This is a genomic window from Streptomyces sp. QH1-20 (assembly GCF_041283565.1).
Lineage (GTDB): Bacteria > Actinomycetota > Actinomycetes > Streptomycetales > Streptomycetaceae > Streptomyces > Streptomyces syringius.
This window is the reverse complement of sequence record NZ_CP166299.1, coordinates 1,492,507-1,723,192: the sequence shown is the minus strand read 5'-3', so window position 1 is coordinate 1,723,192 and position 230,686 is coordinate 1,492,507. Positions and strand designations below refer to the sequence as shown.

The window sequence follows — 230,686 nt, the reverse complement described above, 5'->3', positions numbered from 1 at the left end:
TGCGGCGCGGACGGGCGGAGGGGGCTGGACAAGCATGGGGACGACTTTAATCGGCGGGCGCGGGGCCACCGCGCGCGGCCCCGGGCCGACGCGCCCGCGAGGCCGCCGCCGCGACGGCCGCGAGAGCCCGCGCGGCGGCGGGAGGTACCGTGGCCTGTGCCACACCCGAGGGGCCTCCGGCCCAGGCCGGACGACTTCCCGGCAAGGCCTTACCGGCGGTATTCGCGCAGGCCACAGCCGTTGGGCGGACGACCGTCGAAGATCGTGGCGAAGAAGGGGAATACCTCCCGGATCCGTCCGCCCCTCGAACAAACTCGTCCAGTATTCGGACAAGCTTGTTCGACTCGCACGTCCTTCTGTTTTACTGGCCCGCATGACCACGACGAGCAGCCGCACCCTTGCGACCGAGGCGATGACCACGCCCGGTGCTGCTTGCATGTGTCGAATGTGTGACCGCTGAGGGCCCCCGTTCTGTGCCTCGCGCCCCGAAGCGAGACCCTGTGAGCCCCGCGACCGGCACCGCCGCCGGACCGGACCGCTCCGCCCCGCGTCACCAGGAACCCCGAAGCCGCGCCCGACCGCGCCCGCCGGGTACTTCCCATGCCGCGTTCCGCAATGAATGCCCGTGCCCGGTGGCACCGCCGCCGCGCACTCGACAGTGACGGAATCCCCTGTGATCACCACTACGGGCCTGACAAAGGTCTACCGCTCACGCGGCCGCGAGGTCACCGCCCTCGACGGCGTCGATCTGCATGTGCGCGAAGGCGAGGTGTACGGCGTCGTCGGCCAGAGCGGCGCCGGAAAGTCGACCCTCATCCGCTGCGTCAACCTCCTGGAGCGCCCCAGCTCCGGCACGGTCACCGTCGACGGCCAGGACCTCACGGCCCTCGCCGGCCGCGGTCCCCGCGCGGGGACGGCGCTGCGCAAGGCCCGCAGCCACATCGGCATGGTCTTCCAGCACTTCAACCTGCTCTCCTCGCGGACGGTGCAGAGCAACATCGAGCTGCCGCTGGAGATCCTCGGCATCTCCGGCAAGGAGCGCGAGCGCAAGGCCCTCGAGCTGCTCGACCTCGTCGGCCTCGCCGACAAGGCCAAGGCCTACCCCGCCCAGCTCTCCGGCGGTCAGAAGCAGCGCGTCGGCATCGCCCGCGCCCTGGCCGGCGACCCCAAGGTGCTGCTCTCCGACGAGTCGACCTCCGCGCTCGACCCGGAGACCACCCGCTCGATCCTCCAGCTGCTGCGCGACCTCAACCAGCAGCTCGGCCTGACCGTCCTCCTCATCACCCACGAGATGGAGGTCGTCAAGACCATCTGCGACTCCGCGGCCCTGATGAAGGGCGGCCGCGTCGTGGAGTCCGGCACCGTCTCCGAGCTGCTCGCCACCCCCGGCTCCGAGCTCGCCGCGGAGCTCTTCCCCGTCGGCGGCGAGCCCTCCGGTCCCGACCGCACCGTCGTGGACGTCACCTTCCACGGCGACGCCGCGACCCAGCCGGTCATCTCCCAGCTGTCCCGCACGTACAACATCGACATCTCGATCCTGGGCGCCGCGATGGACACCGTCGCCGGCAAGCAGGTCGGCCGGATGCGCATCGAGCTGCCCGGCCGCTTCGAGGAGAACGTCGTCCCGATCGGCTTCCTGCGCGAGCAGGGCCTTCAGGTCGAGGTCGCCCCCCACGGGGTAACCGCCTCCGCCACCGTTCCCTCGCCGGCCCCGGCCGACGCGCTCCTCAAGGAAGGTGCCAAGTGACCTGGTCCGAGATGCAGCCGCTGCTGCGCGACGCGTGTCTGGACACCCTCTTCATGGTGTGGTGGTCCACGGTCTACTCCGTCATCGGCGGCCTGCCGCTGGGTCTGCTGCTCGTCCTCACCGACCGAGGCGCTCTGCTCCAGAACGTCGTGGTGAACAAGGTCATCGGCGTGGTCGTCAACCTCGGCCGCTCGCTGCCCTTCATCATCCTCCTGGTGTGGCTGATCCCCTTCAGCCGCCTGATCGTCGGCACCTCCATCGGCCCCAGCGCCGCCGTGGTCGCCCTCGCCGTCGGCGCCATCCCCTTCTTCGCCCGCCTGGTGGAGACCGCGGTCCGCGAGGTCGACAAGGGCCTGGTCGAAGCCGTGCAGTCGATGGGCGGCGGCACCTGGACCGTCGTCCTCAAGGTGCTGCTCCCGCAGGCCCTGCCCTCGCTCATCGCCGGCCTGACCACTACGGTCATCGCCCTCATCGGCTACTCCGCGATGGCCGGCGCGGTCGGCGGCGGCGGCCTGGGCAACCTCGCCATCGCCTATGGCTTCCAACGCCATGAGACCGGCCTGATGAACATCACCATCGTGCTGCTCATCGTCATCGTGACCGTCGTCCAGCTCGCCGGTGACCTGGCCGTACGCCGCCTCGCCCGCCGTGGTGGCGCCCAGTCGTCGGCCGTCGGCCTGCGCAGGCTGTGGGCCCCGTCCGTCAAGCCCGCCGCACCGGCCCCCACGCCGGACCCGGCCACGACCGAAGCGGCCGCTCTCACCAAGACCCGCTGACCTGCGGGGCAGACACCCCCACCGAACCCACGAGCCCGGACCCTTTGCCGGGCGGCAACACCTCGTGAACCCGAGAAACACCAGATAGGGGCACTCTTCGTGCGTACCACCATCAAGCTCACCGCCGCCGTCGCCGCAGCAGCCGCACTCACCCTCGGCCTCAGCGCCTGCAGCGCCCCCTCCGACACCTCCTCCAGTGGTTCGGGGAAGAAGGGGAAGGACGCCGACCCCAAGGCCACCCTCGTGGTCGCGGCCAGCCCGACCCCACACGCCGACATCCTCAACTACGTCAGAGACAACCTGGCGGAGAAGGCCGGTCTGAAGCTGGAGGTGAAGGAGTTCAACGACTACGTGCTCCCCAACACCGCCACCCAGAACGGCGAGGTCGACGCGAACTTCTTCCAGCACAGGCCCTACCTCGACGACTTCAACAAGAAGAACAAGACCGACATCGTGCCGGTCGTCAACGTCGAGATCGAGCCGCTCGGCCTCTACTCCAAGAAGATCGACAAGGTCGCCGACATCACGTCCGGCCACACCGTCGCCGTGCCCAACGACGCCACCAATGAGGGCCGCGCCCTCAAGCTCCTCGCCGACAACGGCGTGATCAAGCTGAAGGACGGCGTCGGCGCCGAGGCCAAGCTCTCCGACATCGAGGACAAGAAGGGCGTCAAGTTCACCGAGCTGGCGGCCGACCAGGTCCCCTCCCGCCTGGCCGACGTCGACGCCGCCGTCATCAACGGCAACTTCGCCATCGGCGCCAAGCTCAACCCGGCCAAGGACGCCCTGGCCCTGGAGAAGGCCGAGGGCAACCCCTACGCCAACTTCCTGGCCGTGAAGCGGGGCAACGAGGCCGACCCGCGCATCGAGAAGCTCTCGAAGCTCCTCAACTCCGACGACGTCAAGAAGTTCATCGAGAAGAAGTTCTCCAACGGCGCCGTCCTCCCCGCCTTCGGCAAGGCACAGAGCTGACGCTCCGTAACCTCCGCCGACCGCTGACCTCCGGCCCCGCGTACGCTCACGGCGTGCGCGGGGCCGAGGCGCTTGGCGCACCACGGTGCACATGCTGCATGCTGGTGCACTCAAGACGGTCCTGAGCCCACCCGCCCCCGGCGTTGGAGCAGCGCATGACATCCATCTTTCCGGACATCTCCCTCAGTACCGACCGGCTGGTGCTGCGCCCCTTCGACGCCGCGGACATCCCCGCCCTCGCCGAGATGATGAACGACGAGCTCATCACCGCGTGGACGTCCGTGCCCCACCCCTACACCACCGCCGACGCCCGTGACTGGGCCCTGGTGCGCGCCCCCGCCGAGCGCACCGAAGGACGCGGGATCGTCTTCGCGGTCACCGAATTCCTCACCCACCGCCTCGTCGGCATCGTGCACCTGCGGCACACCGACTGGCGCACCCTGGCCGCCGAGGTCGCCTACGCCGTCGCCCCCTGGGCCCGCGGCGAGGGCTACGCCTGCGAATCGGTCGTCGCGGTCGCCCAGTGGCTCTTCCGCGACCAGAAGTTCGAACGCCTCGAACTGCGCACCGCCGCCGACAACACCGCCTCCCAGCAGGTGGCGCAGAAGGTCGGCTGCATCAGCGAAGGCGTCCTGCGCAACGCCTGCATAGCGCGCAGCCGGACCGAGGACGGCGGCTGGACAGACATCCGCACCGACCTCATCGTCTGGAGCCTCCTCCCCGAGGACCTGGACGAGATGGAGGACCGGTACAGCGGCGGCACCGACTACGCCGCGGCCTTCCCCGACTGGCGCTGAGCCGGCTCCCCCTCTTCTCTCCCCGCCGCACCCCTGTGGTCCGGGCCGGCCGGGGTACCCTCACCGTGCCCGCGCAACCACGGGCCCCCGCGACCAGACAAGCCCAGGAGACTGACGACGATGGCCGACCGGGTCACGGTGATCGGGTGGGACGGCTCCCCCCTGTCCGACGCGGCCCGCTCCGCCCTGGCCGCGGCCACCCTCGTGGCCGGCGCCGCCCACCACCTGGCCCTGCCCGAGCTGCCGCCCACCGCCGAGCGCGTCCGGCTCGGCAGCGTCGACCTCGCCGCACGCCGCATCGCCCAGCACCGCGGCTCCGCCGTGGTCCTCGCCGACGGCGACCCCGGCTTCTTCGGCGTCGTACGGACCCTGCGCGCACCCGAACACGGCCTCGAGGTCGAGGTGGTACCCGCCGTCTCCTCCGTCGCCACCGCCTTCGCCCGGGCCGGCATGCCCTGGGACGACGCCCAGATCGTCGTCGCCCACGCCCGTGACCTGCGGCGCGCCGTCAACGTCTGCCGCGCCCACCCCAAGGTCGCCGTCCTGACCTCACCCGGTGCCGGTCCCGCCGAACTCGCCCTGCTGCTCGGCGACGTCCACCGCACCTTCGTCATCTGCGAGGAACTGGGCACGGCGCGGGAGCGGGTCACCGTCCTCACCTCCGACAAGGCCGCCGACCACGCCTGGCGCGACCCCAACGTCGTCATCGTCATCGGCGGCTCCGGCGCCGTCCCGAGCCCCCCGCAGGGCGCCGTCCAGGGCAGCGGACACCCCCGGCCGCGGACCCCCGGCGGCTGGATCGCCGGCCGCGACCCCGGCTACCCCCCGGCCCTGCGTGGCTGGGCGCTGCCCACCGACGCGTACGGCGGCGGCCGGGGCGAGGGCGAGAGCACCGAACTGCGCGCCGCCCAACTGGCCCGGCTCGGCCCGCGCGTCGGCGACCTGGTCTGGGACATCGGCTGCGGCAGCGGCGCCCTGTCCGTCGAGGCCGCCCGCTTCGGCGCCGCCGTCCTCGCCGTGGACCGCGACGCCGACGCCTGCGGCCGCACCGCCGCGGCCGCCCGCCGCTACGGCGTCCAACTCCAGGTCGTCCACGGCATCGCGCCCCAGGTCCTGGAGGACCTCCCCGAGCCCGACGTCGTCCGCGTCGGCGGCGGCGGGGCCCCCGTCGTCAGGGCCTGCGCCGCCCGCCGCCCCGAGCGCATCGTGACGCACGCGGCGACGCGCGACGAGGCCGAGGCCGTCGGCCGGGCGCTCGCCGAGGGGGGTTACGCGGTGGAGTGCGCGCTGCTCCAATCCGTGGAGTTGGACACAACCGCCTGGGTGGAGCGCGAGCGCGCCGTAGCCTTTCTGCTGAGTGGTCGTCGAACACACCCGTGACCTCGGACGACTGTGCGGAGGGTAGGCTGGCGGATCGTTGTGCCGCCGCCCGGTGTCCGACGCCACAGTCACCAATGTCCCGAACGCACCCCCTTCTTGGCGGGGCGCACGGCAGGGTGGGTGCGGGCGACGTACAACGTGCCGCGAGGCACGGACGCTCGTTCTTGACTATGGGCGTGAGCGGTTGGAAGGAGCACTACCGATGGGCGAGGGGTACGCATGACCGACACCGGCCAGTTCCCGGGCGAGGGACAGCCGGAGAACGCAGGCGCACTGACCGGCCAGCCGCACCCCGCGGAGGCCGCAGCCCCTGCCGACACCGGTAACCCCTCCTACACCTTCCTCGACGCCGCCGACGGCACCGAGGAGGACGACCTGCTGCTGATGCCGGGCGCCCAGGGCGCCTGGATGGAACAGCCGGTGGTCCAGGGCGGTACGCACGAGTCCGGCGGCCGGGACACCGGCTCCGTCGACTACGGCGACGTCCGCGTCCCGCCGCCCGCGACGCCCTCGCGGCGCCCGCTGCACATGGGCCCGCCCGTGCCGGATCCCACCGGCGGCGTCGTACGGTCCCTCGCCGACCGCGGCCCGGCGGCACCCCAGCCGGTCCAGCCCGCGCCCGTCCCGGGCCGGCAGCCGGGCCCCGAGTACCTCGACGCTCCGCGAGCGGACGCGGTCTCCGCGCAGGCGCAGCCGGGCCCTTGGGACGCTCAAGCCCAGCACCAGGCCCAGCAGCAGCCCCAGCAGCCCGTGTCCGCCCCGGCAGCCCCGGCTGCCCCGTCGGTGTCCGCGGTTCCCACCGTTCCTTCCGTGCCGTCGGCACCGGTTGTCCCGCAGGCCGCCTTCGTCCCGCAGCAGGCCACCGGTGGGCCGTCCGAGCAGGCCCCGAGCGCGCCGGTGTCGGTGCCCGGTCAGTCGATAGTCGCCGATGGGCCGTCACCGGCCGCCGCGCAGCCGGTAGCCCCGCCCGCGCCCGTCGAGGCCGCAGAGGCCGTCGCGCCGGTCGTGCCCGCCCCGCCCGTCGAAGCCGTCGAGGCCGTGACGCCCGTCGAGCCGGCCGTGGTCGGCGAGGAAGCCGTCGCCGCGGCCCCGCAGGACGCTGCCGCGGCCCCCCAGGGCGTGGACGTGCCCGCGCCCGCGACTGAGGCCACGCCTGTGGCCCCCGTGGCCGCCGCGCCCGCCGACGAGCAGCCGGAGCAGGTGACGCCGGCCGCGCCCGACGCCGTGGCGCCGACCGCCGACGCCGTCCAGCAGCCCACGGCCGCGCCGACCACCCCCGACGCCCAGCCCGTCGCCGCCGATCCGCGGCCGGTCGCGGCCGTCGCGGACCCCGTGCAGCCCGCCTCCGTGCCCGCGCCTGACGGTGTCTCCGTGCCGGCGCAGGCCGCCCCCGGCCCTGACGCGGTGTCAACCCCCGCCGAGGCCCCTGACGCCGTGGTCGCCGCACAGCCGGTGGCCGAGGCAGCACCCGTCGCGGAAGCGGAGCCGGCCGCGCCGGTCGCTCCGGCGACGACAGCCGAAGCATCCGCACCCGTCGCGGGCGATCCGGTCCCCGAGGCGCAGCCCACCGCGCCGGTCGCCGCCGACGTGACGGCCGAGCCGCAGGCCCCGGCCGTCACGCCCGCCCAGCCCGTCGCTGCCGAGGTCGCGCCCGAGGCCGCCCCCGCGCAGCCTGAGCAGCCCGCCCCGGTCGAGGCACCCGTCGCCCCGGTCCCCGTCGCCACCGCTCCGGTCGACGCCGCTCCCGCTGACGCCGCTCCCCAGCAGCCGGTCCCGGCAGCCGAGCCGGTCGTGGCAGCCGAGCCGGTCGTGGCCGAGGCCGCCCCGCAGGAGCAGCCGCCCGCCACGGCCGACGCCCCGCAGCAGGCCGCCCCCGCGGCGCCGGTCGCCGACGCCACCCCGGCCACGCCGGAGGAGACCACGGACGTCCACCAGCCGGTCGCCGAGGGCGAGCCGTCGGCACAGCCCGCCCAGGCCGTCACCGACGCCGCGCCCCAGGGCCCGGTCGTGACGCCCCCCGCCGAGCCGGCCCCGCCCGTGCCCGGTCAGCAGGACACGGCCCCCGTCGCCCCGGCCCCCGCCGAGCCCGTACAGCAGGCTGCCCCGGTGGCGGCGCCCGTCACTGCCGAGGCCGCGCCCGAGGCCGTCCCCGAGCAGCCCGAGCCGCAGGCCCCGGCCGACGCACCCGTCCCTGACGCCGCCGAGGCCACCGCCCCGGCCGAGCCCCCGCACGCCGCTCCCGAAGGCGCCCCCGCGGCAGCGCCCGCCACCCCCGGACAGCAGGACTCGGCCGCCGTGCACCTCCCGACCACCCCGGAAACCGTCCCGGCCCCGGCCGTGGCCGCTCAGGCCGCCGAGGCCCCCGAAGCCGTGCACCTCGAACTCGTACGGACCGAGGCCGCCCCGCAGGAGCAGCCCGCCGCCCTCGCCGAGGAGAGTGCCCCGGCCGGGGAGAGCACCGAGGACACCGCCCCCGCCGAGGAAGCCCCGCCCGCCGAGGAGCCCGCTCCCGCCGAGCCGGCCGGGCCCGCCGCCGTCGGGTACGGCGACGCCGAGCGCGCCGCCGTGCACCGCGTGATGCGGGAGCGCCGCGACATCCGCAAGGGCTTCCGTACCGACCCCATCCCGCACGAGGTGCTGCTGCGCGTCCTGGAGGCCGCGCACACCGCGCCCAGCGTCGGGCACTCGCAGCCCTGGGACTTCGTCGTCATCCGCTCCGCCGAGACCCGGCAGACGATGCACGAGCTGGCCGCCCGGCAGCGCGACGCGTACGCGAAGTCGCTGCCGAAGGGGCGGGCCAAGCAGTTCAAGGAACTGAAGATCGAGGCCATCCTCGACACGCCGGTCAACATCGTCGTCACCGCCGACCCCACCCGCGGTGGCCGGCACACCCTCGGCCGGCACACCCAGCCGCAGATGGCGCCGTACTCCTCCGCGCTGGCCGTCGAGAACCTCTGGCTCGCCGCCCGCGCCGAAGGCCTCGGCGTCGGCTGGGTCAGCTTCTTCGACGAGCGCGAGATGGTGCGCGAACTGGGCCTGCCCGAGCACCTGGAGGTCGTCGCCTACCTCTGTGTCGGCTACGTCGACGAGTTCCCCGAAGAGCCCGAGCTGATGCAGGCCGGCTGGTCCAAGCGACGGCCGCTGTCGTGGGTCGTGCACGAGGAGGAGTACGGGCGCCGCGCGCTGCCCGGCGAGGACCCGCACGACCTGCTCGCCGACACCCTGCGCGGTATCCGCCCGCTGGACGCCAAGGCGCTCGGCGAGGCGTGGGAGCGCCAGAAGCGGATGACCAAGCCCTCCGGCGCGCTCGGCATGCTGGAGATCATCTCCGCGCAGCTGTGCGGTCTGTCCCGCAAGTGCCCCCCGCCCATCCCGGAGCCCGCGGCCGTCGCGATCTTCGCGGGTGACCACGGGGTGCACGCCCAGGGCGTCACCGCGTGGCCGCAGGAGGTCACCTCCCAGATGGTCGCCAACTTCCTGGGCGGCGGCGCCGTGTGCAACGCCTTCGCCAACCAGGTCGGCGCCGAGGTCTGCGTCGTCGACGTCGGTGTCGCGGGCGAACTGCCCAGCACCCCCGGCCTGCTGCCCCGCAAGATCCGCCCCGGCACCAACGACTTCACCACCGGCCCCGCGATGTCCCGCGAAGAGGCGCTGCGCGCCGTCGAGGTGGGCATCGAGACGGCCCGTGACCTGGTCGCCGCCGGCAACAAGGCCCTGCTGACGGGCGAGATGGGCATCGCCAACACCACCGTGTCGGCCGCCCTCATCTCCATCTACACCGAGGCCGACCCGGGCGAGATCACCGGCCGCGGCACCGGCATCAACGACGAGATGCACGCCCGCAAGATCGACGTCGTACGACGTGCCCTGGAACTCCACCGGCCGGACCCCAAGGACCCGATCGGTGTCCTCGCGGCGGTCGGCGGGCTGGAGCACGCCGCGCTCGTCGGACTGATCCTGGGCGGCGCGTCGCTGCGCACCCCCGTGATCCTGGACGGCGTGAGCGCCGGAGCGGCCGCCCTCGTCGCCCGCGCCATCGCCCCGGAGGCGCTCGCCGCGTGCATCGCGGGCCACCGCAGCGCCGAGCCCGGCCATGTGGCGGCGCTCACCAAGCTGGGCCTGCGCCCCCTGGTCGACCTCGATCTGCGCCTCGGCGAGGGCACGGGTGCCCTGCTGGCCCTCCCGGTGGTGCAGAGCGCCGCCCGCGCCATGCACGAAGTGGCGACGTTCGACTCGGCCGGGGTCGCGGAGAAGAGCTGACGTCACAGGGGCAGCCCGCTGCCCCCGCGCGTACGTCCCCGGAACCGGGTGCTGTCGCCCCCGACCGCCGGTGGGCCTAGAGCCCACCGGCGGTCGGGGGCGTGACGCGTGATGTGCGGCGACTTGCGGGGTTCCCTCGACGGAAGCGCGCACCCGCCGTACCTCACGCGGCCCCGGAAGGGCCCGTCCCGCCCTGCCGCCGAGCCTCCGTCGCACCGTAGGGTGTCCCCACCAGCGCATTCGCCCACGAGGAGACCGTCACCCCCCATGGCCGAGCACACCGAAGCCGCCGCTTACCCCGTCGGACTGCGCCTCGCCGGGCGTCGCGTCGTCGTCCTCGGCGCCGGACAGGTCGCCCAGCGCCGACTGCCCGCGCTGATCGCGGCGGGCGCCGACGTCCTGCTGATCTCCCCCTCCGCCACCCCGTCCGTCGAGGCGATGGCCGAGGCCGGGGAACTGCGCTGGGAGCGCCGCCGCTACCGCGACGGTGACTTCGAGGGCGCCTGGTACGCCCTGATCTCCACCGACGACCCCGCCGCCAACGCTGCCGCCTCCGCCGAGGCCGAGGCCCGCCGGGTGTGGGCCGTGCGCAGCGACGACGCCGCGGCCGCCTCCGCCTGGACCCCCGCCACCGGCCGCAGCGAGGGCGTGACGGTCGCCGTGCTGACCGGAGCGGACCCGCGCCGCTCGGCGGCCGTGCGCGACGCCGTGGTCGAGGGCCTGCGCGACGGCTCGCTGGCCGCCCCGCACTACCGCAGCCGTGCCGCCCGGCCCGCCGTCGCCCTCGTCGGCGGCGGCCCCGGCGACCCCGACCTGATCACCGTGCGCGGCCGCCGGCTGCTCGCCGAGGCCGATGTCGTCATCGCCGACCGGCTCGGCCCCCGCGACCTGCTCGACGAACTCCCGCCGCACGTCGAGGTGATCGACGCGGCGAAGATCCCGTACGGCCGCTTCATGGCCCAGGAGGCCATCAACAACGCCCTCATCGAGCACGCCAAGGCCGGCAAGGCCGTCGTCCGCCTCAAGGGCGGCGACCCGTACGTCTTCGGCCGCGGCATGGAAGAGGTCCAGGCGCTCGCCGAGCACGGCATCACCTGCACCGTCGTCCCCGGCATCTCCAGCTCGATCAGCGTCCCCGCCGCGGCCGGGATCCCCGTCACCCACCGCGGCGTGGCCCATGAGTTCACGGTCGTCAGCGGGCACGTCAAGCCCGACGACCCCCGGTCGCTGGTCGACTGGGAGGCGCTCGCCCGGCTGCGCGGCACCCTCGTCCTGCTGATGGCGGTGGAGAACATCGCCGCGATCGCCGAGACCCTCGTCGCGCACGGACGGTCCCCCGAGACCCCCGTCGCCGTGGTGCAGGAAGGCACGACCGCCGCCCAGCGCCGCGTCGACGCGACGCTCGCCACGGCGGGGGAGCGGGTCAAGGCCGAGGGGATACGACCCCCCGCCGTCATCGTCATCGGCGACGTGGTGGCGGCCGGCCTGTCCGCCGACCGGTAGACCGGCCCCGCTTCCCCCGTACGCCCCACCAGGACAAGGCAGTATCACCCCGTGGCTGAACTCATCACCATCGACGACCCCGACGACCCGCGCCTGCACGACTACACCGGTCTGACCGACGTCGAGCTGCGCCGCCGCCGCGAACCGGCCGAAGGGCTCTTCATCGCCGAGGGTGAGAAGGTGATCCGCCGGGCCCGCGACGCGGGGTACGAGATGCGCTCGATGCTGCTGTCCGCCAAGTGGGTCGACGTCATGCGTGACGTCATCGAGGAGTCCACCGCCCCCGTCTACGCCGTGACCCCGGCCCTCGCCGAGCAGGTGACGGGCTATCACGTCCACCGGGGGGCGCTGGCCTCGCTGGAGCGCAAGCAGCTGCCCCCGGCCGGCGAACTGCTGCGCGGCGCGCGTCGCGTCGCCGTCCTGGAATCGCTCGTCGACCACACGAACATCGGCGCGATCTTCCGCAGCGCCGCGGCCCTGGGCATGGACGCGGTCCTGCTCTCCCCGGACTGCGCCGACCCCCTCTACCGGCGGTCCGTGAAGGTCTCCATGGGCGCCGTCTTCTCCGTGCCCTATGCGCGCCTGGACAGCTGGCCCCGCGATCTGGAGACCGTCCGCGAGACGGGCTTCCGGCTGCTGGCCCTCACCCCGGACGAGAAGGCCACCCCCCTCGACACGGTCGCCCCGCACCGTCTGGACCGGGTCGCGCTGATGCTCGGCGCGGAGGGCGACGGCCTCTCCGCCCGCGCGCTGCGGGCCGCCGACGAGTGGGTGCGCATCCCGATGGCCCACGGTGTCGACTCGCTCAACGTCGGCGCCGCGGCGGCCGTGTCCTTCTACGCCGTGGCCACGGGCCGCCCGCAGGACTGACCCCCGCGGGCCCCCCGGGGCCTCAGCCGGTGGACGGCCCGTACACCTTCGTCACCGCCGGGGGACGGGGCTCGACACCCTTGCTCTTCGCCGGCCCCTGGCAGCCCTGGGCCGCCGCGATCCCCAGCGCGACCAGCAACGTCACCACGACGAAGACGATCAGCCGCTGCCGGAGCAACCGGGGGTCGGCCGGCCGCCGGGCACCCGGCCCCGTACGGCTGCCGCCCGGCCGCGAACCGGGGCGAGGGGTCCGTGCCGCGCCGCTCGTCCGCCCCGTCCGTCGGGCACCGCCCGGTCGGGCCGTGCCCGGCCGCGGCGCCTGCGGCCGGTTCGCCTCGGCGGGCCGGGACGGCGCCTGCGGCCGCGGCGGCGGGGTGCTGCCGGGGCGCCGCAAGGTGCGCTGCTCCGCGTACTCCGCGGCGCGCTGCCCGGACGGCCGCTCCGGCTCACGGCGCGGCGCCGGCGGACGCCCGTCCGACAGCCCTTGCGCCTCGCGCGCCGCGATCTCCTTGAGCCGCAGCGACAGCTGAAGGGTGCTCGGCCGGTCCTCGGGGTCCTTGGCCAGACAGGCGTGCACCAGCGGCGCCAGCGCGTCCGGCACGCCCATGAGCTGCGGTTCCTCGTGGACGACGCGGTAGAGCATGACCTCCGAACTGCCCTGGCCGAAGGGGGAGTCCGCGGTCGAGGCGTAGGCCAGGGTCGCACCGAGGGCGAAGACGTCCGTCGCGGGCGTCACCGCGGCGCCCCGCACCTGCTCGGGCGCGAGGAAGCCGGGCGAGCCGACCGCCGTGCCGACGTGCGTCAGTGTGCTCGCCCCGGTCGCCCAGGCGATGCCGAAGTCGATGATCCGGGGGCCCTTGGGGGAGAGCAGGATGTTCGACGGCTTCAGATCGCGGTGCACCACCCCCGCGTCGTGCACCGCGAGCAGCCCCTCGGCCAACGCCGCTCCGATGGAAGCGGCCTGAGCCGCCGACAGCGGGCCCTCCTCGTTGACCTTGTCGTGCAGGGAGGGGCCCGGTACGTACTGTGTGGCGAACCACGGACGGTCCGCCTCGAGGTCCGCGGCGACCAGCCGCGCCGTGCAGCCGCCGCGGATCCGCCGCGCGGCCGACACCTCCCGCGCGAACCGCGAACGGAACTCCTGGTCCTCGGCCAGATCCGGCCGGATCACCTTCAGGGCCACCCGCTGCCCGCGCCGGTCGGAGCCGAGGTACACCACGCCCATGCCGCCCGCGCCCAGCCGGCGGTGGAGCCGGAACGAGCCGACGACACGCGGGTCCTCGCGCCGGAGCCGCATCATCGTCATCTTCATCCCCGCTGCCCGGTCCCGTCTGACGTGGCACAGCTTACGGATTGACGGGCGGGCGCGCTGATAGGCCGCGCATGCGTCGGCGACCGGATTGTCAGTGCCCGGTGGGATCCTGACGGAGTGACCACCGGGCGCCGGCGGCGGGGCCCCGGCTCGGCCGCGCGACCCCAAGGGCCCGTCGCGGAAGGGGGATTGAAGCCGTGAGGGGTGGCCGGGCGGAGAGCGTCGTGGAGGCGGGGGACAGGGCACGGACGTGCGAAGGGGTGGCCGGCAGGGCCGGCCGGAGGGTGGAGACGACGGTGCGCCGGGGCGTGGTGGAAGTGAGCGAAGTCACCCGGACCCCTGGGGGAAGACCCCAAGGCCCGGACCCCGGTCTCCACCCAGGGGAGTACCTCCGCGCGGCCCGGGTCATCCTCGGGGAGGCCCGTCAATGGGTACGAGGGCATGACGCCGGGATGCCGCCCGCCGCCTAAATTGGAATCGAGCGGCGGGCGGCAGCACTCGTCCCCCGAGGTCAGGCGCCCGCCGCTCTCAAAAACGACAGGAGAGGGACGATGGCGGACAGCGCAGCACGCGCGGCCGAGCGGTCGCAGGAGCACCGACTCGCGGGCGTCTTCGGCGACCGTCCGTCCGGCACCCGCCATCCCCTGGTCGCGGCGGCGATGGTGCTGCCGCTGGCGACCCTCCTCGCCGTGGTCTTCGGCGGCTGGGACGCCGTCGTCACCCAAGCGTCGTCCGTGGCCGGAATGCTGGGGCACTGAGAACGTGCCCCAGGCCCGGGAGAGCGGCCCGGGCCGGGGGCAGGCCGGCCGATAACCCCGTGGGGACGGGGGTGCGGCGGACGGCACGAATGGCCGGGTACCTGGGGAGGTACCCGGCCATCGCGCGTCCACGGCAAGGGCAGTCCGCAGGAGAAGGGCATACGACAAAGGGCCGGGGCTTCGAAGCCCCGGCCCTCGGCCGATTCCGGTGCGCGATACTGGGATTGAACCAGTGACCTCTTCCGTGTCAGGGAAGCGCTCTCCCGCTGAGCTAATCGCGCGGGAGGGTCCGTGAAGACCCTGGTGGACGATACTGGGATTGAACCAGTGACCTCTTCCGTGTCAGGGAAGCGCTCTCCCGCTGAGCTAATCGTCCGGGATGCACTGCGTTTCCGCAGGTAGCGTGCGCGATACTGGGATTGAACCAGTGACCTCTTCCGTGTCAGGGAAGCGCTCTCCCGCTGAGCTAATCGCGCGGGAAGGTCTATGAAGACCCTGGTGGACGATACTGGGATTGAACCAGTGACCTCTTCCGTGTCAGGGAAGCGCTCTCCCGCTGAGCTAATCGTCCTTGGAGGTGGAGACGGGATTTGAACCCGTGTAGACGGCTTTGCAGGCCGTTGCCTCGCCTCTCGGCCACTCCACCAGGAGTGTGGGGGCCGGGAAGACCCCCATACATCGAGCGGACGACGAGACTCGAACTCGCGACATCCACCTTGGCAAGGTGGTGCTCTACCAGCTGAGCTACGTCCGCAGTGTCTGCCCGGTCCGCTTGCGCGTCCCGGCGACGTGTTGAACTCTAGCGGATTCCCGCGCCAGCTCAAATTCCGTTTCCCCAGCTTGCTGCGCTTTTCTTTCCCCCTTCCGGCCACCGGCCGCCCCCGGACGTTCACCCGGGCCGCCCCGGGCGACCTCGCCATAGACTCGTTGACGTGCACGACCTCCCTCCCATGGCCCGCTTCGGCGGCCTCCTCGCCACCGACCTGCGCGACGTCACCAGCGACCCGGCCGCCCTGGACTCCACGGGCTGGTGGGCGGTGGTCGCGGACTTCGAGGGACGCCTGATGTGCGCCCGCTTCGGCGACGTACGGCCCGACCCCGCCCCCGCGGTCGCCCCCGGCCGCTGGCGCGGCCCCGCCCCCGACGCCTGGACCAGCTCCCTGGACCGCACCGCCTACACCGCGGGCGTACGGCGCATCCGCGAGCACATCGCGGCCGGCGAGGTCTACCAGGCCAACCTCTGCCGTGTCATGAGCGCACCGCTGCCCGAACCGGCGGCAGCCGACGTCGACGCCCTGACCGCGCTGCTCGCCCGCGGCAACCCCGCCCCCTACGCGGGCACGGTCCGTCTGCCCGCCCACGGCGTGGAGGTCGCCACCGCCTCGCCCGAGCTCTACCTGCGCCGCACCGGCCGCACCGTGACCTCCGGGCCGATCAAGGGCACCGGCCGCACCGCCGAGGACCTGCTGGAGAAGGACCACGCAGAGAACGTCATGATCGTGGACCTGGTCCGCAACGATCTCGGACGGGTCTGTGCCACCGGCTCGGTGACCGTCCCCGAGCTCTGCGCGATCGAAGCCCACCCCGGGCTCGTCCACCTCGTCTCCACCGTGCGCGGGGAACTGCCCGCGGGCCCCGGCGGCGCGAGCGGCGGGGCCGGCTGGGCGGAGCTGCTCGCCGCCACCTTCCCGCCCGGGTCCGTCACCGGCGCCCCCAAGGCCAGCGCCCTGCGCATCATCGAGGCCCTGGAGACCGCGCCCCGCGGCCCGTACTGCGGCGGCATCGGCTGGGTCGACGCCGACCGGGACACCGGCGAGCTGGCCGTCGGCATCCGCACCTTCTGGATCGACCGGCAGGCCACCGGCGGCCCGGCCCTGCGCTTCGGCACCGGCGCCGGCATCACCTGGGGCTCCGACCCCGAGCGCGAGTGGGCCGAGACGGAGCTCAAGGCGGCCCGGCTGCTCGCGATAGCGTCGGGAACCCATCAGCCGCTCGGAGGGACACCACGGTGACGATCTGGCTCGACGGAGCGCTGCGCGACGCGGACAGCGCCCACGTCTCGGTATTCGACCACGGGCTGACGGTCGGCGACGGCGTCTTCGAGACGATCAAGGCCGTCCACGGCCGGCCCTTCGCCCTCACCCGGCACCTCACCCGGCTCGCCACCTCCGCCCGCGGCCTCGGCCTGCCCGAGCCGGACCTCGAGGAGGTCCGCCGGGCCTGCGCGGAGGTCCTCGGCGCCAACCCCATGCCGCTCGGCCGGCTGCGCATCACCTACACCGGCGGCCTCTCCCCGCTCGGCTCGGACCGCGGCACCACCGCGCCCACGCTCGTCGTCGCCGTCGGCGCGACCACCCGGCGCCCCGACACCACGGCCGCCGTCACCGTGCCCTGGACCCGCAACGAACGCGGCGCCCTCGCCGGACTCAAGTCCACCTCGTACGCCGAGAACGTCGTCGCCCTCGCCCGGGCCCGCGAACACGGTGCCTCCGAGGCGCTGTTCGCCAACACCGTCGGCGCGCTCTGCGAGGGCACCGGCTCCAACGTCTTCGTCGTCCTCGACGGGCAGCTGCACACCCCGCCCGTCACCTCCGGCTGCCTGCCCGGCATCACCCGCGCCCTCGTCGTCGAGTGGACCGGGGCCAAGGAGACCGACCTCCCGCTCGACGTCCTGGACCGCGCCGAGGAGGTCTTCCTGACCTCCACCCTCCGCGACGTCCAGGCCGTGCGCGTGCTCGACGGCCGTGAACTGCCCGACACACCGGGCCCGGTGACCGCGAAGGCCATGCGGATCTTCGACGAGCACGCGAGCGCCGACCTCGATCCGTAAAGCGAGTGACGCGACGCCGCCGGACCGGTACAACACCATCGTGACCACCACCCTGCGGCCCACCGCACCCGAGCAGCGCACCGACGACGGCGGCCGCTCCCGCCGTTACGAGATCTGCGTCAACAGCCGGCCCGTCGGCCGCGTCGACCTGGCCACGGACCGCCGCTTCGGCCCCCGCGTCGGCAGGATCCTCCGGCTCGACGTGGACGAACGCGACCGGCACCGCGGCCGCGCCACCGTCGCCGCCCTCGCCGCCGAGGAAGTGCTGCGCGGCTGGGGCTGCGGGCGCGTCGAGGTGTCCATAGACGCGGGCGCCGAGGTGGCCCTGGGCCTCGCCGGCGCCCTCGGCTACATCGAGCGCAACCGCAACATGGCCAAGCCCCTGACGGAGGCTCCCCGGCTGCCCGAGGGCACCGAGGGCCGGTCGATGACCGAGGCCGAGTTCGCCGTCTGGCAGGAGCGCGCCAAGGCCGCGTACGCCCAGGACTGGATCACCCGCGGCGTCCCCGCCGACCAGGCGCGCGCCAAGGTCGAGGCCGACCACGGCAGCGCGCTGCCCGCGGGCCTCGCCACCCCCGGCGCGCTGCTCAGCGTCCTCACCCACCACGGCACGACCGTGGGCATCCTCTGGCTCGCCGTCCGGGAGGGCGGCCCCGACGAGCCGGGCGCGTTCGTCTACGACGTCGAGACCGTCGAGGAGCACCGGGGCCGAGGGCACGGACGGTCGCTGATGCTGCTGGCCGAGACCCAGTCCCTGGCGGCCGGTGCCCGCCTCCTCGGCCTCAACGTCTTCGCGAACAACACTCCGGCGCTGCGCCTGTACGAGTCGCTGGGCTACCGGCCGACAAGCTTCCACCTGTACAAGGCGCTGCTCTGACCCGGCGGCCCTAGCCCAGCAGCCGGTCCACGATCTCCTCGATGCGCTCCCGCAGTCCCTCCTGGCTCTGGCCGCCGTCGAGCCGCTGACCGTCGATGACGTACGTCGGCGTGCCCGTCACCCCGATCGCCTTGCCCTCGGCCTGGTCCGCGTCGACGATCAGCAGGTGCCGCCCGTCGATGAGCGCGGTGTCCACCTCCTCGGCGTCCAGGCCCAGCTCCCCCGCCACCGCCACGAGCAGCTTCTCGCCCCGCTCGCCCAGCTCCTCGGCCCGCGCCAGCACGGCCTCGACGTACGGCCACGCCTGCCCCTGCTCGGCCGCCTCCTCGGCGGCCTGCGCGGCGGCGTACGCGTGCTTGTGCTTCTCCAGCGGGAAGTGCCGCAGCCGGATCTCCAGCCGGTCCCCGTAGCGGGCCCGCAACGCGTGCAGATCGTCCAGGGCCTCGCGGCAGTCGGTGCACTGCAGCTCGCACCAGACATCGAGGACGGGGCGGGCGGCAGGGGCGGTGCGGTCGGTGTCGGTCTCGCTCATGGGGCCAGTCTTCCAGCCCGCGCCCTCCCGGCCGGCCTCCGGCCCGGCCACGGGGGCCGGGTGCCCCTCGGCCCTGAGGAGGAGAGAGCCCCCGGCCCAACCCCTAGATCCCCCCGATCCCGGGCCCGATCCTGGCCCGCCCCGCACCGGCCGGTGCAGGATGGACGGGAGGAGCCCCACGGCTGGAGGACCGGATGTTGATCTCGACCGTCTGCGCCGCGGTGTCCGCGGCCGGCCTGGGCATCGCCCTGCTGACGGCTTACCGCAAGCGTTTTCTCGCCGCGACCCGCATCGCGGCCTATGCCCTGATACCCGTCGGCCTGGTCATGACCGGCATCATCGACTGGGTCACGGACCTGGTCCTCAAGCCCGCTGTCTGGGCGGGCTTCGGCGTGCTCGCGCTCTCCGCCGCACTGTTCATGATCACGCGGGCGGTGGAGCGCCGCGGCGGCGGCACGGGGACCCGCAAGGAGCGCCGGGCGGCCGCCGCCGAGCGGCCCGAGGCCGTGGCCCCCGGTGCCGCCGCACCCTCCCTCGGCCCCGGCCGCACCGCGCAGCCGCCCAAGGGCAAGAGCAAGCCCGGGGCGGGCGGCGACGACTTCTCCGACATCGAGGCCATCCTGAAGAAGCACGGAATCTGATGAACTGCCCCGCCGCAGAGGCGTATTGGTAAGAGCAGCGCCTCCGGCTGCGCCATGATCGGGCGGAGATGAACGATGAACCCGCCGAGCTGACCGAGGAGGCGCGCGGATGCCTCTTCGCGCTCTCCCAACCGCCGCTGATGTTGTTTCTCGCCTTCGTCGGCACCCTGATCTTCCTGACCGGCCTGCACGATCTGTACCGCTGGTGAACCGGCACACCGCCCCCGCGACTCCGGCGCCCGTGCGGGCCTCAGTCCGCCGCTTCCCTGCGGCGCGCCCGGTACGCGGCGACGTGGAGCCGGTTGCCGCAGGTCCGCCCGTCGCAGTAGCGGCGCGACCGGTTGCGGGAGAGATCCACGAAGGCCCGCCCGCAGTCCGGCGCCTCACAGCGACGCAGCCGCTCCCGCTCACCCGCCACGACGAGGAACGCGAGCGCCATCCCGCCGTCGGCCGCGAGGTGCTCGGCGACCGAGGCACCGGGCGCGAAGTAATGCACATGCCAGTCATAGCCGTCGTGATCCGTCAGCCGCGGCGTGGTCCCGGCCTCGGCCACCAGCGCGTTCAGCAGCTCCGCCGCGTTCCGCGTATCGGCGGCGGCGAACACCTGGGCGAATTGGTCCCGGACGTCCCGTACGGCCGCCAGATCCCGCTCACCCAGCGCGCCGACATCGCTCAGGTCCGTGCTCTCGACGAACCGGCGCAACGCCGCCAGATCCGTCAGTGTGTCGCTCGCCGGGCCCTCGGGCCCCTCCGGAGCGGTGTTCAGCAGCTCGACGACGGCGTTGAGCGCGCACCGGGTGTCGTGGTTGATCAGCACGGGCGTTCGCTCCCTGGCCGGCCGGGGACGGCATCTGTTCGATTGCGGGCAGACTCTAGCGGCTCCTCACGCGACAGCGCCGTCGCACGCGGTGGATCCGCGACGACGGCGCCATGCCTTGCCGTGATGCGAGGGTGCGCATCCCGCCTCCCCGAGTGGGCGGGTGCGCGTCGGGCCGGATTCCTCCAGGGGTCAGCTCTCGGCCAGGATGTGGGACAGCTCCGTATCCAGGTCGAAGTGCCGGTGTTCGGTGCCCGGCGGGACGGCGGCGTCGGTCCGCTTCAGGAACGACTCCAGGGCTCGCGCGGGGGCCTCCAGCAGGGCTTCCCCCTCCGGAGAGCTCAACGCGATACAGACGACGCCCTGACCGTGGCTGCGGGACGGCCAGACACGGACGTCGCCGGTGCCGGTCGGACGGTGCAGCCCTTCGGCGAGCAGATCTCGCGCGAAGACCCATTCGACCGTCTCTTCGGCTCCGGTGTGGAAGGTGGCGTGCACGGCATACGGATCGGCCGTGTCGTAACGCAGCCCTGCGGGTACAGGCAGTGAGGACTCGCTCGACACGACGAGGCGCAGGTGCAGCTCGCAGCTGACCGTGGTGTTCATAAGCGCCAGGGCCTTTCGCTCAGTGTGCGCTCGGGGATTCGCACGTCGGCGAAATCGACATGCCACCTACGGTGCCGTTGTAAACCCCTCTGACCGTTTTGAGGCTCTTCGGATACCTCGGACGGCGGTGTTGTTCCGCCGCTTGTACCGCCATACCGGTGAGCACTTCCCGGTCGGGTACGTTGGACCCCATGAACGCGGAGAGTGACGAGCGGCCAGCGGCGGCCGCGGCGGGGGACAGCGCCGAAACAGAGCCGCCTCTCGGCTCCCGGGCCCCGCATTTCATCAAGCGGTCCCGGCCCCTGCACATGAGCTGGCAGGTCGGCGTCTTCATCGTCGGTCTCGCCGTCGTCGCCGCCGGCATCGTCATGCTGCCCCTGCCCGGCCCCGGCTGGCTGGTGATCTTCGGCGGCATGGCGATCTGGGCCACCGAATTCGTCTGGGCCCAGCTCGTGCTGCGCTGGACCAAGCGCAAGGTCACCGAGGCCGCCCAGCGCGCCCTCGACCCCAAGGTGCGCCGCCGCAACATCATCCTCACCACGATCGGCCTCGTGATCATCGCGGTGCTCGTCGGTGTCTACGTGTGGAAGTTCGGCATGGAGCTGCCCTGGAAGGTCCGCGACTGATCCCCACCCCGGCACGGGGCGGGCGCCATGGTCCAAAGCACCGTCTGACATGCGGTAATGTTTGCGGTGCGCCCGGGCGATTAGCTCAGCGGGAGAGCGCTTCGTTCACACCGAAGAGGTCACTGGTTCGATCCCAGTATCGCCCACACAGGACCGAGGGTCCGCAAGGTTCACGCCTTGCGGACCCTCGGTTTTTTTGGTGCCCGCCCGCTCCTCGTCGCCCACCTGCATGTGGACGATGCGCGCCGGACGACGCGGACCGCGCGCACACCTGGAGCACCGGGCGGACGGGATTTGATGGAGAGCCGCCACGGGCTGTATTGTTCACTGCGTTGCCGGGGGAAACGCCGGTAGCGCACTCGGGCGATTAGCTCAGTGGGAGAGCGCTTCGTTCACACCGAAGAGGTCACTGGTTCGAACCCAGTATCGCCCACCCGAGAAGGCCGGTACGTCAAATGACGGACCGGCCTTGTGCGTTGTGCCCAGAGGAACCGGCAGGGGCCACCCCAGCGGCCTCCCCGGCGACCACCCGCAGGCTCTTCCACCGCTTCGCCCGTCCCGGACCTCATGCCGCGGCGGGCACGTCCGGCCGCAGCGGCCAGGCCGGGTCGCACACCTCCTCCGAACCGTTGCGCGCGAACCACGCCTGAAGCCCACGGGCCTGCGCCGAGTGCCACACCGCCTGCCGCGTGTGCAGCTCCGCCGGACTCAGCCGCTCCAACCGCGCCGCGAACCTGCGCCCCACCGCCCGCACCACCTCCAGCGCCGCCGTGGCATCCGCCACCGCGTCATGCGCGCCCGCCAGCTCCACCCCGTACTGCGCGCACAGATCCGTCAGCGTGCGACGCCCCTTGCGGTACCGGTCCAGATGCTTGTCGAGCACCCAGGGATCCAGCACGCACAACGGCGTCACCCCCAGATACTCCGACAGCGGCGTCGCCCGGTGCCGCCGCAACTCCCGGTCCAGCAGCGTCAGATCGAACGGCGCGTTCATCACCACCAGCGGCACCCCCCGCGCCGACTGCCGCGCGAGCGCCCGCGCCACCTCCTCCATCACCGGAGCCGGCCAGCGCCCGTTCCGCTGGAGGTACTCGTCCGTCAGACCGTGTATCGCCGTCGCCCCCTCGGGCACCGGCACCCCCGGATCCACCAGCCAACTGGTGACGACCGGCGCGGACCCCGACTGCGACTGCAGCACGAGGGCCGCCGACACTATCCGGTCATTCTCGACATCGACCCCCGTGGTCTCGGTGTCGAAGGCGGCGAGCGGCCCCTCGAACCAGCACGACATGTCCCCAACTCCTCGCGCTCGACCGGCAATTGGCGTGTTCTCCTCCTTGCCAGGTGATACCCGGCCACCCCCGGATGCGAACCGCCCCTGTTTGCAACGGAGTTCATACGGTGACAACACAGATGTACGGAACCGTTGGACCGGTGCGCCCGGAAGGTATTTCGGACATGACCCTCGCGCAGCCCGACCCGGCCCTGCCGCCGAGCGGCCTGCTGCCCGACCGGATCCCCCCACCGCGCGGGACGCTCGCCACCACCGCCTGCATGGAGACCCTCCAGGTCGGCTATCTGCACGCCGTCGCGGCAGCCGCCGGCTGCTCACTCGCCCAGCCCTTTCCCGACTACGGCATCGACTGGCACGTCAGCCACAGCGCCCCCCGCCACGCCGTCGACGACGAGGTCACCATCAAGGTGCAGCTCAAATGCACCTACCAGCTCGCCCCCCGCCCGCCCGGGCCGACCTTCTCCTTCACCCTCGACAACGACCATCTGGCCAAGCTCGCCCGCACCCCCGTGTCGGTGCACAAGATCCTCGTCGTGATGATCGTGCCCCGGGCCCGGGACGACTGGCTGCGCGCCGGCCACGACCGCCTCGAACTACGCCACTGCTGCTACTGGACCAACCTGGCCGGCCACCCCGTGACGGGCAGGCGCAGAACCACAGTGCGGATCCCGACCACGCGCGTCTTCGACGACCGCGCGCTCTGCGAGATCATGACGCGGGTCGGGGCGGGAGGGAGACCCTGATGCACCGACCGGCCGACGCCCCCCGACGACACCCCGCCCGGGAGCGGGTCGACCCCGCCGTTCTCGGCGCCCTCCTCACCCGCCACGGCTGGCGCCGCCGCGGCGGAGAGCCGGGCCGCTACGGCCGCTGGACCCCGCCCGACAACGCCGGCACCAGCCTCCTCGTCCCCGAGAGCCCCGCCTTCCCCGACAGCGCCGACCTGCTCGCCGAAGCCCTCACCGCCCTCGAACGCAGCCCCGTCCCCTCCGCCCGCGACGTCCTCGTCTCCCTGCGCACCCCCAGCGACGAGATCCGCTGGCACCGCGAGGTCGCCGAACCCACCGCCCCCGCCGCGGCCTGGACCGCACAGGAACGGCTCCGCGCCGGGGCTCGCGCCATGCTGCTCGCCGGAGCGCTCGCGGCCCACGGGCACGCCGGCCACCACGGCGCGCGTCGGCGCCGACAGGCCGAGACCGCCCTGGAGCCGCTGCTGGTGGGCCCCGCCCCCGGCGGCCGGGAACTGACGGTCTTCCTGCCGGTCGGGACGCCGGACCCCGGCGGCCCGGACCTCATCGGCGGCCGCCGGATCACCACCGCCCTGCTACGGGCCCTGCAGGCCGCCCGGGACGCCACCGACTACCAGCGGGCGACCGGCAGGACCGAGGCGTTCGACGCGGCACTGGAGGCGGGCGTGTGCCACGAGCTCACCGAGGCGATCACCGCACTGGTCCGCGGCTCACAAGGCATCCGCGTCACCCTCGACTGGGCCCCGGCCGTCCCCCCGCCCCAGGGGTTCGCCACCCGGCCCGAGCCGGTGGAGTTCTCCCCGGGCGACCTCCCCGCCCTCCGGGCCGCCGGAGCCCGGTACATCCGCGACGAGCCCTCCGTACCCGTGCGGCTCACCGGCACCGTGGTGCGACTGCGACGTGAGACGCCGGGCGGGACCGGAGTGGTGCGCCTACGGGTACTCGCCGGCGCGGACGTGGCGCAGGTGCGGATGGCCCTCGACGAGGACGACTACCGGATCGCCGGCCACGCGCACCTCGTCGGGCTCCCGCTGCGCGTCAGCGGGATCCTGGAGAGCCGGGGCGGCTTCCGCCGGCTGACCGGGGCGAGCGACGTCGCGCCCGTACAGGTCGACGAGGCGGAGCGGGACCGCCTGCTGAAGTCCCTCCACGCCGCCTTCTTCGAGGAGACGCGCGACGACTGACGTCTGTCCGGCGGTTTTCCGGCCGTGGTTCGTCGTGCCGGCAGCGGTGTCGCGCTGGGGGTGCCGCCCGCGCGGCAGCGGCACCCGGACCGGGTATGCGTGCGCGCAGGGCAAACCGTTTCGCTACCAGGGTGCCCGGCTCGGTACGATTCAGGCGCGCAGCGTTCGCTGTCGCGCCCCGTGAGTCAGGAGAGACCGGTGTCAGACGTCCGTGTGATCATCCAACGCGATTCCGAGCGGGACGAGCGTGTGGTGACGACGGGCACTACGGCCGCCGACCTGTTCGCCGGAGAGCGCACCATCGTCGCCGCCCGTGTCGCGGGCGAGCTGAAGGACCTCGCCTACGCGGTCGCCGACGGCGACGAGGTCGAGCCCGTCGAGATCTCCTCCGAGGACGGCCTCAACATCCTGCGCCACTCGACGGCCCACGTCATGGCCCAGGCCGTGCAGGAGCTCTTCCCCGAGGCCAAGCTGGGCATCGGCCCGCCGGTCAAGGACGGCTTCTACTACGACTTCGACGTCGAGAAGCCCTTCCACCCCGATGACCTCAAGGCCATCGAGAAGAAAATGCAGGAGATCCAGAAGCGGGGCCAGAAGTTCTCCCGCCGTGTGGTGACCGACGAGGCCGCCCGCGAGGAGCTCGCCGACGAGCCCTACAAGCTGGAGCTGATCGGCCTCAAGGGCTCCGCCTCGCACGAGGACGGCGCGGACGTCGAGGTGGGCGCCGGCGAGCTCACCATCTACGACAACCTGGACCCGAAGACCGGCGAGACGTGCTGGAGCGACCTCTGCCGCGGTCCGCACCTGCCGACCACCCGGTTCATCCCGGCCTTCAAGCTCATGCGCAACGCGGCGGCGTACTGGCGCGGCAGCGAGAAGAACCCCATGTTGCAGCGCATCTACGGCACCGCGTGGCCGACGAAGGACGAGCTGAAGGCGCACCTGGAGTTCCTCGCCGAGGCCGAGAAGCGCGACCACCGCAAGCTCGGTTCCGAGCTCGACCTCTTCTCCATCCCGGACGAGATCGGCTCGGGTCTCGCGGTCTTCCACCCCCGTGGCGGCATCATCCGCCGGGTCATGGAGGACTACTCGCGTCGGCGTCACGAGGAGGAGGGGTACGAGTTCGTCTACACCCCGCACGCCACCAAGGGCGCGCTCTTCGAGAAGTCGGGCCACCTGGACTGGTACGCCGACGGCATGTACCCCCCCATGCAGCTCGACGCGGGCACGGACTACTACCTCAAGCCCATGAACTGCCCGATGCACAACCTGATCTTCGACGCGCGCGGGCGTTCGTACCGTGAGCTGCCGCTGCGCCTGTTCGAGTTCGGGACCGTGTACCGGTACGAGAAGTCGGGCGTCGTGCACGGCCTGACCCGCGCCCGTGGCTTCACGCAGGACGACGCGCACATCTACTGCACCCGCGAGCAGATGGCGGAGGAGCTCGACACGACGCTGACCTTCGTGCTCGACCTGCTCCGTGACTACGGTCTGAACGACTTCTACCTGGAGCTGTCCACCAAGGACCCGGAGAAGTTCGTCGGATCCGACGAGGCGTGGGAAGAGGCCACCGAGACCCTGCGCAAGGTCGCGGAGAAGCAGGGCCTCGAACTGGTCGCCGACCCGGGTGGCGCGGCGTTCTACGGCCCGAAGATCTCGGTCCAGGCGCGGGACGCCATCGGCCGTACGTGGCAGATGTCGACCATCCAGCTCGACTTCAACCTCCCCGAGCGTTTCGACCTCGAGTACACCGGTGCCGACGGCACCAAGCAGCGCCCGGTCATGATCCACCGTGCGCTGTTCGGCAGCATCGAAAGGTTCTTCGCCGTTCTGCTGGAGCACTACGCGGGTGCGTTCCCTGCGTGGCTGGCCCCGGTCCAGGCCGTCGGCATCCCGATCGGTGACGGGCACGTCGAGTACCTGCAGGACTTCGCCGCCGAGGCGAAGAAGAAGGGGCTGCGGGTCGAGGTCGACGCTTCGTCGGACCGGATGCAGAAAAAGATCAGGAACCACCAGAAGGCCAAGGTTCCGTTCATGATCATCGTCGGTGACGAGGACATGGCCGCGGGCACGGTGTCCTTCCGCTACCGCGACGGTTCGCAGGAGAATGGCATCGCCCGCGACGAGGCGATCGCGAAGCTCGTTGATGTCGTGGAGCGTCGCGTCCAGGTGTGATGCGTTCCCCGCGCACGCGGGGATAGAGGGGCGGCCCATCAGGGCCGCCCCTCGGCGCATCTCCGCCCGCCCGGGGAATATGCTGCTCAACATGACGACTGAGCCGGAACAGCAGATCGGAGTCGGGACGCCGGACGCGTTCCAGCGCCTGTGGACGCCCCACCGGATGGCGTACATCCAGGGTGAGAACAAGCCGACCGGCCCCGGTGCCGACGACGGCTGTCCGTTCTGCTCGATTCCCGAGAAGAGCGACGAGGACGGGCTGATCATCGCCCGAGGTGAGCGCGTGTACGCGGTGCTCAACCTCTACCCGTACAACGGCGGGCACCTCATGGTCGTCCCCTTCCGGCACATCGCCGACTACACGGAGCTCGACGACGCCGAGACCCTGGAGCTCGCGGAGTTCACCAAGCGGGCCATGGCCGCCCTGCGGGCTGCCTCCGGGGCGCACGGGTTCAACATCGGCATGAACCAGGGCAGCGTGGCCGGCGCCGGCATCGCCGCCCACCTGCACCAGCACATCGTGCCGCGCTGGGGCGGGGACACCAATTTCCTGCCCGTCATCGGCCACACCAAGGTGCTGCCCCAACTGCTCGCCGACACGCGGAAGATGCTCGCGGACGTCTGGCCGACCGTCTGACCTCGTCGTACAGCCGTAAGGCGAGGACACGCCTCGCCTAAAACGGGCAAATCGCCCCAATTCTTTACAAAGAAGCTCTAATGGTGCGGTGACCTTCCTTCACCGCCGCACAGTGCTGCGCGCGGCCGCGAGCGGCGCCCTCGCCGGGGCCGCGGGGGCGGCCGCCGCGGGCTGCGCGGGGTCCGACGGGGCCGCCGACGGTGGCGTGGCGGCCCGGGGCCCGGCAGCGTCGAGGCCGGGCGAGGCATCCAAGGGACCTGGCGTGACCGGGCCGCCGGTGCTGCCCCCGCTGCCCGCCGGGCTGCCCGCCCAGATCGAGCACGGTCCGCGCACCGGCAACGCGGTGGCGCTCACATTCCACGGCCAGGGCGATCCGAAGACGGCCACGGACATGCTGACGGCGGCCGAACGGGCCGGGGCGCGGCTGACCGTGCTGGCCGTCGGTGACTGGCTGGACGCGCAGCCACGGATGGCGCGCCGGGTGCTCGACGGCGGGCACGAGCTGGGCAATCACACCATGCGCCATCTGGACATCTCCACGATGAGCGCCACGGACGCCGCCGCCGAGATCCGCGAGTGCGCCGAGCGGTTGCGGGAACTCACGGGCGGGATCGGCCGCTGGTTCCGGCCGTCGCGCACCCAGTACGCCACCGATCAGGTGGCCCGGCTCGCACGCGAGGCCGGATACCCGCACGTCCTGTCGTACGACGTGGACTCCCTGGACTTCACCGACCCGGGCGCGGAGGCGGTCCGGCGTACCGTGTTGGACGCGGTGCGGCCAGGGTCGGTCGTGAGTCTGCACTTCGGGCACGCCGGCACGGTCGCCGCGCTGCCCGCGATCCTCGACGGCTTGCACCGCCGCGGTCTGCGCGCGGTGACGACTACGGAGCTGCTGACCCGATGATCCTCCTCTCGCACCACCGTTCCCGCCCCCGTCCGCGGGGGGCCCGCCGGGCCGCGCTGCTGGCGGCCGCCTGTGCGCTGCTGGCCGCCGGCTGTGGTGGCACCGCCTCCAACGAGGCGGCGGACCACGGCTCGCACCGGGGCGCGCACAACCAGAAGGTGGCCGCGCCGCCGGGGCTGCCCGGTATGCCGCCGGTGCTCGACCCGAACGACCTGTACGCGGCCGACCGGCCGAACGCCCTGTCTCCCGTGGTGAAGAACTTCCCGTCGCGGGTGTACGTGCCCAATACCGAGTCCGACACGGTCAGTGTCATCGACCCGAAGACGTACAAGGTCATCGAGACGATCCCGGTCGGTGTGCAGCCGCAGCACGTGGTGCCGTCGTGGGACCTGAAGACGCTGTGGGTCAACAACAACCGCGGACACACCCTTACGCCCATCGATCCGGCCACCGGCAAGGTGGGGGAGACCGTCGAGGTCCACGATCCGTACAACCTCTACTTCACGCCGGACGGCAAGTACGCGGTGGTGATGGCGTCGATGGACCGGGAGCTGGTCTTCCGTGACGCGCACACGATGGAACGCAAGCGCACGGAGCCGGTGACGTGTGCGGGGGTCAATCACGCGGACTTCTCGCCGGACGGGAGGTACTTCGTCGTCTCGTGTGAGTTCTCCGGGGAGCTGCTCAAGGTCGACACGGCGAAGATGAAGGTCATCGGTCAGCAGAAGCTGCCGTTCAAGGGGGCGATGCCGCAGGACGTGAAGATCTCGTCGGACGGCAAGACCTGGTACATCGCCGACATGATGGCCGACGGTGTGTGGGTGCTGAACGGCGACAAGTTCACCAAGCCCTGGCTGATGCCGACGGGCAAGGGCGCGCACGGGCTCTATGTGAGCCGGGACTCGAAGTCGATGTACATCTCCAACCGGGGTGAGGGCTCGGTCTCGGTGCTGGACCTGCCGAGCCGCAAGCTGGTGAAGAAGTGGGAGCTGCCGGACGGTGGCAGCCCGGACATGGGCGGGGTGTCGGCGGACGGCAAGGAGCTGTGGCTGTCCGGCCGCTACGACTCCGAGGTGTATGTGATCGACACCCGGGACGGGCATCAGATCGCCCGGATCCCAGTGGGTGACGGGCCGCACGGGCTCGCCTTCTATCCTCAGCCGGGCCGCTATTCGCTGGGCCACACGGGCATCTTCCGCTGAGGTATTCCGGGGTCGCGCAAGCTCCCTGACGCATGGTCAGGCCCCGGGGCCGTTCGGTCCCGGGGCCTTGTCCTGTGTCGCACGCCCGGTGCGTGGATCAGGCGTTGTAGACGTCGGCCTGCGTGGGCTTCACATCCTGGATCGCGACGCTGAGCGAGCCGGCGCGCTTGCCGAAGTGCTCGGTGTCCACGCCGTTCTCCTTCAGCACGCGCAGGGCGGCCTCGTGGACCACGCGCAGGACGGGGGTGGCGGCGCGCAGCGCGTCGTCGGCCATGAAGCGGTGCCGCCAGGGCTTGTCGGCCCAGGCGTGGCGGAGGCCGAAGGGCTCGGGGAGGACGAGCTTGCCGCCCCAGTACTCCAGCAGGGGCGGGTACCAGGTGAGGGGGGCGCGGGCGGCGAGTCGCGCGACCTCCCTGAGGGGGACCACGGGGAGGGTGAGGGTGCGGGTCTCCCAGAATTTGAGTGTCTTTTTGATGGTCTTGGTGCGGTTCTTGGGCTTGGCGTTGAACACGGAGTGGGTGGGGCCGAGGGCGTGGCCGGTGACCTCGATGCGCAGTGTCTTGTGCAGGACGGTGACGGTGATGAGGAGGGTGATGACCAGCTGGCCGTCCCAGAGGACGAACTGGACGCCCAGGTAGTGGCGGTCGCCGCTGCCGAACTGCTGCTCGTTGCAGATCTTCTGGAGCTCCGCGCCGCGTATCTGGAAGGCGCCTTCGGTCCCTTCGGGCCGGGAGACGGCGGTGGCGCCCTCGCCGATGGGGGAGACGACCCAGTGCTCGACGAAGGGCGGGGTGAAGCCGCCGGTGTGGACGGGGCTGCGCTCGAGGAGGCGCAGCTGGTCGTGGATGGCGCGGATGACGTCCCAGCTGCGGAAGGGGTTGATTTCCTTGTCCGGGTCGAGGGGGATGAGCTCTTCGGCGAGCTGCCAGCTGCCCCAGCGGGTGCCCATGCCGAGTATGCCCTTGGGGCCGGCGTAGAAGACGATGTTGCTCCGCTGGTCGGCGCTGAGCCGCTCCAGGCTCTGGCGCAGTCGCTCGGCGGCGGTCTCGCCGGGGCTCTGGGGGACGGCTTCGGGGATCTTCGCGGCGACGCCGCCGCCGCTGAGCAGGCCGGTCCAGGCGCTGCGGAGGTCCTTGGCGGTGCGCTCGCAGATGCGCTTGGCCAGCAGGCCGCCGATGACGGGGGCGATGACCATGGCTCGGATGTAGAGGCCCCAGAAGCCGTGGACGGGCAGTTTGACCAGGAGGATGACGGCGATGATGCCGAGGGCGGTCAGCAGGAGGGTGCTGAGGGCCCCGGCGCGCTTGTTCTGCGCTCCGGCGAGCATGCGGCGGAGTTGGAAGACGCCGAGCCAGAGCAGGACGCCGGGGAGGAAGAGCAGCCCGCAGACGGCCATGATGAGGGTCAGTCTGGCGTCGCGCTGTTTGCGGATGCGGTTGGCGGCGAGGCAGTGCTCGACGACGGGCCGGGGTTCGAGGCCGAAGGACTGGATGAGGGGTTTGCCGCCGAGCATCCGCTGCTGCACGGCGCGGGAGAAGGCTTCGCCCAGATTGGGTTCGAAGAGGGCGATGCGGGGTTTCTTGACCTCGGAGGTGGCCCAGTCGGAGTTGGCCTTGAGCAGTTCCTCGACGGCGTCGTCGCGGTAGGCGGCGGAGGCCAGGGCCTGCGTCGCCGCGGTCGCCCCGGCGGCCCCCGAGAGCGGGATCTGTGCGCCCGGGCTGAAGTCGAACGGGTCTCCTGCTGCCACTGTTGCCCCCAATGCCGCGCATTCCCGATGCTGCGACGTGCTCCCGACTACGGCCCGGTTGTCTACGTTATGGGCCGCGTGCTCAGCGTAACGGGTGGGGTGCCGCCTGTCGTGGGAGATCGGAAAGCCGCCCGCCTCCGGCCAGTTGGGGCGGGCGGCTTGTGAACTATGCGCCGTTCTCGGCCTGTTCGCGTACGCGGTCCGCGACATGGGCCGGCATGGGTTCGTGCCGGGCGTAGGAGCGGCTGAAGCGTCCGGTGCCGTGCGAGAGGGAGCGCAGGTCCACCGCGTAGCGGTCGATCTCGATCTCCGGGACCTCGGCCCGTACGAGGGTGCGGCCGTCTCCGGACTGCTCGGTTCCGACGACGCGGCCGCGGCGGCCGGAGAGGTCGCTCATCACCGGGCCGACATAGTCGTCGGAGACCAGGACCCGTACCTCGGCGACGGGTTCGAGGAGGTGGATGCGGGCCTCGGCGGCGGCTTCGCGCAGGGCGAGGGCGCCGGCGGTCTGGAAGGCGGCGTCGGAGGAGTCCACCGAGTGGGCCTTGCCGTCGAGGAGGGTGATCCGGACGTCGACGAGGGGGTGGCCGGCGGCGACGCCGCGGGCCGCCTGGGCGCGGACGCCCTTCTCCACCGAGGGGATGAACTGGCGTGGCACCGCGCCGCCGACGACCTTGTCGACGAATTCGATGCCGGAGCCGCCGGGCAGCGGTTCGACCTCGATCTCGCAGATGGCGTACTGGCCGTGGCCGCCCGACTGTTTGACGTGCCGTCCGCGCCCGGCGGCCTTGGAGCCGAAGGTCTCGCGCAGGGACACCTTGTACGGCACGGCGTCGACGCGTACGCCGTAGCGGGTGCGCAGCCGTTCCAGGGCCACGTCGCGGTGGGCTTCGCCCAGGCACCACAGGACGACCTGGTGGGTGTGCGGGTTGTGTTCCAGGCGCATGGTGGGGTCTTCGGCGACCAGCCGGGCCAGGCCCTGGGAGAGCTTGTCCTCGTCGGCTTTGCTGTGGGCCTGGATGGCGACGGGCAGCAGGGGGTCGGGCATCTCCCAGGGTTCCATCAGGAGCGGGGCGCCCTTGGCGGAGAGGGTGTCGCCGGTCTCGGCGCGGGTGAGTTTGGCGACGCAGGCGATGTCGCCGGCGATGGCCTGGTTGAGCGGCCGCTGGTGTTTGCCGAAGGGCGTGGAGAGGGCGCCGACGCGTTCGTCGACGTCGTGACTCTCGTGTCCCCGGTCCTCCAGCCCGTGTCCGGAGACGTGCACCGTCTCGTCGGGGCGCAGGGTGCCGGAGAAGACGCGGACCAGGGAGATCCGGCCGACGTACGGGTCCGAGGAGGTCTTGATCACCTCTGCGGCGAGGGGGCCGGCCGGGTCGCACTCCAAGGGTGGGCGCGGGGCGCCCTCGGGAGTGGTGACGACGGGGGTCGGGCGTTCGGGCGGGGTGGGGAAGGCGCCGGTGATCAGCTCCAGCAGCTCGATGGTGCCCAGGCCCGCCTTGGTGCCCTCGGCGGCGGGGGCGGCGGCGAGGACCGGGTGGAAGGTGCCGCGCGCGACGGCCCGTTCCAGGTCCTCGACAAGGGTCTTGACGTCGATGTCCTCGCCGGTGAGATAGCGGTCCATGAGGGTCTCGTCCTCGCTCTCGGCGATGATGCCCTCGATGAGCTTGTTGCGGGCCTCCTCGATCAGCGGCAGCTGGTCGGGGGCGGGAGCGGTGTCCGTCCGCGTCCCCGAGGAGTAGTCGAGGATCCGCTGGGAGAGCAGGCCGATGAGGCCGATCACGGGGTGGTGCCCGTCGGGGCCCTCCGCGCCGCGCAGCGGCAGGTACAGCGGCAGTACGGAGTCGGGGGAGTCGCCGCCGAAGGCGTCGCGACAGGTGCGGGTCATCTCCTCGAAGTCCGCGCGGGCCGCTTCCAGGTGGGTGACCACGATCGCGCGGGGCATGCCGACCGCCGCGCACTCCTCCCACAGCGTGCGGGTCGCGCCGGCGATGCCTTCGGTGCCCTCGGCCGCCGAGACGACGAAGAGGGCCGCGTCCGCGGCGCGCAGACCGGCCCTCAGCTCGCCGACGAAGTCGGCGTAGCCGGGTGCGTCCAAGAGGTTGATCTTGATTCCGGCCCATTCGACGGGGACCAGGGACAGCTGTACGGAGCGCTGCTGGCGGTGTTCCATCTCGTCGTAGTCGGAGAGGGCCGCGCCGTCCTCGACCCGGCCCGCGCGGTTGATCGCGCCGGTGGCCAGGGCCAGGGCCTCCACCAGCGTCGTCTTCCCGGACCCGCTGTGGCCGACCAGCACCACGTTCCTGATGCTGCTGGGCCGGTCGGCCGACGCTGCCCTGCCCGCGGCCCCTGGATGTGTGCTCGTCTTCTCGCCCATGTGTCCCGCCTCCCGGTCGACACCTGCGGTCCTTCGAGCTTTCCACCGTGGTCACGCTGCGTCCATACGTCGAACACGGGACCGCCACCGTCGGCCGGGTGCGCGGCCGGGCCGGCGGGAGGGGGCGGCTCCGGTGTCCCGGGCCGGTGTGGCGGCCCCGGCGGAGCCGTGGACCTGCGGGTTCCGGCCCGGGGACCCGCAGGGCGCGCCGGGGGTGGGCGCGGTCGTCCGCGTGCCGCCGGCGGGGCTGTGCGACGGAGCCCGCCGTGGGACGACTGGTTCCGGCCTGCTTTCCGGCTGCTTTCCAGGCTCGGCGGGCGGGGGAGCAGCACGTGATCTTCCGCATGTCGCCCGTCACGGGGCGGCCGCCGGGACCGGGGGCAACGCGCGGGCGGGACCGCCACCGGGCCCTGGTGATCGGCCGTCGGCCCGGGCCCGTTGGCCCAGGTGGCGCGGAGGCGGCCGGCCGTTCGCCGCCGTACGGGTGTGACCTGCGCCTTGGGCCCCACGAGTGACGCGTGCGCGGCGGGCCCCGGGCGCCTGGCTACGATGGGCCAGCCGGTGGCCTTCCGACCACCCGGCCCGACACGACCCTTCGGGAAGGCCATGCTGAACAAGTACGCGCGTGCGTTCTTCACGCGTGTTCTCACGCCGTTCGCCGCCCTGCTCATCCGCCTGGGCGTCAGCCCCGACGCGGTGACCCTCATCGGTACCGGCGGTGTGATGGCGGGCGCGCTGGTCTTCTACCCCCAGGGTGAGTTCTTCTGGGGCACGGTCGTCATCACGCTCTTCGTCTTCTCGGACCTGGTCGACGGCAACATGGCCCGTCAGCTGGGCCGCTCCAGCCGGTGGGGCGCCTTCCTCGACTCCACCCTCGACCGGGTCGCGGACGCCGCGATCTTCGGCGGGCTCGCGCTCTGGTACGCCGGGCGGGGCGACAGCCTCACCCTGTGCGCGGTGACGATCTTCTGCCTCGCCAGCGGCCAGGTGGTCTCGTACACCAAGGCGCGCGGCGAGAGCATCGGCCTGCCGGTCAACGTCAACGGCCTGGTCGAGCGCGCCGAGCGGCTCGTCATCTCCCTGGTGGCCTGCGGCTTCTCCGGACTGCACAAGTTCGGCGTCCCGCACATCGACAAGCTGCTGCCCATCGCCCTGTGGATCGTGGCCGTCGGCAGCCTGGTCACCATGATCCAGCGAGTGGTGACCGTGCGCCGTGAGGCCGCCGAGGCGGACGCGGTGCCGGCCGGCGGGGGCGAGACCGGGTGAAGGAGAAGCTGACCGACGCGCTGTACGGGCTCGGCTGGGCCACGGTCAAGAAGCTTCCCGAGCCGGTCGCCGTGCGGCTGGGCCGGCGGATCGCGGACACCGTCTGGAAGCGGCGCGGTGCGGGCGTGCGGCGCCTGGAGGCCAATCTGGCCCGGGTGGTGCCGGACGCGGACCCGGCGGAGCTCGCCCGGCTGTCCCGGGCGGGCATGCGCTCGTACACCCGCTACTGGATAGAGTCCTTCCGGCTGCCGGCCTGGAGCAGGAGCCGCATCCGCGACGGCTTCACGCCCGAGGGCCTGCACCACCTGGAAGAGGCCCTGGCGGCCGGGCGCGGCGTCGTCGTCGCCCTGCCCCACATGGGCAACTACGACCTGGCCGGGGCCTGGGTCACCACCAAGCTCGGGGTGCCCTTCACCACGGTCGCCGAGCGGCTGAAGCCCGAGACGCTCTACGACCGGTTCGTGGCCTACCGCGAGGGGCTCGGCATGGAGGTCCTGCCGCACGCGGGCGGCAGCGCCTTCGGGACGCTCGCCCGGCGGCTGCGCTCGGGCGGTCTGGTCTGTCTGGTGGCCGACCGGGATCTGTCCTCCTCCGGCATAGAGGTCACCTTCTTCGGCGAGGCGACGAAGATGCCCGCCGGGCCCGCGATGCTCGCGGTGCAGACCGGTGCGGCGCTGATGCCGGTCACCCTCTGGTACGACCGCTCGCCGGTCATGCGGGGACGCATCCACGCGCCGATCGAGGTGCCCGCCACGGGCACCCGGGCGGAGAAGGCCGCGGCCATGACGCAGCGGATGGCCGACGCCTTCGCCTCCGGCATCGCGGAGCACCCGCAGGACTGGCACATGCTCCAACGGCTGTGGCTCGCCGATCTCGAGCCGCGGACCACTCGCGCGAACCAGAGTTCCGGAACGGGGAAACCTTGAGGATCGGGATCGTCTGCCCGTATTCGTGGGACGTGCCCGGTGGCGTCCAGTTCCACATCCGGGACCTCGCCGAGCACCTCATCCGGCTGGGTCACGAGGTGTCGGTGCTGGCCCCGGCGGACGACGAGACGCCGCTGCCGCCGTTCGTCGTCTCGGCGGGCCGTGCCGTGCCCGTGCCGTACAACGGCTCGGTGGCGCGGCTCAACTTCGGTTTCCTCTCCGCCGCGCGGGTGCGCCGCTGGCTGCACGACGGCGACTTCGACGTCATCCACATCCACGAGCCGACCTCGCCGTCGCTGGGCCTGCTGGCCTGCTGGGCCGCGCAGGGGCCGATCGTGGCGACCTTCCACACCTCCAACCCGCGCTCCCGCGCCATGATCGCCGCGTATCCGATCCTGCAGCCCGCGCTGGAGAAGATCAGCGCGCGGATCGCGGTGAGCGAGTACGCGCGCAGGACGCTCGTCGAGCACCTCGGCGGCGACGCGGTGGTCATTCCCAACGGCGTCGACGTGGACTTCTTCGCCCGCGCCGAACCCAAGCCGGAGTGGCAGGGGCAGACGATCGGCTTCATCGGCCGCATCGACGAGCCCCGCAAGGGCCTGCCCGTCCTGATGCGCGCCCTGCCGAAGATCCTCGCGGAACGCCCGGACACGAGGCTGCTGGTCGCCGGGCGCGGTGACGAGGAGGAGGCCGTCGCGAGCCTGCCCGCCCCAATGCGCGAACGCGTGGAGTTCCTGGGCATGGTCAGCGACGAGGACAAGGCGCGGCTGCTGCGCAGCGTCGATGTGTACGTGGCGCCCAACACCGGCGGCGAGTCCTTCGGCATCATCCTGGTCGAGGCGATGTCGGCGGGCGCGCCCGTCCTCGCCAGCGACCTGGACGCCTTCGCCCAGGTCCTCGACCAGGGCTCGGCGGGCGAGCTGTTCGCGAACGAGGACGCCGACGCGCTCGCCGCGGCGGCCCTGCGCCTCCTCGCCGACCCCGCGCACCGCACCGGCCTGAGCGAACGGGGCAGCAAGCACGTGCTCCGCTTCGACTGGTCCCGGGTCGGGGCGGACATCCTGGCCGTCTACGAGACGGTCACAGCGGGCGCGGCCTCGGTGGCCGCCGACGAACGCGTCAGCCTTCGTGCCCGCTTCGGCCTGGCCAGGGATTAGGCCCACCCAGGGATTGGGCCTACCCGGCCCGTCCGGCGCCCCGCCGCCGCAGGCGGCACCGACAGCCCGCGGAGCGATCCGCCGCGAGCGGTAACGTGAGGCCGCGTGACCACACTGATCTGGATCGCGGCCGCCCTGGTCGTCATCGGCGTCTATCTGAGCTGGACAGCCGGCCGGCTGGACCGGCTCCACAGCCGTATCGACGCCGCGCGGGCGGCGCTGGACGCCCAACTGCTGCGGCGGGCCTCGGTCGCCCAGGAGCTCGGTACCGCCTCGGTCCTCGATCCCGCCTCCTCCATCGTTCTCTACCAGGCCGCGCACGCCGCCCGGCAGGCCGAGGAGGAGCACCGCGAGGTCGCCGAGAGCGAGCTGAGCCAGGCGCTGCGCGCCGTCTTCGCCGAGGCGCCGCAGGTCGAGGCCGTACGGCAGGCGCCGGGTGGTGAGGAGTCACTGCGCGAGCTGACGGAGGCGGTACGCCGGGTGCCGATGGCCCGGCGGTTCCACAACGACGCGGTGCGCGCCGCGCGGGCCGTGCGCAGACACCGGGTGGTGCGCTGGTTCCGGCTCGCCGGACACGCGCCGTTCCCGCTCGCCTTCGAGATGGACGACGAGCCTCCGGTGGCCCTCGGGGACCGGGCGGGCCACTAAGAAGCCACCGGCCTCGGATTGGCCCTTTTTCCCGGGCCGCGGCCCTGGGTTGTATGAGGGTGCAGTATTGCCGCCGCCCTTGATAGTGAGGTCACCATCGTGTCCAGCACGACCACCAGCACGTCCGCCAACCCCGAGACCGGCACCGCGCGCGTCAAGCGCGGCATGGCCGAGCAGCTCAAGGGCGGCGTGATCATGGACGTCGTCAACGCCGAGCAGGCGAAGATCGCCGAGGACGCGGGCGCCGTCGCGGTCATGGCGCTGGAGCGGGTCCCGGCCGACATCCGCAAGGACGGCGGCGTGGCCCGGATGTCGGACCCGAACATGATCGAGGAGATCATCGGCGCCGTCTCCATCCCGGTCATGGCCAAGTCCCGCATCGGCCACTTCGTCGAGGCCCAGGTGCTGCAGTCCCTCGGCGTCGACTACATCGACGAGTCCGAGGTCCTCACCCCGGCCGACGAGATCAACCACAGCGACAAGTGGGCCTTCACCACCCCCTTCGTCTGCGGTGCCACCAACCTGGGCGAGGCGCTGCGCCGCATAGCCGAGGGCGCGGCCATGATCCGTTCCAAGGGCGAGGCCGGCACCGGCAACGTCGTCGAGGCCGTCCGCCACCTGCGCCAGATCAAGAACGAGATCGCCCGTCTGCGCGGCTACGACAACAACGAGCTGTTCGCCGCCGCCAAGGAGCTGCGCGCCCCGTACGAGCTGGTCAAGGAGGTCGCCGAGCTCGGCAAGCTTCCCGTGGTGCTGTTCTCCGCCGGTGGCGTCGCCACCCCCGCCGACGCCGCGCTGATGCGCCAGCTCGGCGCCGAGGGCGTCTTCGTCGGCTCGGGCATCTTCAAGTCCGGCGACCCGGCCAAGCGCGCCGCCGCCATCGTGAAGGCCACCACCTTCTTCGACGACCCGAAGATCATCGCGGACGCCTCCCGCAACCTGGGCGAGGCCATGGTCGGCATCAACTGCGACACCCTCCCCGAGTCGGAGCGCTACGCCAACCGCGGCTGGTAGTCCCGTCGTCTTCCCCGTGTGGGCGGTCCCCTTCCGCGGGGCCGCCCACCGGCCGTAGAAAGTGTTTGAGAGGTACCACCGTGTCCACTCCCGTCATCGGCGTACTCGCTCTGCAGGGCGATGTCCGCGAACACCTCATCGCCCTCGCCGCGGCGGACGCCGTCGCCCGCCCGGTCCGCCGCCCCGAGGAGCTCGACGACCTCGACGGCCTGGTCATACCCGGCGGCGAGTCCACCACCATGTCCAAGCTCGCGGTGGCCTTCGGCATGCTGGAGCCGCTGCGCGAGCGGGTGAAGGCCGGGCTGCCGGTCTACGGCACCTGCGCCGGCATGATCATGGTCGCCGACAAGCTGCTGGACGGGCGGGAGGACCAGGAGACCCTCGGCGGCATCGAGATGATCGTGCGCCGTAACGCGTTCGGGCGGCAGAACGAGTCCTTCGAGGCGGCCGTCGAGGTGGCCGGCATCGAGGGCGGGCCGGTCGAGGGCGTCTTCATCCGCGCCCCGTGGGTGGAGTCCGTCGGCGCCCAGGTCGAGGTGCTCGCCACGTACGACGGGCACACCGTCGCGGTGCGGCAGGGCAATGTCCTGGCCACGTCCTTCCACCCCGAGCTGACCGGTGACCACCGGGTGCACGCCCTCTTCGTCGAGATGGCCCGGCAGAGCGTGGGTACGGTGGGCGCCACGACCTGAACCTATCCCGGTAGGATCTCAGTCGTTCGTTAAGTAATTGGTTACGCGAAGGAGACAGGCGGATGTCCGGCCACTCTAAATGGGCTACGACGAAGCACAAGAAGGCCGTGATCGACGCCAAGCGCGGCAAGCTCTTCGCGAAGATGATCAAGAACATCGAGGTGGCGGCCCGTACGGGCGGCGCCGACCCGGCCGGTAACCCGACGCTCTTCGACGCCATCCAGAAGGCCAAGAAGAGCTCGGTCCCCAACAAGAACATCGACAGTGCCGTCAAGCGCGGCGCGGGTCTCGAAGCCGGCGGTGCCGACTACCAGACCATCATGTACGAGGGCTACGGGCCGAACGGCGTCGCGGTGCTCATCGAGTGCCTCACCGACAACCGCAACCGCGCCGCCTCCGACGTGCGCGTCGCCATGACCCGCAACGGCGGCTCGATGGCCGACCCCGGCTCGGTGTCGTACCTCTTCAACCGCAAGGGCGTCATCATCGTCCCCAAGGGTGAGCTGAGCGAGGACGACGTCCTGGGCGCGGTCCTCGACGCGGGCGCCGAAGAGGTCAACGACCTCGGCGAGACCTTCGAGGTCGTCAGCGAGGCCACCGACATGGTCGCGGTCCGCACCGCCCTCGTCGACGCCGGCATCGACTACGACTCCGCCGACGCCAACTTCCTGCCGACCATGCAGGTCGAGCTGGACGAGGACGGCGCGCGCAAGATCTTCAAGCTCATCGACGCGCTGGAGGACAGCGACGACGTGCAGAACGTCTTCGCCAACTTCGACGTCTCCGACGAGGTCATGGCCAAGGTCGACGCCTGACGGCCGACGCCTGATTTCCGCGAACAGAGCACGACGGGCCGACGGACACACTCCGTCGGCCCGTCGCTTTGTCAGTGGCAGCCGATAGCCTGCACAAACAGGTGACCGAAGGGAGGGGCGCGATGCGGGTGTTGGGTGTGGACCCGGGGCTGACGCGCTGTGGCGTCGGTGTGGTGGAGGGCGTCGCCGGCCGGCCGCTGAGCATGGTCGGCGTCGGGGTCGTGCGGACCCCGGCGGACACCGACATCGCCGAGCGGCTCGTCCTCGTCGAGCAGGGCATCGAGCAGTGGCTGGACGAGTTCCGGCCCGAATTCGTCGCCGTGGAGCGCGTGTTCAGCCAGCACAACGTCCGCACGGTCATGGGCACCGCCCAGGCCAGCGCCGTCGCCATGCTCTGTGCCGCCCGCCGCGGACTGCCCGTCGCCCTGCACACCCCCAGCGAGGTCAAGGCGGCCGTCACCGGCTCCGGCCGGGCCGACAAGGCACAGGTCGGCGCCATGGTCACCCGGCTGCTGCGGCTCGACGCGCCGCCCAAGCCGGCCGACGCCGCCGACGCCCTGGCCCTGGCCATCTGTCACATCTGGCGGGCCCCGGCGACCAACCGCCTCCAGCAGGCCGTCGCCGCCCACCGCCGCACCCACCGGCTGCCGGACGCGGCCGTACGAACCCTGAAGGGCAGCGCATGATCGCCTTTGTCTCCGGCCCGGTAGCGGCCCTCGCACCCGACACCGCCGTCGTCGAGGTCGGCGGCGTCGGCATGGCTGTCCTGTGCACCCCGAACACCCTCTCCACGCTCCGCGTCGGCCAGCACGCCAAGCTCGCCACGTCCCTCGTGGTGCGCGAGGAGTCCCTGACCCTCTACGGCTTCGCCGACGACGACGAGCGGCAGGTCTTCGAGCTGCTGCAGACGGCCAGCGGCGTCGGGCCGCGCCTGGCCCAGGCCATGCTCGCCGTGCACGACCCCGATGCCCTGCGCCGTGCCGTCTCCACCGGCGACGAGAAGGCGCTCACCGCCGTGCCCGGCATCGGCAAGAAGGGCGCGCAGAAGCTGCTGCTGGAGCTCAAGGACCGGCTCGGCGCACCCGTGGGCACCGGCGGCCCCGCCCGCAGCGGCGCCCCCGCCGCCGGCGGCTGGCGGGAACAGCTGCTCGCCGCGCTGGTCGGCCTCGGCTACGCCGCCCGGGAGGCCGAGGAGGCGACGGAGGCGGTGGCACCGCAGGCCGAGGCGGTGACCGCCGACGGTGGCACCCCTCAGATCGGCCAGCTGCTGCGTGCGGCGCTGCAGAGCCTGAACCGCGCCCGCTGACGGAGGGCAGCCACCCGCTCCCCCCGCCGGGGAGGGCCGAGGCGGATCCCGCGCAGCAACCGGCGGCCCGACCGTGCCGCCCCGCACCATTACCGACCGTGAGGTTCAATCCGTGAACTGGGACGACGAGCCCGCCCCCGAGACAGACGGCCCGTACGCCGCAGGCGACCGGCTGGTCGGCTCCCTCGCCGACGGTGAGGACCAGGCCGTCGAGGCGGCCCTGCGCCCCAAGGACCTCGACGAATTCGTCGGGCAGGAGCGGGTCCGCGAGCAGCTCGACCTCGTGCTCCGCGCCGCCCGCCAGCGCGGCGCGACCGCCGACCACGTGCTGCTCTCGGGCGCGCCCGGCCTCGGCAAGACCACCCTCTCGATGATCATCGCCGCCGAGATGGGCGCCCCCATCCGCATCACCTCCGGCCCCGCCATCCAGCACGCCGGCGACCTGGCCGCGATCCTGTCCTCCCTCACCGAGGGCGAGGTCCTCTTCCTCGACGAGATCCACCGCATGTCCCGGCCCGCCGAGGAGATGCTGTACATGGCGATGGAGGACTTCCGCGTCGACGTCATCGTCGGCAAGGGCCCCGGCGCCACCGCCATCCCGCTGGAGCTGCCGCCCTTCACCCTCGTCGGCGCCACCACCCGGGCCGGACTGCTGCCGCCCCCGCTGCGGGACCGCTTCGGCTTCACCGGGCACATGGAGTTCTACGCCCCGGCCGAGCTCCAGCGCGTCATCCACCGCTCGGCCCGTCTCCTGGACGTGGAGATAGAGGGCGACGGGGCCGCCGAGATCGCCGGCCGCTCCCGCGGCACCCCGCGCATCGCCAACCGGCTGCTGCGCCGCGTGCGCGACTACGCCCAGGTCAAGGCCGACGGCGTCGTCACGCGCGAGATCGCCGCCCAGGCGCTGAACGTCTACGAGGTCGACGGCCGGGGACTGGACCGGCTGGACCGCGCCGTGCTGACCGCGCTGCTCAAGCTCTTCGGCGGCGGCCCCGTCGGCCTGTCCACCCTGGCCGTCGCCGTCGGTGAGGAGCGCGAGACGGTCGAGGAGGTCGCCGAGCCCTTCCTCGTCCGGGAGGGCCTGCTGGCCCGTACCCCCAGGGGCCGGGTCGCGACCCCGGCGGCCTGGTCGCACCTCGGCATGGTGCCGCCCCAGCACACCGCGGGCGGCCCCGGCCAGCAGGGACTCTTCGGCGGGTGACGGCGCGGGGACTTCTCGCCTCAGGAACCCCGGTGCCATGCTGAGCGTTGTTCCTTAGGCGCGGACTCGCTTAGACTCCGCCGATGCCGTCCGTATCGGTGCGGCATACCACCCCCGAAGACCAGGCCGCCCCCCTGCGGTCGTGTGAAGGAAACCCCGCCCCGTGAATATCGTGACTCTCCTGCCGTTCATCGTGCTCATCGGGGCCATGTTCCTGATGACGCGATCGGCCAAGAACAAGCAGCGCCAGGCCGCGCAGATGCGCGACCAGATGCAGCCGGGCACCGGTGTGCGGACGATCGGCGGCATGTACGCGACCGTCAAGGAGATCAGCGAGGACTCCGTGCTCCTCGAGGTCGCCCCGGGCGTCCACGCGATCTACGCGAAGAACTCCATCGGCGCCGTCCTCGAGGACGAGGAGTACAACCGCATCGTCCACGGCATCGAGCCCGACGAGACCGAGGTCCCCGACGACGCCTCCTCGCTGACCGAGGGCGACGCCCCGGCCGACGAGAAGAAGATCGACCTCGGCAAGGCCCCCGAGGCCCCGGCTGCGGCTAACCAGGCGGACAAGGCCGACGAATCGGGCGAGACCTCGGCGAAGGACGCCAAGCGGGACGGCGACGCCGACGCCAAGTAACCCCTTCAAGGAACCGCGGAACACCCACCGAGCGGTGTGCCGCGGTTCTCTTACGGTCTAGGCTCCGGCGGGGGGCAAGTCCCCACAACACATCGTGGCCGTCCGGCGAACACCCGACGCCCGGCGGTTGGACAGGGAGAAACGACAAGGTGGCAGCACCGAAGAAGGGCCGCAGGTCCCCGGGCGGCCAGGGCAGGCCGGGCCGCGTCCTGGCCCTGATCCTGATCGCCATGGTGGCGCTCATCGGGGGCATGTTCGCCTCCGGTGACACCACGCCACGGTTGGGCATCGACCTCGCGGGCGGCACCAGCTTCACGCTGGAGGCCAAGAACGAGCCCGGCAAGCCCAACGCGATCAACAAGACCAATATGGACACCGCGGTCGGCATCATGGACCGGCGTGTCAACGGTCTGGGCGTCTCGGAATCCGAGGTGCAGACGCAGGGCGCGAAGCACATCATCGTGAACATCCCCAAGGGGACGAACGCGAAGCAGGCCCGTCAGCAGGTCGGTACCACCGCCAAGCTGGGCTTCCGCCCCGTCCTGACCTCGGCCCCCGGGGTCAAGTCCCCCGAGCCGAAGCCGAGCGCCTCGGTCGGCGACAAGGACAAGGCCAAGGACAAGGACGACAAGAGCAAGGACGACAAGACCAAGCCGTCCGGCTCGCCCTCCGCGTCCGCCAGCCCCCAGGGCCGCGCCGTCACCGACGCCCTCAAGGCCAACCCCGCGGTGGACCCGAGCGCGTCCGCCTCGGCCAAGGACGACAAGGCCGGGTCCGACAAGAAGAAGGACCCGAAGGCGCCCACGCCCACGCCGGCCCCGGGTGACGTCGCCGCGCTGCAGAAGCAGCTCGCGGCGCTCGACTGCTCCACCCCGGCGTCCCGCGCCAAGGCGAGCGAGGCGGCGGCAGCCGCCAAGGCCAGCGACCCCATCGTCGCCTGCAAGACCGACGGCTCCGCCAAGGAGATCCTCGGTCCGGTGGCCGTCGAGGGCACCGGCGTCGACAAGGCCTCCGCCGTCATCGACACCCAGCAGGGCAAGGGCTGGATCGTCCAGCTCAAGTTCACCAAGGACGGCGCCAAGAAGTTCGCCGACGTCACGGGCAAGCTGGCGACCCAGCAGCCCCCGCAGAACCAGTTCGCGATCGTCCTGGACGGCGAGGTCGTCTCCGACCCCTCGGTGACCAGCTCCATCGCCGGCGGTCAGGCGGAGATCTCCGGCGGGTTCACCCAGGAGAGCTCCCGGGACCTCGCCAACGTGCTGTCCTACGGTGCGCTGCCGCTGTCCTTCGACGTCGTCACCGAGACCACGGTCAGCCCCGCGCTCGGTGGTGAGCAGCTGCGCGCCGGTCTGATCGCCGGTGCCATCGGCCTCATCCTCGTGATCATCTACCTGGTGGCGTACTACCGCGGACTGGCGCTCGTCGCCCTGGCCAGCCTTCTGGTCTCCGCGATCCTCACCTACACGATCATGGTGCTGCTCGGTATCGCCCTCGGCTTCGCGCTGAACCTGCCGGCCGTCTGCGGTGCCATCGTGGCGATCGGCATCACCGCCGACTCCTTCATCGTCTACTTCGAGCGGATCCGGGACGAGATCCGGGAGGGCCGGTCCCTGCGCCCGGCCGTCGAGCGTGGCTGGCCGCGTGCCCGTCGCACCATCCTGGTCTCCGACTTCGTCTCCTTCCTCGCCGCCGCGGTGCTCTTCATCGTCACCGTCGGCAAGGTGCAGGGCTTCGCGTTCACGCTCGGTCTGACCACGCTCCTCGACGTCGTCGTGGTCTTCTTCTTCACCAAGCCGCTCATGACGCTCCTCGCGCGCCGTAAGTTCTTCGCCAGCGGTCACCCGTGGTCCGGTCTGGACCCCAAGCGTCTCGGCGTCAAGCCGCCGCTGCGGGCCTCCCGCCGCCCCGCCGCCCCCGTCGACCCCAAGGAGGCGTGAGATGTCGAAACTCGGAAATCTGGGCGCCCGGCTCTACCGCGGCGAGGTCGGCTACGACTTCGTCGGCAAGCGGATGATCTGGTACGGCATCTCGATCCTCATCACCATCACGGCCATCGTCGGCCTGTCGGTGCGCGGCCTGAACATGGGCATCGAGTTCTCCGGCGGCGCGGTCTTCAACACCCCGAAGACCGCCGTCTCGGCCACCCAGGCCCAGCACGTCGCGGAGGAGACCTCCGGGCACACCGCCATCGTGCAGAAGCTCGGCGACCGCACGCTGCGCATCCAGGTCAGTGAACTGACCACGGAGCAGTCGCGGGCAACGCAGGAGGCACTGGCCAAGAAGCTCGACGTCCCGCTGGACAAGATCAACACCGATATCGTGGGCCCCAGCTGGGGCGACCAGATCGCCAATAAGGCCTGGACCGGCCTCGCGATCTTCATGATCCTGGTGGTGATCTACCTCGCGATCGCCTTCGAGTGGCGCATGGCGCTCGCTGCCCTCATCGCCCTGATCCACGACCTCACGATCACCGTCGGGATCTACGCCCTCGTCGGCTTCGAGGTCACCCCGGGCACCGTGATCGGTCTGCTGACCATCCTCGGTTACTCCCTCTACGACACCGTCGTCGTCTTCGACGGTCTCAAGGAGGGCGCGAAGGACATCACCAAGCAGACCCGCTTCACCTACAGCGAGATCGCCAACCGCAGCCTCAACTCGACCCTGGTGCGTTCGATCAACACCACGGTCGTGGCGCTGCTGCCGGTCGCCGGTCTGCTCTTCATCGGCGGCGGGTTCCTCGGCGCGGGCATGCTCAACGACATCTCGCTCGCCCTGTTCGTCGGCCTCGCGGCCGGCGCGTACTCCTCGATCTTCATCGCCACCCCGCTGGTCGCCGACCTCAAGGAGCGCGACCCGCAGATGAAGGCCCTGGCCAAGCGGGTGCGTGCCAAGCGCGCCGCCGCGGCGGCCAAGGGCGAGCCGGGCACGGAGCAGCAGCAGGACGCCGTGGACGGGCCGGACGCCGAGGGTGACGACGAGGACGACGCGGCCGCGGCCGGTGTCGTCGGTCCGCGCCGCCAGTCGGCGGGCCGGGGCGGCCGTGACGGCCGCGGTGGCCGCGGCCGTCCGTCGGGGAAGCGCCGATGAGCGCGGCGACCACCGGCGAGGCCGGTGCGGAGCTGCGTGAGCTGCTCCTCGACCGGATCCACGACGTGCCGGACTACCCGAAGCCGGGCGTGATGTTCAAGGACATCACCCCGCTGCTCGCCGACGCCAAGGCGTTCGGCGCGCTGACCGACGCCCTCGTGGAGCTGTGCGAGCGGTACGACGCGGACAAGGTCGTGGGCCTGGAGGCCCGTGGCTTCATCCTCGCCGCCCCGGTCGCCGTCCGCGCCGGACTCGGCTTCGTGCCCGTCCGCAAGGCGGGCAAGCTGCCCGGCGCGACGCTGGCCCAGGCCTACGACCTGGAGTACGGCACCGCCGAGATCGAGATCCACGCCGACGCGCTGAGCAGCGGCGACCGGGTGCTGGTCATCGACGACGTGCTGGCCACCGGCGGTACGGCCGAGGCGTCGCTGCGGCTCATCCGCCGCGCCGGCGCCGAGGTGGCCGGCGTGGCCGTGCTGATGGAGCTCGGGTTCCTCGACGGCCGGCAGCGGCTTCGGGACGCTCTTGAGGGCGCCCCGCTGGAGGCACTGATCACGGTCTGATCCATTGACGGCCGTCATGGAACCGCGCAAACCGGTCCAGGGCGGCCGTACGGGCCCGGAAAAACGGGCACGCGAGGCCACGAGGCGGGCATCGGGGAGAACCCGGTGCCCGCCTCGCGCGTCTCTTCGGGTGCCGGGCCAGCGGGAGCGATCCGGCCGGGATCGATACCATGGCAGTCCGGACCTGATCGGGGGGCCGGACCCCGCATGAGGAGTGCTCTTGCCAGACAAGGCCCAGCCGCTCACCGCCGCACAGTCGGACCAGTCGTCTCCCGAGGCCGCGGCGGCCAAGGGCACGCCCGCGGGCCGCCCCCACGGCGGTGCGCCCGAGTCCGGCTCCACGGGACAGAGCGCGGCGCAGCCGAACACCCCGGCCGCCGAACCGCGCCACGAGGCAGCCTCCCGCCCCGAGGCGCCCACCCCGGCCGCACGGCCGCGTACCTCCGGTGACAAGCCGGCCACCGTCGCCGGCGCCGGCCCGGTCCGGCCCGCGCCCCCGCAGGGCCCCACGCCCCGCCCCGGCTCCTCCAGCCGCGTCCGGGCCCGCCTCGCCCGCCTCGGTGTGCAGCGCTCCAGCCCGTACAACCCCGTCCTCGAACCGCTGCTGCGCATCGTCCGGGGCAACGACCCCAAGGCCGACGTCACCACCCTGCGCCAGATCGAGCGTGCCTACCAGGTCGCCGAGCGCTGGCACCGCGGCCAGAAGCGCAAGAGCGGCGACCCGTACATCACCCACCCCCTCGCCGTCACCACGATCCTCGCCGAGCTGGGCATGGACCCGGCCACCTTGATGGCGGGGCTGCTGCACGACACCGTCGAGGACACCGAGTACGGCCTGGACGATCTGCGCCGGGACTTCGGCGACCAGGTCGCGCTCCTCGTCGACGGCGTCACCAAGCTCGACCGGGTGCAGTTCGGCGAGGCCGCGCAGGCCGAGACCGTGCGCAAGATGGTCGTCGCCATGGCCAAGGACCCGCGCGTCCTGGTCATCAAGCTCGCCGACCGCCTGCACAACATGCGCACCATGCGCTATCTCAAGCGGGAGAAGCAGGAGAAGAAGGCCCGCGAGACCCTCGAGATCTACGCCCCGCTGGCACACCGGCTGGGCATGAACACCATCAAGTGGGAGCTGGAGGACCTCGCCTTCGCGATCCTCTACCCCAAGATGTACGACGAGATCGTCCGCCTCGTCGCCGAGCGGGCCCCCAAGCGCGACGAATACCTGGCCATCGTCACCGACGAGGTCCAGGCCGATCTGCGCGCCGCCCGCATCAAGGCCACCGTCACCGGCCGCCCGAAGCACTACTACAGCGTCTACCAGAAGATGATCGTGCGAGGCCGTGACTTCGCCGAAATCTACGACCTGGTGGGCATCCGCGTCCTCGTCGACACCGTCCGCGACTGCTACGCGGCGCTCGGCACCGTCCACGCCCGGTGGAACCCGGTCCCGGGGCGGTTCAAGGACTACATCGCGATGCCCAAGTTCAACATGTACCAGTCGCTGCACACGACGGTCATAGGGCCCAGCGGAAAGCCCGTCGAGCTGCAGATCCGCACCTTCGACATGCACCGCCGCGCCGAGTACGGCATCGCCGCGCACTGGAAGTACAAGCAGGAGGCCGTCGCCGGAGCGTCCAAGATCCGCACGGACGTCCCCAAGAACGCCGGCAAGAACCAGGACACCGTCAACGACATGGCCTGGCTGCGGCAGTTGCTCGACTGGCAGAAGGAGACGGAGGACCCGGGCGAGTTCCTGGAGTCCCTGCGCTTCGACCTCTCGCGCAACGAGGTCTTCGTCTTCACGCCCAAGGGCGATGTCATAGCGCTCCCGGCCGGTGCCACACCGGTGGACTTCGCCTACGCCGTGCACACCGAGGTCGGCCACCGCACGATAGGCGCCCGGGTCAACGGGCGGCTCGTGCCGCTCGAATCGACCCTGGACAACGGCGACCTGGTGGAGGTCTTCACCTCCAAGGCACCGGGCGCCGCGCCCTCGCGCGACTGGCTCGGCTTCGTCAAGTCGCCCCGCGCCCGCAACAAGATCCGCGCCTGGTTCTCCAAGGAACGCCGCGACGAGGCCATCGAGCAGGGCAAGGACGCCATCGCGCGGGCCATGCGCAAGCAGAACCTGCCGATCCAGCGGATCCTGACCGGCGACTCGCTCGTCACCCTGGCGCACGAGATGCGCTACCCCGACATCTCCTCGCTCTACGCCGCCATCGGCGAGGGCCACGTCGCGGCCCAGGGCGTCGTGCAGAAGCTCGTCCAGGCCCTCGGCGGCGAGGACGCGGCGACCGAGGACATCGAGGAGTCCGCACCGATCCGCGGCCGCTCCAAGCGCCGCTCCAGCGCCGACCCGGGTGTGGTCGTCAAGGGCGTCGACGACGTCTGGGTCAAGCTGGCCCGCTGTTGCACCCCGGTGCCGGGCGACCCGATCATCGGCTTCGTCACCCGGGGCAACGGCATCTCGGTCCACCGCGCCGACTGCGTCAACGTCGACTCGCTCTCGCAGCAGCCCGAGCGGATCCTCGAGGTCGAGTGGGCGCCCACCCAGTCCTCGGTCTTCCTGGTCGCCATCCAGGTGGAGGCGCTGGACCGGTCCCGGCTGCTGTCGGACGTCACGCGGGTGCTGTCCGACCAGCACGTCAACATCCTCTCCGCCGCCGTGCAGACCTCCCGCGACCGGGTCGCCACCTCGCGCTTCACCTTCGAGATGGGCGACCCCAAGCACCTGGGCCATGTCCTGAAGGCGGTGCGCGGCGTCGAGGGCGTCTACGACGTCTACCGCGTCACCTCCGCCCGCAGGCCGTAACCGGCGCACACGGAAGACGGCCCCGACGACAATCGTCGGGGCCGTCCTCCGTGCGTGGTGGGCGCCGGCTTCAGCCGCCGAACTCCTCCAGGCCCTTCAGGGCCTGGTCCAGCAGTGCCTTGCGGCCCTGGAGCTCCTTGGTGAGCTTGTCCGCCTTGGCGTCATTGCCCGCGGCCCGCGCCTTGTCGGCCTGCTCCTGGAGCTTGTCGACCGCGGCCTGGAGCTGACCCGTCAGACCGGCCGCACGGGCCCGCGCCTCCGGGTTCGTCCGCCGCCACTCGGCCTCCTCGGCCTCCTGGATGGCGCGCTCGACCGTGTGCATCCGGCCCTCGATCTTCGGCCGGGCGTCCCGCGGCACATGGCCGATGGCCTCCCAGCGCTCGTTGATCGAGCGGAAGGCGGCCCGCGCCGCCTTCAGGTCCGTGACCGGCAGCAGCTTCTCCGCCTCGGCGACCAGCTCCTCCTTGCGCGTGAGGTTGCCCGCCTGCTCGGCGTCACGCTCGGCGAACACCCCGCTGCGCGCCTGGAAGAAGACGTCCTGCGCACCGCGGAAGCGGGTCCACAGGTCGTCCTCGGACTCGCGCTGCGCGCGGCCCGCGGCCTTCCAGTCCGCCATCAGCTCGCGGTAGCGCGCGGCCGTCGGGCCCCAGTCCGTGGACCCGGAGAGCGCCTCGGCCTCGGCGACCAGCTTCTCCTTGGTCTTACGGGCCTCCTCGCGCTGCGCGTCCAGCGAGGCGAAGTGCGCCTTGCGCCGCTTGGAGAACGCCGAGCGGGCGTGCGAGAAGCGGTGCCACAGCTCGTCGTCCGCCTTGCGGTCCAGCCGCGGCAGGCCCTTCCAGATGTCGACCAGGGCGCGCAGCCGCTCGCCCGCCGACCGCCACTGCTCGCTCGCCGCCAGCTCCTCGGCCTCGGCGACCAGCTTCTCCTTGGCCGTACGGGCCTCGTCGGACTGCTTCGCCTTCGCCGCCTTGCGCTCCTCGCGGCGCGACTCGACGGCCGTGACCAGCTTGTCGAGCCGCTCCCGCAGCGCCTGCAGATCGCCGACCGCGTGGTGCTCGTCGACCTGCGTCCGCAGGTGGTCGATCGCGGTCATCGCGTCCTTGGCGGACAGGTCGGTGGTCCTGACCCGGCGCTCGAGGAGGCCGATCTCGACGACCAGGCCCTCGTACTTGCGCTCGAAGTAAGCGAGGGCCTCCTCGGGAGACCCCGCCTGCCACGAGCCGACGACCTGCTCACCGTCGGCGGTACGCACGTACACAGTCCCCGTCTCATCGACGCGGCCCCATGGGTCGCTGCTCACAGCGCCTCCTCCACATGATGCCGGGGCCGGCGTGCGACCCGCGGGCATCGTCCACAGTTTGTTCCGGCAGGGCCGCGCCCTGACCGGTCCGACGGCTTGTCATTGGGGGTGCGGGTCGCCGTCGGATCAGGCACCCTACACAACGCAAACATAGGCGACCGGTGGCCTGGCTGTCCGTATCCCGCGCGACCGAAATTTCACCGCGCGGGCACCGCCGGCCGCCCGGTCGTCAGGATTTTCTGACGACCGCCTTGTTGATCACCACGGTCGCGTTCGGGGCACCGTCGCCGGCGCCCGACTGCTCGCCCGCGGCGGCGATCTTCTTGAGGACCTTCATGCCGTCGGCGCCGATCGTGCCGAAGGGCGTGTACGTCGGCGGCAGCTGGCTGTCCTGGTAGACGAGGAAGAACTGGCTGCCCCCGGAGCCGGGCTGACCGGTGTTGGCCATGGCGACCGTGCCCGCGGGATAGACGTTCCCCTTGAGCCTGGGGTCCTTCAGGTTCTCGTCCGGGATGTTGTAGCCCGGGTTGCCCTGGCCGGTGCCCTTCGGGTCGCCGCACTGCAGGACGTAGATCCCGCCGGTGGTGAGCCGGTGGCACTTGGTGTGGTCGAAGTAGCCCTTGCCGGCCAGGAAATCGAAGGAGTTGACCGTGTGCGGGGCGTTCTTCGCGTCGAGCTTGATGTCGACGGTGCCGCAGGTCGTCCTCAGATCCATCGCGTACGAGGCCGACTTGTCGATGGCCAGCTCCGGCTCCTTCTTCCACGTCGCCGTCGCGGGGACCCCCGGCTCGGCCTTCGCGCAGGGGTCCGGCTTCTTCGCCGGCGGCGAGTCCGGCGCCGCGGCGTCCGTCTTGTCCTTCTTGTCGTCGCCGGACAGCGCGCCCGTGGCGAACGCGGTGGCCCCGGCGGCCAGGATCACCGCGAGACCGGCGGCGATCACCGCGTTGCGGCGGACCACCTTGCGCCGGGCCGCCTCGCGGCGCTCCTGCTGCCGTTCGAACTTCTCCCGGGCGAGCTGCCGCCGCCGCTGCTCGTTCGTGACCACCGGGCGTCTCCTCGTGTGCCGACTGTGTGCCGTCTGTATGCCGTCTTGTTTGTGTCTGAGCCGCGTGTTGCGCGCGTGCCCGTACCGTATACGGGTTCGCCCCGGCGGGAGTGCCGCCGGTAGGCTCTTCACCAGCCGGGAACCCCCGCCCGGGGGCTTCCGCCGACGCCACCGCCGGCTGACCGCTGGTCGATCATTAAGGACGAATGTGCTCATTGCCGGGTTCCCCGCCGGGGCCTGGGGGACCAATTGCTATCTGGTCGCCCCTGCCGCAGGCGAGGAGTGCGTGATCATCGACCCGGGCCACCAGGCGGCCCAGGGCGTCGAGGAGGCACTCAAGAAGCATCGGCTCAAGCCCGTCGCCGTCGTCCTCACCCACGGCCATATCGACCACGTCGCCTCGGTCGTCCCGGTGTGCGGCGCCCATGACGTCCCGGCCTGGATCCACCCCGCCGACCGCTACATGATGAGCGACCCGGAGAAGGCCCTCGGCCGCGCCTTCGGGCAGCAGCTCATGGGCGAGCTCACCGTGGGCGAGCCGGACGACGTCAAGGAGCTGACCGACGGTGCCCGGCTGGACCTCGCGGGGATGGAGTTCACCGTCGCGCACGCGCCCGGCCATACCAAGGGGTCGGTGACCTTCAAGATGCCCGAGACCGCTGAGATCCCCTCGGTGTTCTTCTCGGGCGACCTGTTGTTCGCCGGCTCCATCGGACGCACCGACCTGCCCGGTGGCGACCACACCGAGATGCTCCAGTCGCTGGCCCGTGTGTGCCTGCCCCTGGACGACTCGACCGTGGTGCTGTCCGGCCACGGCCCCCAGACCAGCATCGGCCGCGAGCGCGCCACCAACCCGTATCTGCGGGAACTGCAAGCCACAGCCGGCGACGCGCGACGCGGCTTCGGAGGCGGCGCTACCGCCCCTCCGCGACGAGGAATGTGACGATTTTTCCGTGAGCACCTTCAAGGCCCCCAAGGGCACCTACGATCTGACCCCGCCGGACTCCGCGGTCTACCTCGCCGTGCGCGAGGCCATCGCCGCGCCGCTCAAGCGCTCGGGGTACGGCTACATCGAGACCCCCGGCTTCGAGCAGGTCGAGCTGTTCTCCCGCGGCGTCGGCGAGTCGACCGACATCGTGACCAAGGAGATGTACACCCTCACCACGCGCGGCGGCGACGAGCTCGCGCTGCGCCCCGAGGGCACCGCCTCCGTGCTGCGCGCGGCACTGGAGGCCAATCTGCACAAGGCCGGCAACTTGCCCGTCAAGCTCTGGTACTCCGGCTCCTACTACCGCTACGAGCGCCCGCAGGCCGGCCGCTACCGCCACTTCTCGCAGGTCGGCGCGGAGGCCATCGGCGCGGAGGACCCGGCGCTGGACGCCGAGCTGATCATCCTGGCCGTCGACGCCTACAAGTCGCTCGGCCTGAAGAACTTCCGGCTCCTGCTGAACTCGCTCGGTGACAAGGAGTGCCGCCCCGCCTACCGCGAGGCCCTCCAGGAGTTCCTGCGCGGCCTCGACCTCGACGAGGACACCCGCCGCCGGATCGAGATCAACCCGCTCCGCGTCCTCGACGACAAGCGCGAGGCCGTCCAGAAGCAGCTGGTCGGCGCGCCCATGCTCCGCGACCACCTGTGCGAGGCCTGCAAGGCCTACCACGAGGAGGTGCGCGCGCTGCTGACCGCGGCGGGCGTCGCCTTCGAGGACGACGAGAAGCTCGTGCGCGGCCTGGACTACTACACCCGCACCACCTTCGAGTTCGTCCACGGCGGGCTCGGCTCGCAGTCCGCGGTCGGCGGCGGCGGCCGCTACGACGGCCTGTCCGAGATGATCGGCGGCCCCGCGCTGCCGTCCGTCGGCTGGGCGCTGGGCGTGGACCGTACGGTGCTCGCGCTGGCGGCCGAGGGCATCGAGCTCGAACTGCCCTCCGCCACCGAGGTCTTCGCCGTGCCGCTCGGCGAGGAGGCGCGGCGGGTGCTGTTCGGTCTCGTGACCGAGCTGCGCCGGGCTGGCGTCGCCACCGACTTCGCCTTCGGCGGCAAGGGCCTGAAGAACGCGATGAAGTCCGCCAACCGTTCCGGCGCCCGCTTCGCGCTCGTCGCGGGCGAGCGGGACCTGGCCGAGGGCGTGGTCCAGCTCAAGGACCTGCAGAGCGGTGAGCAGAAGGCCGTCGCGCTCGACGCCGTCGTGGCCGAACTGCGGGCCGCGCAGGGCTGATTAACAGGGCGTTGGTGCAGAATGGGCGGCAACGACCGACTGATGGGATCAACGGCGCTATGACCACTTCGGCTCTTGACCGCTCCGACCTCGACGGCGACGAGCGGGACGGCCCCGCCCCGGGCCCGGTGGGCGGCGGCCGCGGCTTCGCCCTGCTCCTGGTGATCACCGGTGCGCTGGGGCTGCTCGCGGCCTGGGTCATCACGCTCGACAAGAACAAGATCCTCGAGGCCAAGGCCGAGGGGAAGACGTTCACCCCCGGGTGCAGCCTCAACCCCATCGTCTCCTGCGGCAACATCATGGAGAGCGACCAGGCCTCGGCGTTCGGTTTCCCGAACCCGATGCTGGGCCTGGTCGCCTACGGCGCGATCATCGCGATCGGGCTGGCCCTCCTCGCCGGCGCCCGCTACCGCCGCTGGTACTGGCTGGGCATGGAGGCCGGCACGCTCTTCGGCGTCGCCTTCTGCACCTGGCTGCAGTACCAGTCGCTGTACGTGATCGGCTCGCTGTGCCTGTGGTGCTGCCTCGCCTGGGTCGCGACCATCGTCATGTTCTGGTACGTGACCGTGCAGAACCTCCGGCACGGCTTCATCCCGGCCCCGGCGGGGCTCAAGCGCGCGCTGCTGGAGTTCCACTGGGTGGTGCCCGTCCTGTGGGTCGGGATCATCGGAATGCTGATCCTCACCAAGTGGTGGTGGTTCTGGACCGGCGGCACGGCGTAGCGGGCCGGCTGCGGCGGCGAGCGCCCTGCGGGCGCGTCCTCAAGCGCCGGACGGGCTGGTGGTGGCTGAGCTCAGCCACCACCAGCCCGTCCGGCGCTTGAGGACACCGCCGCGCAGCGGTGGCACCGGCACTGTCAGTGGTGTGCCATAGGGTTTCGAGCGTGGAACCCGACCTGTTCACCGCAGCCGCAGAGGACCGCCAGGAGAAAGACCCGGCGAGCAGCCCGCTGGCCGTCCGCATGCGCCCCCGCACCCTCGACGAAGTCGTCGGCCAGGGCCATCTCCTCAAGCAGGGCTCACCGCTGCGCCGACTGGTGGGGGAGGGGAGCGGCGGCCCCGCCGGGCCGTCCTCGGTGATCCTCTGGGGCCCGCCCGGCATCGGCAAGACGACGCTGGCCTATGTCGTCAGCCAGGCGACCAACAAGCGCTTCGTCGAGCTGTCGGCGATCACCGCCGGGGTGAAGGAGGTGCGGGCCGTCATCGACGGCGCCCGCCGCGCCTCGGGCGGCTACGGCAAGGACACCGTCCTCTTCCTCGACGAGATCCACCGCTTCAGCAAGGCGCAGCAGGACTCCCTGCTGCCCGCCGTCGAGAACCGCTGGGTCACCCTCATCGCGGCCACCACGGAGAACCCCTACTTCTCGATCATCTCGCCGCTGCTCTCGCGTTCCCTGCTGCTGACGCTCCAGGCGCTCACCGACGACGACCTGCGCGATCTGCTGCACCGCGCGCTCACCGACGAGCGCGGGCTCGGCGGCGCGGTGACCCTGCCCGAGGACGCCGAGGGGCATCTGCTGCGGATCGCCGGGGGCGACGCCCGGCGTGCTCTGACGGCCCTGGAGGCCGGGGCCGGGTCGGCCATCGCCAAGGGCGAGAGCGAGATCACCCTGGAGACGCTGGAGGACGCCGTCGACCGGGCGGCGGTGAAGTACGACCGCGCCGGCGACCAGCACTACGACGTGGCCAGCGCGCTCATCAAGTCCATCCGCGGCTCGGACGTGGACGCCACGCTGCACTACCTCGCCCGCATGATCGAGGCAGGGGAGGACCCGAGGTTCATCGCCCGGCGGCTGATGATCTCGGCGAGTGAGGACATCGGCCTGGCCGACCCCACGGCCCTGCAGACGGCGGTCGCGGGCGCCCAGGCCGTCGCGCTGATCGGCTTCCCCGAGGCGCGCATCGTGCTGGGGCAGGTGGCCGTGGCGCTCGCCCTGGCTCCGAAGTCCAACGCGGCGTATCTCGCGATCGACGCTGCGCTCGCGGACGTGCGGGCGGGGCTCGCCGGGCCCGTGCCCCCGCATCTGCGGGACGGGCACTACAAGGGCGCCGAGAAGCTCGGCCACGCGCAGGGCTATCTCTACCCCCACGACCTGCCCGGCGGTATCGCCGCCCAGCAGTACGCACCGGACGCGATCCACGGCAAGCGGTACTACGAGCCGACGCGCTACGGCGCCGAGGCCCGCTACGCGGATGTGGTGGAGCGGGTACGGTCCCGGCTGCGCGGTGAGCAGCCGCCGGCCGCGGAGCAGTAGCCGGGCGGCCGGGGCGGGGTTCCCCCGTCCGGGTGATCCCCGGCGTTCACTCCGCCGCGGCCTCGAAGAGGGTGTGCATCGCCCGGCGCAGTTCGGCGATGTCGCGGACCGGCTCGGGGAATTCGAAGCGGGCGTCGAAGGACCGGTCCGCCGCGCTGCCGCCGCCCTGCGCCCGGGTGAAGCGCACCCGTAGCCCGAAGCGGTCCAGGGCCACCGGCACGGCGTCGGCACCGGTCTCCCGTGCGGCGCGGCCGCCGGTGCCCTCGGCCCCGGCGCACCCGTCGCGTTCGCCGAGCAGACCCCACAGCCCCCGCACCTGGTCGCCGTGGGCGGAGTGCAGATGCTGCAGGAGTTCCACCTCGTGGTCCACGAGCGGATCGGCCGAGGAGCGGGCGAAGTCCTCCGGCTCGACGCCCGAGGCGCCCCACAGGTCGTCGACGCACACCTCGCCGACCTCCAGCCGCAGCAGCATCCGGCCGGGCTCGGTCACCCCGGGGCAGGAGGTGAGCCAGCCGGAGATCCACGCCCGGCCCCGGATACGGTTGGGCACGGAGACCGGCGCGACGTCGGTGAGCTCCAGCACGGCGGCCAGCTCGTCGTCCTGCGCGTGGGTGGCGGCGCGGACGGCCGGTGAGTCGGCGGGGAAGACCAGGAACAGCTCACCGTCCGGGCCGACGCTGCGCGCCTCGGGCATCAGCTGGTCCGCGCGGGCCCCCTCCAGGCCGGGAATCAGCACTACTGCGGAGCATGTACTCTGTACGAGAGTTCGTGTGCGCTCGGCTGCTGACGGCATCCGTGCGATTTCAAGCCCGCTGGGACGCGGCTGACCATGATCTGATCGGACCTCCGTCGTATCGATGCCCTGCGCGGCGTCGACGCTGTCTGTGCTGTCCGTGTGCGTGGTTTTCCCCGGGCGAGACATGCGATCTCCTTAAGTAAGGTGAGCCTAACCTAACCTACAACGGAGGTCTGGAGAACGTGCCTAACCAGTCGCGTCCCAAGGTCAAGAAGTCTCGTGCGCTCGGCATCGCGCTGACGCCGAAGGCCGTCAAGTACTTCGAGGCCCGCCCCTACCCGCCGGGCGAGCACGGCCGTGGCCGCAAGCAGAACTCGGACTACAAGGTCCGTCTGCTCGAGAAGCAGCGTCTGCGCGCCCAGTACGACATCAGCGAGCGCCAGATGGCCCGCGCCTACGACCGCGCCAAGAAGGCCGAAGGCAAGACGGGCGAGGCCCTGGTCATCGAGCTCGAGCGCCGCCTCGACGCGCTGGTCCTGCGTTCGGGCATCGCCCGCACCATCTACCAGGCCCGCCAGATGGTCGTCCACGGCCACATCGAGGTCAACGGTGGCAAGGTCGACAAGCCGTCCTTCCGCGTCCGTCCCGACGACGTCGTGATGGTCCGCGAGCGCAGCCGTGCCAAGCACCCCTTCCAGGTCGCCATGGCCGGTGGCTACGACACCGACGGTGAGACCCCGCGCTACCTGCAGGTCAACCTGTCGGCGCTGGCCTTCCGCCTGGACCGTGAGCCGAACCGCAAGGAGATCCCGGTGATCTGCGACGAGCAGCTCGTCGTCGAGTACTACGCCCGCTGACCCGGACGTCTCACTCTCCTTTCGCTCAGCCCGCTTCCTCCCCGGCCCCCGCGGCCGGGGACGAGGCGGGCTGATGCGTTTCCGGGGCCGACTGCCGCCGTGGGCCCGGCACCCCGGCCGCCCGCCCGCCGTGCGCACCCCGCAGCGCCCGCGCCACCGCCGCGTCCAGATCGAGCCGCGCGCCCTCGCGCAGGCACTCCGCATACCGCTCGGCGCCCAGCCGCTCCCGGGCCCGCCGCTCGCACCGCGCGTGCGGCGCGTTGAAGAACCGCGAGCCGAACAACGGCAGCCCCACCGAGCGCCACAGCCGCCCCGCGGCCCCCTGGAGCACCGCCGCCTCCACCGCGGCCTTCGCCGCCTGCTCCTCCTCCGTGATGGTCCTCCCGTCCGCGTCATCGGCCCGCGCGGCGTTCTCGACGCCCTCTTCCAGCGCCACCAGGGCCAGCAGTTCGAGCGCCAGGACCGCGCCCACCAGGTCGTGGAAGGCGTGATCGATGGCCAGACACTCCTCCAGCAGCGCCCGGGCCCGGCCCCGGTCCCCGCAGCTGAAGGCCGCGAAGCCCAGTACGTAGAGCGCATAGGCCAGCGTCCAGCGCTCGCCGTGGTCCTCGCAGACCTCCCGCACCTCCTCGCACAAAGCCACCGCACCCGCGAGGTCCCCCTGGAAGGCGACGGCCATCGCCAGCTCCACCCGGCCCATCAGCACATTGCTGTTCAGCTCGCCGATCTCGGAGAAGCGCGCCAGCGCCGCCCGCAGCACCTCCTCGGCGCGCGGCATGTCGTCCGAGACCAGCGCGAGACAGCCCATGCGGTGCTCGGCGTAGGCCGCCGCCCGCTCGTCACCCGTGCGCTCCGCCAGCTCCCGGCACTCGCCGAGCACGCCGACCGCCCGCGCCCGGTCGCCCTGGAGCACCGCGACATGGCCCAGCACCCACAGGGCCTTCGCCCGCGTCTCCGGATAGCCGGCGGGCGCGCGCAGCGCCCGCTCCAGCCAGTACCGGCCCTCGGCCAGCCGCCCGCACCCCACCCAGCAGAACCACAGGGTCCCCGCCAGGCACTGACCGAGATGCGCCTCGTCGCCGTCCTCCAGACTGTGCTCCAGGGCGGTCCGCAGATTCGGCAGCTCGGCCTCGACCCTGGCCGCCACCTCGCCCTGACGCTGCCCGAACCAGTCGAGCTCGCACCACGTGGCCAGGCCCATGTACCAGTCGCGGTGCCGTCGGCGCATCCGCTCGTCGTCCCCCAGCGCCCGCAGCCAGTCCGCGCCGTAGGCCCGCACGGAATCCAGCAGCCGGTAGCGCGGCCCCAGCGGACCGTCCTCGCGGACCACCACGGACTGGGCCACCAGAGAGGCCAGCACGTCGAGCAGATCCTCGGCGGGCAGCTCGGGGCCCGAGCAGACGTACTCCGCCGCCTCCAGGTCGAACAGCCCCGCGAAGACCGTCAGGCGTGCCCACAGCAGCCGCTCGGCGGGCGTGCACAGCTCGTGGCTCCAGCCGATCGCCGTCCGCAGCGCGCGATGGCGGGGCAGCGCCCCGCGCGGCCCTCCGGTCAGCAGCCGGAACCGGTCGTCCAGCCGGTCCAGCACCTGATCCGCGGAGAGGGCGCCCAGCCGCCCGGCCGCCAGCTCCAGGGCCAGCGGGATGCCGTCGAGACGCCGGCACAGCTCGGCCGCCGCGACCAGCTCGCCCGCCCCGGCGGGAAAGCCGGGCCGGACCGCCCTGGCCCGGTCCTGGAACAGCGCGACGGCATCGGCCCCGTCCATCGGCGCCAGCGGGAAGACCTGCTCGCCCGCGACGCCCAGCGGCCGCCGCCCCGCCACCAGCATGCTCAGCCCCGGTGCCGTCCGCAGCAGCGCGTGCGCGAGCAGGGCGCATTCCCGGGCCAGGTGCTCGACGCCGTCCAGCACGAGCAGCAGCCGGCGGTCCGCGAGCTGCTCCAGCAGACACGCGCGCGGTGGACGGTCCGTGTGATCGGTGAGCCCGAGGGCCGCGACGACCGCGTGATCCAGCAGCGCCGGATCGGTCAGCGTCGAGAGCCCGGCCAGCCACACCCCGTCGCAGAAGCGATCCTGCACCCCCTGTGCGGCCCGGATCGCCAGCCGGGTCTTGCCTACCCCGCCCACCCCGGTGACCGTCACCAGCCGGGAGCGCCCCAAGTGCGCGGTCAGGGCGTCGAGTTCGCGGTCACGGCCGATGAAGCGGCTCGGCCCGTCGGGCAGATTGCCCGGCGGCCGGGCCGAAGCGGCGCCGTCCTCGGGCGACGGGCCGGGGAACGGGGAGCCGGAGAGCGGTGCCATGGCACACAGAGCGTACTGACGGGTGTGCGGACCGTAAACTCTGCCTGGTGAACCGCCCGATCACGGCCGTAATGCGGTACGGGCCCCGACGCCCGGCGCGATAAGGTCGGTACCCGACGTTTGACGATCGGCGACGACCGAAGCCGGCCGGCGACGGACAGATCGCCGAACCAGCTCGACGACCAGCTAAGGAGCGGTGCAACGTGTCCGGTGGAGAGGTGGCCGGGATCCTCGTGGCCGTCTTCTGGGCGATCCTCGTGTCCTTCATCGCCCTGGTGCTGGTCCGGCTCGCGCAGACGCTGAAGGCGACCACGAAGCTGGTGGCCGAGGTCAGTGAGCAGGCCGTGCCGCTCCTGGCCGACGCCTCCGCGACCGTGCGCTCCGCGAACACCCAGCTCGCCCGTGTCGACTCGATCGCCGCGGACGTCCAGGAGGTCACGGCGAACGCCTCGGCGCTCTCCTCGACCGTCTCCTCCGCCTTCGGCGGACCGCTGGTCAAGGTCGCCGCCTTCGGCTACGGCGTGCGCCGCGCGATCGGCCGCAAGGCGGAGCCCGCGCCGAAGGCCACCGTTTTCGTCGGCAGGACCGCATCGGATCTGCCGTCCGCAAGGCGCGGCAGCCGCCGTACCCGTGGGAAGGGTTGACCCCGGAAATGTTTCGCCGCACGTTCTGGTTCACGACTGGTGTAGCAGCCGGTGTCTGGGCCACCACCAAGGTCAACCGCAAGTTGAGCAAGCTCACCCCGGAGAGCCTGGCCCTGCAGGCCGCGGACCGCGCGGTCATCGCCGGCCGCCGCGTCAAGCTCTTCGCACTGGACGTCCGCGACGGCATGGCCGATCGCGAGGCGGCGCTCAAGGACGCGCTGGGCCTCGGCCCGGTGGCGGAGCCCGAGCGCCGGGAGCTGCCCGAGCAGCGCCGGCTGGTCGCCCTCGACCAGCGCCACCCCTACAACTCGATCACCCGGAAAGAGGACCACTGATGGAGTCGGCTGAAATCCGCCGCCGCTGGCTGCGCTTCTTCGAGGAGCGCGGGCACACCGTCGTGCCGTCGGCGTCGCTCATCGCGGACGACCCGACCCTGCTGCTGGTCCCCGCGGGCATGGTGCCCTTCAAGCCCTACTTCCTCGGTGAGGTCAAGCCGCCCTTCCCGCGCGCCACCAGCGTGCAGAAGTGCGTCCGCACCCCGGACATCGAAGAGGTCGGCAAGACCACCCGGCACGGCACGTTCTTCCAGATGTGCGGCAACTTCTCCTTCGGGGACTACTTCAAGGAAGGCGCCATCAAGTACGCCTGGGAGCTGCTCACCAGCTCCGTGGCGGACGGTGGCTACGGCCTGGAGCCCGAGAAGCTCTGGATCACTGTCTACGAGCAGGACGACGAGGCCGAGCGCATCTGGCGTGACGTGATCGGCGTGCCCGCCGAGCGCATCCAGCGCCTGGGCATGGGCCCCAACTACTGGTCCATGGGCGTCCCCGGACCGTGCGGCCCGTGCTCCGAGATCAACTACGACCGCGGCCCCGAGTTCGGCGTCGAGGGCGGCCCGGCCGTCAACGACGAGCGGTACGTGGAGATCTGGAACCTGGTCTTCATGCAGTACGAGCGCGGCGCCGGCGAGGGCAAGGAGGACTTCCCGATCCTCGGCGAGCTGCCCAGCAAGAACATCGACACCGGTCTCGGCCTCGAGCGCCTGGCGATGATCCTGCAGGGCGTGCAGAACATGTACGAGACCGACACCCTGCGCGTCGTCATGGACAAGGCCACCGAGCTGACCGGTGTCCGCTACGGCGCCGCCCACAGCACCGATGTGTCGCTGCGCGTGGTCGCCGACCACATGCGCACCTCCGTCATGCTCATCGGCGACGGCGTCACCCCCGGCAACGAGGGCCGTGGCTACGTCCTGCGCCGCATCATGCGCCGCGCCGTGCGCAACATGCGCCTGCTCGGCGCCACCGGTCCGGTCGTCGCCGAGCTGGTCGACGTCGTGCTCAAGACGATGGGCGAGCAGTACCCGGAGCTGCTCACCGACCGCAAGCGCATCGAGACCGTCGCCCTCGCCGAGGAGGCCGCGTTCCTCAAGGCCCTCAAGGGCGGCACTAACATCCTCGACTCCGCCGTCACCGAGACCAAGGCCGCCGGCGGCACGGTCCTCGCCGGCGACAAGGCGTTCCTGCTGCACGACACCTGGGGCTTCCCCATCGACCTCACCCTGGAGATGGCCGCCGAGCAGGGGCTGTCCGTGGACGAGGACGGCTTCCGCCGCCTGATGAAGGAGCAGCGGGAGCGGGCCAAGGCCGACGCCAAGGCCAAGAAGACCGGCCACGCCGACGTCTCCGCCTACCGCGCGGTCGCCGACACCGCCGGCTCCACCGTCTTCACCGGCTACACCGACACCGAGGGTGAGTCCACCGTCGTCGGTCTGCTGGTCGACGGCGTGCCGTCGCCCGCCGCCCAGGAGGGCGACGAGGTCGAGGTCGTCCTCGACCGCACCCCCTTCTACGCCGAGGGCGGCGGCCAGCTCGCCGACCAGGGCCGGATCCGGCTCGACACCGGTGCCGTCGTGGAGATCCGCGACGTCCAGCAGCCGGTGCCCGGCGTCAGCGTCCACAAGGGCGTCGTCCAGGTCGGCGAGGTCACCGTCGGCGCGTCCGTGTACGCCCAGATCGATGTGCGCCGCCGCCGGGCCATCGCCCGCGCCCACAGCGCCACCCACCTCACCCACCAGGCGCTGCGCGACGCCCTCGGCCCGACGGCCGCCCAGGCCGGTTCGGAGAACTCGCCCGGCCGCTTCCGCTTCGACTTCGGCTCCCCGGCCGCCGTGCCGGGCACCGTCCTCACGGACGTCGAGCAGCGGATCAACGAGGTCCTCTCCCGTGAGCTCGACGTGCACGCCGAGGTCATGAGCATGGAGGAGGCCAAGAAGCAGGGCGCCATCGCCGAGTTCGGCGAGAAGTACGGCGACCGGGTGCGCGTCGTGACCATCGGCGACTTCTCCAAGGAGCTGTGCGGCGGCACGCACGTGCACAACACCGCCCAGCTCGGTCTGGTGAAGCTGCTCGGCGAGTCCTCCATCGGCTCCGGTGTGCGCCGTGTCGAGGCCCTCGTCGGCGTGGACGCCTACAACTTCCTCGCCCGTGAGCACACGGTCGTCTCCCAGCTGACGGACCTGGTCAAGGGCCGTCCGGAGGAGCTGCCGGAGAAGATCTCCGGGATGCTCGCCAAGCTGAAGGACGCCGAGAAGGAGATCGAGCGGTTCCGCGCCGAGAAGGTGCTCCAGGCCGCCGCCGGTCTCGCCGAGGGTGCCAAGGACGTCCGGGGCGTGGCGCTGGCCGTCGGCCGGGTGCCGGACGGCACGGGCGCCGACGACCTGCGCAAGCTCGTCCTCGACGTCCGGGGCCGGATCCAGGGCGGCCGCGCCGCCGTGGTCGCCCTGTTCACCGTGGTGAACGGTCGCCCGCTGACCGTGATCGCCACGAATGAGGCCGCGCGCGAGCGTGGGCTCAAGGCCGGTGACCTGGTGCGTACGGCCGCCAAGACGCTCGGTGGCGGAGGCGGCGGCAAGCCGGACGTCGCCCAGGGCGGCGGCCAGAACGCCGACGCTCTCGACGAGGCCATGGCCGCCGTCGAGCGCCTCGTGGCCGAGGCGGCCTGATCGTGCGACGCGGCAGGCGGATCGCCGTCGATGTCGGGGACGCCCGGATCGGGGTCGCCTCGTGCGACCCCGACGGGGTCCTCGCCACCCCGGTCGAGACCGTCCCCGGACGTGACATCCCGTCAGCTCACAAGCGGCTGGCGGCGATTGTCGAGGAGTACGAGCCCGTCGAGGTCGTGGTCGGCCTGCCCCGCTCGCTGAGCGGGCGGGAAGGCCCGGCGGCGGCCAAGGTGCGGACCTTCGCCAAGGAGATGGCCCGGCGGATCGCTCCCGTGCCGGTCCGACTGGTCGACGAGCGGATGACGACGGTCACGGCCACGCAGGGTCTGCGGGCCTCCGGGGTCAGCTCCAAGAAGGGCCGCTCCGTCGTCGACCAGGCGGCGGCTGTGATCATTTTGCAGAACGCCCTGGAGATCGAGAAGATCTCCGGCCGTCCTCCGGGTGAATCCGTAGAAGTGGTCATCTGATCGCGATACGGTAACGTTCCGCGCGACATGGCAGCCGTTCGAACGTCTTCCGTACAGGACCGGACGCATCGAACGTGCACTCCACGGAGCGCTCACCGGCTGCCGCTGTGCGGCTCTAGGGGATCGATGACTGAGTATGGCCGGGGCTCCGGCTCCCAACCGTGGCATCCCGAGGACCCTCTGTACGGGGACCAGGGATACAACGGGCAGCAGTATCCGCAGCAGCAACAGCCGCAGCAGCAGTCGCAGCCTCCGTACGGTCAGCAGTACCCCGAGCAGCAGCAGTACGCGGAGCAGCAGTACGGCTGGGACCCCTCGCAGAACGCGGGGGGTCAGTACGGCGCGAACCCGGGGGAGCAGTACGGCCGTCAGGACTACTACGGTCCTGACGGCTACCCGCAGCAGCAGGAGCACCACACCGGTCAGCACCAGCAGCCGCACCAGACGGGCCAGCACCAGCAGCCGCACCACACCGGTCAGTACCCGCAGCCGGAGCACCACACCGGCCAGCATCAGCAGCCCCATCACACGGGGCAGCATCAGCAGCCGCACCAGACCGGTCAGCACGAGCAGCCGCGTGCCGGCGTGCCGCAGCAGACGCACGACACCGGGCAGCACGAGCAGTGGCACCCGGAGCCCGAGCGCGAGGTGGAGCCCGAGCCGGAAGAGGAGAAGCACCCCTTCTTCACCGGCGCCGACGACCCCGACGATCCCGACGGCACGGACGACTCCCGCGAGGAGAGCCGTCGCGACCGTCGCGGCAAGGGCAAGGCCAAGGGCGGCAACGCCAAGGGCAAGAACAAGCGCCGCAGCGGCACGGCCTGCCTGCTCGTCGCCGTCGTGCTCGTCGGCGTCGTGGGCGGTGGCGGCTACCTCGCCTACGACTACTGGCAGACCCACTTCGGTGCCGCGCCCGACTACTCCGGCGAGGGCAGCGGCGAGGTCCAGGTCGAGATCCCCAAGGGTTCCACCCTGACCGGGATGGGCCAGGTGCTTCAGAAGGCGGGCGTGGTCAAGAGCGTCGGCGCCTTCACCGCGGCCGCCGGCAAGGGCGTGGCCATCCAGCCGGGCACCTACACCCTCCGCAAGGAGATGTCGGGTTCGGCGGCCGTCGCGATGATGACCCACACCGGGAACTTCCTCACCATCGGTGAGGGACGCCGGGCCGTCCAGATCTACGCCGCGATCGACCAGAAGCTCGGTCTGAAGCAGGGCACGACCAAGGACGTCGCCACCAGCCAGGCGAAGAACCTCGGGCTGCCCGAGTGGGCCAACAGCGACCCCAAGATCAAGGATCCGCTCGAGGGCTTCCTCTACCCGTCGCAGTACAGCGCGGCCAAGGGCACCAAGCCGGAAGCCATCCTCAAGCAGATGGTCGCGCGGGCCAAGGAGAACTACGCCAAGGAAGACCTGGAGGGCAAGGCCAAGGAACTGGGCCTGAAGTCCCCGCTCCAGCTCATCACCGTGGCGAGCATGGTCAACGCGGAAGGCATGACGCACGACGACTTCCGCAAGATGGCGCGCGTCATATACAACCGCCTCAAGCCGACCAACATCGAGACGAACGGCAAGCTGGAGTTCGACTCGACGTACAACTACCTGAAGAACCAGAGCAAGCTGGACCTCAGCCCCAAGCAGCTCCGGTCCTTCGACGACCCGTACAACACGTACTTCTACCGGGGTCTGACACCCGGCCCCATCGGCAACCCCGGAGCCGAGGCGCTCAAGGCCGCGATGGATCCCGAGGTCGGTGACTGGTACTACTTCGTCTCCATCGACGGGAAGACGCGGTTCACCAAGAACCTCAAGGAGCACCAGAAGCTCGTGGACGAGTTCAACGAAAGCCAGAAGGCGAAGAAGCAGGGATGAGTGACCCGAGGGAGCACCGCCGCCGGGCGGCGGTGCTCGGTTCGCCGATCGCCCACTCGCTCTCCCCGGTCCTGCACCGGGCCGCGTACGCGGACCTGGGCCTGGGGGAGTGGACCTACGACCGCTTCGAGGTCGACGAGGCCGCGCTGCCCGGTTTCCTGGACGGACTCGACGGCACCTGGGCGGGGCTGTCCCTGACCATGCCGCTCAAGCGGGCGGTCATCCCGCTGCTGGACGGGATCAGCGCCACGGCCGAGTCCGTCGAGGCCGTCAACACCGTCGTCCTCACCGACGACGGCCGTCGCCTCGGCGACAACACCGACATCCCCGGCATCGCGGCGGCGCTGCGCGAGCGCGGCGTCGAGAAGGTGGCCTCCGCCACCGTGCTCGGCGCCGGGGCCACGGCCTCCTCCACCCTCGCCGCCCTCGCCAGGATCTGCACCGGCGAGGTCACCGCGTACGTCCGCAGCGCCGAGCGCGCCGCCGAGATGCGGCACTGGGGCGAGCGACTCGGCGTCGACGTCCGCACCGCCGACTGGAGCCGCGCCGCCGAGGGCCTCGATGCGCCGCTGGTCGTCGCGACCACCCCGGCCGGTGCCACGGACGGCCTCGCGGCCGAGGTCCCGGAGCACCCCGGCACGCTCTTCGACGTGCTGTACGAGCCGTGGCCGACCCCGCTGGCGGCCGCCTGGGCGGACCGCGGCGGCGCGATCCTCGGCGGCCTGGACCTGCTGGTGCACCAGGCGGTGCTGCAGGTCGAGCAGATGACCGGGTGCCCGACCGCCCCGCTGGCCGCGATGCGCGCGGCGGGCGAGGCGGCCCTCGCGGCCCGTACGGCCTGACCCACGGCCTGACCCCACGACCGGCCCCGGCCCGTTCCCGGAGCCGACGCGAGAGGTCCACAACCCGGACCGGCTGCCGGAGGGGGCTCCGGGTCGTGGGAGGATCTGAGGTGGCGGGCCCGGGCCGCGCACGCGCTCCGGACACGTCACCGCATGATCCAGGCGCGAGCAAGAGGAGTCCCGTTGAGCAGGTTGCGCTGGCTGACGGCCGGGGAGTCGCACGGCCCCGCACTCGTGGCGACGCTGGAGGGCCTTCCCGCCGGCGTGCCGATCACCACCGACATGGTGGCGGACCACCTGGCCCGACGGCGCCTCGGCTATGGGCGCGGCGCGCGCATGAAGTTCGAGCGCGACGAGATCACCTTCCTCGGCGGTGTCCGCCACGGCCTCTCCATGGGCTCCCCGATCGCGGTCATGGTGGGCAACACCGAGTGGCCCAAGTGGGAAAAGGTCATGGCGGCCGACCCGGTGGACCCCCAAGAGCTCGCCTCGCTGGCCCGCAATGCCCCGCTGACCCGGCCGCGCCCCGGTCACGCCGACCTGGCGGGTATGCAGAAGTATGGTTTCGACGAGGCCCGGCCGGTCCTGGAGCGCGCCTCCGCCCGTGAGACCGCCGCCCGTGTCGCCCTCGGCGCCGTCGCCCGTTCCTTTCTCAAGGAGACGGCCGGCATCGAGATCGTCTCGCACGTGGTGGAGCTGGCGGCGGCCAAGGCCCCGTACGGCGTCCTCCCCAAGCCCTCCGACGTCGAGCGGCTCGACGCCGACCCGGTGCGCTGCCTGGACGCCGACGCGTCGAAGGCGATGGTCGCCGAGATCGACCAGGCCCACAAGGACGGTGACACCCTCGGTGGCATCGTCGAGGTCCTCGCCTACGGCGTACCGGTCGGCCTCGGCTCGCACGTCCACTGGGACCGGCGCCTGGACGCCCGCCTGGCCGCTGCCCTGATGGGCATTCAGGCCATCAAGGGCGTCGAGGTCGGCGACGGCTTCGACCTGGCCCGGGTGCCCGGCTCCAAGGCGCACGACGAGATCGTCGCCACCGAGGACGGCATCCGCCGCACCTCCGGCCGCTCCGGCGGCACCGAGGGCGGTCTGACCACCGGTGAGCTGCTGCGCGTCCGGGCGGCGATGAAGCCGATCGCGACCGTCCCGCGCGCGCTGGCCACCGTCGACGTCGTCACCGGTGAGGCGACGCAGGCGCACCACCAGCGCTCCGACGTCTGTGCCGTCCCCGCCGCCGGCATCGTCGCCGAGGCCATGGTGGCGCTCGTCCTGGCGGACGCGGTCGTCGAGAAGTTCGGCGGCGACAGCGTCACCGAGACCCGTCGCAACGTCCGGGGCTACCTCGACAACCTGGCCATCAAGTGACCCCGCCCGGCACACCCGTCGTCGTCCTGGTGGGCCCGCCCGGAGCGGGCAAGTCCACCATCGGTGCCCTGCTCGCCGAGCGGCTGGGCACCGGCTACCGGGACACCGACGCCGACATCGAGCGGACCGCCGGCAAGCCCATCCCGGAGATCTTCATCGACGAGGGCGAGCCGCACTTCCGTGAGCTGGAGCGGCAGGCCGTGGCCGCCGCCGTGGCCGAGCACCCCGGGGTGCTCTCCCTCGGCGGCGGCGCCGTCATGGACCCGGACACCCGCGCCCTGCTCAGGGGCCTGCCCGTGGTCTTCCTCGACGTCGAGCTCGCCGACGCCGTCCACCGGGTGGGCCTGGACGCCCCGCGGCCGCTGCTCGCCGTCAACCCCCGCAAGCGGTGGCGCGAGCTGATGGAGGCGCGCCGCCCGCTCTACACCGAGGTCGCCCGCGCCGTCGTCGGCACCGGCGGCCGCACCCCGGCCCAGGTGGCCGACGCCGTGCTGGAGGCACTCCAGCTGCCCCGGGCCCACACACCGGACATCCCGCAGTGAGGAACGCATGACCGACGCCCCTACCCGTATCCAGGTCGCCGGCAGCGCGGGCACCGCGCCGTACGAGGTCCTGGTCGGCAGTCAGCTGCTGGGCGAGCTGCCCGGCCTGATCGGCACCGCCGCCCAGCGGGTGGCCGTGCTGCACCCCGAGGCGCTCGCCGAGACCGGTGAGGTGCTCCGCGCGGACCTGGCCGCGCAGGGCTACGAGGCCATCGCCATCCAGCTCCCGAACGCCGAGGAGGCCAAGACCGTCGAGGTCGCCGCCTACTGCTGGAAGGCGCTCGGGCAGACCAACTTCACCCGCACCGACGTCATCGTCGGCGTCGGCGGCGGTGCCACCACGGACGTGGCGGGCTTCGTCGCCGCCACCTGGCTGCGCGGGGTGCGCTGGATCGCCGTGCCCACCACCGTGCTGGGCATGGTCGACGCGGCCGTGGGCGGCAAGACGGGCATCAACACCGCCGAGGGCAAGAACCTCGTCGGCGCCTTCCACCCCCCGGCCGGGGTCCTGTGCGACCTGGCCGCGCTGGAGTCGCTGCCGGTCCACGACTACGTCAGCGGTCTCGCCGAGATCATCAAGGCGGGCTTCATCGCCGACCCGGCGATCCTGGAGCTCATCGAGGCCGATCCCGAGGCCGCCCGCACGCCGCAGGGTCCGCACACCTCGGAGCTGATCGAGCGCGCGATCAAGGTCAAGGCCGATGTCGTCTCCTCGGACCTGAAGGAATCGGGCCTGCGGGAGATCCTCAACTACGGCCACACCCTCGCCCACGCCATCGAGAAGAACGAGCGCTACAACTGGCGGCACGGTGCGGCCGTCGCCGTCGGCATGGTCTTCGCCGCGGAGCTCGGCCGGATCGCCGGCCGCCTGGACGACGCGACCGCCGACCGGCACCGCGCCATCCTCGAATCCGTGGGCCTGCCCGTCACCTACCGTGGCGACCAGTGGCCCAAGCTGGTGGAGACCATGAAGGTCGACAAGAAGTCCCGCGGTGACCGGCTGCGCTTCATCGTCCTGGACGGTCTGGCGAAGCCGACGGTCCTGGAGGCACCGGACCCGGCGATGCTGCTGGCGGCACACGCGGAGATCGCCTCGTGAGCGGGCGCCGGGTGCTCGTCCTCAACGGGCCGAACCTCGGCCGGCTGGGCTCCCGCGAGCCCGACGTCTACGGCTCGACCTCGTACCAGGGCCTGGTCGAGGAGTGCGCCCGGCTCGGCGGGGAGCTCGGCCTCGCCGTCGAGGTCCGGGAGACCAATGACGAGGGCGAGCTGATCCGCTGGCTGCACGAGGCCGCGGACGGCTCGGTCCCCGTCGTCATCAACCCCGGGGCCTTCACGCACTATTCGTACGCGATGCGGGACGCGGCGGCCCAGCGCACCGCGCCCCTCATCGAGGTGCACATCTCCAACCCCTATACGCGCGAGGAGTTCCGCCACACCTCCGTGATCGCGGCGGTCGCCAGCGGCACGGTCGCCGGGTTCGGCATCGGCTCGTACCGGCTCGCGCTGCGCGCGCTGGCGGAGGAACTGACGGGCTGACGGGGCCGTTCCCCCGGTGGGGGCCGGAGAGCTTACTCTTTCCCCGGTCCCGCCCCTTCCCGTCACCGGGGCTCCGCCCCGGACCCCGTGACCGCGCTGCGCGCGGTGTCCTCAATCGCCGGACGGGCTGATTTTCAGCCCGTCCGGCGATTGAGGACGGGAAGGGACGGGACCGGGGAAGACCCCCGCCAGTCGCCCGTACGAGACGGAGTGCCACCGGATGCAGTACCCCGTGGGGCCGCCAACGCACCCCCCGATGCCGGCAGTGCCGCCGCCCGCGCCCAGTCAGGACGCCACAGCGCAGACCGCCGCCGTCGCGGTGCTGCTCATCGGTCCGGCCGGCGCGGGGAAGACCACCGTGGCCCGGCACTGGGCCGACACCCGCCGGGTGCCCACGGCCCACATCAGCCTCGACGACGTGCGCGAGTGGGTGCGCTCCGGCTTCGCGGACCCGCAGTCCGGGTGGAACGACCACTCCGAGGCCCAGTACCGGCTCGCCCGCCGCACCTGCGGCTTCGCGGCCCGCAATTTCCTGGCCAACGGCATCTCCTGCATCCTCGACGACGCGGTCTTCCCCGACCGGCCCGTCGTGGGCCTCGGCGGCTGGAAGCGGCACGTCGGCCCCGGTCTGCTGCCCGTCGTGCTGCTGCCGGGCCTCGAGGTCGTCCTGGAGCGCAACGCCGAGCGCAGCGGCAACCGCCGGCTCAGCGACGAGGAGGTCGCCCGGATCCACGGCCGCATGGCCGGCTGGTACGGCTCCGGCCTGCCGATCATCGACAACACCCAGCAGGACGTGACCACCACCGCCCGGCTGCTCGACGACGTGGTCGCCCGCTCCCTGGCCAGCCCGCCCAGCTGGTAGAGCGCGGGGTGAGTCTCCGGTCGGTCCTCGGTCGGACGCGCTGGAACGGCCGCCCACGGCGCCCGACCGTACGCTCAAAAGCATGTCCGAGGTCTACGCGGCACGGCGCACGCGGCTGCGCGAGCGGTGCGAGGCGGCCGGCAGCGAGGCCGCGCTCGTCTCCGGGGGCGCCAATGTCCGCTATCTGGCCGGCGGGGCGCCCGCCGGCGCCGCGCTGCTGGTCGGCGGGCGCGAGGACGTGCTGTTGTGCGCCGACGATCCGTACGCGGCCGGCGCGGCCGGCCGGCCCGCCGAGGATCTGCGGGTCGTGGTGCTTCCGACGCCGGAGGGTGACCCGGCCGTCGCGGGTGCCGAGCGCGCCGCGGCCGCCAAGGTGGGCTCCCTCGCGGTCGAGGAGCACCATCTGACCGTGGCCCGGCACCGCGCGCTGCGCTCCGTCGCGCCCGGGCTGCGGCTGGCGGATCTCGGCACGGCCGTCGAGCAGCAGCGGATCGTCAAGGACGACGAGGAGATCTCCACCCTGCGCATCGCCGCGGAGATCGCCGACCACGCCTTGGGCGAACTGCTCGAATCGATCCTCGTCGGGCGCACCGAGCGGCACCTCGCGCTGGAACTCGAGCGCCGGCTGATCGATCACGGTGCGCGGGGCCCTGCCTTTCCGACCTCGGTGGGCACCGGGCCGAATTCGGGTCTGGTCGGTCATCCGCCGACCGATCGCCGGGTCGAGGAAGGCGATTTTCTCAGTGTCTGCCTCGGCGCCGACTATCGCGGCTACCGCAGCGAGGTGGCCCGTACGTTTGTGATCGGCACCTCCCCGGCGGACTGGCAGATCGAGCTGTACGAGCAGGTGTTCGCAGCCCAGCGGGCCGGCCGGGAGGCGCTCGCGCCGGGCGCCGCGTACCGCGAAGTGGACCGCGCGGCACGGCTCGTGCTGGAGGGCGCGGGGCACGCCGAGCGGCTCGGACCGCGCATCGGCCATGGTGTGGGACTCGAAATCGGCGAGGACCCTCGGCTGGCGCCCTCGGCCATGGGTAAACTGGACGCTTGCGTGCCGGTCACCGTAGATCCGGGGGTTCACCTCCCGGGGCGGGGCGGCGTCCGGATCGATGACACGCTCGTCGTCCGCCCTGAGGCGGACGGCGGACCCGAGCTACTCACCATCACGACCAAGGAGCTGCTCGCGCTTTAGCGCGCATCTCCTGGTTCCACCAGCTTCAGTCCAGGAGATTCCGCAACCGTGGCTTCCACGAACGACCTCAAGAACGGCATGGTGCTCAAGCTCGACGGGGGCCAGCTCTGGTCCGTCGTCGAGTTCCAGCACGTCAAGCCCGGCAAGGGCCCCGCCTTCGTCCGTACCAAGCTCAAGAACGTGCTGTCGGGCAAGGTCGTCGACAAGACCTTCAACGCCGGCGTCAAGGTCGAGACGGCCACCGTCGACAAGCGCGGTATGCAGTTCTCGTACATGGACGGCGAGTACTTCGTGTTCATGGACATGGACACGTACGACCAGCTGCACGTCGACCGCAAGGCCGTCGGTGACGCCGCCAACTTCCTGCTCGAGGGCTTCGAGGCCGTCGTCGCCAAGCACGGCGACGAGGTGCTCTACGTCGAGCTGCCGGCCGCGGTCGAGCTCGTCATCGAGCACACCGACCCGGGCGTCCAGGGCGACCGCTCCACCGGTGGCACCAAGCCCGCCAAGCTGGAGACCGGCTACGAGATCCAGGTCCCGCTCTTCATCACCACGGGTGAGAAGATCAAGGTCGACACTCGCACCGGTGATTACCTCGGTCGGGTGAACAGCTAACCGTGGCCGCCCGTAGCAAGGCCCGTAAGCGCGCCTTCCAGATCCTCTTCGAGGCCGATCAGCGCGGTTCCTCCGTGCAGAACGTGCTCGCGGACTGGGTCCGGCACTCGCGGTCCGACGACCGGCAGCCGCCGGTCAACGAGTACACGATGCAGCTGGTCGAGGGATACGCGCAGCACGTGTCCCGGATCGACGAGCTCATCGCGACCTACGCGGTCGACTGGGACCTGGACCGGATGCCGGTCGCCGACCGGAACATCGTGCGCCTCGGTGCGTACGAGCTGATCTGGGAGGACGAGACCCCGGACGCGGTGGCGATCGACGAGGCGGTGCAGCTCGCCAAGGAGTTCTCCACCGACGACTCGCCCGCTTTCGTCAACGGTCTGCTCGGCCGTTTCAAGGAGCTCAAGCCGGGTCTGCGGCGCGCGGAATAGCCGCCGCAGCCCGCACAGCACCCGCACAGCGCAAAAAACCGCCGGGGGCGGTGAGAACCCGAAAGGGTTCCACCGCCCCCGGCGGTACGTTTCTGCTCAGATTTCCGCGGATTCCGCCACGGTCTGCGCAGAAGACGGCGACCGACGCTACGCGTCAGGCGTCTTCGTGCTGCACGGCACGGCGCGCGTCCGCGTCGAGCACGCCCCAGCTGATCAGCTGCTCGGTCAGCACCGAGGGCGACTGGTCATAGATCACTGCGAGGGTGCGCAGGTCGTCCTGGCGGATCGACAGCACCTTGCCGTTGTAATCGCCGCGCTGGCTCTGGATGGTCGCGGCGTAGCGCTGGAGGGGGCCCGCCTTCTCGGCCGGCACGTGGGCCAGCCGCTCCAGGTCCAGAACGAGCTTCGGCGGCGGCTCGGCGGCCCCGCCGGGCGTGGTACCCGGCAGCAGCTCCTGCACCGGCACGCCGTAGAAATCGGCCAGCTCGGCCAGGCGCTGCACGGTCACGGCACGGTCGCCGCGCTCGTACGAACCCACTACCACGGCCTTCCAGCGGCCCTGGGACTTCTCCTCGACGCCATGGAGGGAGAGGCCCTGCTGGGTGCGGATGGCGCGGAGCTTGGCCCCGAGCTGTTTGGCGTATTCGCTGGACATAAAGCTCCCCAGACAGCGTATCGATATGCGGCTCCGCCGCGGGCTGGTAACTCACTGTGAGGTTACGCAGCGTAATCTGGCTTCGTCAAGCCGAATGGTCCACACCCTGGCCCACGTGGGGTGGTGGTGAGTGTTTCCCGGGGGCCCTGGTACCGTGAAACACGTTAATCCGACGTCCTTTAAAGTCCGTCCCGTGAGGCGGAGAAGGAGGTCCGTTTCGTATGGACGCAAACCGTGACGTGAATCCGGCGGCGAACCCGACCGGCTCCGCGCGTCCCGTGCTCGAAGCACCGGACATCGCCCGGGTACTGACCCGGATCGCCCACGAGATCGTCGAGCGCGCCAAGGGCGCCGACGACGTGGTGCTCCTCGGCATCCCCACGCGTGGCGTCTTCCTCGCCCGCCGACTGGCCGCCAAGCTCGAAGAGATCACCGGCGGCAAGATGCCCGTCGGCTCCCTCGACATCACCATGTACCGCGACGATCTGCGGCTCCGCCCGGCCCGCGCGCTCGCCCGCACCGAGATCCCCGGTGACGGGATCGACGGCCGGCTCGTGGTCCTCGTCGACGACGTGCTCTTCTCCGGCCGCACCATCCGCGCCGCGCTCGACGCGCTCGGTGACATCGGCCGCCCGCGCGCGGTCCAGCTCGCGGTCCTCGTGGACCGCGGCCACCGTGAGCTTCCGATCCGTGCCGACTACGTCGGCAAGAACCTCCCCACGTCGCTGCGGGAGACGGTCAAGGTGCAGCTCACCGAGGAGGACGGCCGCGACAGCGTGCTCCTCGGGCTCCGCGAGCCCACCGCGGCCGACGAGCAGTAGCCCCACGCCCCACCGCCCCGGTGCCTCCCGTTCCGGGCCCAGCCGGGTCCGGCAGGGCCCGAGGGCGCCGGGACCGTGCCGCCGCATGCCCGGCAGCTGCTCGCCCAGGCACCCCCATACCTCTTCGACCACGGAGTAACCGGATGAAGCGCCACCTCATCTCGGCCGCCGACCTCACGCGCGACGACGCCGTCCTGATCCTCGACACCGCCGAGGAGATGGCGCGGGTCGCCGACCGGCCGATCAAGAAACTTCCCACCCTGCGCGGCCGTACCGTCGTCAACCTCTTCTTCGAGGACTCGACCCGCACCCGCATCTCCTTCGAGGCCGCCGCCAAGCGGCTCTCCGCCGACGTCATCAACTTCTCCGCCAAGGGCTCCTCGGTCTCCAAGGGCGAGTCGCTCAAGGACACCGCCCTGACCCTGGAGGCCATGGGCGCCGACGCGGTCGTCATCCGCCACCACGCCTCCGGCGCCCCCTACCGGCTGGCGAACTCCGGCTGGATCGACGGGGCCGTCGTCAACGCCGGCGACGGCACCCACGAGCACCCCACCCAGGCCCTGCTGGACGCCTTCACCATGCGCCGCCGCCTCGTCGGCCGGGACGCCGGGCTCGGCCGGGACCTGGCCGGCCGCCGGATCACGATCGTCGGCGACGTGCTGCACAGCCGGGTGGCCCGCTCCAACGTGCACCTGCTGCACACGCTCGGCGCGGAGGTCACCCTGGTCGCCCCGCCCACGCTGGTGCCGATCGGCGTCGAGACCTGGCCCTGCGAGGTCTCCTACGACCTCGACAGCGTGCTGCCGAAGTCCGACGCGGTGATGATGCTGCGCGTCCAGCGCGAGCGCATGAACGCCGCCTTCTTCCCCACCGAGCGCGAGTACGCCCGCCGCTACGGGCTCGACGGCGACCGCATGGCCCGGATGCCGGAACACGCCATCGTGATGCACCCCGGCCCGATGAACCGGGGCATGGAGATCACCGCCGAGGTCGCCGACTCCGAGCGCTGCACGGCCGTGGAGCAGGTTGCCAACGGCGTCTCCACCCGCATGGCCGTCCTCTACCTGCTGCTCGGTGGCTCCGAGCCCGCCGTCACGAACTCCGCCCGTACCGAGGAGAACAAGTAACCATGACCAAGATCCTGATCCGTGGTGCGAAGGTCCTCGGCGGCGAGCCGCAGGACGTCCTCATCGACGGCGAGACCATCGCCGAGGTCGGCGTCGGCCTGTCCGCCGAGGGCGCCCAGGTCATCGAGGCCGACGGCCGGATCCTGCTGCCGGGCCTCGTCGACCTGCACACCCATCTGCGCGAGCCCGGCCGCGAGGACTCCGAGACGGTCCTGACCGGCACCCGCGCCGCGGCCAGCGGTGGCTTCACGGCCGTCTTCGCCATGGCCAACACCTTCCCCGTCGCCGACACCGCGGGCGTCGTCGAGCAGGTCTGGCGGCTCGGCAAGGAGTCCGGCTACTGCGACGTCCAGCCCATCGGCGCCGTCACCGTCGGCCTGGAGGGCAAGAAGCTCGCCGAGCTCGGCGCGATGCACGACTCGGCCGCCGGGGTGCGGGTCTTCTCCGACGACGGCAAGTGCGTGGACGACGCGGTGATCATGCGCCGCGCCCTGGAGTACGTGAAGGCCTTCGACGGCGTCGTCGCCCAGCACGCCCAGGAGCCCCGCCTCACCGAGGGCGCCCAGATGAACGAGGGCATCGTCTCCGCCGAGCTCGGCCTCGGCGGCTGGCCCGCCGTCGCCGAGGAGTCGATCATCGCCCGTGATGTGCTGCTCGCCGAGCACGTCGGCTCCCGTGTGCACATCTGCCACCTCTCCACCGCCGGCTCGGTCGAGATCGTCCGCTGGGCCAAGTCCCGCGGCATCGACGTGACCGCCGAGGTCACCCCGCACCACCTGCTCCTCACCGACGAGCTGGTGCGCTCCTACAACCCGGTCTACAAGGTCAACCCGCCGCTGCGCACGGAAGCCGACGTGATGGCCCTGCGCGAGGCCCTCGCCGACGGCACCATCGACATCGTGGCCACCGACCACGCCCCGCACCCGCACGAGGACAAGGACTGCGAGTGGGGCGCGGCGGCCATGGGCATGGTCGGCCTGGAGACCGCCCTGTCCGTCGTCCAGCACACGATGGTCGACACCGGTCTCCTCGACTGGGAGGCCGTCGCCGACCGGATGTCCGTCCGCCCGGCCGCGATCGGCCGCCTCGAAGGACACGGACGGCCGATCGCCGCCGGGGAGCCCGCCAACCTCACCCTGCTCGATTCCGCTTACCGTGGTGTCGTGGACCCCGCGGGCTTCGCCTCCCGCAGCCGCAACACCCCTTACGAGGGCCGCGAGCTGCCGGGGCGCGTCACCCACACCTTCCTGCGGGGCCGGGCAACGGTCGTGGACGGGAATCTCGCGTGACATCTGCACTGATCAATCTGGCGGCGGAACAGAAGTCCGCGGACGTCACCGACTGGGCCGCGCGCATCGGCTGGGTCGTCGGACTGCTGCTCTTCGTCGCGCTCGTCTACTGGCTGATGCGCGAGGGCTGGAAGTGGCGGGCCACGCTCCAGGGCGATCTGCCCGAGCTCCCCACCGCCCCCGCCGAGCCGGGAACGCCCACGCTCACGATGACCGGGCGCTACCACGGCTCCACCACCGCCGGGCAGTGGCTCGACCGAGTGGTCGCGCACGGCCTCGGCACCCGCAGCCGCGTCGAGCTCACCCTGACGGACCAAGGCCTGGACGTCGTCCGGCCGGGGGCGCAGGACTTCTTCATCCCCGCGGACCGGCTGCGCGGCGCCCGGCTGGACAAGGGCATCGCCGGCAAGGTCCTCGCCGAGGGCGGCCTGCTGGTGATCACCTGGGAGCACGGCGGCAAGCAGCTGGACTCCGGCTTCCGCTCCGACCGGGCCGCCGAGCACGCGGCCTGGGTCGAGGCGATCGCCACGGCACAAGCACAGCACAACGAGAACCAGACGGAAGGCGCACGATGACGACCTCCACCCGGGGAGCCAGCAAGGTTCCCGCCGTACTCGTCCTGGAGGACGGCCGTACCTTCCGCGGCCGCGCCTACGGGGCCGTGGGGGTGACCTTCGGCGAGGCGGTCTTCAACACCGGTATGTCCGGCTACCAGGAGACCCTGACCGACCCCTCGTACCACCGCCAGGTGGTCGTCATGACCGCCCCGCACGTCGGCAACACCGGCGTCAACGACGAGGACCCCGAGTCCGGCCGCATCTGGGTCGCCGGTTACGTGGTGCGCGACCCCGCCCGGATCCCCTCCAACTGGCGCTCGCGCCGCTCCCTCGACGAGGAACTCGTCGCCCAGGGCGTCGTCGGCATCAGCGGCATCGACACCCGCGCCCTCACCCGCCACCTCCGCGAGAGCGGCGCCATGCGGGTCGGCATCTTCTCCGGCGACAACCTGCCCGACGCGGACACCATGCTCGCCGAGGTGCGCCGGGCCCCCGAGATGAAGGGCGCCGACCTCGCCGCCGAGGTGGCCACCAAGGAGGCGTACGTCGTCCCCGCGATCGGTGCGAAGAAGTTCACCGTCGCCGCGATCGACCTCGGCATCAAGGGCATGACCCCGCACCGGATGGCCGAGCGCGGCATCGAGGTGCACGTCCTGCCCGCCACCGCCACCGCGGAGGACATCTACGCCCTCGACCCCGACGGGGTGTTCTTCTCCAACGGCCCGGGCGACCCGGCCACCGCCGACCACCCGGTCTCCGTGATGCGGTCCGTCCTGGAGCGCGGGACGCCGCTCTTCGGCATCTGCTTCGGCAACCAGATCCTCGGCCGCGCGCTCGGCTTCGGCACGTACAAGCTGAAGTACGGCCACCGCGGCATCAACCAGCCCGTGCAGGACCGCACGACCGGCAAGGTCGAGGTCACCGCGCACAACCACGGCTTCGCCGTCGACGCCCCGCTCGATGCCGCGACCGACACCCCCTACGGCCGTGTCGAGGTCTCCCACGTCTGTCTCAACGACAACGTGGTGGAGGGGCTCCAGCTCCTCGACCAGCCGGCTTTCAGCGTCCAGTACCACCCTGAGGCAGCAGCCGGTCCGCACGACGCCGCGTACCTGTTCGACCGCTTCGTGAAGCTCATGGAGGGCCAGCGTGCCTAAGCGCACCGATATCCAGTCCGTCCTGGTCATCGGCTCCGGCCCGATCGTCATCGGCCAGGCAGCGGAGTTCGACTACTCCGGCACCCAGGCCTGCCGGGTGCTGAAGTCCGAGGGCCTGCGGGTCATCCTCGTCAACTCCAACCCGGCCACGATCATGACCGACCCGGAGATCGCCGACGCCACGTACGTCGAGCCGATCACCCCGGAGTTCGTCGAGAAGATCATCGCCAAGGAGCGCCCCGACGCGCTCCTGCCCACCCTCGGCGGCCAGACCGCGCTGAACACCGCGATCTCCATGCACGAGAACGGCGTGCTGGAGAAGTACGGCGTCGAGCTCATCGGCGCCAACGTCGAGGCGATCAACAAGGGCGAGGACCGCGACCTGTTCAAGGGCGTCGTCGAGGCCGTCAACGCCAAGATCGGCCACGGCGAGTCCGCCCGCTCGGTCATCTGCCACACGATGGACGAGGTCATCGCGGGCGTCGACACCCTCGGCGGCTACCCCGTCGTCGTCCGTCCCTCCTTCACCATGGGCGGCGCCGGCTCCGGCTTCGCCCACGACGAGGAGGAGCTGCGCCGCATCGCCGGCCAGGGCCTCACGCTCTCCCCGACCACCGAGGTGCTCCTGGAGGAGTCCATCCTCGGCTGGAAGGAGTACGAGCTGGAGCTGATGCGCGACAAGAACGACAACGTCGTGGTCGTCTGCTCCATCGAGAACTTCGACCCGATGGGCGTGCACACCGGTGACTCGATCACCGTCGCCCCGGCGATGACGCTGACCGACCGCGAGTACCAGCGGCTGCGCGACATCGGCATCGCGATCATCCGCGAGGTCGGCGTCGACACCGGCGGCTGCAACATCCAGTTCGCCGTCAACCCCGACGACGGCCGGATCATCGTCATCGAGATGAACCCGCGCGTCTCCCGCTCCTCGGCGCTGGCCTCCAAGGCCACCGGTTTCCCGATCGCGAAGATCGCCGCCCGGCTCGCCGTCGGCTACACGCTCGACGAGATCCCGAACGACATCACGGAGAAGACCCCGGCGTCCTTCGAGCCCACGCTCGACTACGTCGTCGTCAAGGTGCCGCGGTTCGCCTTCGAGAAGTTCCCGGCCGCCGACGCCACGCTGACCACCACCATGAAGTCGGTCGGCGAGGCCATGGCCATCGGCCGTAACTTCACCGAGGCGCTGCAGAAGGCGCTGCGCTCGCTGGAGAAGAAGGGCTCGCAGTTCGACTTCTCCTCCACGCCCGGCGACAAGGCCGAGCTGCTCGCGAAGGCCGTGGTGCCGACCGACGGCCGGATCAACACGGTCATGGACGCCATCCGCGCCGGCGCGAGCGCGCAGGAGGTCTTCGATGCCACGAAGATCGACCCGTGGTTCGTCGACCAGCTCTTCCTGATCCACGAGATCTCCCAGGAGCTCGCCGCCGCCGAGAAGCTGGAGCCGGAGATCCTCGCCGAGGCCAAGCGGCACGGTTTCTCCGACGCCCAGATCGGCGCGATCCGCGGTCTGCGCGAGGACGTCGTCCGCGAGGTCCGGCACGCGCTCGGCGTCCGCCCGGTCTACAAGACGGTCGACACCTGCGCCGCCGAGTTCGCCGCGAAGACCCCGTACTTCTACTCGTCCTACGACGAGGAGTCCGAGGTCGCGCCGCGCGAGAAGCCCGCCGTGATCATCCTCGGCTCGGGTCCGAACCGCATCGGCCAGGGCATCGAGTTCGACTACTCCTGCGTCCACGCCTCCTTCGCGCTCAGCGACGCCGGCTACGAGACCGTGATGGTCAACTGCAACCCCGAGACCGTCTCGACCGACTACGACACCTCCGACCGGCTCTACTTCGAGCCGCTCACCCTGGAGGACGTCCTGGAGATCGTCCACGCCGAGACCCTCGCCGGTCCCGTCGCGGGCGTCATCGTCCAGCTCGGCGGCCAGACCCCGCTCGGCCTCGCCCAGGCCCTCAAGGACAACGGCGTGCCGATCGTCGGCACCTCGCCCGAGGCCATCGACCTCGCCGAGGAGCGCGGCGCCTTCGGCCGGGTGCTCACCGAGGCCGGGCTGCCCGCGCCGAAGTACGGCACCGCCTTCTCCTTCGAGGAGGCCAAGGGCATCGCCGCCGAGATCGGCTACCCGGTCATGGTCCGCCCGTCCTATGTGCTCGGCGGCCGCGGCATGGAGATCGTCTACGACGAGCCCTCGCTGGGGGAGTACCTCACCCGTCACGCCGGTCTGATCTCCGAGCACCCGGTCCTCATCGACCGCTTCCTCGACGACGCCATCGAGATCGACGTCGACGCGCTCTACGACGGCCACGAGCTCTACCTCGGCGGCGTCATGGAGCACATCGAGGAGGCCGGCATCCACTCCGGCGACTCCGCGTGCGCGCTGCCCCCGATCACCCTCGGCGGCTACGACATCAAGCGACTGCGGAACTCCACCGAGGCCATCGCCAAGGGCGTCGGCGTCCGCGGTCTGATCAACATCCAGTTCGCCATGGCCGGCGACATCCTCTACGTGCTGGAGGCCAATCCCCGCGCCTCCCGCACGGTCCCCTTCACCTCGAAGGCGACCGCCGTGCCGCTCGCCAAGGCCGCGGCCCGCATCTCGCTGGGCGCGACCGTCGCGGAGCTGCGCGCGGAGGGCATGCTGCCCAAGGAGGGCGACGGCGGCACCCTGCCGCTCGACGCGCCGATCTCCGTCAAGGAGGCCGTGCTGCCGTGGAGCCGCTTCCGCGACGCCTCCGGCCGCGGCGTGGACACCGTCCTCGGCCCGGAGATGCGCTCCACCGGCGAGGTCATGGGCATCGACACGGTCTTCGGCACGGCGTACGCCAAGTCGCAGGCCGGCGCGTACGGCGCGCTGCCCACCAAGGGCCGTGCGTTCGTCTCCGTCGCCAACCGCGACAAGCGCTCGATGATCTTCCCGGCCCGTGAGCTGGTCGCCCACGGTTTCGAGCTGCTCGCCACCTCCGGCACCGCCGAGGTGCTCAAGCGCAACGGCATCAACGCCACCGTCGTGCGCAAGCAGAGCGAGGGCGAGGGCCCGAACGGCGAGAAGACGATCGTCCAGCTCATCCACGACGGCCAGGTCGACCTGATCGTCAACACCCCGTACGGCACCGGCGGCCGCCTCGACGGCTACGAGATCCGCACCGCCGCGGTCGCCCGCGCGGTGCCGTGCCTGACCACGGTCCAGGCCCTCGCGGCCGCCGTCCAGGGCATCGAGGCGCTCACCCGCGGCGACGTCGGCGTGTGTTCCCTGCAGGAGCACGCGGAGCGCCTGACCGCCGCCCGGCAGTAGCCCGTCCTCCGCCCGCCCGCCCCGGACCGGGGCGGGCGGGCGGTCCCGACGGACACCCCGCTCGCCCTACGAAGGTCTGGCCCCCATGTACTCCCTCCTCTTCCGACTGCTCTTCCAGCGGATGGACCCCGAGCAGGCCCATCACCTGGCCTTCGGCTGGATCCGCCGTGCCGCCCGCGTCCCGGTGCTGCGCACGTTCGTCGCGGCCGTCCTCGCGCCCCGTCACAAGGCGCTGCGCACCGAGGCGTTCGGCCTGCGCATGCACGGTCCCTTCGGCCTCGCCGCCGGCTTCGACAAGAACGCCTCCGCCATCGACGGCATGACGATGCTCGGCTTCGACCACGTCGAGATCGGCACCGTCACGGGCCAGCCGCAGCCCGGCAACCCCAAGAAGCGGCTCTTCCGCCTCGTCGCCGACCGCGCGCTCGTCAACCGCATGGGCTTCAACAACGACGGCTCGGCGGCCGTGGCGGAGCGCCTGGCCGCCCGGAAGGCAGCCCTCGGTAAAAAGCACAGCCGTACGACGGTGGGCGTCAACATCGGCAAGACGAAGATCGTCCCCGAGGACGAGGCCGTCGCCGACTACGTCACCTCCACCGAGCGCCTCGCCGCACACGCCGACTACCTCGTCGTCAACGTCTCCTCCCCGAACACGCCGGGGCTGCGCAACCTCCAGGCCACCGAGGCGCTGCGCCCGCTGCTGACCGCCGTGCGCGAGGCCGCCGACCGCACGGTCACCACCCGGCGCGTGCCGCTGCTGGTGAAGATCGCCCCCGACCTCGCCGACGAGGACGTCGACGCCGTCGCCGACCTCGCCCTCGAACTGGGCCTGGACGGCATCATCGCCACCAACACCACCATCGCCCGCGACGGGCTCGGCCTGAAGACGCCGAAGCGCACGGTGGAGGCCATCGGTGCCGGCGGCCTGTCCGGCGCCCCCCTCAAGGCCCGCTCGCTGGAGGTCCTGAGCCGTCTGTACGCCCGTGTGGGCGACCGGATCACCCTGGTGGGCGTCGGGGGCATCGAGACCGCCGACGACGCCTGGGAGCGCATCCTGGCGGGCGCCACCCTCGTCCAGGGCTACAGCGCCTTCATCTACGAGGGCCCGTTCTGGTGCCGGAGGATCCACCGGGGTCTGGCCGAAAAGCTCGCCGCCAGCCCGTACGCCACCCTCGCCGAGGCCGTCGGCGCCGAGACCCGGAAGGCGACCGCATGACCTCCGCCACCCCCCTGGACCCCTTCGGCGCCCGGCTGCGCCGTGCCATGGACGAGCGCGGCCCGCTCTGCGTCGGCATCGACCCGCACGCCGCCCTGCTCGCCGACTGGGGCCTGTCCGACGACATCGCGGGCCTGGAGCGCTTCACCCGCACCGTCGTCGAGGCCCTGGCCGACCGCGTCGCCGTCCTCAAGCCCCAGTCCGCCTTCTTCGAGCGCTTCGGCTCGCGCGGCATCGCCGTCCTGGAGCAGGCCGTCGCCGACTCCCGGGCGGCCGGCGCGCTGGTCCTGATGGACGCCAAGCGCGGCGACATCGGCTCGACCATGGCCGCCTACGCCGCGACCTACCTCGATGCGGCCTCGCCGCTCTTCTCCGACGCCGTCACCGTCAGCCCCTACCTCGGCTACGGCTCGCTGCGCCCCGCCCTGGACCTGGCCCGCGAGAGCGGCACCGGCGTCTTCGTCCTCGCGCTCACCTCGAACCCGGAGGGCGCGGAGGTCCAGCACGCGGTGCGTGCCGACGGCGCGAGCGTCGCGGCGACCATGCTGGAGCACGTGAAGGCCGAAAACGCCGATGCCGCGCCCATGGGCTCGTACGGTGCGGTGGTCGGTGCGACCCTGGGCGACACGCTCGGCGCGGCCGGCGTGGACCTCGCGATCAACGGTCCGCTGCTCGCCCCGGGCATCGGCGCGCAGGGCGCCACCCCCGCCGACCTGCCCCGGGTCTTCGGCGCGGCCGTCCGCGACGTCGTCCCGAACGTCAGCCGCGGTGTGCTGCGGCACGGTCCGGACGTGGCCGCGCTGCGCGCGAGTGCCGCCCGGTTCGCCGGTGAGGTACGGGACGCCGTGGACACGGCAGCGTCGCGTTAACGCCAAAATTGTTGGTCAGTATGTCCCGAAAAGTCCTGGTCGAGAGAGTCTGACCAGGACTTTTCGTCTGTTCTCGCTGACTGGAGCGGGATCGGCCGCTAGTCTCCGACGAGAGCGAACGAGCAAGCGCGTTGCTCGTTGCTCCGCAGGTGTGGGCCGACTAGGTTCCTCACCGGTCCTTATCCGACAGTTCGACATCCGAGGTGACGTAGGCGTGGCTCTTCCGCCCCTTACCCCTGAACAGCGCGCAGCCGCGCTCGAGAAGGCCGCCGCGGCTCGCCGGGAGCGCGCCGAGGTCAAGAATCGACTCAAGCACTCCGGCGCCTCGCTGCATGACGTGATCAAGCAGGGCCAGGAGAACGACGTCATCGGCAAGATGAAGGTCAGCGCTCTCCTGGAGAGCCTTCCCGGTGTGGGCAAGGTTCGCGCGAAGCAGATCATGGAGCGGCTCGGCATTTCCGAGAGCCGTCGCGTGCGCGGGCTCGGCACGAATCAGATCGCCTCTCTTGAGCGTGAGTTCGGCGGCAAAGCCGCCTGACGTTCCCAGGCACTCCCGGGAACCGGGATAATCGCTGCATGAGTACTGCAGTCTCCCGGGGGACGTCCCCCGTACCCCCGGCCAGACAACCGCGGCTGACCGTGCTCTCCGGCCCCTCCGGGGTCGGTAAGAGCACGGTCGTCGCCCATATGCGCAAGGCACACCCCGAGGTATGGCTCTCGGTCTCCGCCACCACCCGCAAGCCGCGGCCCGGTGAGCGGGACGGCGTCCACTACTTCTTCGTCGACGACGAGCAGTTCGACAAGCTCATCGCCAACGGCGAACTGCTGGAGTGGGCGGAGTTCGCGGGCAACCGCTACGGCACGCCCCGGCAGGCGGTGCTCGACCGTCTGGAGGCGGGCGAGCCCGTCCTGCTGGAGATCGACCTCCAGGGCGCGCGGCTGGTCCGCACGTCCATGCCGGAGGCCCAGCTGGTCTTCCTCGCCCCGCCGAGCTGGGACGAGCTGGTCCGCCGGCTCACCGGCCGCGGCACCGAGTCGCCGGAGGTCATCGAGCGCCGGCTGGCCGCTGCGAAGATCGAGCTGGCGGCCGAGCCCGAGTTCGACACGACGCTGGTCAACACCTCCGTCGAGGACGTCGCGCGTGAGCTGCTAGCCTTGCTGCGTTGAGCTGGGGTTGGCTCAGACCACTGCGCCGGCCCCGAAGCTCGAAGCTTCACCTCCTTCTCCACCCCCCTTCGGAAGGCAGAGAGTGTCCTCTTCCATCACCGCGCCCGAGGGCATCATCAACCCGCCGATTGATGAGCTGCTCGAGGCAACCGACTCGAAGTACAGCCTGGTGATCTACGCCGCCAAGCGTGCGCGCCAGATCAACGCGTACTACTCGCAGCTCGGCGAGGGCCTGCTGGAGTACGTCGGCCCGCTGGTGGACACCCACGTCCACGAGAAGCCGCTCTCCATCGCGCTCCGCGAGATCAACGCGGGCCTGCTGACCTCCGAGGCCATCGAGGCCCCGGCTCAGTAAGCATTCGGTTTTTCATCACCACAGGCCCGGCAGCGCAGCTGCCGGGCCTGTGGTGTGTCATAGACGCATACGACCGTACGACTGCATGTACGACTGCGCGGGGAGAAGCGAAGCGATGGACAAGCCCAAGGTCGTCCTGGGGGTCAGCGGCGGGATCGCCGCCTACAAGGCGTGCGAGCTGCTGCGCCGCCTCACCGAGTCGGGCCACGACGTCCGGGTCGTGCCGACCGCGTCGGCCCTGCACTTCGTGGGCGAGGCGACCTGGTCCGCCCTGTCCGGGAACCCGGCGGGCACCGAGGTGTGGGAGAGCGTCCACGAGGTGCCGCACGTGCGGATCGGGCAGGAGGCCGAGCTCGTCGTCGTAGCGCCCGCCACCGCCGACATGCTCGCCAAGGCCGCCCACGGCCTCGCCGACGACCTGCTGACCAACACCTTGCTCACCGCGCGCTGCCCGGTCGTCTTCGCCCCGGCGATGCACACCGAGATGTGGGAGAACCAGGCCACCCAGGAGAACGTCGCGACCCTGCGCCGCCGGGGCGCGATCGTCATCGAGCCCGCTGTCGGCCGCCTCACGGGCGTCGACACCGGAAAGGGCCGGCTGCCGGACCCGGGCGAGATCTTCGAGGTCTGCCGCCGGGTGCTGGCGCGCGGCGCCGGGCAGCCCGCGGCGGACCTGGCCGGCCGCCATGTGGTGATCAGCGCGGGCGGTACCCGTGAGCCGCTCGACCCGGTCCGCTTCCTCGGCAACCGCTCCTCGGGCAAGCAGGGGTACGCCCTGGCCCGTACGGCCGTCGCCCGGGGGGCCAGGGTGACGCTCGTCGCCGCCAACAGCGAGCTGCCCGATCCGGCCGGCGCGGACGTGGTCCGGGTCGGCACGGCGGTGCAGATGCGCGAGGCGGTCCTGGCGGCCGCGGCGGACGCGGATGCCGTGGTCATGGCGGCCGCGGTGGCCGACTTCCGGCCCGAGCGGTACGCCGAGGGCAAAATCAAAAAGCGCGACGGCCGGGAACCCGAGCCGGTCGCGCTCGTCCGCAACCCCGACATCCTCGCCGAGATCTCGGCGGACCGGGCGCACCCCGGACAGGTCGTCGTCGGCTTCGCGGCCGAGACCGACGAGGTGCTGGCCAACGGCCGGGCCAAGCTCGCCCGAAAGGGCTGTGACCTGCTGGTTGTCAATGAGGTGGGCGAGCGAAAGACGTTCGGTTCCGAGGAGAACGAGGCCGTGGTGCTCGGGGCGGACGGCAGTGAGACCGCCGTTCCGCACGGCCCGAAGGAGGCCCTCGCGGACACCGTCTGGGACCTCGTGGCACCGCGGCTCTCCTGAGGGCGCGGAGGCAGGTGTCGCAGGTCACGCAGGGCTTGATGCGCGACAGGATGCCCCAACCACGAGAACGCCGGATAAACTGACCTCTGGATCCGCGTCGAGCGCAGCTCTCGGCCGGGTCCATAAATGATCAGCCAGCAGCCGCTGCAACCCCAGGGAGCGATGTGTCCCGCCGCCTGTTCACCTCGGAGTCTGTGACCGAAGGTCACCCCGACAAGATCGCTGACCAGATCAGTGACACCATCCTCGACGCACTCCTGAAGGAGGACCCGACCTCCCGGGTCGCCGTCGAGACCTTGATCACCACCGGCCTCGTGCACGTCGCCGGCGAGGTGACGACGAAGGCTTACGCGCCGATCGCCTCTCTGGTGCGCAACAAGATCCTCGAGATCGGTTACGACTCGTCCAAGAAGGGCTTCGACGGCGCTTCCTGTGGCGTCTCGGTCTCCATCGGCGCACAGTCGCCGGACATCGCCCAGGGTGTCGACACCGCGTACGAGCAGCGGGTCGAGGGCGACGAGGACGAGCTCGACAAGCAGGGCGCCGGCGACCAGGGCCTGATGTTCGGCTACGCCTGCGACGAGACCCCCGAGCTGATGCCGCTGCCGATCCACCTGGCGCACCGGCTCTCCCGCCGTCTGTCGGAGGTCCGCAAGAACGGGACCATCCCCTACCTGCGCCCCGACGGCAAGACCCAGGTCACCATCGAGTACGACGGCAACAAGGCCGTGCGCCTGGACACCGTGGTCGTCTCCTCGCAGCACGCGTCCGACATCGACCTGGACTCGCTGCTCGCTCCCGACATCCGCGAGTTCGTCGTCGAGCACGTCCTCAAGGAGCTGATCGAGGACGGCATCAAGCTCGACACCGAGGGCTACCGCCTCCTGGTCAACCCGACCGGCCGATTCGAGATCGGCGGCCCGATGGGCGACGCCGGTCTGACCGGCCGCAAGATCATCATCGACACCTACGGCGGCATGGCCCGCCACGGCGGCGGTGCCTTCTCGGGCAAGGACCCGTCCAAGGTCGACCGCTCGGCCGCGTACGCGATGCGCTGGGTCGCGAAGAACGTGGTCGCCGCCGGTCTCGCCACGCGCTGCGAGGTGCAGGTCGCGTACGCGATCGGCAAGGCCGAGCCGGTGGGTCTGTTCGTCGAGACCTTCGGGACCGCCACGGTCGAGGTCGAGAAGATCGAGACCGCGATCGCCGAGGTCTTCGACCTCCGCCCGGCCGCGATCATCCGGGATCTGGACCTGCTCCGTCCCATCTACGCGCAGACCGCCGCGTACGGCCACTTCGGCCGTGAGCTGCCCGACTTCACGTGGGAGCGCACGGACCGCGTGGATGCGCTGAAGAAGGCCGCGGGCCTGTAAGGCCTTCGCCGCCGCACGCTGCAGACGACGGCCCCGGACCGCTTGGTCCGGGGCCGTCGTGCTGCCGTGAATTCCCGTGGCGGCGGGGGTGCCCCGGCCCGTAGCGTGAGCGGCGTGCTCCGGGGTGCCCGGTGCGCAGGCGACGGATCCTTCCGGGGCGAACGCGCCCCTCGCGGGTTCGAATCCCGCCATCGGCTCCCGGGGGCCGATGTGGCCGAGCGGCCCAAGGCGCAAGCACACCGTCACCGACCTCTGATCTCGGGCACCCCGGCAGCGCACCGCCCCCTGTCAGTGGCGTCTGCTAAGACTGAGGCTGTGAGCAGCGAGAACGGGCGACCCGGGGAGCCCGCGGGGGAACAGGCGGAGCAGCTCGCGTTCCTGCGCGAGACCGTACGCAAGGCCAAGGTGCCGCGCGCCAAGCCGCGCACCTGGCGGGGGGCCGAGCTGGCCAAGGAGCTGCCCGTCGCGCGCGTCCTGGTCGACAAGGGCCCGGTCCACCTCGACCGCCTGTGGGACTACGCGGTGCCGCTGGAGCTCGACGCCGACGCGCAGCCGGGCACGCGGGTGCGGGTGCGGTTCGGCGCGGGCACCCGGAACGTGCGCGGCGGTCGCCGGGAGGGCGGCGGGCTGCTCGACGGCTACATCGTCGACCGGGTGGCCGAGTCCGACTACCAGGGCCCGCTGGCCGCCATCGCCCAGGTGCTGTCCCCGGAGCCGGTGCTCGGGCCCGCCCTGTTCCAGCTCTGCCGGTCCGTCGCGGACCGGTACGCGGGCTCCCTCGCCGATGTCCTGCAGCTGGCCGTGCCGCCCCGGCACGCCCGTATCGAGGCCGAGGCGTCGCCCGAGCCGGTGCCGCCGCCCGCGCGGCCGGAGCCCGGCAGCTGGGCCCGCTACCCCACGGGGCCCGCCTTCCTCGACGCCGTCGCCCGGGGCGACGCCCCCCGGGCGGTGTGGACGGCGCTGCCCGGCCCGCACTGGCCCGAGGAGCTGGCGCGGGCCGCCGCCGCCGCGCTCGCCTCGCGGCGCGGCGCGCTGATCGTCGTGCCGGACGGCCGGGCCGCGGCCCGGGTCGACGCCGCGCTCACCGAACAGCTCGGCACCGGCCGCCATGTGCTGCTGACCGCCGACACCGGGCCCGAGGAGCGCTACCGTCGCTGGCTCGCGGTCAGCCGTGGTGCCGTACGGGCCGTGGTGGGCACCCGGGCCGCGATGTTCGCCCCCGTCCGCGACCTCGGGCTCGCGGCCATCTGGGACGACGGCGACTCCAGCCACAGCGAGCAGCACGCCCCGCAGCCGCACGCGCGCGAGGTGCTCCAGCTGCGGGCCGCGCACGAGAAGGCCGCGTTCCTGCTCGGCGGGTTCGGCTGCACGGTCGAGGCGGCGCAGCTGGTGGACACCGGCTGGGCACTGCCGCTGACCGCCCCGCGCGAGCGGGTGCGGGCCGCCGCCCCCCTGATCCGTACGGTCGGGGACGCCGACCAGGCGCGGGACGAGGCGGCCCGCGCCGCCCGGCTGCCCACGCTCGCCTGGCAGGCCGCCCGGGAGGGCCTCAAGCACGGCCCCGTCCTCGTCCAGGTGCCGCGCCGTGGGTATGTGCCCCGGCTGGCCTGTGAGCGGTGCCGGGAGCCCGCCCGGTGCGCGCACTGCGCGGGCCCGCTGGAGGCGCGCGGGGACGACGGCGCGCTGCACTGCGCGTGGTGCGGGCTCGAGGCCCGGGACTGGCACTGCGGGGAGTGCGGCGGCTTCCGGCTGCGGGCGCAGATCGTGGGGGCCCGGCGCACTGCCGAGGAGCTGGGCCGCGCGTTTCCCGCCGTGCCCGTACGGACCTCCGGACGTGACCACGTGCTGGACACGGTCCCGGACCGGCCCGCCATCGTCGTCTCCACGCCCGGTGCCGAGCCGGTCGCCGAGGGCGGTTACGCGGCGGCCCTGTTGCTGGACGGCTGGGCCCTCCTCGGCCGCCCCGACCTGCGGGCGGGCGAGGAGGCGCTGCGTCGCTGGCTCGCCGCGGCGGCGCTGGTGCGGGGCCAGGACGCGGGCGGCACCGTGGTCGTCGTCGCCGAGCCGACGCTGCGGCCCGTGCAGGCGCTGGTCCGCTGGGACCCGGCCGGACACGCGGTGCGCGAGCTGGCCGACCGCGCCGAGCTGGGCTTTCCGCCCGTGTCCCGGATGGCCGCGGTCGCCGGCCCCCCGGAGGCCGTCGCCGAGCTGATCGCCGCGGCGCGGCTGCCGGACGGCACCGAGGTGCTCGGCCCGGTGCCGCTGCCGGTGACGGTGCCCGGCCGGCCGCGCCGCGCGGGTGATCCGCCGCCGGGGGAGAGCTGGGAGCGGGCCCTGCTGCGGGTGCGCCCCGGGCAGGGGGCCGCGCTGGCCGCCGCCCTCAAGACGGCCCAGGCCGCGAGGCTGGCGCGCCGTGACGGGGAGCCGGTCCGTCTGCGCATCGATCCGCCGGACATCGGCTAGCCGGGCCGCGGCCCGGCCGGGGTCGGTCCGGGGTCGGGCCAGGTGGCCGGCGAGCGGCGCGGACGGCTGCCGCGGGGCTGCCCGCGGCAGCTCGGACGCGTGCCGCCCACGGCGGCTGCCGCGCCGGTGTCAGCCGTCACATCGGCCCGTCAGCCGTTGCGCGGGCCCGGGAAGGCCGGGGGGCGGGGCTCCTCGCGGTGCGGCACGGGCGGCTGGCCCGGCATGGAGCGGGCGGCGGGGACGATGGGCACGGACTGCGGCTCGGCGGTGCGCACGGCCTCGGTGCCCTCGGCGGGGACCTGGCCGTTGCTGCGGCGGGCGCCGTAGCGGCGGTGCACGGCCTGCTTGGTGACACCGAGCGCCGAACCCACCGCGTCCCACGAGAAGCCCAGCGAACGGTCGAAGTCCACCGCCGCCGTCACCAGCGTCTCGACGCTGTCGCGCAGCTCCTGCGCCAGCCGGACGGTCGGGGCGGGGGCGCGCCCGTAGACGACGAAGCCCGCGGAGGGGCCCGTGCGGCGGGGGCGGTAGACATTGCCCAGCTGGGCGGTGAGGGTACGCAGCGCGTCCACCTGTCGGCGGACCCGCTCGATGTCCCGCACCAGAAGATGCAGGCTGGCCCGTGCCTGGGCGTCGTGGGTTGCGTGGTCGGCCATGAACAAGCCTCTCGGACCGGCGGTGAAAAGGACGGAGAAAGCGGAGCAAACGGAAAAGGGTGCGAGCGGACCGAGAACGGGAGCGGGCCGCGGCAGCGGCCCGTTTTCGGTCAATCTCTCTTGACCACAACGCGCCACAGCCCGCCGGGTCACGGTATGGGGGCGCACGTCAGATGAAATGGGGCGCGCGGCGCCCCCTTACGCCCCTCGATTCCGGGCCTTCCGGCACGGCGGGCGGGGGAGCGGGCCCGGCAGCACCCCGCCCCGGGTGCGGTCGCGGCCGGTCGCCACCGCGGCCGTGGTCCGCCCGTGGTCCGCCCGTGATCACCGCACTAGACTGGGGCGCCGTTCCGCTCGGCGCTTGAGAGGTAGTTCGCCACCCATGAGGCTCGTCTTCGCCGGTACCCCCGAGGTCGCCGTACCCGCCCTCGACGCCCTGCTCGCCTCGGACCGGCACGAGGTCGTCGCCGTGGTCACCCGGCCCGACGCCCCCGCCGGGCGCGGTCGCCGGCTCGTCGCGAGCCCCGTCGCCCAGCGCGCGGAGGAGGCCGGGATCGAGGTGCTCAAGCCCGCCAAGCCGCGCGATGAGGACTTCCTCGCCCGGCTCCGCGAGATCGCCCCCGACTGCTGCCCGGTCGTCGCCTACGGCGCGCTGCTGCCCAAGGCCGCCCTGGAGATCCCCGCCCACGGCTGGGTCAACCTGCACTTCTCGCTGCTGCCCGCGTGGCGCGGCGCGGCCCCCGTGCAGCACGCGATCCTCGCGGGCGACGAGGTCACCGGAGCCTCCACCTTCCTGATCGAGGAGGGGCTCGACTCCGGGCCCGTCTTCGGCGTGCTGACCGAGCAGGTCCGACCCACCGACACCAGCGGCGACCTGCTCACCCGGCTCGCGTTCGCCGGGTCCGGGCTGCTCCTGGCGACCATGGACGGCATCGAGGACGGCACCCTCAAGGCCGTGCCGCAGCCCGCCGAGGGAATCTCCCTCGCCCCGAAGATCAATGTCGAGGACGCCCAGCTGGACTGGTCCGCGCCGGCCCTGCGCGTCGACCGCGTGGTGCGCGGCTGCGCCCCCGCCCCCGGCGCCTGGACGCTCTTCCGCGGCGAGCGGCTGAAGGTCATGTCGGTGGCCCCGGCCCCCGACCGCACCGATCTGACGCCCGGGGAGATCGCCGCCGCGAAGAACTCCCTGCACGTCGGCACCGGTTCGCACGCCGTGGAGCTCCTGTGGGTCCAGCCGCAGGGGAAGAAGCCCATGAAGGCCGCCGACTGGGCCCGCGGGGTCCGTATCGCCGCAGGCGAGCGGCTCGGCGGCGCGTAGGCGCAGCGCGTACGCTGGACCCCTTCACCACCCCAGCTCCGGAGCACCTTTCGTGAACGATCGCGCGCCGCGTCGCCAGCCCAGCCGTCCTGCGAAGCCCTACCGCCGTCCCCAGAAGGACCCGGTGCGGATCCTGGCCTTCGAGGCCCTGCGGGCCGTGGACGAGCGGGACGCGTACGCGAACCTCGTGCTGCCGCCGCTGCTGCGCAAGGCCCGTGAGGGCGGCGGCTTCGACGCGCGGGACGCGGCGCTGGCCACGGAGCTGGTCTACGGCACGCTCCGCCGCCAGGGCACCTACGACGCGATCATCGCGTCCTGCGTCGACCGGCCGCTGCGCGAGGTGGACCCGCCGGTGCTGGACGTGCTGAGCCTCGGCGCGCACCAACTGCTCGGTACGCGCATCCCCGCCCACGCCGCGGTCTCCGCCAGCGTCGAGCTGGCCCGGGTCGTCCTCGGCGACGGGCGGGCCAAGTTCGTCAACGCGGTGCTTCGGAAGATCACCGCTCATGACCTCGACGGTTGGCTGGAACGAGTCGCTCCGCCGTACGAGGACGACGCCGAGGCGCACCTCGCCGTCGTCCATTCGCACCCGCGCTGGATCGTCTCCGCCCTCTGGGACGCCCTCGGCGGCGGCCGGGCCGGTATCGAGGACCTGCTGGAGGCCGACAACGAACGGCCCGAGGTCACCCTCGTCGCCCGCCCCGGACGCTCGACGGTCGAGGAGCTGCTGGCCGCGGTGGGCGAGGACTCGGGGCTGCCCGGCCGCTGGTCGCCGTACGCCGTGCGGCTCGCCGAGGGCGGCGAGCCCGGTGCGCTGCAGGCCGTCGCCGAGGGCCGCGCGGGCGTCCAGGACGAGGGCAGCCAGCTGGTCGCCCTCGCCCTCGCGAACGCCCCGGTGGATGGCCCCGACGCCCGCTGGCTGGACGGCTGCGCGGGTCCCGGCGGCAAGGCCGCGATGCTCGGCGCGCTCGCCGCGCAGCGCGGCGCGAGCCTGCTGGCCTCCGAGAAGCAGCCGCACCGCGCCCGGCTCGTCGAGCGGGCCCTGGCCGGCAACCCCGGCCCGTACCAGGTCATCGCCGCGGACGGCACCCGCCCGCCGTGGCGCCCGGAGTCCTTCGACCGGGTCCTCGTCGATGTGCCCTGCACCGGCCTCGGCGCGCTGCGCCGCCGCCCCGAGGCCCGCTGGCGCCGCCGTCCGGAGGACCTGGACGGCTTCGCGCCCCTCCAGCGCGGGCTGCTGCGCGAGGCGCTGGCCGCCGTCCGGGTCGGCGGCGTCGTCGGCTACGCGACCTGCTCCCCGCACCCCGCCGAGACCCGCGCGGTCGTCGAGGACGTGCTCAAGGGCCGGGGCGGCCCGGCGGCGAGCGCCGAGTGGATCGACGCCCGGCCGCTGATGCCGGGTGTGCCCGCACTGGGTGACGGCCCCGACGTGCAGCTGTGGCCGCACATGCACGGCACGGACGCGATGTACCTGGCCCTGCTGCGCCGGACGGCCTGACGGCCTCTGCGGTGTCCTCCATCGCCGGACGGGGCTTGGTGTGGCGGAGCTCAGCCACATCCAGCCCGTCCGGCGATGGAGGACGCGCCCGCAGGGCGCCCGCCGCCGCAGACGGCAAGACGGCCCGTCGTCGGCCGGACAAGCTGCCGGGCGCTGGGGCAGGACATCCGGAAGACATCCGGAATTGTCCCCTCCACCCGGCCGGCGAGGCCGATTGCTGACTCCGGCGTCAAGACCGCGCCGCGGGCATGGCAGGCTTGGGGCATGGCCGTGCAGATCAACCCCAGCATCCTGTCCGCGGACTTCGCCCGCCTCGCCGAGGAGGCGGAGGCCGTGAAGGGCGCCGACTGGCTCCACGTCGACGTGATGGACAATCACTTCGTGCCCAACCTGACGCTCGGAGTGCCGGTCGTCGAGTCGCTGAGCCGGGCCACCGGGACGCCGCTGGACTGCCATCTGATGATCGCGGACCCGGACCGCTGGGCACCGCAGTACGTCGAGGCCGGTGCGGGATCCGTCACCTTCCACGCCGAGGCGGCCGCCGCGCCGGTGCGCCTCGCGCGGGAGATCCGGGCCAAGGGGGCGCGGGCCTCCATGGCGCTCAAGCCGGCGACGCCGATCGAGCCGTACGAGGATCTGCTGCCCGAGCTGGACATGCTGCTGATCATGACGGTGGAACCCGGCTTCGGCGGGCAGGCGTTCCTCGACATCATGCTTCCGAAGATCCGCCGGACCCGTGAGCTGATCTCGCGGCACGGTCTGGAGCTGTGGCTCCAGGTCGACGGCGGGGTCTCGGCCGACACCATCGAGCGGTGCGCGGAGGCCGGCGCGGACGTCTTCGTCGCCGGATCCGCCGTGTACGGCAAGGACGACCCGGCCGCGGCCGTGCGGGCGCTGCGCGCGCAGGCGGAGGACGCCACCGCCGCGGCGGCCTGGGCCTGCGGGCACTGAGCCTTCGGCCCGCTCGCCCGAAATGCTGAGGGCGAAGGTCAAGGCCTGATCAAGGACCGCCGTTTCTGACAGGATGACGGTGATAAGTCCACAGCTTCAACGTAGTGAGGAGACCGCGGTGTCGACGGGCCGTTCAGCCACGCCGATGGGGCCCGCCGAGCTGGTGCAGGCGGCGGCCATGGCCCGCCGTTTCTACCTCGAGGGCAAGTCGAAGATCCAGATCGCCGAGGAGTTCGGCGTGAGCCGCTTCAAGGTGGCCCGGGTGCTGGAGACGGCTCTCGAGCGCGATCTCGTGCGGATCGAGATCCGGGTGCCCGCCGAGCTGGACGCGGAGCGTTCCGACGCCCTGCGCGCCCGCTACGGCCTGCGGCACGCGGTCGTCGTCGAGTCCCCGGCCGACGCGGCCGATGACGCGCCCGACCCGGAGAACCTCGGCGAGGTGGCCGCCGACCTGCTCGGCGAGCTGGTGAACGAGGGCGATGTGCTCGGCCTCGCCTGGGGCCGCTCGACCATCCACATGGCCGCGGCCCTGCACCGGCTGCCGCCGTGCACGGTCGTCCAGCTCACCGGCGTCTACGACGCGGGCACCGCCGAGCGCGGCTCGGTGGAGGCCGTGCGCCGGGCGGCACAGGTCTCCGGCGGTGAGGCGCACCCGATCTACGCCCCGATGCTGCTGCCCGACTCGGCCACGGCCGCGGCGCTGCGCGGCCAGACCGGTATCGCCCGCGCCTTCGACTACTTCGACAAGGTCACCGTCGCCGCCGTATCCATCGGCTCCTGGGCGCCGGGCATCTCGACCGTCTACGACATGCTCGGCGAGGAGGAGCGCGCGCAGTACGCCTCGCTCGGGGCGGCCGCCGAGATGTCCGCGCACCTCTTCGACGCCGAGGGCCGCCGCATCGGCCGTGACCTGGGTGAGCGCTGCATCACCGTCGAGGCCGACCGGCTGCGCCGCATACCGGAGGTCGTCGCGATCGCCGGCGGGCTCCGCAAGGCGGCGGCGATCGGCGCGGTGCTGCGCTCCGGGCTGGTCACCAGCCTGGTCACGGACACCGCCGCGGCGGACTATCTGCTGCTGGAGACCGGCCCGGGCCCCCGCCCGGCCCTGGACCGCGCGGACCCGGACGGCGCGTAGCGCCTGGTCGGCGGAGGTGTCGAACGTCGCGCCCGGCGTGGGCGGGCCCCGGCCGGAAGCCGTCCCGCCCCCGCCGGGATCCGGCGTTTGGAGAATCGGACCACGCCGTCCCGTGGAGCCTGGACGTTCGTCCCGGGCATCGCATTCAGGCCGACATGGGAGAATGAAGTACGTGCTCTTTCCTCGGCATGAGCTTGTCGAGGGTCACCTCCGAACGACTTGGATGTTCAGCACGTGCGTTTCCTCAATGACCAGAAGCCGCCGTACGACCTGACGTACGACGATGTGTTCATGGTGCCGAGCCGCTCCGCGGTCGGTTCCCGGCAGGGCGTCGACCTGTCGGCGCCGGACGGGACCGGCACCACCATCCCGCTCGTGGTCGCCAACATGACCGCGATCGCAGGCCGGCGGATGGCCGAGACGGTCGCCCGCCGCGGTGGCCTCGTCGTCATCCCCCAGGACATTCCGATCGAGGTCGTCACCGACGTCATCTCCTGGGTCAAGAGCCGGCACCTGGTGCTCGACACCCCCATCGTCCTCGCCCCCACCCAGACCGTCGCCGACGCGCTGTCGCTGCTGCACAAGCGGGCGCACGGCGCGGGCGTCGTCGTCGACGGCGAGCAGCGTCCGCTCGGTGTCGTCACCGAGTCGGACCTGACCGGTGTGGACCGTTTCACCCAGCTGAGCGAGGTCATGTCGACGGAGCTGCTGCTCCTCGACGCCGACATCGACCCGCGCGAGGCGTTCAACCAGCTCGACGCGGCCCACCGCAAGCTGGCCCCCGCGGTCGACAAGGACGGCCGTCTCGCCGGCATCCTGACCCGCAAGGGCGCCCTGCGCGCGACGCTGTACACCCCCGCCACCGACGCCGAGGGCAAGCTGCGCATCGCCGCGGCCGTCGGCATCAACGGCGACGTGGCCGGCAAGGCCAAGCAGCTGCTGGAGGCCGGTGCGGACACGATCGTCGTGGACACCGCGCACGGTCACCAGGAGTCGATGATCAGCGCGATCAAGGCGGTCCGCGCCCTCGACCCGCAGGTCCCGATCGTGGCGGGCAACATCGTCGCCGCCGAGGGTGTGCGCGACCTCATCGAGGCCGGCGCGGACATCATCAAGGTCGGTGTGGGCCCCGGCGCCATGTGCACCACCCGCATGATGACCGGTGTCGGCCGCCCGCAGTTCTCCGCCGTCCTGGAGTGCGCCGCCGAGGCCAAGAAGTTCGGCAAGCACGTCTGGGCCGACGGTGGCGTCCGTCACCCGCGTGACGTCGCCATGGCGCTCGCCGCCGGCGCGTCCAATGTGATGGTGGGCTCCTGGTTCGCCGGTACGTACGAGTCCCCGGGCGACCTCCAGCAGACCGCCGAGGGGCGGCTGTACAAGGAGAGCTTCGGCATGGCCTCGGCCCGCGCCGTGCGCAACCGCACCAGCGAGGAGTCGGCCTACGACCGGGCGCGCAAGGGCCTGTTCGAGGAGGGCATCTCCACCTCCCGCATGTTCCTCGACCCGGCCCGCCCGGGCGTCGAGGACCTGATCGACTCGATCATCGCGGGCGTCCGCTCCTCCTGCACCTACGCGGGCGCGGGCTCCCTGGAGGAGTTCGCCGAGCGCGCCGTCGTCGGTGTGCAGAGCGCCGCGGGCTACGCGGAGGGCAAGCCGCTGCACGCCAGCTGGCAGTAACGATCAGCGAACATTTACGCGGACGGCCGGGTGGCCGACCGCTGAGCGTTCCCGACGGGGCGTGGCCATCCGGCCACGCCCCGTCGTCGTTTCCCGCCGCCGCCCCGCGTCCGTGGCGCCGGTTTTATGCCGCGCGAATGTCCGACCATGACCGTGAATACCTTCCGAACTCCCGCCGAACATCTCGGAACGGGAGGTTCCCGCAGGTTCCTCCCGCGCGGCCGCCGGGCGGCGACATGTACCGATTCATGATGAGGCGTGCAACGATCACCCATTCCGGGCCCCCGCGCGCAACGTTCGTACGCGCATACGCAAGGATGGTGCATTACGAGCGCAGGCACCCACCTCGTAGGGTCTGCGCTGTACGTGGAGTGGCGGGTACCGCTTGCTCGGCGGTCCCCTCGCTTTTCGGGTTTCGGCTTCGCCGTGCCCGCACCCCCCCGAGTGGCCCGCCGTCGGCCCCTGCCCTCGACCGGCAGCAATGAACGGAGCCACCCAGTGTTGGACCAGGGCACAGCGCCACCCGCCTCGGACGACGTCCAGTCGTCCCCGCGGCCCACCGCCGGTCTCGGCACCCGCCTGATGCGGCGCAAGCCCGTCGAGCGGCTGGTGTCCGAGGGCGGTCAGGGCGAGGGCGGCTCGCTGCGGCGCTCGCTGGGCATGTGGCAGCTCACCATGATCAGCATCGGCGCCACGCTCGGCACCGGCATCTTCGTGGTCCTCGGCGAGGCCGTGCCCAAGGCCGGCCCGGCCGTGGTCATCTCGTTCGTCATCGCCGGCCTCACGGCCCTCTTCTCGGCGCTGTCCTACGCGGAGCTGGCCGGCACCATCCCGGTCTCCGGCTCCTCGTACTCCTACGCCTACGCGACCCTCGGCGAGATCATCGCCTGGGTCTGCGGCTGGTGCCTGATCCTGGAGTACGGCGTCTCCGTCGCGGCGGTCGCCGTCGGCTGGGGCGAGTACCTCAACGAACTGCTCGACGGCACGATCGGCGTGACCATCCCCGCCGCGCTGTCCAACCCGCCCGGCACGGACGGCGGCTACTTCAACCTGCCCGCGCTGCTCGTCGTCCTGCTGTGCATGGCCTTCCTGCTCGGCGGGGCCAAGGAGAGCGCCCGCGCCAACACCATCATGGTCGGCGTGAAGATCGCGGCCCTGCTGCTCTTCTGCGCCGTGGCCTTCATGGGCATCCGCGCCGGCAACTACAAGCCGTTCATGCCGCTCGGCCTCGGCGGTGTCTCCGCCGCGGGCGCCAGCCTGTTCTTCTCCTACATCGGCTTCGACGCCGCCTCCACCGCGGGCGAGGAGGCGAAGAACCCGAAGAAGGACCTGCCCAAGGCGATCATGCTGTCGCTCCTCATCGTGACCGCGATCTACGTCCTGGTCGCCGCGATCGCCGTCGGCGCCATGCCGTGGAACGACTTCGAGGGCTCCGAGGCCGCGCTCGCCGGAATCATGAAGGACGTCACCGGTCAGAGCTTCTGGGCCGTGCTCCTCGCCGCCGGTGCCGTCATCGCCATCGCCAGCGTCGTCCTGACCGTCCTCTACGGCCAGACCCGCATCCTCTTCGCGATGTCCCGCGACGGGCTCGTCCCCAAGACCTTCTCCAAGGTCCACAAGAAGACCGGTGTGCCGCGCGCCAACACCGTGATCGTCTCGGTGTTCTGCGGTCTCCTCGCCGCGGCCGTGCCGCTGGGCGAGCTCGCCAACGCCACCAGCATCGGCACGCTCTTCGCCTTCGCGCTGGTCAACGTCGCCGTGATCGTGCTGTTCTTCACCCGTCCGGACATGAAGCGCAGCTTCAAGGTGCCGCTGTCCGGGATCCGGATCCCGCTCGGTTCGCGCCGGGTGCCGCTCGCCCCGGTCTTCCCGGCCATCGGCTTCGGCTTCTGCGTGTACATGATGCTGAACCTGCCCGGTATCACCTGGCAGTGGTTCGGCGGCTGGATGGCGGTCGGACTCGTGATCTACTTCCTGTACGGGAAGAGCCGCTCGCGGCTCGCCCTGGAGGAAACGCAGGTAACCCTAGAGAAGTGATCCACCCGCAGTGCGACTGAACGATCTCGACGAACGCATCGTCCACGCCCTCGCCGAGGACGCCCGGCGCTCCTACGCCGACATCGGCACCGAGGTCGGTCTGTCCGCGCCCGCCGTCAAGCGGCGCGTGGACAGGCTGCGCGCCGAGGGAGCCATCACCGGGTTCACCGTCCGGGTGGACCCGGCGGCGCTCGGCTGGGAGACCGAGGGCTTCATCGAGATCTACTGCCGCCGGAACACCTCCCCCGAGGCGATCCACCGCGGACTGTCGCGCTACCCGGAGGTGGCGTCCGCCTCGACCGTCACCGGCGAGGCGGACGCCATCGTCCAGGTCTTCGCCTCCGACATGCGCCACTTCGAGCGGGTGCTGGAGCGCATCGCGGGGGAGCCGTTCGTCGAACGCACCAAGTCGGTGCTGGTGCTCTCCCCGCTGCTGCGCCGCTTCAGCTCCGGCGCGCCCTCCTGAGCGGGCCCGCCGTGAACCACCGCCGCGCGCACGGCACGCGGCCGGTCCCCGCGCCATGAGCGACGAGCCCGGCGCGGGCGGGCCGCGGGCCGCGGGGAACCTGTCGGGGATCGACCTCAATCTGCTCGTCGCCCTCGACGCGCTGCTCGCCGAGGAGTCCGTCACCGGCGCCGCCGGCCGGCTCGGTCTCTCCGGGCCCGCCATGAGCCGCACCCTCGGCCGGATCCGCCGGGCCCTCGGCGATCCCGTGCTCGTCCGCGCCGGGCAGCACATGGTCCCCACCCCGCGCGCCCTCGCCCTGCGCGCCCCGGTCCGCCGGCTCCTCGACGACGCCCGCTCGCTCTTCGCGGCCGAGGAGCCCGCCGACCCCTCCGGGCTGGAGCGCACCTTCACCCTCAGCGCCCACGACAGCAATGTGCTGGCCTTCGGCGCCGCCCTGCTCGACCGGGCCTCCCGCGAGGCCCCGGGCGTCACCCTGTGCTTCCTCGCCGAGGGCCCCACCGGCGTGGCACCCCTGCGCGAGGGCGTCATCGACCTGGAGATCGGCGTCGTCGACCGCGACGAACCGGAGGTCCGCGTCGAGCCGCTGCTCCAGGACCGGATGGTCGGCGTCGCCCGCCCCGGCCACCCGCTGCTGGAAGGGACCGTGACCCCGCGCCGCTTCGCCGCCGCGAGCCACCTGCTGGACTCCCGGCGCGGCAGGCGCTCCGGTCCGATCGACGACGCCCTCGCCGCCCACGGGCTGCGCCGCCGCGTCCTCGGCACCGTGCCCACCTTCGGTGCGGCGCTGCACGTCCTCACCGGCACCGACGCCGTGGGGATCGTCTCCGAGCGGCTCGGCGCACCGGCCGCGGCCGCCCTGGGCCTTGAGACCTTCGAGATCCCGCTGGAGCTGCCGCCGCTGGAGATCTGCATGGCCTGGCACCCGCGGCACGAGGCGGACGGCGGTCACCGGTGGCTGCGCGGGCTGGTGCGCGACGCGGTGTCGGCCTTCGGCCTGGCTGCCGACTCCGACGCCTCCTAGGAACCTCACCCCCCGAGGCCGAAAGCTACCGGTGAGTCACCCCGGCGAGTTGTCGATCATCCTCCGGCCGGCCCACGCAACGAATCGGCGCCAAGGGCGGTCAATGCGCAACGAATCGTCCATCGGTGCGCAACGGTCGCGCCTTGTCCGGTCGAGAGAGCGACCCGTACCGTCAGAGCGTCTTGATGAATGTCTGACGAACACCCGTCCGGCATGGCTGTAGCTCAGCCACATCCGCCCCCATCGGTTGAAGAGGACGCATGACGCCGCTGCGTATCGCGCTGTACCAAGGCCCCAGCGGCGTTCCCACCTCCACCGCCGACAGCCTCGCCGCCCTGGCCGGCGCCGCCCGCCGCGCCACGGCCGCCGGCGCCCGGCTGCTGCTCACCAACGAGCTGTACCTCACCGGCTACGCCCTCGGTGACGCCGTGCGGGACCTCGCCGAGCCCGCCGACGGCCCCGGCGCCCGCGCCGTCGCGCGCATCGCCACCGAGCACGGCCTGGCCATCGGCTACGGCTACCCCGAGCGCGACGGCACCGACCCGGCGGTGATCTTCAACTCCCTCCAGCTCATCGGGCCGGACGGCGAGCGCCTCGCCAACTACCGCAAGACGCATCTCTTCGGTGACTTCGAGACCACCTTCTTCCGGCCCGGCGACGAGCCCGTCGTCCAGGCCGACTTCGCCGGACTCCGACTCGGCCTGCTGATCTGCTACGACGTCGAGTTCCCCGAGCCCGTCCGGGCCCACGCGCTGGCGGGCACCGAGCTGCTGCTCACCCCGACCGCGCTGATGCGCCCGTACGAGATCGTCCCCCAGACGATCGTCCCGGCCCGCGCCTGGGAGAGCCAGCTCTACATCGCCTACGCCAACCGCTGCGGCATCGAGGGCGACTTCTCCTTCGCCGGTCTCAGCTGCCTCGCCGCCCCCGACGGGACGGTACGGGCACGGGCGGGGGCCGACGAGGACCTGATCGTGGCCGACGTCGACCCCGCACTGCTCAAGGCCTCCCGCGCGGAGAACACCTATCTGAGCGACCGCCGCCCCGAGCTGTACGGACGGCTCACCTGACCTGATCCGGCCCGGGTCCGTCACCTCAGCACCCCCCCGCTCTTCCCCAGCCCTTCCGCACCCCCTGCCAGTAGGAGTCCCGCCGATGACGTCCACGGTGCCCACCGCCGTCCACGACGAGCAGCACGAGGCCCAGGCCTCGCCGCCGATCACCATGTTCGGCCCGGACTTCCCGTACGCCTACGACGACTACCTCGCCCACCCGGCGGGCCTCGGCCAGATACCGGCGACCGAGCACGGCAGCGAGGTCGCCGTCATCGGCGGCGGGCTGTCCGGCATCATCGCCGCGTACGAGCTGATGAAGATGGGCCTCAAGCCCGTCGTCTACGAGGCGGACCAGATCGGCGGGCGGCTGCGGACGGTCGGTTTCGAGGGCTGTGACGCCGAGGGCGACAGCGGGCCGCTGACCGCGGAGATGGGCGCCATGCGCTTCCCGCCGTCCTCCACCGCCTTCCAGCACTACATCGACCTCGTCGGGCTGGAGACCAAGCCGTTCCCCAACCCGCTCGCGCCGGAGACCCCCTCCACGGTCGTCGACCTCAAGGGCGAGTCCCACTACGCCGTCACCGTCGACGACCTTCCGCAGGTCTACCGCGACGTGATGAACGCGTGGAACGCCTGCCTGGAGGAGGGCGCGGACTTCTCCGACATGAACCAGGCCATGCGCGAGCGCGATGTGCCGCGCATCCGGGAGATCTGGGCGAAGCTCGTCGAGAAGCTCGACAACCAGACCTTCTACGGCTTCCTCTGTGAGTCCGAGGCCTTCAAGTCCTTCAAGCACCGCGAGATCTTCGGCCAGGTCGGCTTCGGCACCGGCGGCTGGGACACCGACTTCCCCAACTCCATCCTGGAGATCCTGCGCGTCGTCTACACCGAGGCCGACGACCACCACCGCGGCATCGTCGGCGGCTCGCAGCAGCTGCCGCTGCGCCTGTGGGAGCGCGAGCCCGAGAAGATCGTCCACTGGGCGCAGGGCACCTCGCTGTCCTCGCTGCACAACGGCGAGCCCCGTCCCGCCGTGACCCGGATGCACCGCACGGCCGGCAACCGCATCACGGTCACCGACGCGACCGGTGACATCAGCACCTACCGCGCCGCCGTCTTCACCGCGCAGTCCTGGATGCTGCTGTCGAAGATCGAGTGCGACGACTCGCTCTTCCCCATCGACCACTGGACGGCGATGGAGCGCACCCACTACATGGAGTCCTCCAAGCTCTTCGTGCCCGTCGACCGGCCGTTCTGGCTGGACAAGGACGAGGAGACCGGCCGTGACGTCATGTCGATGACGCTCACCGACCGGATGACCCGCGGCACGTACCTGCTGGACGACGGCCCGGACAAGCCGGCCGTCATCTGCCTGTCGTACACCTGGTGCGACGACAGCCTCAAGTGGCTGCCGCTCTCGGCGAACGAGCGCATGGAGGTCATGCTCAAGTCGCTCGGCGAGATCTACCCCAAGGTCGACATCCGCCGTCACATCATCGGCAACCCGGTCACCGTCTCCTGGGAGAACGAGCCCTACTTCATGGGCGCGTTCAAGGCCAACCTGCCGGGCCACTACCGCTACCAGCGGCGTCTGTTCACCCACTTCATGCAGGACCGCCTCCCCGAGGACAAGCGCGGTCTGTTCCTCGCGGGCGACGACATCTCCTGGACGGCCGGCTGGGCCGAGGGCGCGGTGCAGACCGCGCTCAACGCGGTGTGGGGTGTGATGAACCTCTTCGGCGGCGCCACGGACGCCACGAACCCCGGCCCCGGTGACGTCTACGACGAGATCGCGCCGGTGGAACTGCCGGAGGACTGAATCCGGTGAACCGAGAATGCTGAAGGGCCCTGGAACCACCCCGGTTCCAGGGCCCTCGGCCTTTCCCCGTCAGCCCAGCGGGGTGAGCAGGCAACGCCCCACGAGGCCGACGCTCGCGTCCACGCGGTCGGTGAACTCCGCCACCAGATCGGGCAGTCCGCGCACCGCCCACAGCGCGCGGAACGACGCCCACGCCGCGTCCCGCGCCGCCTCCAGGCTCCACGAGCCCACCAGATGCGTCAGCGGATCGGCGACATCCAGCAGATCCGGGCCGGGCATCAGCTCCTCACGGATCCGCTCCTCCAGGGCGACGAGCAGTTCGCCGATCCGGTCGAAGTCGCCCTCCAGCGCGCGGGGTTCGACGCCCAGGATCCGGCAGGTGTCGGCGAGGGCGAGTGCCAGGTCGTGCCCGATGTGGGCATTGATACCCGCCAGCGCGAACTGCAGCGGGCGTACCGCCGGGTGGCCGCGCATCTGGAACAGCGGCCGCCAGCAGGCGGGCGGCCGCCGGCCCGAGGAACAGCGGTCCACCGCCGCGAGATACCGCCCGGCGAAGCGGACGTCCAGCTCCGCCGCCGCCACCGCGTTCCCGAACGCCCCCGCGCTCACGCGCCGGCCGATCTCCTCGGTGACCGACAGATACACCCGGTTGAAGACGGCCACCCCGTCACCCGGGGGCAGCGCCGCCTGAAGCTCCCGCATCCGCGCCAGCACGCCGTCGATCCCGGTGGGCACGTGCGACTGTGCCCGCGTCGTCGTCATGCGCACAGAGTGACAGGCGCGTACGGAACGTAGGGGAACGCGGACGGCGGTGCACCGGAACGGATGAACGGCGCCCGCCGGGCGGCCGGGGGCGGCGTCAGCCCTCGCGGCCCGCAGGCCCCTCGCCGGTGGTGCTGTCGTAGCCGCTCGTGCCGGAATCCAGCAACGGCTCCTGCTGCTTGAGATGGGCCGGTGCCAGGGCGCGCAGCACGTGGTAGCCGGTGATGACGACGATCGTGCCGAGCGCGATACCGCTCAGCTCGAAGTTGTCGCTGATCTTCAGGCTCACTCCGCCGACGCCGATGATGACGCCCGCCGCGACGGGCACCAGATTCAGCGGATTGCGCAGGTCCACCTTGTTGTGCACCCAGATCTGCGCGCCGAGCAGACCGATCATGCCGTACAGGATGACGGTGATACCGCCCAGCACACCGCCCGGCACGGCCGCGACGACCGCGCCGAACTTCGGGCACAGCCCGAACAGCAGCGCGAAACCGGCCGCGGCCCAGTAGGCGGCGGTGGAATAGACGCGGGTGGCCGCCATGACGCCGATGTTCTCGGAGTAGGTGGTGTTGGCCGGGCCGCCGACCGCCGTGGAGAGCATCGTCGCCGCGCCGTCCGCGGCGATAGCGGTGCCCAACTGGTCGTCCAGCGGATCGCCGGTCATCTCGCCGACCGCCTTGACGTGACCGGCGTTCTCCGCGATGAGGGCGATGACGACGGGCAGGGCCACCAGGATGGCGGACCAGCCGAAGCTCGGGGCGTGCAGCGACGGCAGGCCGATCCAGTCCGCCGTGGAGACACCCGAGAGGTCGAGCCGCCAGTGGTCGACGGCCTCCGGGCCGCCGTGCACCGAGTGGATCTTTCCGAAGATCCGGTCGAGGATCCAGGAGAGGGCATAGCCGAAGAGCAGCCCGAGGAAGATCGCGACGCGCGACCAGAAGCCGCGCAGGCACACCACGGCCAGACCGGTGAAGAGCATGGTGAGCAGCGCCGTCCACTGGTCCTGCGGCCAGTACGTGCTCGCCGTGACCGGCGCGAGGTTGAATCCGATCAGCATCACCACGGCACCGGTCACCACCGGTGGCATCGCCGCGTGGATGATCCGCGCGCCGAACTTCTTCACCGCGAGTCCGCTCAGGAACAGCGCCGCGCCGACCACCAGGATCGCGCCGGTGACGGCCGCGCTGCCGCCGCCCTGCGCCCGGATGATGGCCGCGACACCGACGAAGGAGAGGCTGCAGCCCAGATAGCTGGGCACCCGGCCGCGGGTCGCCAGCAGGAAGATGATCGTGGCGACGCCCGACATCATGATCGCGAGATTCGGGTCGAGACCCATCAGTACGGGAGCGACGAAAGAAGCCCCGAACATCGCCACGACGTGTTGCGCGCCGAGGCCCGCGGTGCGGGGCCACGAGAGCCGTTCGTCGGGCCTGACGACGGCTCCGGGGGCCGGGGTGCGCCCGTCGCCGTGCAGAGTCCAGCGCACGCCGAGGCCCATGGTTACTCCCTGTGTTCTTGAAATGGATCCGGACCATGCTAAGCGGGGGTGCCCGGTGCTCCCCGCCGTCGTCGGCGCCCGGTTGGCGCAGCGCGTTGCGACGACCGGCCCAATTCGCCCCCCGTACGACTGTATGACCCGATACATCCGCTAGCGCCCGGGTTGTGCGAGGTATGCGTCCCAGTGTCCGATTCCTGCAAGACCGGGAGACATACATGCGTAAGCTCGTCGGCCGCACCGCGGCCGCCGCGATCGTCGCCGCGGCCACTATCGTGCCGATGTCGGGGGTGGCTCAGGCCGCACCGCAGGCCCCCGCCGCGGCGTGGGGTCACGACGACGACGACCGTAACGGCCACGACCGGGACGGTGACTGCCACCGTCGCTGCGGCGGCGGTCACCACAACGGCCACCACAACGGCGGCGGCCACCACAACGGCCACGACAACGGCCATCACAACGGCGGCCACCACAACGGCTGGGGCGGCCACAACGGCGGTCACAACGGCTGGGGCGGCCACAACGGCTGGGGCGGCCACTTCGGCGGTCACTACAACGGCCACAACAGCGGCCTCTGGGCCTGGCTGGGTGGCTGGGGCGGCTGGGGCGGTGGCTGGGGCCACGGCCACAACGGCGACCACAACGGCCACCACAACGGCGGACACCACGGCAAGTGGGGCCACCACAACGGCGACCACAAGTGGGGCCACCACAACGGCCACAACGGCGACCACAACGGCAAGTGGGGCCACCACAACGGCGACAACGGCCACCACAAGGGCGACCACAACGGCCGCGACCACAAGTGGGACAACGGCCGCGACCACAACGGCCGCGACAACGGGCGTGACCACAACGGCCGCGACCGCGACCACAAGTGGGGCAACCACAACGGGCACCACAACGGTGACCACAACGGGCGCAACGGCCGCGACTGCGACCGCGACCACAAGTGGGGCCACCACAACGGGCACGACAACGGGCACCACAACGGCCACCACAACGGGCACTACAACGGCCACGACAACGGGCACCACAACGGTGACTACGGCCACCACGGGAAGAACCACGGCGGCTACGGCCACCACGGCAAGGACCAGAACCTGCTGATCATCAGCCTCTGACAGCCGGCACACGACGGTCCGCACCGCGGGCCGTACGCCGGGCCCCTCGTGGGCCCGCCGTACGGCCCGCGGAGTCGTGTCCGGGTACCGGGGGAGGGTGCGTCAGGTCTTCGTGGCGGAGGCCGCGCGGTGCGCGCTCGCCTCACGGGCCGGAGCCCGCAGGACGCCCGCCCCGGCCACCAGCCCCGCGGTCAGGACGGTCACCACGGTGAACGAGACCATCAGCGACGTGGCGTCGGCGATCTGCCCGATGGCCGCCGGGGCGATCAGGCCCGAGGTGTACGTGACCGTCGCGACGGTGGCGATCGCCCGGCTGGGGTCCGAGCCGCTGCGGCCGGCCGCGGCGAAGGCCAGCGGGACGACGACGGCGATGCCGAGCCCGATGAGACCGAAACCGGCGATGGCGGGCACCGGGCCGGCCGCGGTGACCACCAGTACCCCGCCGGCGGTCGCGGCCAGCCCGCCCACCCGCACGGTACGCACCGGCCCGAAGCGCCGTACCGCCGCGTCACCGGCGAACCGGGCCGCCGCCATCGTGCACGAGAACGCCGTGGTGCACGCGGCCGCGAGGCCCGGCCCGGAGCCGACGGCCTCCCGGAGATAGACCGCCGACCAGTCCAGGCTCGCCCCCTCGGCGAAGACCGCGCAGAACCCGACCGCGCCGATCAGCAGCGCGGAGCGCGGTGGCAGCAGAGCCTGCCGCCGTCCCCCGCCCGGCTGTGTCGTCGGCCGTGCCTCCGGGGGCGTGCGCAGATCGAGGACCCAGCGGCAGGCGGCCGAGCCGAGGACGGCCAGGGCGGTCGCGGCGAGGGCGAACTGGATCCGGGCGTCGATGCCGGCGTGCGCGGCGACGGCACCCACCGCCGACCCGACAAGACCGCCGACGCTCCACATCCCGTGCAGCGAGGACATGATCGAGCGGCCCAGACGGTCCTCGGTCTGCACCCCGAGCGCGTTCATGGCGACGTCCGCCATCCCGGCCGTCGCGCCGTACACCGCCAGCGCCCCGCACAGGGTCAGCAGACCGGGGGCGATGGCGGGCGGCACGAGGGCGGCGCACCACAGGACCAGCAGACCGCGCAGCGCGGCCCGCGAGCCGAAACGACGGCTGATCCGGCCCGCGAGCGGCATCGCGACCGAGGCGCCGATCGCGGGGAAGGCCAGCGCGATCCCCAGCTGCCCGGCGCTGATGCCCGCGTGCTCCTGGACCCACGGGACGCGGGCGGCGAAATTGCCGGTGACGGCGCCGTGCACGGCGAAGACCGTGGCCACGGCGATCCGCGCGCGGCGCACCCGGGGGTCCGGACGGCTCTGTGTGGTGGTCATCGCTCCGCATCCTTCCCGACGGGCCCGTGCGGGTCGACCCCGTGTGCGCGACCGGTTGTCAGGGGCCGGCCCCGGGGAACGGGCGGGAGGACGCCCCGGGGCCGGCCGGTGGGGGACCGGTGGATTCCTCAGCAGCCGCCGAGGTCCTGCCACACCCCCCATTCGCCGGTGGTGCCGGGCTCTTCGCCCCGCGTCCACCATTTGGCCTTCCAGGAGTGGCCCTTCCAGGAGACGGTGGCGCCTCCGTTGTAGGCGTTCGCGCTGTTCCAGGACGGTGCCGCGCAGGCGCCGCCGGTCGGGGTGGCGGTGGGCGTCGGGGTGGGCGTCGGTGTGGGGGAAGCCGTCGGGGTGGCGGTCGGGGTCGGGGTGGGGCCGCCCGGGTCGACGACGGTGGTGCCGCGTGCCAGGTCACCGGCGAGGGCGTAGGTCTTCCCGCCGAAGCTCACGGTCCAGTTCGAGGGGGTGGCGGCCGGGAGGTAGTAGACGAAGTCGAGGTCCGCAGAGGCCCCCGGTGCGAGCGGCTGACGGTCCGGCAGTTTCACCGAGACCCGGTGGTAGTCGCCCTTGAGGCCGCCGATGTTGTTCGCGGCGGTGTGGTCGCTGCGGACGACCTTCAGGCCCCAGCCCGACTGGTCCTTGGCGTTGCCCGGTGCGGAGGTGCCGTAGTCGAACTGGAACTCCGAGCCGCCGGGGACGGTGGCCTTGGTGCGGTTGGTGATGCGGATCTTCGGGTTGATCGGGTAGTTGGAGTCGCCGAGCGGGAAGTTCGTCAGGCTCACGTCCAGGTCGAGCGCCTCCGTCGGCAGCGGGGTGGTGGCCCGTCGGTCGCCGTAGCCGGGGGCGGACTTGAAGGCGTCGTACAGCGCGGTGGTGAGGGTGTCGCCCACCTCGTACTGTCCCTTGGCGGCGTTCCAGTCGTAGTCGCCCGCGAGCTCCCAGATCATCGTGCCGCCGAGCCCCTTGTCGACCACGTACTGGGCCTTGGCCTTGACCGACTGCTCGTCCTCGGTGGAGAGGAAGACCTTCTTCTCGGCGTTCCAGAGCCAGGGGGCGGTCAGCGTGGTGTCGTAGTGGCGGTTGTAGTTGCCGGTGAGCTTGGTGCCGGCCGGAAAGCCGTACTTTCCGGCGTAGTCCCCGACGACGCCCTTCTCCAGGTTCTTCGCGTGCCACATCGGGTTCGAACCGGCCGGGGACTCCTTGCCGTCGTCGTCCTTGTCGTGCCAGAGGTTGTCGATGCCGACCGCGCCGTCACCACAGCTGGTCAGGCCGGATCCGGCGGGACAGGAGGTGGCCTTCGCGGTGCCCCACAGGCCGTTCGTACCGCCGGTGACGTTCTTCCAGCCGCGGGTGTAATAGGGCAGACCGAGATTGACCCGCCCGGGTGGCAGGGCGCCCCGGAAGTAGTGGTACGCCCAGTCGCCGTTCAGATATCCGGTGCCGCCGTACTGTGCCGCGGAGTAGACGCCCCACTTGGCGAGTTCCGCGTCCTTGCCGTCGTCGTACAGCGCGGCGTTCGGCCCGACGAATTCGTTCCAGGCGCCGTGCAGGTCGTACGACATCACATTGACGTAATCCAGGTACTTCGTCGTCTGGTACGTCTCCATGCCACGCAGCAGATACGCGGAGGACGGTGCGGCGACGGACAGCAGATAGTGCTTCCCGTCCGCCGCGCCGGCCCGGTCGAGCTTTTCCCGGAGCGTCTTCATCAGCGCCGCGTAGCCCTTGTTGAGACCGCCCCGCCGGGCGTTGGCGAGGGTCCAGTCCTTGGGGTTCCCGGCGTCCTTCATGGACGTCGGGTATTCGTAGTCGATGTCGACGCCGTTGAATCCGTATTTCTTGACGAAGGCGACGGCGGAATCCGCGAAGGTGTCGATCCCGGCCTGGTTGACCGAGCCGTCCGCGTTCGTCGCGGTGCGGTAGAAGCCACCGGCGTCGACGCGCTTCCCGTTCTCGTCGATGTAGCCGCCGGTCTCCGCCCAGCCGCCCACCGAAATGAGGGTCCGGACGTTCGGGTGCTGCTTCTTGAATTTGCTCAGCAGATTGAAGTGGCCCCGGTAGGGGAGGGCCGGGTCCATTTCGGCGCCCGCCACCCCCGGCCAGGTCATCCCGGTGGCGGGGTTGGCGGCGCTGTCGGCGCCGACGGAGATCTTGTTGCCGCCGTCGACGTGCGCGAAGGCGTAGTTGATGTGGGTGACCTTGTCCCACGGGATGTCGGAGGCCAGATACGCGGGGGTGCCGTCCTTGCCGGTGCGCCAGCCGGTGAAGTAGCCGATGACGCGGCGCTGGTGGTCGGCGCCCATCTTCTCGCGGCCGGCGGAGTCGTAGACCGAGCAGTACGGGACGTTCACGCCCGGGGTGGCGTAGAGGCCGTCGGGGCGGCAGGCGGCCTGGTCCTCGGCGTGCGAGGCGGTCGCCGTGAGGGTGCCCAGCAGCAGTCCGGTGACGGCGGCGCCGGCCGTGGCGAGGGTGACGCGGGTCCGGGCCGGAAGGGCTGACGTGCGGGGTCTTCTGCCGGATCTCTTGCGGAACAACACGATCGGTTTCCTCCAGTGGGGGGCTCGGCTGAGCGGTGCGTGGGGGGTGCGACGTGCTGTGGCCCGTGGTCTGCGCAGACCGGCGGGCCGTCTCCTCGGAGGTGTGGGAGAGGTTAAGAGGACTAGACCAGTGCGTCAATAGGTCTGAACCAAGTCCTGAACGGCGGGCAAGAAGCGGAATCCGGCCACCTGCCCGGGACCGCCGCCGCGAGGTGCTCCAGGGCCGGTCGAACGGCCGTCGAGCCCTGGTCCGGATCCCGTCCAGCCCCCGTCCAGTCGAGGTCCAGCTCCGGGGCGCCGTGTCAAATCCCCGTGGACATCGCGGCGCCCGGCGGCGTACGCTCGGAGTCGTCGGAGCTGCGGAATGATCAAACCCGCAGGTCAGACGCCATGTACCATAAGGTCGAAAGTTTTTTACGCAGCGCACTCCGGGGTCGGTGAAAGTCCGAACCGGCGGTTACAGTCCGCGACCCGTCCGCAGCCAGCGGCCGGTTGACCAGGTGAAATTCCTGGACCGACGGTTAAAGTCCGGATGGGAGGCAGTGCGCGGCGGGCACGCATCGGCACACCGTCGCAGGTGGTCCGTCCCCTCGTGGACGACGGCCCCGTCCTGACCTTCGGTGTATCTCCCCGTTGCGGCGTACCCGCTCTTCGTCGTCCCGTACGACAGCCCCGGAGTCCGTGCCCGAAGAGGCAGGAGGACCCCGGTGGGCACCGTGACCGAAGCCGAAGCGATGCGCCGCGCCATCGCGCTCGCCGCCCGCGGCCTTGGCTCCACCAGCCCCAACCCCGTCGTCGGCTGCGTCGTCCTCGACGCCACGGGCCGCACGCTCGGCGAGGGCTGGCACCACCGCGCCGGCGGTCCGCACGCCGAGGTCGAGGCCCTGCGCGACGCCGCCGAATCCGGCCACGACGTCCGCGGTGCCACCGCCGTCGTCACCCTCGAACCCTGCAACCACACCGGCCGCACGGGCCCCTGCGCCCAGGCGCTCATCGACGCGGGCATCCGACGCGTCGTCTACGCCGTCGCCGACCCGAACCCCACCGCCACCGGCGGTGCCGCGACCCTCGAGGCCGCCGGCGTCGACACCGCGGGCGGCCTCCTCGCCGACGAGGCCGCGGCCGGCAACACCGCCTGGCTCACCGCCGTCCTGCGCCACCGCCCGTTCGTGCTGTGGAAGTACGCCGCCACCCTCGACGGCCGCAGCGCCGCCGCCGACGGCACCAGCCGCTGGATCACCTCCGCCGAGTCCCGCGCCGACGTCCACCGGCTGCGCGCCGAGGCCGACGCCGTCGTGGTCGGCTCCGGCACCCTGCGCGCCGACAACCCGCACCTCGCGGTGCGCGGGATCGACGGCGCGAGCCAGCCGCTGCGCGTCGTCATGGACACCCACGCCACGATCCGGCCCACGGCCCGGGTCCTGGACGCGGCGGCACCCACGCTCGTGGCCGTCGCCGAGGACGCCGACACCCGCCACCTGCCGGGCGTCGACACCGTGCGCCTGCCACGGGCCAAGGCCGGTCTCGACGTCCCCGCCCTGCTCGCCGAGCTGTACGCCCGTGAGGTGCGCTCGGTCCTGCTGGAGGGCGGCGCCACCCTCGCCGGGGCGTTCCTCGCCGCGGGCGTCGTCGACCGGGTCGTCGGCTATCTCGCCCCCGCCCTCCTCGGCGCCGGACCGGCCGTCCTCGGCGACGCCGGGATCGGCACGATCGCGCGCGCGTCCCGCCTCGACATCACCGACGTCGCCCGGCTCGGCCCCGATCTGCGGATCACCGCCACCCCGCTCGTCCCCCCTCTTGTCTCCGTCCCCGCCACCACCCCCGAAGGGAACTGACGTGTTCACCGGAATCGTCGAAGAACTGGGTGAGGTCGTCGCCGTCGAGAACCTCGGCGACTCCTCCCGGTTCACGCTGCGCGGACCCCTCGTCACCGAGGACGCCAAGCACGGCGACTCGATCGCCGTCAACGGCGTCTGCCTCACCGTCGTGGACACCGCCGACGGCGCGTTCACGGCCGATGTCATGGCGGAGACCCTGAAGCGCTCCAGCCTCGGCGCCCTCGGCGCCGGCTCCCGCGTCAACCTCGAACGCCCCATGGCGCTCGGCGGCCGCCTCGGCGGTCACCTCGTCCAGGGCCACGTCGACGGCACCGGCACCATCGTCGAGCGACAGCCCGGCGAGCACTGGGAGATCGTGAAGATCGCCCTGCCCGCCGAGCTGAGCCGCTACGTCGTGGACAAGGGCTCCATCACCGTCGACGGCATCAGCCTGACCGTCGTTCAGGCGGGCGCCGACTTCTTCACCGTCAGCCTCATCCCCACCACGCTCGAGCTGACCACCCTCGGCGCCAAGGGCGTCGGGGAGCCGGTCAACCTCGAGGTGGACGTCCTCGCCAAGTACGTCGAGCGCCTCCTCGGCACCGCGGACCGCACCCCCGGGGAGCCGGTCGCATGAGCGCCCTCGACTGGCTGAACGGCCAGGCCTTCGAGGTCTTCGGCCAGCGCGTCATCTGGTCCGACATGATCGGCAACACCATCGGACTCGCCGCCCTCGCCCTCGGCTGGCGGCGCTCCATATGGACCTGGCCCGCCCAGTTCCTCTCCGGCGTGATCCTCGTCGCCGCCTACGCCTCCGCGCAGCTCAGCGGCGGCATCGGCAAGCAGCTCCTCGTCATCGGCGTCGCCCTGTGGGGCTGGCGGCAGTGGCACCGCGGCCGGCAGCGCGCCCAGGACGGATCCATCGCGATCCGCTTCGCCACCTGGCGCGAGCGCGTCCTGCTGCTCGCCGGCACCGCCGTCGGCACCCTGGCCGTGGGCGGCCTCTTCACCGCCGTGCCCGAACTGTCCTGGAACCCCTGGCCGGACGCGTACATCTTCGTCGGCACCCTCGCCGCGATGGTCGCCCAGGCCCGCGGGCTGGTGGAGTTCTGGTTCGCGTGGCTGCTCGTCGACCTCGTCGGCGTCCCGCTCGCCTTCGACAGCGGCCTCGCCTTCTCCGGCCTCGTCTACGTCGTCTATCTCGCCCTCGTCCTGTGGGGCATGCGCGATTGGTGGCTGCGCTCGCGCACGAGCGTCAAGCCCGCACTGGAAGGAGTGGCAGCATGACCGTCCTGGAGAGCTGGTTCACGGCCGAGGACCTCACCCTCGATCCCGTCGAGCGCGCCATCGCCGACATCGCGGCCGGCCGCCCCGTCGTCGTCGTGGACGACGAGAACCGGGAGAACGAGGGCGATCTCGTCGTCGCCGCCGAGAAGGTCACCACCGAGACCATCGCCTTCATGATGTCCGAGTGCCGGGGCCTGATCTGCGTCCCCCTGGAGCAGCCCGACATCGACCGGCTCGACCTGCCGCAGATGGTGCGGGACAACACCGAGTCGATGCGCACGGCCTTCACCGTCTCCGTCGACGCCTCCCGCGACCACGGCGTCAGCACCGGCATCTCCGCCGCCGACCGCGCCACCACCATCCGCCTGCTGGCCGACCCCGCCACCACCCCCGGCGACTTCGTCCGCCCCGGCCATGTCTTCCCGCTGCGCGCCAAGCCCGGCGGCGTCCTCGTCCGCAACGGCCACACCGAGGCCGGCGTCGACCTCGCCCGCCTCGCCGGGCTGCGCCCCGCCGCCGCCATCGTGGAGATCGCCGGCGAGGACGGCGCCATGCTGCGGCTGCCCGAGCTGATCCCCTTCGCCCGCAAGCACGGCCTGTCGATCATCTCCATCGAGGACCTGATCGCCTACCGCCGGTCCGCCGAGCCCACCGTCCGGCGCGAGGCCGAGACCCGGCTGCCCACCGCCTTCGGCGACTTCCGCGCCTTCGGCTACCGCTCCACCGTCGACGGCGTCGAGCACATCGCCCTGGTCTCCGGCGACCTCGGCGACGGCGAGGACGTCCTGGTCCGGGTCCACTCCGAGTGCCTGACCGGTGATGTCTTCGGCTCGCTGCGCTGCGACTGCGGCCCCCAACTGCAGGCCTCCCTGCAGCGGATCTCCGCCGAGGGACGCGGCGTCGTCCTCTACCTCCGCGGCCACGAGGGACGCGGCATCGGGCTGATGTCCAAGCTGCGCGCCTACGAGCTCCAGGAGGGCGGCCGTGACACCCTCGACGCCAACCTCGAACTCGGCCTCCCGGCCGACGCCCGTGACTACGCGGCCGGCGCGCGGATCCTCGCCGACCTCGGGGTGCGCTCGCTGCGGCTGATGACCAACAACCCCGAGAAGACCGCGGCCCTGGTCCGGCACGGCCTGAAGGTCACCGGCCGGGAGCCGATGCCCGTCCAGGCGGGCGAGCACAACCTGCGCTATCTGCGCACCAAGCGGGACCGGATGGGCCACGACCTGCCCTGGCTGGACACCGACGAGGTGTCCCCCTGCGGCAATCAGTGATCCGCCGTGCGTCTCCCGTTACGCAGAAAACCCCGTGACGTACGACCTGACAACCCCCACAGCCGACAACAGCCCCATGGCACGAGCAGGAAACCGAGGACAGACGTGAGCGGCAAGGGCGCCCCCGAGCTGAGTGTGAAGAACTGCCAGGACCTGCGGGTCGCCGTGATCGCCGCGCAGTGGCACGAGAAGGTGATGGACGGTCTCGTCGACGGCGCCCTGCGCGCCCTGCACGACCTCGGCATCGACGAGCCGACCCTGCTGCGCGTCCCCGGCAGCTGGGAGCTGCCGGTCGTCGCCAAGGCCCTCGCCGGCCGCGGCTACGACGCGGTCGTCGCCCTCGGCGTCGTCATCCGCGGCGGCACCCCGCACTTCGAGTACGTGTGCCAGGGCGTGACCCAGGGCCTCGCCCAGGTCTCCGTCGACACCGGCGTCCCCGTCGGCTTCGGCGTCCTGACCTGCGACACCGAGGAGCAGGCCCTGGACCGGGCAGGCATCGAGGGCTCGAACGAGGACAAGGGCCACGAGGCGGTCACCGCGGCCGTCGCCACGGCGGTGATCCTCCGTTCGGTCTCCGAGCCCTGGCACTGACAGCGGGAGCGGACCCCGTAGGGTAGGAGCACCATGTCCAAGAAGACGTTCGAGGAGCTGTTCACCGAGCTCCAGCAGAAGGCCGCCTCCGGCGACCCCGCCACCTCCCGCACCGCCGAACTCGTCGACAAGGGCGTCCATGCCATCGGCAAGAAGGTCGTCGAGGAGGCCGCCGAGGTGTGGATGGCCGCCGAGTACGAGGGCGCCGACGCCACGGCCGAGGAGATCTCCCAGCTCCTCTACCACGTTCAGGTGATGATGGTCGCCCGGGGCATCTCGCTCGACGACGTCTACGCCCATCTGTAGACGCCCGCCCGTCCGACGAGCCCCGCGGCCGCCCGCACCCCCTGTACGTTCCAGCAGTTCCCCGCAAGTCCCCGCATTCCCCACGCACAAAGGAAACCGACCTCATGCTGCGCATCGCCGTTCCCAACAAGGGTTCTCTCTCCGAGCCTGCGTCGGCGATGCTCCATGAGGCCGGCTACCGCCAGCGCAAGGACCGCAGGGAACTGGTGCTGGTCGACGCGGCCAACGACGTCGAGTTCTTCTTCCTGCGCCCCCGCGACATCGCCGTCTACGTCGGCTCCGGCAAGCTCGACATCGGCATCACCGGCCGCGACCTGCTGCTGGACTCCGGCTCGCAGGCCGAGGAGATCATGCAGCTCGGCTTCGCCGGGTCGACGTTCCGCTACGCCACCCGCCCGGGCACGGCCAAGGACGTCAGCGAGTTCGGCGGGATGACCGTCGCCACCTCCTTCTCCGGCCTGGTCACCAAGCACCTCGCCGACAACGGCGTGGCCGCCTCCGTCGTGCACCTCGACGGCGCGGTCGAGACCGCCATCCAGCTCGGCGTCGCCGAGATCATCGCCGATGTCGTCGAGACCGGCACCACCCTGCGCAACGCCGGGCTGGAAATCATCGGCGAGCCGATCCTGGAGTCCGAGGCCGTCGTCATCCGGCGCGCCGGCGCCCCCGCCGACGACCCCAAGGTGCAGCAGTTCCTCCGCCGTATGCAGGGCGTCCTCGTCGCCCGCCGCTACGTGATGATGGACTACGACATCCGGGTCGAGCACGTGGAGCGTGCCGTCGCCCTCACCCCCGGCCTGGAGTCGCCGACCGTCTCCCCGCTGCACCACGAGGGCTGGGTCGCGGTCCGCTCGATGGTCCCGGCCACCGATGCCCAGCGCATCATGGACGAGCTGTACGAGCTGGGTGCCCGCGCCATCCTCACCACCGGCATCCACGCCTGCCGCCTCTGATCCGCGCACGGGCCGGCGCCGACCGGAGCCGGCCCGGCCCGACCGCGAAAGAACGTACGCCGTGCCTTCCCCCGTACCCCCGACCGGCCTGCCGGACCTGCCGGTCACCTTCCGCCCGACCCGCACCCGGATCGTGCTGCTCAGCATCGGCGCCGCCCTGCTCGCCGTGCTCACGGTGATGTCGCTGGCCCTGCCGGCCCTGAACCCGGGGGACCGGGCATCCTTCATCGGCACCGGACTGCTGGTCTTCGGCGTCCTCGCCCTGCTGAGCCGCCCCAAGGTGGTCGCCACGCGCGACGGGGTGACGGTGGTGAACCTGACGACGAAGCGCCGGCTGGCCTGGGCGGAGATCGTCCGGGTCAATCTGCGCGCCGGTGACGCCTGGGTCCACCTCGACCTCGCCGACGGCACCAGCCTGCCGGCCATGGGCATCCAGCCCGGCGTCTCCAAGGACCGGGCGATCGCCGACGCCCGCGCCCTCCGGTCGCTCGCCGAGACATTCGGAACCGGCACCTCCGCGACCTGAGGGTGGTTGCCCGCCCCCGCCGGGGACTCCTTGATTACTCTGGTGCCACGGGCACGACCTGCCCCGCCCCGCACCGAAGCGGCCGCGTTCCCCGCGCGGCACGCGCGGGAGCACCTGCGAACCAAGGAGTGAATCCCTCCGGCAATGGACGGATCGTCCTGTAGTACCTGCGCCGCCCCCCACCGCGAGGCGGCGTCATGAGTATCACCGTGTCATTGCTGCTGCTCGCGGCAGCACTGCTCCTCATCCTCGCGAACGGCTTCTTCGTCGCCGCCGAGTTCGGCCTGGTGACCGTCGACAAGCCGGCGGCCGAACGGGCCGCGGCCGAGGGCGACCGCCGGGCCCATTCCGTGGTCGCGGCCCTGCGGGAGCTGTCCTTCCAGCTCTCGGGCACCCAACTGGGCATCACCATCACCTCCTTGGTGGTCGGCATGCTCGCGGAGCCCGCCCTCGGTCATCTGCTCACCGGCCCGCTGGGCGCGACGGGCCTGCCGCACGGCGCCGCCCCCGGCGTCGCCGTCGTGATCGGCATGCTGGTGGCCTCCGCCGTGCAGATGATCATCGGCGAGCTGGTGCCCAAGAACTGGGCGGTTTCCAGACCGCTGCAGGTCGCGCGCTTCGTCGTCGGCCCGCAGAGCGCCTTCGCCCACTTCTTCCGACCCGTGATCACCCTCCTCAACACCGTCGCCAACCGGCTCGTGCGCGCCATGGGGGTGGAGCCCGCCGACGAGCTGGCCTCCGCCCGCACCCCCGGCGAACTCGTCTCGCTCGCCCGGCACTCGGCCCGGGCCGGCGCCCTGGAGCAGGACACCGCCGACCTGTTCGTGCGGACCCTCTCCCTCGGCGACCTGACCGCGCAGCACGTCATGACGCCCCGGGTGAAGGTCAGCGCCCTGCAGTCCTCGGCGACCGCCGAGGACGTCCTCAATCTCACCCGCGCCACCGGCCTCTCCCGCTTCCCGGTCTACCGGGACCGCCTGGACGAGGTCGTCGGCATGGTCCACCTCAAGGACGCCCTCGCGGTGCCCGGCCACGACCGGCTGCGCACCCCGGTCGGGCGGATCGCGGTGGCCCCCATGCTGGTCCCCGGGACGCTGCCCGTGCAGCCGCTGCTGGAGCAGCTGCGCAGCGAACAGCCGATAGCCGTCGTCGTCGACGAATACGGCGGCACGGCCGGGGTGGTGACCCTGGAGGACATCGTCGAGGAACTGGTCGGCGAGGTCCGTGACGAGCACGACCACGCGGACGCCCACCTTCCGGAACTGGCTCCCGTCCCCTGCGAGGACGGCCGGTCCGCGTGGGACGCCGACGGCGGCTGCCGGGTCGACACCCTGCGCCGCGTCGGCCTGGAGGCTCCCGACGGCCCGTACGAGACCGTCGCCGGCCTCGTCGCCGATCTGCTGGGCCGCATCCCCGCCCCCGGTGACACCGCCGAGCTGCCCGGCTGGCGGCTCTCGGTGCGCCAGGTCGGACACCACCGCGCCGAGCGGGTACGGATCGTGCGCACCGGCGCGGTGCCCGCACCGCAGGGGGAATCGCGATGAGCGTGCTGCAACTCCTCTTCGCCGTGCTGCTGGTGCTGGCCAACGGCTTCTTCGTCGGTGCCGAGTTCGCGCTCGTCTCCGTACGCCGCAGCCAGATCGAACCCCGTGCCGCCGAGGGCTCCGCCCGGGCCCGCACGGTTCTGACCGGGCTCGAGAATCTGCCGCAGATGATGGCCGCGGCCCAGTTCGGCATCACCGTCTGCTCGCTGACGCTCGGCGCGGTCGCCGAACCGACCGTCGCGAAGCTGCTGGAGCCCCTCTTCCACGCCGTGGGACTGCCCGAGGGGCTCATCCACCCGCTGGGCTACGTCATCGCCCTGGCCCTGGTGGTCTTCCTGCACCTGGTGATCGGCGAGATGGTGCCGAAGAACCTGGCCATGTCGGCGCCCGACCGGGCGGCCCTGTGGCTGGGCCCGGGGCTCGTGACCTTCGCCCGGCTCTGCCGGCCGGTCACCGCCCTCCTCGGCGCGTGCGCGCACGGGGTGCTCCGGCTCTTCCGCGTCGAGCCCAAGGACGAGGTGGAGGCGGTCTTCACCAGCGAGCAGCTCACCCATCTGGTCGAGGACTCCCGCCAGGCCGGACTCCTCGAACCGGCCGAGCAGGAGCGCCTGGAGGACGCCCTGGAACTGGGCAGCCGCCCGGTCACCGACGTCCTCCTGGACCCGGCCACCCTGGTCACCGTCGCCCCGACGGTCACCCCCCGCCAGATCGAGGAGCTGACCGTACGGACCGGCTACTCCCGCTTCCCGGTCCGCGCGCCCGGCGGCGCCTTCATGGGCTATCTGCATGTGAAGGACGTCCTGGACCTGGAGGACCGGGAGCGGGCCGTGCCCCAGCACCTCTGGCGGCGTGTCGAGACCCTGCGGGCCGAGTTGCCCCTGGACGACGCGCTGACCGTGATGCGCCGGGCCGCCTCGCACCTCGCGGCCGTCACCGACGCCTCCGGGCGGGTGCTGGGCGTGGTCGCGCTGGAGGACGTGCTGGAGATGCTGGTCGGCGAGGTCCGGGACCCCGCGCACCGCAGGGCGTCCCCGCGCCCGGCCGAGGCCCCGCCCGGCACCCGGCTGAACCGCCCCCGCGCGGCGGCCGCGATGCCGGCCGAAGCCCTCGCCGCGCTGCCCGAGGAGAGGTCCGAGGAGCGGCTCGAGGAGAGCTCCCGGGAGATGTCCGAGCGGGACGCCGTGCCCGCCGAGCGGGACGCGATGGCCGGCTGAGGCGAAGGCGGGGCGGGCACGACCTGCGACCGTGCCCGCCCCGCCCGCCCTCACGCGGGCGGGTCCTGCGGGTCGCGGGTCATCGGCCCGCGGCCCGACAGGACCTCGCCGTACGCCTGCATCAGATCCGGCAGCCGCAAGGTGGCCAGGTCGTCGCGGGTCGGCGTGCCCGCGTAGCCCGACAGCCGCAGATCCCGGTAGGCGCAGCTCTTCTCGTACAGGGTGCGCAGGAAGCGGCCGTTGCCCAGCTCGTCGATCCACCCCTGGGCGACCACATGGCCGCTGATGCTGCGCAGCTCCTCCAGGGCCTCCTCGTCCCACTTGTCGCCGTTCTCCCCGGCCAGCACCTCGCCGATGCGGGTCAGCTCCAACGGGCGATAGCTGGGGAAGTCCACCCGGGTGGTGAAGCGGGAACCGAGCCCCGGATTGGCGGCCAGCAGCCGGTCCATGCCCTCCGGGTAACCCGCCAGGATCACCACCAGCCGGTCGCGGTTGTCCTCGGCGCGCTTGAGCAGCACCTGCAACGCCTCGTCGCCGTACGCGTCGCCCTTGCTGTAGCCCGAGTTGGACAGGCTGTACGCCTCGTCGACGAACAGCACCCCGCCGAGCGCCGAGTCGATCAGCTCATTGGCCTTGACCGCGGTCTGGCCGAGGAACTCACCGACCAGGTCGGCGCGCTGCGCCTCGACCAGATGGTCACCGCCCAGCAGCCCGAGGGCGTAGAACACCCGGCCGAGAATCCGGGCGACCGTGGTCTTGCCGGTGCCCGAGGGACCGGAGAAGACGAAATGACGCTTGGGAGGCTGCACGGGCAGCCCCTGACCGGCGCGCAACCGCGCCATGTGCAGCTGCGCGGAGAGCGCCCGCACCTGCCGCTTGACCGGCTCCAGCCCCACCATCCGCTCCAGCTCGGCCAGCGCCTTAGCCAGCAGGACGGGGTCGGAGCGGCCGGGCAGCGGCTGGGTGGTGGGCTGGGCCGGAATGCGGATCTTCTCGCGCACGCCGTCTGCGTCGACCGGCGCGGTGCCGGTGGGCTCCGGGTCCGTACCGGTCAGGACGTCCCGGCCGTCGAGGGTGTCGGGGGCGGCCAGCAGATCGGGGTCGCCGGGAGGATCGACGGGGTCCTGGCCCGAGCCCCCCAGCGGCATGGGGGCGAGGTCGGTGTGGTCGTCCAGACCGTTCCCGTCCGCGATGGCGGTGAGCCGCGCCGAGGTGTCCATGAAGGAGGGGTCCACCCGGTGCACGGCCCGGTAGAGGGGGAGGGCGGCGGCACTGCGCCCGGTCCCCTCGTGGGCACGGGCCAGCCAGTAACGCAGCTCCTTGCGCTGCGGCTGCTCGCTGCGGCAGCGCATCAGCGCGGCGGACAACAGCGGCTCCGCCTGGCCGAACATCTCCAGCCGGACCCGGGCCATGCCGCCGAACAGCCCCGCCTCGATACCCAGCAGCGGATCGCCCAGCAGCGGCTCGGTGTGCCGTACGAGCTGCTCCCAGTCCTTGACGAGATAGGCGCGGCAGGCGTGCAGGAAGCGCACCTGCGGATCCGCCTCGACCGGCGGACAGCCGGCCAGCGCCCGGTCCAGCTCCGGCACATGACGGCCGTCGAGCCAGTGCGAGGCGTGCGCGAGCAGCAGATCGCGGCCGCTCTCCAGTACGGGCTGGACCCACCAGCCGAGCCAGTACCAGGAGTTGAGGGTGCGCCGGTGGCGGGCGCGCTGCTCGCCGAACCGGTCCCGGTGGCGGTACATGCGCAGCAGCGCGGTGGTGGTGTCGGCGCGCAGCGCGTGCAGGCCGAGCCAGGCGTCGGCCATCCCCGGGTCTGCGTGGACCGCGGCCCGGAACTCCTCCTCGGCCTGCGCGTAGGCGCCCATCGTGTAGGCGTCGACGGCGCGCAGCCAGGCGAGATCGGCCGGGGCGGGTGGGCCCTGCATGCCGAAATCCATCACGTCCCCCACAAACCGTTCCCCCGTAGCGTGCTGCCGGGCGAGTACCTGGCGCGCCTTTCCGAACCGCTGTGCTGTGGACGGGAGTTGACCAGTGTGCCAGTGCACCCGCCGATAGGTGCACCGACTCGCATCGTACCTGCGCAGGCGGCATCGGCCGAAGGGTGGCGCACCGCCGATCGCGGCATGATCGCGGCGTGAAAGCGATCCCGCGGTGAAGGGCCGACAGGGGTCGGGGCCGGGAAGCGGTCCGGAATGCGGTCACTCAGGGTGACGCGTGGTGAGTGAACGATGGCGCAAAGCGCCCAAATCGCCAGGGTGGAGGTGGTACGAAGCCCCCGATCACGGGGGAACAACCGGGGGCCTCGCGTCCGCAGGCGGCCTGCGTGGGCCGCACATTGAGAACGTAAGTCCTGTACGCCCCCTCGGTCAAGCGAAGTTGAGGCACTCGGCGGGGATCGGCCGGGGGTGTCGGGCAAGGCGACCGCCGATGGTCACGGACGGTGACGATCCGGGGAGCTCAAGGGGATCCATGGGGCCCCGGCAGCACCTCGTACCCCTCCAGACTCTGGTGCACCAGGAGTTCCGCATACGGGCGCGTGGGGTCGGCCGTGAAATGTTCGCGCTCCGCTCGCTTCCAGCCGTCCCAGAATGTGGACATGCCGGGGCCGTCGCGAAGTTGACCCCGCTCCCAGGAGCTCACATCCGTCAACTCCATCCACATCAGGCACGCCAGATACGGCCTCAGCGCCCGGCGCCCCGCCCCGACCCCCTCGACGATCACCACCGGCGCCGGGGCCAGCTCCCGCTCGCCCGCGAACCGCCGCGCGACCCAGTCGTAGGTGCGGTAGCGAGCGGTCTCCCCACGGGAGAGGGGAGCCAGAATCCATGCGTCCAGCCGGTCGGACCAGTCGAAGAGCTCCTCATGAGTGGCGAGATCGTCCAGATGGAGTACGGGGGCGCCGCCCAGCGCCGCCGCGAGCCGGCCGCTGAAGGTCGTCTTCCCCGACCCCGCGTGCCCGTCCACGGCGACGAGCCGCACCGGCCCGACGGACGGGGGCAGCGCCCGGAGCCGACGCGCCAGGGCGTCGAGCGCGGGCGGGGTGGGCGGGCCGGGGCGAAGAGGATCGTTCACCGGACCACCCTAGGGCGGCTCGGGGGCATCGGAGCGCGGCCACGGCTCGCGCACAGCGGAACCGGCTCGCGGTATTGGGGACGCGCCCCACGGGGAATCACTGGCGCATGTCGCCGAAGCCCAGCAGACCCACGCCCGCCGGTCAGCCCCCGACCCCTCCCGACTCACCCACCCTTCCCGCCTCTCTCGACCCTCCCGCCCCGCGCCGCAGTGTGCTCGCCGCCGCCCTCGGGGTCGCGGCGGCCGCGACGGTCGCGGCCGCGTCCTCCCTCACGGCCGTCACCCCCGCGTTCGCGGCCGCCCCCGGGGACGGCCCCAGGGCCGGGGCGCCCTCCGTCGACTACCACGCCTGGACGACCCTCGCCGACTGGCGGCGCGGCCGGGCCGCGGGCACCCGGGTCCGGTCGGGGACCCGCCCCGGCGTGGTCATCGACCGCCCCGTCGGCACCTTCGAGTACACCGACCCGCACACCCACACCACGGCCACCTGGGAGTACGCCACATGGACCGCACCGGTCCGCGTCCTGCCCACGCCCGCGACCGAACTGATCGCCTCCTGGAACGCCCGCACCCCCGCCGGCACCTGGCTCCAGGTCGAGCTGCGCGGCGCCTACACCGACGGCACGGCGACCCCCTGGTACGTCCTCGGCCGGTGGACCTCCGGTGACGCGTCCGGCGACATCCGGCGCACCTCCGTCGACGGACAGGGCGACGGCAGGAGCAACGTCTCCACCGACACCCTCGCCATCGACAAGCCCGAGAGCGGACTGCGCTTCGTCTCCTACGAGCTGCGTCTCACCCTCCACCGCAGGCCGGGCACCGATCTCACGCCGACGGTCTGGCGGCTCGGCGCGATGGGCTCCGACATCCCCGACCGCTTCACGGTGCCCGCCTCGCGGCCGGGGGAGGGGGCGGGGCGGACGCTGGCGGTGCCGCGCTACTCGCAGGAGATCCACAAGGGGCAGTACCCCGAATACGACAACGGCGGCGAGGCGTGGTGCAGCCCGACCTCCTCGCAGATGGTCCTCGAGTACTGGGGCCGCGAGCCCACCGCCGAGGACCTCGCCTGGGTCAACCCCGCCTACGAGGACCCGCAGGTCTGCCACGCGGCCCGCTTCACCTACGACTACCAGTACGCCGGGTGCGGCAACTGGCCCTTCAACGCCGCGTACGCCGCCACGTACCGCGACATGCAGGGCCTGGTCACCCGGCTGCGGTCGCTGCGCGACGTCGAGAAGCTGATCCGCGCGCGGATCCCCGTGATCACCTCCCAGTCCTTCCTGGCCTCCGAGCTCGACGGCGCGGGGTACGGCACGGCGGGCCATCTGATGTGTGTCGTCGGCTTCACCGAGGCGGGCGACGTGATCGCCAACGATCCGGCGAGCCCGTCGAACGCGGCCGTCCAACGCGTCTACCCACGCCGCCAGTTCGAGAACATCTGGCTGAGGACCAAGCGCTACAACGCGCAGGGCCAGGTCAGGAGCGGTACGGGCGGCGTCTGTTACCTCTACTTCCCGACGCACCCGGCGTCACGGCAGCTCGCGGCCCTGGCCGAACTCGGCATTCGCTGAGGGCGAGTTGCCGCGTTCCCCCCTCCTGGACGGCCATCTGGCCGCTGACGGCATTCGGGCATCCGTACGATCGTCGCGACGCATGCGCATCACGGCACCACCCGTATCGCAGGCGTCACTTCATTCTTACGGTGCTGGAGGGGAACGCAACCATGAGTCGGGTCACCACTGTCCTGCCGGGCGTCTTGCCGGGAATCCGTCGGGCCCGGAAGGAGGAGAGGGAGGAGATCAGCCGGCTGCTGGGCGAGGCGTTCATGGCGGACCCGGTCAGTGGCTGGGTCTTCCCGGACGAGGAGCACCGGCGGGCCGTCCATCCGCGCTTCTTCGGCGTGTTCCTGGACGCGGCGCTGCGCGACGGCTGGGTCGATGTGATGGAGGACCACTCGGCGGCCGCGCTGTGGCTGCCGATGATGGTGGGGGAGACGGCCGGTGACGGTGCCGGGGATGGCTCCGGCGGTGCTTCCGGTGGTGGTGAGGACGACGGCCACGACGAGATGACCGAGGCGCTGGCGGCCGCGGACCCGGGCAACGAGCGCACCCGGATCGTGGGCGAACTGACGGCGCTCGCCCACCCGACGGACCGGTCGCACTACTACCTGCCGAACATCGTCGCCGCCCCCGGCCGCACGGGCGAGGGACGGGGCAGCGCGCTCCTGGAGGCCGTGCTCGAGCGTTGCGACCGGGAGGGCATGCCCGCGTATCTGGAGGCGAGCAACACACGGAGCAAGGCGCTGTACGAGCGCCACGGCTTCGTCTTCACGGGCAGGACCGTCGACCTGCCGGACGGCCCGTCTATGTGGCCGATGTGGCGGGAGCCGCGCGGCTGACACCCGGGTGCGCGTCCCCGGCCGGGACGGTGGTCGACCACAGGCGAGCCCCCGGGCCGGGCGGCCGACCACGGGTGTCCCCGGCCGGGGTGTCGGTGCGGCGCCCCGTCGATGCCCGGCCTTGGGGTACCCCCGCACGCCTGTCACCTCGCCCCTTCATATGATCATTTTGGTGATGTGATCGATGATGTGGTTCATAACGTGATGGATCACGCACACCGACGCACCGAGAAGTGATGCCGAGGGCCCGCGGGCCGTGTGGAGAACACCCGATGAGGGAGACGCATGTCACGCGTGTGGGTGGTTTCGCACGGCCCCCGAAGACGCACTCGCGGGGGGTGCGGAAAAGCGGTGGCCGAATGCGGACCGCCGATTTCCGCTTGCTTCTTCCATTCGAACGAACGATCAGTAGCCTCTGCTCAAGACCCCTGCGATGAGCTGGAGAGACCGACTGATGGAGCGTCCACTCTGGGCCCCTCATGGCATCGACCTGTCCGTGCCGAGCGTGTCCCGCATCTACGACTACTACCTGGGCGGCTCGCACAACTTCGAGGTCGACCGTGAGGCCGGACGACGGGCCGTCGAGGCTTTTCCGGGGCTGCCGAAGATCATGCAGGCCAACCGGGCCTTCATGCGACGCGCCGTGCGGTACGCCGTCGACCAGGGCGTGACCCAGTTCCTCGACATCGGCTCCGGCATACCGACGTTCGGCAACGTCCATGAGATAGCGCGGGCCGCGGCCCCCGAGGCACGGGTCGTGTACGTCGACCACGACCCGGTCGCCGTCGCGCACAGCCGGGCCGTGCTGGCGGGGGACGAGCGGACCGATATCGTCGCCGCCGATCTGCGGGCGCCGCATGACATCCTGGCCGCCGACGAGGTGGCCCGGCTGCTGGACCTGCGCCGGCCGGTCGCGTTGCTGCTCGTCGCCGTGCTCCACTTCATGGAGGACCGGGACGAGCCCTGGAAGGCGGTGGCCGAGCTGCGTGACGCGCTCGCGCCGGGCAGTCTGCTGGTCCTGTCCCACGCGTCGACCGACGGGGGGCCGATGAAGCCGGAAGAGGGGGAAGAGGTGCAGGGTGTCTACCGCAGGGTCGGCTCCCCGCTGCTGATGCGCTCGAAGGGGGAAGTGGCGGGGTTCTTCGACGGGTTCGAGATGGTCGAGCCGGGCCTGGTGCCCATCTCGGCCTGGCGGCCCGACGCGGACGACGACTCGCCCGACTGCGCCGGTTACGCGGGAGTGGGGCGCAGACCGTGACCATGACGCCGGGCGTCAGAACGCCGGTCGGGGGCGGCGCGGGGAGAAGCGGTACGCAGGTCCGTACCGGGGCCGGGAAGACGGCTCTGGACGAGGGCGTGGACATAGCCGTGGATAAGGCCGTGAACAGGACGATGGACAGGGCAACAGGCGGTAAGACGGGCAGGTCCGGCGGGGGCGGGACGTGGGAGGGCGGCATCGGGGCGCAACCCGACGGAAGCGGGAAGGGGGGCGGGGTGGGAATCCGGGGCAAAGGCGCGGGTGCCGCGCGTTCCCACGGCGTCGCCGCACCCGGCGACGCCACGGCATCCGGTGACGCGAGCGGGTCCGGTGACGCGGGCAGGTCGCACGACGCGGGCAGGCCCGGTGACGTGACCGGGTCCGGCGACATCGCCGTGAGGGACGACCGTCTCCGGCGGTTCGCGGCGATCTGGAGCCGGGCCGTCTACCCGGCCACGACGACGTCCATGACGCGCGCCGAGTTCGAGGACCACCTCGTCCCGCTCGCGGGCCGGCTCAGCGAGACGCTGCGCGCCCAGCCCTTCGACCCCCGGCCCGCCGCCGAGGTGGGCGTCGCCATGGTCCAGGCGCACTGCACCGACCCCGACGCCCTTCCGCTGATCCTCAACGTCATCGACGCCTATCTGGTGCTGTACTGCCCGCCCGACGACGCCATGCCCGCCGAGGAGAGCCGCGCCCGCTGCTCCCGCCTCCAGCACGCCGTGGCCGCGGGCTTCGCCCGTGCCCTGCGTGAGCGCACCCTCGCCGAGCAGGAGGCGATCTCCCGCGCCGCGCTCGCCGCGGCGGCCGAGACCGAGCGGGCCCTGCACACGAGCGAGGCCCGGTTCCGCGCGGTGTTCGAGGGCGCGGCCATCGGCGTCGGCATCGCCGACGTCAAGGGCCGCATCACGGACGTCAACGAAGCCCTCACCCGGATGTTCGGCAGCATGGAGCACCATGTGCGGGGCCGCAACGTCGGTGAGATGGTGCACCCCGACGACTCACCCGAAGTCTGGGGCCTGTACCGGGAGCTGGTCCGCGGCGACCGCGACCGCTACCGCGTCGAGAAGCCGTACTACCGCACCGACGGCAGCGTCCTCTGGGCCGATCTCACGGTCTCCCTGCTCCGTGACGCCGCGGGCGAGCCCCAGTACCAGCTCGCGCTCCTGGAGGACATCACCGAGCGCCGTGTGCTGCACGAGCGGCTGCGCTACGAGGCCACGCACGACGCCCTCACCGGCCTGCCCAACCGCACCCTGTTCTTCGAGCGCCTCGACCGGGCCCTCGAACCAGGCGGCGACGGCGCCCGCTTCGGCCTGTGCTACCTCGACCTCGACGGCTTCAAGGCCGTCAACGACAGCCTCGGCCACGCGGTCGGCGACCGACTGCTCCTCGCCGTCGCCGAACGGCTGCGGTCCTGTGCCACCGAGCCGGACGAACTCGTCGCCCGCCTGGGCGGCGACGAATTCGTGGCCCTGGTCACCGGGCCCGCCGCGCAGAGCGACGTGACCGCCCTCGCCCGCCGGATGCTGGCCGCCCTCGCCGAGCCCGTGACCATCGACGGCCGCGACCTGTCCGTACGGGCGAGCATAGGCATCGTCGACGGACCGGCCGGTGAACTGGGCGCCGCGGAGGTGCTGCGCAGCGCCGACATCACCATGTACCGCGCCAAGGCCGCCGGCGGCAACCGCTACGAGCTCGCCGACGCCGACTCCGACGCCCGCGTCATCGCCCGGCACAGCCTCACCAACTGCCTGCCGGCGGCGCTCGACAACGGTGAGTTCTTCATCGAGTACCAGCCGCTGGTACGGCTCACCGACGGCACCGTGCGCGGCGCCGAGGCGCTCGTCCGCTGGCTGCACCCCCTGCACGGGGTCCTCGGCCCGGACCAGTTCATCCCGCTCGCCGAGAGCACCGGCCTCATCGTGCCGCTCGGCCGCTGGGTGCTGGAGGAAGCCGCCCGACAGGCCCGTGCCTGGCGCAGCGAGGGCATGTGCCGGGGCCCGATGCGGGTCAACGTCAATCTCTCCCCGTCCCAGCTCCGCTACCCCTCCCTCGTCCCCGACACGGTCGCGGTCCTGAAGAACGCCGGCCTGGACCCCTCGGCCCTCTGTCTGGAGGTCACCGAGAACGCGCTCATCGGCGCCGACGAGGAAGAGCTGCGCCCCTTGCGCCAACTCGCCGACATGGGCGTCGACATCGCCCTCGACGACTTCGGCACGGGCTACTCCAACCTCTCCTACCTGCGCCGGCTCCCCGTCAGCACCCTCAAGCTCGACCGTTCGTTCACCCGCGGCATGCAGTGCTCACCCGCGGACCCGGTCGACGTGAAGATCGTGGAGGGCATCGTCTCGCTCGCCCACACCCTCGATCTGTCGGTCACGGTCGAGGGCGTGGAAACCGGGATACAAGCCGACCACCTCCGGTTACTCGGTTGCGACACCGCGCAGGGCTGGTACTACGCCCGCCCCGGCCCGCCGGAACGCCTCCACACGCTCTCGCACGTGGACGCGACCACGTGAGGGCCCCGAGCGTCCAGTAACCGGGTCTCCTCATCGGTCAGCAACCGCGACCGGATCAGAAACCGCACCCCTTCGGGGGCCTCGAGCGAGAATCCGCTGCCGCGCCCGGGCACCACATCCACCGTGAGGTGGGTGTGGCGCCACCGCTCGAACTGGTCGGCCGACATCCAGAACCCGACCGCCTCCGCGACCCCCTCGACGTCCAACTCCGCGAGCAGCACATCGGACGCACCCGTACGGAACTCTCCCCGCGGGTAACACATCGGCGAGCTGCCGTCACAACACCCCCCGGACTGATGGAACATCAGCGGCCCGTGCTCGGCACTCAGCCGCCGCAGCAACCGTGCCGCGCCCGGCGTGAGCGCGATCCGGGAGACGCCGGTGTCCGTGGACCCCGTCGGACGTATCGAGCTCATCGCGCACCCCTCCTCCAGCCGGCCCGACCCCCCGCCGGGCACCCCGACAGCCTGCCCCGGACGCCGCGCTGATCGCCAGGGGCAGGAAGATGGCGGCCACCTCTTGACTTGGGCGAAATGGGGAGGAAAATAGCAAATACACCAGAAAACCAGAGCGAGCCGCACCGTCGGCGAAGACGTTCGTCGGCGAGCGTGACCACTTGTTGGCTCTGGCCAGGCCCCCGGCAGGTCCGCCCGATCCCGGAGCGTTCAGCGACGGCTGAAACTCAGGGGATGGAGATGGACTGCCGGGGACTGCCTTGTGCGGAGCCCCTGCGAGGAAGTGCCCACGGCTTCATGTGGTACCGCTGGTACCGTAGGTACCGTGTCGGAGCCCAAGGCCATGAATCTGCGCTTCCCTGATCCTGAGCAGCGAGCCGCTATCGCGGCCGCGGCGAAGCAGGAGGGGGTGAGCATGCAGGAGTACATCCTTTCCGCCGCCTACGCCCGTGCGACCGCCGTCGAGCAGCGCTTCCTCGACGGCTTCAAGGAGTCGATGGCCCGCAGCCGCGAGGCTTTCGCCGCCGAGCAGCAGGAGCGGGGCCACACCGCGTGAACCGGCCCGAACCGCAGCACCGGCTCGACGTCACGTTCCTGCTGCACGCCGCCGACCTGCTCGACGGCGATCCCCGAGTCGACGACTACGGACCGCTCTACGCCGCGGTCGCGCGTGTCAACGCCCGGGCCGTGAACCGTGACATCTACGGGTCCCTCCATCTCAAAGCAGCGGCACTGCTCCAGACCCTGGCGAGACTCCCGTGCCTGGAGCACTCCAACGAGGCCTTCGCCTGGCACTGCGCCGAGGCATTCCTCGCCCTGAACGGACAGCGACTCGACTACCCGCCCAAGGCGGCGGTGGCGCTGGTCAGAGACGCCGCTTCCGGCACACTCGGCGTCGCCCCGGTGGCCGAAGAGTTGCGCGGCTGGACCATCACCTGAGCGACGGCCTCCGGCCCGGCCTGGGGTCGCGGCTACGCGGGAAGCGAACGGATCCATCTCCAGCCGGGCGTCATTCCACAGTAGTGACCATGCTGAGCCACGTAGCTGTCCTCTCTGACATCCACGGAGTCCTGCCCGCCCTGGAGGCGGTGCTCGACGAGCCGGACGTGCGCGCCGCGGACCGCATCGTGCTCACCGGCGACATCACAGCCGGCCCGCAACCGACCCAGGTCCTGGACCTACTGACCGGGCTCGGAGACCGCGTCGTCTGGATCAGTGGGAACGCCGATCGCGAACTGCTCGAATACCGCCGCGGCCGACGCGACGCCATTGCGGACCCCATCGCACCCTGGGCCGCCGAGCAGCTACGCGAGGATCACCTCGCTCTGCTCGCCCGCTTGCCGACGTCACTCACCCTGACCCTGCGGGGCATGGGGAAGGTGTTGTTCTGCCACGCCACCCCTCGGGACGACGAGGAAGTCGTCCTCGTCGACTCGAGCCTCGACCGCTGGCAGGAGGTATTCGGCGCCCTCGACGCCGACATCCGTACCGTCGTCCTCGGACACACCCATATGCCCTTCGTCCGTCTCGCCCATGGCCGGCTCGTCATCAACCCCGGCAGCGTCGGCATGCCCTACGGGCGGACCGGAGCCCACTGGGCTCTCCTGGGTCCGGGCGTCGAACTACGGACCACGAACTTCGACATCGAGGCCGCCATCGCCCAAGCCACCCGGAACTCGGCCTATCCAGAAATCACCGAGTGGGCCGACTGCTTCCTCCGAGCCCGTGCCACCGATGCAGACGCCCTCGGAGCCTTCGGCCCCCGGGACGGACGCGGTATCACCCCATGACGACTACGTGATCGATGTCAGAGCGGAGCCCCAGGCTGCCGGCCGGGGGTCTGCTGTCCCAGGCCCCGACGGATCGCGATCTCCACGGGTGAGTACGCACCGTCGGCCCGCTCCAGTTCGTACGGCGCGGCCGGCATCAGCGGGGGCTGGGCCATGAAGCGCGGCCGCACACCATGGTGCGGTTGCGCCGCGTGCACCAGGAACGGATGGCACAGGAAGACGTCGCCCGGGGACCCGGTGGCGAGGGCGACGGGGCGGTGGTCGGACGCCGCCACGAGATCGGGTGCGAGAGCCAGCCCGCTCGCCCCGTCCTCCCCGTACTTCTCCAGCACTTTCGGCACGTCGAGGTGTGAGCCGACCCGGATCCGGGTCGGGGCGTCCTCTTCACCGACCTCGCTGAACAGGAACAGCATCAGCAGCGCCCGGCCCCGGGAGCGCAGATTTGTGAAGTACCAGCTCTCGCCCTCCGGCAGATAGCTCCCCTCGATGTGCCAGCCCGCGTCGTCCGGCTCCTCCTCGTGCGGGAAGCGCAGCGGGAAGGTGCCCAGTGAGTAGCGCGGCTCCCAGCGTCCCGCGCCGACGAGCAGGTCGTACGCGCGGTGCAGGAAAGGCGAGTTGGGTGCGGCGGCGAACGGCCCCTGCGCCATGCCTGCCACCCAGTGCACGGGCCGCGTCCACGTCGCCGGATCGTCCGGGTCGCAGCCCGTCTCTCGCCACAGCAGCCGCGCGCAGTCCGCGGCCACGCGCGGCGCGACGGCGCCCTCCAGTTTCACGAAGCCGTCGCGGAGGAAGCGGGATACCAAGTTCGTGTCATCCATGCCCCCATCGTGCGGCGACACCGGTCCTGATCACCCGACATTCTCCGCACCGCTTTTGTCGGGTGCTCATCGAGCCGGGGCGTGACACTGTTTGGCTGTGCCAGAGATGACGAGTGGGTTGGAGGCGGCCTTGGCTGAGGCGTCGTCTCCTTCGTGGACGCGACGTGTTCGTGCCGGGCGGGACCTTGCTTCCTTCATTGACGTTCCTGAGGCCGCGGACACGCTGTTGGGGCTGCTGCTGGACGCCGAGAACACGGCGGTGACCCGACAGACGGCAGAGGCCCTGGCCCGGGCGGGGACGGTGGCCGCCATAAGGCTCATCGCTCTCGCGGTTGCGGAGGCTGACGACAACCACGCCGACTGGTTGCAGACCGGAGTGCATGACGCGCTCGTGGGGCCGGGCGGTGTACCGGACGTCGCAGCGGCCTGCGGGAAGCTCGCCCGCGACCCGGAAAAAGCTGTCCGTCGGGGTGCCGCAGACATCTCGGCATGGACAGACGACACGAGGTGTTGATCTGCATGGACCTGCCTGTGAGTGGTTGATACAGCCATGCCAGGCGCGGCTCGATCCGCTCTCACAGTTCATCCGCCCCCACGAGCCGGACAACGCTCAACCCGGCCGTCGGACAGGGCCAGTAGCCCCAACCGGCTTCATCCAGTCAGCCGTTGTAGGCCCGCTGCGTGAGGAGCCGCGGCGGGGGCGACCCGGCAGGCACATGATTTCGGATGGCGGTTCGGGGTTGCGGCGCCGTGTTCGCGGAGAGTGATGGATCACACACGCAGCGCGACAGAAAGTGGTCCCCATGCAGAGCAGCATGCCGATGCCCATGCCTTCCGAGCTCGCGGTTCCCGAGATCTGGTGTCCCATCCCGGTGCGGGTTCACCCCGAGTCGGCGACTGCCGAGGAGCGGCTGCTGGCCTGGTGTCTGGAGCATGACCTGTTGCGCTCGGAGGCTGCGATCGAGCGCTTCAAGGGGTGCCGGTACGGAACTTTCGTCGCCTACACCTATCCCGATGTAGTGGATCTGGACCTGATGTGCCAGTGGAACGCCGTCAACTTCCTCCTCGATGACCTGATCGACGAGACCGCTCCTGCGGACGGGCTGGACCTGGCCCGGGGGTTGCTGGCGCAGCTGACCGTCGGCGTCCCGCTGCCCGAGGCGCCGAAGCCCGCTTCTCCGCTGGAGGCCGCTCAGCGTGACATCTGGGAGCGGGCCGCCTCCCGGCGCAGCCTGGACTGGCAGCTGCGGGTGGTGGGTCACACCCGTGACTGGCTGGCGTCCACCGTGCTGCAGTCGACCCGCCACGGCGCGGACGCGATCCCTTCGACGGAAGCGTTCTGTCGTTCGCGCCGGCTGCACTCGGGGCAGACGATGTCGCTGGACTACATCGAGGCCGGTCTGGATCGGGAGCTCCCGGCGGACCTGGCCAACAGTGACCCCTACCGGGAGATGGTCGCCGCGGTCAACGATGCCATCGGCTGGCACAACGACGCCTTCTCCGTGGAGAAGGAACTCGCACGTGGCGACTACGACTTGCTTCCCGCGGTGCTGGCGCACAACGAGAAGATGCCGTGGCCGCAGGCCATCGCCCGCACCGGCACCATGTCCGAGGCGGCCACCCGGGAATTCGTCGGTGCCGCCGAGGATCTGCGCGCGATGGGGCCGCTGTTCGCCAGTGCTCCCGGCTCGATCGAGGACGCCATCACGTGGTACGGGGCCTGGCTGTCGGGCAGCCTGCACTGGCACCGCAGGTCGGGGCGGTACAGCGACGTGGTCGTCGTCGCGGCCGGTGAAATGCCGGCCCACATCGAGCCGCACCTGACCGCGGCCGCCTGAGGGCGCGTGGGGCCGCGCCGGCGAGGCGTCCTCACATCATATGAGTAACCCGGTGTGACGGATCAGTCACCTGGAGTCATGTTCAATGGATCGTATGCAGACGAAGCTGAGGGACTGGAAGCTCAAGAGGATGTTCGCGCTCTACGACGTCGACGGGGACGGTCTCCTCGATGAGCAGGACCTGCGCACGTACGCCGAGCAGATCGCCGGCCGCCTGGACGCCGGCACCGCCGGAGCCCACAAGCTCGGGCAGGCACTCACCGACTGGCACCAGCTGGTGGCCGCGGCCGCCGGCAGCGCGGCCGGTGAGAGCCTGGACGAGAACCGGTGGATCAACGCGGTAGAGGCACTGGGCGCGTCCGGGGAAGCGGCACCGAAAGCGGCGTCCTCCCGCACCGTCACCGCGCTGCTCGATCTCATCGACACCAACAGCGACGGAGTCCTCAGCAGCGAGGAGTTCGAGCGCTTCTACTGGTCGTTCGGCGGCACCAGCGAGCAGGCGGCCACCGCGTTCGCCCTGCTGGACCGCAACGGCGACGGCGTCATCGACGTCGAGGAATTCCTCCTCGCCTCCCACGAGCACATGTTCAGCGACGACCCCGACGCCAAGGGGAACTGGCTGCTCGGTCCGCCCGACGAGCAGGCGTGACCCCCTGAGCACCACCCGCGGCCCCGGCCTGCTCCCAGGCCGGGGCCGCACACCTGCCCGTATCCCTCCCCGTCCTGGAGGCTCCCCGTGCCCGCTTCCCCTGCCCCCTTCACCTTTCCCGCCCCCGGAGAACTCCTCCCCGACACCCTCGCCCGCCTCCGCTCCCACGCCCCCGTCACCCTTGTCGAACTCCCCGGCGGCGTCCGCGCATGGGCCGTGACCGGCCACGAGGCACTCGCCGAACTCCTGGCGGGCGACCACAAAACCGTCACCAGAAACCCCCGGCACTGGACCGCTCTCCACAACGGTGACGTTCCCGCCGACTGGCCCCTGCTCCCGCTCTTCCAGGGCGAACACCTCCAGGTCCAGGACGGAGCCGCCCACCGGCGCCTGCGCTCACTGCTCGGCCGCGCGTTCACCCCTGCCCGGGCCCAAGCGCTGGCCCCGCGCATCGAGGAGACGGCCGCCGCCCTCCTCCAGGCCATGGCGGCCGCCGGCACGGAGGCAGACCTGGTCACCGACTTCACCGAACCTCTGCCGATCGCCGTGATCTGCGCCCTGTACGGGGTGCCCGCCGCCGACCGGGCACAGTTCCGCCCCTGGGCCCACGTACTGATCGGCCACGACAGCACCGCCGAACAGTCCGCGGACGCCCACCAGGCCATGTACGCCTACCTCGCCGAACTCGTCGAACGCAAGCGCCGCGAGCCCGGCGACGACCTCACCAGCCAGCTGGTCCGCGTCCGCGACGAGAACGGCACTCTGTCCGACACCGAACTGGTCGCCAACCTCTGGCTGATGCTCATGGCCGGCCACGAAACCACCGTCCACCTGCTCGGCCAGGCCATCCTGGCCCTGTGCACCGACCCCAAGCAGCGCGCCCTGGCGCTCTCGGAAGACCGCTGGGCGGACGTGGTGGAAGAGACGCTCCGCAGGCACCCACCCTTCCAGGCATCACCGTTCCGGTATGCACTGACGGACCTGACCCTGGCGGGCGTCGACATCGCCGCGGGCGATGCCTTGCTGGTCGGCTACGGCGGTGCGGGCACCGACCCCGCACGCTACGGACCCCGGGCCGACCACTTCGACCTCACCCGCGAGCAGACCGGACACCTCTCCTTCGGCCACGGCCCCCACTACTGCATCGGCGCCCAGCTCGCCCGCCTCGAAGGACGCATCGCACTGTCCGCACTCTTCACCCGATTCCCGGACCTGCAACTGACCCTCACACTCGACCAGATCCCCTACTCGCCGTCCTTCATCACCTACGGACCGCTCTCCCTGCCCACCCGACTGGCGCCGACGCCGGCTTCCGCAGCCACGAGGAACTGAGACGCCAGCCCATCGACGCGCTGCCGGACAAGGAGCAGGCCGGGGTCACGGACAGACCATGCCCATCCCCGGCCCTGCCCGATGCCCGGCCGGGACTACGCCGCACTCGAGCGGAAGGCGCTCGACGGTCACAAGGGGGTGACCTGACGGCAGCGACCAGGCAGGCCTCACCACCTCATCGGGTCACCGCGCCTTGAGGGCGACGGGCACGCTGCATACGCCGCCCAGGAAGTTCGAGTAGATGCGGGCGGGTTCACCCGCGGGTTCGAGGTCGGCGACGAGGTCGCGCAGGGCTTCGAGCACGGCGCCGATCTCCAGACGGGCCAGATGCGAACCGAGGCAGAAATGCGCGCCGCCGCCGAGGGCGACGTGCTTGTTCGGCGACCTCGACAGCACGAAGTCATCGGGACGGTCGAAGGCCTTCTCGTCCCTGTTGGCCGACACGTTCCAGAGTGTCACGATGTCGCCGGCCCGGATGTCCGCGCCACCGATGGCGCAGTCGCGCAGGGCCATGCGCGCCATGTGCATGGACGGGGTGGTCCAGCGCAGCACTTCGTCCACGGCGGCTTCGACCGTGGCCTCACCGGACTGCCATGCCCGCCACTGCCCGGGGTTCTCCAGGAACGCGAGGACCGCTCCGCCGATGGCCATCCGGGTGGTCTCGCCGCCACCGAGGATGAGGCTGTAGCAGTTGAAGACGATCTCGTCGTCGGTGAGTCCGTCACCGTTCACGTGCGCCGATGTGAGGAGGGTGACGATGTCGTCGGCCGGAGCGGTCCGCCGCCCTTCGGAGAGGTTGGCGAAGTAGTACAGGACCTCGTTCTTCGCCCGCCAGGCGGCGGCGGGCGTCAGGGTGGGGGTTTCGGAGGCCACCATGGTGGAGGTGAGGGCGAAGATGCGCTCCCGGTCGTGGATCGGGACGCCCAACAGGTCGCAGATCGCCGCGAGGGGGATCTCCTTGGCGACGTCCACGGCGAAGTCGCAGGTGCCGCGCTCCAACGCCTCGCCGATGAGCCGGCGGGCCATCGCGCGGATGCGCAGCCCCAGCGCTTCCAAGCCGCGCAGGGAGAAGGTCTTGGTGAGGACCTGGCGTACGTCGCTGTGCCGGGCGCCGTCGGTCAGTGACAGCATGCGCCGTCCGGCCGAGTCGCCACCGCCCCGCAGCGCGTCGAGCACGTTCCCTCGTTCGGAGGTGAGGTTCTTGGTGTCCCGGTAGGCCGCGGTGATGTCGTGATGGGTGGTCAGCATCCAGTAGCCGGCCAGGCCGTCGCCCGGTGGCTGCCGACGGACCGGTTCGTGGGTGCGCAAGTGGCGCCACACCTCGGTGAGGTCACGCGTCGCGTGCAGCACGCGGTCGGCGAAGTCGAGACGGTCCAGCTCCTCGGGGGGCACGACCGGGCGGAACGGGGGCATGGCGGGCTGTCTCCTTCCGATCGCCTCAGGATGCGCCGAGGTCGAGGCGGACGCGGTCGACGGCGTCCGCCTGATCTCTCAGCACGCTGTTCTCGAAGAGCAGCTCGGGGGACACTTCCACTCCGAGGTCCCGCTGCAGCCGCATCCGCACGCGTACCGCGAGCAGGGAGTGGCCGCCGAGGGAGAAGAAGTCGTCGTGGAGCCCTATGCCGTCGATCATGAGCAGGTCTTCCCACATGTCGGCCAGGTGGCGTTGGGTGGGGCCGTCCGGGGGGACGTACGGGGCCCGCCTGCGTGTCAGGTCGTCGAGGGCCTGGGTGAGCCCCTCGGTGGTCCAGGCGTCGTCCGCGTCATGGGCCTTCGCCGCCATGGTCACGAATTCGGGTTCCGGTGTGCCCGCCCGGTCGGACACGAGCCCTGCGGCGGCCAGGTGTTCGCGCAGCCGGCGCAGTGACAGCGCCTCGCCGGCCGGGGCCACGAAGGCGATCAGCCGGCCCGGTTCGCCGGCCGTGGCGCAGACCGCGGCCCTGGCGACCGAGGGGTGGTCCTGCAGCGCACGCTCGATCATGCCGGGGCCGGCGCGCTCGCCCTGGGGCCCGGTCGCGTCGCCGGGCCGTACGAGAGGGATCATGCCGTCATCCTTCGTTGTCCCGCGGTTTCGTGGCCCCGGCCGAAGTCCCGCTCGATGACCTCGGCCAGTTCGGCGGTCGCGTCGAGGACCGTCCATTTGCCTCCGGGCAGTGTGTGCGCGCTGAGCGGTCCGCAGTCCGACCAGTGCGTCATCTCCTCGGGGCGCACATCGGTGTCGTCCTGCCAGCTGATGGCCGTCACCGGGCAGGTGGTGCGTCGGGCGGCGTCCGGCCGGTAACCGAAACACATCCGCAGATCGGCACGGAGCACGCGCAGTGCCATCGGGATCAGGTCCGGGTGCAGCTCGCCCTGCCCCAGCATCCGGGAGACCCGCTGCACCTGCTCACGAAGCTGGTCGTCCGTCATCGACGGGTGGTAGACGCCGGTGGCGTCGGCGGCGGGCAACCGGTAGCGGCGCTCCGGCGGCCAGTGCGGCACGCGCGACGACGACACGAAGAGCCGCTCGGGTGGCTCGGTGCCGGGTGCCGCGCTCGTGACGAACGCATGGGCGAGCAGGGCGCCCATGCAGTGGCCGAAGACCGCGTACGGCCGGTCGGTGTACGGTCGCAGCGCTTCGGCGCACTCCGCGCCGAACTCCTCGAAGGTCTCGTTCGGTGGCTGGCCGAGCCGGTTCTCCCGGCCCGGTGGCTGCACCGGGCACACTTCGAGGGGGCCGAACCGCTCGGGCCAGCGCCGGAACACGGAGGCACCGACTCCGCTGTAGGGCATGACGAACAGTCGGGCGGTGGCGTGCTGTGACGGTTCTCGTAGCAGCCAGTTGACGCTGCGCTGCGACATGACGTCCTCCTGGGGGCCCGGTGTGCAGCCGACCGGCCCGTCGGCTGCGCGTCACGGCAGAGACGTTAGGCACCACCGGTTAGGCGGCAGTTACGCCGTGCGTGACGCGGGCCGGTTCCGTAACCGCGCGCAAACCAGCGGGCGCCAGGCTGACGGGGCCTCGTTCAAGGAGCTGATCGCCGTGGCCGACGCCCGCTCGCGAGCACAGGCGCTCTCGCACGACCGCAAGGCCCTGCTCGATGCCCTCCTGGCGCGGCGACGGCTGCCCCGCGCCCCCACCACGGCGGCGCAGGAGCGGTTCTGGCACCTCAACCGGAGGGATCCCGCCGACCCCCGCTACCGGTGGCCCTGGGCCGTCGCGCTGGGCGGACGGCTGGACACCGGGGCCCTCGACCGGGCCGTGCGCGGCGTGCTGGCGCGGCACGACCTCCTGACCTCCACGTTCGACCGGCAGGACGGTGTGCTGTGGCAGCTGCGGGGTACGGCACCCGCACCGGGGCCACGTGTCGTGGAGGTGCGGGACGGGCAGGCCGGGGTGCAGCGGGAGATCGAGCGCGTCAACCGGCAGAGCAGGGATCTGGCACGCGAGGCGCCCGTCGGCATCACCCTGCTGCGGCTCGGGGCCGACGAACACGTCGTGGTCGCGGACATCCATGCCATCGCCAACGACGCCTGGTCGATGCGGATCTTCCTCGACGACCTGGCGTCCCACTACAACGGGACCGCCGCTGCCGCGCGTCCGGCCCCGTACGCCGATCACGCGGCGCGTCAGCGCCGGTGGCTGGACGGCGAGGAGGCCGAGCGGCAGGCCCGGTTCTGGTCGAGGGAGCTGACCGGCCTTCCCCCGGCGCCCCTGGCCCACGGCAGCCCCGCCGACGAGGCCCACCGCGGCGTCGTACAGCGGGCCGACATGCCGGCCGGGGTGCTGGACCGGGTCCGTGAGCTCGGTCGACGGGCCGGTGCCACCCCGTTCATGACCTTGTACGCCCTCTTCGCCGAGGTGCTCGGCGGGCTGACCGGACGCACCGACATCGCGCTGGCGACCTCCGTGGCAGGACGCGACGACCCGAGGACCCATGACGTCATCGGTTGCTTCGTCAACCGCATAGTGCTGCGCGTCGATGTGGCGGGTACCCCTTCCGCCCGGGAACTGGCCGCGCGCGGCCGGGCCACGGCGCTGACGGCCTTCGCGAACTCCCGGCTCCCGTTCGAGCACGTGGTGCGCCACGTCGCGCCGGAGGAGTACGACCGCCCCGCTCCCCTGGCCGATGTCATGTTCGTGTACGACGACCAGGACGGTGCGGCGGCTTCCGGCGCCGCACCCCGATTCACCGGTCTCGACTCGGCGCTCGTCGAACCCGACTACCGCACCACGCGGTTCGCCCTGCTGCTGACCGCGCGCCCGCTGCCGTCCGGGGCACTGGCCCTGGAGGCGCACTCACCCGACGGCCGGCGTTCCATGGAGACCGCCCGGGAGCTTCTGCACAGATACGCCGGACGGCTCACCGGGCTGGAACCCGGGTGACGGGCCGGCCGCGGCGTCATGAAACCGTCCCCCTCGGAGGAAGGACCACTGATGATCGCCATCGTCCTGGCCGAATCCTGCACGCCCGCACAGCGCCAACAGGTGCTCAGCGCCGTTCAGTTCACCGGCTCCGGGCTCAGAGCGCACACGCCGCACCTGCTGTCGCTTTCCGGGGACCTGGACCGTGTCACCACCGCACTGGAGGGTTTGTCCCAGGTCAGAGAGGTTACCGCGGTGCCGTCCGGCTGTCCGCGGGCCGCCCGGCTGGGCGGGCGGGACGCCACCACGCCGGTGTGGGTGCAGGACGTGGAGATCGGCGGGCCGGGCTTCGTCGTCGTCGCGGGCCCGTGCTCCGTGGAGAACCGGCATCAGATGCTGACCACGGCCCAGGAGGTACGGGCCTGCGGCGCCCACCTGATCCGGGCCGGGGCGTTCAAGCCCCGCACCTCGCCGTACGGTTTCCAGGGGCTGGGGGATGCCGGCCTCGGTCTGCTGGCGGAGGCGCGTGAGCGGACCGGTCTGCCTCTGGTCTCGGAAGTCGTGGACGTACGGGACGTGGAGCGGGTCGCGCGGACCGTGGACATGGTGCAGGTCGGTGCCAGGAACATGCAGAACTACCCGCTGCTGCGTGAGGTCGGCCGCTTGCGGATGCCGGTGCTGCTCAAGCGTGGTCTGGCCGCCACCTTGGACGAATGGCTGCTGGCCGCGGAGTACGTGCTCGACGGCGGCAACGACCAAGTGGTGCTCTGTGAGCGGGGCATCCGCACCTTCGAGCCGGGATACCGCTTCACCCTGGACCTGGCCGCCGTCGTCGTCCTCAAGGAGCGCACGCATCTGCCGGTGATCGTCGACCCCAGCCACGCGGCGGGACTACGGGGGCGGGTGGTGCCGCTCGCGCTGGCCGCCGCGGCCGTGGGGGCGGACGGCATCATCGTCGAGACGCACCACGACCCGTCCGTCGCGCTGTGCGATGCCGCACAGGCCCTTCCGAGCGGCGAACTCGCCGGTCTGATGGACCGCTTGGAGAGCGCCGTCGCGTCCGCGGGACGCTTCCTGCGGCGTTCCCCCGGCGACCGGGCGCTCGCACCGGTGAGCGGCGCCTGACCAAGGGGCGTCCGAGGGCAAGCACGCGGGTGCTGCCGGATCGTGGTCCGGCAGCACCCGCGGCCGTGCGTCAGGCGTCGTCCCGCGCCGCCATCTCGGCCATGGCCTCGGCGAAGGCGACGACGCGCGGGCCCTCGTCAGGGTCGGTGGCCAGCCCCTTCGCCAGTTGGGCGCAGGTGGGCAGGTTGAAGATGTCGCGGACGCTGAGCGACACGTCGAGGAGCTCGTTGAGCCGCGCCGCCAGCCGGGTGCCCGTGAGCGAGTCGCCGCCCAGGAGGAAGAAGTCGTCGTGGACATCCACCTCGGTCCGTTCCAGTACCTCGGCGCAGAGCGCGGCGACCAGCGCCTCCAGTGGTCCGGCGGGCCCGGTGGTCCGCGTCGCGTCGCGCCCGGCGTCTCCGCGTGCCTGTTCGGTCAGGGCGAGCCGGTCCACCTTGCCGTTGCCGGTGAGCGGCAAAGCGGTCAGGACGCGGACATCGGCCGGGACCATGTAGCCGGGCAGCCTCTCCCTCAGATACGCGGACAGGTCGTCGTCGCTGACGTCCCCGGCCACGAAGGCCACCAGGTGCCGCGCGCGGCTGTCACGCACGGGCGCGACCACCGCGCACGCGTCGACGCGGGGATGGCTCAGGGCGACGTGCTCGATCTCACCGAGTTCGATGCGGTACCCGTTGACCTGGACCTGGAAGTCGTCGCGGCCCAGGATCTCGATGGACCCGTCCGGACGGTAGCGGCCCAGGTCACCCGTCGCGTAGACCCGCTCCCCGGTGGAAGGCAGCCGGAAGAACCGCGACCGGGTGCGTTCGTCGTCCCGCCAGTAGCCGTGCGCCAGTCCGACATCGCTCGCCACCACCATCTGGCCCGGTACCCACACGGGCCGGTCCCGCCAGCGGCTGTCCACGACGTGGTAGCGGTGGTTGGCCATCGGTTTGCCGTACGGGATGCTCGTCCAGTCCGGGTCGATCTCGCCGACGGGCTGGAGTATCGACCAGCAGATGGTCTCGGTCGGACCACCCGATCCCATCACCGTCAACCGCGGGGCGAGAGCCCGCATCCGGTCGGGCAGCGTCAGGGGGATCCAGTCGCCCGACAGCACGGTCAGGCGCAGCGATTCCAGGACGCCGGGGCGGGACGACGGCTGCGCCGCCGTCATCCGCTCGGCCTGTTCCACGAGCATCTGGGCCAGCGCCGGCACGGAGTTCCAGAACGTCACCGACTGCCGACGGACCAGCTCGGCCCAGTGCGCGGGGTCCGGCCGGGCGCCGGGGTCGGGCAGTACCGCCGCGCCGCCTGCGGCGATGATGCCGAAGACGTCGTACACGGAGGCGTCGAAGTGCAGCCCGGACACGCTGAGGACCCTGTCGTCGGGGCCGACATCGAAACGTGTGTTGATGTCGCTGAACATGTTCGTCACGCCGAGGTGATCGACCATGACCCCCTTGGGGCGCCCGGTCGAGCCCGAGGTGTAGATGACGTACGCCAGGTCCCTCGGCCCCTGCGCACTGGGCAGCGGGGCATCGCTGACCGTATCGAAGTCACCGTCCACACGGAGCACGTCGACGCCGGGCGGCCAGGACAGGGTGTCGGCGAGGCGGCTCTGGGTGAGCACCATGCCGACTTCGCCGTCCTCGAGCAGGTCGTGCAGTCTGCGCGTCGGCACGGCCGGGTCGATGGGCAGGTGAGCGGCTCCGGAGGCGAGGACACCGTAGACGGCGGCGTACTGTTCCCAGCCTTTCTCCGCGACGACGGCCACCAGGGTGTTCGGCCGCGCGCCCCGTTCCCGCAGCCCGCGTCCGATGCGATTGGCGCAGGCGTGCAGTTCGCCGTAGGACAGGGTGCGCGCGGAGGTGATGACCGCCGGAGCGTGCGGCTGCCGGGCCGCGCGCCGCGCGAGCATCTCGTGCAGCAGCGTCTCATCGGCCTCTGTCGCCGTGCGGTTGACGTCCGCCCGGACGGCGAGCTGCTCGGGCGGGACGAGGTCGAACCGCTCGGCCTGCCACAGTCCTTCCTCGGTGACCAAGCGGTCCAGCAGGCCGCAGTACGCGGTGAACATGTCGTCGATCAGACCCGGCGGGAACATCGCGTCGAGGAAGTCCCATTTCATGTGCAGGGTCTCGTCGATCTCCCTGATCTGGAAGTCCAGCAGGACCTGGGGCGTCTGGGAGATGCCGTACGTCTCCTCGCCCAGCCCCGACACCTGCCGCCGCGGCGGGTGCCCCAGCAGGCTCGTGACCACGATCGGCATGGCCGGGCGTGCTCCCGCGGAGGGCCGTCTCCGCTGGAGTTCGCGCAGTACCTGGATGCCGTTGAAGTGCCGGTGTTCCAGGTCGGTCCAGATCTGTTCCTGGATGTCACAGGCGCGTTCCGCGAAGGTCCCGTCGGTCTTCTCGACGGCGACCAGCAGCGTGTTGGTGAAGTCACCGAGCATCCGGTCGATGTCGGGGTGCACCGGAAGCCGGTCGAAGACGGGGAAGTTGATGGTGAAGGAGTCGTTCTTGCTCCAGGTCCGCAGGACTTCGGCGAAGACGGCCACCAGGATGCCGGACGGTGTCACGCCCAGCCGCCGGGCGCGGTCCTGGAGACGGTGCCAGCGGGCCGGAGCCAGCCGGTGGGCGCGTCGGTCGAAGCGGATGTCGCCTCTCGGCGTGGTGACCATGGGCAGATCGGGTGCGGGGGGCAGATCGGGCACGCGCCCCAGCCAGTAGGCGCGGGAGCGCCGGTAGGCCGGGGTGGCCTCCAGCATCGCCCGCGCCTGGGTCACGTAGTCCCGGAAGGTGATCTCCGGCGCCGGGGGCGCGGTGTCCGGGTTCTCGTAGAGTTCGATCAGTTCGGGGAAGAGCACTTGGAAGGTGCTCCAGGCGTCGATGACCAAGAGATCGATGCCGATGTGCAGACGGACGACTCCTTCGGGCAGGAGAGTGACGCGCACGTCGAACAACGGCCCGGTGTGCGGGTCCATCACCTGGTGGGACATCTCCTCCCGCACGCCCCGCACGCGTGCCCCGGCCCGCTCGGCGGACTCCGACCGCAGGTCGAGGACGCGGACACCCCTGCCGAGGGGGCGCGGCAGTACCCGCTGGGTGCCGTCCGGCAGTACGACGGCGCGCAGCATGTCGTGCCGGCGCACCACTTCCTCCCATGCGCGCTCGAACCGCGGTACGTCGAGCCCGTCGCGTTCCCACTCGAAGTACCCGTGGCAGCCGACGTTGCCGAAGTCGACCGCGGCGCCCCGGCCGATCCACAGCGCCTGCTGCGTCTCCGTCAGCGGGAAGGGCTCGTACCGGCCGGCCGCGTCGGGGCGCAGCGTGGGCAGGACGGCCGGCGTCGAGGTGGTGTCCGCCGCCCCACGCCCCGTGGCCAGCCGTGCCAGTGCGGCGACGCTCGGGGCGCGCACCAGGTCCGGCAGTGTCAGTTCGAGTCCGAGTTCCTCCCGGGCCCGGGTCAGCAGGCGCATCGCGCTCAGCGAGTCGCCTCCGAGGTCGAAGAAGCCGTCGAGCACGCCGACACCGTCGAGGTCGAGGACCTCGCCCCACAGCCGGGCCAGGCGCCGTTCCGTGTCGTCGCGCGGCTCGACCCTGGCCACCTCCAGGTCCGGCCGGGCGCGGTCGGCGTCCGGCAGTCCGGCCCGGTTCACCTTGCCGCCCGGGCCGATGGGGATCGAGTCCACGACGGTGATGGAGGCGGGCACCATGTAGGGCGGCAGGGTCCGGCGCAGGACGCGCCGGATCTCCCGCACCAGGGGCGGGGCGGACGGGTCCGTGGTGATGTAGCCCAGCAGCTTGCGCTCGCCGGTCACCGGTTCGGCCGTCGTCACCGCGGCCTGGCGCACTCCCGGCTGGCGGGCGAGTGCGGACTCGACCTCGCCCAGGTGGACGCGGTAGCCGCGGATCTTGACTTCGTCGTCGGCCCGCCCGATGACCTCGATGTGTCCGTCGGGCCAGCGTCGCGCCACATCCCCCGTCCGGTACAGCACCGGGTGCGGGTCCTCGGGCAGGGGGTTGGGCAGGAATTTCTCCTCGTTGGCGTCGGGCCGGTTGAGGTAACCGAGGGACAGGCCCGCACCCGAGACGTAGAGTTCGCCGGGTTCCCCCGCGGCCACGGGCGCGAACGACGCGTCGAGCACATGGACGCGGACCCCGGGCACCGCGCGGCCGACGGGCGGTGCGCGGTGGGCGCGCTCGTCGCTGGTGAGCGTGCGGCTCACGGCCGAGAGATTGCAGGTGGTCACCACGGTGGCCTCCGAGGAGCCGTACACGTTGACCACCTCGAACGGCAGCGAGTCCGGTGGCCAGGACCGCAGCCGCTCGCCCGCCACCCGCACATTGCGCAGGGCCGTGTGCGCGGGCCAGTCCAGTGCCCAGGAGCGCTCGGCCATCGCGGTCATCATCAGGCTGTGGGTGATCCGGTCGCCCACGAGCCAATCGCGCAGCGCGACGGCGTCCGCGGCGATCTCGGGACCGGGCACGCAGACGGTCGCACCGGCCGCGAGCACCGGCAGACAGTCGACCTCGACGAGGCCGGCACCGGGTGAGCACAGCCAACTGCCCCGTGAGGACGGCTCGATGGCACACCGCTCGATCAGGGTGTGCACCAGCATGCGGAGCGCTCCGTGCCGGAAGAGCACCGCTTTGGGCGCGCCGGTCGAGCCGGAGGTGAAAGCGACGTGGCAGACCGTCGCGTCGTCCACGGTGACTTCGGGGGCGTCGGCCGGGGCCGAGCGCCAGGCATCGTCGTCGATCAGCACCGTGGGCAGGCCGGGGTGGCTCGCCAGCCGCGACATCGTCGGCCCGTCCGACACCACGACGGCGGCCTCGGCATGCTCCAGCATCGCCGATACGCGGACCGAGGGGTTCTCGGGGTCGATCAGTACCGCGGCCGCGCCCAGCTTGAAGCACGCCAGCTGGGCGGTCAGATGCGCCGTGCCACGTCCCAGGTACAGGGCTGCCCGCGCCCCCGGCCGGACCCCCAGGCTCCACAGCCGGCCGGCGAGCCTGCCGGCCGCATCGTCGAGCCCGGCGAAGTCCAGGGCCGTGCCGGCGTGTTCGACGGCTGTGGCCCCTGGGGTGTCGCGGGCCGCGCGTGCCACGCGTTCGTGGACGTAGAGGTGCGTTTCCTGGCTGTTGGGGTCCCGCACGGCCGATCCGCCTTTCCACGCTGAGGACAGACAGGCGGGGACGGTAGGCCGGCGAAGTTAGGGTGGGGTTACGCGGGTCGGCGTAACTGCGCGCTAACCCGTCGGCTCTAGCGTCGCCCGGTCATGGACGACTCCTTTTCCCGTCTCACTCGTCTGACGCCCGAACAGCGGCTCCGGCTCGCCGAACGGGTACGGGCCGAGCAGTTGGGCCCGGCGGCGGCGCCCGGGGCGGCCCGGCCGCCGGTGTCACGGGCCCAGGCCCACGGGCCCCACCCCGCGACGTACACACAGGAGCAGCTGTGGTTCCTCGGCAAACTGACGGCCGAGGTGCCCGACTACAATGTGCCGTTCCGCTTCGATCTGGACGGGCAGCTGGACGCCCGTCACCTGCTCACGGCGCTGCGCACGGTCGTGCGGCGGCACGGAGCGCTGCGCACGGAGCTGCTGGAGGGGCCCGACGGCCTGTGCCAGGTGGTGCGCCCGGAGGTCCCGGTGGATCTGCCGGTGCGGGATCTGTCCGGGCACGACGACCCGTCGGCCGCCGCGCAGGCGCGTTGCTTCGAGCTGGCGCGCACGGTCTTCGATCTGCGTACCGCGCCGCTGTGGCGTTTCGAGCTGCTGCGTCTCGACGAACGGGGCGAACGGCACGTCCTGGTGTGGATCGCTTCGCACTCCATCGCGGACGGTGGTGCGGTGGGGGTGCTGCTGGGCGAGACCGCCGCCGTGTACGGCGCCCTCGTCGGCGGCCGGGAGGCCGGCCTCCCCGATCCCGGTGCGCAGTTGGCCGACTACGCGCGGTGGCAGCGCGCGGCGCTGACCCGGCAGGAGACCGAGCGGCTCACGGCGTACTGGCGCCGTCGGCTGGACGGGTACGAGGGATTGCGCCTGAGCTATGACCGTCCCGGCACGCCGGGCCAGGTGCCCGCCGGGCACACCATCCGCTTCACCGTCCCGGCCGGGCTGCGCGAGGAGGTTCTCGCCCTGGCCCGCCGGCTCGCCGGCTCGCCGTTCATGGTGTTGCTGGCCGCGTACCAGGTTCTGCTCGCCCGGCTGAGCGCGCGCACGGATGTGGCGGTCGCGCTGCCGCTCGCCTGCCGGGACGAACCCGCCTTCGAGAACGTGGTCGGTTCGCTCACCAACACCGTCGCCCTACGCACCAGCGTCGGCCGTGACGACTCCTTCGTGACGGTGGTCGGCCGGGTCAAGGACGCCGTCCTGGGCGCGATGGAGCACCAGAGTCTGCCTTTCGGGAAGCTCGTCGAAGAGCTGCGTCCCGTACGCAGGGGGCGCACCAACCCCATCGTGGAGACGATCTTCAGTTATGGCGGTACGCCCGCGACACGGTCCTGGACCCCCTTCGGGGACACGCTGCGGGCCGCGTGCCGGGGCATGTCCAACGACACGGTCCGCTTCGACTTCGAGCTGGTTCTCGATGAGACGCTGGAGGGCCTGGTCGCGCGTTTCGAGTACGACCGCGACCGGATCGACGCGCGCAGTGCCCAGCAGATCTGTGACGCCTACCTCGGTGTTCTCCGGGCCGTGACCGGCAGTCCGCAGGCACCGCTCGCGGAGCTGTCGGACGAAGGCCCCGGGCGGCCCGGATGGCCGCTGCCGGACTGGTCCGGTACGCCGATGGGGCCCAAGGACGTGCCCGTACCGGCCGAGGCCGGCACACCGCGCACCGGCGAGGAGCGCGGCGTGGCGCGGGTGTGGGAACGGGTCATGGGCCGTGCGGAGGTGGGGCGTGACGCCGACTTCTTCTCCCTGGGCGGCCACTCGATGCTGGCCGTGCGCGTGATGGCGGCCGTCAACGAGGAGTTCGGCACGGATCTGTCGGTGCTGCAGCTCTTCGAGACCAGCACCGTCGCGTCGCTCGCCGCGGCCGTCGCGGCGGCGCGCGGGGCCGGGCGGTGCGACACCGGGGTGCCGCAGAAGCCGGCCGGGGGCCGGGAGGCGGCGGACCCCCTGGCGGAGGACGAACTTCTGGCGGTCGTGGAGCGGATGTCCGACGACGAGGTGGAGCAGGCCCTGGAGAGTCTGCGGGACACCACCTGACGCCGGCCCGGTGGTCCGGGCCGGCGTCGGCAAGAGCGGCCATCCGTGGCCTCTACGGGGGATGTGCGGGCCCGGATGGCCGCTCGATCAAGGGGATGGTCAGGACCGGCTGTCGGCCGGGGCCGGACTGCCCGGGGAGACCGGCTCGTCCGCCGTCTGCTGCGGCTGACGGACGGACTGCATGACCGCGGCCACCAGGACCGCACCGGCCGCGAGGACGACGGCCGCCGTGACGAAAGCGAAGCGATAGCCGTCGACCATGGCCTGTCCGGTGACCTGACCGGAGCCGGCGACGTCGCGGGAGTGCGTGACCGCGAGGGTCGTCAGCACGGCGAGCCCCAGCGAGCTGCCCAGTTGCTGGACCGATGTCTGAACACCGGAGCCCAGTCCGGCGTCCGCGCCGGACAGCCGGTGCAGTGCCGCGTTCTGCAAGGCCGGAAGCCCGATCGCCAGGCCGAACGACAGCACCACCGTCGCCGGTACCAGCTGGCCCCAGAACGAACCGTGGGCGTCGATGCGGGCCAGCAGCAGCATGCCGGCCGCGCTGACCAGAAAGCCGACGATGATCGCGTTCTTGGCGCCGGCCTTCGTGACCAGTTGGGTGGAGAGAATCATGCCGGGCACGAACGCGGCGCAGAACGGCAGGTAGGCGAGACCCGACTGGAGCGGCGAGTAGTCGAGGACCTGCTGCACGTACAGGGTGACGATGAAGAACATCGCCGCCATGGCGCTGGTCAGGAACACCGTGGCCACGTTGGCCGTGATGCGGGTGCGTTCGGTGAAGAACCTCAGGGGCATCATCGGGTCCTGCACCCGGGATTCCACGGCCGCGAACAGCAGGACCAGCACGAGGCCCCCGGCCAGGGACACCCACACGCGGGGGCTGCCCCACGGGTGTTCCGCCGCCTGGAGGAAGCCGTTGACGACGGCGACGAGGCCGGCGGTGATGAACAGCCCGCCCCAGATGTCGAGCCGCTGCCGGGACGTCGTCACCGGTGCGTCGCGCACGTCGCGTGCCGCGAGGAGCAGTGCCACGGCGGCGATGGGGAGATTGATCAGGAACACCCAGCGCCAGCCGGCCAGGTCGACCAGTACCCCGGACAGCAGGACGCCCACGGTCGCTCCCATACCGGCCAGGCCTCCCCAGATGCCCAGGGCCTTCGCGCGTTCCTTGCTGTCGGTGAACATCAGGACGATCAGCGACAGGGCGGCAGGAGAGGCCAGTGCCTCGCCGAGCCCCTGGGCGAAGCGGCTGACGATGAGGGTGCCGGAATTCCACGCCAGTCCGCTGGTCAGCGAAGCGAGGGCGAAAATCGTCGTGCCGATCACGAAGAGCCGTTTGCGGCCGACCATGTCGGCCACGCGTCCGCCCAGCAGGAGCAGACCGCCGGCAGCCAGCAGATAGCCGTTGACCACCCAGGCGAGGCCCGCCTGTGACGTGCCCAGGTCGTCCCTGATCGACGGAAGCGCGACGTTCACCACCGTGTTGTCGATGACGATGACGAACTGCACCAGCGAGAGCACCGCCAGCGCTTTCCAGCGGCGTGGGAAGGCGTCGGCCGCCCCGGCCGATGGGGCCGGGTCGGCTTCGTGCGCCGACCTGTTCTCCACAGCGGACATGTCGTTCTCCCAGCAAGCGGTCCAAAGCGGTGTCGTGCCGAGTCAAGCCAGGTGCGCACGGGGTGTCCAACAACGATCACTCCGGGTTTGACAACCATCGGAAGTCTTCCAAGATGAGAGCGTGGATCTGGACATGGCACATGTGCGGGCGTTCATCACGGCGGCGGACGAGCAGCACTTCGGCAAGGCCGCGGCACGCCTTCATCTGAGCCAGCAAGCCCTGTCCAAGCGCATCCGCAGACTGGAGGAGCTGCTCGGCGCGCGGCTGCTGGACCGCTCCAGCCAGAGCGTCGCCCTGACCGAGGCGGGAGCCCGCTTCCTGGCGCCTGCCCAAGCCGCCCTGGACGCCGCCGATGCCGCCGCCGCGGCGGTCTCCGCGACCTGCCGCCCGCTGCGCATCGACGTACTCGACGAGCGGCTCACCCCCATACAGTTCGTCCAGCGGTGGGTCGACCTCGAGCAGGATGTGCCGCTGGAGGTCAGCATGCGGCACGGCCTGGCGAACGCGCTGCCCGCCCTGCGCCGCGGGGAGATCGACGTGGCCTTCGGCCGCGTGCACGCCCTCGACGTCCCCTGGCACGACGAGTTCGCCTGCCGGCCGGTACGGCTGGAACCGCTGGTCCTGCTGGTGGGAGCCGGCCATCCGCTGGCGCGGGAGGCCTCGGTCACCCTCGCCGACCTGGCCGGCGTCCCGCTGTGGACGCCCATGGGGGGCGGCGTGGGGGAGTGGACGGCATTCCTGCGCGACTTCGCCGCCGCGTGGTCGCTCGAACTCGACCCCAGCGGCCCGGCGCTGAGCCTCGACTACCTGGTGGACGCCGTCGCCGCCCGCACGGGCGCCGCGACCCTCCTCGGCGCGGGCATGAGTGTGCCCACGAGCGGCCGGACGCGCACGGTGCCGCTGGTGGACCCCACCCCTGTCTACCCGTGGTCGGCGGTGTGGCGCCGCGACCGGCCCCACCCCCTCCTCGGGCGGCTGCTCGACGTCGCCGGGGGCCCCGGCCGCGCCCGGGATCTCGCCGCGGCCGCGGGCCCGGTCTGGCTGCCCGCCGCGGACCGGGCCGGCCTCGGGCTGTGACGACCGCCCACCGCACCGCGTAACCGTCGGCAAACCCTGGCCGACTAGGGTCGCCGGACCCCGTACCGAGCGGGGTCCGCCACCGACGCACCGCGAGGACGCGAGGACAGGCCAGTGGACTCATTGACGTTGCCGAACCAGGCCGGTCCCGCTCCCCGGAGCACCGGGCAGCGGGATCTCGCATCACATGCCGCGAGATCGCTCCGTCGCGCCGACCCCGAACTGGATACGCTCCTGGAGCGGGAGTTCCGGCGCCAGAACGACACGCTGGCCCTGGTCGCCTATGCCAGCCTCGCCGATCCGTCCGTTCTCGCGTGCGGCGCCTCGGTACTGGCCAATGTCACGGCCGAGGGCTACCCGGGCGCGCGCTATCATCCGGGCTGCCAATGGCTGGACGAAGTGGAGCAGCTGGCGATCCGGCGGACGCAGGCGGTCTTCAAGGCACGTTACGTCAACGTCCAGCCGCACTCCTGTTCCTCGGCCAACCTCAGTGTGCTGTTCGCCCTCATGCGTCCCCGGGACACCGTTCTGGGCCTGAGCCTCGACGCCGGCGGCCATCTCACCCACGGCTCCGCCGCCTCCGTGGTGGGCGACTACTTCACCGCGGTCGGCTACGGCGTGAACAAGAGCGGGTTCATCGACTACGGACAGGTGCGCGAGCTCGCCCACCGGCACCGGCCCAAAGTCCTCATCGCGGGAGCCAGCGCCTATCCGAGAGCCCTGGACTTCGAGCGGTTCCGCTCCGTCGCCGACGAGGTGGGCGCGTATCTGATCGCCGACATCTCACACATCGCGGGCCTCGTCGCCGCAGGCGTGCACTCCAGCCCGGTCGACCTCGCCCACATCACCACGCTGAGCACGTACAAACAACTCGGCGGCCCCCGCGGTGGTCTGATCCTCAGCGGGGTGGAGTGCGACACACCCGGCCCCGACGGCACCTGCACCCTGGCCCAGCTCATGCAGCGCGCGGTCTTCCCGCGCAGCCAGGGAACGCTGCACGCCACGGGGATCGCCGCCAAGGCACGTGCCCTCGCCCTGGTCGGACGCCCGGAGTTCCGTGAGCTGGCCGAGCGCATCCGGCGCGACGCGCGGGCCCTGGCCGCCTCGCTCCTGCGCCGCGGCCACCGGGTACTGACCGGCGGCACCGACACCCACATGGTTCTGGTGGACACCACGGTCTTCGGCCTGTCGGGGGCCGCGGCGGAGAGCGCCCTGGAGGACTGCGGGATTCTCGCCAACCGCAACCGCATTCCGCACGACACCCGCTCGGCGCGGGTCACCAGCGGTCTGCGATTCGGTACCAACATCATTGCCCAACGCGGCTTCGAACCCGAGGACATGGACGAGTGCGCCGCTCTCGTCCACCAGGTGCTGACCGCGGCGGAGCCACTGGGCCGTACCGGACACCGGCTCGATCCCGAGGTCAGGGACCGGGTCCGGCATTCCGTACGCGGACTGTGCGCGCGGCGTCCGATCCCCGGTTACGCAGTGAATCCGGCCGCATGACGCCCGGGCCGCGACGCGCGTGCTACTGGTCCAAGCCCTGGGTGTGGGATCTGCGCCCTGCACCCGGGCCGCACACGGCCGCGGTGCTGCTGCTGCCGCACGGCGGAGGCAGCGCCCATTCCTTCACCGAATGGCCGCGACATTTCCCCGACCACGTCAGAGTTCTCGCCGCTCAGTACCCGGGGCGGGGCGCCCGTTTCGGGGAGCCGCAGGCACAGAGCATGGACGAGCTGTGGCGCCCGCTGATGACGGCCGTGGAGACGCTGGACGTTCCCCTGATCGTCTTCGGCAACAGTCTGGGCGCCCTCCTCGGCTTCGAACTGGCCTGGCACCTCCAGGAGGCCGGCCGTCCTCCGGCGGCGTTGTGCGTCTCGGGAGCGTGGGCACCGCACGCCCGTGAGCCCGGTGCCTCCTACGGCGACGCCCTGTGGTCCGAGCCGGCTCTGGTGGCCTGGCTGCACGAGTACGGCGGAATGCCGCCCCAGGTTCTCGACGACCCCGATCTGCTGGAGATCGTGCTGGACGCCATTCGAGCCGACCTGAGAATCGTCGAAGGCTACCGATTCGGTGCGCAACAGCGGCGGTTGACCTGCCCGATCACCGTACTGGGCGGTGCCGACGACCGTCTGGTGAACGAAAGCACTCTCAAGGCGTGGGCCGAACGCACACAGCACACCACGGACGTGCATCTGTTACCGGGAGGCCATTTCTACTTCCTCGACCACATGCCGTACGTGACCGGACTCGTGCGCGCTCTCCTGCCCACACCCGCCGACGAGACTGGAAAGCGAGCGGGACATTGAACGGACTCGACTGCATCGTCATCGGCTATCACGCGGGTGACTTCGACGACTACCGCCTGATGTGCGAACAAGCGGGCCCGGATTCCCCGGAACGGCAGATCTACCGCAAGGAACACCTCGTGGTCGACGGCCGCCCGATGCCATGGCTAGAAGCCTTCAGCCATCTGCGCAACCGCGCCACCGGGCGCAGCGACCGGTACCACGTGGGCGAGGTGTTCAATCTCGCCACGCTCTACCTGACCAACCACCTCCGCCGTCACGGGTATACCGCCGAGCCGGTCTCCCTCTTCGGGGCCGAGCAGGAGCAGCTCGCTGCTCTGCTCGCCGAGCGGCCGCGCATGGTGGCGATCACCACCACGTTCTACGTGAACATCCTGCCGGTGGTGCAGATCGTGGAGTTCGTGCGCAAGCACGCACCCGACACGCACATCGTGGTGGGCGGCCCGCTCATCGACAACCTGTGCCTGGGCGGGCTCACCGAGACGCTGCAGGACATGTTCTTCGCCATGGGTGCCGACAGCTACGTGCAGGAGTCGCAGGGCGAGCAGGCGTTGGTCGAGGTGTGCGCGGCGTTGACCGCGGGCGTGCCGCTGGACGGTGTCGCCAACGTCATCCATTGCCCGGAGGACGTCTGGACCCTGACGCACCGCCGCCCCGAGGCCAATGACCTGGATGCCTGTTCCATCGACTGGAGCGGTTTCACGGCCCAGCAGATCGGTGCCACGGCGCAGACCCGGACCGCGCGCAGCTGTGCCTTCAAGTGCGCGTTCTGCGACTACCCGTCCCGGGCCGGTGCGCTGGCCACCGCGTCGGTCGACACCGTGCGGCACGAGCTGCGGGCTCTTGCCGACAAGGGTGTGCGCAACGTGGTGTTCGTCGACGACACGTTCAACGTACCGCCCAAGCGGTTCAAGGAACTGTGCCGGATGATGATCGAGGAGGACCTGGGCCTGCGCTGGTACTCGTATCTGCGCTGCTCGAACGCACGGGACGAGGAGACGTTCGACCTGGCCGCGCGGTCCGGATGCTCCGGTGTGTTCCTCGGTATCGAGTCGGGCGACGCGCAGGTGCTCCAGAACATGAACAAGCTCGCCCAGGACAGCCAGTACCGGACCGGTATCGCACGGCTGAAGGAGCGGGGAATCACCACGTTCGCCTCCATCATCATCGGCTTTCCCGGTGAGAACGAACGCACGGTCGCCAACACCGTGGACTTCCTCAACGAGACCGCTCCCGACTTCTGGCGCGCCCAGGCGTGGTGGGGCAACGAACGCTCGCCGGTGTACCGCAGCAAGGAGCTGTACGGCATCAAGGGCGGTGCCTACAGCTGGGAGCACTTCACGATGAACTCGCGGGAAGCCGCCGCGCACTGTGATGCCATGTTCGACGCCGTCACCGAGTCCACCTGGCTTCCGCTGTACGACTTCGACTTCTGGTCGCTCCCCTACCTCGCGGGCAAGAACGTGTCCGCGGCAGAGCTGAAGCCCCTGCTGGAGACCAGTCGGCGTCTGATGCGGGAGCGGGACGCGGTGTCACCCGATCCGGTGCGGGTGGCAGCTCTGGAGCGGGAGTTCGCCGACTCGGTGGCCGCCCTGGACGTCGAACCCGCCAAGTACCAGTGGTGAGAGGCGCGGCTCGTTCGCGCCGGGTCGGGAGGACTCCGTGACACTCAGCAGAACGCCCCGGATCACGGCCCGGCGCGGCCGGGCGGATCACACGACGGAATCATGGCAGCCGGTCCACCGGGGGCTCGGGCACGCGGCCGCCCGGCATCCAGGCCGGCCGGCCGTGATCGCCGCGGCACGTTCGCTCACCTTCCGGGAGCTCCACGAGCGGTCCGACGCCCTGGCGGGCCGGCTACGCCGTTTCGGAGCGGCACCGGAGACGGTGGCGGGCCTGTGTCTGCCCCGCACACCCGACCTTCCCGTGGGACTGTTCGGGATCCTGAAGGCGGGAGCGGCCTACGTCCCGCTGGACCCGGCACTGCCCGACGAGCGGCTGGAGTACATGGCCGCGGACTGCGGACTGCGGCTGATCGTCACGCACTCCTCCGTCAGTGCGCGACTGCCCGCGCGTCTGCGGGAACGAGCGGTGGACCTCGACACCCTGGACCTGAGCCGGGACACGGACCGGGGAGCGCCCCCGACGGATGTGCGGCCCGGCCATCCCGCCTACGTCCTCTACACCTCCGGGTCCACCGGGCGGCCCAAGGGCGTGCAGATCACGCACGGGGCGCTGACGGCCTTCCTGGACCGGCTGCGTCAGGCGGAAGTCGCGCGGCCGGAAGCGGCGGCCCGTGTCGCGTGGAACGCGAGTGTGTCCTTCGACGCCTCCGTCCAGCAGTGGGTCCGCGCCTGTGCCGGCGACACCCTCGTGCTGCTGCCCGACGCGCTGCGGGCGGACCCCGCCGCCCTGGCCCGCTTCCTGCGCGAACAACGCGTCACGGACCTCGACATCACCCCCTCCCATCTGCGCCCGCTCGTGGAGCACCTGGCTTCCGGACCGGCGGGGGGTGCGGGGCCGCTCAGGCTGCTCGTCGGCGGCGAGGCCATCGACTCCGGTCTGTGGCGGGAGCTCGGCGAACTCCGCGCACGTGGTGTCGCCGTCTCCCTCAACCTCTACGGGCCCACCGAATGCACCGTCGACGCCACGGTGGCCGTCGTGGAGGCGGACCGGGAGCCACACCTGGGCACACCCCTGCCGGGGGTCGGGCTGCGCCTTCTCGACGCGGGGCTGCGCCCGGTCCCGGACGGAACAACCGGTGAGATCTGCCTCGCGGGGGACGGGCTGGCCCGCGGATACCTGGGGCGCCCGGGGCTGACCGCGGCCCGCTTCGTTCCCGACCCGTTCGCCGATGACGGCAGCCGTCTGTACCGCACCGGCGACCTGGCCCGGCGCCGGCCGGACGGCACGCTCGCCTATCTGGGCCGCCGCGACCACCAGGTCAAGCTGCGTGGTTTCAGGATCGAGCCCGGAGAGATCGAGGCGGTGCTCAGTGATCACCCGTCGGTGGCCGAGACCGTCGTCGTCAAGCGCGACGACGTCCCCGGAGCACCCGCCCTGGTCGCGTACTGCCGGCGCGCGGGCACGGGCGGGGCGGGTCCGGACGACGAGGAGCTGGAGAAGTGGGCGCGCGAGCGGCTCCCGGAGCACATGCTGCCCGTCGCCTACGTCATGCTGGACCGGTTCCCGCTGAGCGTCAGCGGCAAGGTCGACCGCTCGTCGCTGCCGCAGCCGGCCCCGCGCGTGTCCGCGGTGCCGGAGGGAGCCGCGGCCTTCGTCGCGCCGAGGGGAACGTACGAGGAGCTGGTGGCCCGGATCTGGCACGAGGTGCTGGGTGTGACGGACATAGGGGCGGACGAGGACTTCTTCCGCCTGGGCGGAAACTCGCTCCTCGCGATCCGGGTGGCGGCGCGGCTCAAACGCACCACACGGCTGGTCGTGCCGATGAGCGCGGTCTTCGCCAACCCGCGGCTGTGCGATCTTGCCGAGCACGTAGAGAAGGCGGCCCGGGAGCAGGCCGGTGACGACACGGTGGAGGGCAACCCATGACAGTCGACGATGCGCCGGGCACCGAGGAAGGGCCCCGGGCCTGGAGTGTGCTCGTCAACGACGAGGAGCAGTACGGCCTGTTCCCCGCGGACAGGAAGCCGCCGGGCGGGTGGCGATCCACGGGGTTCACGGGAACCGAGCAGGAGTGCTCGGGTTACGTGGACGAGCAGTGGACGGACATGCGGCCGCTGAGCCTGCGGAGCGGCGGCACACAGGGGTGACACGAGAGCCGGGACCGAGGGGGAGGCAGTGGGCCGCCTCCCCCCCGGTCCCGGCTTCTTCACCCGGCTCGGCTCAGCCGACGGACACCGCTACCGGCAGATGCTTGATGCCCAGCATGAAGTTCGACCGCAGGCGCTCGACGGGTCCGGTCACCTCGAACCGCAGCCGTCGCTCCGCCAGCGCCCGCATCAGCAGGGTGATCTCCTGCCGCGCCCCGCCCATCCCTATGCACCGGTGCGCCGCCACACCGAACGCCAGGTGCTGGTTCGGGGCGCGGGAGACATCGAACACGTCCGGCGACGCGAACTGGTCCTCGTCCCGGTTGGCGGAGGCGTTCCAGAGAGTGACCGACTGGCCGGCCTTGATGAGCGTGCCACGGATCTCCACGTCGCGGGTGGCGGTGCGCTGCACGTAGGCGTTGGTCGACGTCCAGCGGAAGATCTCTTCCACTGCCGTGCTCAGCAGTCCGGGGTCGGCGATCAACCGCTGCGCCTGGTCCGGGTGTTCGGCCAGTGCCAGCACCGCGGCCGTCGCCGTGTACGGGGTGGTCTCGTTGCCGCCCACCGCCACGTTCAGGCAGTTGTAGAGGATCTGGCTGTCCGTCATGGGCCGGCCGTTGATCTCGGCGGCACACAGCAGGCTCACCAGATCGTCGCCGGGTTCCTTCCGCCGCCGTTCCGTCAAGTCGGTGAGCATGTCGAAGATCTCCACTTGGGAGGCGACCAGCGTCATGTCCGCCCCCGATGACCCGGAGTACTCCGCGTCCTTGTGTCCGATCATGGACCGGGTGAGCCGCAGCAGACGGAACGCGTCGTCGCGCCCGAGGTCGAACATCGCGGACAGGAAACCCGCCGGCAGCTCCAACGCCACCTCGGTCGCGAAATCGCCTCCTCCCGCGGCCACGAACCGGTCCAGGGCCGCGCCGAGGAACTCGACCACCCGCCGGGTGGCCTTCTCGATCATCCAGGGCGCGAAGGCCTTGTGGACCTGCTGGCGCAACAGGCGGTGGTCCGGGGGATCGGAGCAGATCAGCATCTGACCCGATGCCGTGTCGGCGGCATTGCGGTACGAGCCGCCCAGAACCGTCCCGTACTTGGAAGAGAAGGAGACCGTGTCGATATAGGCGGCCGAAACGTCCTCGTACCTGGTCAAGGCCCAGAAGCCGCCGTCCGGAGCGGGATTCCAGTACACCGGTGCGGTGCGCCGCAGCCGGGACCAGACGGCGTGCGGGTCACCGGACACGAACAGGTCCAGGTCGTTGAGGTCGATCGGCGCGTCGGGCTGTGCGCGGCCGGTCATGAGCTCACCATCGCCTTTCGCTTCTCATTGACGACCCGGGCGAGGTCCTCGAGCACGCTGTCCTCGAAGAGCGCCTCGGGTTTGAGGGAGATCCGCATGTCCTGCTGGATCGTCAGACGGGCCCGCACGGCCAGCAGTGAATGCCCGCCGAGAGCGAAGAAGTCGTCGCGGGTACCGATGCCCTCCAGGGCGAGCAGGTCTTCCCACAGGCGCACCAGGTACTTCTCGGTGTCGTCACGCGGCGGCGCGTGTTCCGCGTCGCACCGCGGACGGTCGGCGTGGAGCGCCAGCAGCCTTGTCCAGTCCCGTTTGCCATGGGCATCGGTCGGCATGGCGGGCAGGACCACGAACTCGGAGGGGATCAGATGGCGGGGAACCCGCTCCGTCAGGAACTCCCGCAGCCGGCGGGGCGACAGGGACTCGCCCGCGGGCACCGTGAACGCCACGAGGCGGCGCTCGCCCGCCTCACCGACCGCGGTCACGGCGCACTCCCGCACGTCGGGGTGGCTGCGTACGGCCGCCTCCGCCTCACCCGGCTCCACCCGGTATCCGCTGATCTTCCATTGCCGGTCGGCACGGCCCAGGTACTCCAGGGCTCCGTCCGGCCGCTGCCGCACCCGGTCCCCCGTGCGGTACATACGGCTGCCGTCGTCGGCGAAGGGATCGGGCAGGAAGCGGGAAGCGGTCAGACCGGGCTGGTCCAGATAGCCGCGTCCCACACCCTCTCCTGCCACGTACAGCTCACCGACGGCACCGGTCGGCACGGGCCGCAGTCGCGGGTCGAGGACGTAAAGGCGCGCGCTGTCGAGGGCGCCGCCGATCGGCACGGTGTCCTCGGTGGGCCCCGGGGCCCTGCGGATCTCCTGCCCCGTGCAGGCGACCGTGGTCTCCGAGGGGCCGTAGAGGTTGAACAACTGGCCGCTGAACCCGCCGGACAGCAGATCCCGGCAGGTCGCGGGCAGCAGGACGTCACCGCCGGAACACAACAGCCGCAGCGAGGAGAACGCCTCACGGTCGTGGCGCACCACGTCATTGAGCGCCACGGCCGGCGCCAGCATCGCGGTGATCCGCCGTCGGCGCAACTCCCGCTGGAGGTCCGTGGCGAGCAGTTGCGCGAAGGACGGGAGGACCGCGATCTCCGCTCCTCCGGCCAGCGCCCGCCACACCTCGAAGGTGAAGGTGTCGAACGAGACACTCGCCGCCTGGCCGGAACGGTCTCCGGGCCGCAGCGCCGGCAGTGCCGCGTCCAGCGCGAAGGCCGTCATCTGCCGGTGTTCGAGAACGACTGCCTTGGGGGTGCCGGTGGAGCCGGAGGTGAACAGTACGCACGCCGCGTCCGCGCCGGCGGCCTTGGGCAGCGGCCCGCCCGCCCCGGTGGCCTCCTCGGCGCCCTGCCATGGCAGGACATCGGTCTCCCCTGGAGCCGTCCCCTCGCTCCGTCCGGGCTCGGTGACCACGCACCTGACCCGGCCGGCCGACAGCATCGTGTCCCTGCGGGCCCGCGGATAGGCGGTGTCGACCGGAAGGTAGGCGGCGCCCGCGCGCAGCACGGCCAGGACGGCGGTCACCATGTCGACGCCGCGCGACATGAACAGGCCGACCCGGTCGCCCCGGCGCACACCACGGCCAACCAGCGTCCCGGCCAGTGCGGCGGACCGCCGGTCGAGTTCGGCGTACGTCAGACGCGATGCCCCGTCGCTGACCGCGGGAGCCTCGGGATAGCTGGCGGCGCTCCGGGCGAACAACGCCGTCAACGTGGACGGGGGTCCTGGTGTGCGTACGTCCTGACTCATGCTCTCCCCTTCCTGAGGGTGATCCGGACGAGGGCCGCTCATCGGACAGCGGGCGAGAAGTCTCCGGCGAGGATCTCCATGAGGGCGGTCGGGGCGGTCAGGTAGGTGAGCGTGTCACCGTCCAGGAGGTGGTGGGTCACCTGTCCGTAGGCGTCCCACTCGTGAAGGTCTCGCGGCCCGACGTCGGGGTCGTCGCGCCAGCCGATGGCAGTGATCGGCGGCTTCAGCGGGTACGGGCCCGGAGGCCGGTACGTGCGGCACATCTCCACGTCGTTGCGCAGCACCCGGAGGGCGAGCGGGAGCAGGTCCTCGGGGATGTCGCCGCCTCCCGTCCTGCGGATGACGCGCCCCAGCTCCTCGCCGAGCCGTTCGTCGCTCATCGACGATCGGAACAGTCCGAAGAACCCTCGGCTCGGTACGAGGCAGGAGGAGAGATAGAGCCGGTCCGGAAGGCGCCCGCCCTCCTCCTGGATCCGTACCACCAGCGCGTAGCAGAGCAACGCCCCCATACAGTGTCCGAACAGTGCGTAGGGCCGGTCGAAATGCGGTGTCAGTGCCCGGGAGGCGTCGGTCGCGAAGGAATCGAAGTCGTGATACCCCTCTTCACGAATCCGGTTCTCCCGGCCGGGAAGCTGGACCGGGCACACCTCCAGCGGGCCGATCCGTCCCGGCCAGCCGCGGAACGAGGCGGCGCCCGTACCGGCGAACGGCATGCAGAACAGCCGGGCCTCGGCGTCCGGCCGTGGATCGCGCAGCAACCAGCGCCCCGCCGGTGGCAGTGTCCTCCGCGCGGTCGGTGACACCATCCGTCCTCCCGAGGTCCGTCGTCCGTGCGGCTCGGCCGCCGCGACAGTAGCCCGGGACGTTAGGGGGAGGAGGTTAGTGACCGGTTATGCGAAACGGACCGTGATCCCGTGACCGTCACCGGGCGCGAGCAGCCCCTCGGCCTCCTCGGCGATCCGGCGGCGCACCCCGGAGCTCAGCGGCACGAAGGCCTCGATCTCGACCTCTGTGTGCCGGACGCGTCGCTGTGCCTTCCACACGCCGCCGATCATCCCGTCGAGGATCAGTACGGGGGAGATCCAACCGGCGGTGCGCGACACCTTGGAGCGCAGTGCGGGATGGGGAAGCAGTGACGCCAACTGCCGGGACAGCCCCACGACGTAGGGGTCGAAGGCGGGCAGCAGCCGTACCAGCGGACCGTCGCCGGCCGGCGTCAGCGCCATGTCCGCGACGTCGTCGCGGAGCGCCCAGGACCGGTGGCCTTCGATGTCCGTGGCCGTGACGGCATCGCCGAGCGCGCTCAGGGCGGCCCGCACCTCCGGGGTCCCGGTGCCCCACCAGCGCGCGAAGTCGTCCGGCGAGGCGGGACCGTACGCGTGAAGGTAGCGCCGCAGCACGGCTCCCAGAGCCTCGGCGGGGTCGGTGGGTGCGGAGCGTTCGGCCCGCTCGTCATCGGTGCCCAGCCAGTACCGGGGAGCGCAGAAGGTCACATTGCGGCCGTCGTTCGGGCCGAAGCACAGCAGTCCGCGGCGCGCGGCCGGTTTGAGCAGAACCCCCCACCCGGAACGCACCTTGTCACCGATCGCCTTGTCGTGCGTGACGGCTGTGAGCCGTTCCGCCAGGGCCTCGCGGGTGAGCCGGTCCTTGCCCAGAGCGGCGGGCAGGGCCTCCAGGACGACCGCCACGTCACCGGGTGTGATGCCCTGCTGTGCCAGGAGGCGTTCCCCCATCTGACGCCGGTCGTCGCGCAACGCCGCCACGTACAGGGGAAGTTCATGGGCGGGCAGCAAGTGCAGTGTGCCGCGCATCGCCCATGTCTTCACCAGGGCCCGCCGCTCCCACAGGGCTTCGCGCACCGCGGCGTCGGTGTCCGGCAGTCGCGTACGCGCGGCCACAGCCTGTTCGGCGGAGGACATGACCTGGGCGTGCAGGCCGCACAGCGTCGCCGACACGTCCTTCACCGCCTGCCAGGGTTCCGGCGCGGTGAGCGGATCGCGCAGGTGGTGGCGGCGCAGACGCCACGCGGCGACATCGGCCCACCGAAGTGACCGGTAGCGGGGGGTGCGAGGCATGCCAGGCATTGTAGAAGGCGGTTCGGAGCGTCATGGGATGTCGAGAAGGCCGAGCGCGTCCGCACGGCGCACGGCGTCGACACGCGATACGGCACCGAGCTTGGCGTAGAGGTTGGTCAGATGACGTTTGACGGTGGCCTCCGACAGGTGCAGCCAGCTGGCGATCTGACGATTGGTCATACCCTTGGCGACCAGGCGCAGCACGCCCAGTTCACGCGGGGAGGGCGCTTCGGCGCCGGGCGACCGTCGGTCCAGGGCGCGAATGGTGCCCTGGGGTACGGAGAGAAGCACGTTTCCGCTGCTGTGGACGACGGTGGTCAGCGCGGCCACGAGTTCGTCGCGGGCCATGTTCTTCACGAGATAGGCCGCGGCTCCGAGCAACAGCAGTTCCTGGAGCAGCGCGGTGTCGTCGTGCATGGTCAGGATGACGGTCCGTGTCATGGGGGACAGCTCACGCGTGCGCTCCACCACGGCCGCCGCGCTGTGGCCGGGCATCATCACGTCGAGGAGCAGGATGTCGGGCCGGTGGCATTCGACCTGCTCCAGGGCTTGGTCGCCGTCGCAGGCCGTGGCGACGACGCTGAACTCCGGTACGGTGGTCAGGAGTTCCTTCAGTCCCTCCCGGAACAAGGAATGGTCGTCGGCCACCACGATGGTGACGGTGGCGGCGGCTCCGTCGTTCATAAACGGTTGTCCCGCATCGCCGGTCCCGACGCCGTGCGAGGCCGGTCACCGGCATGGCGCACGGGAAGGCGGACCAGGGCGAGGACGTGCCGCCGGCGCGGTCTTCCCGGAGGGGCCTCGGGGTTCACCGCACCAGTCGACATGCGCTTCGGCGCACGACAAATCCGCCTAGGTGACATGAACTTCCCCCTCGCCGCACGGCTGATGCAGCAGTCATCAGTCGATTCAGGCTATACCTGGCCGTCAAGGTAGGGGAACGGGCAAGCAGTTCTGGCTTGAAGCACTCGCCTTTCCTTTCGGCAAACCGCCCGGCCGGAATGCTTCGAGGGATGCGGAGTCGCTCCGACAGGGTATACGGCCACGGGAATGGTGTTGCCACAGCCATTCGACGACCTGTCGGCTGGTCGCGGCGAAGTCGCCCCGGCGGGGTACTTCGGCATTTTCTGACGCGAGGAGGTGCCGACGGGCCTTCGCGAGGAATTCGCGGCCCGGCGGAAAGGTGTAGTCGCGACTACGACCTTCGGTGCGCCCCGGCTGCTGCGAAGCGCTCACCCGGCGTCCGCCGCCTTGTTGGTGCGTCGGGTTCCTGCCTACGTTGAGCCCCGCTTCGTGGCCGGAACAGCAGCGGCATCTCAGGGGGAATGCTATGCGCGACGAGTACGGAACGGGCACGGACCGGTGGCACGTCGGGGCCACGGACCGCCAGGCGATGGAAGTGCGTTGCCTGGGAGACTTCAGCGTCACTCTCCAAGGGGCCCCGGTGCACAGGTGGCGAGCGGGAAAGGCACGCAGTCTGTTCCAGTACCTGCTCATGAACCGGGGCCGGCTCATGCTCCGCGAGCATCTGTACGAGGCGCTGTGGCCCGGCAGTGAATGGACGCCCGGTTCCAGTTCGCTGAAGGTGGCCATGCACGCGCTGCGACAGGTGCTGAACACCTCGGCGGACCAGCGGCCCGCGATATCGATCGAGTACCGCGACCACGGTTACATCCTCCACGCGGAGCACGCCTGGGTGGACGCGGAGGAGATGGAGCGTGACCTGGAGCGTGGTGCCCGGGCCGAACGGCGCGAGGAGACGGGGGCCGCGATCGGCCACTACCGGCGGGCCGTCGCCCTGTACCGGGGGGAGTTCCTGCCCGGTGAAAGCGCGGACTGGGCGGCGGAGCAGCGGGAGTGGACCCGCGCCTCGGTGTTGCGGGCCCTGCACCGCCTGCGCGAACTCGCTCTGAGCGCGGACGACCACGGTGCCGCGACGCAGTGGTGCCGTCGCATCCTGGACATCGACTCGTACCAGGAGGAGGCGTATCAGACGCTCATGTATGTCCACGGCGCCCGCGGTGAGCTGAGCAGCGTCAAGTCCTGGCACGAGATATGCGCCCGGCGGCTGCGGCAGGGGCTCGACGCCCAGCCCGCCCCGCGTACCAGCCGCCTCCTGGACGACGCGCTCAGCGGCCGGCTGGCGCCGCCGGTGTAACCGGCGGATAACCGCGCTCGACGACGATCCGCCACACCAATGTCCTGGACGGGGAGGGCGCAGGCCGTGAACAGCGACAACAGGATCCGCATACTGGCGATCAACGGCTCGGAACGGCCCAACGGCAACAATGCCGCCATTCTGCGGTACGCCGAAAAGGAACTCGAGGGCCGTGACGCCCGCCTGGAAGTCGTGTGTCTGCGAGATCTGCGGATGGTCCCGTGCGGCCCCTGCGGCGACTGCAATTTCCGCACCACACGCTGCGCGGTGGACGACGATGTCGCCGCGGTGGTCGACCGCATGGCCGAAGCCGACGGCATCATCTATGCGACACCGGTCCACGGCTTCGGCAGCGCCCCGCTGATGCCTGCCTTCATCGAACGCTCGGGTACCGGATATCTGCGCTTCGACCGGCGGCTGACCAACAAGGTCGCGGGCGCGGTGGTGACAGGGCGCCGCTACAGCCATGTCGAGACGTACTCCCATCTGCTCAACAACATCCTCCTCAACCGGATGATCGTGGCGGGACACGGCTTTCCGTCGGTCGTGCACGGTGACGAGGCCGGCAGCGTCCTGGAGGACGAGGAGGGCATGGAGATGGTCACCCGCATGCTGCATCGCATGGTCGACCTGATTCAGGTGCTGCGCGAACACCGGGAGCTGACGGGCCGGGACGCGCTGGCCGTCGGCATCCCCAGCGAGCGCCACCGTGCCCCTGCCGCCCCTTGCTCTCCCTCGTCTCGACCGCCCGGCACCACGTAACCGGTGGTGAACCGGCATCCCCTAACCTCGACCGCCCCGACGCACCCCGCAGCCATGGAGCGAGCTGATGACGGACACCCATGTCGACCCTCGGTTCCGGGACGAATACATGAGGTTTCTGACGGCGTACCGCGCCGGTACGCTGCGTCAACCGCAGTGGGACGCGTGGGACGACCGCCGGCTCACCCGTGTGCTGCACCACGTGGCGGCCAACTCGCCGTTCTACAGAAGGCACTTGGCCGGTCTCGACATGGGCGGTGTCACCTCACGCAGCCTGGACCGGCTGCCGTACACGACCAAGGACGACCTGCGCCGGGAACTCCACGACGTACTGTGCGCTCCTGTCTCCAGCGCCCTCGTCTACTACGAGACGACGGGCACGACCGGTGCCTCCACACCCTGCCCGCGTGACGCGAAGGATGTCTTCACCAGCGACACCCATGTGGAGGAGGCGTGCCGCCGCCTGTTCGCCGCACGTTACGGCGACCGCATGCCCATGCTGGGCTTGATGGGCCCCAGCGAGCTGTACGCCTTCGGTGACACCTTCGGCGAAGTGGCCCAGCGCCTCGGTGCGGGACACGTCAAGATCTGGCCCGAATCGCCGCGTGTCGGCTTCCGCAAGGCCCTGCGGCTGATGCACGAGCTCGAAGTCGAGGTCGTGGTGGGAGCGCCCGCCCTGTGCCTGGGACTGGCCAAGGCGGCTGTGCACTACGGCTACGACCTGCGCCGGGACTTCAAGGTCGATCTCTTTCTCGTCCTGGGTGAGATCTGCACCCCTGCCTTCGCCCGCAACGTCGCCTCGCTGTGGGGCGCTGACACCCTCCCCGTGCTGTACGGCTCCCAGGAGGCGCTCGCCATCGCTACAGGCTGCACCGACGGCCGGCTGCATCTGTCGCGCCCCAACTACCTTCCCGAGGTCATCGACCCGGCGAGCGGACGAAGTCACGGGCCGACAGGCGAGGGAGAACTCGTCCTGACGATGTTGATCGACGGCATCAAGCCGCTGGTCCGGTACCGGACCGGTGACCATGTGCGACTGAGCGAGGAGCGGTGCGCGTGCGGTCGGCCGGGCCCCTTGGTCGAGGTGACCGGGCGGGTCGCCGACCACGTGGTGATCAGCGGGCAACGCCTGCGGCCGGTGGACCTGGAGGAAGCCCTCCTGGAGCAGGTGCGTGGCTGCCTCGGCTACCAGATCGTCATCGATCCCGGACCGGACGGAGAGGATCTCGTCACCGTGCGGCTGGAACTGCTGCCGGGGCATGGGGACGATCCCGCCCAGGTCCTCTCCGCGACCGCGGACCGGCTCAGGGAACGGTGCTCGGTCCGGGCGCGCGTGGAGCTGACCGACGGCCTCGACCCCGTCACCCACACCGGGGCGTTCGTCAGCTGGAAGGCGGCCCGCATCCACGACCGCCGCACCGCTCCGGACCACGAGGTACGGGCGGCCCAACAAGCGGCCGTGCGGCACCTGTTGTCCAGCTGACCGTCGGCACACGCACCGCTCGCCCGTCGCCCGCGCCCCAGCGAGGGCCAGGAAGGAGCGCCGTCCCGTGACGACGTACTCGCCCGTCCGCAGCCCGGCCGTCACCGTCGCACCGCGGCACTCGCGGCTGGCGGCTCCGCCGCCGCTCACCGCCTACCGGGCGCTGGCCGGGCACTTCGGACGCGACCAGGTGTACCTCCTGGAGTCCGCGGGCGGCCCGGCACAGGACAGCCGGCGCAGTCTGCTCGGTTTCCGCACCCTGCTGACCGTCACGGTCACCCGCGGGCTCGTCGAGGCCACGGGCGAACCGGCCGCCGTCGCCGCCGCGACCGGCGCGATCCGCACGGCGGTCGGCGGCGCCGCCCGGGGGGACGGCGGGCCCCTGCGGCTGCCGTCGCCCACCGCGCTCTGGGCCGCCCTGCGCGGTCTCCACGCGGCCTTCGGCCCAGCCACCGGAGCCGCGGGCGGTGGCGCGGGTGGTGGCTCCGATTTCGGCTTCCTCGCCTTCCTCGGTTACGACACCGTGCACTACATCGAGGAGCTCCCCCGCCGTGCCGAGGCCGAGGACGACCTGCCGGACCTCTCCCTGGCCCTCTTCCAGGGCTGCCTGACGTACGACCACGAGCTGGGGCGGACAGAGCTGACGCTCCTCGACGCACCGGCGTGGGAGTCGCTGGACGCACAGAGCATCCGGCGTCTCCTCGCCGCCCCGGTCGCAAAGGACACCGAACCGGCCTGCCCGAAGGTGCCGCCGCCCATCGCCGTGCGCGACAGTACGACCCCCGAGCAATACCGGCACGATGCCCGGCAGGCGCTGGAGCACCTGCGGCTCGGGAACATCTACCAGGTGCAGCTCGGCCACGAGCTGACGATGGAGAGCGACGCCGACCCCGTCGACGTCTACGCGCGCCTGCGGAGCCGCAACCCGTCGCCGTACATGTATCTCGCGCCCTTCCGCCGCCGCACCGTCATCGGCGCCAGCCCCGAACTGTTCGCCCGCAAGGAGGGCGGCCTGCTGACGATGCGCCCCATAGCCGGCACGCTGCCCTGCGGAACCCTCCCGCAGGACGTGGCGCGCCAGGCCGAACAACTGCGCGCGGACCCCAAGGAGATCGCCGAGCACATCATGCTGGTGGACCTGTGCCGCAACGACATCGGCCGGGTGTGTCTCAAGGACACCCTGGACGTCCCCGACATGCTGCGGACGGAGCGCTACGCGCGGGTGCTGCACCTGGTGTCGACCGTGACGGGGAAGGTGGGTCCGGATACGGACGTCTACGACATCATCAGGGCCCTGTTCCCCGCCGGCACCATGACGGGGGCGCCGAAGATCCGTGCCATGGAGATCATCGAGGCACTGGAGTCCCGCGGCCGTGGCCTGTACGCGGGCGCGGTCGGTCTCATCGGCCACGGCGGCGACCTCAATCTGGCGCTGTGCATCCGCACGCTGATCCACGACGGGAGCGTGTACCGGACCCGGGCATCGGCCGGCATCGTCGCCGATTCCGATCCGGACCGCGAGTGGGCGGAGACCCTCGCGAAGTGCAGCGCCGCGCACTGGGCGGTGGCGGGAGAGGAGCTGCTGAGGTGAGAGTCCTGCTCGTCGACGCCTTCGACAGCTTCGTTCACATCATCCGCCAGTACCTGCTGACAGCGGGAGTGGACGTCGTCGTCGCACGGGCCGCGGACGTCCGCGCCGCCGACCTGCCCGGCCCCGGCACGGACGCGGTGATCCTCGGCCCCGGGCCGGGTTCCCCCGAGGACCACGACTACCCACGGTTCGTCAGGTCCACGGCGGGGCGGGTGCCCCTGCTGGGCGTCTGCTTGGGACATCAGGCAGTGGCCGCCGCCCATGACGCGCTGGTCCGTCCGGCCGGCCGGATCATGCACGGCAAGACCAGCGAGATCGAGCACGACGGACGGGGCGTCTTCACCGGCATGCCCGCCGGTTTCACCGCCACTCGGTATCACTCGCTCATCGTGGTCGAGGAGACCCTGCCGGAGGAGCTGGAGGTGAGCGCCAGATCGGCCGACGACGGCTACGTCATGGGCCTGCGCCACCGCGAACTGCCGGTGGAATCCGTGCAGTTCCACCCGGAGAGCGTCTGCACCCGTTCGGGGCTGCGGCTGATCGAGAACTTCGTCACGATCGCCGCCCGCCGGTCCGGGCCGCGCACCGTCACCGGCTGACCGGGCCGGCACCCGTCGTGGTTCACCCATCCGTGGACAACGCGCCGGGTGTGCGGGCACCACCGTGCCCGGCACTCTACGGTCGCCGCCATGGAGATCGACTGGAATCTGCAACTGGTGGCACAGCTCGATGGGCACTGGCGCCATCAGCTGCGGCCGAGGCTGGCCGGGCTCGGCGACGACGAGTACTTCTGGGAGCCGGTGGCCGGCTCCTGGAACGTCCGCCGACGGGAGGAGAACCCGGCGGGAGCGGGTTCCGGCACCCACCGTATCGACTGGGCCGCGCCCGAGCCCGTTCCCGCGCCGGTGACCACGATCGCCTGGCGGCTCGGGCACATCATCGTCGGCGTCCTGGGCATGCGGGTCGCGCACTACTTCGGCGGCCCGAAGACGGACTACGAGTCCTTCGCCTACGCCGGGACGGCCGCCGAGGCCCTGCGGCAGCTCGACGACACCTACGCCGCGTGGCGGGACGGGGTACGGAAGCTGGACGCGGCGGCGCTGGCCGAGCCCAGCGAGGACGTCTGGGACGCCTACCGGCTGTGGCCGCTGGCCGCGGTCGTCCTCCACGTCAACCGTGAAGTCCTGCACCACGGCGCGGAGATCGCACTGCTGCGGGACCTGTACGCGGCCGGTGCCGCGTTCCCGGCCGGCTCGTCATCGCCGGCGGGGCAGTAGAGGCCGCATGAAGGTCCGTTCGTAGCGCAGGACACATCCGCTGTCGTCCCTGATCCGGTCGGCCGCGACGAAATCGGGATGCCGGCCGAACAAGGTCCGGTACTCCTCGTAGGCGGCGAGACTGGGAAAGCTGAACAGGGCCAGCGCCTTGTCGCTCGCGCCTTCGGACGGCAGGAAGTAACCGTGGTGCTCACCGCCGTGCGTGTCCACGAGCGCCATCCAGCGTTCGGCGAATCGTTCGAAAGCCTCGATCCGGTCCGGGTTGATCGTGTACTCGACAACACATGTGATCACGCGGGTGCCTTCCCGGTCCCCGGCATGGCCGCGAAGACCTCGACGAGCCGTTCGGTGAATTCGACCGGCCATTTCGCGTAGCGTATGTGGCTGCCCGGGAACCGCGTCAGTTCCTGACCGATCCGCTCGGCGAGGACGGCCGCCGAAGAGGGCGTTGAGTGTGCGCATCGCCGGTGCTGAGCCGGGACCCGGCGCCATACGCGCCATCCTCGCGTGCGCGTGGATCTCGGCCATCCGACAAGCACGTCAAGCGACCCGTCGGACACACCCTAAGACGGGCGGCAGGCGCAAGCGGCACTTCGGGTCGGCCGGCGAGCTACCGTGACCGGCAGGGCCACCGGCGGAGTGTGATGCGGTACAGCGTCGAGACTTGCCGCATGAAGACGATCTCACTGGCCCGGAGATAGGTGCGGTATCGCCGGTAGGTGCCGGGCCCGACGAGCGACTCGGCTTGCTCCCTGGCCCGCAGCAGCCGGGTGGACCAGCCACGCAGAGTGCGCGCGTAGTCTGCGCCGTCCTCGCGCAGTGCGGTGATTGCGAAGTGCGGCTCGCACGCGGTCGCAATTTCGGACAGACGGGGCAGCGCCGAGCCGGGGAACACCTCGCGGGCGAAGAATGCGGGCACAGGACCGTCGAGAACGCTGTCTCCGGCCAGTGCGATGGTCTGGAGGCTCAGACGGCCGCGCGGCGGCAGCCACGCGGCACAGCGCGCGAAGAAGGACCGATAGGCCGTGATCCGTTCGTCTCGGGGCATGTCCACGTGAGTGAAGTGTTCGAACGCGCCGATCGAGACGATGCCGTCGTAGGGTTCGTCCGGCTCATGGTCACGCCAGTCCTGGACCCTGACGTCCACGCCGGGCAGCCCGAGTGAGCACACGTGCGCGTGCTGGTCGGCGCTGAGGGTGAGGCCGACCGCCTGCCGGACACCGGTCTCTTCGGCAGCCATCCGCAGGAGGCTGCCCCAGCCGCAACCGATGTCCAGCAGTCGGCTGTCCGCCGAAATGCCGGCCTGGGCGAGGTGGTAGCGCAGCTTGGCGCGCTGCGCTTCCAGTAGCAGGTCGGTGCGTGCGGGGGCGCCGGTGATGCCGTCCCACAAGGCGCAGGAGTACGTCAGGCCGGGGTCGAGCCACAGGCGGTAGAACTCCTTGCCGACGTCGTAATGGGCTTGGATGTCCTCAGTAGTGGCACCCGCTCGGCCGCGCTGGTCAACCTCGGCACTCACTGGGCTTCTCCCCTGCAGCAGAAGCGGATACGGCTGGGGGCGTATCGCCCCCTGGCCCTGAGCCGGCTCATTGCCCTCCCCGTCCGCGAGGGATCTCCTCTGCGTACCGCATGGCATGGCTTCCCCGCCCTGTTGTCCGGCATGCTTGACCGCAATCAGGCCCATGCGTTCGACAGGTGGTCAATCCGGCTGTGGCTGCGTACGTCGACGGCTCAGCAAGGCCAGGACTAGCACGAGCGTACCGAGCAGCGTCAAAGCTCCGCAGCGCAAGGCCAGTTGCAGGCCTTCGACGAAGGAGTCCTCGACCCACACGGTGAGGGAGGATGCTCCCGTACCCGGCCGGGATCCGGTGTCCGGCCAGTGGGCCGGGCCACCGGTGACGACGCTCCGTACAAGGTGTTCCCTCGCGTCGTGCCCGAAGCCCGCCGGCGCGGCGCGGCCTTGAAGAGCACTTCGCATGCGTGCGGTCAACACGGCGCCGAGGGCGGACACGCCGACGACACCGCCCACCTCCCGCAGGGTGTCGACCACCGCTGAGGCCGTGCCGACGTGAGCCGCGGGAGCGCGGCCGACCAGTGTGATGGTGGCCGGCACGAAAAGCAGTCCCGTTCCGACGCCGAGGACCGGCAGCAGCCACCAGTACTCGGCGTAGGCGGCCTGCCGGCCGAAGCAGCTCAACCCGGCCAGGGCGAGGGCATCGAACCCCAGGCCCAGTGCCAGAGGGACGTGCACACCGAAACGGACCGTGAGTGCCGCGGCGACGGGTGAGGCGAGCGCAATGAACGCGGAGGCCGACAGGAACACCATTCCGGCACCGGCAGGCGACCAGCCCAGGATGTTCTGCAGGAAGAGACTCAAGAAGAAGGCGCCGCCGAAGAGCGCAACGCTGGAGGAGAAACAGGACAGGGTGACGGCACGACACTCCCGGCTCCGGAAGAGCACAGAATCCAACAGGGGCCGGGAGACACGCGTTTCCACGAAGGCGAAGGCGGGCAGCGCCAGGGCCGCCGCCGTGAGGGCGGCCGCCGTGCCCGGTGCGCTCCAGCCGTCGACGGGCCCCTGGACCAAGCCGTAGACGAGGCTGCCGAGCCCGGTGACCGCCAGCACTTGCCCGGCGGGGTCCCAGCGCACGGGCGCGGCGGGCGGGCGCGGCAGCACCCGCCAGGCGGCCGCCAGCGCCGCCGCACCGATGGGCACGTTGATCCACATCACGCTGCGCCAGCCCAGAGCCTGCGTCAGCAGTCCGCCGAACGCCGGGCCCAGCGCCACTCCGAGCCCGGCGACCGCGGCCCGTACGCCGAGGGCATGGGCCCGTGCGGTGGCGTCGGGGTAGGTGTGCCGCAGGAGCGCCGTGCCGGCCGGCAGCAGCACGGCGGCGCCCAGTCCCTGAACGACCCGTCCGGCCACCATCGTGGTCAGGGTGGTCGCCAGGGAGCTGAGGGCGGAGCCCGCCATGAAACCGAGCAGCCCGGCGAGGAAGGTCCTCCTCTGCCCCAGCCGGTCTCCGACCGCCCCTGCGGACAGCAGTGTTGCGGCGAGGACGAGGGTGTACGACGCGACGGCCCACTGAAGTCCGCTGATGCCCAGGCCGAGGTCCCTGCCCATGCCGGGCAGTGCGTTGGTGACGGCCAGGTTGTCCAGCATGGCCATGAACGCGGCGGTGGAGACCACGGCCAGGAGGATCCGGGGTTGCGGGGGACGCCCCGGGGCGTCCCCACGAGCGCTGCTTGCGACCGGGGTTTCCCGGGCCCGGCTCCGTACGGTTGCCACGGGGAGGCCGACGTCGTGGCCGGCCTGGGCGCCTTCGCCCTCGACGGCAGCCGCGTCGGACCCGGAGTCGTCGCGTCCGGAGGCCGTTTCCTCCGCCTGCGGGACGTTTCCGGCGGTGTCGCCGACGGTCACGGCAGGGCTCGATAGCCGGTGCCGGATTCCGGCAACCGCCTTCGCTCGTCAACTGCCCGCGGGTCCAAGGCTCCGACGTGTCGGTCCGGGGCGGCCATCGTCATGGCGTCGAGCAGGAGGAGCAGCCGCTGCTGGTGCTCGACCAGGTCGGCCCGGCAGTGCCGCTCGCGGGCGGCCTGTGTTTCCAGCCGCAGCCCGGCGCCGTCGCGCCGGTCCAGGGCGAGAAGCCCCATGCGGGCCGGACGGCTGGCGTTGAGGGCGACGCCGGAGACGGTGCAGGGGCTGCCGGCCATGCTGAGGGGAGGGCCGACCGGCATGATGTTGACGATCAGCGAGAACCGGGAGGCGATGCCACCGGTCAAGCCGAGGTCACGGGCCAGCTCCTCAGCGGGGTAGCGCTGATGGGCCATCGCCTGGTTCATCACGCGGTCGACCTGGGTGAGCAGTCCGGCCACCGGCATGCCGGAGCGAACCTTGATCCGCAGGGGCACGATATTGTTGAGCATGCCTGGGACGGTCATGAGTGCGCGCCGCGGTCGGCCGGTGACGACCAGACCGATCACCACCTCAGGAGCCCCTGTCATCTGGTGGGCGTGCACCGCTGCCGTGGCGCAAATGAACCGTGACCGCGGGACCCCGGCGAGCCGGGCCGCCTGTCGCAGTGCCTCGGGACGCGCGACGGGACGGTCCCCGCTCGCGCACATGGCTTGTGGGGTCAGGTCCCCGGCGACCGTGCCCTCCTGCTCGTCGTCTTCCCGCATGTTTGCGACAGCTGGGCGGGCGGGGAGCGGGGCCGGGTCCGGTGGATCGCTGAACGTCCGCCTCCAATAGGCGCTGTCGGCGGCACACTGCGGCGAGGCCCGGTAGTCCAGGTCGGCCTTCACCAGGTCGGCCAGCGATCCGAACGGGGACGCCCCCACCGGTTCCCCGGCGGCCAGCCGCGTGTACACCTGGGTGAACCGGCGCGTGATCAGGAAGAGGCTGAAGCCGTCCATCACTACTTGGTGGGCGCTGAGATAACACAGCCAGTGGTCCGCCCGCAGCGCGATCAGTGCGCACCGAAGGAGCGGGCCGTGGGCCACGGTGATCGGTGCGGCCATGTCCGCCGCGATCCAGCGACGCGCCGTGCCGTGAGGTTCGGTTTCACCGCTCGCATCGATGCACGTCCAAGCGCTGTCGGCTGTCGGGCGTATCTCCTGCACGGGACCGTCAGGGGTACTGACGATGCGTACACGCAGCGCATCGGCCTCGGCGAAGACCTGTCTCATCGCAGCTCGGAACAGCCCGGTGTCGACGGGCCCGTGGATGTGCACGCACTGACTGATCTGGTACGCCCCGCGCGCACAGGACGCGTCCTGCTCTGCGAGCCAGATCCTGCGCTGTGACGCGGTCAGCGGCAGCACGCGCGAGGTGGCGCGCGCTGAGGTGCCCTCGGTGTCGGGGCCACCTCCGGGGCTGAAAGCGGATGACGTCAGACCGCTGGAACCGGGCATCAGCACCTCCCATGAGCTCCGGGCGAGCCTCCCCGCTGCCCCTGCGATTACGCCACGTGACCCATATAGCCATACGTAACCACCCGAACGGATGACATGGAGGTGGCGTGCGTAAGCCCCTCCCGGCGTACGCGGGCGCTGCCGACACTGTGTCCGCGCGCCTTCGTCCGCTCCTCTTCGTGTGTCAACTCCCTTGTGCAGTCGGCATATAGAACCCATATCGTCGACATACTCGCACTAGGCGCAGAACGCAAAGAGGTGGCGCCTTATATCTGATAAGCGCACGCATGGGCTCTTCCTCGACCGGTCAGAGGCCACATGGGAAAGTGAGGTGAGCAGGCGTGACTCCTGCTGCGGCGGAGAGCGTGCTGCGGGAGCTGGAGCCGTCGGTGGAACGACTGCTGGAACGTCATCTCGCAGTTGCCCACGACTGGCTGCCGCACCAGTTCGTGCCGTGGAGCGGAGCACAGGACTTCGACGGGCCGCTGGAGGGTGCCGCCTGGCAGCCGGAACAGTCGGCACTTCCGCCGGCGGTGCAGGACGCACTGGTCATCAACCTGCTCACCGAGGACAACCTGCCGAGTTACCACTTCGAGATTTCGGTGCGGCTCGGGCGGGACGGGGCCTGGGGCGCGTGGAACCACCGGTGGACGGCCGAGGAGGACCGGCACTCGTCCGTACTTCGTGCCTTCGTCCACGCCCGCCGGGCGGCGGATCCCGTCACCCTCGAACGTCTGCGGATGCAGCACGTGGCGGCGGGGTGGGCCCTCCGCTGGTCCACGGTGCTGCACGGCCTGGCGTACGCCACCGTGCAGGAGCTGGCGACCCGGCAGGCCCACCGGAACACCGGCGCGCTGTGCGGTGACCGGCTGGGCGAGATGCTGATGGCCAGGATCGCCGCCGACGAGAACCTGCACATGCTGTTCTACCGAGGGGTGTTCGCCGATGCGCTTCAGGTGTTTCCCGACGCCGCCATGACGGCCCTGGCGGATGTTCTGTGCGGCTTCCGGATGCCGGGGAGCGGGATCCCGGGGTTCCAGGCGCGGGCCGCGCGCGTCGCCGCGGCCGGCATCTACAACCTGGACGTCCACCGCGAGCACGTGGTGCTGCCTGTGCTGCGCAGCCTCTCGGTGATGACGGTGCCCGGGCTCGGCCCGGCCGGCAGGAAGGCGCAGGATCGCATCTGCCGGTACGAGAAACGGCTCGAGACGCAGGCGGCCCGGGCTCGCGTGCTGTACGCACGCATGAGCGCACACAAGGCTCTCCCCCTGTCCCCGTGAGAGAACAGGAGCTGTTGGCATGACGTCGCACCCCTTGGATCAGCCTGCCCTTCCCGCGAATTTCATCACCCTGCTGACCGACCACCTGAGAATTCCGGTACCTGCCGAGCAGCTCTCGCCCGAGGTGACACTGGAAAGCCTTGACATCGACTCACTGGTCCTGATGGAACTCGTGGTGACGGCCGAGGACGTGTACGGAATCGTCCTGCCCGACAGCGCCCTCGAGCTCTCCCCCTCCGCAACCCTCGGCGAGGCAGCGAAGGTGTTCGATGACGCAACCTGACATCGCCATCACCGGGCTGGGCCTGGTGACTCCCGCAGGAAACACCACCGAGGCGAACTGGGAAACGCTGTGCCGGGGCAAGTCGGTAGCCACTACCGACCCCCTCCTGGAAGGATTGCCCGTCGACTTCTCCTGCCGGGTCACGGACTTCGAGGCCGAGACGGAGCTCGGCAGGCTCGCACAGCGCCTGGACCCCTTCAGCCGGTTCGCCGTGGTAGCCGCCCGGCAGGCCGTCGCCGCCGCCGGCCTTGAGCCCGCTACCTGGCGAGGGGAGCGGGTCGGAGTCGTCCTGGGCGTCGGGAGCACCAGCCTGAACACGTACGAAACCGTCTTCCAGCACCTCCACACAGGACAGCCGGAGCGCGTCTCCCCGCTCACTCTGCCACGCAGCCTGCCCAACATGGCAGCAGGGGAAGTAGCGCTCGACCTGGGGGCCCAGGGACCCAACTTCACCGTCTCCACGGCGTGCGCCTCGGGCGCCACCGCGATCGGAGTCGCTCGGGACCTGTTGCGCTCGGGCGCGTGCGACATCGTGCTGACCGGCGGCACCGAGGGGGCACGGAACCGCGTCTCCGCCGCGTGCTTCGCACGGATGAGGGCGCTGTCGCGGCGCCGGGACCAGCCGGCTCTCGCCAGCAGGCCGTTCGACACGGCGCGCGACGGTTTCGTCCTCGGCGAGGGCGCCGCCGTCCTGGTACTGGAACGGCTGCCCGCCGCACGGGCCCGCCGGGCACCGGTACAGGCCCTGCTGCGCGGCTACGGGGCCAGTGCCGACGCACACCACCCCATCTCACCGCACCCCGAGGGCCGGGGCGTACTGCAGGCCATCGCCGCCGCCCTCAAGGACGGCGGATGCCGACCGGACGACATCGGGCACATCAACGCCCACGGCACCTCCACCCCCAGGAACGACGCGCTGGAGGCAGCGGCTCTCTCCCGGGTCTTCGGGGACTCCGCACCCCCGGTCACCGCCCCCAAGGGCGTCATCGGCCACTCCCTCGGTGCGGCCGGGGCCATCGAGGCCGCCTACACCGTCCTCGCGCTCCGCCACCAGACCGTGCCGCCAGTGGCGAACTTCCAGAACCAGGACCCCGACCACAAACTCGACATCGTCGCCGGAGAGCCGCGCCCCATCTCCGCGGACACTGCCCTCAGCTTCTCCTTCGGCTTCGGCGGGCAGAACGCGGTCCTTCTGCTCACGGCTCCCTGAGCCTCGGGGCTGCCCTCAGCACAGCGGCACCGACCGTACCCGACGGCCAGTTCAGGCGCCTTTCCTTGGATCCCTGGAAGAAGCCGAGCTTCTTCGGGGAGTACGACGCGAGGAGGTTCTTCGTCTGCTGGTGGTACGCGGGGCGCCTAGCCTTTGACCTGCGAAAACAGTTGACTGGGAGGGGGAGAAGGGCAGGCTGGTCCGGGACTGGTCCGGGTCTTGGTCCATGCGTCCCGCCTCTCGTGTGTTCGCCGGAGAGCGGCGAACGTCGTGACGCGGTTCACCCGGGACGAGAAGGAGCTGGGCCACCACGGGAGCGGCGAGCTGGAAGGCCAGCTGCGCACGGACCGCGACCTGGAGCGCGCCCAGAATCCGTTCCGGCTCAGCTGCACCGCAGCGTACGGCGCACCAGCGGCGGCCTTCGTCCGGCTGGCTGGCATCGTCACGCCGGGGTCAGCCACACGTACTTTGCGGACCTTCGCACGCGCTCATAGCTCGACGATGGCTTGGCCGGTGTTCTTTCCCGTGCTCAGGCTCTGCAGCGCTCGATAGGCGTTCTCGATGTGACGGGTGACGGTGACAGGGCAGGTCAGCGCCCCGGTGGCGAGCCACTCGGTCATGGTGGCGGGGAACTCGGAGAAGCGGTCGGCGTAGTCGAAGACTTTTACGCCGGTGATGCGGAGCGCTTTGCCGATGACCAGGGGAAGGTTGTCGGGCCAGCGGATGTGTTCTCGGGCGTATTGGGAGTGCAGGCCGCACAGCAGGATGCGTCCGCGGGGGTGCAGGGCGTCGAGGGCGGCGGCGAGGTGGTCGCCGCCGACGTTGTCGAAGTAGACGTCGATGCCGTCCGGGGCCGCGGCGCGTAGTTGGTCGGCGATATTGCCCTGCTTGTAGTCGATGGCCGTGTCGAAGCCGAGGGTGTCGGTGAGGAGGCGCGCCTTCGCTCGGCCGGCCTCCGCAAGGGTTACCGCAGGTCCGTGGCGAGCGGACGGGTCAACTGGAGTGGCGTGGGGCGGGCGTGAGAGTTGCGGCCCTATGGGTCTCAGCAGCAAAACTTTTTGATATGGCGCCTTGACGAGGTCTCGGCGTCGCGCGAAATGCAACCACCCCTCCCCAGACGCTGAGTGACGGTCCATCGCCGACTTGAAGCGGTACCCCCCTGGTCCGGGGCGGATTCACTTGGACTTCGAACAATCACGTAAGGTGCCGTGTCGAACAGGGAAGGTGACTCCGGTGTCGGGTTGCCTGGAGCTCGATGAAGCCTCCAGGCAGCCGACTTCGATCTCTAGAAGAACCCCAGTTTCTTTGGGCTGTAGGAACAAAGAATGTTCTTCGTCTGCTGGTGGTACAGCAGTCACACCTGCGCTGACCAGCGAAAGCGATAGGGCGGGCGGTTCCTTGGGGAGGGCTGGTCCGGAGATGGTCCGGATCTTGCTACGTGCGGGTTGCGGGGGAAGAACGGGGGTTGGGCGCGATGGGATGTCGTGCGAGCTGGTGGGAGGGGGCGCATGGAACTGAGTCGCGCAAAGTCGTACCGGATCGGACTGGTGAGATACTGTCAGCGGCGATCGGTACGGGCGCCTTCGCCTCGTCCAGCCCATCCCACCTTCGCTCGCCGGCCCACCGCCTGACCGGTCACTTTCTCGAAGGCCCGCGGACAGCCTGTGTGCGACGCGCGTCGATGGATGTGCCACTTATGTCACACCATTAACGCGTACTTCAACACATCAGCCATGCGGGCCGAAATGGCGCTCTTTTCACGCGCTTCACGGCGAACCGAACCTGACAGGAAGGGATGCACACGGACGGTGCCGAGGGGGAGCCGCGATGTCCGGACCACTCTATATTCCCGTTCTGTCGGCCAGGCAGCATGCGGCCGGAGCCTTCCGGCGGTTATGGCCGGACGTTCAGGCCGCGATCAGGCCACTGTGGAATCTGCCACCGTTGCCCGGAGCAGCTCCGGAGACGCTCACCACGGTGGTGGGCAAGTATGTTGATCCGGTGAGTGCCGTGAGCCGTCACGGCGGATGGATTGACGCTCCCTTCGGTGAGGATGCTCAGATCGCCGCCCTCGCCGGAGCGCTGTCCGCGTATTGTGAGTGGGGTCGGCTACGGCCGGTCACCGGGCCGGGGAGGACCGAGCTTCAGCAGATGGCAGCTGTGGAGACGGCGCGGTGCTGCCTGCGCGGACTGGGTGTCCGGGTGCGGGTTCCGGGAGAATGGGATGGCCGTCACCAAGAAGATGTCCGGGTCTTGCTGTCCCGGACCGGTCCGGAGGTGCCCGTGGACCTGCTGCTCGACATGGGCGCGGTGCTCGACGACCGGCTCGACGCGGGCAAGGAGGCGCTCCGGGCCCTTGACGCGCTGATGCCCTTGGCGGCCTGGCGGAGCGCCGCTCTGCTCGGCGGAGCTTTTCCCCGGGCGACCGCTGACATGCTGGAAAAAGGGTCGTGTGAGGGCTCACGGGCGGAGTGGCGCATGTGGCACGAGGTGTGTGCGACGGGCAGGGCCTATGTTCCGCTGCTCCGTTATGGCGACTACGGCGTGCAGCCACCGAGTGCCCTCGGACAGGACCCGGCTCCGGGAAGGAAGGGCGGGCCGCCCTGGGGTGTGCTTCGGTACACCACCGACAGCTCCTACCTGCTGTTCAAGACGCTGACCCGGGGGCCTGACCGGATCGCTGTCAACCGTGGTGCGGCTCGTCGGATAATCCAACTACCCGAGTTCCGGGGAGCGGGAGCCGGACAGGGTGAGGAATGGCTGAGTGAGTGCGCGAACGGTCCGCTCTCGACGGGCGAGGGCGTAGGCGGGCCCAGGGAGTGGCTGCGGGCGGGAAACCTCCAGCACATGACGTATGTCGTACGGAGCCTGCCCGGGGGCTGAGCGGGTCAGGGTCCAGCTGCACTGTCGGACTCAGTCGAACGTCCGTGCCAGCGCGGTGTCGTCCGCCAGGATCCGCCAGGCGGGTACCCGCACTGCTCAGCTCACTGGGCCGGGCTTTGGCCCCACGGCCTCCCGAGGGCAGTCCGGTGAGCAGGCCACCTCGCGCGTGGTTGAGCCGAAGGTGCCGCGCGGGGTCTCCGCCGGTCACCGGGCCGGTGTCGATCAGCACTGCCGTATTCTCGCCGGCGTCGGTGAACAGTAGGTCCACCGGGTGTTCGCCCACCAGGACCGTCCGCTCCAGTTCGGTGATGCCTCGTCCGGTGAGGTGTCGCCGCAGGAGGTCGACGAGCGCTTCGCGTGCCGCGGTGACCGGGACCGGCGTTCCGGCCTCGGCCGTCGTGCCGTTTTCGTCGGCTCCCAGCAGGGCCGAGCGCGCGGCGAGGAGAGCCGGCATGCCGCTCTGGTCCTGCCAGAAGGCGCGGTCGCCCACGGTGATCAGCTGCGACTTGGCTCGGGTGACCGCCACATTCCACAGGTTGACCTGGCTTGCGAGCCAGTGCGTGGTTCGGGGCGGTGTGTTGTACGCCGTCACCGGACTGAGCACCATCACGTCGCGCTGTCCGGACTGGAAGGCGTGGAGGGTGCCGACCCGGACCCGGTCGTCGTCCCGCCACATCCGTGCCGTCGTCTGCTTCTACGCCCGGAACGGCGTGACCACGCCCACCGTCGCGTTCGAGGGAAGCCCTGCCAGCAGTCCCTCGACCACACGCCGTACGGCCTCTGCCTCCACCGCGTTTCGCCAGGACTGCCCGTCGCCGCCGCGCGCCGATTCCCCCGACGGTACGTCGACCCAGCCGAGGACCGGTGTGGGGTCGGCCGCTCCCACAGGGTCGTGCGCCGGTGTCTGGCGTCGCACGTCCGTCAGCACCCGCAACCGGCCCCCGTAGCAGTGGCCGTTGACGCCATCCGCGAACCGCGGATGGCAGCGGTAGTGCTCGTCGAGGAGCAGCCAGCTGTCGCTGTGCTGTTCGGTCGCGTGGTACGAGGAGTGCACATGGTAGGTGAGGCGGTGGTGCTCAAGTTGCGCGGCACTCAGCCCGGCCCGCACCCGCGCCTGCCGCTCCTGCTGCGGTGACACACCGGGGATGTGCCCGAGTTGCATGGGGTCACCGATGATCAGTGTCCGCCGGGCCCGGAACAACAGCGGCAGCACCGACGGAATGGAGCACTGGCTGGCCTCATCCATGACCACGAGATCGACCAGCTTGGGACTGACTTCCAGCTGCCGCATCGAGTGGGTGCTGATGGCCCATCCCTTGATGTGCTTCATCAGGTTCTTCTGACTGCGCTGGAAGCCGGATCGGCGCCGGAGCGCCTGGAGCCGCTGGGTCATGAGCCCGGTGGTCCGGCCGAGGGTCTCGGTGGACTGCGCGCGGGACAGTTCCGCCGACAGCCCCGACAGCGCTTCCGCCGCGTCCAGCCGGGACCTTTCGAGTCCATTCTCGCCCCATTCCCTGTGCCAGCGGACGAGCTCCCGCACCGCCCGCTCCACGGACACGACGTCGGCCAGGGACCCCAGCAGTTCGGACGACACCGGTCGTCTAGGCGCCCACTCCGGCCCGATGCCCGACGACAGGACTGTGGGCCCGAGGCGCCGGGCGCCACTCCGGCGCGGCCCACGGTGGCCTCCTTCGCAGGGCTGGGGCTGCCGGTCGAGATTCTGCGGGTACTCGACGAGCAGGGTGTGACAAGCCCTTCCCCATCCAGGCGGCGGCGTTGCTGAATGCTCTCGTGGGGCGGGACGTCCTAGGCCGGGGCCGCACGGGACCCGGCAAGACCCTCGCCTTCGGCCTGGGGATGCTCGCCCGGACGGCCGGGCAGCGCGCGCAGTCCAAAAAGCCGCTGGCACTCGTGCTGGTGCCCCCCGGGAGCTGGCGCAGCAGGTCGGCGAGGCATTGACTCCGCACGCCACGGCGCTGCGGCTGCGGCTCGCGACCGTGGTGGGCGGAGTGTCCATCGGACGGCAGGCCGCCGCGCTGCGGGACGGCGCCGAGATCGTCGTCGCCACGCCCGGTCGGCTGCACGACCTCATCCAGCGCAAGGACTGCCGCCCGGGGCGGGTGCGCATCACGGTCTTGGACGAGGCGGACCAGATATGTGACATGGGGTTCCTGCCGCAGGTCAGCGAGATCCTGGACCAGGTGCGTTCCGACGGACAGCGGATGCTGTTCTCCGCCACTCTCGACCGCGACGTCGACGAACTGGTGCAGGGCTACCTGCGCGACCCCGCCGTCCACTCCGTGGACCCCCGTCCAGCACGGTGTCCGCGATCGAGCACCACGTCCTCGTCGTGCACGGCCCCGACCGGTACACCGTGACCACGGAGATCGCCGCCCGGGACGGCCGCGTCCTGCTGTTCCTGGACTCCAAGCACGGCGTCGACCAGCTCACGCGGCATCTGTGGGCCAGCGATGTGGCCGCCGCCCTGCACAGCGGGAAGTCCCAGCCGTACCGCACCCGCACCCTGGCCCAGTTCAGGAACGGGCAGATCACGGCGCTGGTGGCGACGAACGTCGCCGCACGCGGCCTCCACGTCGACGACCTCGATCTCGTGGTCAACGTCGACCCGGCCACCGATCCGAAGGACTACCTGCACCGCGCGGGCCGCACGGCTCGGGCTGGCCGCTCCAGGACCGTCGTGACGCTCGTCCTGTCGGGGCAGCGCCGCGAAACGAGCCAGGTCATGGCGGACGCCGACGTCGCTGCCAGTACGGTCTGGCGAGGCGGAGCTCAGCCGTATCACCGGCGTCAGGGCACCCTCCGGCGAGCCTCTCGACGGGGGGTCGGCCGTGTCGCGCCCCAAGAACCAGAACACCCCGTTCCGCAGCCTGGGCAGCACCAAGGGCACGAAGAACGGCTCCGGCGGCAAGCCATCCCGCAAGACCACCGAGGCCCGCAAGTTCGCGGAGGCCCGCAAGGCCGCCCGAGTGCGGCGCGGTGGCTGAGCCCCGGCTCCACGTAGACATCACCGCCGTCTGCGCAGGTCCCGGCGGCTCTGCTCCTCGGTGGCCGGCCCGACCGCCACCGGTCTGGTCGCCCTGACCAGCAACGTGCATGGCTGCCAGGTCAGTTCGCGCACATTCGGGCTGACGTCGTCCCGCGCCGTGGACTCCCGAGTGCCAGGCGGAGTTGGAACTTGGAACAGAGCCACCCGGCTGTCGTGCCCCCGCAGCAAACAGATGATGGCCGGTCCAGTACGTGCGGCCACCACCTTCGCGTACCGCGCGGCTCGTTGGTTCAGCAGCCTTCCATCGGCGCCGCCGAGAGGTCACCTACCATGTCGCCCATCTCCACCGTCAGGGTCAGCGTCGGGCTGCCGCTGTGGAAGGCCGCGGACAGGGGGGCGTCGTCCCACGCGGATGATCTAGTACAGAAGCCCGTGTAATCCCGACACTGCTGCGTGGCGCGGCGGTGCCTGATTGTTCGGCCAGCCGAACCGCTCAGCCCAGTGCCCGATCCGTTCGCCGCACATTGGCACCGTGAACGGTGGATGCGCCTCGGCAGAGAAATCGGTAGAGTGAAAACTTAGTCAAGCTACGGATTATGTGCCGTGCACCATTACAACGGCCTTTGGCACCTGCCGTTCCGGGAGGAGTGACATGATCCAGAATACGGACCGGGTGTCGGTGACCTTGGCGGCGATCGCCCGTCTGGCAGGCGTCGGGCGGGCCGCGGTGAGCAACTGGAGGCGTCGGCACGCCGACTTCCCCAAACCGGTCGGGGGGACGGACGCCAGTCCGCTGTTCGCCCTCTCAGAGGTGGAGGGGTGGTTGAAGCGGCACGACAAGATTTCGCCGACTGCGGGGGCGCTGGAACGGCTGTGGCCGCGCGTGGAGGATCTTGCCGACCGTGACCGGATGGGACGTGTCGTGGCGGGACTGGGTGCGCGGTTCGGCGGCACGGCGGCTGATCCAGACCGCCCGCTGGACCGGGCGGAGCGGATGCTCGTGGATGAGGCCGCGCGGCTGGCTGCGGCCGAGGGGCAGATCGAGACCTTCCGGTTTCTGCTCGACCGTTGGCTGGGCACTCACGTCCGACAGATCGCCACCACTCCTGCTCCCCTTGGCGCTGTGATGGCCGACATCGCCGCCTTCGCGCGTGGTACCGATGCCGTGACGACCGTCGCCGATCCGGCGTGCGGCACCGGCACGCTGCTCTTGGCGGCGGCCCGACGGTGGTCGGGGCCGGCCGGCACGGACCGCACGACCGGTGCGCGTGCGTCGGACAGCGACGAGTGGTGTCTTCACGGCAACGACAGCGACCCGGTCCTCGCGGCGATCGCCGAAGCGCGGCTCACTCTGGAAGTCGGCGAGCTCCGTCCCGTCGTCACCACGCGTGACGCCCTTCGGGATGGAGCCGGGCCACATGCGGAGCCGGCCGACGTGGTGCTCTGCAATCCGCCCGCCAACGAGCGCGACTGGGGGCATGAGGAACTGGCCACCGACCGACGCTGGCTGTTCGGCCAGCCACCTCGCACCGAATCCGAACTGGCCTGGGTTCAACATGCTCTGTCCATGCTGCGCGCCGGGGGTGTAGCCGTGCTCCTCCTGCCGCCGGGTGTCGCCGCCCGGCGGGCTGGACGACGCATCCGGGCGGGACTGCTCAGGGCCGGAGCCATCCGCGCAGTGATCGCGTTGCCCGCTGGCGCCGCACCGCCGTACGGGGTCGGACTCCATATCTGGGTGCTGACCGCCCCTCCGGCACAGCCCCGGGCCACGGTGACCCTTGTGGACACGGCTGACTGCAGGCATACCTCTTCTGTGTCCACGGCGTCCCGCCCCTCGGTCATCGACTGGGACGCCGTACGCGACAGAACGCTGCTCGCGTTGCAGGGTGGCTCCCCGCCCGGCAGTGTGTCCGTGCCGGTGACGGACTTGCTCGGGGAGGAGACCGACCTCACCCCGGCCCGGCACGCGGCGACTGCCCAGCAGGTGCGGGACGTGGACCTGCGCCGGCTGTGGTCCCGGTTCGACAGAGGGCTGCTCGCGGCGCGTGACACGGCCGGTGCGCTGCGGACGCTGACGGTTGCCGAAACTCCGCCTGTGCACGGTAGCGTGAGCCTGGCCGAACTCGAACTTGCCAAGGCGGTCGACATCGCTTCCGGCGCGACTGTCCCCGAAGGACTGCTGCGGCGGGGTGACGTACCGGAGGACGGGGTCGCACTACTCACCGTTCTGGCGGCCGCGGAGCCGGGGGAGAGGCTGTGGCTCGACCGGGAGGACGCTGAACGGGCCGATCGTGAAGGGCGGCTGCCGCTGACCTCGTTCGGTGACGTGGTCGTCGTCGCAGCCGTAGACAGTTTCGACGCATGGGTCGAGACGTCCCCCGTGCCCCGGGGACTCGGCCCTCATCTGCACCGCGTCCGGGTCGATGAGGAGCGGCTCGATCCGTGGTTCCTCGCCGCCTGCCTCCGGCTGAGGTCCAACGCTCGGCGGGCCGGTACCCGTTCCTCGAACGCCTCCCGGGTGGACATCCGCCGCCTCAACGCACTGCGTGTGCCCTTGGAGGAGCAACGGGCGTATGGGGAAGTGCACCGGAGACTGGTGGACCTGGAACGGGAGTTGGGTGAGCTGGGAGCCGTCGGTGAGGAACTGACGTCGGGACTCGCCGACCTGCTGGCCGCCGGCCGGCTAGGGCGGCGCTGACCCGTCCGTCTCAGTCCGCGGGGAGATTCCGCAGGCCGTGCAGCACGGCTGCCACCGCCTCCGGGTGGTTGCAGGAGTGGTGTCCGCACTCGGCGATCTCCTGCCCTAGCTCCCGAATACGGGCCAGCACGTGGTGCCGCCCGAGGAGCGTGCCGGTGGGCACTCGGCGCACCTCGTCGGCGCACTCCGCCCACGCCCTGAGCGCGTCGTCCACGCGCTCCACGTCGGTCTGTGTCAAGAGGCACTCGGCGGCACCGAGACGGGCGGCGAGCAACTGTCCGTAAGCCGGGGTGCCGGGCTCGGCGACGCCGGTCAGGTCGCGCACCACGTCGCGATAGTCCTTGCCCGCTGCCGGGCAGTTCTCTTCGAGCCGTTGCCGGTCGGCGACGAGGACGCGTGCGGTGATCACGTCGTGGTCGAAGCGACCCCAACGGCTCTGGGCAGGGGGCAGCAGGGCCGCGAGGCGGCGGATGGCCGGTCCGTCCGCGGCGCCGGAGCCGTGGAGTTCGGCGTGGGCGGCACTCAGTGAGCTCTGCAGCCCGGCCCGGTCCACGGTGCCCGACGAGCGCCGATTCCGGGCACGGCTGCTCCGCTGCTCGGTGGTCGGCGGTTCGGGAGCCGTGTCCTGGGCCGGACACCGAAAGGGCAGGGACGGGTCGGGATCCACGGTGGGTGCCGGGGCGGGATCGCCGGGCCGGGGAAGAAGCGGGTGGAGGAGGTCTGCTGCCGTGGCCGGGGCGAGACGCCGCCCGGGTTCCTTGGCCAGCAAGGCGTCGAGCAACTCGATGAGGAGGGGCGGCGCGCTGGGAAGAACGTAGTCCAGTCGGGGCGGGCTCTCGTGGAGGTGAGCGCGGCTCATCTTGAAGTCATTACCCGAGTACTCGAAAACGGGGCGTCCCGTCAGAAGTTCAAAGAAAAGACATGCAGCGGCGTAGACATCGGCAGCGCCGGTGGGATTCTTCTCGCCTTCGATAACTTCGGGCGCCGTGTACCCCATAGTGCCGGGCGTGGGTCCCTCTGTGTACCGGGTCGCGTCGGGGTCGGTGGGCAGAGCGATGCCGAAGTCGGCGAGGTAGACAAGGCCGCTTCCGCGCTCCAACAAGACGTTGCGCGGTTTGACATCGCGGTGCACCACGCCGTCCGGGTGCCGGTGCACTCGGTCGAGGATCCGCAGGAGCTGGACCATGATGCAGACCGATGTGGTGATCCCCGGGCGGTACTTGCCGAGGAACTCCCGCAGATCCAGGCCGTCGATGTACTGCAACGCCATGTAGGGCCGGCGCCGGTAGCGGCCGTGATGCCGCAGCCGCAGGACCCCAGGGCCGCCCAGGAGTTCGTAGAGCCGGCGTTCGCGGTCGAACCGTTGCAGCTCCGAATGGGTGGGCGGGACCTGCCAGCCGTTCAGCGCGGACCGGGCGGCGGCGGGAATCAGGAATTTGAGAGCGGTGACGGTGCCGTCGGTCAGATCCACGGCGCGGAACACCGCACCCATCCCGCCCTGGCCCCGAGGGCCTTCGACTCTGAAGCGCTCCTCGATGACATCGCCGCGGTCCATACGGGCCTCTCCCACTCCTCGTGATCAGCGCTGGGCGACAAGGGTAGCGGAAACGAAGAATCTCGCATTGCGTCTCTTGACTCTGCTCACACCCGCCGTCCATAGTTCAGGTACTGCGAGACCCAGGAGTCGCCCGGCGGGCCGTGCGGCGGGAAGGAGTCATGCCGTGTTCCCCAAACCACCTGGCACCACCGGAGACGGCCGCGTTCTGCGGGTCGGCCCCGCACTCCTGCGCCCGGAGCCGGATGCCTGTCCCTTGGGGCGTGCCCTGCGTGCCCGTCCCTTGATCAAGGCCGCCGGACGGCTCCCCGCCAAGCCCGTCGAAGACTTCTCCTTCAAGCCGCTCTTCGCCTTGCTGGACGCCGTCGAGTGCGAGGGGAGGAGCCTCAAGGAGGCCGCCGCGGACCCGACAAACTTCCGCAAGTGCACTCCCGTTCACATCGCTTGGGCCCGCGAGGCCGCCGCGGTCTACTTGGCCGCGCGCACGGCGATGGAGGCCCGGCGGGGTGCCGAGGGCGCGTCGCTCCGCCGCGTCATCCCCGCCTGGGTGGTCGTGGACGCGCTGGAGCAGCCCGACGCACGCGGTGCGACGCAATACGAACAGACCGTATGGGGGCGACAATACGCTTCGGAGGATGGGGCTGTACGCGAGATCTGGATTCCGTCTCTCGGTACCGTGAACAGCGAACGCCCTGACGTGGAGATCGCGGCGGTCGCTGACGTCCTGCTCAATGGCGTCCCTTCCCGCACCCCTTTTGACGCGCCCGCCGATCCGCTGCCCTGGCCACGCACCAGGCCACAGCGGGTGCGTATCGTCGGCGTCGGGTTGCTCGACGGTACGACCGAAGTCGTCGACTGGACGGCGGAGGAGGCCGGACGGCGCATCCAAGAGGCCGGACTGGAGGCCGCCTTGGTGGCCGTTGTGGAGGGAAGGGAGGCCCGCCCGGGTCGGGACTGCGTGCGCTGCGCGGCTCTTCCCGTCTGCCGGGCGGTCCCTCAAGCGCCCGGGCTGCTCGGCGTGGACGCGGCACCCCGTAAACGGCGCAGTCTCTCCGTTACCGATCTCCGCGTGTACGGGGAATGCCCCGAGCGCTACCACGCGACCAGGGTTCTCAAGCTCCGCGACGGCCGCGCCGAGAACACCGCCATCCGCCGTGGACGCGCGGTGGACGCCTGGCTGAACGCCCGGCACGCCGACCCCGACCGTATCCCCTGCCGTGTCATAGAGCTTCCCGGCGGGCTGCCCGGGCTTGAGGACGTGGAGCAGCCCGAGGCACTGGCCATGATTCGCCGGCACCGCGCCCACTGCCCCTTCGACGGCATGCCGGATCGCGAGGCCGTCGAACCGCAACGCCGCCTGGTCGCTTACGACGCCCGGGCAGACGTGCTGGTGGTCGCGGACTGCGACCTGGTCTATTCCGACCGGGGAGGCGTGGTGGTCCGCGAGACGAAGACGACCACCGGTTCCTACATCCCGCCGGGTGGGCTGATGAGTCGCTACCCGCAACTGGCGCTCGCGGTCCTCCTGGTGCACCACGGCGTCCTCGGCGGGGACGGGTGCCGCTCCCGAGTCGAGCTGGAGGTCCTGCGCCCAGACAGCAGCCGCCTCGAAGAGCTCGATCCCCATGACCCGCGCACCGTGGCGAGGGCTCGTGCGGAGTTGCAGACGTCGATTGCCGGTTGGGTGGCCGACCGCTCGTACCCGGCGCAACCACGGCCCGAGACCGGCTGCGCATCCTGCGAGGTGCACCGTTGGTGCGCCACGGGCCGCTCGAACGGCCTTCACCGCGGTGATGCGGCGTGACGGCCTTCGGTTCCACCGAGGCGGACGACAGCCTGCCGTTGCCGACGGAGCAGTGGGCCGCGCACGAGGGGGTGCCGCTGCTGAGGACTCTCGCGCAGGGACTGCTCCTCCTGCAGGACGCCACCGATTTGGAGGCGTTCACCCTGCCGTACCCCGTCGAAGCCCAACGAGCACTGGACCGTACCGTGCTTGCCTGCCTCGTACGCGGCGAAGACCCACCCGCCTCCCTCGCCGAGCTGATCGAGCGCTGCCGCACAGTGCCCCTCGTCCAATGGCCGATCGACCTGCCGCCCGACGCCGCGGGGCCGCACGACCTCCTCCTCGACCCCGCATCCGGCCGGCCTGGGGACCTGTGTCACGAATGGGCCGAGCGCTGCCCGGACAGTGCCGCCCGGTTCCGCGACCGTGTGGTCGTCGGCACCGCTCTGAAGCTGTGCCGGGAGTACGGAGAGGAAGAGGCGTACACCGAGTTCCGGAGGCTTCTCGTGCGACGCCCGGTGCTCACAGCCGCCGAACTGTCCGCCCTCGGCGGGGACCTGGTTCTGGAACCCGTCTACGAGCTCGTCCTCCGCATCTATCAGGAAGTGCCGGACAGCTATCTCCGCAACGGCCGTTACGCTGTGTGCGAGCGGTGCCTCACTCTGCTCGCGCCCGTCCGGGACGGCTCGTGGTGGTGTGAGCGGGACCGGTGCCGCCGGCTCGGGCCGGCGCCGGTGGGCCGCCGGCCGGAGAAGGCGGCCACCGGTCGGCTGTACCAGCTCGAACGACCTCTGCGGCAGTTCGTCACCGGACCGGGCAGAGCCGAGGCCGACCTCGAGCGGGATCTCCTCGCACTTGGCCTCGATGTACGCATGTGGCCGGGATACGACGCCTACGATTTGCTCGTCACCTTTCCCGACGGGCACCGTTGGGCCGTTGACGTCAAGGATTGGGCGCACCCCGTCTTCCTGGGCCGGTCGGCCCGACCGGTGCCTTCCGATCCGCCACATGACGCATCGTTCTGGGTGGTGCCCCAACATCGGGTCGCCGCCCGGCCCGGCTACTTGGCCGCTTTCGGTCGCTCCCGGCCCGCCCGTGCCGCTGGACTGCCCCTCCTCACCGACCGGGCCTTGGTCTCCCGCGCCCAGGCTCGGCTGCGTGCCCTGGGTGCGCGCCGTGCGCGTGACCGCGCCGACACCGCGGGGCACCGGACCTTCCAAGACGGAGCCCCTCATGCGTGAACGCCAGAAATGGCACAAGGAGATCGTCCGCGACCTGAAGAAGAGGTGGGAGGAGGCGCCCGGTCTCGACGGCTTCCAGCCCGCTCACCTCTGCCAGGTCGAACTCGCCCTGCGGCTCCTCGAAAGGATCGCCCCGGACGAACCCGCCGAGAGCGCCTACGTACTCCTGGGCGGCTACCCCTACGCCCAGGTCGCAGGGCTCGTCACCAGTGAGGACGACAGAACGGCCCTCCTTGCCGGCCGGCACTTGCTGTGGCCTCTGCGGCGAAGCCACGCCTGGCGTCAGGCACTGGCCCGGTATCGACGCGTACCGGACCGTCTGTGTGCCTACCGATTGCCTGAACCTGGGGTGCGAACCCCGCCCCGCCGGATCGAACCGATGGTGGCGGCCGACCGGACAGCGTGCTATGACCACGCCCTCGCCCGAGTTCCGGGATTCGTCAGCCGCTCCCTGCCCCGCGCCCCCGCCGGCCGCAGCGCATTCCAGGAACGAAAGCGCATGACTTCCGTCCGCTTTCCGGCAGAGTTGCTGCAGGACGTGCCGGAGGCCGAGGGCCACGACCTAGGCGCCGGGCCGCCCGTCCTACCGGGGCCGGTCGAGTTCACCCTGGACCAACTGCTGGTCACGGCCCGGTGGATGGACGAGGTGGAGCGTGACGAGGGTGTCGAGCAGCCGGGGGGCTGGGAGGAGCGGCTCTCCGACGTACGCATCGCCACTCGGGACCCGGACGGGTGCGGTTTCACCGAAAGCAGGTCGATCGTCCTCGACGGGACCCTGCACCTGGCCGGCATGGTCGGCGCGGGAAAGAGCACCTTCATGGTGTTGGCCGCGGTCACTGCGGCCCGTCGTGGTATGCGCAGCACACTCGTCGTCGGTGACGCCGCCGAACAGCTCCGCCTGTGCGAGATGTTCGAAGCACTGGGAATCCCGGCCGTCCCGGTACTCGGTGTCAGCACCCGGGAAACGCATGTACAACGGCTGCATCGACGACTCGCCTCCCGCGGGCAGACCAACCTCCTGGACCATCAGGCCCCCGCTTTCGACAATCTGAGCACCGTCTGCGTCGCCGACGCCCTGCGAGGCACCGAGTCGGCTGAACCCCTCGCCTACTCCGACGCGCCCTGCACCCGCCTGCACCCCGAGAAACCGGGAGCGGAGGCCGAGCCGGGAGCTGAAGGCGGTACCGGTGCTCTTCCGGAGGTCTGGCGTCCCCCGGGCACAAGGGCGGCACAGCCCCGACAAGCGGTCGAACAGGAGCGGAGCGACGATGTCACTACCACTCCACACGGCTGCCCGCTGTGGACTCTCTGCCCGCGCCACCGCGCGGCCCGCCACCAGGTCGACGCGCTGATCTGGGTGGCCAACCCGGCCAGTCTGGTGCAGAGCCCGGTCCCCTCGCACCTCAACGACGAACGGCTCCGCCAGCTCGAACTCGCCTGCCGACGCAGCAACCTGGTGTTCGTGGACGAGGCCGATGCCGTGCAGATGCGCTTCGACGAACTCTTCGCGCCTTCCGCCACCCTGGTGAAACCGGGGACCGAGTCATGGCTCGACCAGGTCCACACCCACAAGATCGAGGAGCTGAGCCGACGCGGAAGGCTCCTCCTGACGGATCGGGACGTGGAACAGTGGAATGCGGCGCTCTCGGTGGTCGTCATTGCCGCCGACCGGATCTTCAGGCGGCTTATCGCCGACAGCGACCTGTGCGAGTGGGTGGATCGCGAGTACTTCAGCCCCTGGGCCCTACAGGAGAAACTGATCACGGAGTGGTTCGAACCACCGCGTGACTCGGCCGATCTCCACCCGGCGGAGCCGTCAGCGGAGGACGAACGACACCTCTACGAAGGGTACGAGGACGACCCCGAAGACGAGGCGGGCAGCCGGGCGGACGATGCCGACAGGGGGCGTCCCATGGATCCCCGACGCGCCGAGATCACCGCCATCCTTGACGACTTCCGGGACGATCCCTTGGGTGACGGCGAGTTCGAGGACCCTCGTACGAGAACCCTGTCCGACGCGGCGGAGGCCCTGCTGCACACCCTGGCCCCAGCGGACGTCCGTCGCCGGATCGGTGGTCTGTTGGATGCCCTCGTGCACGGGGCACCGGTACTCGACACACTGCCGCCGGCCCTGCGCGAGGCATGGAGGCAGGCGACCTGTGACCGGCTGGAGTTCGTCCTGCTCCTCTCCGTTCTCCACCAGCGCCTGGATCGGCTCATCCACCTGTGGCCCTCGGTGGAGGCGGCCCTCCGGCTGGACCGGCAGGGCAAGGAACTCGCTCGCCGTGCCCCTCTCGACTACGCCCCCGTCATCCCCGAGGCGCCCATGGGAAACGTCCTCGGCTACCAGTACCAGCCGCACGAGGACACCCGCGACGACATCGGCCGCACCACAGGAACCCTGCGGTTCTTCCGCTGCGCGGGTGTCGGCCGGGAACTCCTGCTCTCTCTGACGGCCATCGGCGAGGACCTCAAGCAGGGACGTCCCGGCCCCAACGTCGTCCTGATGTCGGGAACCAGCTGGGCGGGTGAGTCGACCCGAGCACATGTCCTGACCTCTGTCGGCGCCGTGCTCATGCCGTCGGAGGCATCCCTCGACGGCGTCAGGCGGACACGGTTCGCCACGCACTTCCTCTACGATCGTGCCGGGGAGCCCATGCGGCTCTCGGGCACGCGGCCCGATGCCCGCATTCCCCAGGCGCGGGCCATGGCCGAGCGGTTGGCCCAGCCCGGTGCGGGCGGAGCCGGCAGTGTCCTGGACCAGGAGCTCGCCCGCATTGCCGAAGACGACCGTCGACGTCTCCTGATCCTGGTGGGCAGCTACTCCGAGGCCTACGCCGTCGCCGAAACGATCGACGGACAGCGGTCCGAACGGTGGCGGGGACGCGTCCGCGTCCTCGTCCCGGACGATGCCGACCGGGGGCATCTGCCCGGCGTCGACGGGCCGGCTCTGCTGACCACCGTCCGCCGCGGCGACCTCGCCGCTTTCGCCCACGATCCCGAGGCCGAGATCCTCGTCGCTCCGCTGATGGCCGTGGAGCGCGGTCACAACATCCTCAACTCGGCCGGGAAGGCGGCTTTCGGCACCGCTGTCTTCCTGGCACGCCCGCACCCGCGCCCGGACGACATCTCGCTGTCGGTCTACGCCCTCAACGACTGGATCACCCGCTTCGTCCGCGACCAGCCGCGTGACGACGACCTCGAAGGGCCCGCCACCTTCACCGACCTCGTGCTCAAGGCCGAGAGCCTGGACCAGGCAGGTCACGCCCTGCGTCACGTGGCCCGCCGGGAATGGCGGCGCCTGCTCTCCCGACGCTACGCCTACTCTGCCCTGCGCCCTTTCGAGCAACGGGCCTTCGCCTGGGACCAACTGGTCACCATGTGGCAGGTCATCGGTCGACTGGTACGTGGTGGAGTACCTGCCCGGGTTCTCTTCGTCGATGCGGCGTTCGCCCCGGCAGCGGCCTGGGCAGCGGCTCCGGCGAGTCACTCGGCCGGTGGACGACGGCACACCGCGGGTCTCCTCCACGACCTGAGGACCGTTCTCGCCCCGTACTTCGTCGAGCGGCTCGCCGACGGACGACCCGAATCGGCCTTTGCCGCGGACGCGGCCGTGGCCCGTTTCCTCTACCGCCCGCTGTACGAGGCGCTCGGCCGTATCGATCACCTCAACCGCTCCTGAGCCATGCGGATGCCACCGGCCGAAACCACAGGAAGGATCCGACATGCCAATCAACTACCGACACATCGGCACCGCGTGCTGGCTCCCCGAACACCAGGGCGTCTCCACGACCGGCCGTTACCGAGCCCTCCCCTTTCCCGAACAGTGGCGCGACAGCGTGCTGACGCTCTGCAACGCCGGGCTCGACCAGGACGCCGAACCCTGGCGGACCGCGCCCACCCGGTCCCTGGAACAGGTCATCCAGGCGTACGCCCCCGACGTGCTGGTCATGCCACGCCCTTTCCGTACGCGGGCGGAGGGCGACCCCGCCCTCTGGCTGTACGCCGACGCGGACATCCCGGACCCGCTGCCCCCCGAAGTCCTCAACACCTTGATCTCCCACTGGCTGCGGGACATCCGGCCCGAACCCGAGCACCGCGGACTGCTGCGGCAGGTACGAGCGGAACTTCTCGCCCATCCTCCACAGTGGCAGGCAGTGGACAGGGAACTCGTGTCCTGCGGCCGGACCGATGGAGAAACGGCCGTTCCAGCCGACCACCAGTTCGCCCTCGCCCCGGACTGGCTGGCACGCCGCATCCTCGATCTCGGCCCCTACCCCTATGAAGGAGGCGCGCTCCACTTCCGCGCCATGTCCCGGGGCCCACGTGATCGCGGGGCCGAACTCGTCTCGCAGCCGCTTCCCTACGCGCCGGAGCAGGCCAAGGGCACGTGGTGGTTCTCCATTGTCCTCAACATCACCTTGCACACCGTTCCCTTCGACCCGCTCCCCCGGTATCACCTCCACTGGAGCGTCCGCCGCTGGGTGACACGGGTCGGTCGCACCAGTGGCCGCGTTCACCTGCCCTATGGGGCCCGAACCACCGTCCTGCTCCGGCCCCGGATCCCCGTGCTTCCCGGCGTTCCGCTCAGCGACAGGTTCGCCGTCGCCCGACTGGAGCGGTATCACGACCGTGACACGGGTACGTTCGGCGACCGCTGGGCGTACGGCGGACTGACCAGGATGCTGGGCGGGGTCGCCCTGGGCGACCAACTGCCTGCCGTCGACGATCTGCTGACCGACCCCGAGAAGTGGCTCACCGACGGTGCGCGGGCCGGCATCGTCTTCCGTACGGCCATGGGGCGGCACGAAGTCGGCGCTGGGCTGATGACCGATCAGATCTCCCGGCTCACCGAGTGGGCCGAGCAGGCTCTGCCCAACGGACTTCGACGGACGCCACCGCACGACAGGGTCCCCCTGGCCACCGCCCGGCCCCTCAACGCTCCTTCTCGGAACGTGAAGAAGGACGAGGCGGCGGCGGAGGAGACGCGGAGGACGAGTGAGCGCCGTCGAGCCGCCGCTCTCGCGGTCTCCACCTACGACGGTCCGCGAACCGACGGCCGGCCGGTGCTCGACGTACACCTGGTATGGCAGACCGCCTCCATGAGGGAAACCGCGATCACCGCGCTGGTGGACCTGCTCGGCCTGCCCGATACCACCGGTCGTCCCTACGAGGACGCCTATGAAACCGCCGACGCCACACGCCCCGTCGCCTGGACATGGGTAACCGACGAACTCGTCGTCCGCCTGTCCTGCTTCCGCCCAGTCCACCGGCGGGCCGACGGCAGCGTCACCGCCCTCACCGACGGCCTGAAGTTCCCCGAGGGCGTTCGCCGTACGGCCACAGTCGTAGCGGCAGCCGTGCACGCCCGCAGGACGGAGACGGCCGGTTGGCTTCGGAGCATCGACGGCCGGGGAGAACCGGGGGGCACCGTGCCGGCCCTCGCGTTGGTGGAGATCGACCGGCCCGACGACTTCGCTAGTACCGACCACGACCCCAAGTTCGCCTTGCGCCTGGGATTCGCCGACGCGGGATTCGTCACCCAGTTCCTTGCCGTGCCCAAAAAGGTCAAGGGCTACAACACCGTCGGCAACCAGCAGCACCGTGCCCGCATGGCGTGGGACGACGGGTTGCGCCAGCTCGGCGCGCGACTTTATCCCGAACACGGCGTCGACAGTGGTCTTCCGGCCGGGCTACGCCATGCCGCTGTCTGGATGGTGCGCAAAAATCGCACCAGCCGGAGCCGGTGGGCCACGGACGTCCCGGTCGCTGTCCTGGTCACCCCCGAGGGCGGTGGCCTGTCCAGGATCCAGGGGTGGGATCCGGATGCCGACGACGGCGCCGGAGCCTGGGTCCCGTACCCGACCATGCTGATCCGGCTCACCAAGCTCGCCGAGGTACGGCCTCCGGTGCCCGCGCCGCGCGACGAGGGGCCGGCGCAGAAGCGCCGCAGCTGGCGTGCCGACCGCGCGGAACAGCGACGCCGTGCCGAGGAATGGCTGCAGAGGATCCGTGCCTCCCTCCGGCGCGAGCCCACGCTTCTCCTGGTCAACGCGGAAAACGCCCGCTCCCACTGGACCTGGCTCCAGGACGGCTGCACGGAGCCCGATCGCATCCGCGACGGTGAGGCGGACGCGCGCCGCCTGCACCCTGACCTGAGGCTGGTGCGTGTCCGTACCGGGCGAGGGCGAGAGACCCCACAGTGGTGGGGCGTCCACCCGGGCACCGGGCCGAACGGCATCGCGGCGGGGTTGTGGTGCCCGGCGGGACGCGCGGATGACGGGAGGGTCTTCTACTCGGCCCAGCCCAAGCCGGTGCAGTTCGGCTCTTCTGCCGTCGAGGCCGACAAGCTGGCGCCGCGGCCACTCCGCCAAGGAAAACGGAAGGGTGAACTCATCATCGATACCGGAACGCCCGGATGGGTTCCGGATCTTCTGGAGATCGCTGTTCTCGGCTGTCATCCGGAGGCAAGCGACGACCCGCAGGCCATCGCCTCCGTCGTCCACCTGCTGCGCATGCCTCCGGATTACCCGGCCGCGCTGTCCATGCCGCTCCCACTCCACTTGGCTGGACTGGGACAGGGCTACGTGCTGCCGCACCGGGCACCTGTCGAGGACGCGTCCGATGATCCCGCGGCAGACGCCGCCCCCGGTCAAGGACCGGCGCCCGGCTTGGAGGAGGAGGCCGACGCGACCGAGGTCGACGATGTCGAAGCCGCCACGGTAGAAACCACCAGCTGAAGCGGCTCGCTTCAATACGACGGGGACGTGGGCCGCAGGCGCTGGAGGAGGTCGTCCTGCGCCGGCTTTCACGCTGCACTTGCGTTGCCGCCACGGCTGCGGGTCCGCGCTCTGTGGACTGGTCCGGATCTTGGTCTGTTGCGGGTGGCGACGGGGGATGTCGTTCGGCGGGAAGGCGGCATGGTGATGCGCCGGATGCCGGGCCCGGGCGGGGGCGGTCCGCTGCCGTCCGCACCGTCGGGGTCGTTCTCGCCATTGCCGTCCCGTCCTGTCGCACAGCGACCGGGTGTTGCGGAGAAGCTCAATCGGACGGGTGTGGTCTGTCCCTTTGGCGAGGTTCTGGAGGGCCAATGGGCGACGGAGGTGCTGGCATCATGCCCCGCCCCATGGGGCAGGTGGGCGGTTCTTTGCATATGCAGGTGCAGACACGTGGCATAGGGGGGCCAAGGAGCCTTCGCAGTTGAGGAAGGCTTTGAGGGTGGGGCGAGGTCGGCGCGGTGGCGGTGGGCGTAGTCGCGGAGCGGTCGAGTAGGCGGGCTGTGAAGGCGCGGCGTACGTTGTCGTGGACGAAGGGCAGCAGCACGTGGGAGGCCAAGTCCCTGGTGGCCCGCGGCGCAGGCGTGGCCCGGTGCGGGCCGCGGCCACACGGCGGGCGTAGCGGGCCTCCTCTAGGACGCCGCAGGCCAACGATGCTCGCCAGGACTGCCGGCTGGCAAAAGCCGGAGGGCCCGCAAGGGACTCTCGGCAATCTGAAGTAGTGGGGTTCCGGCCCTCGTGCCGGGTCGTTGCGTCAATTTTCGGAAGCTCCACCGGCGCATTGTCCGGTGGAGCTTCCAGTCGTTTGACGGCACCACTGACGGCAACGTCAGCGGACCTCGACTGAAGGGGTCCTGGTGCCCGGTCGGTCGGGACTGCGTGCTGCGTGGCCGGTTACACGGACTTCCTCTGCGAGCGATAAATGTGTGAGCCACCGGCGCGCGGGATCAAGTGGTTCGTATTGAGTTTTCCGAAGCCTGGCTGACGCGGTGTCGGCCATTGAGTGGTCTGGCTACGGCTCACGTCAACGCGATGCTCGTGAGTGAGGAATCGAGCAGGGCGGCGTTGACCGTCTCGACGAGCACACCGCGGCCACATACTTGGCCGGCCGGGGGCGGCGTGGAGCTTTCACTTCCGCTCCCGTGCCCGCCTCGGCTTCGGCTCAACGATCACGTTTGAGGCGCCGCAGGCGCCTCATCCTCAGAAGTTGGGTTACAGCGCCCTGGGGTACTCCTGCGCATCGCTACGACCTACGGCGGAAGTGCGCAGGTCCGCTGGTATCGATCGAGGTAAGTGACAGACGAGTGGGCACGGGTAAAACCGGTGCTTCGGAATGTCTGGACGATGCACAGGGTGCGTCGCCGGTAGAACAGCCGGTGCCGAACTTGAAATCGGTAGCGGATGTCCGCGCAATGACACAAGGTGCCGATTTTGTCGCGGAGGGTGACTCCGGTGTTGGGTCGCCTGGAGCCCGATGAAGCCTCCAGGCAGCCAACTTCAAGTCCTAGAAAAGACCGAGTTTCTTCGGGCTGTAGGAACAAAGAATGTTCTTCGTCTGCTGGTAGTGGTCCAGCATCATCCGGTGGTTCTCCCGCCCGATGCCCGACTGCTTGTAGCCGCCGAAGGCGGCATGCGCCGGGTACGCGTGGTAGCAGTTGGTCCAGACGCGGCCGGCCTGGATGGCTCGGCCTGCCCGGTAGGCCGTGGTGCCGTTGCGGGTCCAGACGCCGGCGCCCAGGCCGTAGAGGGTGTCGTTGGCCGTGTGGATCGCGTCGTCGAAGTCGGTGAAGGGGGCCACCGCCACCACCGGGCCGAAGATCTCCTCCTGGAAGACCCGCATGCGGTTGTCGCCCTCGAAGATGGTGGGCTGGACGTAGTAGCCGCCCGTGAGTTCGCCGCCGAGGTCGGCGCGGGCGCCGCCGGTGCGGACTCGGGCGCCTTCCTGCCTGCCGATGTCGAGGTAGGAGAGGATCTTCTCCATCTGGTCGTTGGAGGCCTGGGCGCCGATCATCGTGTCGGTGTCGAGGGGGTGGCCCGGGAGGATCGCTTCGGTGCGGGCCGTGGCCGCTTCCAGGAAGGCGGCGTAGTGGCCTCGCTGGATCAGGGCGCGGGAGGGGCAGGTGCAGACCTCGCCCTGGTTGAGGGCGAACATCGTGAAGCCCTCGAGGGCCTTGTCGAGGAAGTCGTCGTCGGCGGCCGAGACGTCGTCGAAGAAGATGTTCGGGCTCTTGCCGCCCAGTTCGAGGGTCACCGGGATGATGTTCTCCGACGCGTACTGCATGATCAGGCGGCCCGTCGTCGTCTCACCGGTGAAGGAGATCTTCGCGACGCGGGGGCTGGAGGCGAGCGGTTTGCCAGCCTCGACGCCGAAGCCGTTGACGATGTTCACCACGCCCGGCGGCAGCAGGTCGGCCACCAGGTCCAGCCAGACGTGGATCGACGCCGGGGTCTGCTCCGCGGGCTTCAGGACGACGGCGTTGCCGGTGGCCAGGGCCGGGGCGAGCTTCCACGCGGCCATCAGGACGGGGAAGTTCCAGGGGATGATCTGGGCGACCACGCCGAGCGGCTCGTGGAAGTGGTAGGCGACCGTGTCCTCGTCGATCTCGGAGAGGCCGCCCTCCTGGGCGCGGATCGCGCCCGCGAAGTAGCGGAAGTGGTCGATGGCGAGCGGAATGTCGGCGGCGAGGGTCTCGCGGACCGGTTTGCCGTTCTCCCAGGACTCCGCGACCGCGAGGAGTTCGAGGTTGCTCTCCATGCGGTCGGCTATGCGGTTCAGCAGCAGGGCGCGTTCGGCGGGGGAGGTGCGGCCCCAGGCGGGGGCGGCCGCGTGGGCCGCGTCCAGGGCCCGTTCGACGTCCTCGGCCGTGCCGCGCGCGATCTCGGTGAACGGCTGTCCGTTGACCGGGGTCGGGTTCTCGAAGTACCGGCCCTGCTTCGGCGGTACGTACTCGCCGCCGATCCAGTGGTCGTACCGGGGGCGGTAGGAGACGATCGCCTCGGGGGATCCGGGGTTGGCGTAGCGGGTCATGGGCGGCCTTCCGGTTCGCTGCCGCCCGCTCCCGACGCGGGCGGCGACCGGCAGGAAGCTAGTGGCGGGGAGGTTGCCCGAACGTTGCCCCCGCGCCGGGAGCGTACGCCTCGCGCAGGCGGCGGGCCCGCGTCGCCACCGCACCCCGCTGCGGCGCGCTCACCGGCAGCGCGGCCAACAGCCGCTCCCACACCTCCAGGTCCTCCTCGCCCCACGGGCTGTCGGCCCACAGCTGGAGCGCGGCCGCGTCCCCGCCGCCCAGGACCGCGCGACGCAGCCGGTCCTCCAGCAGTCCTCGCATCCGGCGGATCCCCGGCGCCTCCGACGCCGGCAGCAGGGGGCCGTCGTACGCGCGCACCGCCGCCCGTAGGTCACCCGCCGCCAGCTCGCGCTCCACCCGCGCGGCATCCGTCTCTACCGGCCCGTACAGGCGGTACGGGCGGGAAGCGAGCAGGGGTCCCACCAGCCGCCGCAGCCGCGACAGCTCCGCCCGCAGGGTCACCGTCGGCACCGGGCGCTCGCCGTAGAGCGCGCACGACAGCTGGTCGCCCGTCAGACCGTCGGGGTGGCCGGCCAGCAGGACCAGGATCTCGCTGTGCCGCCGGCCCAGTCGTGAGCGGCGCCCGTCCACCACCAGCAGGGCCTCGTCCCGGCCCAGTGCCGACAGGGCGAGCCCGGGGGCGGGGGCCGGCGTCGACAGCTGCGCCTCGGCGGCCCGTGCCGTCGCCTGGACCAGCGCCAGGCTGTGCGGGGCTGCCAGGTGGTCGCCGCCGGTGATGTCGATCGCCCCGAGCAGCCGGCCGGTGCGCGGGTCGTGCACGGGGGCGGCGGCGCAGGTCCACGGCTGGACGAGCCGGTTGTAGTGCTCGGCGGCGAAGATCTGCACCGCGTGGTCCAGGGCGAGGGCCGTGCCCGGCGCGTTCGTCCCCGCGTGCCGTTCGTCCCAGCGGGCGCCGGGAACGAAGTTCATGGCCTCCGCCCGGTACCGGACACCCCGGTGCCCCTCCACCCACAGCATCCGGCCCGACGCGTCGCAGACCGCGAGCAGATGCCGTCCGTCGTCGGCGATCGAGCCGAGCAGCTCGCGGACGAGCGGCATCGCGAGCGCCAGCGGATGCGCCCCGCGGTAGCCCGCGAGCTCGGCGTCCGCCATCTCGACCGGTGCGACGAACTCCGGCCCGGGCAGCGCCGCGGCGGAGCGCCGCCAGGAGTCGGCGACCACCCGGCGGACCCGGTCGTTCAGTGCGCCCCCGGCCGTGAAGTCCTCATGAGCGCTCCTGACCAGGGCGCACCGCTCGGCGGGATCCGTACCCGACGCCAACGCCAGCCATGGGTTGACCACGTGGACCCTCCTGCCCCGGCCGCCCACCCGGAGGTCGGCGCCGACGATACCGTCGCAACCCGCCGTCCCCGGTTTCCCAGCGGCCCGGAACGGCGAGAACAAGCCCAGGAGGTGTTTCGCACCTCACCCCCCGAAGGACCCCTCAGGCCCCGGGCCCCGGACCCCACGCTCTCCGGATCTCCGGGCCTCCAGAACCCCCACCGGAAGCGGGAGCACACCCATGCGCAAATTAATCGCCGACATCGCCGAACGCACCCTCGCCGCCTACGTGACCACCTTCCTCGGCCTGCTCCTGGCCGACGGCTTCGACCTCACGAACATATCGGCCCTCAAGGCCGCCGCCATCGCCTCGATACCCGCCGCCCTCTCCGTGATCAAGGGGGCCATCGGAGGCCGGTTCGGTGACAGGTCCAGCGCCGCCTGGCTGCCGGCGGGCGACGGCGCACCCGGCAGACGCTGACCCCCGGCGGACCGCTGACGCCCGGCAGACGCTGACGCCGAAAGACGAGCGGAACGCGGCCGTTCACACGGGGTGTGCGTGACGCACCCACGCCCACCCCTCACACACGCTCCCGCGCCCGGCCCGCACACGGTTGACTCAGTCCTGCGAGTCCCAATGGAGCGACGGGACGGGGCTGCCGGTCGTCCCCCCGAGCCGGCGGCCCACCGCCCCGTACCGCCGGGCGGACGGTACGGGGCGGAGCCGTGCGCCCGAGCGGGCGGCTCTCCGGGGCGTCATGACGCCCCCCGCCGTCGCGCCGCGCGCGACGGGTGCAACGATGTGCACGTCATGAGTGCAGGGCAGTCCGGTCAGGTACCGCGGACGCTGCGAGCCGCCGTGTTCGCCGCGGTCTGTGTGCTGCTCGCTGCCCTGGGACACGCGGTCATGTCCGGGACGCATGTCCCCTGGTGGGCCGTGGCCGTCGCGCTGTGCGGTACGGGCAGCGGGGCCTGGTTCCTGGCGGGGCGCGAGCGGGGGCCGGTGCTGATCACCCTCGCCACCGTGGGCGCGCAGACGGGTCTGCACTCGTTCTTCACGCTCGCCCAGAACGTCGCGCGCAACGTCGCCCTCGACGCGGCGGCCCGCGCGGGCGGCGAGGGCACGACGGGTATGACGGGCATGCCGGGGTCCGGCACGTCGATGTCCATGGGCGGTCATCCGATGCCCATGCCCGCCGGCCACTCCATGGGTTCCATGGGCGGGATGCCGATGGACCACATGGCCATGCACGCCGGCCACGGAGCCCTCGGCATGTGGTCCGCGCACGTCCTGGTCGCCCTCATCTGCGGCATCTGGCTGTCCGGCGGTGAGCAGGCCGCCTTCCGGCTCGGCCGCACCCTCGGCGCCCGGCTCTTCGCGCCGCTCCTCGTCCTCTTCCGTGACGTACCGCCGTGCTCCCGGCCGCCGCGCATCCGCGCCGACCGTACGCGCGCGGCGCAGCGCCTGCGGCAGCTGCTGTACGCCCATGTCCTGGCCACACGTGGTCCACCGGCCGGTGTCGCCGTCAGCTGACGGCGACCACCCGAGGCCGAACCACGTCACCGGGCCCGCCGACGCGTAGCCGTCGCGCGCCCGGATTCCCAGGAAGGACCCAGGGCGATGACCCCTGCCCGCACACGGGACGTGCCACGCCGGCACATCCCCCCTTCGTTTCCCTCCGTACCCGCCGTTTCCTCAGCCGAGGTCGAACGCCGCCGTCAGCAGCTTGAGCCGACGCGCCCGCTCCTCCCAGTGGCAGCACTCGGCACACCCCCGCAGATGCGAGTCGAGCGTGGCGTCGCAGATGCCCGCAGGCAGCTCCTCGCCGTCCACCCGGGCGGAAATAGCGGTACGAAACTCAACGCAATGCACCCCGCCATCGTCCCCGGCGGCGTCGGCGCCCGGCGCACCACCCCCCGTGCGGGGGGCCGCTGTGCGTGACGACGAGACGGTGACCGCGTGGGCGCTGGCCGCGCGCGGCGGTGACGCCGACGCCGTGGAGCGCTTCATCCGCGCCACCCAGAGCGATGTCCGGCGGTACGTCGCCCGGCTGAGCAACGACCCGCAGGGCGCGGACGACCTCGTCCAGGAGACGTATCTGCGGGCCCTGCGCGGACTGCCGCGCTTCGAGGGCCGCTCCTCGGCCCGCACCTGGCTGCTGTCCATCGCCCGCCGCACGGTCGTGGACCGGCTCCGCTTCAACGCGGCCCGCCCCCGGCTGTCGGACACCGACGACTGGCAGAGCGCCGCCGAGCGCACCCAGTCCGCGGGGCTGCCCGGCTTCGACGAGGGGGTGGCGCTCTCCCAGCTCCTCGACCGGCTGCCGTACGAGCGCCGCGAGGCGTTCGTCCTGACCCAGCTGCTGGGACTGCCGTACGCCGAGGCCGCGGCCGTGGCCGGCTGCCCGGTCGGTACGGTGCGCTCCCGCGTGGCGCGGGCGCGCGAGGCGCTGATCGGCCAGTTGGAGACGGCCGAGCGGGACGCGGCGCGCATACCGGTGGCGCGCGTCCCGGCTCTGGCCGGGTAACGGCACTCGGCGCCCGTCGCGCCGCACCACCGACACCGCGCGGGCCGCGGGTCGCGGGGGCAACGCCCCGGTGACCCACGGCCCGCGCGGTCCGTCCGGCTCAGCTCCCCGTCCCCGGGCGGACGACCACGGCCTCCGCCCGTACGGTGCCGCTCTCGCGGAACCGCAGGACGAACGGGACGCGGTCACCGACGCGCAGGCCCCGGGGCGGGGCACTCACCATGACGTCCAGATCGTGCGGGGACATCTCCAGCGTGCCCCGCGCCGGAACGGTCGCGGAGTCGATCATTCCCATCGAGCCCGCGCCGTTCCTGACCACGGTCCGGCTCAGCATCGCGCGACCGCCCGCCGTCGGCGCCTCGACGCCGATCAGCTCGTCGTCCTGGTCACCGTCGTTGCGCACCCGGAAGAACGCGGCGGTGTCGTCCGTGCCGAAGGGGAGCAGCACACGCCCCTCCTCGACGGTCACGCCCGCCGGCCGGCCCGCCTCGCCGGACGCGGTCCACGCGACCAGCCCTCCGAGGGTCACCGCGCAGGCGACCACGGGGACGAGCGCGGAGAACGCGGTCTCGACGAGCCGGGGGAGGAGGGGAGAAGGGGCCTTCATCGCGTGTCACCTCGTGAGCTCGTAGCGGTGGCGGATCCGTCCGTACGGTCCGAGCCGTCGGACGGGGACGGCAGGTCCACGCCCGTACGGCGGGCGCCGTCCGCGGTGGTGGCGGCGGGGCGTCCCGCACCGCCCGGCCCGACCCGTCGCCGCGCCGGCGCACCCGTCCGGCCACCCGGCCGTACGGGCCCCCGCCCCCGCCCTGCCGACGTCCGGCCGGGCGCCGGCTGCCAGCCGCGCAGCCGCAGGCTGTTGCCCACGACCAGGAGCGAGCTGACGGACATCGCCGCCGCCGCGACCATGGGGCTCAGCAGCCCGACCACCGCGAGCGGCACGGTGACGAGGTTGTAGCCGAAGGCCCAGACGAGATTGGCCCGCACGGTCACCGAGGTGCGCCGGGCCAGCCGGACCGCATCCGCCAGCGCGCCCATGTCCTCGCGCACCAGCGTCACATCGGCCGCGCCGATGGCCGCGTCCGTGCCGCTGCCCATCGCGATGCCCAGGTCCGCGCCGGCCAGCGCGGCGGTGTCGTTGACACCGTCACCGATGACCGCGACACGGTGGCCCCGGGCCCGCAGCGCCCGGACCAGCTCGGCCTTGTCCTCGGGGGTGGCCCGGGCGTGGACCTCGGTGATACCGAGCTCGCCCGCGACGGCGTGCGCGGCGGCCGCGCTGTCGCCCGTGGCCAGCACGGGCCGCAGCCCCAGCCGCTTGAGGTGGTCGACCGCGCGATAGCTGCCGGGCCGCACGGTGTCACCGAGGGCGATCACCGCTTCGGGCGTGCCGTCCACCCGCACCAGCACGACCGTCCGGCCGTCCTTCTCGGCGGCACGCACGGCCGCGGCGAGAGCCTCCGGCAGGTCCGCTTCCGACGGTGGGGCGCAGCGCTTCGCCCCCCGCTTCCCCGGCCGCGGCGCGTCGGGCCGCGGCGAGTCCGGCCGGGCCACCTCCACCAGGCGTCCCTCGACGCGACCCGCCACGCCCACCCCGGCCGTGGCGCCGAAGTCCGTCACGGGCGGCAGCGGCGAGGCCTGCTCACCGGCCGGAGTCCGCAGCGCGTACGCGTGGATCGCGCGGCCCACCGGGTGCTCCGAGCCGCTCTCGGCCGCCGCCGCGAGCCGGACGGCCGCCTCTGTGCCGAGGCCGTCGGCTCGGGCCGTCACCTCGGTCACCGCCATCGAACCGGTCGTGAGCGTGCCCGTCTTGTCCAGCACGACGGTGTCCACGCGGCGCAGTCCCTCCAGCGCCTGCGGTCCGCTGACGAGAATGCCGAGGCCCGCGCCGCGGCCCGTGGCGGCGAGCAGGGCGGTCGGGGTGGCGAGCCCCAGCGCGCAGGGGCAGGCCACCACGAGTACGGCCACCGCGGACGTGATCGCCGCCTGCGGGTCCGCTCCCGCGCCGAGCCAGAAACCGAGGACGGTGACGGCGACGGCCAGCACCGCCGGGACGAACACCCCCGCGACCGCGTCGGCGAGCCGCTGCACCCGCGCCTTGCCCGCCTGGGCGTCCTCCACCAGCCGGGAGATGCGGGCGAGTTGGGTGTCCGCCCCGACGGCCGTGGCCCGTACCTCCAGCAGACCGCCGGAGTTGACGGCTCCGCCCACCACGGCGGCGCCGGGACCCGCCTCGACCGGCGCGCTCTCACCCGTGACCAGCGACAGGTCGAGCGCGGAGCTGCCCGTCACGACGACGCCGTCGGTCGCGACGCGCTCACCGGGCCGGACGACGAAGCGGTCACCGACCCGCAGCTCCATGATCGGCACCCGTCGCTCGGCGCCGTCGGCCCCCCGGACGACGACGTCCTTCGCCGCGAGCGACGCGAGCGCCCGCAGCGCGGACCCCGTACCGCGCCGCGCCCGTGCCTCCAGCGTGCGGCCGGCCAGGACGAACAGCGGTACGGCGACCACCGCCTCCAGATACACGTCCGCCGTGCCGTTCATCCCCGCGCCCGAGGGCAGCAGGGTGAACGGCATCCGCATCCCCGGCTCCCCGGCACCGCCGAGGAACAGGGCGTACGTCGACCAGGAGTACGAGGCGAGCACCCCGAGGGAGACCAGCGTGTCCATCGTGGCGGCGGCGTGCCGCAACCCGCGCAGCGCCTTGTCGTGGAACGGCCACGCGCCCCACACCGCGACCGGGGTGGCCAGGGCGAAGCACAGCCACTGCCAGTTGCGGAACTGCAGGGCCGGCGCCATGGACAGCACCAGCACCGGCACGGACAGCAGCGCCGTGATCAGCAGCCGGTTACGGGCGGACGCCTCCGCCCGGTCCGAGGCGTCCGCCTCGGGGTCCGTATCGGGGTCCGGTCCCGCCGGGGCGTCCTCCCGCGGTGCGGGCGGCTGCGGCAGCCGGGCGGTGAAGCCCAGGCCTTCGACCACCGCCACGAGTTCCGCGGGTGTCACCGCCGCCGGGTGGCTGACCCGGGCCTTGCCCGTGGCGAGGTTGACGCTCGCGCTCACCCCCTCCAGGCGGCCGAGTTTCTTCTCCACCCGCCCCACGCACGCCGCGCAGGTCATCCCGCCGACGATCAGCTCGGTGGTCTCGCAGACGGCCGGCGCCGGACCGGGCGGCGGCGTGGCGCTCCCGGCCCCCCGGGCCGCCCCGCTCATCGGGTCACCCGCAGGGCCGGAGCGCCCATGTCGTGCATGCCGCCCATGCCGCCGGAATGGCCCGAGCCGTCGCCCGAACCACCGGTGGAGCCACCGGAATCGCCGGAGCCCGGGCCGTCGCCGGTGCGGTGCATGCCGGGGGCCACGGGCCCGGCCGCCGCCCCGGTCGCGTACGCGACACCGAAGAGGGCGGCCAGCAGCAGGACGAAGCCGATCAGGGTTCCGTACGGACTGAGGAGGTGACGTGCTGTCATCGCCGCATCGTGACACGTCGCGCACCGCGTTCGGCCCCGCGCGGGCCGCCCCCGGCGCGTGAGGATTATCCCTTTCGCACCCGGGAACCAGCGGCCTCCGGCAACCGACTACCCAAGGATCGCGCGCCCTGGTCCCACCCGCCGGAAAACCCGTTCCCGTACCGGTGCGAAGACGCGGGAACTCACCCCCTGTGCCGTACGACTTCTCAGGGGTCCACGACTTCGCGAGGAGACTCCCCGTGCCGCTGCCCGACCCGTTCCCCCTCTACGGACCCGCGTACAAGCGTGACCCCTACCCGCTCTACGAGCGGATGCGGGCCGCCGGGCCCATCCACCGGGTGCTCTTCCCGAGCGGGGTCACCGCCTGGCTCGTCACCGGGCACGCCGCCGCGCAGCGGACCCTCGCCGACCCCCGGCTCGGCAAGAACCACGCCCTCGGCAACGATCGCTGGCGCGAACACGCCTCGATCATGCCCGAGCCGCAGCACTCCGAACTCCAGGTCCATCTGCTGCACCAGGACCCGCCGAAGCACACCGCCATGCGCCGCTACGTGACCGACGCCTTCGCACCCCGCCGCGTCGAGGAACTGCGCCCCCGCTTCCAGGAGATGGCGGACGCGCTCGTCGACGCGATGACCGCCGATACGGATACCGGTACCGATACCGACATCGACACCGTCGACCTCGTCCGCTGCTTCGCCGCCCGGTTCCCCTTCCAGGTCCTCGCCGAGGTCATCGGCCTGCCCCCGCACCTCGCCGCCCGGTTCCGGCGCGAATGGGGCAAGGTCGTGGCACCCGTCGGGCCGCGGGACCCCGGCCGCCCCGCGTACGAGGCGCTGCTGCGCGGCCTGCAGGGTTACATCGCCGAGGTCGTCGCGGAGAAGCGCGCCGAGCCCGGGGACGACCTCCTCAGCCGGCTGGTCGCCGCCCGCGACGAGGGCGAGCTGACGCGGGAGGAGCTGGACTCCATGGTCTTCCAGCTGCTCGTCGCCGGGCAGGAGCCGGTCACCAACCAGATCACCACCGCCCTGGTGGCCCTGACCCGCCAACCCGAGGCACTGGAGCGGCTGCGCGCCGAGCCGGAGCTGATGCCGAACGCGGTCGAGGAGCTGCTGCGCCTCGACAGCGCCTTCGAACTGACGACCTGGCGGTTCCTGGCCGAGGACGCCGATCTGCACGGCACCCGGGTCCCTGCGGGCGACTCCGTGATCGTCTCCCTCTGCGCCGCCAACCGTGACCCCGAGCGGTTCCCCGACCCCGACACCCTCGACCTCGACCGCGCCCAGGGCCCGCATCTGGCCTTCGGCCACGGCATCCACTTCTGCCCCGGCGCGGCCCTCGCCCGCATCGAACTCCAGGTCGCCCTCGCCACCCTGATACACCGGCTGCCGGGCCTGCGCCTCGCCGTCCCCGACGAGGACCTCGCCTGGATCCCCGCCGTCCTCGGCCGGGGCGTGAGCGAACTGCCCGTCGCCTTCGACCGGCCCGTGTGCCCTCGCCCCCGGGGATGACGCCTCACATGCCGAACAGCACCCTCACCCGCACCCCGGTCGAGACCCGCGTCCTGGATCTCCTCCTGCCGTACCACCGCACGACGGAGCCCGGGCCCCCGGACCCGGCCGCCCACCCCGAACAGCTCGACCAGATACGACGGTTCACCGAGGCGGGCGAGCCGGTCCTCTTCACCCTCCCCGGCTTCCCGTGCAAGTCCCCGAACCCCGCCAAGGTCCTCGGCCACCTCCCCGACGAGGGCGAACGACTCTCGCTCGGCTTCCTGGACCGGCTGTGCGCCCGGATCGGCGAGATATACGCGCCGGGCGCCCGGATGCTCATCTGCTCCGACGGCCATATCTTCGGCGACCTCATCAACGTCCCCGACGCGCACATCGACGCCTACGGGGACGAGCTGCGCGCCCTCATCCGCCGGGAGCGGCTGAGCCACCTCGACACCTTCGACCTGCGCCATGTGCACGGGGAGCTGGACTACGACACCAAGCGCGCCCTCGTCACCGAGGCCTACGCGCCCGGCCTGGAGACGCTGCGCGCCCAGGCCCGCACCGACGAGGAGACCGCCCGCCTCTACCGCGGCATCACCCGCTTCCTCGTCGAGGACACCGCGGGCTTCACCGGCACCCGTTCCGCGCTGCAACGCGAGTGCCGGGCCCGCGCGTACGGGGTCATCGCCCGCAGCCGCGCCTGGGGCGACCTCATCGCGGACTGCCACCCGCGGTCCGTACGGCTGTCCATCCACCCGCAGCGGCCGGGTGCCGCGAAGTTCGGGATCCGGCTGCTCGACGCCGCCGACGCGTGGGCCACCCCCTGGCACACCACGGTGCTGCGGGAAGCCGGGGGAGCGGCGCGGCTGCTGCACCGCGCGGATGCGGAGCGGCTCGGACGCCTGGTCCTGCGGGACGGGCGGCCGAGCCACTACGAAGCGGTCGCCTGAGGACGTTCCGGGGCTCCGCCCCGGACCCCGGTCCTCAATCGCCGGACGGGCTGCTGTGTTGTGTCCTCAAACGCCGGACGGGCTTGATGTGGCCCGTCCGGCGATTGAGGACGCGCCCGCAGGCGCCCGGTGGTCGAAGGCGATCAGCGGGTCGCCGGTCAGCGGGTGCTCCACCACGGCCGCCCGGACGCCGAACACCTCCGCCAGCAGCTCCGGCGTCAGCACCTCGCGCGGCGTGCCCGAGGCCACCACGGACCCGTCGTGCAGGACGTGCAGCCGGTCGCACACCGACGCCGCCGCGTTGAGGTCGTGCAGCGCCAGCAGCGTCGTACGGCGCTGGGCGCGCAACAGGGTCAGCAGCTCCACCTGGTGGCGCACGTCCAGATGGTTCGTCGGCTCGTCCAGCACCAGCACCTTCGGGTCCTGCGCGAGCGCCCGCGCCAGCAGCACCCGCTGGCGCTCGCCGCCCGACAGCGCGGAGAACCGCCGCCGCCCGGCCCCGGCCATGCCGACCTGCGCCAGCGCCGCCGACACCCGCTCGGTGTCGGTACGGTCCTCGGCCGCGAACGCCCGCTTGTAGGGCGTGCGGCCCATCGCGACGATCTCCCGGACCGACAGCTCGAAGTCGCTGCCCCGCTCCTGCGGCAACGCCGCCACGTGCCGGGCCGACTGCACGGCCGTCAGCGACCGGATGTCGGTCCCGCCCAGCAGCACCCGCCCGGCGTGTGGCCGCAGATGCCGGTAGACGGTGCGCAGCACGGTCGACTTGCCGCTGCCGTTCGGCCCGACGAGGCCCGCGATCTCGCCGTCCTCGGCGATCAGCCCCACCCCGCGGACCACGGCCCGCCCGGACAGGGCCACGTCCAGATCCTCGATGGCGATCCTCATGGTTCGCGCCGTCCCCTCATGTTCCCCTCATGCCTTCTCGAGGCGCTGGTCCAGCAGATACAGCAGGGTGGGCGCCCCGATCAGCGCGGTGACCACCCCCACCGGCAGCTCCTGGTCGGGCAGGGCGGTCCGGGCCACCAGGTCGACGACGACCAGGAGGACGGCACCGAACAGTGCGGCCACCGGCAGCAGCCGGCGGTGATCGCCGCCCACCACCATCCGGCAGGCGTGCGGCACCATCAATCCGACGAAGCCGATCGCCCCGGACACCGACACCAGCACGCCCGTGAGCACGCTCGTGACCACGAACAGCTCACGCCGCAGCCGGGCCACCTCCACGCCCAGGCTGGCGGCGGTCTCGTCGCCCATCAGCAGCGCGTTGAGCGCCCGGGCCCGCGCCAGCAGCGCTGCCAGCGCGAGCAGCACCGCCGCCGCGGGCAGTGCGAGCCCGCTCCACTGCGCGCCGCCGAGGGAGCCCATCAGCCAGAACAGCACCCCGTGCGTCTGCTGGTCGTCCCCGGCCTGCAGCACCAGATAGTGGGTGAAGCCGGACAGGAACTGCCCGATCCCCACCCCGGCCAGCACCAGCCGCAGCGGCGAGAACCCGCCCCCGCGCCGGGCCATCGCCCACACCAGGGCGAACGAGGCGAGCGCCCCGGCGAACGCCGCCGAGGACAGCCCCAGCCCGAGCAGCCCGCCCGCACCGGCCCCCAGCACGATCGCCGCGACCGCGCCCAGCGAGGCCCCGCTGGAGATGCCCAGCAGATACGGGTCCGCGAGCGGATTGCGGACGAGGGCCTGGACGGCCGTGCCGACCAGACCCAGGCCCGCGCCCACCACCGCGGCCAGCAGGGCACGCGGCACCCGCAGCTGCCACACGATCAGGTCCTGGGTGCCCGGCACCGGGTCCCCGCCACTCACCCCACGGGCCACCGCGGACCACACCTCGCCGAGCGGCACCTGGGAGGAGCCCAGGCACACGGACGCGATCAGGGCGAGCAGCAGGGCGGGGGCCAGCACCGCGCAGGCCCACCGGGCCGCCGCCGCGCCGTGCTCCCGCTCCCGTACGGGCCCCTGGTGTTCCTCCCCGACCGCGGCGGTCGCCGTCATCTACTTCACCCGGTCCGGGTGGACGGTGTGCGCGATCTCCCGCACGGTGTCCGCGCTGCGCACCCCGCCGATCGTGGTCCGCTCGGAGCCGATGCGCAGGAAGTGCCCCTCCTTCACGGCCTTGAGGTCCTTGGTCGCCGGGAAGGTGCGCAGGAAGTCGGCGGCCTCGTCGAAGGCCTTGCGGTTCGCCTCCTCGCTGCCGCGGTTGCGGACGCCGAGCTGGATCCAGTCGGGGTTCTTGGCGACGACGCTCTCCCAGTCCACCGGCTTGAAGTCACCGGCGCAGTCCGCGAAGACGTTCCGGGCCCCGGCCTGGGTGATCACCGCGTTGGCGACCTGCCGGTTGCACACCGCCATCGGCTGCTTGGTGCCGGCGTCGTAGTCGAAGAAGAAGTACGACGGCCGCTTCGTATCGGGCACGTCCTTCAGCGCGTCCCGTACCGCGTCCGTCTTCTTCCGCATGCCGGCGACCAGCTCGGCGGCGCGCGCCGAGGTGCCGGTCACCTTGCCCAGCTCCTCGATGTCGGCCTCGACCCCCGACAGGTCCGTCCGCGCGGCCTTGCTCATCGACGCGCACGCCGTCGACTTCAGATACACGTGCTTGATCCCGGCACCCTTGAACTCCTCGGCGGTCGGGGCCATGCCCATCCCGCCCATGTTCTTCATCGAGGAGAAGGAGTCGACGTACAGATCCGCGCCCGACCCCAGCAGCTTCTCCTTGGGGATCACCTTCTTGCCCAGCACCGGCACCTTCGCCGCCTGGTCGGCGAACTGCCGCGGCACCGTGCCGTTGCCCGGCGGGAAGCCCGTCCCCGCCACCTTGTCACCCGCGCCGAGCCACATCAGGAGCTCCAGGGCGGCGGCGTTGCTGGTGACGATCCGCTTCGGCGCCGCGTCGAAGGTCGTCTTCGCCCCGGCGCAGTCGGAGACGCTCACGGGGAAGCCGGCCTTGGCGTTCGCCGCGGCACCCGCGTCGTCGGACTTCTTCGACTCACCACCGCCGCAAGCCGTCGCCGACAGGGCCACCGCGGCCAGCACACCGCACCACGCACGAGGGCGCATCAGAAAACTCCAGGAACTCGACGTACAGACGTACACGCGAACACTCGCGCGGGGCCACGCGGTGCGGGCCCGGTTCAGGTAGTCGGCCCGCGGGACCGCCCGGTTCCCGCGTGTCGCGAAGAAGCCCGTCGCACGCCGCGCGCCCGTCATACGCTGCGCGGGAAACCACCGCGGACCGCGGCGCGCGACGCGGTCCCGGGAGCCGCCGCAGCAGCCGACCCAAGGAGACCGGGATGACGGACCAATTCGCCGAGATGCCCACCGACTGGCACCGCGCCCTCGCCATCGTGGCCCACCCCGACGACCTCGAATACGGGGCCTCCGCCGCCGTCGCCACCTGGATCGACGGCGGCCGCAGCTGCGTCTATCTGCTGGCCAGCGTCGGCGAGGCGGGCATCGACACCATGCCCCCGGCCGAGGCCGGGCCGCTGCGCGAGCGCGAGCAGTGGGCGAGCGCCGCCGCCGTCGGTGTGACGACCGTGGAGTTCCTCGGCCACCGCGACGGCGTCATCGAGTACGGGACGGGGCTGCGCCGTGACTTCGCCGCCGCCATCCGCCGGCACCGCCCCGAACTCGTCCTCACCCTGAACCACCACGACACCTGGGCCGGCGGCGCCTTCTGGAACACCCCCGACCACCGGGCCGTCGGCCGGGCCGTCCTCGACGCGGTCGCCGACGCCGGCAACCGCTGGATCTTCCCCGAACTCGTCGAGGACGGACTGCTGCCCTGGGACGGCGTGCGCTACGTCGCGGTCGCCGGCTCCCCGCACGCCACCCACGCCGTCGACGCGAGCGACGGCCTGGACCGGGCCGTGAAGTCGCTGCTCGCCCATCGCACGTACATCGAGGCGCTGACCAAGGAGGACCCGGAGTCGTACTGCCGCAATTTCCTGGAGGGCAACATGGCGGCCGTCGCCGAGCGGTTCGGGGGACGGCCGGGGGTGTCGTTCGAGCTGTTCAGGCGGTGAGCCCCCGGCCGCCCGCTCAGAGCTTGCGGTACGTGCGGGCGTCGTCCGTCGCCGCGAGGACCGCGGCGATGTCGCCGCCCGCCGACGCCGTCACCAGGGCGGTCACCGCGCCCTCGACGAAGGGCGCGTCCGCGATCCGTACCTCGGCCCCGGCGGGGAAGCCGCCCTCCCGGTCGTTGAGGAGCGCCTTGACGGTGAGGACCGCGCTGCCCATGTCGCACAGCACCACCACCCCGCGGCCCCGGTCGACGTCCTTCACCGCCCGGCGGACCAGCTCCGCGCTGGTGCCCACGCCCCCGTCGGGCAGCCCCCCGGCGGCCGCGACCGGGGCCGGGTCGCCCGTACCCACCAGGGCCTCGGCGAGCGCCGCCGTGGAAGCCGCCACCTCGCGGCTGTGCGAGACCAGCACCACGCCGACCCGGCCCGCCGGCTGCGGCTCCGCCTCCGCAGCGGTGGCAGCCTCTTCGGTCTCGCCTTCCGGCGCGGCCGCGCACAACGCCGGGTCCGTCGCCTCGTACAGCGCGGTGAGCAGCATCGCGGACGACGTGGCGCCCGGGTCCTGGTGCCCGACGCTGCGCTCGCCCAGATAGCTGGCGCGCCCCCGCCGGGCCCGCATCGGCACGGTCGCCGCCGCCCCGTCCCGGGCGGCCCGCGCCGCCGCGTCCAGCGCGGCCACCACGTCGGCGCCGCCCGCCAGGGCCTCGGCGTAGGCGTCGGCGGCCGGTTGCAGGGCGTCGACCATGGTCTTGTCGCCGGGGGCGGAGTCACCGAGCCGTCGTACGCTCGCGACGGCCGCGGCCAGCGCCCGCCCCAGCGTCTCGGGCGCGACCACGGGGTCTTCCCCGAGCAGCTTGCCCATGCGCCGCAGCACCGTGCCGAACAGCGGCCCCGAAGCGCCGCCGACGGTGTTGGTCAGATGCACGCCCACAGCGGTGAGCAGCGCTCCGGGCGTGGCGGGCGGCTCGGCGGCCGTGACCTCGGCGGCCGAGGTGAAGCCGCGCTTGAGGTTGGCGCCGTGGTCGGCGTCGCCGATGGCGGCGTCGAGGTCGGTCAGATACGCCGCCCGCGCCACGACGACCCGTGTGGTGCGGTCCAGGAAGCGGCGGAAGAAGTCCGTGTCGAGCGTGACGGTCATGGGCGGCGGCTCCTCGTCGCTGTGCCCGGCGGCGCGTCGGCGGCACGCGCCCACCGGTGGGGTCTCGGATCGGCTCAGCCTAGGGTCTGTCCGGCGCGACGTCGGCCGCGGGCCGTCTTCGCCGCCTGCGGGCGCGTCCTCGAAAGCCGGACGGGCTTGATGTGGCTGAGCGCAGCCACATCAAGCCCGCTGACCGGCCGTACTACTTGATGGCCTTGATCAGCTCACCGTTGGACGTGTCGCCGCTCAGCTCCCAGAAGAAGGTGCCGCCGAGGCCCTGCTGTTGCTTGTAGCCCATCTTCCCGGCGATCGTCGAGGGAGTGTCGTAGCTCCACCATTCGTTGCCGCACTTGGCGTAGGCCGTGCCGGCGACCGTGCCGTTCGCGGGGCACTTGGACTTGAGGATTTTGTAGTCGTCGATGCCCTGCTCGTACGTCCCCGCCGCGGGGCCGGTGGCGGTGCCGCCCGGGGCGGACTGGGTGACGCCCGTCCAGCCGCGGCCGTAGAAGCCGATGCCCAGCAGGAGCTTCGAGGACGGGACGCCGAGGCCCTTGAGCTTCTGGATCGCGGCGTCGGTGTGGAAGCCGGCCTTCGGGATGCCGTTGTACGAGGTCAGCGGCGAGTGCGGGGCGGTCGGGCCCTTGGCGTCCCAGGCGCCGAAGAAGTCGTACGTCATCGGGTTGTACCAGTCGACGTACTGTGCCGCGCCCGCGTAGTTGGCCGCGTCAATCTTGCCGCCGTTGGTGCCGTCAGCCGTGATGGCGGCGGTGAGCAGGTTCTTCTGGCCGAATTTCGCGCGCAGGGCGGCCATCAGGTTCCGGAAGGCGTCCCGGCCGCTGGTGTCGCAGGTCAGACCGCAGGCGTTCGGGTACTCCCAGTCGATGTCGATGCCGTCGAAGACATCGGCCCAGCGGGGGTCCTCCACCAGCTTGTAACAGGACTCGGCGAACGCGACGGGGTTCTTCGCGGCCTCGCCGAAGCCGCCCGACCAGGTCCAACCACCGAAGGACCAGATGACCTTGAGGTTCGGGTGCAGCTTCTTGAGTTTGCGCAGCTGGTTGAAGTTGCCGCGCAGGGCGCCGTTGTCCCAGGTGTCGGCCTTGCCGTCGACGCTGCCGGCCGCGTCGTAGGCCTTGTCGTAGTCGGCGTAGGCGTCGCCGATGGCGCACTTGCCGCCGGTGACGTTGCCGAAGGCGTAGTTGATGTGGGTGAGCTTGGCGGCGGAGCCGGAGGTCTCGATGTTCTTGACGTGGTAATTGCGGCCGTAGACACCCCAGTTGGTGAAGTAGCCGACGACCTTGGAGCCGGCCGCGGTGTCGTCGTCGGCGGGTCCGGCGGCGCTCTTCGCCGGTGGCGCCGCGGTGACTGTGCCCGCTGTGCCTGCCGTGGCGGTGCCCGCGAAGAGGGTGGTGGCGAGCATCGCGGTGCCCGCGGCGAAGGCCGCCAGCAGCGTGCGGGGCCGGCGGAGGGGGTGATGTCCGTGCGGTCTGGGCATGGTTCTCCTCGGTGGGGTGGGGAGAGCGGGGGGTGCGTGACCTGCGCCCATGTTTGACATGGACGCGTTGAACAGTGGGGAAACGGTAGAAGGACTAGACCAGTGCGGTCAATGGTTTGGACCAACCCGGCCGGAGTCCTCATGATCAGCGAACCCGTGACGGGAAGCAGCCGATCGGGCATACTCCGAACCGCCACAGCCGCAGGTCATCCCGTACCGAGACCCGGCAGGGGACCATCGACTGAGGCGTCCCGGACGGCGGCGCCACACCCTTGCGCGCCCGCCGCCGCAGCGCCCGACAGGGAGGAGAGCCGCGCATGACCGACCACGGCCCGCAGCCGGTGGAGCGTCAGTTGCCCACCGAGGAGGCCCGCGACCTGATCTCGCTCGTACGCGAGATGGTCCAACGGGAGATCGAGCCGAACGCGTCGAGCGAGGAGGACGCCGGGCACTTCCCCCGTGAGGTCTTCGCCCTGCTCTCCGCTTCAGGACTGCTCGCCCTGCCCTACGCCGAGGAGTTCGGCGGCGGCGACCAGCCGTACGAGGTCTACCTCCAGGTCCTGGAGGAACTCGCCGCGGCCCGCCTGACCGTGGGGCTCGGCGTCAGCGTCCACACCCTCGCCTGCCACGCGCTCGCCGGCTACGGCACCAAGGAGCAGCGGGCCGAACACCTGCCCGCCATGCTCGGCGGCGGCCTGCTCGGCGCCTACTGCCTCTCCGAGCCCGCCTCGGGCTCCGACGCGGCCTCCCTGCGCACCCGCGCCACACGCCACGGCGACACCTGGCGCATCGAGGGCACCAAGGCGTGGATCACCCACGGCGGTGTCGCGGACTTCTACACCGTCCTGGCCCGGACCGGCGGGCAGGGCGCCCACGGCATCACGGCCTTCCTCGTCCCCGGTGACGCCCCCGGTCTCTCCGCCGCCGCACCCGAGCGCAAGATGGGAATGAAGGGCTCACCGACCGCCCAGCTGCACTTCGACGGGGTCGAGATCGCCGACGCCCGCCGCATCGGCGAGGAGGGCCAGGGCTTCGCCATCGCCCTCTCCGCCCTCGACTCCGGCCGCCTCGGCATCGCCGCCTGCGCGATCGGCGTCGCCCAGGCGGCGCTCGACGAGTCCCTGTCCTACGTCGCCGAGCGGCGCCAGTTCGGCCGCCCGATCGCCGACTTCCAGGGGCTGCGCTTCATGCTCGCGGACATGGCCACCCAGATCGAGGCGGGCCGCTCCCTCTACCTCGCCGCGGCCCGGCTGCGGGACGCCGGCCTGCCGTTCTCCAAGCAGGCCGCCATGGCCAAGCTTTTCTGCACCGACGCCGCGATGAAGGTCACCGTCGACGCCGTCCAACTGCTGGGCGGTTACGGCTACACCGCGGACTTCCCCGTCGAGCGCTACATGCGCGAGGCGAAGGTCCTGCAGATCGTCGAGGGCACCAACCAGATCCAGCGCATGGTCGTCGCCCGGCATCTCGCGGGCCCCGAGTCCCGCTGAACCACCGCGCCCGGAGGGGTCACGGCGTCAGCCGCGACAGCTCCGGGACCGTCGTCGGCTCCACGCCGCGGATGTCCGCGGTGGCCTTCAGGCCCGTCGCGGTACCGACCGCGATCACCAGCCCGCCGTGCTCACGGACCCAGCGGCGGGCGACAGCGACGCCCACCGCCGAGGACGGCTCCAGGAACAGCCCCTGGGCGCCCAGGCTGTGGTGCTCGGCCATGAACACCTCGGTCGGGACGGCGACCGCCGAGCCGTTCGACCGGCGCAGCGCGTCGAGCCCCTGCCACGTGGGGCGCTCCTCACCGAGGGAGAAGGCGGGGGAGGGGCGATAGGGCACGGACGTGCGCTCCTGCTCCGCCGGCGCGCTACGGGCCAGCGCCGCCGTGAAGGGCGCCGCCGCGTCGGGCTCGGCCGCCACCAGCCGGGGAACGCGGGCCAGCAGTCCGGCGGTACGCAGCTCACGGAAGCCGCGCTCGATGCCCGACAGCAGATCGGCGCGGCTGGTGGGAACCACCACCGCCGCGACCCGGTCACCGAAGTCCCGGGCGATCTCGTACGCGACCGACTTGTAGCCCTCGTTGGCGTAGGCGTTGCCGCCGGGGGAGGGCGAGGCGAAGCTGGTCAGCGGATACCAGCCGAACCGCTCAACGGCCTCCCGCATCGCCGCGTTCCGCGCGGAGCTGTCCTTGCGCACCACCCGGACCGCGCCCAGCGCGTCGATCTGCGCCCGCAGCGGTTCGGGCACCTCGTCCGTGGTGAAGACCACGCACCGCAGCCCGGCGCGCGCCGCGTACGCCGCGGCGGCCGCGCCCGCGTTGCCGGACGAGGCCGCGGTCACGGTGTCCGCCCCGGCGGCGACCGCGGCCGCGACACCCACGGACATCGCCCGGTCCTTGTGCGAGCCGGTCGGATTGGCGCCCTCGTACTTCACCCACAGCTCGCCGTCGGCCCCGTCGCCACCGTCGCGCAAGGGCACCCGCACGTTGGGCGTGCCGCCCTCGCCGAGCGTCACCGGCTCTCCGGTCACCGGCAGGGCGGAGGGCCAGCCCCAGGGGCCGCCCGGATACGTCCGCAGCGACAGGCCGGACAGATCGGCGAGGGGCGGCACCGGGTTCGCGCCGATGCCCTCCGCGCGGCACGCGCCGCACCCCGAGAAGTCCTCGGCCCCGGTTCCGCAGCGGGGGCAGTGCAGGGGCGTCGAAGGCATGCGGACTCCTCATGGGGGGAGGGGTGATGATCCTTCGACGGTAACAGTCGCGGTAGCTGAGGGACCCGTACAGCTCGTTACCCCTGCGGCTCGGGAGCCGTTGCCGCCGCTGCTCGCGGCGGACGCCGTCCGGTCAGCGGTGGTGGCGCATCTCCGGGATCCGCACCGGGCGGGAGCCGGGGCCACCGATGTGGGAGAACGGCTGGCGCCGCCAGTCCAGGCTCTCCGGCAGATTGAGCAGCAGGGCCGCGTCGCACTCCTGGGTCTCCAGCGACTCGTCCGCGGGCGCGGCCTCCTCGACGCCGCGGCCCGTGCCCGGGCAGACCGTGAGCCCGAAGGGGTTCCACGGCGACGGGCACAGCGCGTGCTCGGGGAGCACGTCCTCGTCGGCGAGCAGCGCGATCGGCCGCGCGCAGTCCGGGCACGTCACCCGGAACATCTCGTAGATCTCGTACAGGCTGCCGTCGCCGTCATTGAGGCGTTCCAGGCTGGGCATAGTGCTTCTCCCCCTCGGATGGGCCGGCCAGGCACCTCGGCCTCGGCCACAGCAAGCACTTCCCTGGTGGAGGGTCAGATAACCGCCCGTTCCGGCACAGGACACGGGCGCATGAGTGTGTCGTTCATCACATGCCTTGTGTGGCTATGCGCCCCTTCGGCTGTGCCGGGCGGCCCGGGACCCAGTAGGTTGACCCGCGTGGAGGAGTTGGACAGAGAAATCGTGGAACTGCTCGTCAAGGACGGGCGGATGAGCTACACCGACCTGGGGAAGGCCACGGGCCTGTCCACCTCGGCGGTGCACCAGCGCGTGCGCCGGCTCGAACAGCGCGGCGTCATCCGGGGGTACGTGGCGGTGGTCGACCCCGAGGCCGTCGGGCTGCCGCTCACCGCGTTCATCTCGGTGAAGCCCTTCGACCCGAGCGCCCCCGACGACATCGCCGACCGGCTCGCCGAGATCCCCGAGATCGAGGCCTGCCACAGCGTCGCCGGCGACGAGAACTACATCCTCAAGGTCCGCGTCGCCACCCCCCTGGAGCTGGAGCACCTCCTGGCCCGGATCCGCTCGCTGGCGGGGGTCTCGACGCGTACGACGATCGTGCTGTCGACCCCGTACGAGGCCAGACCGCCGCGCGTGGGCTGACGCTCCGGCCGGTCCGGCGGCCGGAGCCCCGGTTACGGGAAGGGGCGGGGCTGGGAGAAGATCCATGCATGAGTGAGCGCACCCCTTCTCCGGCCGAGCCCCGTACCGTGCTGCTGCGTGGCGGCGAGGTGCACAGCCCCGCCGACCCCTTCGCCACGGCCATGGTGGTCGAGCGCGGCCACGTCGCCTGGGTCGGTTCCGAAGGCGCGGCGGACTCCTTCGCCGACGGCGTGGACGAGGTCGTCGACCTCGAAGGCGCGCTCGTCACCCCCGCGTTCACCGACGCCCATGTGCACACCACCTCCACCGGCCTCGCGCTCACCGGCCTCGACCTCACCGACGCCCGCACGCTCCCCGAGGCCCTCGACCGCATCCGCGCCCACGCCGCCGCCCGGCCCGGTGACCGGGTGCTGCTCGGCCACGGCTGGGACGCCAGCCGCTGGCCCGAGCACCGGCCCCCGTCCCGCCGCGAGCTGGACGAGGCCACCGGCGGCCGGCCGCTCTACCTCACCCGGGCCGACGTTCACTCCGCCGTCGTCACCACCGCCCTACTCGACCTCGTCCCGCACGCCGCGGGGCTGCCCGGCGGCAGCCCGGACGCGCCGCTGACCGGCGACGCCCACCACGCCGTACGCGCCGCCGCGTACGCGAGCATCACCCCCGCCCAGCGGGCCGACGCGCAGGCCGCGGCGCTGGAGCGGGCCGCCTCGCTCGGCATCGGCTCCCTCCACGAGTGCGCCGGGCCGCGGATCTCCAGCGCCGACGACCTCACCGGCCTGCTGAGCCTGGCCGTCGAACGCCCGGGCCCGCGCGTCGTCGGCTACTGGGCCGAGGCGCTCACCACCGCCGCCGACGCGAGCCGCGTCCTCGAACTCGGCGCGCTCGGCGCGGCCGGCGACCTCTTCGTCGACGGCTCCCTCGGCTCGCACACCGCGTGCCTCCACGAGCCCTACGCCGACGGCCCGCACGCGGACCACACCGGTGCCGCGCACATGGACGCCGCCGCCATCGCCGCCCACGTCACCGCCTGCACCGAGGCCGGCATCCAGGCCGGCTTCCACGCCATCGGCGACGCCGCGCTCACCGCCGTGGTGGAGGGCGTACGGGCCGCCGCCGACCGGCTCGGTCTCGCCCGTGTCCGCGCCGCCCGGCACCGCGTCGAGCACGCCGAGATGCTCACCCCGGACCACATCGCCGCCTTCGCCGAACTCGCCCTGACCGCCTCCGTCCAGCCGGCCTTCGACGCCGCCTGGGGCGGCGACGAGGCCATGTACGCCGAACGGCTGGGCGTGGAGCGGGCCCGCACCCTCAACCCCTACGCGGCACTGCTGCGGGCCGGTGTCCCGCTCGCCCTCGGCTCGGACAGCCCCGTCACCCCCCTCGACCCGTGGGGCACCGTCCGCGCCGCCGCCTTCCACCGCACCCCCGAGCACCGTGTCTCCGTCCGGGCCGCCTTCACCGCGCACACCCGCGGCGGCTGGCGGGCGATCGGCCGTGACGACGCGGGCGTCCTGGTGCCGGGCGCGCCCGCCGACTACGCCGTATGGCGGACCGGCGAGCTGATCGTGCAGGTGCCCGACGACCGGGTCGCGAGCTGGTCCACCGACCCCCGCTCGGGCACGCCCGGCCTGCCCGATCTCACCCCCGGCGCCCCCCTCCCGGTCTGTCTGCGCACGGTGGTCGGCGGGCACACCGTCTTCACGCGTCCGAACGAGTGACGCGCACGGCGCCGCGTACCGCCGAACGACGTGCCGTGAGCCGGCCCCTCCGACGCCCCACTCGCCGTACTGACCTGCTGATTTGAGGCAGCCACGCAGGTCATGAGGGTGTTGACAGGGTGCGGGCGGCGGCGGGTAGGTTCGGCGGAGTCCACCACAGGACGTCCGACCGGTGAATCTCCACACAGTCGTCGAGCGCCGCTGGGCCATGGGCGGTGAGCCGGAGCGCTCACCGCCACTGGGAGCCAGGTCCAGCGCACGGGGGCGAGGGACGGTTCCGCCGGGCCGGCAGGTGCGACCCGGGTGGGGCCCGGACGTTCAGTAGACAACGGCATTCGGTCGACTCGCAGCCAGCGGATCCCAGGCCGGCCCGAAGGACGCCGGGCCCCCATTCGACCGGGGCGGCAGGCCCCGCTGCCCGCACCCGGGAGCCGGTGGACCCCCCGGGCGTTGTACGGTCGGCTCACCACCGCACAGCAGCAGGAAGGCGCGACCGTGCCCCCGGGTCCCGAAACCACCGCCGACGCCGCCGACGGCGACACCGTCGGCCGGCCGGGCGGGCCGTCTTCCCGCTCCCCGCGTCCGCCGGGCCCGCCCGCGCGGCCCGAAGTCCTTGAGAACGCCTCCGAGAACGCCTCCGACCGGCCGCAGGCAGACGACGAACAGCCGGAGGCCGACGCCTCTGATGCCCCTGACGCGTCCGGCGCGCACCCGGACGCGGTGTCCGCCGCCGGTGACACGGAGCCCCGTCCCGGTGGCCCCACGCGGCTCACCCGTCTCGTCCGGCTGGCCCGCCGGGAGGCGCGGCGCACTGCTCTCGCCGTCGTCGCCGGACTGGCCCTCACCGCGTCCTTCCCGCCGTACGACCTGTGGCCGCTGTCCTTCGTGGCCGTCGCGGCCCTGGCGCTGCTGACCCGGGGCCGCACCGCCCGGCAGGGCGCGTGGACGGGCTTCGCCTTCGCACTGCCGTTCTTCTTCTTCCTGCTCCGCTGGCTGCACGTGGTCGGATACGACGCCGTGTTCGGCCTCTCCGTCGTCGAGGCGCTGTTCATCGCCCTGCTCGGGGCGGGCCTGGCCGTGACCTCCCGGCTGCCCGGCTGGCCGCTGTGGGGCGCCTGTCTGTGGGTCGCGCAGGAGTGGGCCCGCGACCGGACCCCCTTCGGCGGCTTCCCGTGGGGGCGGCTCGCCTTCGCCAACACCGGCTCCCCCTTCACCCCGCTCGCCGCGCTCGGCGGCGCCCCGCTGGTCACCTTCGCCGTGGCACTCACCGGCGGGCTGCTGGCCTGCGCGGTGGTCGCCGCCTGGCGGCTGCGGGGGGCCGCGGGCGACCGCGTACGGGCCGTGCGCGCCGCCCTGCCCGCCGTCGAGGCCGCCGCGCTGGCCGCGGCCGTCGTCCTCGCCGGGTACGCCGTGCCGGTGCCCACCCAGGCGGTCGACACGGTCGACATCGCCATCGTCCAGGGCAATGTGCAGAACCCGGGGATGAACTTCCTCGGCCGCCCGATGATGATCCTCAACAACCACGTCGACGCCACCCTCGCCCTGGCCAAGGACATCAAGGCCGGCCGGACGAAGAAGCCCGACCTGGTCATCTGGCCGGAGAACTCCTCCGACCTCGACCCCTTCCAGTACGCCGAGGCCTACGACCGGATCGAGGAGGCCGTGCGGGCGGTCGGCGTCCCCGTCCTCGTCGGCGCCCTCGTCGACCACCCGGGCAAGCCCGGCTACGTCGACAACCAGGGCATCGTCTGGGACCCGGTGAAGGGCCCCGGCGCCTCGTACACCAAGCAGCACCCGGTCCCGTTCGGCGAGTACGTGCCCTTCCGGCAGCAGCTGAGCAAGGTCATCACCCGCCTCCAGCGCGTGCCCCGCGACTTCTACCCCGGCGACCACACCGGGGTGCTCCAGATCGGCCCGGCGCGGCTCGGCGACGTCATCTGCTTCGAGGTGGCCTACGACGAGATCGTCCACGACACCGTCATGGCCGGTGCCCGTGCCCTCGTCGTACAGACCAACAACGCCACCTACGGCCGCACCGGGCAGCCCGAGCAGCAGCTGGCCATGTCGCGGCTGCGGGCGGTCGAGCACGGCCGGGCCGTGGTCACCGCCGCGACGAGCGGCATCAGCGCGGTCGTCGCTCCCGACGGCAAGGTGCTCCACCGCAGCGCGGAATTCACCCGTGACGTCATCTCCACCTCCATCCCCCTGCGGGACGAGATCACCGTGGCTGACCGCGCCGGTGCCGCGCCCGAATGGGCGCTCGCTATGGTGGGCCTTCTGTCCTGCGCGGCCGCGATCATGATCGGCCGTCGAGGACGACCGGACGAGAAGGGGCAGCAGTGAACGACGGTGGTCAGCGGAGATACGGTCCGCTCGGCACGACCTTGGTGATCATCCCGACCTATAACGAGGCGGAGAACATCAAGCTCATCGTCGGCCGGGTGCGGTCGGCCGTGCCGGAGGCGCACGTCCTCGTCGCCGACGACAACAGCCCCGACGGCACCGGCAAGCTCGCCGACGAGCTGGCGGCCGACGACGACCACGTCAAGGTGCTGCACCGCAAGGGCAAGGAAGGCCTGGGCGCCGCCTATCTGGCCGGCTTCCACTGGGGCCTGGACAACGGCTACGGCGTCCTGGTGGAAATGGACGCCGACGGCTCCCACCAGCCCGAGGAACTGCCCCGGCTGCTCACCGCCCTCAAGGGCGCCGACCTGGTGCTCGGCTCGCGCTGGGTGCCCGGCGGCCGGGTCGTGAACTGGCCGAAGTCCCGCGAGTTCCTCTCCCGCGGCGGCTCCACCTACTCCCGCCTCCTCCTCGACGTCCCGCTCCGCGACGTCACCGGCGGTTACCGGGCCTTCCGCCGGGAGACCCTGGAGGGGCTGGGCATGGACGAGGTCGCCTCCCAGGGCTACTGCTTCCAGGTCGACCTGGCCTGGCGGGCCGTGAAGGCCGGCTTCCACGTCGTCGAGGTCCCCATCACCTTCGTCGAGCGCGAGCTGGGCGACAGCAAGATGAGCCGCGACATCGTCGCGGAGGCCCTGTGGCGGGTCACGTCCTGGGGCGTCGGCTCCCGGGTCGGCAAGGCCCTGGGCCGGGGCGAGAAGAGCTGACCCGGACCACCGCCGGACCGCCCCACCCGGGGCGTTCCGTACGGGCGCGGCCCAGGCACACTTGAGGCATGACGTTCGGAGCACAGCAGACGATGGACGGCCGGCCGCCGAAACGGGGCCGTGCCCGCAGGCTCATCCCCTTGGCCGTGGCGGCCTGGGCGGTCCTGGAGGTCTGGCTGCTGATGATGGTGGCCGACGCGGCGGGTGGGCTCACCGTCCTCGCCCTGCTGGCCGGGGGAGTGCTGCTCGGCGGGTTCGTGATCAAGCGGGCCGGGCGCCGCGCCTGGAAGCGGCTGACGGAGTCCCTCCAGCCGCCCAAGACCCCGGACGACGCGCGGGGGCCCGGCGCCACGCAGGCCCCGGGCACCGCCGGGAGCACGGGCGGCAACGGTCTGACGATGCTGGGCGGGCTGCTGCTCATGGTGCCGGGCCTGCTCTCCGACGCGGCCGGGCTGCTGTGCCTCTTCCCGCCGACCCGCGCGCTGCTGCGCAAGGGCCTGCAGCGCGGCGTGGACCGCCGGGCGGCGGCCTTCGGCCCCGGCCCCCTCGGTGACGCCTTCCAGCAGGCCCGGATGCACCGGCCCGACGGCAAGGTCGTCCAGGGCGAGGTCATCCGCGACGACGAGCCGCCCGCGCCGCGCCAGGACGGACCGCGGCTGCCGCGCTGAGCGGCCCGGGAGACGGCCAGGGACCGTTACGGACGCCTTTCTGCGGGCATCGGGTGACCGATGCCCGCAGGCGTATCCCCTGGGCCATGGGGGCCACAGCGCCCCGCACGCGGACAAGGGCCCGGGCCACTGCTCAGTGCAGTGGCCCGGGCCCTTGACGGATCCGATGGATCAATCCCTATGCCGCCCCGATAAACTCAGGCGGACTTGCGGTTGTCCCGCGGATGCACGGCGATGTTCATGGCACCGGAGCGCAGGACGGCCAGCCTCTCGGCCAGCACCTCCTCGAGCTCCTCGCGGGTACGCCGCTCCATGAGCATGTCCCAGTGCGTACGCGCGGGCTTGCCCTTCTTCTCCTCAGGACCATCGCCGTCTACCAGGAGTGCCACGGCGCCGCACGCCTTGCACTCCCACTCCGGCGGAATCTCCGCCTCTACCGAGAACGGCATCTCAAATCGATGTCCGTTCGGGCATGCGTACTCCACCGCCTGGCGCGGGGCCAGATCGATGCCGCGGTCGGTCTCGTAGCTGGTAACCACAAGTCGCGTGCCGCGGAGAGCTCGCTCACTCATGAATCGTGCCTCCCGGGCTTTGTCGCCCACAGGACAGGTGTCGCTGTCGTCGTCATCCGGTCAACGTCCGGTCGGCGGTGAAGATTCCCCGTTGAGGGACATGCGTCGCCCGTCGTGCCGCCCCTTGTTGTACCCACCAGCGCCCGGTTTGTCACATCTGACAACAGATGTCACCCTGTGTTTCTGCTTATTCAGCGCGCAGTAACGGTCCGTCCGGTGGGTCAAAGGCGTACACTACCGGCCCGCCGGTCCGTGGCCTAAACCAGGTCCGGAACTTCGCGTGCCGTGACCGCCGCGGGGGCCACCGGACCGGCCGTGTCGCGCGGGTCGCGGGGGCCTTCCGGGGCACGGGGGCGATGCCGCTCCGGGCGTTCCGGCAGGGCGAAGGCGCGCAGGAAGTACTGCGACAGCGGCCCGATGCCCACCGCGTACAGCACCGTCCCGGCGCCCACCGAGCCGCCGAGCGCGAACCCGGTCGCCAGCACGACCACCTCGATGCAGGTGCGCACCAGCCGCACCGACCGCCCGGTGCTGCGGTGCAGGCCGGTCATCAGCCCGTCGCGCGGACCCGGGCCGAAGCGCGGGGTGATGTAGAGCCCGGTCGCCGCCGCGCCCAGCACGATCGCGAGGACCAGCAGCGGGATCCGCACCCACAGCGATCCGGGGAGTGCCGGCACCAGGGCCAGCGTCGCGTCCAGCGCCAGGCCGATCACCAGCACGTTCGAGACGGTGCCCAGGCCGGGCCGCTGGCGCAGCGGGATCCACAGGAGCAGCACGAGCACCCCGATGAGGATGGACACCGTTCCGATCGACAGGCCCGTACGCCCCGCGACACCCTGGTTCAGGACGTCCCACGGCGCCAGCCCGAGCCCCGCCCGCAGCTGTAGCCCCGCGCTCACCCCGTACAGCACCAGCCCGCCGTACAGCTGGACCAGACGGCGGGCGAGAGACGGCCCCCCTGACGCGGACAATGGTTCCTCCTGCTGGGTCGTACCGGATGGTTCCAAGGCCGGCTGTGCCGGACCGGGCCGGGCCGAATGAATTCGGCCCAAAGCCTGTTTTCGGCAGACACCGGTGGTACGGGTGGCCTGCCGCGTGCCAGTCTGTGGACTGGTGGAGGATGTACTCCATGGCCAATTCCCGAAAGGTGGACCGCACGAGATGAGTCAGTGGACCTCTTCGGTGGGGGCGCCGCAGCTGGCGCGTCTCCTCGGCTCGCAGCACGCGCGCGACACCGTGACCCCGATCGGCGGCCGTCGCTCACCCGCCTACCGCTCCCTCGCGGACGGCATCCGGCTGCTCGTCCTCGAAGGCCGCGTCCCGGTCGCCGCCCGGCTGCCCGCCGAGCGGGAACTCGCCGCGGCGCTCTCCGTCAGCCGCACCACCGTCGCCGCCGCCTACGAGGCCCTGCGCGGCGAGGGCTTCCTCGAATCCCGGCGCGGCGCCGGCAGCTGGACCGCCGTGCCCGCCGGCAACCCGCTGCCCACCCGAGGGCTCGACCCCCTCCCGCCGGAGGCCGTCGGCTCCGTGATCGACCTGGGCTGCGCCGCCCTCACCGCGCCGGAGCCGTGGCTCACCCGCGCCTTCCAGGGCGCCCTCGAGGAGCTGCCGCCGTACGCCCACACCCACGGCGACTACCCCGCCGGGCTGCCCGCCCTGCGCCAGGCCCTCGCCGACCGCTACACCGCCCGCGGCATCCCGACCATGCCCGAGCAGATCATGGTTACCACCGGTGCCATGGGCGCCGTCGCCGCGATCTGCCGGCTGTTCGCCGGGCACGGTGAGCGGGTCGCCGTCGAGTCCCCCTCGTACGCCAACGTCCTGCAGCTCATGCGCGA

188 protein-coding genes, 8 tRNA genes, 6 pseudogenes and 1 riboswitch (1 of these 203 cut by a window edge) are annotated in these 230,686 nt (G+C 71.6%); of the genes and pseudogenes, 141 read left to right on the top strand and 61 right to left on the bottom strand.

Annotated features, from left to right (window positions below):
- The first annotated feature begins 673 nt into the window (after positions 1–673).
- From AB8O64_RS07645 to AB8O64_RS07610, 8 genes are all read left to right on the top strand, one after another.
- Complete coding sequence (locus AB8O64_RS07645) at positions 674–1,747, top strand: methionine ABC transporter ATP-binding protein (protein ID WP_370418506.1); 1,074 nt, start codon at positions 674–676, stop codon at positions 1,745–1,747.
- Complete coding sequence (locus AB8O64_RS07640; protein WP_370418505.1) at positions 1,744–2,523, top strand: methionine ABC transporter permease; 780 nt, start codon at positions 1,744–1,746, stop codon at positions 2,521–2,523. The genes AB8O64_RS07645 and AB8O64_RS07640 overlap by 4 nt, the downstream gene beginning before the upstream one ends.
- 99 nt (positions 2,524–2,622) lie before the next feature.
- A complete protein-coding gene (locus tag AB8O64_RS07635) occupies positions 2,623–3,495 on the top strand; it encodes a MetQ/NlpA family ABC transporter substrate-binding protein (RefSeq protein WP_370418504.1) in 873 nt (290 codons plus the stop codon).
- Between the two features lie 155 nt (positions 3,496–3,650).
- On the top strand, positions 3,651–4,292 hold the full coding sequence (locus AB8O64_RS07630; protein ID WP_370418503.1) for a GNAT family N-acetyltransferase: 642 nt from the start codon (positions 3,651–3,653) through the stop codon (positions 4,290–4,292).
- 120 nt (positions 4,293–4,412) lie between these two features.
- Positions 4,413–5,672 (top strand): precorrin-6y C5,15-methyltransferase (decarboxylating) subunit CbiE, encoded by a 1,260-nt coding sequence (gene cbiE, locus AB8O64_RS07625; protein WP_370418502.1) that lies wholly within the window; start codon positions 4,413–4,415, stop codon positions 5,670–5,672.
- A gap of 219 nt (positions 5,673–5,891) precedes the next feature.
- Positions 5,892–9,932 carry a nicotinate-nucleotide--dimethylbenzimidazole phosphoribosyltransferase gene (gene cobT / locus AB8O64_RS07620; protein WP_370418501.1) on the top strand — a complete coding sequence of 1,347 codons (4,041 nt, stop codon included), beginning with the start codon at positions 5,892–5,894 and terminating at the stop codon, positions 9,930–9,932.
- Between the two features lie 267 nt (positions 9,933–10,199).
- Positions 10,200–11,435 (top strand): uroporphyrinogen-III C-methyltransferase, encoded by a 1,236-nt coding sequence (gene cobA, locus AB8O64_RS07615; RefSeq protein WP_370418500.1) that lies wholly within the window; start codon positions 10,200–10,202, stop codon positions 11,433–11,435.
- Between the two features lie 51 nt (positions 11,436–11,486).
- Positions 11,487–12,305, top strand: a complete 819-nt coding sequence (locus AB8O64_RS07610; RefSeq protein WP_370418499.1) for a TrmH family RNA methyltransferase — start codon at positions 11,487–11,489, stop codon at positions 12,303–12,305.
- 22 nt (positions 12,306–12,327) lie between these two features.
- Here AB8O64_RS07610 and AB8O64_RS07605 read toward each other — a convergent pair whose 3' ends face one another.
- Positions 12,328–13,617, bottom strand: a complete 1,290-nt coding sequence (locus tag AB8O64_RS07605) for a protein kinase (protein WP_370418498.1) — start codon at positions 13,615–13,617, stop codon at positions 12,328–12,330.
- 551 nt (positions 13,618–14,168) lie between these two features.
- On the opposite strand from AB8O64_RS07605, the gene AB8O64_RS07600 reads away from it, so the two are divergent.
- A complete protein-coding gene (locus AB8O64_RS07600) occupies positions 14,169–14,375 on the top strand; it encodes a hypothetical protein (protein ID WP_370418497.1) in 207 nt (68 codons plus the stop codon).
- A 209-nt stretch (positions 14,376–14,584) separates the two neighbouring features.
- Here the strand turns inward: AB8O64_RS07600 and AB8O64_RS07595 are convergent.
- From AB8O64_RS07595 to AB8O64_RS07570, 6 genes are all read right to left on the bottom strand, one after another.
- A tRNA-Val gene (locus tag AB8O64_RS07595) sits at positions 14,585–14,656 on the bottom strand.
- 20 nt (positions 14,657–14,676) lie between these two features.
- Positions 14,677–14,751 (bottom strand) — tRNA-Val (locus AB8O64_RS07590).
- A 28-nt stretch (positions 14,752–14,779) separates the two neighbouring features.
- Positions 14,780–14,851, bottom strand: a tRNA-Val gene (locus AB8O64_RS07585).
- Between the two features lie 20 nt (positions 14,852–14,871).
- Positions 14,872–14,946: transfer RNA gene (locus AB8O64_RS07580), tRNA-Val, on the bottom strand.
- Between the two features lies 1 nt (position 14,947).
- Positions 14,948–15,021: transfer RNA gene (locus AB8O64_RS07575), tRNA-Cys, on the bottom strand.
- A 35-nt stretch (positions 15,022–15,056) separates the two neighbouring features.
- A tRNA-Gly gene (locus AB8O64_RS07570) sits at positions 15,057–15,129 on the bottom strand.
- Positions 15,130–15,307: 178 nt separating this feature from the next.
- Here AB8O64_RS07570 and AB8O64_RS07565 point away from each other — a divergent pair.
- From AB8O64_RS07565 to AB8O64_RS07555, 3 genes are read left to right on the top strand one after another with little or no spacing between them, the layout of a single operon-like run.
- Positions 15,308–16,387 carry a chorismate-binding protein gene (locus AB8O64_RS07565; protein ID WP_370418496.1) on the top strand — a complete coding sequence of 360 codons (1,080 nt, stop codon included), beginning with the start codon at positions 15,308–15,310 and terminating at the stop codon, positions 16,385–16,387.
- Positions 16,384–17,205, top strand: coding sequence for an aminotransferase class IV (locus AB8O64_RS07560; RefSeq protein ID WP_370418495.1), 822 nt, complete (start codon positions 16,384–16,386; stop codon positions 17,203–17,205). Before AB8O64_RS07565 ends, AB8O64_RS07560 begins: the two co-directional genes overlap by 4 nt.
- Before the next feature lie 40 nt (positions 17,206–17,245).
- A complete protein-coding gene (locus AB8O64_RS07555; RefSeq protein ID WP_370418494.1) occupies positions 17,246–18,082 on the top strand; it encodes a GNAT family N-acetyltransferase in 837 nt (278 codons plus the stop codon).
- A gap of 10 nt (positions 18,083–18,092) precedes the next feature.
- On the opposite strand, the gene AB8O64_RS07550 is transcribed toward AB8O64_RS07555, so the two are convergent.
- A complete protein-coding gene (locus AB8O64_RS07550) occupies positions 18,093–18,614 on the bottom strand; it encodes a DsbA family protein (protein WP_356452467.1) in 522 nt (173 codons plus the stop codon).
- A gap of 194 nt (positions 18,615–18,808) precedes the next feature.
- Between AB8O64_RS07550 and AB8O64_RS07545 the strand changes: the two genes are divergently transcribed.
- On the top strand, positions 18,809–19,255 hold the full coding sequence (locus AB8O64_RS07545) for a hypothetical protein (RefSeq protein ID WP_370418493.1): 447 nt from the start codon (positions 18,809–18,811) through the stop codon (positions 19,253–19,255).
- Positions 19,256–19,323: 68 nt separating this feature from the next.
- The gene (locus AB8O64_RS07540) at positions 19,324–19,464 is read left to right on the top strand and encodes a hypothetical protein (protein ID WP_356452471.1); all 141 of its coding nucleotides are present in this window, start codon (positions 19,324–19,326) and stop codon (positions 19,462–19,464) included.
- Between the two features lie 41 nt (positions 19,465–19,505).
- Here the strand turns inward: AB8O64_RS07540 and AB8O64_RS07535 are convergent, their stop codons facing one another.
- Together AB8O64_RS07535 and AB8O64_RS07530 are read right to left on the bottom strand one after the other, a co-directional pair.
- Positions 19,506–20,072, bottom strand: coding sequence for a CGNR zinc finger domain-containing protein (locus AB8O64_RS07535; protein ID WP_370418492.1), 567 nt, complete (start codon positions 20,070–20,072; stop codon positions 19,506–19,508).
- 192 nt (positions 20,073–20,264) lie between these two features.
- Positions 20,265–20,678, bottom strand: a complete 414-nt coding sequence (locus AB8O64_RS07530; protein ID WP_003959770.1) for an SsgA family sporulation/cell division regulator — start codon at positions 20,676–20,678, stop codon at positions 20,265–20,267.
- Between the two features lie 191 nt (positions 20,679–20,869).
- Between AB8O64_RS07530 and AB8O64_RS07525 the strand changes: the two genes are divergently transcribed.
- The 3 genes from AB8O64_RS07525 to AB8O64_RS07515 all read left to right on the top strand — a co-directional run bounded on the left by AB8O64_RS07525 (position 20,870) and on the right by AB8O64_RS07515 (position 21,737).
- Positions 20,870–21,304 (top strand): TIGR02611 family protein, encoded by a 435-nt coding sequence (locus tag AB8O64_RS07525; protein WP_362214091.1) that lies wholly within the window; start codon positions 20,870–20,872, stop codon positions 21,302–21,304.
- A 74-nt stretch (positions 21,305–21,378) separates the two neighbouring features.
- Positions 21,379–21,450 (top strand) — tRNA-Val (locus AB8O64_RS07520).
- 215 nt (positions 21,451–21,665) lie between these two features.
- Positions 21,666–21,737, top strand: a tRNA-Val gene (locus AB8O64_RS07515).
- 132 nt (positions 21,738–21,869) lie between these two features.
- On the opposite strand, the gene AB8O64_RS07510 is transcribed toward AB8O64_RS07515, so the two are convergent.
- Positions 21,870–22,595, bottom strand: a complete 726-nt coding sequence (locus AB8O64_RS07510) for a 3'-5' exonuclease (protein WP_356452477.1) — start codon at positions 22,593–22,595, stop codon at positions 21,870–21,872.
- Positions 22,596–22,762: 167 nt separating this feature from the next.
- On the opposite strand from AB8O64_RS07510, the gene AB8O64_RS07505 reads away from it, so the two are divergent.
- The 6 genes from AB8O64_RS07505 to AB8O64_RS07480 all read left to right on the top strand — a co-directional run bounded on the left by AB8O64_RS07505 (position 22,763) and on the right by AB8O64_RS07480 (position 29,452).
- Positions 22,763–23,341, top strand: a complete 579-nt coding sequence (locus tag AB8O64_RS07505) for a DUF4365 domain-containing protein (RefSeq protein WP_356452478.1) — start codon at positions 22,763–22,765, stop codon at positions 23,339–23,341.
- Positions 23,341–24,531 carry a hypothetical protein gene (locus AB8O64_RS07500; protein ID WP_370418491.1) on the top strand — a complete coding sequence of 397 codons (1,191 nt, stop codon included), beginning with the start codon at positions 23,341–23,343 and terminating at the stop codon, positions 24,529–24,531. The genes AB8O64_RS07505 and AB8O64_RS07500 overlap by 1 nt, the downstream gene beginning before the upstream one ends.
- Before the next feature lie 198 nt (positions 24,532–24,729).
- Entirely contained in the window at positions 24,730–26,706 is a 1,977-nt protein-coding gene (gene thrS / locus AB8O64_RS07495; RefSeq protein WP_370418490.1) for a threonine--tRNA ligase, read from the top strand.
- 79 nt (positions 26,707–26,785) lie between these two features.
- The gene (locus AB8O64_RS07490) at positions 26,786–27,346 is read left to right on the top strand and encodes an HIT domain-containing protein (protein WP_184733586.1); all 561 of its coding nucleotides are present in this window, start codon (positions 26,786–26,788) and stop codon (positions 27,344–27,346) included.
- An 88-nt stretch (positions 27,347–27,434) separates the two neighbouring features.
- A complete protein-coding gene (locus AB8O64_RS07485) occupies positions 27,435–28,250 on the top strand; it encodes a polysaccharide deacetylase family protein (protein WP_370418489.1) in 816 nt (271 codons plus the stop codon).
- Positions 28,247–29,452, top strand: a complete 1,206-nt coding sequence (locus AB8O64_RS07480) for a YncE family protein (protein WP_356452486.1) — start codon at positions 28,247–28,249, stop codon at positions 29,450–29,452. The genes AB8O64_RS07485 and AB8O64_RS07480 overlap by 4 nt, the downstream gene beginning before the upstream one ends.
- Positions 29,453–29,549: 97 nt before the next feature.
- Here AB8O64_RS07480 and AB8O64_RS07475 read toward each other — a convergent pair whose 3' ends face one another.
- Both AB8O64_RS07475 and AB8O64_RS07470 read right to left on the bottom strand, forming a co-directional pair.
- Positions 29,550–31,199 carry a hypothetical protein gene (locus AB8O64_RS07475; protein WP_370418488.1) on the bottom strand — a complete coding sequence of 550 codons (1,650 nt, stop codon included), beginning with the start codon at positions 31,197–31,199 and terminating at the stop codon, positions 29,550–29,552.
- Between the two features lie 166 nt (positions 31,200–31,365).
- Positions 31,366–33,573 (bottom strand): elongation factor G-like protein EF-G2, encoded by a 2,208-nt coding sequence (locus AB8O64_RS07470; RefSeq protein WP_370418487.1) that lies wholly within the window; start codon positions 33,571–33,573, stop codon positions 31,366–31,368.
- A 606-nt stretch (positions 33,574–34,179) separates the two neighbouring features.
- Here AB8O64_RS07470 and pgsA point away from each other — a divergent pair.
- The 15 genes from pgsA to AB8O64_RS07395 all read left to right on the top strand — a co-directional run bounded on the left by pgsA (position 34,180) and on the right by AB8O64_RS07395 (position 49,700).
- Positions 34,180–34,839: a phosphatidylinositol phosphate synthase gene (gene pgsA / locus AB8O64_RS07465; RefSeq protein ID WP_165451502.1), complete on the top strand. Its 660-nt coding sequence runs from the start codon at positions 34,180–34,182 to the stop codon at positions 34,837–34,839.
- The gene (locus AB8O64_RS07460; protein ID WP_370418486.1) at positions 34,836–35,765 is read left to right on the top strand and encodes a phosphatidylinositol mannoside acyltransferase; all 930 of its coding nucleotides are present in this window, start codon (positions 34,836–34,838) and stop codon (positions 35,763–35,765) included. The genes pgsA and AB8O64_RS07460 overlap by 4 nt, the downstream gene beginning before the upstream one ends.
- Entirely contained in the window at positions 35,762–36,922 is a 1,161-nt protein-coding gene (locus tag AB8O64_RS07455) for a glycosyltransferase family 4 protein (RefSeq protein WP_370418485.1), read from the top strand. Before AB8O64_RS07460 ends, AB8O64_RS07455 begins: the two co-directional genes overlap by 4 nt.
- Before the next feature lie 105 nt (positions 36,923–37,027).
- Entirely contained in the window at positions 37,028–37,570 is a 543-nt protein-coding gene (locus tag AB8O64_RS07450; RefSeq protein ID WP_130876892.1) for a hypothetical protein, read from the top strand.
- A 99-nt stretch (positions 37,571–37,669) separates the two neighbouring features.
- Positions 37,670–38,584 carry a pyridoxal 5'-phosphate synthase lyase subunit PdxS gene (gene pdxS / locus AB8O64_RS07445; protein WP_365212760.1) on the top strand — a complete coding sequence of 305 codons (915 nt, stop codon included), beginning with the start codon at positions 37,670–37,672 and terminating at the stop codon, positions 38,582–38,584.
- Positions 38,585–38,664: 80 nt separating this feature from the next.
- Positions 38,665–39,276 (top strand): pyridoxal 5'-phosphate synthase glutaminase subunit PdxT, encoded by a 612-nt coding sequence (pdxT, locus tag AB8O64_RS07440; protein WP_370418484.1) that lies wholly within the window; start codon positions 38,665–38,667, stop codon positions 39,274–39,276.
- Positions 39,277–39,338: 62 nt separating this feature from the next.
- The gene (locus AB8O64_RS07435) at positions 39,339–40,091 is read left to right on the top strand and encodes a YebC/PmpR family DNA-binding transcriptional regulator (protein ID WP_130876889.1); all 753 of its coding nucleotides are present in this window, start codon (positions 39,339–39,341) and stop codon (positions 40,089–40,091) included.
- Positions 40,092–40,213: 122 nt separating this feature from the next.
- The gene (gene ruvC / locus AB8O64_RS07430; RefSeq protein WP_356452498.1) at positions 40,214–40,777 is read left to right on the top strand and encodes a crossover junction endodeoxyribonuclease RuvC; all 564 of its coding nucleotides are present in this window, start codon (positions 40,214–40,216) and stop codon (positions 40,775–40,777) included.
- Positions 40,774–41,397 (top strand): Holliday junction branch migration protein RuvA, encoded by a 624-nt coding sequence (gene ruvA / locus AB8O64_RS07425; protein ID WP_370418483.1) that lies wholly within the window; start codon positions 40,774–40,776, stop codon positions 41,395–41,397. Before ruvC ends, ruvA begins: the two co-directional genes overlap by 4 nt.
- 112 nt (positions 41,398–41,509) lie before the next feature.
- Entirely contained in the window at positions 41,510–42,598 is a 1,089-nt protein-coding gene (ruvB, locus tag AB8O64_RS07420; protein WP_370418482.1) for a Holliday junction branch migration DNA helicase RuvB, read from the top strand.
- A 163-nt stretch (positions 42,599–42,761) separates the two neighbouring features.
- Complete coding sequence (gene yajC / locus AB8O64_RS07415) at positions 42,762–43,238, top strand: preprotein translocase subunit YajC (protein ID WP_370418481.1); 477 nt, start codon at positions 42,762–42,764, stop codon at positions 43,236–43,238.
- Between the two features lie 149 nt (positions 43,239–43,387).
- The gene (secD, locus tag AB8O64_RS07410) at positions 43,388–45,175 is read left to right on the top strand and encodes a protein translocase subunit SecD (RefSeq protein WP_370418480.1); all 1,788 of its coding nucleotides are present in this window, start codon (positions 43,388–43,390) and stop codon (positions 45,173–45,175) included.
- A gap of 1 nt (position 45,176) precedes the next feature.
- Positions 45,177–46,325 (top strand): protein translocase subunit SecF, encoded by a 1,149-nt coding sequence (secF, locus tag AB8O64_RS07405; RefSeq protein ID WP_370418479.1) that lies wholly within the window; start codon positions 45,177–45,179, stop codon positions 46,323–46,325.
- On the top strand, positions 46,322–46,888 hold the full coding sequence (locus tag AB8O64_RS07400; protein ID WP_370418478.1) for an adenine phosphoribosyltransferase: 567 nt from the start codon (positions 46,322–46,324) through the stop codon (positions 46,886–46,888). Before secF ends, AB8O64_RS07400 begins: the two co-directional genes overlap by 4 nt.
- Positions 46,889–47,108: 220 nt before the next feature.
- The gene (locus AB8O64_RS07395) at positions 47,109–49,700 is read left to right on the top strand and encodes a RelA/SpoT family protein (RefSeq protein ID WP_370418477.1); all 2,592 of its coding nucleotides are present in this window, start codon (positions 47,109–47,111) and stop codon (positions 49,698–49,700) included.
- Between the two features lie 70 nt (positions 49,701–49,770).
- Here the strand turns inward: AB8O64_RS07395 and AB8O64_RS07390 are convergent, their stop codons facing one another.
- Positions 49,771–51,000 (bottom strand): DUF349 domain-containing protein, encoded by a 1,230-nt coding sequence (locus AB8O64_RS07390; protein ID WP_370418476.1) that lies wholly within the window; start codon positions 50,998–51,000, stop codon positions 49,771–49,773.
- Between the two features lie 229 nt (positions 51,001–51,229).
- Complete coding sequence (locus AB8O64_RS07385; RefSeq protein ID WP_370418475.1) at positions 51,230–52,045, bottom strand: peptidylprolyl isomerase; 816 nt, start codon at positions 52,043–52,045, stop codon at positions 51,230–51,232.
- 208 nt (positions 52,046–52,253) lie between these two features.
- Between AB8O64_RS07385 and AB8O64_RS07380 the strand changes: the two genes are divergently transcribed.
- The 4 genes from AB8O64_RS07380 to AB8O64_RS07365 all read left to right on the top strand — a co-directional run bounded on the left by AB8O64_RS07380 (position 52,254) and on the right by AB8O64_RS07365 (position 56,515).
- Complete coding sequence (locus AB8O64_RS07380) at positions 52,254–52,988, top strand: MBL fold metallo-hydrolase (RefSeq protein ID WP_370418474.1); 735 nt, start codon at positions 52,254–52,256, stop codon at positions 52,986–52,988.
- A 10-nt stretch (positions 52,989–52,998) separates the two neighbouring features.
- The gene (gene hisS, locus AB8O64_RS07375; RefSeq protein WP_370418473.1) at positions 52,999–54,261 is read left to right on the top strand and encodes a histidine--tRNA ligase; all 1,263 of its coding nucleotides are present in this window, start codon (positions 52,999–53,001) and stop codon (positions 54,259–54,261) included.
- Between the two features lie 59 nt (positions 54,262–54,320).
- Positions 54,321–54,983, top strand: a complete 663-nt coding sequence (locus tag AB8O64_RS07370) for a vitamin K epoxide reductase family protein (RefSeq protein ID WP_365371824.1) — start codon at positions 54,321–54,323, stop codon at positions 54,981–54,983.
- A gap of 161 nt (positions 54,984–55,144) precedes the next feature.
- Positions 55,145–56,515: a replication-associated recombination protein A gene (locus tag AB8O64_RS07365; RefSeq protein ID WP_370418472.1), complete on the top strand. Its 1,371-nt coding sequence runs from the start codon at positions 55,145–55,147 to the stop codon at positions 56,513–56,515.
- A gap of 46 nt (positions 56,516–56,561) precedes the next feature.
- Here AB8O64_RS07365 and AB8O64_RS07360 read toward each other — a convergent pair whose 3' ends face one another.
- Positions 56,562–57,308, bottom strand: coding sequence for a DUF2470 domain-containing protein (locus tag AB8O64_RS07360; RefSeq protein ID WP_370418471.1), 747 nt, complete (start codon positions 57,306–57,308; stop codon positions 56,562–56,564).
- Between the two features lie 185 nt (positions 57,309–57,493).
- On the opposite strand from AB8O64_RS07360, the gene rpsD reads away from it, so the two are divergent.
- Positions 57,494–58,108 (top strand): 30S ribosomal protein S4, encoded by a 615-nt coding sequence (gene rpsD, locus AB8O64_RS07355; RefSeq protein WP_356452063.1) that lies wholly within the window; start codon positions 57,494–57,496, stop codon positions 58,106–58,108.
- Between the two features lie 25 nt (positions 58,109–58,133).
- Here rpsD and AB8O64_RS07350 read toward each other — a convergent pair whose 3' ends face one another.
- The gene (locus AB8O64_RS07350; protein ID WP_370418470.1) at positions 58,134–60,407 is read right to left on the bottom strand and encodes a regulator; all 2,274 of its coding nucleotides are present in this window, start codon (positions 60,405–60,407) and stop codon (positions 58,134–58,136) included.
- A 203-nt stretch (positions 60,408–60,610) separates the two neighbouring features.
- On the opposite strand from AB8O64_RS07350, the gene AB8O64_RS07345 reads away from it, so the two are divergent.
- From AB8O64_RS07345 to nusB, 14 genes are all read left to right on the top strand, one after another.
- On the top strand, positions 60,611–61,051 hold the full coding sequence (locus AB8O64_RS07345) for a DUF948 domain-containing protein (RefSeq protein WP_370418469.1): 441 nt from the start codon (positions 60,611–60,613) through the stop codon (positions 61,049–61,051).
- Between the two features lie 8 nt (positions 61,052–61,059).
- A complete protein-coding gene (locus AB8O64_RS07340; RefSeq protein WP_130876872.1) occupies positions 61,060–61,386 on the top strand; it encodes a DUF6167 family protein in 327 nt (108 codons plus the stop codon).
- A complete protein-coding gene (alaS, locus tag AB8O64_RS07335) occupies positions 61,386–64,055 on the top strand; it encodes an alanine--tRNA ligase (protein WP_370418468.1) in 2,670 nt (889 codons plus the stop codon). The genes AB8O64_RS07340 and alaS overlap by 1 nt, the downstream gene beginning before the upstream one ends.
- 2 nt (positions 64,056–64,057) lie before the next feature.
- Entirely contained in the window at positions 64,058–64,522 is a 465-nt protein-coding gene (gene ruvX / locus AB8O64_RS07330) for a Holliday junction resolvase RuvX (RefSeq protein ID WP_130876870.1), read from the top strand.
- 126 nt (positions 64,523–64,648) lie between these two features.
- Entirely contained in the window at positions 64,649–66,391 is a 1,743-nt protein-coding gene (gene mltG, locus AB8O64_RS07325; RefSeq protein WP_370418467.1) for an endolytic transglycosylase MltG, read from the top strand.
- Positions 66,388–67,233: a shikimate dehydrogenase gene (locus tag AB8O64_RS07320; protein WP_370418466.1), complete on the top strand. Its 846-nt coding sequence runs from the start codon at positions 66,388–66,390 to the stop codon at positions 67,231–67,233. Before mltG ends, AB8O64_RS07320 begins: the two co-directional genes overlap by 4 nt.
- A gap of 183 nt (positions 67,234–67,416) precedes the next feature.
- Positions 67,417–68,601, top strand: a complete 1,185-nt coding sequence (gene aroC, locus AB8O64_RS07315; protein ID WP_370418465.1) for a chorismate synthase — start codon at positions 67,417–67,419, stop codon at positions 68,599–68,601.
- Complete coding sequence (locus AB8O64_RS07310; RefSeq protein ID WP_356452074.1) at positions 68,598–69,143, top strand: shikimate kinase; 546 nt, start codon at positions 68,598–68,600, stop codon at positions 69,141–69,143. Before aroC ends, AB8O64_RS07310 begins: the two co-directional genes overlap by 4 nt.
- Before the next feature lie 7 nt (positions 69,144–69,150).
- Complete coding sequence (gene aroB, locus AB8O64_RS07305) at positions 69,151–70,242, top strand: 3-dehydroquinate synthase (RefSeq protein ID WP_356452076.1); 1,092 nt, start codon at positions 69,151–69,153, stop codon at positions 70,240–70,242.
- Positions 70,239–70,682 (top strand): type II 3-dehydroquinate dehydratase, encoded by a 444-nt coding sequence (aroQ, locus tag AB8O64_RS07300; protein ID WP_370418464.1) that lies wholly within the window; start codon positions 70,239–70,241, stop codon positions 70,680–70,682. Before aroB ends, aroQ begins: the two co-directional genes overlap by 4 nt.
- Before the next feature lie 220 nt (positions 70,683–70,902).
- The gene (locus AB8O64_RS07295) at positions 70,903–71,544 is read left to right on the top strand and encodes an AAA family ATPase (RefSeq protein ID WP_370418463.1); all 642 of its coding nucleotides are present in this window, start codon (positions 70,903–70,905) and stop codon (positions 71,542–71,544) included.
- 82 nt (positions 71,545–71,626) lie between these two features.
- Positions 71,627–72,733, top strand: coding sequence for an aminopeptidase P family protein (locus AB8O64_RS07290; RefSeq protein ID WP_370418462.1), 1,107 nt, complete (start codon positions 71,627–71,629; stop codon positions 72,731–72,733).
- A 48-nt stretch (positions 72,734–72,781) separates the two neighbouring features.
- On the top strand, positions 72,782–73,348 hold the full coding sequence (efp, locus tag AB8O64_RS07285) for an elongation factor P (RefSeq protein WP_130876862.1): 567 nt from the start codon (positions 72,782–72,784) through the stop codon (positions 73,346–73,348).
- 2 nt (positions 73,349–73,350) lie between these two features.
- Positions 73,351–73,782, top strand: coding sequence for a transcription antitermination factor NusB (nusB, locus tag AB8O64_RS07280; RefSeq protein WP_130876861.1), 432 nt, complete (start codon positions 73,351–73,353; stop codon positions 73,780–73,782).
- Positions 73,783–73,936: 154 nt separating this feature from the next.
- Here the strand turns inward: nusB and bldD are convergent, their stop codons facing one another.
- Positions 73,937–74,437, bottom strand: a complete 501-nt coding sequence (gene bldD / locus AB8O64_RS07275) for a transcriptional regulator BldD (protein ID WP_004948690.1) — start codon at positions 74,435–74,437, stop codon at positions 73,937–73,939.
- Positions 74,438–74,658: 221 nt separating this feature from the next.
- Between bldD and pyrR the strand changes: the two genes are divergently transcribed.
- From pyrR to AB8O64_RS07205, 14 genes are all read left to right on the top strand, one after another.
- On the top strand, positions 74,659–75,258 hold the full coding sequence (pyrR, locus tag AB8O64_RS07270; RefSeq protein ID WP_370418461.1) for a bifunctional pyr operon transcriptional regulator/uracil phosphoribosyltransferase PyrR: 600 nt from the start codon (positions 74,659–74,661) through the stop codon (positions 75,256–75,258).
- A 143-nt stretch (positions 75,259–75,401) separates the two neighbouring features.
- Positions 75,402–76,385: an aspartate carbamoyltransferase catalytic subunit gene (locus AB8O64_RS07265; RefSeq protein ID WP_365371841.1), complete on the top strand. Its 984-nt coding sequence runs from the start codon at positions 75,402–75,404 to the stop codon at positions 76,383–76,385.
- A 2-nt stretch (positions 76,386–76,387) separates the two neighbouring features.
- A complete protein-coding gene (locus tag AB8O64_RS07260; RefSeq protein WP_370418460.1) occupies positions 76,388–77,674 on the top strand; it encodes a dihydroorotase in 1,287 nt (428 codons plus the stop codon).
- Complete coding sequence (locus AB8O64_RS07255) at positions 77,671–78,249, top strand: hypothetical protein (protein WP_370418459.1); 579 nt, start codon at positions 77,671–77,673, stop codon at positions 78,247–78,249. Before AB8O64_RS07260 ends, AB8O64_RS07255 begins: the two co-directional genes overlap by 4 nt.
- Entirely contained in the window at positions 78,246–79,388 is a 1,143-nt protein-coding gene (gene carA / locus AB8O64_RS07250; protein WP_370418458.1) for a glutamine-hydrolyzing carbamoyl-phosphate synthase small subunit, read from the top strand. The genes AB8O64_RS07255 and carA overlap by 4 nt, the downstream gene beginning before the upstream one ends.
- Complete coding sequence (gene carB, locus AB8O64_RS07245) at positions 79,381–82,689, top strand: carbamoyl-phosphate synthase large subunit (RefSeq protein WP_370418457.1); 3,309 nt, start codon at positions 79,381–79,383, stop codon at positions 82,687–82,689. Before carA ends, carB begins: the two co-directional genes overlap by 8 nt.
- Before the next feature lie 85 nt (positions 82,690–82,774).
- Positions 82,775–83,905, top strand: a complete 1,131-nt coding sequence (locus AB8O64_RS07240; protein ID WP_370418456.1) for a quinone-dependent dihydroorotate dehydrogenase — start codon at positions 82,775–82,777, stop codon at positions 83,903–83,905.
- Positions 83,902–84,774, top strand: a complete 873-nt coding sequence (gene pyrF / locus AB8O64_RS07235) for an orotidine-5'-phosphate decarboxylase (RefSeq protein ID WP_370418455.1) — start codon at positions 83,902–83,904, stop codon at positions 84,772–84,774. Before AB8O64_RS07240 ends, pyrF begins: the two co-directional genes overlap by 4 nt.
- Before the next feature lie 214 nt (positions 84,775–84,988).
- Entirely contained in the window at positions 84,989–85,312 is a 324-nt protein-coding gene (locus tag AB8O64_RS07230) for an integration host factor (protein ID WP_130876853.1), read from the top strand.
- 38 nt (positions 85,313–85,350) lie between these two features.
- A complete protein-coding gene (gene gmk, locus AB8O64_RS07225) occupies positions 85,351–85,941 on the top strand; it encodes a guanylate kinase (RefSeq protein WP_130876852.1) in 591 nt (196 codons plus the stop codon).
- 82 nt (positions 85,942–86,023) lie between these two features.
- The gene (gene rpoZ, locus AB8O64_RS07220; RefSeq protein WP_004948662.1) at positions 86,024–86,296 is read left to right on the top strand and encodes a DNA-directed RNA polymerase subunit omega; all 273 of its coding nucleotides are present in this window, start codon (positions 86,024–86,026) and stop codon (positions 86,294–86,296) included.
- A 115-nt stretch (positions 86,297–86,411) separates the two neighbouring features.
- Complete coding sequence (gene coaBC, locus AB8O64_RS07215; protein ID WP_370418454.1) at positions 86,412–87,620, top strand: bifunctional phosphopantothenoylcysteine decarboxylase/phosphopantothenate--cysteine ligase CoaBC; 1,209 nt, start codon at positions 86,412–86,414, stop codon at positions 87,618–87,620.
- A gap of 164 nt (positions 87,621–87,784) precedes the next feature.
- Complete coding sequence (metK, locus tag AB8O64_RS07210) at positions 87,785–88,993, top strand: methionine adenosyltransferase (RefSeq protein ID WP_130876850.1); 1,209 nt, start codon at positions 87,785–87,787, stop codon at positions 88,991–88,993.
- Positions 88,994–89,308: 315 nt separating this feature from the next.
- The gene (locus AB8O64_RS07205) at positions 89,309–91,456 is read left to right on the top strand and encodes a primosomal protein N' (protein WP_370418453.1); all 2,148 of its coding nucleotides are present in this window, start codon (positions 89,309–89,311) and stop codon (positions 91,454–91,456) included.
- 149 nt (positions 91,457–91,605) lie between these two features.
- On the opposite strand, the gene AB8O64_RS07200 is transcribed toward AB8O64_RS07205, so the two are convergent.
- Positions 91,606–92,112, bottom strand: coding sequence for a hypothetical protein (locus AB8O64_RS07200; RefSeq protein ID WP_356452101.1), 507 nt, complete (start codon positions 92,110–92,112; stop codon positions 91,606–91,608).
- Between the two features lie 382 nt (positions 92,113–92,494).
- Here AB8O64_RS07200 and fmt point away from each other — a divergent pair, with 382 nt between their 5' ends.
- From fmt to AB8O64_RS07150, 10 genes are all read left to right on the top strand, one after another.
- A complete protein-coding gene (fmt, locus tag AB8O64_RS07195; RefSeq protein WP_370418452.1) occupies positions 92,495–93,430 on the top strand; it encodes a methionyl-tRNA formyltransferase in 936 nt (311 codons plus the stop codon).
- Between the two features lie 52 nt (positions 93,431–93,482).
- A complete protein-coding gene (locus tag AB8O64_RS07190) occupies positions 93,483–94,928 on the top strand; it encodes an RsmB/NOP family class I SAM-dependent RNA methyltransferase (protein ID WP_370418451.1) in 1,446 nt (481 codons plus the stop codon).
- A gap of 264 nt (positions 94,929–95,192) precedes the next feature.
- Positions 95,193–95,879 carry a ribulose-phosphate 3-epimerase gene (rpe, locus tag AB8O64_RS07185; RefSeq protein ID WP_356452107.1) on the top strand — a complete coding sequence of 229 codons (687 nt, stop codon included), beginning with the start codon at positions 95,193–95,195 and terminating at the stop codon, positions 95,877–95,879.
- A 145-nt stretch (positions 95,880–96,024) separates the two neighbouring features.
- A complete protein-coding gene (locus tag AB8O64_RS07180) occupies positions 96,025–97,014 on the top strand; it encodes a sugar-binding domain-containing protein (protein ID WP_356452285.1) in 990 nt (329 codons plus the stop codon).
- A gap of 234 nt (positions 97,015–97,248) precedes the next feature.
- Positions 97,249–98,691, top strand: a complete 1,443-nt coding sequence (locus tag AB8O64_RS07175) for a GuaB1 family IMP dehydrogenase-related protein (RefSeq protein ID WP_370418450.1) — start codon at positions 97,249–97,251, stop codon at positions 98,689–98,691.
- A 498-nt stretch (positions 98,692–99,189) separates the two neighbouring features.
- Positions 99,190–100,728, top strand: a complete 1,539-nt coding sequence (locus tag AB8O64_RS07170) for an amino acid permease (protein ID WP_370418449.1) — start codon at positions 99,190–99,192, stop codon at positions 100,726–100,728.
- 10 nt (positions 100,729–100,738) lie between these two features.
- Positions 100,739–101,194, top strand: a complete 456-nt coding sequence (locus AB8O64_RS07165) for an Lrp/AsnC family transcriptional regulator (protein WP_095580789.1) — start codon at positions 100,739–100,741, stop codon at positions 101,192–101,194.
- Between the two features lie 55 nt (positions 101,195–101,249).
- The gene (locus tag AB8O64_RS07160) at positions 101,250–102,218 is read left to right on the top strand and encodes a LysR family transcriptional regulator (RefSeq protein WP_370418448.1); all 969 of its coding nucleotides are present in this window, start codon (positions 101,250–101,252) and stop codon (positions 102,216–102,218) included.
- Between the two features lie 260 nt (positions 102,219–102,478).
- On the top strand, positions 102,479–103,288 hold the full coding sequence (locus AB8O64_RS07155; RefSeq protein WP_370418447.1) for a carbon-nitrogen hydrolase family protein: 810 nt from the start codon (positions 102,479–102,481) through the stop codon (positions 103,286–103,288).
- Between the two features lie 85 nt (positions 103,289–103,373).
- Positions 103,374–105,092, top strand: a complete 1,719-nt coding sequence (locus AB8O64_RS07150) for an NAD(P)/FAD-dependent oxidoreductase (RefSeq protein ID WP_356452115.1) — start codon at positions 103,374–103,376, stop codon at positions 105,090–105,092.
- Between the two features lie 69 nt (positions 105,093–105,161).
- On the opposite strand, the gene AB8O64_RS07145 is transcribed toward AB8O64_RS07150, so the two are convergent.
- Together AB8O64_RS07145 and AB8O64_RS07140 are read right to left on the bottom strand one after the other, a co-directional pair.
- On the bottom strand, positions 105,162–105,854 hold the full coding sequence (locus AB8O64_RS07145) for a DUF5995 family protein (RefSeq protein WP_370418446.1): 693 nt from the start codon (positions 105,852–105,854) through the stop codon (positions 105,162–105,164).
- A gap of 97 nt (positions 105,855–105,951) precedes the next feature.
- A complete protein-coding gene (locus AB8O64_RS07140) occupies positions 105,952–107,355 on the bottom strand; it encodes a uracil-xanthine permease family protein (protein ID WP_370418445.1) in 1,404 nt (467 codons plus the stop codon).
- 215 nt (positions 107,356–107,570) lie between these two features.
- Between AB8O64_RS07140 and AB8O64_RS07135 the strand changes: the two genes are divergently transcribed.
- Positions 107,571–108,476 (top strand): hypothetical protein, encoded by a 906-nt coding sequence (locus AB8O64_RS07135; protein ID WP_370418444.1) that lies wholly within the window; start codon positions 107,571–107,573, stop codon positions 108,474–108,476.
- 102 nt (positions 108,477–108,578) lie between these two features.
- Here AB8O64_RS07135 and AB8O64_RS07130 read toward each other — a convergent pair whose 3' ends face one another.
- Both AB8O64_RS07130 and AB8O64_RS07125 read right to left on the bottom strand, forming a co-directional pair.
- Positions 108,579–109,802 carry an MFS transporter gene (locus AB8O64_RS07130; protein ID WP_370418443.1) on the bottom strand — a complete coding sequence of 408 codons (1,224 nt, stop codon included), beginning with the start codon at positions 109,800–109,802 and terminating at the stop codon, positions 108,579–108,581.
- Between the two features lie 128 nt (positions 109,803–109,930).
- Positions 109,931–112,336 (bottom strand): glycosyl hydrolase family 18 protein, encoded by a 2,406-nt coding sequence (locus AB8O64_RS07125; RefSeq protein ID WP_370418442.1) that lies wholly within the window; start codon positions 112,334–112,336, stop codon positions 109,931–109,933.
- Positions 112,337–112,755: 419 nt separating this feature from the next.
- A riboswitch (FMN riboswitch) is annotated at positions 112,756–112,886 on the top strand.
- Positions 112,887–113,070: 184 nt separating this feature from the next.
- On the opposite strand from AB8O64_RS07125, the gene ribD reads away from it, so the two are divergent.
- The 10 genes from ribD to AB8O64_RS07075 all read left to right on the top strand — a co-directional run bounded on the left by ribD (position 113,071) and on the right by AB8O64_RS07075 (position 121,851).
- Positions 113,071–114,171: a bifunctional diaminohydroxyphosphoribosylaminopyrimidine deaminase/5-amino-6-(5-phosphoribosylamino)uracil reductase RibD gene (gene ribD / locus AB8O64_RS07120; RefSeq protein WP_370423812.1), complete on the top strand. Its 1,101-nt coding sequence runs from the start codon at positions 113,071–113,073 to the stop codon at positions 114,169–114,171.
- A gap of 1 nt (position 114,172) precedes the next feature.
- Positions 114,173–114,790, top strand: coding sequence for a riboflavin synthase (locus AB8O64_RS07115; protein WP_356452128.1), 618 nt, complete (start codon positions 114,173–114,175; stop codon positions 114,788–114,790).
- A complete protein-coding gene (locus AB8O64_RS07110; protein ID WP_365207976.1) occupies positions 114,787–115,440 on the top strand; it encodes a nicotinamide mononucleotide transporter family protein in 654 nt (217 codons plus the stop codon). The genes AB8O64_RS07115 and AB8O64_RS07110 overlap by 4 nt, the downstream gene beginning before the upstream one ends.
- The gene (locus tag AB8O64_RS07105) at positions 115,437–116,717 is read left to right on the top strand and encodes a bifunctional 3,4-dihydroxy-2-butanone-4-phosphate synthase/GTP cyclohydrolase II (RefSeq protein ID WP_370418441.1); all 1,281 of its coding nucleotides are present in this window, start codon (positions 115,437–115,439) and stop codon (positions 116,715–116,717) included. Before AB8O64_RS07110 ends, AB8O64_RS07105 begins: the two co-directional genes overlap by 4 nt.
- 105 nt (positions 116,718–116,822) lie before the next feature.
- Positions 116,823–117,308, top strand: coding sequence for a 6,7-dimethyl-8-ribityllumazine synthase (gene ribH, locus AB8O64_RS07100; RefSeq protein WP_130876831.1), 486 nt, complete (start codon positions 116,823–116,825; stop codon positions 117,306–117,308).
- A gap of 33 nt (positions 117,309–117,341) precedes the next feature.
- Positions 117,342–117,614: a phosphoribosyl-ATP diphosphatase gene (locus AB8O64_RS07095; protein ID WP_087929011.1), complete on the top strand. Its 273-nt coding sequence runs from the start codon at positions 117,342–117,344 to the stop codon at positions 117,612–117,614.
- A gap of 104 nt (positions 117,615–117,718) precedes the next feature.
- Entirely contained in the window at positions 117,719–118,567 is an 849-nt protein-coding gene (hisG, locus tag AB8O64_RS07090; protein WP_362209210.1) for an ATP phosphoribosyltransferase, read from the top strand.
- Positions 118,568–118,628: 61 nt separating this feature from the next.
- Positions 118,629–119,093, top strand: coding sequence for a PH domain-containing protein (locus AB8O64_RS07085; protein WP_370418440.1), 465 nt, complete (start codon positions 118,629–118,631; stop codon positions 119,091–119,093).
- Between the two features lie 197 nt (positions 119,094–119,290).
- Positions 119,291–120,637, top strand: a complete 1,347-nt coding sequence (locus tag AB8O64_RS07080) for a hemolysin family protein (protein ID WP_370418439.1) — start codon at positions 119,291–119,293, stop codon at positions 120,635–120,637.
- Complete coding sequence (locus AB8O64_RS07075; RefSeq protein ID WP_370418438.1) at positions 120,634–121,851, top strand: hemolysin family protein; 1,218 nt, start codon at positions 120,634–120,636, stop codon at positions 121,849–121,851. Before AB8O64_RS07080 ends, AB8O64_RS07075 begins: the two co-directional genes overlap by 4 nt.
- A 50-nt stretch (positions 121,852–121,901) precedes the next feature.
- Here AB8O64_RS07075 and AB8O64_RS07070 read toward each other — a convergent pair whose 3' ends face one another.
- Together AB8O64_RS07070 and AB8O64_RS07065 are read right to left on the bottom strand one after the other, a co-directional pair.
- Entirely contained in the window at positions 121,902–123,791 is a 1,890-nt protein-coding gene (locus tag AB8O64_RS07070) for an AAA family ATPase (protein WP_370423811.1), read from the bottom strand.
- Positions 123,792–124,311: 520 nt separating this feature from the next.
- A complete protein-coding gene (locus tag AB8O64_RS07065) occupies positions 124,312–124,926 on the bottom strand; it encodes a uridine kinase (RefSeq protein ID WP_370418437.1) in 615 nt (204 codons plus the stop codon).
- A gap of 107 nt (positions 124,927–125,033) precedes the next feature.
- On the opposite strand from AB8O64_RS07065, the gene AB8O64_RS07060 reads away from it, so the two are divergent.
- The 4 genes from AB8O64_RS07060 to AB8O64_RS07045 all read left to right on the top strand — a co-directional run bounded on the left by AB8O64_RS07060 (position 125,034) and on the right by AB8O64_RS07045 (position 131,104).
- Positions 125,034–126,497: a peptidase C39 family protein gene (locus tag AB8O64_RS07060; protein ID WP_370418436.1), complete on the top strand. Its 1,464-nt coding sequence runs from the start codon at positions 125,034–125,036 to the stop codon at positions 126,495–126,497.
- 152 nt (positions 126,498–126,649) lie between these two features.
- Positions 126,650–127,324 (top strand): GNAT family N-acetyltransferase, encoded by a 675-nt coding sequence (locus tag AB8O64_RS07055; protein WP_370418435.1) that lies wholly within the window; start codon positions 126,650–126,652, stop codon positions 127,322–127,324.
- A gap of 454 nt (positions 127,325–127,778) precedes the next feature.
- Positions 127,779–128,582: an SAM-dependent methyltransferase gene (locus tag AB8O64_RS07050; protein WP_370418433.1), complete on the top strand. Its 804-nt coding sequence runs from the start codon at positions 127,779–127,781 to the stop codon at positions 128,580–128,582.
- A gap of 371 nt (positions 128,583–128,953) precedes the next feature.
- The gene (locus tag AB8O64_RS07045) at positions 128,954–131,104 is read left to right on the top strand and encodes a putative bifunctional diguanylate cyclase/phosphodiesterase (protein ID WP_370423810.1); all 2,151 of its coding nucleotides are present in this window, start codon (positions 128,954–128,956) and stop codon (positions 131,102–131,104) included.
- Positions 131,105–131,130: 26 nt separating this feature from the next.
- Here AB8O64_RS07045 and AB8O64_RS07040 read toward each other — a convergent pair.
- Positions 131,131–131,520: pseudogene (locus AB8O64_RS07040) on the bottom strand (DUF779 domain-containing protein); the annotation flags it as partial.
- 382 nt (positions 131,521–131,902) lie between these two features.
- Between AB8O64_RS07040 and AB8O64_RS07035 the strand changes: the two are divergent.
- The 3 genes and pseudogenes from AB8O64_RS07035 to AB8O64_RS07025 form a co-directional block, all read left to right on the top strand.
- Positions 131,903–132,088 (top strand): annotated as a pseudogene (locus tag AB8O64_RS07035) (DUF1778 domain-containing protein); the annotation flags it as partial.
- Between the two features lie 23 nt (positions 132,089–132,111).
- Positions 132,112–132,498: a fic family toxin-antitoxin system, toxin component gene (locus AB8O64_RS07030; protein ID WP_370418432.1), complete on the top strand. Its 387-nt coding sequence runs from the start codon at positions 132,112–132,114 to the stop codon at positions 132,496–132,498.
- A gap of 89 nt (positions 132,499–132,587) precedes the next feature.
- Positions 132,588–133,349 (top strand): metallophosphoesterase, encoded by a 762-nt coding sequence (locus AB8O64_RS07025; RefSeq protein WP_370418430.1) that lies wholly within the window; start codon positions 132,588–132,590, stop codon positions 133,347–133,349.
- 17 nt (positions 133,350–133,366) lie between these two features.
- Here the strand turns inward: AB8O64_RS07025 and AB8O64_RS07020 are convergent, their stop codons facing one another.
- Positions 133,367–134,167 carry a phytanoyl-CoA dioxygenase family protein gene (locus tag AB8O64_RS07020; protein ID WP_370418428.1) on the bottom strand — a complete coding sequence of 267 codons (801 nt, stop codon included), beginning with the start codon at positions 134,165–134,167 and terminating at the stop codon, positions 133,367–133,369.
- 106 nt (positions 134,168–134,273) lie between these two features.
- Here AB8O64_RS07020 and AB8O64_RS07015 point away from each other — a divergent pair, with 106 nt between their 5' ends.
- The 4 genes from AB8O64_RS07015 to AB8O64_RS07000 all read left to right on the top strand — a co-directional run bounded on the left by AB8O64_RS07015 (position 134,274) and on the right by AB8O64_RS07000 (position 137,986).
- Positions 134,274–134,681 carry a hypothetical protein gene (locus AB8O64_RS07015; protein ID WP_370423809.1) on the top strand — a complete coding sequence of 136 codons (408 nt, stop codon included), beginning with the start codon at positions 134,274–134,276 and terminating at the stop codon, positions 134,679–134,681.
- Positions 134,682–134,970: 289 nt separating this feature from the next.
- Positions 134,971–136,005: a hypothetical protein gene (locus AB8O64_RS07010; RefSeq protein WP_370418426.1), complete on the top strand. Its 1,035-nt coding sequence runs from the start codon at positions 134,971–134,973 to the stop codon at positions 136,003–136,005.
- Between the two features lie 94 nt (positions 136,006–136,099).
- Positions 136,100–136,654 carry an EF-hand domain-containing protein gene (locus AB8O64_RS07005; RefSeq protein WP_370418425.1) on the top strand — a complete coding sequence of 185 codons (555 nt, stop codon included), beginning with the start codon at positions 136,100–136,102 and terminating at the stop codon, positions 136,652–136,654.
- 87 nt (positions 136,655–136,741) lie between these two features.
- The gene (locus AB8O64_RS07000; RefSeq protein WP_370418423.1) at positions 136,742–137,986 is read left to right on the top strand and encodes a cytochrome P450; all 1,245 of its coding nucleotides are present in this window, start codon (positions 136,742–136,744) and stop codon (positions 137,984–137,986) included.
- Between the two features lie 183 nt (positions 137,987–138,169).
- On the opposite strand, the gene AB8O64_RS06995 is transcribed toward AB8O64_RS07000, so the two are convergent.
- The 3 genes from AB8O64_RS06995 to AB8O64_RS06985 are packed head-to-tail and all read right to left on the bottom strand — an operon-like array spanning position 138,170 to position 140,827.
- Positions 138,170–139,399 (bottom strand): cytochrome P450, encoded by a 1,230-nt coding sequence (locus AB8O64_RS06995; RefSeq protein WP_370418421.1) that lies wholly within the window; start codon positions 139,397–139,399, stop codon positions 138,170–138,172.
- A 25-nt stretch (positions 139,400–139,424) separates the two neighbouring features.
- Positions 139,425–140,030: a phosphopantetheine-binding protein gene (locus AB8O64_RS06990; RefSeq protein WP_370418420.1), complete on the bottom strand. Its 606-nt coding sequence runs from the start codon at positions 140,028–140,030 to the stop codon at positions 139,425–139,427.
- Positions 140,027–140,827 carry a thioesterase II family protein gene (locus AB8O64_RS06985; protein ID WP_370418418.1) on the bottom strand — a complete coding sequence of 267 codons (801 nt, stop codon included), beginning with the start codon at positions 140,825–140,827 and terminating at the stop codon, positions 140,027–140,029. Before AB8O64_RS06985 ends, AB8O64_RS06990 begins: the two co-directional genes overlap by 4 nt.
- Positions 140,828–141,008: 181 nt before the next feature.
- Here AB8O64_RS06985 and AB8O64_RS06980 point away from each other — a divergent pair, with 181 nt between their 5' ends.
- Entirely contained in the window at positions 141,009–142,352 is a 1,344-nt protein-coding gene (locus tag AB8O64_RS06980; RefSeq protein ID WP_370418417.1) for a condensation domain-containing protein, read from the top strand.
- 51 nt (positions 142,353–142,403) lie between these two features.
- A complete protein-coding gene (gene aroF / locus AB8O64_RS06975) occupies positions 142,404–143,456 on the top strand; it encodes a 3-deoxy-7-phosphoheptulonate synthase (RefSeq protein WP_370418416.1) in 1,053 nt (350 codons plus the stop codon).
- A gap of 70 nt (positions 143,457–143,526) precedes the next feature.
- On the opposite strand, the gene AB8O64_RS06970 is transcribed toward aroF, so the two are convergent.
- Positions 143,527–148,590, bottom strand: coding sequence for an amino acid adenylation domain-containing protein (locus tag AB8O64_RS06970; RefSeq protein WP_370418414.1), 5,064 nt, complete (start codon positions 148,588–148,590; stop codon positions 143,527–143,529).
- Positions 148,591–148,713: 123 nt separating this feature from the next.
- On the opposite strand from AB8O64_RS06970, the gene AB8O64_RS06965 reads away from it, so the two are divergent.
- A complete protein-coding gene (locus AB8O64_RS06965; RefSeq protein WP_370418413.1) occupies positions 148,714–150,645 on the top strand; it encodes a condensation domain-containing protein in 1,932 nt (643 codons plus the stop codon).
- A gap of 99 nt (positions 150,646–150,744) precedes the next feature.
- On the opposite strand, the gene AB8O64_RS06960 is transcribed toward AB8O64_RS06965, so the two are convergent.
- Positions 150,745–152,265 (bottom strand): MFS transporter, encoded by a 1,521-nt coding sequence (locus AB8O64_RS06960; protein WP_370418412.1) that lies wholly within the window; start codon positions 152,263–152,265, stop codon positions 150,745–150,747.
- A gap of 121 nt (positions 152,266–152,386) precedes the next feature.
- Here AB8O64_RS06960 and AB8O64_RS06955 point away from each other — a divergent pair, with 121 nt between their 5' ends.
- The 6 genes from AB8O64_RS06955 (at position 152,387) to AB8O64_RS06930 (ending at position 159,425) form a co-directional block, all read left to right on the top strand.
- Entirely contained in the window at positions 152,387–153,343 is a 957-nt protein-coding gene (locus AB8O64_RS06955; protein ID WP_370418411.1) for a LysR family transcriptional regulator, read from the top strand.
- Between the two features lie 114 nt (positions 153,344–153,457).
- Entirely contained in the window at positions 153,458–154,849 is a 1,392-nt protein-coding gene (gene glyA, locus AB8O64_RS06950; protein ID WP_370418409.1) for a serine hydroxymethyltransferase, read from the top strand.
- Positions 154,846–155,652, top strand: coding sequence for a thioesterase II family protein (locus AB8O64_RS06945; protein ID WP_370418408.1), 807 nt, complete (start codon positions 154,846–154,848; stop codon positions 155,650–155,652). Before glyA ends, AB8O64_RS06945 begins: the two co-directional genes overlap by 4 nt.
- The gene (locus tag AB8O64_RS06940) at positions 155,649–157,277 is read left to right on the top strand and encodes a PhpK family radical SAM P-methyltransferase (protein WP_370418407.1); all 1,629 of its coding nucleotides are present in this window, start codon (positions 155,649–155,651) and stop codon (positions 157,275–157,277) included. Before AB8O64_RS06945 ends, AB8O64_RS06940 begins: the two co-directional genes overlap by 4 nt.
- 37 nt (positions 157,278–157,314) lie before the next feature.
- The gene (locus AB8O64_RS06935) at positions 157,315–159,204 is read left to right on the top strand and encodes an amino acid adenylation domain-containing protein (RefSeq protein WP_370418406.1); all 1,890 of its coding nucleotides are present in this window, start codon (positions 157,315–157,317) and stop codon (positions 159,202–159,204) included.
- Positions 159,201–159,425 (top strand): MbtH family protein, encoded by a 225-nt coding sequence (locus AB8O64_RS06930; protein ID WP_370418405.1) that lies wholly within the window; start codon positions 159,201–159,203, stop codon positions 159,423–159,425. The genes AB8O64_RS06935 and AB8O64_RS06930 overlap by 4 nt, the downstream gene beginning before the upstream one ends.
- A gap of 73 nt (positions 159,426–159,498) precedes the next feature.
- Here AB8O64_RS06930 and AB8O64_RS06925 read toward each other — a convergent pair whose 3' ends face one another.
- The 5 genes from AB8O64_RS06925 to AB8O64_RS06905 all read right to left on the bottom strand — a co-directional run bounded on the left by AB8O64_RS06925 (position 159,499) and on the right by AB8O64_RS06905 (position 165,277).
- The gene (locus tag AB8O64_RS06925) at positions 159,499–160,725 is read right to left on the bottom strand and encodes a cytochrome P450 (protein WP_370418404.1); all 1,227 of its coding nucleotides are present in this window, start codon (positions 160,723–160,725) and stop codon (positions 159,499–159,501) included.
- Positions 160,722–162,518 (bottom strand): amino acid adenylation domain-containing protein, encoded by a 1,797-nt coding sequence (locus AB8O64_RS06920; protein ID WP_370418402.1) that lies wholly within the window; start codon positions 162,516–162,518, stop codon positions 160,722–160,724. The genes AB8O64_RS06925 and AB8O64_RS06920 overlap by 4 nt, the downstream gene beginning before the upstream one ends.
- Positions 162,519–162,556: 38 nt before the next feature.
- Positions 162,557–163,324 (bottom strand): thioesterase II family protein, encoded by a 768-nt coding sequence (locus AB8O64_RS06915; RefSeq protein ID WP_370418401.1) that lies wholly within the window; start codon positions 163,322–163,324, stop codon positions 162,557–162,559.
- Between the two features lie 84 nt (positions 163,325–163,408).
- Entirely contained in the window at positions 163,409–164,593 is a 1,185-nt protein-coding gene (locus AB8O64_RS06910; RefSeq protein ID WP_370418400.1) for a winged helix DNA-binding domain-containing protein, read from the bottom strand.
- Positions 164,594–164,623: 30 nt separating this feature from the next.
- Positions 164,624–165,277, bottom strand: coding sequence for a response regulator transcription factor (locus AB8O64_RS06905; RefSeq protein ID WP_370418399.1), 654 nt, complete (start codon positions 165,275–165,277; stop codon positions 164,624–164,626).
- A gap of 760 nt (positions 165,278–166,037) precedes the next feature.
- Between AB8O64_RS06905 and AB8O64_RS06900 the strand changes: the two genes are divergently transcribed.
- The 6 genes from AB8O64_RS06900 to AB8O64_RS06875 all read left to right on the top strand — a co-directional run bounded on the left by AB8O64_RS06900 (position 166,038) and on the right by AB8O64_RS06875 (position 171,864).
- Entirely contained in the window at positions 166,038–166,751 is a 714-nt protein-coding gene (locus AB8O64_RS06900) for a BTAD domain-containing putative transcriptional regulator (protein ID WP_370418398.1), read from the top strand.
- Positions 166,752–166,817: 66 nt separating this feature from the next.
- Positions 166,818–167,513, top strand: coding sequence for a flavodoxin family protein (locus tag AB8O64_RS06895; protein WP_370418397.1), 696 nt, complete (start codon positions 166,818–166,820; stop codon positions 167,511–167,513).
- Between the two features lie 67 nt (positions 167,514–167,580).
- A complete protein-coding gene (locus AB8O64_RS06890) occupies positions 167,581–168,996 on the top strand; it encodes a phenylacetate--CoA ligase family protein (RefSeq protein ID WP_370418395.1) in 1,416 nt (471 codons plus the stop codon).
- A 67-nt stretch (positions 168,997–169,063) separates the two neighbouring features.
- The gene (locus tag AB8O64_RS06885; protein ID WP_370418393.1) at positions 169,064–170,587 is read left to right on the top strand and encodes an anthranilate synthase component I family protein; all 1,524 of its coding nucleotides are present in this window, start codon (positions 169,064–169,066) and stop codon (positions 170,585–170,587) included.
- Positions 170,584–171,186: an aminodeoxychorismate/anthranilate synthase component II gene (locus AB8O64_RS06880; protein ID WP_370418392.1), complete on the top strand. Its 603-nt coding sequence runs from the start codon at positions 170,584–170,586 to the stop codon at positions 171,184–171,186. The genes AB8O64_RS06885 and AB8O64_RS06880 overlap by 4 nt, the downstream gene beginning before the upstream one ends.
- A 90-nt stretch (positions 171,187–171,276) precedes the next feature.
- Positions 171,277–171,864 carry a DinB family protein gene (locus tag AB8O64_RS06875; RefSeq protein ID WP_370418391.1) on the top strand — a complete coding sequence of 196 codons (588 nt, stop codon included), beginning with the start codon at positions 171,277–171,279 and terminating at the stop codon, positions 171,862–171,864.
- Here AB8O64_RS06875 and AB8O64_RS06870 read toward each other — a convergent pair.
- The 4 genes from AB8O64_RS06870 to AB8O64_RS06855 form a co-directional block, all read right to left on the bottom strand.
- Positions 171,844–172,158 carry an NIPSNAP family protein gene (locus AB8O64_RS06870; RefSeq protein WP_370418389.1) on the bottom strand — a complete coding sequence of 105 codons (315 nt, stop codon included), beginning with the start codon at positions 172,156–172,158 and terminating at the stop codon, positions 171,844–171,846. The genes AB8O64_RS06875 and AB8O64_RS06870 overlap by 21 nt on opposite strands.
- A gap of 316 nt (positions 172,159–172,474) precedes the next feature.
- Positions 172,475–173,380: a class I SAM-dependent methyltransferase gene (locus AB8O64_RS06865; protein ID WP_370418388.1), complete on the bottom strand. Its 906-nt coding sequence runs from the start codon at positions 173,378–173,380 to the stop codon at positions 172,475–172,477.
- 180 nt (positions 173,381–173,560) lie between these two features.
- Entirely contained in the window at positions 173,561–175,282 is a 1,722-nt protein-coding gene (locus AB8O64_RS06860) for an MFS transporter (protein ID WP_370418386.1), read from the bottom strand.
- Complete coding sequence (locus tag AB8O64_RS06855) at positions 175,279–176,775, bottom strand: condensation domain-containing protein (protein WP_370418384.1); 1,497 nt, start codon at positions 176,773–176,775, stop codon at positions 175,279–175,281. The genes AB8O64_RS06860 and AB8O64_RS06855 overlap by 4 nt, the downstream gene beginning before the upstream one ends.
- A gap of 341 nt (positions 176,776–177,116) precedes the next feature.
- Between AB8O64_RS06855 and AB8O64_RS06850 the strand changes: the two genes are divergently transcribed.
- Genes AB8O64_RS06850 through AB8O64_RS06840 form a run of 3 tightly spaced genes read left to right on the top strand, consistent with a single transcriptional unit; the run spans position 177,117 to position 179,548 of the window.
- Entirely contained in the window at positions 177,117–178,055 is a 939-nt protein-coding gene (locus AB8O64_RS06850; protein ID WP_370418382.1) for an acyl-ACP desaturase, read from the top strand.
- Between the two features lie 19 nt (positions 178,056–178,074).
- Positions 178,075–178,338, top strand: coding sequence for a phosphopantetheine-binding protein (locus AB8O64_RS06845; RefSeq protein ID WP_370418380.1), 264 nt, complete (start codon positions 178,075–178,077; stop codon positions 178,336–178,338).
- Positions 178,325–179,548, top strand: a complete 1,224-nt coding sequence (locus tag AB8O64_RS06840) for a beta-ketoacyl synthase (RefSeq protein WP_370418379.1) — start codon at positions 178,325–178,327, stop codon at positions 179,546–179,548. The genes AB8O64_RS06845 and AB8O64_RS06840 overlap by 14 nt, the downstream gene beginning before the upstream one ends.
- Positions 179,549–180,036: 488 nt before the next feature.
- On the opposite strand, the gene AB8O64_RS06835 is transcribed toward AB8O64_RS06840, so the two are convergent.
- The gene (locus tag AB8O64_RS06835; protein ID WP_370418378.1) at positions 180,037–180,600 is read right to left on the bottom strand and encodes a zinc-binding dehydrogenase; all 564 of its coding nucleotides are present in this window, start codon (positions 180,598–180,600) and stop codon (positions 180,037–180,039) included.
- A 775-nt stretch (positions 180,601–181,375) separates the two neighbouring features.
- Here AB8O64_RS06835 and AB8O64_RS06830 point away from each other — a divergent pair.
- Entirely contained in the window at positions 181,376–182,431 is a 1,056-nt protein-coding gene (locus tag AB8O64_RS06830; protein ID WP_370418377.1) for a beta family protein, read from the top strand.
- Positions 182,432–182,969: 538 nt separating this feature from the next.
- Here AB8O64_RS06830 and AB8O64_RS06825 read toward each other — a convergent pair.
- A pseudogene (locus tag AB8O64_RS06825) lies at positions 182,970–183,677 on the bottom strand (DEAD/DEAH box helicase); the annotation flags it as partial.
- Between the two features lie 435 nt (positions 183,678–184,112).
- On the opposite strand from AB8O64_RS06825, the pseudogene AB8O64_RS06820 reads away from it, so the two are divergent.
- Both AB8O64_RS06820 and AB8O64_RS06815 read left to right on the top strand, forming a co-directional pair.
- A pseudogene (locus AB8O64_RS06820) lies at positions 184,113–185,436 on the top strand (DEAD/DEAH box helicase).
- 654 nt (positions 185,437–186,090) lie between these two features.
- Complete coding sequence (locus AB8O64_RS06815) at positions 186,091–188,136, top strand: N-6 DNA methylase (protein WP_370418375.1); 2,046 nt, start codon at positions 186,091–186,093, stop codon at positions 188,134–188,136.
- 10 nt (positions 188,137–188,146) lie between these two features.
- On the opposite strand, the gene AB8O64_RS06810 is transcribed toward AB8O64_RS06815, so the two are convergent.
- Complete coding sequence (locus tag AB8O64_RS06810; RefSeq protein WP_370418374.1) at positions 188,147–189,691, bottom strand: serine/threonine protein kinase; 1,545 nt, start codon at positions 189,689–189,691, stop codon at positions 188,147–188,149.
- Between the two features lie 283 nt (positions 189,692–189,974).
- Between AB8O64_RS06810 and AB8O64_RS06805 the strand changes: the two genes are divergently transcribed.
- From AB8O64_RS06805 to AB8O64_RS06790, 4 genes are read left to right on the top strand one after another with little or no spacing between them, the layout of a single operon-like run.
- Positions 189,975–191,495, top strand: coding sequence for a PD-(D/E)XK nuclease family protein (locus tag AB8O64_RS06805; protein WP_370418373.1), 1,521 nt, complete (start codon positions 189,975–189,977; stop codon positions 191,493–191,495).
- Positions 191,492–192,715 (top strand): hypothetical protein, encoded by a 1,224-nt coding sequence (locus tag AB8O64_RS06800; RefSeq protein ID WP_370418372.1) that lies wholly within the window; start codon positions 191,492–191,494, stop codon positions 192,713–192,715. Before AB8O64_RS06805 ends, AB8O64_RS06800 begins: the two co-directional genes overlap by 4 nt.
- Positions 192,708–196,397 carry a hypothetical protein gene (locus tag AB8O64_RS06795; RefSeq protein ID WP_370418371.1) on the top strand — a complete coding sequence of 1,230 codons (3,690 nt, stop codon included), beginning with the start codon at positions 192,708–192,710 and terminating at the stop codon, positions 196,395–196,397. Before AB8O64_RS06800 ends, AB8O64_RS06795 begins: the two co-directional genes overlap by 8 nt.
- Positions 196,398–196,440: 43 nt before the next feature.
- Positions 196,441–199,455, top strand: a complete 3,015-nt coding sequence (locus AB8O64_RS06790) for a pPIWI_RE module domain-containing protein (RefSeq protein WP_370418369.1) — start codon at positions 196,441–196,443, stop codon at positions 199,453–199,455.
- Between the two features lie 410 nt (positions 199,456–199,865).
- Here AB8O64_RS06790 and AB8O64_RS06785 read toward each other — a convergent pair.
- From AB8O64_RS06785 to AB8O64_RS06775, 3 genes and pseudogenes are all read right to left on the bottom strand, one after another.
- Positions 199,866–200,133, bottom strand: a pseudogene (locus AB8O64_RS06785) (PucR family transcriptional regulator); the annotation flags it as partial.
- Between the two features lie 862 nt (positions 200,134–200,995).
- The gene (locus AB8O64_RS06780; protein WP_370418368.1) at positions 200,996–202,519 is read right to left on the bottom strand and encodes an aldehyde dehydrogenase family protein; all 1,524 of its coding nucleotides are present in this window, start codon (positions 202,517–202,519) and stop codon (positions 200,996–200,998) included.
- Positions 202,520–202,577: 58 nt separating this feature from the next.
- Entirely contained in the window at positions 202,578–203,861 is a 1,284-nt protein-coding gene (locus AB8O64_RS06775) for a GAF domain-containing protein (protein ID WP_370418367.1), read from the bottom strand.
- A gap of 220 nt (positions 203,862–204,081) precedes the next feature.
- On the opposite strand from AB8O64_RS06775, the gene AB8O64_RS06770 reads away from it, so the two are divergent.
- Positions 204,082–204,321, top strand: a complete 240-nt coding sequence (locus tag AB8O64_RS06770) for a holin (protein WP_356452163.1) — start codon at positions 204,082–204,084, stop codon at positions 204,319–204,321.
- Between the two features lie 330 nt (positions 204,322–204,651).
- Positions 204,652–205,374: a hypothetical protein gene (locus tag AB8O64_RS06765; RefSeq protein ID WP_370418365.1), complete on the top strand. Its 723-nt coding sequence runs from the start codon at positions 204,652–204,654 to the stop codon at positions 205,372–205,374.
- A 162-nt stretch (positions 205,375–205,536) separates the two neighbouring features.
- On the opposite strand, the gene AB8O64_RS06760 is transcribed toward AB8O64_RS06765, so the two are convergent.
- The gene (locus tag AB8O64_RS06760) at positions 205,537–205,674 is read right to left on the bottom strand and encodes a zf-HC2 domain-containing protein (protein ID WP_370418364.1); all 138 of its coding nucleotides are present in this window, start codon (positions 205,672–205,674) and stop codon (positions 205,537–205,539) included.
- Positions 205,675–205,774: 100 nt separating this feature from the next.
- Here AB8O64_RS06760 and AB8O64_RS06755 point away from each other — a divergent pair, with 100 nt between their 5' ends.
- Positions 205,775–206,368, top strand: coding sequence for a sigma-70 family RNA polymerase sigma factor (locus AB8O64_RS06755; protein ID WP_370418363.1), 594 nt, complete (start codon positions 205,775–205,777; stop codon positions 206,366–206,368).
- Between the two features lie 100 nt (positions 206,369–206,468).
- Here the strand turns inward: AB8O64_RS06755 and AB8O64_RS06750 are convergent, their stop codons facing one another.
- Genes AB8O64_RS06750 through AB8O64_RS06740 form a run of 3 tightly spaced genes read right to left on the bottom strand, consistent with a single transcriptional unit; the run spans position 206,469 to position 209,838 of the window.
- On the bottom strand, positions 206,469–206,975 hold the full coding sequence (locus tag AB8O64_RS06750) for a copper chaperone PCu(A)C (protein WP_370418361.1): 507 nt from the start codon (positions 206,973–206,975) through the stop codon (positions 206,469–206,471).
- Positions 206,972–209,584 (bottom strand): heavy metal translocating P-type ATPase, encoded by a 2,613-nt coding sequence (locus AB8O64_RS06745; protein ID WP_370418360.1) that lies wholly within the window; start codon positions 209,582–209,584, stop codon positions 206,972–206,974. The genes AB8O64_RS06750 and AB8O64_RS06745 overlap by 4 nt, the downstream gene beginning before the upstream one ends.
- On the bottom strand, positions 209,581–209,838 hold the full coding sequence (locus AB8O64_RS06740) for a hypothetical protein (RefSeq protein WP_370418358.1): 258 nt from the start codon (positions 209,836–209,838) through the stop codon (positions 209,581–209,583). The genes AB8O64_RS06745 and AB8O64_RS06740 overlap by 4 nt, the downstream gene beginning before the upstream one ends.
- A 239-nt stretch (positions 209,839–210,077) precedes the next feature.
- Between AB8O64_RS06740 and AB8O64_RS06735 the strand changes: the two genes are divergently transcribed.
- Positions 210,078–211,349, top strand: coding sequence for a cytochrome P450 (locus tag AB8O64_RS06735; protein WP_370418357.1), 1,272 nt, complete (start codon positions 210,078–210,080; stop codon positions 211,347–211,349).
- Positions 211,350–211,357: 8 nt separating this feature from the next.
- Positions 211,358–212,284, top strand: coding sequence for an L-tyrosine/L-tryptophan isonitrile synthase family protein (locus tag AB8O64_RS06730; RefSeq protein WP_370418355.1), 927 nt, complete (start codon positions 211,358–211,360; stop codon positions 212,282–212,284).
- A gap of 66 nt (positions 212,285–212,350) precedes the next feature.
- Here AB8O64_RS06730 and AB8O64_RS06725 read toward each other — a convergent pair whose 3' ends face one another.
- The 3 genes from AB8O64_RS06725 to AB8O64_RS06715 are packed head-to-tail and all read right to left on the bottom strand — an operon-like array spanning position 212,351 to position 215,344.
- Positions 212,351–213,172: an ABC transporter ATP-binding protein gene (locus AB8O64_RS06725; RefSeq protein WP_370418354.1), complete on the bottom strand. Its 822-nt coding sequence runs from the start codon at positions 213,170–213,172 to the stop codon at positions 212,351–212,353.
- Between the two features lie 27 nt (positions 213,173–213,199).
- Positions 213,200–214,282 (bottom strand): FecCD family ABC transporter permease, encoded by a 1,083-nt coding sequence (locus tag AB8O64_RS06720; protein ID WP_370418353.1) that lies wholly within the window; start codon positions 214,280–214,282, stop codon positions 213,200–213,202.
- Positions 214,283–215,344 carry an ABC transporter substrate-binding protein gene (locus tag AB8O64_RS06715; RefSeq protein ID WP_370418352.1) on the bottom strand — a complete coding sequence of 354 codons (1,062 nt, stop codon included), beginning with the start codon at positions 215,342–215,344 and terminating at the stop codon, positions 214,283–214,285. It abuts the gene before it with no gap.
- 233 nt (positions 215,345–215,577) lie between these two features.
- Here AB8O64_RS06715 and AB8O64_RS06710 point away from each other — a divergent pair, with 233 nt between their 5' ends.
- Complete coding sequence (locus AB8O64_RS06710; protein WP_356452182.1) at positions 215,578–216,312, top strand: PIG-L deacetylase family protein; 735 nt, start codon at positions 215,578–215,580, stop codon at positions 216,310–216,312.
- Between the two features lie 16 nt (positions 216,313–216,328).
- Here AB8O64_RS06710 and AB8O64_RS06705 read toward each other — a convergent pair whose 3' ends face one another.
- From AB8O64_RS06705 to AB8O64_RS06695, 3 genes and pseudogenes are all read right to left on the bottom strand, one after another.
- The gene (locus tag AB8O64_RS06705; protein ID WP_370423808.1) at positions 216,329–216,847 is read right to left on the bottom strand and encodes a PTS-dependent dihydroxyacetone kinase phosphotransferase subunit DhaM; all 519 of its coding nucleotides are present in this window, start codon (positions 216,845–216,847) and stop codon (positions 216,329–216,331) included.
- Positions 216,821–217,447 (bottom strand): annotated as a pseudogene (gene dhaL, locus AB8O64_RS06700) (dihydroxyacetone kinase subunit DhaL); the annotation flags it as partial. The gene AB8O64_RS06705 and the pseudogene dhaL, both read right to left, overlap by 27 nt.
- A gap of 202 nt (positions 217,448–217,649) precedes the next feature.
- The gene (locus AB8O64_RS06695; RefSeq protein ID WP_370418350.1) at positions 217,650–218,942 is read right to left on the bottom strand and encodes a glycoside hydrolase family 18 protein; all 1,293 of its coding nucleotides are present in this window, start codon (positions 218,940–218,942) and stop codon (positions 217,650–217,652) included.
- A gap of 317 nt (positions 218,943–219,259) precedes the next feature.
- On the opposite strand from AB8O64_RS06695, the gene AB8O64_RS06690 reads away from it, so the two are divergent.
- A complete protein-coding gene (locus AB8O64_RS06690) occupies positions 219,260–220,432 on the top strand; it encodes an acyl-CoA dehydrogenase family protein (RefSeq protein WP_370418349.1) in 1,173 nt (390 codons plus the stop codon).
- 19 nt (positions 220,433–220,451) lie between these two features.
- Here the strand turns inward: AB8O64_RS06690 and AB8O64_RS06685 are convergent, their stop codons facing one another.
- Together AB8O64_RS06685 and AB8O64_RS06680 are read right to left on the bottom strand one after the other, a co-directional pair.
- The gene (locus tag AB8O64_RS06685) at positions 220,452–221,642 is read right to left on the bottom strand and encodes a pyridoxal-phosphate dependent enzyme (protein WP_370418347.1); all 1,191 of its coding nucleotides are present in this window, start codon (positions 221,640–221,642) and stop codon (positions 220,452–220,454) included.
- Positions 221,643–221,775: 133 nt separating this feature from the next.
- On the bottom strand, positions 221,776–222,138 hold the full coding sequence (locus tag AB8O64_RS06680) for a hypothetical protein (RefSeq protein WP_370418346.1): 363 nt from the start codon (positions 222,136–222,138) through the stop codon (positions 221,776–221,778).
- A 198-nt stretch (positions 222,139–222,336) separates the two neighbouring features.
- Here AB8O64_RS06680 and AB8O64_RS06675 point away from each other — a divergent pair, with 198 nt between their 5' ends.
- From AB8O64_RS06675 to fxsA, 5 genes are all read left to right on the top strand, one after another.
- On the top strand, positions 222,337–222,780 hold the full coding sequence (locus tag AB8O64_RS06675) for an Lrp/AsnC family transcriptional regulator (protein ID WP_356452191.1): 444 nt from the start codon (positions 222,337–222,339) through the stop codon (positions 222,778–222,780).
- 68 nt (positions 222,781–222,848) lie between these two features.
- On the top strand, positions 222,849–224,498 hold the full coding sequence (locus AB8O64_RS06670) for an amidohydrolase (RefSeq protein ID WP_370418344.1): 1,650 nt from the start codon (positions 222,849–222,851) through the stop codon (positions 224,496–224,498).
- Between the two features lie 495 nt (positions 224,499–224,993).
- The gene (lnt, locus tag AB8O64_RS06665) at positions 224,994–226,841 is read left to right on the top strand and encodes an apolipoprotein N-acyltransferase (RefSeq protein ID WP_370418343.1); all 1,848 of its coding nucleotides are present in this window, start codon (positions 224,994–224,996) and stop codon (positions 226,839–226,841) included.
- On the top strand, positions 226,838–227,608 hold the full coding sequence (locus AB8O64_RS06660; RefSeq protein WP_370418342.1) for a polyprenol monophosphomannose synthase: 771 nt from the start codon (positions 226,838–226,840) through the stop codon (positions 227,606–227,608). The genes lnt and AB8O64_RS06660 overlap by 4 nt, the downstream gene beginning before the upstream one ends.
- A gap of 68 nt (positions 227,609–227,676) precedes the next feature.
- On the top strand, positions 227,677–228,276 hold the full coding sequence (fxsA, locus tag AB8O64_RS06655; RefSeq protein WP_370418340.1) for an FxsA family membrane protein: 600 nt from the start codon (positions 227,677–227,679) through the stop codon (positions 228,274–228,276).
- A 197-nt stretch (positions 228,277–228,473) separates the two neighbouring features.
- Here the strand turns inward: fxsA and AB8O64_RS06650 are convergent, their stop codons facing one another.
- Positions 228,474–228,848 carry an RNA polymerase-binding protein RbpA gene (locus AB8O64_RS06650; protein ID WP_087929069.1) on the bottom strand — a complete coding sequence of 125 codons (375 nt, stop codon included), beginning with the start codon at positions 228,846–228,848 and terminating at the stop codon, positions 228,474–228,476.
- A 257-nt stretch (positions 228,849–229,105) separates the two neighbouring features.
- Positions 229,106–229,819, bottom strand: coding sequence for a YitT family protein (locus AB8O64_RS06645; protein ID WP_370418338.1), 714 nt, complete (start codon positions 229,817–229,819; stop codon positions 229,106–229,108).
- A 190-nt stretch (positions 229,820–230,009) separates the two neighbouring features.
- Here AB8O64_RS06645 and AB8O64_RS06640 point away from each other — a divergent pair, with 190 nt between their 5' ends.
- Positions 230,010–230,686, top strand: partial view of a PLP-dependent aminotransferase family protein gene (locus AB8O64_RS06640; RefSeq protein ID WP_370418336.1) — the 5' portion only. 829 nt of this gene lie beyond the right edge of the window; 677 of the gene's 1,506 nt are visible here — the first part of the coding sequence; it begins with the start codon at positions 230,010–230,012; its stop codon lies beyond the right edge, outside the window.

Bases quoted from the DNA above. Each gene is read 5' to 3' on its own strand.
- AB8O64_RS07630 (WP_370418503.1), top strand. From the start codon at position 3,651: ATGACATCCATCTTTCCGGACATCTCCCTCAGTACCGACCGGCTGGTG.
- cbiE (WP_370418502.1), top strand. From the start codon at position 4,413: ATGGCCGACCGGGTCACGGTGATCGGGTGGGACGGCTCCCCCCTGTCC.
- cobT (WP_370418501.1), top strand. From the start codon at position 5,892: ATGACCGACACCGGCCAGTTCCCGGGCGAGGGACAGCCGGAGAACGCA.
- cobA (WP_370418500.1), top strand. From the start codon at position 10,200: ATGGCCGAGCACACCGAAGCCGCCGCTTACCCCGTCGGACTGCGCCTC.
- AB8O64_RS07605 (WP_370418498.1), bottom strand. From the start codon at position 13,617: ATGAAGATGACGATGATGCGGCTCCGGCGCGAGGACCCGCGTGTCGTC.
- AB8O64_RS07600 (WP_370418497.1), top strand. From the start codon at position 14,169: ATGGCGGACAGCGCAGCACGCGCGGCCGAGCGGTCGCAGGAGCACCGA.
- AB8O64_RS07550 (WP_356452467.1), bottom strand. From the start codon at position 18,614: ATGAGCGAGACCGACACCGACCGCACCGCCCCTGCCGCCCGCCCCGTC.
- AB8O64_RS07545 (WP_370418493.1), top strand. From the start codon at position 18,809: ATGTTGATCTCGACCGTCTGCGCCGCGGTGTCCGCGGCCGGCCTGGGC.
- AB8O64_RS07540 (WP_356452471.1), top strand. From the start codon at position 19,324: ATGAACGATGAACCCGCCGAGCTGACCGAGGAGGCGCGCGGATGCCTC.
- AB8O64_RS07530 (WP_003959770.1), bottom strand. From the start codon at position 20,678: ATGAACACCACGGTCAGCTGCGAGCTGCACCTGCGCCTCGTCGTGTCG.
- AB8O64_RS07525 (WP_362214091.1), top strand. From the start codon at position 20,870: ATGAACGCGGAGAGTGACGAGCGGCCAGCGGCGGCCGCGGCGGGGGAC.
- AB8O64_RS07510 (WP_356452477.1), bottom strand. From the start codon at position 22,595: ATGTCGTGCTGGTTCGAGGGGCCGCTCGCCGCCTTCGACACCGAGACC.
- AB8O64_RS07505 (WP_356452478.1), top strand. From the start codon at position 22,763: ATGACCCTCGCGCAGCCCGACCCGGCCCTGCCGCCGAGCGGCCTGCTG.
- AB8O64_RS07500 (WP_370418491.1), top strand. From the start codon at position 23,341: ATGCACCGACCGGCCGACGCCCCCCGACGACACCCCGCCCGGGAGCGG.
- AB8O64_RS07490 (WP_184733586.1), top strand. From the start codon at position 26,786: ATGCTGCTCAACATGACGACTGAGCCGGAACAGCAGATCGGAGTCGGG.
- AB8O64_RS07480 (WP_356452486.1), top strand. From the start codon at position 28,247: ATGATCCTCCTCTCGCACCACCGTTCCCGCCCCCGTCCGCGGGGGGCC.
- AB8O64_RS07470 (WP_370418487.1), bottom strand. From the start codon at position 33,573: ATGGGCGAGAAGACGAGCACACATCCAGGGGCCGCGGGCAGGGCAGCG.
- pgsA (WP_165451502.1), top strand. From the start codon at position 34,180: ATGCTGAACAAGTACGCGCGTGCGTTCTTCACGCGTGTTCTCACGCCG.
- AB8O64_RS07435 (WP_130876889.1), top strand. From the start codon at position 39,339: ATGTCCGGCCACTCTAAATGGGCTACGACGAAGCACAAGAAGGCCGTG.
- ruvC (WP_356452498.1), top strand. From the start codon at position 40,214: ATGCGGGTGTTGGGTGTGGACCCGGGGCTGACGCGCTGTGGCGTCGGT.
- ruvA (WP_370418483.1), top strand. From the start codon at position 40,774: ATGATCGCCTTTGTCTCCGGCCCGGTAGCGGCCCTCGCACCCGACACC.
- secF (WP_370418479.1), top strand. From the start codon at position 45,177: ATGTCGAAACTCGGAAATCTGGGCGCCCGGCTCTACCGCGGCGAGGTC.
- AB8O64_RS07400 (WP_370418478.1), top strand. From the start codon at position 46,322: ATGAGCGCGGCGACCACCGGCGAGGCCGGTGCGGAGCTGCGTGAGCTG.
- AB8O64_RS07370 (WP_365371824.1), top strand. From the start codon at position 54,321: ATGACCACTTCGGCTCTTGACCGCTCCGACCTCGACGGCGACGAGCGG.
- AB8O64_RS07360 (WP_370418471.1), bottom strand. From the start codon at position 57,308: ATGCCGTCAGCAGCCGAGCGCACACGAACTCTCGTACAGAGTACATGC.
- AB8O64_RS07350 (WP_370418470.1), bottom strand. From the start codon at position 60,407: ATGGCACCGCTCTCCGGCTCCCCGTTCCCCGGCCCGTCGCCCGAGGAC.
- AB8O64_RS07340 (WP_130876872.1), top strand. From the start codon at position 61,060: ATGTTTCGCCGCACGTTCTGGTTCACGACTGGTGTAGCAGCCGGTGTC.
- alaS (WP_370418468.1), top strand. From the start codon at position 61,386: ATGGAGTCGGCTGAAATCCGCCGCCGCTGGCTGCGCTTCTTCGAGGAG.
- mltG (WP_370418467.1), top strand. From the start codon at position 64,649: ATGACTGAGTATGGCCGGGGCTCCGGCTCCCAACCGTGGCATCCCGAG.
- AB8O64_RS07320 (WP_370418466.1), top strand. From the start codon at position 66,388: ATGAGTGACCCGAGGGAGCACCGCCGCCGGGCGGCGGTGCTCGGTTCG.
- aroB (WP_356452076.1), top strand. From the start codon at position 69,151: ATGACCGACGCCCCTACCCGTATCCAGGTCGCCGGCAGCGCGGGCACC.
- AB8O64_RS07295 (WP_370418463.1), top strand. From the start codon at position 70,903: ATGCAGTACCCCGTGGGGCCGCCAACGCACCCCCCGATGCCGGCAGTG.
- AB8O64_RS07290 (WP_370418462.1), top strand. From the start codon at position 71,627: ATGTCCGAGGTCTACGCGGCACGGCGCACGCGGCTGCGCGAGCGGTGC.
- bldD (WP_004948690.1), bottom strand. From the start codon at position 74,437: ATGTCCAGCGAATACGCCAAACAGCTCGGGGCCAAGCTCCGCGCCATC.
- pyrR (WP_370418461.1), top strand. From the start codon at position 74,659: ATGGACGCAAACCGTGACGTGAATCCGGCGGCGAACCCGACCGGCTCC.
- AB8O64_RS07265 (WP_365371841.1), top strand. From the start codon at position 75,402: ATGAAGCGCCACCTCATCTCGGCCGCCGACCTCACGCGCGACGACGCC.
- AB8O64_RS07260 (WP_370418460.1), top strand. From the start codon at position 76,388: ATGACCAAGATCCTGATCCGTGGTGCGAAGGTCCTCGGCGGCGAGCCG.
- carA (WP_370418458.1), top strand. From the start codon at position 78,246: ATGACGACCTCCACCCGGGGAGCCAGCAAGGTTCCCGCCGTACTCGTC.
- AB8O64_RS07240 (WP_370418456.1), top strand. From the start codon at position 82,775: ATGTACTCCCTCCTCTTCCGACTGCTCTTCCAGCGGATGGACCCCGAG.
- pyrF (WP_370418455.1), top strand. From the start codon at position 83,902: ATGACCTCCGCCACCCCCCTGGACCCCTTCGGCGCCCGGCTGCGCCGT.
- gmk (WP_130876852.1), top strand. From the start codon at position 85,351: ATGAGTACTGCAGTCTCCCGGGGGACGTCCCCCGTACCCCCGGCCAGA.
- coaBC (WP_370418454.1), top strand. From the start codon at position 86,412: ATGGACAAGCCCAAGGTCGTCCTGGGGGTCAGCGGCGGGATCGCCGCC.
- AB8O64_RS07200 (WP_356452101.1), bottom strand. From the start codon at position 92,112: ATGGCCGACCACGCAACCCACGACGCCCAGGCACGGGCCAGCCTGCAT.
- fmt (WP_370418452.1), top strand. From the start codon at position 92,495: ATGAGGCTCGTCTTCGCCGGTACCCCCGAGGTCGCCGTACCCGCCCTC.
- rpe (WP_356452107.1), top strand. From the start codon at position 95,193: ATGGCCGTGCAGATCAACCCCAGCATCCTGTCCGCGGACTTCGCCCGC.
- AB8O64_RS07180 (WP_356452285.1), top strand. From the start codon at position 96,025: ATGGGGCCCGCCGAGCTGGTGCAGGCGGCGGCCATGGCCCGCCGTTTC.
- AB8O64_RS07160 (WP_370418448.1), top strand. From the start codon at position 101,250: ATGAGCGACGAGCCCGGCGCGGGCGGGCCGCGGGCCGCGGGGAACCTG.
- AB8O64_RS07155 (WP_370418447.1), top strand. From the start codon at position 102,479: ATGACGCCGCTGCGTATCGCGCTGTACCAAGGCCCCAGCGGCGTTCCC.
- AB8O64_RS07150 (WP_356452115.1), top strand. From the start codon at position 103,374: ATGACGTCCACGGTGCCCACCGCCGTCCACGACGAGCAGCACGAGGCC.
- AB8O64_RS07145 (WP_370418446.1), bottom strand. From the start codon at position 105,854: ATGACGACGACGCGGGCACAGTCGCACGTGCCCACCGGGATCGACGGC.
- AB8O64_RS07140 (WP_370418445.1), bottom strand. From the start codon at position 107,355: ATGGGCCTCGGCGTGCGCTGGACTCTGCACGGCGACGGGCGCACCCCG.
- AB8O64_RS07135 (WP_370418444.1), top strand. From the start codon at position 107,571: ATGCGTAAGCTCGTCGGCCGCACCGCGGCCGCCGCGATCGTCGCCGCG.
- AB8O64_RS07130 (WP_370418443.1), bottom strand. From the start codon at position 109,802: ATGACCACCACACAGAGCCGTCCGGACCCCCGGGTGCGCCGCGCGCGG.
- ribD (WP_370423812.1), top strand. From the start codon at position 113,071: ATGCGCCGCGCCATCGCGCTCGCCGCCCGCGGCCTTGGCTCCACCAGC.
- AB8O64_RS07110 (WP_365207976.1), top strand. From the start codon at position 114,787: ATGAGCGCCCTCGACTGGCTGAACGGCCAGGCCTTCGAGGTCTTCGGC.
- AB8O64_RS07105 (WP_370418441.1), top strand. From the start codon at position 115,437: ATGACCGTCCTGGAGAGCTGGTTCACGGCCGAGGACCTCACCCTCGAT.
- AB8O64_RS07095 (WP_087929011.1), top strand. From the start codon at position 117,342: ATGTCCAAGAAGACGTTCGAGGAGCTGTTCACCGAGCTCCAGCAGAAG.
- hisG (WP_362209210.1), top strand. From the start codon at position 117,719: ATGCTGCGCATCGCCGTTCCCAACAAGGGTTCTCTCTCCGAGCCTGCG.
- AB8O64_RS07080 (WP_370418439.1), top strand. From the start codon at position 119,291: ATGAGTATCACCGTGTCATTGCTGCTGCTCGCGGCAGCACTGCTCCTC.
- AB8O64_RS07075 (WP_370418438.1), top strand. From the start codon at position 120,634: ATGAGCGTGCTGCAACTCCTCTTCGCCGTGCTGCTGGTGCTGGCCAAC.
- AB8O64_RS07070 (WP_370423811.1), bottom strand. From the start codon at position 123,791: ATGGATTTCGGCATGCAGGGCCCACCCGCCCCGGCCGATCTCGCCTGG.
- AB8O64_RS07060 (WP_370418436.1), top strand. From the start codon at position 125,034: ATGTCGCCGAAGCCCAGCAGACCCACGCCCGCCGGTCAGCCCCCGACC.
- AB8O64_RS07055 (WP_370418435.1), top strand. From the start codon at position 126,650: ATGAGTCGGGTCACCACTGTCCTGCCGGGCGTCTTGCCGGGAATCCGT.
- AB8O64_RS07050 (WP_370418433.1), top strand. From the start codon at position 127,779: ATGGAGCGTCCACTCTGGGCCCCTCATGGCATCGACCTGTCCGTGCCG.
- AB8O64_RS07025 (WP_370418430.1), top strand. From the start codon at position 132,588: ATGCTGAGCCACGTAGCTGTCCTCTCTGACATCCACGGAGTCCTGCCC.
- AB8O64_RS07020 (WP_370418428.1), bottom strand. From the start codon at position 134,167: ATGGATGACACGAACTTGGTATCCCGCTTCCTCCGCGACGGCTTCGTG.
- AB8O64_RS07015 (WP_370423809.1), top strand. From the start codon at position 134,274: ATGACGAGTGGGTTGGAGGCGGCCTTGGCTGAGGCGTCGTCTCCTTCG.
- AB8O64_RS07010 (WP_370418426.1), top strand. From the start codon at position 134,971: ATGCAGAGCAGCATGCCGATGCCCATGCCTTCCGAGCTCGCGGTTCCC.
- AB8O64_RS07005 (WP_370418425.1), top strand. From the start codon at position 136,100: ATGCAGACGAAGCTGAGGGACTGGAAGCTCAAGAGGATGTTCGCGCTC.
- AB8O64_RS06995 (WP_370418421.1), bottom strand. From the start codon at position 139,399: ATGCCCCCGTTCCGCCCGGTCGTGCCCCCCGAGGAGCTGGACCGTCTC.
- AB8O64_RS06990 (WP_370418420.1), bottom strand. From the start codon at position 140,030: ATGATCCCTCTCGTACGGCCCGGCGACGCGACCGGGCCCCAGGGCGAG.
- AB8O64_RS06985 (WP_370418418.1), bottom strand. From the start codon at position 140,827: ATGTCGCAGCGCAGCGTCAACTGGCTGCTACGAGAACCGTCACAGCAC.
- aroF (WP_370418416.1), top strand. From the start codon at position 142,404: ATGATCGCCATCGTCCTGGCCGAATCCTGCACGCCCGCACAGCGCCAA.
- AB8O64_RS06965 (WP_370418413.1), top strand. From the start codon at position 148,714: ATGGACGACTCCTTTTCCCGTCTCACTCGTCTGACGCCCGAACAGCGG.
- AB8O64_RS06960 (WP_370418412.1), bottom strand. From the start codon at position 152,265: ATGTCCGCTGTGGAGAACAGGTCGGCGCACGAAGCCGACCCGGCCCCA.
- AB8O64_RS06945 (WP_370418408.1), top strand. From the start codon at position 154,846: ATGACGCCCGGGCCGCGACGCGCGTGCTACTGGTCCAAGCCCTGGGTG.
- AB8O64_RS06930 (WP_370418405.1), top strand. From the start codon at position 159,201: ATGACAGTCGACGATGCGCCGGGCACCGAGGAAGGGCCCCGGGCCTGG.
- AB8O64_RS06925 (WP_370418404.1), bottom strand. From the start codon at position 160,725: ATGACCGGCCGCGCACAGCCCGACGCGCCGATCGACCTCAACGACCTG.
- AB8O64_RS06920 (WP_370418402.1), bottom strand. From the start codon at position 162,518: ATGAGTCAGGACGTACGCACACCAGGACCCCCGTCCACGTTGACGGCG.
- AB8O64_RS06915 (WP_370418401.1), bottom strand. From the start codon at position 163,324: ATGGTGTCACCGACCGCGCGGAGGACACTGCCACCGGCGGGGCGCTGG.
- AB8O64_RS06910 (WP_370418400.1), bottom strand. From the start codon at position 164,593: ATGCCTCGCACCCCCCGCTACCGGTCACTTCGGTGGGCCGATGTCGCC.
- AB8O64_RS06905 (WP_370418399.1), bottom strand. From the start codon at position 165,277: ATGAACGACGGAGCCGCCGCCACCGTCACCATCGTGGTGGCCGACGAC.
- AB8O64_RS06890 (WP_370418395.1), top strand. From the start codon at position 167,581: ATGACGGACACCCATGTCGACCCTCGGTTCCGGGACGAATACATGAGG.
- AB8O64_RS06875 (WP_370418391.1), top strand. From the start codon at position 171,277: ATGGAGATCGACTGGAATCTGCAACTGGTGGCACAGCTCGATGGGCAC.
- AB8O64_RS06855 (WP_370418384.1), bottom strand. From the start codon at position 176,775: ATGCCCGGTTCCAGCGGTCTGACGTCATCCGCTTTCAGCCCCGGAGGT.
- AB8O64_RS06845 (WP_370418380.1), top strand. From the start codon at position 178,075: ATGACGTCGCACCCCTTGGATCAGCCTGCCCTTCCCGCGAATTTCATC.
- AB8O64_RS06840 (WP_370418379.1), top strand. From the start codon at position 178,325: ATGACGCAACCTGACATCGCCATCACCGGGCTGGGCCTGGTGACTCCC.
- AB8O64_RS06830 (WP_370418377.1), top strand. From the start codon at position 181,376: ATGTCCGGACCACTCTATATTCCCGTTCTGTCGGCCAGGCAGCATGCG.
- AB8O64_RS06815 (WP_370418375.1), top strand. From the start codon at position 186,091: ATGATCCAGAATACGGACCGGGTGTCGGTGACCTTGGCGGCGATCGCC.
- AB8O64_RS06810 (WP_370418374.1), bottom strand. From the start codon at position 189,691: ATGGACCGCGGCGATGTCATCGAGGAGCGCTTCAGAGTCGAAGGCCCT.
- AB8O64_RS06795 (WP_370418371.1), top strand. From the start codon at position 192,708: ATGCGTGAACGCCAGAAATGGCACAAGGAGATCGTCCGCGACCTGAAG.
- AB8O64_RS06790 (WP_370418369.1), top strand. From the start codon at position 196,441: ATGCCAATCAACTACCGACACATCGGCACCGCGTGCTGGCTCCCCGAA.
- AB8O64_RS06780 (WP_370418368.1), bottom strand. From the start codon at position 202,519: ATGACCCGCTACGCCAACCCCGGATCCCCCGAGGCGATCGTCTCCTAC.
- AB8O64_RS06770 (WP_356452163.1), top strand. From the start codon at position 204,082: ATGCGCAAATTAATCGCCGACATCGCCGAACGCACCCTCGCCGCCTAC.
- AB8O64_RS06765 (WP_370418365.1), top strand. From the start codon at position 204,652: ATGAGTGCAGGGCAGTCCGGTCAGGTACCGCGGACGCTGCGAGCCGCC.
- AB8O64_RS06750 (WP_370418361.1), bottom strand. From the start codon at position 206,975: ATGAAGGCCCCTTCTCCCCTCCTCCCCCGGCTCGTCGAGACCGCGTTC.
- AB8O64_RS06745 (WP_370418360.1), bottom strand. From the start codon at position 209,584: ATGAGCGGGGCGGCCCGGGGGGCCGGGAGCGCCACGCCGCCGCCCGGT.
- AB8O64_RS06740 (WP_370418358.1), bottom strand. From the start codon at position 209,838: ATGACAGCACGTCACCTCCTCAGTCCGTACGGAACCCTGATCGGCTTC.
- AB8O64_RS06730 (WP_370418355.1), top strand. From the start codon at position 211,358: ATGCCGAACAGCACCCTCACCCGCACCCCGGTCGAGACCCGCGTCCTG.
- AB8O64_RS06725 (WP_370418354.1), bottom strand. From the start codon at position 213,172: ATGAGGATCGCCATCGAGGATCTGGACGTGGCCCTGTCCGGGCGGGCC.
- AB8O64_RS06720 (WP_370418353.1), bottom strand. From the start codon at position 214,282: ATGACGGCGACCGCCGCGGTCGGGGAGGAACACCAGGGGCCCGTACGG.
- AB8O64_RS06715 (WP_370418352.1), bottom strand. From the start codon at position 215,344: ATGCGCCCTCGTGCGTGGTGCGGTGTGCTGGCCGCGGTGGCCCTGTCG.
- AB8O64_RS06710 (WP_356452182.1), top strand. From the start codon at position 215,578: ATGACGGACCAATTCGCCGAGATGCCCACCGACTGGCACCGCGCCCTC.
- AB8O64_RS06705 (WP_370423808.1), bottom strand. From the start codon at position 216,847: ATGCTGCTCACCGCGCTGTACGAGGCGACGGACCCGGCGTTGTGCGCG.
- AB8O64_RS06695 (WP_370418350.1), bottom strand. From the start codon at position 218,942: ATGCCCAGACCGCACGGACATCACCCCCTCCGCCGGCCCCGCACGCTG.
- AB8O64_RS06690 (WP_370418349.1), top strand. From the start codon at position 219,260: ATGACCGACCACGGCCCGCAGCCGGTGGAGCGTCAGTTGCCCACCGAG.
- AB8O64_RS06685 (WP_370418347.1), bottom strand. From the start codon at position 221,642: ATGCCTTCGACGCCCCTGCACTGCCCCCGCTGCGGAACCGGGGCCGAG.
- AB8O64_RS06680 (WP_370418346.1), bottom strand. From the start codon at position 222,138: ATGCCCAGCCTGGAACGCCTCAATGACGGCGACGGCAGCCTGTACGAG.
- AB8O64_RS06670 (WP_370418344.1), top strand. From the start codon at position 222,849: ATGAGTGAGCGCACCCCTTCTCCGGCCGAGCCCCGTACCGTGCTGCTG.
- fxsA (WP_370418340.1), top strand. From the start codon at position 227,677: ATGACGTTCGGAGCACAGCAGACGATGGACGGCCGGCCGCCGAAACGG.
- AB8O64_RS06650 (WP_087929069.1), bottom strand. From the start codon at position 228,848: ATGAGTGAGCGAGCTCTCCGCGGCACGCGACTTGTGGTTACCAGCTAC.